Raw genomic sequence first — 166,494 nt, 5'->3', positions numbered from 1 at the left:
GACGCGGCGTCCTCGCCGGCGCGCTCGTAGACCTGGGGCATGCCCACGCCCACCAGCACCAGCGCCATCAAACCCGTACGGCTCGCCACCGTCGTGAAGCTCATCCCCCGCTCCTCGAAAAACGGACTCCAGCCCTTCGCCTCCAGCACGTCCAGCACCACCAGCACCACGTACAGGCCCGCCAGACCGCCCAGCAGCAGCAGCCACTCGCCCGCGCCGCTCGTCCCCGCCTGCTTCATCACGCTCACCCACTCGCTCACCGAGTCGCTGCTCCAGAACGACCACATCAACCCCAGAAACACAAACGTCGACACCGTCTTCAGCGACAGCTTCAGCGCACCGCGCAGCGTCCACCCCTTCTTGCTCAGGCTCTTCCCCTTCTTCGTTCCGCTCACCGACTCCCACACCGAGTTGATCGCCACCAGCACGCCCAGAACGCCCCAGTACACCCCGTCCACCGTCGTCAGCGGAAAGTCTCCCTGAAGCCAGAACCACTGGTACGAGTGCAGCAGCCACGTGCACGCGAACACCACCACCGTCGAAAACACCAGCGCCGGGATGTTGCCCCAGTTCCTCACCCGCATGTACACCGGGTAGAAGAACAGCTTCATCATGAAGTCCTTCCAGTAGATGTTGATCCGGCGCCAGTAGTCGTTGAAGCTCGAGGCCAGAAAGTAGCGCTTGTGCGTCTCCGGAAGGTTGAAGCCGAAGAGGCACATCAGCCCCACGATCAGGTGGAACAGACCCGAAACACGCAGATACAGCAGGTACGCGCTCACGATGAAGAGCACCACGCCCCCCAGACCCTGGATGTCTTCCACCGCCGGCGTGAAGTAGTAGTACACCACCCGGTACATCAGCAGGTGGATCACGCCACGGAGCATCCACAACACCCCCTTCTGGTAGATCTCGTACGCGTCACGGTCGTAGTACGTCCGCCGGAACGTGATGTAGTCCACGATCGGGTAGAAGGGAAACACGATGTTCGGAAGCTGGAAAAAGTAGCTCAGCCGCTCGAAGAGCGTCGCCGGCTTCTTCTCGTTGCGCATGTCGTAGAGGTAGAGCGCCATACGGAACATGAACATCGAGCCCAGGATCGGCAGGATCGCCGTCGACCACGACGTCGTGTAGTAGCCCGCCATCATCACCGTCAGCCCCGCGCCGGCCACCACGATCAGCGCGATGCGCGCCCGGTAGTCGATCGGGAGGTGCGCCAGGAGGATCAGGCCCAGCGACAGGCCGATCAGCCACACCGCGTTGACGAGCCCGAAAACAAGGTAGATGCCGGTCAGCGTCAGCCCGAAAAAGAACGGCAGCCGGGCATTGACCGGCAGCCAGGCGTGAATGACAAAACCGGTGAAAACGAGCCCCAGGATGCGCGTGAAGCCGCTCTGCTCCTCGATCTTAAACTGATAGATGGCGAACAGCACCAGTGCCAGCTGCGCCACGACGGCGGCAAAACGGCCCAGGGTAGCGACATTGATCCGGACGGGGAGCGCGGGAGACGAGGCCGGGCGTGCGGCGGTGATACCGCCCATGCTGTCGACGACCGCTTTGGCAAATTTGAGCATAAAAATCGCGGGGTTAAACCGACTTGAGGCAACCAAAAAAAACAGGCCTCACCTTCGCGCATCGGACACGCGGAATGTGGATCTTCTGGCAGGGAAAAAGACAGGCACGGCCGGACAACAGGCCCGCCACACACGAAAAGCGACGCGGCGTGAGGCGTGCACAAAGGTACAACAGCGCCCAGGCGAGCCGGTATTTCGTTGGATCATTACGAAAGCGGGCTTTGGCGCATGCGCCGTACACCTTTGACCAACCGCCCGAAGAGCGGATGCGCGTCCGTGCTGGTCTTCAGTACGGGCAATCATGCCGCCGACGCAGGATTTCAGAAACCATGCACAATTAGCAAGGTTTTGAAACCAAATAGCGACAATTTGTGGAGAGAAGTTCATGCCAACCTCAACGAGCCGTACGAACATCCAGGCTATCGCGGAGCTGATCGAACGCTGGATAACGCCCCACCTGGATGAGAAGGGAAGCGCCTGGCTGCTGGGTAAAAAACGCGATCTTGCCGCCGGCGCTGCCGACTGGGTTTTCTTTTCTTCGTTCAGTGCCGTCCCGCGCTATATCGGCAAAGCGGAGCTCCAGCTAAATGCCGGCGACCTGGAAAATGCCCGAAACGTCCGCCCCAACTGGACGCCGACCGGCTGGAGCATCGACCAGGCCGGACGCACCCTGCTCATCCTCGCCAACCCGTCCGACGACGCCGAGGCCTTCGTGGCGCGCCTCGAGGCGGTCTTCAACGCGGCCGACGTCGGCGAAAGCGTGACGCTCTACCAGGCCCTTCCGCTCCTTCCGCACCCCGAACGGTTCAGCGCCCGCGGCGCGGAAGGTCTCCGAAGCAACATGACGTCCGTCTTCAACGCCGTCTCGCTCGACAATCCGTTCCCCTCGGAACAGTTCGACGAAAACACCTGGAATCAGATGGTGCTCAAATGCTGCTTCGTGGGCAGCCCGCTGCACCGCATCGTGGGCCTGGAACACCGCGCCAACGCAACCCTGAGCCAGATGCTGGTCGACTACGCCCACGAGCGCTGGGCCGCCTCCCGGTCGCTCACCCCCGAGCTCTGGCGCCCCGTGGCGCCCTACGCCTCGCCGGCGATGCTGAGCGACCTGCAGCGCGTCTTCACCGACCCGGACCCCACCCAGCAGGAAGCCGGCGCCCTCGCGCTGGCCTCCTCGCCGCTCAAGGAGGCCCATGCCCTGCTCGCCACCCGGCCCGACCTGAAATCCCGCATCGACAGCGGCTCCCTGACGTGGACCACCCACGCCCGCGACCGGATGCCGACCTGGCAACCCTGACCGCCCGGTATCCCGCACCCTGCGATCTATCCACATACCCCGCGCACCGATCAACGCCATGTCTACCGATAATCAGATCTTCCTCGACCCCCACATCCACGCGGTGTCCCGCACGACGGACGACTACGAGGCCATGCGCGCCGCCGGCATCGTGGCGATCATCGAGCCGGCGTTCTGGCTCGGCCAGCCCCGCACCAGCGCCGCCTCGTTCCAGGACTACTTCAGCATGCTGGTGGGCTGGGAACGATTCCGCGCCGCCCAGTTCGGCATCCGCCATTATTGCGCCATCGGTCTCAACGCGAAGGAGGCCAACAACGTCCGCCTCGCCGACGAGGTGATGGAGATCCTGCCGCTCTACGCCTGCAAGGAAGGCGTCGTGGCCATCGGCGAGATCGGCTACGACGACATGTCGGATGCCGAGGACACCTACTTCCGCAAACAGCTCGACCTGGCGCGCGACCTCGACATGCTGGTGATGATCCACACCCCCCATCGCAACAAGAAGGTCGGCACGAGCCGGAGCATGGACCGCTGCATCGAGCATGGGCTGGAGCCGTCCCGCGTCGTCATCGACCACAACAACGAAGAAACGGTTCGGGAAGTCCTGGACCGCGGCTTCTGGGCCGCGTTCACGCTCTACCCGCAAACCAAGATGGGCAACGAGCGGATGGTCGAGATCGTCAAGAAATACGGCACCGAGCGCATCTTCGTGGACAGCTCCGCGGACTGGGGCAAGAGCGATCCGCTTGCCGTCCCCAAAACGGCCAACCTGATGGGGATGCGCGGCATCCCGGCGGCCGACATTCGCAAGGTGTGCTACGAAAACGCCCTCGCAGCCTACGGGCAAAGCGGCCAGATCAAGGAATCGGACTGGCTCAACCCGCCGGCCATCGACCAGCGCCAGCTCCACTACGGCAACAGCGTCCTCCGCGGCGGCCAGTCGCCCACCATCGAGCAGGTCGCCGCCGCCAAGGAAAGCCTGATTATTAAGTAGTTGATTAGCGATTAGCGATCAAGGATTTCCGATTGACGCGTTTTGTAGCATGGTTGTGCTGCGCTCATGTTCTTGTATCGCCAATCCGTGTTCGCCAATCCGTGTTCGCTAATCGCTAATCCGTGATCGCTAATCCCTAATCCCTTGATACGCCCCCTCCTCCAGCTGGCCCGTCCTGCCAATATCGTGACGGCCTGGGCCGATGTCGTCGCCGGCTATGCCGTAGCGGGGGGCCTCGCCTCCTTGCCGCTCCAGGGCGAGGTGCTCGGCTGGCTTCTGCTCGCCACGACCGGTTTGTACGGCGGCGGCGTCGCCTTCAACGACGTCTTCGACGCCGAACTCGACGCCCGCGAGCGGCCGGAGCGGCCGATTCCATCCGGACGCATCTCGCGGCGTTCCGCCGCGACCTTCGCCGGCATCCTCCTGCTGGGAGGCGTCGCCTCGGCCTTTGTCGTCTCGGCCATCGCGGGAGCGCTCGCGATCGCCATCGCGGCCGGCGCGCTCGTCTACGATGCCTTCGGGAAGCACCGTCCGCTGCTGGGACCGATCAACATGGGCCTCTGCCGGGGCGGCAACCTGCTCCTGGGCATGGGCGCCGTGCCGATCCTCATCCTCGAACACTGGCCGCTCGCGCTGCTGCCCGTCCTGTATATTTCGGCGATCACCGCGATCAGCCGCGGCGAAGTCGAAGGCGGCTCGTCGAAGATCGGCTACCTGGCGGTGGGGCTGGTCGTGGCCGTGATCGCCGCTCTCGGCGCCATGGCCATGGAAGCCATCGCCACCTACCCGATCAGCGGGATGTTTCCCTTCCTGTTTACGGCCGTCGTGCTGCCCCCGTTTATTCGCGCCGCCCGTGAACCAAGCGCCGACATGATCCGCCGCGCTGTCCGCATCGGCGTGCTGGGCCTCATTCCCCTGAACGCGTCAATCGCCGCCCTGCACGCCGGCCCTGCCGCCGCGCTGATCGTGCTCGCCCTGCTGCCGCTTTCGATGCTGCTGGCCCGTGTCTTCGCGGTCACCTGATCGAACAAACGGCCTGATACGGAATTATAGGATGGCGTGCGACGCACCGATACCACAGGCGCACCTGCACGGCTCAAACAGCACGAGCTACCCACCTCGTTCAGCCTGATCCGCCAATGAAACGACGGTAGGTCATACCCCGGCCCGTGTCGCTCACGTAGTCCCCCTTTTGTACTCGATGGAACCGATCAGCCAGCAGTTCGCTGTCACGTACCGTTATGAAGTCGCCTTCACCCGTGGCCTGTTCAAACCCTCAAACCCCCTTCTCGCGGACACCGTCCGCGCCGGCGCCGAGGAAGGGCCGCGGCGGGTCCTTCTGGTGGTCGATGCCGGCGTCCTGGGCCATCGCCCGGGTCTGATTCGCGAGATCGAGGCCTACGCCGCCGCCCATGCGGAGGTGATGAAGCTCGCCGGCGACGCCATCGTGGTCCCCGGAGGCGAGGCGTCGAAAAATGACCCTTCCCACACCGAGCGAATCCAGCGGGCCATCGCGGAACGCGCCATCTGCCGGCACTCGTTCGTCGCCATCGTGGGCGGCGGGGCCGTGCTGGATATGGCCGGCTACGCGGCCTCCACGGCGCACCGCGGCATCCGCCATCTCCGCATCCCCACGACCGTGCTCGCGCAGGACGACTCGGCCATCGGGGTGAAAAACGGCATCAATGCCTTTGCGTCGAAGAACTTCCTGGGCACCTTCAACCCGCCCTGGGCCGTCCTGAACGACCTCGACTTCCTCGACTCCCTCGACGATCGCGACTGGCGATCCGGCATCGCCGAGGCCGTCAAGGTGGCGCTCATCAAGGATCCGGACTTCTTCGCCTTTATCGAGCGGGAAGCCGGCTCGCTCGCCCCGCCCCGGCGGGATCGCGACGCCATGGCGCACCTCGTCCACCGCTGCGCCCAGCTCCACGCGACGCACATCGCCACCAGCGGAGACCCCTTCGAAAAGGGCTCCTCGCGGCCGCTCGACTTCGGGCACTGGCCGGCGCATCGGCTTGAAGCCCTCACCGACTTCGAGGTGCGACACGGCGAGGCCGTGGCGATCGGCATCGCGCTCGACTGCCTCTACGCCAACCAGGCCGGCATGCTCGACGACGCGTCCATGGAGCGGGTCCTGGCGGTCTTCGTCCGCCTCGGCTTCACGCTGTTCCACCCCGTCATGGCGGAGCATCTCGACGACCCGAACCATCCCCGATCCCTGTTCAGAGGCCTCTCCGAATTCCGGGAGCATCTGGGCGGACAATTGACGATCTTGCTTCTCGAAGGCATCGGCAAAACGCGCGACGTACACGAGGTCGACCTCGACCAATACCGGGAGGCCATCGGGCTTCTGGAAGAACGGTTCAGCGTGCGGACCCTGCCTGTCTGATCGCGAACCCAGACTGGACCCATGCGCGCAGGACCCGACTCGTATTTCCATCTCTCCTATTGCAGTAACATCCATCCCGGCGAAACCTGGGAAGCGGTCGACGAAACGCTGCGGCGCTACGTGCCGGCCCTCAAGCGATCCCTCGCCCCGACGGCGCCTTTCGGGATCGGGCTACGCCTCTCGGATCAGGCCTCCCGCTCACTCATCGAGCCGGCGGCCCTGATGGCGTTTTATGACTGGCTGCGCGCGGAAAACCTGTACGTCTTCACGATGAACGGCTTCCCGTACGGAGGTTTTCATCGCCAGGTCGTGAAGGATACGGTCTACATGCCCGACTGGCGAACCCGGGAGCGCGTCGATTACACGGTACGCCTCGGGCACATCCTGGCCGGCATCCTGCCGCAGGGTGTCGAAGGCGGCATCTCCACCTCGCCGCTGTCCTACAAGCACTGGCTGGCCGACGCCGCCACCGTCGAGGAGACTTACCGCGTCGCCACGCGCCACATGGCCGATGCCGCCTATGCGATGGCGGAGATCGCGGCGCGCTCGGGACGCACCATCCACATCGACATCGAACCCGAACCCGACTGTCTGATCGAGAATACCGCCGAAACGGTCGCGTTTTTTACGGACTGGCTTTGGACCGAGGGCGTGGCGCATCTCGGGCGGACGCACGGGTTGACGGCGCCGGCCGCCGAGGCCCTGCTGCGGCATCACGTCCGCGTGTGCTACGACACGTGCCATTTCGCGGTCGAGTTCGAAGCGCCGGAGGCATCGCTGCAGGCCTTCGTGGATCACGGGATCGGCATTGGGAAGATTCAGGTGAGCGCGGCCATCCGCGTCGATCTGCCGGCGGAGACGGCCGCCCGCGCCGCACTGGCCGAACACCTCGGCCCGTACGCGGAGTCGACCTACCTGCATCAGGTCATCGAACGGCGCGCAGACGGCAGCCTCCATCATTATCCCGACCTCGATGCCGCGCTGCCCCACATCCAGCAGCCGGACGCGCGCGAATGGCGGATCCATTTTCATGTGCCGCTCTTCGTCGACCGCTTCGGGCCGCTGGCCTCGACACGCGACAACATCGCGCCGACCCTCGATTTTGTCGCCGCGCGACAGCTGTGCGATCACCTGGAGGTGGAGACGTACACCTGGGAAGTGCTGCCGGCCGAACTGAAAGTCGACCTCGGCGCCTCCATCCAGCGCGAACTCGCGTGGACCCTCGGGGCCATCACCCCTTAACGAGATCCTCCGCCATGCATCGCACCGCCGTCCTGAACGTCGTCGGACTCACGCCCTCCCTGCTGGGTGCGGACACGCCCTTCCTTACGCGCTGGGCCGGCGCGGGAGTCCAGGCCTCCATCGAGCCGGTGCTGCCGGCGGTGACCTGCTCCGTGCAGTCGACCTACCTCACTGGCGTCATGCCGTCGGACCACGGGATCGTCGCCAACGGCTGGTATTTCCGGGACGAATGCGAGATCAAGTTCTGGCGCCAGTCCAACCGGCTCGTACAGGCGCCGAAACTCTGGGAAACGGCGCGCCGGCTTAACCCGTCGTTCACCTGCGCCAACCTGTTCTGGTGGTACAACATGTACTCGACGGTCGATTACGCCGTCACGCCGCGCCCGATGTACCCCGCCACGGGGCTCAAGCTGCCGGACGTGCACACGCACCCCGCCGGCCTGCGCGACAGCCTCCAGCAGCAACTGGGCACGTTCCCCCTGTTCGAGTTCTGGGGTCCTGCCGCCGGCATCCGCTCCAGCGCATGGATCGCGCAGTCGGCCATGGAGATCGAAAAGCGGCATCAGCCCACGCTCTCGCTGGTCTATCTGCCGCACCTGGATTACGGACTCCAGCGGCTCGGCCCGTCCGACCCCGCCATGGCGAAGGACCTGCGCGACATCGATGCGCTCTGCGAGGAGCTGATCGGGTTTTACGAGCAGCGGGGCGTCCGCGTCGTCGTCCTCTCCGAATACGGCATCCACGACGTCGAGCACCCCATCCATCTGAACCGGCTGTTCCGGAAGCAGGAGTGGCTCGTCGTGCGCGACGAACTGGGGCATGAGTTGCTCGATGCCGGCGCGAGCCAGGTCTTCGCCGTCGCCGACCACCAGCTGGCGCACGTCTATGTCAACAATCCGGACCTGCTGGCGAACGTACGCACCCTCCTCGAAGCCGTCCCCGGCGTGGCCCAGGTGCTCGACGAGGAAGGAAAGCGCGCGCACGGCCTGCTGCACGAACGCGCCGGCGAACTCGTCGCCATCGCCGAGCCGGATGCCTGGTTCACCTACTACTACTGGCTGGACGACGACCGGGCCCCCGACTTCGGACGAACCGTCGACATCCACCGCAAACCCGGCTACGATCCCGTAGAACTCCTGTTCGACCCGGCCCTGCGCTTCCCGAAGCTCCGCGCCGGCCGGCGCCTCGCCCAGAAAAAACTCGGCTTCCGCTATCTGATGGACGTCATCGGCCTCGACGCCTCCATCGTCCGCGGCTCACACGGCCACATCCCCGCCGGCACCGCCGAACGCCCCCTTCTCCTCACCCCCCATGCCGACCTCCTCCCCGGCAACTCCCTGCACCCGACCGACGTTCACGACATACTCCTGGCCCACCTAGGGCTGGAACGATGAATCGGTCATCGGTCATCGGTCATCGGTCATCGGTCATCGGTCATCGGTCATCGGTCATCGGTCATCGGTCATCGGTCATCGGTCATCGGTCATCGGTCATCGGTCATCGGTCATCGGTCATCGGTCATCGGTCGAACGCGTCGCTCCAGGCAGGTTCCCAATGACCAGTGCCCAGTGACTGCGCCCGAAGGGCGCTCATGACACGGCCTCCGGCCGTTCATCCCAGTGACTGCGCCCGCAGGGCGCAATGACACACCCGAAGGGTGTACTGACCGCGCCCGAAGGGCGCTCCCAACCCGCCTCCAGCCGTTCATCCCATGCCTGAATCGCCCGAAAACGTCACCCGGCTCCTCAACGAGTGGCAGGCCGGCAAGGCCGGCGCCGCCGACGCGCTGTTCCAGCAGGTTTATCAGGAACTCCGACGCATGGCGCGGGGCTATATCGCCCGCGAACGGCAGGATCACACCCTGACCCCGACAGGGCTCGTCAACCAGGCCTGCCTTCGCATGCTCGACGACGAACACGTCGACGCCCAGAACCGCGCGCATTTCTTCGCGATCGTGGCCACGAAGATGCGGCACTATCTGGTGGATTATGCCCGCCGGCGCAACGCCGTGAAGCGCAATCGCGGCGCCGAGCATGAACGGTTCGACGACGACCTCTACCAGCTGACTCCGGAGCGCGTCGACGAAATCCTGGCGCTCGACGAGGCCCTCGAGCGGCTCGCCCGGGAAGAACCCCTGCAAAGCCAGATCGTCGAGATGCGCTACTTCGGGGGATACACCCAGGAGGAAATCGCCGAGATGCTGGGCATCTCGCTCAAGAAGGTGCGAAACGAGTGGTACATGGCCCGCGAATGGCTCAAGGAAGTGCTGCTCTCGGAATGACGGCCGCCTTACGCCGGCATCGAGACATCGGCGACGCCGTGGTACACCGGCAACGAGAACCAGAAGCGCGCGCCCTTGCCGGCGACGCTGACCACGCCGATCTGGCCTCCCATCCGCTCCACGAGCTCCCGCGCGACGTACAGCCCGAGTCCGCTCGAGTGCTCGCCGCCCGTCGGCCGGGCCGAAAGACGCGCCATCTTGCCGAAAACGCGCTGGTGGTCCTCTTCCGTCAATCCCGGCCCCTCATCCTGAATCGACAACTCCCACCGGCCGTTCTCTCCCACTGAATGCGATAAATCGACACGCACGGTCGTGTCAGGCGGACTGTACTTGACCGCGTTCGACAACAGGTTGTCGATGACACGCATCAGGGCCGAACGGTCCCCCCGGACGGCCGCCGGCTCGTCCGGCCGCGCGTAGATCACCTTGATATTCTTCGCCTTGGCCTGGCGCTCGTTCGTCCGCACGGATCCGAACGCGAGCCGGCCGAGGTCGCAGACCTCGTAGCGCAACTCGATCGATTCGCCCTGACGATGCCGATCCAGCAGATCCGTGATGATCCCCAGCATCCGTTCGGCTTCCTCGTGGATCAGCTTGGCGTTTTCGTGGATGTCCGCCAGATCCTCCCGATCCTCGGTATCCTCGACGATCATTTCGGACAGACCGATGATGCCGCCGAGCGGGTTTTTCAAGTCGTGCGAGGTGATGCTCAGGATCTCCTGATTGCGGTCGAGCGCCTCCTTCAGTTCGCTGGCGCGGGCATCGCGCTCCTGGAGCGCCATCTTGAGGTCGCCATTCGCTTCGATCAGCTCGCCGGCGCGGGCCACCAGCTGCCGGCTCTTCTGCAGGCTGTCCAGCTGGACGGCGACGAACGACGCGATGTGAAGCAGCGCCAGTTCGTCTTCCTCGGTAAACGACTCCGCGGTCGCCCGCCCCAGATTGATCGTGCCGATCACGCGGGTATCCGCGATCATCGGCACCACGATCGTGGGGACGCCCCCGGACTCGTACAGCGTGCGCCCGCCGAAATCTTCCGCCCGCTGACCGTTGTTGATGCGGAAGACCTGGCGCTCGGTCATGCACCGGCGCAGCAATGTGCCTTCCAACGCGACGGTTTCAAAGCGAAACCCGCTCTCGTCCCCGTTTTCGACGGCATAAAGCTCGGCGACATCGAGGTCGTCCGAGGCCAGTGCCATGCTGAGGCGAGAACAGTCGTACAGCTTCCTGATGCTCCCGCCGACCGCCTGGAAGATGGCGGCATACGTTTTGGCCGACCTCAGGTCGCGGGTCATCTCGTTGATCACGCGCTGCTGCCGCTCGAGCTTCGCCGTGACAGCCAACGACTCGCGAACCTGTTCGAAAAGCCGGCGGTCCTCGATATGCGCGGCGAGAAGCGTTGCGATGTGCACGATCAACGCCTCGTCGTCCGGATGAATGCTGAACGCTTCCTTGCGCATCGCGTTCAGGGTACCGATGACGAAGTCGCCCGTTTGCAGCGGGGTCGTAAAAAACGCCTTCCCGAGCGAGTTAAGCATTTTCTGGTCGGCATAGTCGCTCGCGGTAGCATCCTGAACGGTGACCAGCCGTTTCTCGCGCAAGGCCGTACCGATGGCGGTACCTTCGATGGGAATTTTTCCACCGCGTGGAATCGCGCCCTCGTTGCCATCCAGCGCCACGATACGGAAGAATGCCCCGGAATCATCCAGCAGCGCAACGCTGCATCGGTCGGCATCCAGAATCCGCGAGACGTAGCGGGCCGCGATATGAAAGACGTCGGTTTCGGAGCGCGCGAGGCTGGACTCCTCGATCAGCTGACCGAGCAGGCTCATCCGGTAGGCGTAGGCACGCGCCCGGCGGATTTCAGCGATAAGCTCTTCGCGATTGAGTCGCTCGTATTCCACAGGTGCTACAAACAAACGAATCGAGGTGCGTTCGGGGTATCATCCATGGAATCGGCCGGAGTGTATAAAAAATAAGCCGCTTTCGGGCTATTCTGGCACACCGACCGTTTCCCTGAACTGCCGCGCAGCCAGTTCGCGATACATGCCTCCCACCGCAAAAAGAGACTCGTGCGTTCCTTCCTGCACGATGAGTCCCTGATCGAGCACGAGGATGCGGTCCGCATCCTGCACGGTCGAAAGCCGGTGTGCGATGATCAGCGTCGTGCGGTCCTTCATGAGATGGTCGAGCGCCTCCTGGACGAGGGCCTCGGACGTCGAATCGAGGGAAGAGGTAGCCTCGTCGAGCAGCAGGATCCGGGCGTCGCGCAGGATGGCCCGCGCGATGGCGATACGCTGTTTCTGACCGCCGCTGAGCTTGGTGCCGCGTTCGCCCACCACGGTGTCGTATCCCTCGGGGAGCCGGTCGATGAACTCCTGCGCGTTGGCGGCGCGCGCCGCGGCCTCGATGTCCGCCATGCCGGCATCGAGCCGGCCGTACCGGATGTTCTCGCGCACCGACGCATTGAAGAGGTGCACGTCCTGCGACACCACCGCGATCTGTTCGCGAAGCGAGGCCAGCGTCACGTCGCGCAGATCGTGCCCATCCACCAGGATGCGGCCGGCGTCCGGATCGTAGAACCGCGGGATGAGGTTGAGCAGCGTCGTTTTGCCGGCGCCGCTGGGACCCACCAGCGCCACCTTCTCGCCCGGCCGGATCAGGCGATCGATCCCGCTCAACACCGGATGGCCGTCCTGATAGCTGAAATCCACCCCCTCGAACCGCACCTCGCCGCGCACGGCCGGCAACGGCTGCGCTCCCGGCGCGTCCGTCGTCTCGGGCTGCGTGTCGAGCAGTTCGAACAGCCGCTCGGAGGCGCCGGCGGCGTTGTTGAACGTAGTATACAGCTGCGACATCCCGCCCACGGTCCGCGCGATGTTGAAGGCGTAAAAGACGAAGGCGACGAGCCCCCCGGAGGTCAGCCGGCCGTTCAACACCGATACGCCGCCGTACCAGAACAGACCGATCAGCGCCAGCATGAAAAGCAGTCCGACCGCCGACCAGAACACGTTGGTGATGACGACTTTCCGGATCGCGGTCTTGAAGAGCACGTCCACCGATCCGTTGTAGCGCTCCTCTTCGTACGGCTCGCGTGCAAACGCCTTCACCACCCGCACCGCCGAAAGCGATTCCTCGGCGACGGCCGTCGAATCCGCCAGCCGATCCTGGACGTCCCGCGCGAGAGCGCGGATCTTCGCCCCGAAATACCGCGCCAGCAGCATCACGGGTGGCACCGTCAGGAAGATGAAAAGGCTCATCTGCCAGTCCAGCACCACCATCAGCACCGCCGACCCGAGAAGCATCATGCTCTGCCGGACGGCGTCGACAAACGAAGACGTCACCGCCGTGCGGATCGTGCCTACGTCGTTGGTCAGTCGCGACGTGAGGTCGCCCGTGCGCTGGTTCGAAAAGAAGCGCAGGTCGAGCATCAGCAGATGCGCGTACAGGCGCTTGCGCAGATCGGTTACCAGCCGCTCGCCCGTCCATTCAAGCAGGTAAAAGCCGGCGAACCCGATGCCGGACTGCACCACGAACAGCAGCATGAGCCCCAGCGTCATGCGGTTCAGCAACGTGCGGTCCGCCTGCTCGAATACGGCGTCCACCATCGTGCGCATCCCGAGCGGAAGCAGCAGCCACACGCCGGCGGATACCAGCGTCAGGACGAGCGCCGTAATCAGCTTGCCCCGGTAGGGTCGGCTCAGGCTGAATATCCGGCCCAGCGCCTCGAACAGCTTCTTGGGAGGACGCTTGGGTTCGGGCGGCGACGCATAGCCTTGTTTCATGTACGCATTCCTGACGGGGCAGGGAAGGGATTCAACAATAAAAAGGTCCTTACCTCCATGATCGATCCTCCGTTCCTCGAAAGATTTCCCGGGTGCAGGCCCGGCCAATGCGGCACGCCTTTCGCGGCGCTCCGGAAGAGACGGAACAAACTGTTTCGCCGGCCATACTGCGCCCCATGATCTGTCTGACGCCCGTGCAACAGGCCCGGAGCGTCGCGTGGTGTCGCTCCCTTTTTTTCCCGCTGCTCCCGTTCCATCGCGCTGTACCTGTACGTGAAACTGCCATGAACGTCCGTATTTCGTTCCCTGCCGTTTCGGCCGCACGCCCCACTCCCTACCCGGCGGTGGCCGCCCTCGACGACCTCGAGGACGACGATTATTTTTCCGAAGAAGACCTCAAGGAGCCGGAGTTCGAGGACGACGATTTCTTCGACGACGACGACCTTGAAGACGATTACTTCGACGATGAGGACCTCGAAGACGACGACTTCGAGGACGACGACGACGATGCGTTGTTCGACGACGATGACGACTACTTCGACGAAGAGGATCTGAAAGAGGAAGAGTACGAGGACGACGACGATTATTTCGACGACGACGACGATTGATCAGATGCGGAGCATGGGGCGCACCCGCATCAGGTGCCGGCGAAACGACTCGAACCCCACCTTCTCGATCGCCTCGCCCCAGGGCATCCAGGCGACCCGCTCGATGCCTTCCTCGGCCTGGGGGACAAAGGTCTCCTGCTGCGTCGTCATCTGATACCAGTACGTCGTCTTGACGCTGTATTTCTCGCTCCGCGGATAGCCGTGGTACGTGGCGCCCAATTCCTGCACCACCTCGAGATCGAGAATGCCCACTTCTTCCCGCACCTCCCGCACGGCGCACTGGGCGATCGTTTCTCCGGGGTCCATCTTCCCTTTCGGGATATCCCACAACCCCCGGCGATAGATCATGATCAGCTCGGGCTCGCCGCCCGTCGGGCGGACCACAAAACCGCCGGCGGCCAGCACGGGCTTCGGGGGCAGGTACGGCTCCAGATTGCGGATCGCCGCGGCGGGGATAAAATTCGACTCCATGGCGCCCTGGTTCGGAAAGCCCTCGGCGCGCTTCGTCAATGCATAGGCATCGATCACCACGATGCGCTCTCCGCACGTCGCGACCGCTTCGTCCAGGCTGGAGAGCAGGTTCACGGGGCCGGCGATACCGTGACGCGCGATGTGCGGAAGATCGTCGGCGCGTGCGCAATAAAAGAATAGCATGAAGGTACCGGGTAACGCCTTCTGGAAGCGGTAGGGATAGTAAGGGCGTTTGCAATCTAGCTCATTTCGTCAGTATTGTAAAACCCGTTCCGGTCTCCTTCTACCGCCCCGCTCAATCGTTTCGGAAGTCCTATGCTCGTTCCACGTTTCTGGAGGATGATCGTCCTCCTGCTGCTGTTTTTCACGCCGGCCGCCGGGCTGTTCGCGCAATCGACGACCTACCGCGTCGCGCTCGAACCGGAGTCCTTCACGCTCAGCGTCGGCGACTCGATACAGGTGCGCGCCACGCTGATCGGGCCGGACGGCCAGGCCGTGGCCGATGCGTCCGTGCGCGTCTTCTCGCAGAACCGCAGCGCCGTTTTTGTGGATCGGGACGGGATGCTCACCGCCTACAAAGCCGGCGAGCACACGCTGCTCGCGCGGTCCGTGACGCCCGCCGGCGACCGGATCGTCGCCAGCTTCCCCATCCGCATCGCGCCGCCGCCCCTTGCCCGGATTGCGTTCGACGGCCTCGGCAACGCGGTCTACGCCGGCACCCGCCAGCCCTTCACCGCCACAGCGTTCGACCTGAACGGCGACCCGCAAAACGCCCCCTTCGAATTCACCAGCAGCGATCCGTCGGTGGCGTACGTCGACGCGGCGGGAATGCTCGTCGCGGCAAAACCCGGTCGCATGACGCTGATCGCGGAGGCCGGCGAGGTCCGCGGCGAACACGCCATCACCGTGCGCCCCAACCCCACGACAGCCATCCGCATCGATAGCGAGCGGGGGCAGGCGCGCACCGGCGACGTCGTCCGGTTCTCGGCATACGCGGTGGACGTCAGCGGACGCGCGCTCGAGGATGCGCCGATCCAGTTCGCCCTCCAGGCCATGCCGGCGGACGATCTCGGGCCCGGCGCCACCGGCCAGATCGATCAGGAAGGCTATTTCGTCGCCGAACAGCCGGGCCTCTACACCATCGTGGCGTCGTCCGGCAAACACGCCGAGGTGGCCTCCATCATGATCCATCCCCGCGAGGTGGCCGGCGAAATCGAATTTGTCGGACAGGGCCTCGTCGGCAACGTGCATACGTCCGATCTCTGGGTCTGGGAAGGAGTCGACGGGCGCGACTATGCCGTCACCGGAACGTGGGGCGGCAACGGCGAGGCGTATTTCTGGGACGTGACCGATCCGGCATCCCCCGTGGGCATCGATACCGTGACGGTCGACGCCCGGACGGTCAACGACGTGAAGGTGTCGGAAGACGGCCGCGTCTGCGTCATCACCCGCGAAGGCGCCTCCAACCGGCGCAACGGGCTGGTCATCCTCGATTGCTCGAACCCGCATGACGTCCGCATCCTCTCGCAGTTCGACGACGAGCTCACCGGCGGCGTCCACAACACGTTCATCTACCGCGATCACATCTTCGCGGTCAACAACGGCCGGCGCTACGACATCATCAACATCGAGGACCCGGCCAACCCGCGCCGGGTAGGCCGCTTCGAACTCGACACCCCCTGGCGCGCCGTGCACGACGTGTGGGTGGTGGATGGCATCGCCTACTCGTCCAACTGGGCCGACGGGGTGGTGATGGTGGATGTGGGCAACGGCATCGCCGGCGGCACGCCGGCGCATCCCGTGCAGATCGCCTCCTATGCCTACCCCAGCGGCTGGAACCACGCCGCCTTCCCCTACCGCAGCACGTCGACCGGCAAGTTCTACATCGTCGCCGGCGACGAGTCGTTTCCGGATGGGCTGAGCGTGACCGGCAAACCCTCGCGCGCCGCCGGATGGATCCATTTCATCGACTTCACCGATCCCCGGCAGCCAAAGGAAGTGGCCCGGTACCAGGTGCCCGAAGCCGGCACGCATAATTTCTGGATCCAGGGCGACTCGCTTTATGTGGCGTACTACAACGGCGGGCTGCGCGTGGTCGACATCTCGGGCGAGCTGCGCGGCGACCTCTACCGCCAGGGCCGCGAGATCGCCCGGTTCGTGCCGGCCGACCCCAACGGCTACATCCCGAATGCACCCTTCACCTGGGGGCCGCAGCCCCACAAAGGCAACATCTTCATATCCGACTGGAACAGCGGGATGTGGGTGGTGCGTGTGAAGAAGGACGAGAAAAAGCCGGACCTCTAGGCACACCGGTGGGTGTGCCGTACAAGGTTTCATGTTCCATGCTCAAGGTGGCGTTTCCGTTGACGCACACGCATCTTACCTGTACTCCGATGATGAAATCGTTCGCAACACTTTTGATTTTAATCCTGCTCGCCGGCCCCCGCATGTCCGCCGCGCAGGAAGGCTATTCGGTCGTCATCGACCCGCCGGCACTCACGCTTGCCGTGGGCGACTCCGCCGCCGTCGCGGTTCGCATCGTCGACGCCGCCGGCATGACGCAGGAATCGGCGCAGATCTTCTACTTTTCCCGCGCGCGCCGCGCGCTGGAGGTCGACCGCGCGACAGGCATGCTCAGGGCGATCCTCCCGGGCGAGCATACCGTTATTGCCGGCGGTATGCTGATGCAGAATGGGGAACGGGTACGTATCTCGGGCGAACTCACCGTGACGGTGCCGTACCCGCCCGTTCGCTCGCTCGCGTTTGCCGGCGGGCCGGCGAAGGTGTATACCGACACGCGGACCCCGATCGCCTTCGATGTCGTCGATGCCATGGGGATGCCGCGCGATAATGTCGCGGTGCGCGTCACGTCCTCGAACGACCAGATCGCCTCCATCGACGCCTTCGGCTACCTGGAGGCGCATGCGAAGGGATCGGTCACCCTGCTCGCCGAAGCCGAAGGCGTTCGGGCGCGCCAGGTCGTCGAGGTGCTGCCGAACCCGGTCGCCCGGCTGGACCTGACCGCCTCCGCCACCCAGGTGCGCACCGGCGATGTCGTCGCGTTGAAAGCCGCCGCGCGCGATGCCGCCGGCCGGCCCGTCACCGACGCACCCATCACCTACACGTTCGCCGCGTTGATGGACGACGGCAAGCTCGGCCCCGCCTCCTCCGGGCAAATCGAACAGGACGGACGGTTCGTAGCCGAAAAACCGGGCCTCTACACGATCCTGGCCGCCAGCGGCAACACCGTGGATCAGATCGGCATCCGGGTTACGCCGCGCGAAGCCGCCGGCGAAATCGAACTCGTCGGCAAGGGCATCGTCGGCGATGTCTTCACCTCCGACCTCTGGGTGTGGGAAGGGGTCGACGGACGGGATTACGCGGTCACCGGCACGTGGGGCGCCAACGGCGAAGCCTATTTCTGGGACGTGACGAACGACGAGCCGGTCCTGATCGACACCGTAACGGTCGACGCCCGGACCGTCAACGATGTCAAGGTCTCCGAAGACGGCCGCGTCTGCGTCATCAGCCGGGAAGGCGCGTCGAACCGGCGCAACGGGCTGGTCATCCTCGACTGTTCGAATCCGTACGATGTCCGCATCCTCTCCATGTACGATGAGAACCTCACCGGCGGCGTCCACAACGTGTTCATCTACAAGAACCATGTGTACGCCCTCAGCGCCGGCCAGCGGTACGACATCATCAACATCGAAGACCCCACCAGGCCCCATCGCGTGGGCAGCTTCGAGCTCGATACGCCGGGCCATTCCATCCATGACGTATGGGTGGAGGACGGCATCGCGTATTCGTCCAACTGGTCGGACGGCGTCGTGATGGTCGATGTGGGCAACGGCATCGCCGGCGGCAGCCCCGAGCACCCCGTCATGATCACCTCCTACGCCTACCCCAGCGGCTGGAACCATGCCGCCTTCCCGTATCACGACAAAAAGACGGGCAAACGCTACATCATCGCCGGCGACGAGCACTTCATCCCCTCGACCGCCGGCAACATGCTCGACAATGAGGAGGCCGTCGGCTGGGTGCATTTCATCGACGTGACGGACGTGAACAACCCGAAAGAGGTGGCGCGGTACGAGGTGCCCGAAGCCGGCACGCACAACCTGTGGGTCCAGGGAGACACGCTCTACGTCGCCTACTACCAGGGCGGCCTGCGCGCCGTGGACATTTCGGGCGATCTCATGGGCAATCTGTACGATCAGGGGCGTGAGATCGCGGTGTTCCGGGCCGCCGACGAAGGCGGAAAGATCGCCAACAGCCCGATGGCCTGGGGCCCGCAGGCGTTCAAGGGGAAGATCTTTTTCTCGGACATGAACAGCGGCCTCTGGGTCGTCAGGCTGAAACAGGAAGAAAAGAAGCCGGACTTGTAGGGTCCGGCTATACGAGTCAAGGCTCCAGGAATGGTATGAAACGACTGGCATCGTGGCTGCTCACCGGCGCGCTCTTCGTGTCGCCGGCTGCGGCGCAAACGTATTATGTCTACGCCAACGCCGAGTCGGAGGACGAGGTCGCGCTGATCCGCTTCGACGGCGAGCAGGCCGAGGTGGTAAAAACCATCCCGGTCGGCGCGTGGCCCACGGAAATCGAAGGGCCGCATGGGATTACGGTGGACCCCGACGGGAAGCACTGGTATCTCACGATGGCGCACGGCGTCCCATTCGGGAAGCTGTACAAGTTCGAGACGGGAACGGACCGCGTCGTCGGAGAAGTCGAACTGGGGCTCTACCCGGCCACCATGCAGCTTTCTCCGGCAACCGGACTCCTTTACGTCGTCAACTTCAACCTCCACGGCGATCATGTGCCCAGCACCGTCTCCGTCGTCGAACCCGAAACGATGACCGAGATCGCCCAGGTCGAAACCGGCATCATGCCCCACGGCTCGCGGATCTCTCCGGACGGCATGCACCAGTATTCGGTGGCGATGATGTCGGACGAGCTGTTCGAGATGGATGCGCTCTCGCTCGAAATCTCGCGCCGGCTCAACGTGAATCCCTCCGCCACGATCCTGGAGCACCACGGGACGGCCGGCATGGACCACACCATGAATCACGAAGCGCCCCCGGCGGCACCGCCGGAGATGGCGCACGAGGGCGGCCACAACCCCGATCATCACGGCGGGATGACCGAATACAAGCCGGCAAAACCCACCTGGGCCATGCCCCATCCCTCGAAACCGATCGTCTACGTGGCCAACAACGGCATCGACATGATCGCCGAAGTCGACCTCGATACCTGGTCGATCTCACGGACCTTCAAAACCGAAAAAGCGCCCTATAACATCGACATCACCCCCGACGGGACGAAACTGGTCGTGACCCACAAAGGGGCCGCTTCGGTCGGCATCATCGACACGGCCACCGGCGAGTACCTCGCCGTAGTGCCCAGCACCCGCAAGATCACCCATGGCGTCGCCGTGAGCCCCGACGGGAAGTATGCCTTTGCGACGGCGGAGGGCATCGGCGGCGAACCGGGCGCGGTCGACGTCATCGATCTGACGCGCCTCGAGAAGGTGGCGACGGTCGACATCGGCAAGCAGGCCGGCGGCATTGCATTCTGGAAGATGACACCCTGACAGGCCGGTCTTTTTTTCGACGGAAACGATCGCGATATTACACGACACTCCTCTGTATTCTCCATCGGACCGTCCGCCATGAAACTGATCGCTGCATTCCTTCTCGTCCTCACCGCTACCGTCCTTACCACCGCCATGCTCCCGACGCAAAAAGGTCCTGTCCGACACGTCGTCATCTTCAAGTACAAAGCCGGCGCAACCGACGCGCAGATCGCCGAGATCACCAACGCGTTCCGGGCGCTGAAGGACAAGATCCCCGGCATCACCCAGTTCGAGCACGGCATCAACAACAGCCCCGAAGGCCTGAATCAGGGGTTCACGCACGTCTACCAGCTGACCTTCAAGGACACCGCGGCGCGCGACGCCTACCTGCCGCACCCCGATCATGCCGCGTTCGGCAAGCTGCTGGGCGCCTCCGGTATTTTCGAAGGTGCCTTTGTAGTTGATTACGAAGTCACCGAATAACACGAGATGCGAAAAGGCCCTGCCGTAGCGTGAAAACCGCTGCGGCAGGGCCTTTTTTTATGCAGATCGCTCGGGCGTCAGCCCTGGGTGCTATCGGCCGGCACCTCGATCATCTCGCCGTCGATCTCGATCGAGATCGGCTTCAGGACCGGCTTGAAGATATACTTCCCGGAATTGCCGGCTTTCAAAAACGACTTTTCGGCGTCGAAGTCGATCGTGATCGTCACCAGATCGTCCGTCTCGTCGAGTTCGAACGTCGGCAGGTCCATGAGCTTGATGCCGGTCGTTTCGCCCGAAGGAATCTTCAGTTCCTCCATGGTCGAGTCGGACAGGAGCACGAAGGCGGAATCGCCCACGATGAACCGGATCTGGCGGTAGGCGCCGGCGAGCACCGGCAGGTTGGCCAGCTCCGTCGTGATGCCGTCGCGCAGCTTAAGCAAATCCAGCCGGACGGGCTCGTCCATCAGGATCGTCGTCGTGCCCGTGCTGTCGAGCAGTTCGACGCGGTCGATCGACACATTGGCTTCCAGTACGTCGTCGAGTGGGGCGTCCGTGAGTAGAACGCTCATGCGGACTTCCGGCGAATCGTTCGAGTCGCAACCCGTGAGACCCGCCGCAACGAGAAGGATCGCGGCGAGAACTACCGAGAGGCGCGTTGTATGGGGATACATGATGGTTCTTGGGATGGTGTGGAGTTGTGCGTGGGAGGGGCTGGATAGGCCTCGCAAACACCGCGCCATCCGGGCAGACCTACATCGCGCCCCAGGTCAGCCATTCGATGTCGACCGGCGTGCCGGCCGGGGCTTCCGTCCACACCTCCGGGAGATGGATGATGCAATTCGCCCCCAGCACCGAGGAATACAGGTTGGAGGCCTGCGGGCCGGTGTCGCGCACCGTGAGGCGGCCGTCCGCTTCGTACGTCGCGATGCCGCGCGTAAAAAAATGCAATCCCGGGACCTTGGCCGTGGCCGCCGCGAGGATGGCCGGATGCCGCGGGCGAAGGACGGCGTTACGCCCGAGCATGCGCGCGAGCGCCGGCCGCACGTACTGCTCGAAACACATCGCCGACGAAACGGGGTTGCCGGGGAGACCAAAAACCGGCTTGCCCTCGAGCAGCCCGTAGGCGAGCGGTTTGCCGGGCCGTTGTTTCACCTTCCAGAAGAGCAACTCCATGCCGGCCTCGTCGAGCTGCTGCTTCACCAGGTCGTAGTCGCCCACGGAAACGCCCCCCGAAAACACCAGCACGTCGGCCGCGAGCGCCTCGCGGATCACGGCGCGGATGCTGTCCGGATGGTCGCGCGCGAGCAGCGGCGCCAGCGGCACGCCGCCGGCGGCGACGACCTGCGCCGCGAGAGCGTATCCGCTCGAATTGCGGATCTTGCCTGGCGAAAGCGGCTCCGCGGGATCCAGGAGTTCGTCGCCGGTGGCGATCACCGCCACGCGGGGGGGCCGGCGGACGGCGACCGTGCCGTACCCGAGCGTCGCCAGCATCCCGATCGCCGGCGGCGTGATCAACTCGCCGGCCTCGATCATCCGCTGGCCACGCTTCGCGTCCTGTCCGGCGGGGCGCACGTGCATGCCGGCGGCGGGCGCCCGGAGGATGCGAACGCGCCCGTCGGGCAGCGCCTCGGTCCATTCGACCTGGGCGATGGCGTCGGCGCCGGCGGGCACGGCCGCGCCGGTCATGATCCGCGCGCAGGTGCCGGCGCGGAGCGTGAGCGCCGACACCGAGCCGGCCGGGATCTCGTCGATGACCTCGAGGACCGCCTCGCCTCCGGCGACGTCGTCCGATCGCACCGCGTACCCGTCCATCGCCGAGTTGGCGAACGGGGGAATGTCGTCGTCGCTGCGCACGGCTTCGGCGAGTGTCAGGTACAGGCTATCCTGCAACCCGACCCGGTCGATCGGCTGCGCGGCGACCGTCTCCAGAATCCTCGATCTCGCATTTTCTACCGTCAGAAGGGTTTCCATAAAGTATTTCCGGGACCAGGCGATTATCGAAGTAGTTTACTGACTTATCATGATGTGGCCACGCGACGCCGGCTGGGGATACGGTTCGCTGACGCGCATGCTATTTTATAACCTACGATCCGGTAGGCGGACCGTCTGGACCGCAATGTACCATGAATCGCATAAATCCCCCTGAGGAACGTTCATGATTCGTCTCCAAACCCATTCGGCGGCTTCTTTTCTTAAAGACGGTGCCCTTTCCGCGCTGCGCCCGCGCATCGAGGCGGCGCACCGCACGCTCATCGACAAAAACGGCGCCGGCCACGAGTTTCTGGGCTGGCGGGATCTCCTCCTCAACCCGAACGACGCCCTGATCGAGGACATCGCCGCCAAGGCCGAAGAAATCCGCGAACGCGCGGACGTGCTCGTCACCATCGGCATCGGCGGCTCGTACCTCGGCGCGATGGCCACCATCCAGGCGCTGACGCCGTATTTCAATACGAAAGCGGCCATGGCGTCCGCCGGCGCCTCCGCGGCGGATGACCGCGAGGCAAGCCCGGAAATCCTGTTCGCCGGCCACCATATGAGCGGCGCCTACATCCGGCAGCTGCTCGCCTACCTCGAAGGCAAGTCGGTCTACCTCAATGTGATTTCCAAGAGCGGCACCACGCTCGAGCCGGCGCTGGCGTTCCGCTTCCTGCGCGGCTGGATGGAAGAACGCTTCACCGACGCCGACAGCCGGATCGTGGTCACCACCGACCCCGAGAGCGGCGCGCTCAACCAGCTCCAGCAGCAGCGCGGCTACAAGAAATACGTCATCCCGCCCGATGTGGGGGGCCGGTTCTCGGTGCTCACGCCGGTCGGACTCCTTCCGATCGCCGTCGCCGGCGTGGACATCCGCTCGCTGTTTTACGGCGCGGTCTCGGCCTGCAAAACGTATTCGCAACTGACCGACGACAACATCGCGCTGGAGTATGCCGGCTACCGCTACCTGCTCTCGCAGGAAGGCTATGCCACCGAAGTCCTCGCCACGTTCGAACCGCGGCTCAGCGGCATCGGCGGATGGTGGCAGCAACTCTTCGGCGAAAGCGAAGGCAAGGAGCACAAAGGCCTCTTCCCGGTCTCGCTCCAGTACTCGACGGACCTCCACTCGGTGGGGCAATACGTCCAGGAAGGTCAGCGCAAGCTCATCGAAACCTTCCTGATGGCGGAAGACGATGACGGAGATGTGATCGTCCCGTCGATGGATGGCAACCTCGACAAGCTGAACTACCTGACGGGCAAGTCCTATTCGGAAATCAACCGCAAGGCCTACGAAGGCACGTCCAAGGCCCATACCGACGGCGGCGTTCCGAACATGACGCTCTGGCTCAGCGACATCTCGCCGAACACGATCGGCGAAGCCTACTACTTCTTCGAACACGCGGTGGCCGTCAGCGGCTACCTGCTCGGCGTCAACCCGTTCGACCAGCCGGGCGTCGAGGCGTACAAGAAGGAGATGTTCAGCCTGCTCGGCAAACCGTGAGATGATGGGATGGGGGCGGGGCGGCGGCTTCAGCCGAGGCCGGCCATCACCCCGCCCCCGCACGTCCAGGCCTTCTCAAACCAGCGCGCTCTCGTACCCCGAGTCGCGCACGAACGCGCAGGATGACTCGGTCCGCGCCGACATGCGCTTCAGGAATTCCAGGTTCACCTGTTCCTGGACGCCGAAGATGTTGATGTCGGCCTGGGGCACCTGTTTGAGGAAGGCGTCGAAGGAGCCGACCCCGACGATCGGCACGGTCGACGCCGGCATGCGGCCGAGATCCAGCAACGTCTGCAAATACTGCTCGGCGTTCTTGCGCTCCGACTCGTCGCCCACGACCGTGATCAGGTTGATCTGCCCCTCCCAGTTGCGCGCCAGCTGATAGGCGAGCAGCAGCGAAAGATCCAGGTTCGGCAACCGCAACCCGATCTGCCAGTCCGGACTCTGCTCCCGCATCCACACGTTGATGACCTGCTCGCGTCCCAGCGCCGTGTCCGGATGATCGACATAGAGGATGAGGCCGAGTTGATTCACCGCGGCCTGCTCGACGATAAACTGCATCTTCCCGCGCGTCATCTCGGGGTCGATCGGCAGGAACAGGGTGTTCGGCCTGAAAAACGAACTCGTCGACATCTCCATCGCGGTCTGCAGCGTATACCGAAACCCGCGCGAGTGGAGCAGCGCGACGCGTGTGAAAATGCCGTCGTTGGAAAACGCCTGCCTGTAGCCGTTCAGGCCTTCGAGTTGCTCCCGGGTCTCTTCCGTATAGATCCCCACGATGTGGAGCGATCCGTTGGGCTTCGTGATCGCCGTGAGAAACCGGTAACTATACCGGATCGAGGCGGCCGTCTGCACCGGGACCAGCAGGCTCGGCTTCCAGGCCCGGTCCAGCCCGGAAGGCAGGCTCAACGTGCGCTTCGCCGCCCACTCCGCCACGGTCACGAACATGCCGCTGCGCACGTCGCTCCAGGGCGCCGTCAGATGCCGCTGCGAGAGGTACTGGTAGACCGAAAAAATCACCACCGTCGCCACCAGGCTGAACATCGGGTTGATCAGATACATCGCGCTGACCGATCCCACGAGCCCGATCAAAGGCACCAGCCGGGGTATCTTGAACAGCGGGCGAAAGCTGGTGAGGCTCAGCGATTGCTCGATCAGGACGACCGCGTTGAGCACGGCGTACGTGATCAGGAAGAACATCGTCATGAGCGGGGCGATCCGGTTCAGCCCGTTGCCGGATAAACCGAAAAGGATCGTCGCAATCCCGATGATGCCCGTCAGAAACATGGCCTGTCGCGGTTCACCGCTTTTGGATTCCCGCGCCAGCACCTCGCCGAACGGCACGACATCGTGCGCCGCCATCGCCTGCAGCACCCGCGGAGCGCCGACGAGCGAGTTGAGCGCGGCTGAAAACGTGGCCGCCAGGATGCCGGCCTGGATCGCCCAGCCAAACGCCGCGCGGTCGACCATGATCGTCAGCTTGTCGACCAGCTCCTCCGGCGTCGCTACGATCGATACCCAGTAAGTCAGCGCCAGATAGATGACCATCGATACCACCACCGCCGCCATCGTCCCGGTCGGAATACTCTTTCGCGGATTGGCCAGCGTGCCCGACATGTTGACGCCGGCCAGGATGCCCGTCACCGCAGGGAAAAATACCGCGAACACCTGCCAGAACGACCCCTCCGGGAAAGCTCCCCAGAGCTGAGGCGTTTCGAGCGGCGCGGGACGAAACGTATCGAACGTCCCCATATAGGCCGCGATCAGCGAAAAACCGACGATCAGCATGATCGGATAGCGAAGCCGGGCCGCAAAACCCACGCTGATGTAGGCGACGAGAAAACAGGCCCCGTACGACCCGAACAGGACCAGCACCGCCGGATGCTCCGGGAAAATCGAAAGCCAGCCCTCGGTGAAGGCGAAGATGTAGAACGCGACGGAGATCGACTGCGCGAGATAAAAGGGGAGGTTGACGCTGCCGCCCACTTCCAGCCCCAGCGACTGGGATATGATCGAAAACGAGCCGCCGGCGCCAACCCGGATGTTCGTCGCGACCGTTGATATCGAGAGGCCGGTGCAAAAGGTGATTGTGTTGGCCAGCAGCACGATCAACAACCCACCGAGCAACCCCGCATTGCCAACCACCCAGCCGACGCGGAGGTACATCACCGCCCCGAGAATGGTGAGGAGCGTCGGCATGAAGACGCCTTCGAACGTGCCAAACTTCTTGGAGCCGTTGGACTGGACCTTGTTGAGAAATGGGATGCTCAGCTGCATAGGGAGGAGAAGAACGTGGGTGCCGTGTCGGCGTAATGGCGTTGCACTTCAAACTGCCCTTGGCGCGTTCGGTGTTTCAGATGCGGGGAGATTGGCGGGAAATTCGCAGGGAGCCGTTTCAAAACAGCCTGTGGATTCGTGTACAACCCTGTGGATAAGCCGTGCGCAACCCCATCCGGATATCCACATCCGAGAACGCTGTGCAAAGCGGTGGAAAAAACTTCCGCATCCACACAACCTATCCCGATCAATCCACAACCGGTTCGGATGTGCACAGCCGGGACCGCGATCCGCCCGCGCGGCTGTGGATTACTGTGGATACGTGGACATCGTTGTCCCGCCCCTCGCTGTAGGACAAAAACCGATACGCGATTACGGTCAATACCTGTGGATATTCCGGGGATAAACGCCCTACTTTCCAACATACTCCAGAGCGCAATGTGCATTCCGGAGTAATCCACTTATCCACAGCCCCTACTACTACCCTTACTACTCTTATATATATTTACTTATTAGTTAGAGGAAGAACGAAATGTGGATAGGAAGCTTTTTCCCACCTCCCGGCACATTCGTCCACCATCCGTAAGACCATGCTCAAAAGGATTCTCGTAGCCCTCGACCCCGACGAAGACACACCCATCGCAAGCCGTTACGCGATCGACATCGCCCAGCGTCATGAGGCGGAAGTGACAGGTCTCGCCTGCATCGACCTCGCCGCCATCGGATCGAGCAGTTCGGGCGGGGGGATAGGAAGCATGTATTATGCTGAACGTCTGCGCGAACGCCTCACCAACGAGACGCGTGCGCGAGCCCAGGAACTGATCAAGGAGTTCGAAGCCACCTTTGCGAAGGCCGGCGTGCGCTACGCCGACGAAGTCCAGGAAGGCGTTCCCTTCGAGCGGATTCTGGAAGACATGAAATACCACGACCTGCTCGTGGTAGGCCGCACCCCGCATTTTTTCTACGGCCACCCGAACGAACGCACGGAAACCCTCGTGCGCGTGGTCAAGGGGACGTCCGCGCCGGTTTTTATTGTCGGCGACACGTACAAACCCATCCGCAAGGTGGTCGTGGCCTACGACCGCAGCGTCGCCTCGGCGCGCGCCATGCAACGGTTCGCCCAGTTTTCTCCCTTCGGACTGGACCTTGAAGTCCAGGTCGTCCACGTGTGCAAGGAACGCGAGCACGACGAGTCTGAACTCGTGCTCAACCTCGCGAAAGGCTATCTGAACGCCTACGGCTACACGACCCACTCCATGAGCCTGGTGGGCGATGACCCGAAAAAGGAAATACTGGATTATGCGGTGTCCTACGAGGCGGATCTCGTGGTCGCCGGCGCGCATTCGCAGCACATGCTCCACAAACTGGCTTTCGGCTCCACCACGGAAGCGCTCCTCGAGGAAAGCCCGATCCCGCTCTTCCTGGAGAGCTGATCACCGCCAGTCGAGTTCGGCAACTTGCGTCCCGTCGCTGCGCAGCCAGATCGCGCCGCGGCGGTCGGTGGAGAGGAGATCCACCCCGGCGGCTTCCCACCGCGCCAGCACGTCTTCGTCGGGCAGGCCGTAGCGGTTGACGCGGGCCACGCTCACCACCGCTCTCCCGCCCGAAGCCACGGCCACGCGGTCGACCATCCCCGCCGTGCTGCTCGTTCGGGATCCATGGTGACCGACCTTGATCGCCTCCGCGCGCAAGAGCTGCGGATAACGCGTGACCAGTTCACGCTCCGCGCCGGCCTCGGCATCGCCCATGAACAGGAACCGGGTATCCCCGTACTGGACCCGCAGCACGACGGACCGCTCGTTCGGGTTGGAGGAAAGGGAGGGAGCCGATGACGGCGCCAGCACGAGCGCATGGACGGTCGGATCGATCGCCAGGGTGTCGCCGGCCGTCACCTGCTGCAGACGAACGCCGTTTCGCGCGGCCAGCTGTTGGATGTCCTGCATCGTGGGATGGGCATAGTCCTCCATGTTGAGTACGATGCGCCCGACCGACACGCGCCGCAAAACAGCCGGCAGACCGCCGATGTGATCGCTGTGCGGGTGCGTCAGCAGCACCGTGTCGATCTTTCGGATCCCCGCGTGAAGCAGGAAGGGCAGGATGGTCCGTTCGCCCTGATCGACATAGCCGTCCGCCGGCCCGGCGTCGATCAGCAGGTGCCGCCCGTTGGGAAAGCGGACCAGCGCGGCGTCGCCCTGACCGACATCGAAATACAGGACGGTAAGCGCCGGCGCGCGCGTCGCCTGCTCGAGCATCGAGCCCAACACCGCCGCCAGCGCTACCAGCGCCAGACGCCAGCGCCACCGCGCCGAAAGCCCCGGATGCAGGATGCCCAGGAGGCCGCAGAAGACCACGAGGCCGGCTACCCCGTTCCACGCCACAGGGATGCGCAGAAACGGCAGCCACGCATCGCCCCGATCCGCCACCAGCACCACCGCCTGCACCGCCCGCTCCGTGACCGCGCCGAAGGCCTCCGAAATGCCTGTGTTCAGCCCATAAGTAAGCACCGTCAACAAGCCGCAGATCAGCGCCAGCGACGCCGCGGGGATCGCCGGGATGTTCAACAGCACGCCGGCCACGGGCACTTCCCCCCACTGGCGCACCATGACGGGCGCCGTACCCAGCGTGGCGGCCGCGGAGACGAGCAGCATGCCGGAAAGCCATGCGCTGACCCTATGGTCGCGGACTGAAGCCGGCATCCGGCGCTGCCATGCGTCCCCGAAACCGACGATCGCTCCAACGGCGGCGAACGATAGCTGAAAACCGAGGTCGAACAACGACGCCGGATGGATGATGAGCAACGCGGCGCCCGCCACCCCCAGACCGTTCAGCGGGTAGACGGGGCGCTGGAAAAGGTGGCCGGCGAGCACCGAGCCGGCCATGACCACCGCGCGAACCACCGAAGGCCGGCCTCCCACGAGCAGGCCGTAGCCCACGAGCACCGCGAGGGTGGCGACCGCCCTCGCCGATTCCATCCACCGCCACGACATCCCAAACCGCATAAGCAACGGCCCCAGGTGACTGTAGAGCAACATACCGACCAGCAGCACATGCAACCCCGATACGGCCAGCAGGTGGGATAGACCGGTTCGCGAAAGTTGCGCCATCCGTTCGGGGTCGAGGTCATCCCGGTTGCCCGTCAACAGGGCCCGCACGATCCCTCTCGCCTCCGGCGCCTGTACGCTGTGCGCCAGCGCGCGCTCGATAAACCGGCGGACCGCGTCGAGACGACGGTCGAGGCCGGCCGCCGGCGCCAGTACGTCCAGCCCCGCGCGGGTGTCGACGGTGCCCACCGTATGGATGCCCTGGTGCGCGAGATACGCCCGGTACGAAAACGCGTGGGGATTGCGCTGTCCCTGCGGAATCGAGATCCGGGCCCGGATGCGGATCCGCTGGCCCGCGGACAGCCCCGAGAGCGTATCCCGTATCGTGATCCGAACCGACCCGCTGGCACGGGACGGGCGCGGGAGGGCATCGACGGAATCGATCGCCAGGGTAAACACCGTGCGCGTCGAATCGCGCCTCGGTACGCCGGCCACCCGGCCGTACAATAGGGCGGCCCCGGGCGCCGACGCATGTTGTAGCGCCACCTCGTTCGCAAACACATGCCGATTGAACGACAGGTAGGAGGCGGCGCCGAGAGACGCCGCCGCAATCACCACGAGCGCGGTGGCGGTCAGCGGCGCGGGAGAGACGAGCCGCCGGCCGGCCAGGCGGTACACCAGCGGCACCCCGGCGGCGGCGAAGGCGCCTCCCACGAGGCCCGCGGTACAGCCCGAGGCGGGCAGCCGGGGCGCCAGGGCGATGCCGGCCGCCAGTCCTGCGGCGAGATACAGCGCGGGATAGCGGTGGATGGAGTGCATGGATGGGAGCGCGTTTTCCCATCTAGACACATCGTGCCCTGCCGGCGTACCCTCCGGGCCCCATGGCGCATACGTGTGGTTCATTTATTTTAGAACATGGGGTGAAATCCCCCCGCCTAAAGAGAACCATTCCGGCATTGATGAATTGTAAACACCGGTTTAGTTTACGGCCTCCACCTCCCGGTCGAGTCGTGCTTCGTGGCACGGTGCAGGTAAGCATCCATCACAATTTTTCAGGTTGATGTGACGCGGTATGAGCAGCCGACGTATTGTGAGAGAGCGTGTCATGCAGGCGTTATACGCCTTCAAGCTGGCAGGCGGAGATCCCCAACACTGCATCAATACGGTGCTGAAGCCCGATCTGGCCGAGAACGAAGCGAACCTCAAGTTCGCTACGAATCTTTTCCTCAGGTCGCTGGACTATTTTGACATCGCCGACGAGATCATCGCGAATCACACGCAGAACTGGGAGATCTCGCGCATCGCGCTGATCGATCGGTTGCTCCTGGTCATGGCGATCTGTGAATTCCTCTCGTTCGAGGACATCCCTCCCAAGGTCTCGATCAACGAGGCGATCGAGGTGGCGAAGAAATACAGCACATCGCGCAGCGGAAAGTTTATCAATGGCATACTGGACGCGGTGCTGCTTGACTTGCAAAAGGAAGGAAAACTGAAAAAATCGGGGCGCGGGCTGGTGGGTATGGATACCATCCAGAGCCGCATCGTTTCTTGATTCCCCGCATCGCCGGCATCACCGGAGCGGCTCCATCACCAAAGTAAAAGATCTTCATCGTATAAATGGGCCTCATCGCGATCGGGGATATTCACGGGTGCGCCAAAACCCTCGACGCGCTACTCGAACAACTCAGCCCCAGGGAAGACGACCATCTTGTTTTTATTGGGGACTACATCGATCGGGGTCCGGATACCCGTGGGGTTATCGATCGCCTCCTGGAACTCGATCAAACCCACACGTGCACCTTCCTGCGCGGCAACCACGAGGTGTTTCTCCTCAACCATTTCGATGGCAACCGGCACGACGATGAGGTCTGGTACCTGAACGGCGGCCGCCAGACCATGAAAAGCTACGTGGGCGGCTCCGGACGCGATGAGCTTCCCGAATCGCATCTCACCTTTATTCGAAACACGAAGCTCTATCTCGACACCCCGGACTTTTTCTTCGTCCATGCCGGCCTTCAGCCGCATCTCAGTGTGGCCGAAAACCTGCGGCACCCCTCGGAGAAAACCTTCCTCTGGGATCGATCCCATTTTTCGGCCCGCTTCCTTGCATGGGAGAAGGCCGTGGTCTGCGGCCACACCCCGCATCCCGAGCCCATCAACCACCAGCAACTGATCAGCATCGATACCGGTTGCGTCTACTACATGTACCCGGGGATGGGCCGTCTCTGCGCCGTGCGGCTGCCTCAACGCGAATTCGTGCTGGTAAACTACATCGGTTGATCGCGCGCCGCGCCCGATGGAACATTCGGGACGCCCTGCCATTTCTTGCGCTTGTTTTTCCTGGCGTCTCTCCCTCACTTTCGCAACGTGCACGTACATGGCTCTTCGCTGCGGCATCGTCGGTCTTCCGAATGTCGGTAAATCCACCCTGTTCAACGCGCTGAGCAATGCCGGCGCCGAGTCGGCCAACTACCCGTTCTGCACCATCGAACCCAACGTCGGCGTCGTGGCGGTGCCGGACATGCGGTTGACCCGGCTGGCCGAAGTCGCCGGATCGGCGAAGATCATCCCCGCGGCGATCGAATTCGTGGATATCGCCGGCCTCGTCGCCGGCGCCTCCAAGGGCGAAGGCCTGGGCAATCAGTTCCTGGCGCACATCCGCGAGGTAGACGCCATCGTGCACGTCGTTCGCTGCTTCGACGATGAAAACGTGACGCACGTCGAAGGCAGCGTCGACCCCGCGCGCGACGTGGAGATCATCCATACCGAACTCCTCCTGAAGGATATGGAGGCGATGGAAAAGCGGATCGACCGCACGCGCAAGATGGGGAAGACGGGCGACAAAAAGGCTCTGGCCGAACTCGGCTTCTACGAGCGGCTCATGACCCACCTCGAGACGCCGCTGCCGGCGCGCAGCTTCGAGGTGAAAAAAGAAGAGCAGGAGTGGATGAAATCCCTCTTCCTCCTCACCAACAAGCCCATCCTGTTCGTCGGCAACGTGAAGGAAGACGACCTGCCGGATGGAAACGCGTACGTGGATGCCCTGCGGGGTATCGCGGAGACCGAAAAGGCCGGCGTCATCGTGGTTTGCGCCGAACTCGAGGCGCAGCTCGGCGAGCTGGATCCGGCGGAGCGCGGCGCGTTTCTCAGCGACATGGGGCTGGAGGAAGCCGGCCTGGATCGCCTCGTCCACGCCGCCTACGCACTCCTCGGCCTGATCACCTACTTCACCGCCGGCCCCAAGGAAGCCCGCGCCTGGACGATCCCGGTGGGCACCCGCGCACCGCAAGCCGCCGGCGTCATCCACACCGATTTCGAGCGCGGCTTTATCCGGGCGGAGACCATCAAGTATGCCGACTACGTGTCCCTCGGTTCGGAATCGGCAGCGCGCGAGGCCGGCCTCATGCGGTCGGAAGGCAAGGAGTATGTGGTCGACGACGGCGACGTGATGCTTTTCCGATTCAACGTCTGACCCGCTTCAGAACAGGCGCCCGAACGTGATGCTGATCGACGGGGTGCCGAAGAACCGCGCCGGCGGCGTGGCGTCGTCGATCTCGAGCAGCTGGATGGGGTCGAAGAAGTAGTTGAAGCTGTAGCCGATCCGCATGCCCTGCGAGACGCGCCGGTTCTCTCCGAAGTGCGCCCCGAGCCCGATCATGCCCCCGAATCCAAACCGCACGTTGCCTTTGAGCAACGACCCGAACCCTTCGTATCGGCGCTCCCCTTCGTCGTACGTGCCGTTCTCGTTGTCGTCATCGAAATAGGGATACTCCCACCCCAGCGTCGGGCCCAGGGCGAGCTGCGCGTAGGGCCTGAAATTGTCTTCGATGTACTCCTTCCAGAGGCGCCGCTGGATGCCGAGGCGGACCGGCACGCGGAGGAAGTAGTTGGCTTTGTCCGGGATGAAGTTCTGCCCGACGCCCAGGAAACGGACTTCGCGCTCGCTCTTTTCGGACCCAATGTTCATTTCGAGCGCCAGCGAGGTGCGGGATCCCACGGCCCCGTTGACATAGGCCCCGAGCCCGAAGCCGCTGTTCGTGATGAGCACCTCGAAGCCGGCCCCGGAGCCATACCGGTAGGCCAGAGAGTCGGCGTCGCCGGCGTCCTGGGCGCGGATGTCGCCGACGAGCCAGAACGAGGCGGCGAGGAGGTATGGGGCGAAACGGGTCATGGCGTGGCAGATGCGTCTGCTGAGAACTTGAGGCGGTGAGCTTTGTTCTGTATCCAGCGCCGGCACAGCCGCCGGCGGCTGCCCCATGCAGCCTCGATGCTTCTACCCGCGCCGGCCACCGTACGACGTCTTGGATTACCGCCTGCTCATCGCGCGTCGCTACCTGTTCAGTCCGCGGCGCATCACCCTCATTTCGATCATCACCGGCATTTCCGTGTTCGGTGTCGCGCTGGGCGTGGCGGCGCTCATCATCGTCCTCTCCGTGATGAACGGTTTTTCGGACGTGGTGCGCGGCCTCCTCGTCGGGCTCGACCCGCATGTGCGCATCGTGGCGACGGATTCGGCTGAATCGCTCGTTCCCGACTCGCTGATGGATGTGGCGCTGACCGTGCCGCACGTGGAGTCCGCCGCGGCCTACGTGCAGGGCAAGGCGCTGCTCGTGATCGACGGCATCGGCGAGATGAACCGCGTCGTGATCGTTCGCGGGATGGACACGGAATCGGCCGGCAAGGTCTCCGACGTCGTCGAGAAGACGACCCTGGGTACGTTCGATCTGGAACGCCGCGCGGGCCGCGCCGGCATCGTGCTGGGGAGGAATCTCGGGCAGGCGCTCAACGCCTACCCGCCGGCGAAGGCGGAAGGCTTGCCGTCCAGCGGCGACGAACGCGGCACCAGCGTGTATCTGCTCACCGCCTCCGGCATCGAGCGGATGATGACGCAACTTCTGGGCGCCATGCCGTTCAGCCCGTTCGAGGTGCGCGGACTTTATGAAATGGAACCGGTGTACGATGAAACCCACGTCTTCATCGGCCTCGCCGAGGCGCAGCGCCTGTTCAGGATGAACGGCACCGTCTCGGGCATCGAACTGCGCCTGGACGACCTCGACCGCGCGGCGGAGGTCAAGGAACAGCTGATCGCCCGCCTCGATACGTCGCGCGTCGAGGTGATGACCTGGTACGACCTCAAAAAATCGCTGTACGAGGTGATGGAACTGGAGAAGTGGGGCGCCTCCCTCGTGCTGTTCCTCATCGTCATCGTGGCCGCCTTCAACATCGTGGGCTCGCTGACCATGGTGGTGATCGAAAAACGCCACGACATCGGCGTCCTCAAGGCCATGGGGGTGTCAGCGCGGAACGTGTTGCGCATTTTCCTTCTGGAAGGGGCCCTGATCGGAGCGATCGGCACGGGCGTCGGGCTGGTGTTCGGGCTTGGGCTCGCGCTGGCCCAGCTCTATTTCGATATCGTGCCCATGGCCGAGGCCGAATCGTTCATCCTGGACGCGTATCCCATCGCGATCCGCGGGTTCGATATCGGGCTCATCGTGGTGGTGGCGCTGGGGCTGTGTATCGCCGCCGCCATCTACCCCTCGGTGCGCGCGGCCTCGATCGAGCCGGCGGACGCGGTTCGAATCGGCGATTAATCGCAAAGGTTCAGCAAAGCCGAAACTTTTCCACAGGGTGCATATTTTAAGCCCTTCTGTCCGATATACTCACACAGTGCTCAGAAGGCCAGACCATGGCACGGAAAGACCAGATCACCGGAAAAGGCCCGATGACGGGAAATCACGTTTCGCACGCGAACAACAAGGTTCGCCGGCGTTTTAACGTGAACTTGCAGAAAAAGCGGTTTTACATTCCCGAGGAAAAGCGTTGGATAACGCTCCGGGTCTCGGCTCAGACGATCAAGACGATCAACAAGAATGGCATTGCCGCGGTGCTGAAGGAAGCGCGCGCGCAAGGCGTCCGCGTTTGATCGCCGGTACGTCCACGCCTAACTTTACCTGTTAGCTCTGCTATACTGAAATGGCAAAAGGAAAAGAAAACCGGATCAAGGTGATCTTGGAGTGCACCGAAGCGCCCGGCACCTCTCGCTACTCCACCATCAAGAACCGTCGCAATACGCCCGGTCGCATGGAGTTGAAGAAGTACAATCCGACGCTTCGCAAGTACACCATCCACAAGGAAATCAAATAAGCGGGCCGGCGTTTGCCGGACCTTGCTTCAGTACCGATTAACCTGCGCATCCGGCAAAGCGTCTCGCTTCTGCCGGCTCTTGCGTTCTAGCAGCTTCACGAGGTGACGCTATGGCTAAGAAAGTCAGTAAGAACCAGAGAACGGACCGCGGCAAGAACAAGAACGTGATCAAGATGGCCAAGATCGTTTCTGCCGACAAGAAGGATAATGGCCAGTACCGCTTTGTTCAGAAGATGATCAACCTGGATGATCTTCAGAACGAACTCAGCGCGGCGAAGGCAAACATCTAACGTTCGTCCGGTTCGCCGTTCGGGGCGTGGCGCAGCCCGGTAGCGCATCTGCTTTGGGAGCAGAGGGTCGCAGGTTCGAATCCTGCCGCCCCGACATTGCTTTGTTTCGTTTGAACCCTTGCGCCCGTAGCTCAACTGGATAGAGCAGCGGACTTCTAATCCGCAGGTTGCAGGTTCGAGCCCTGCCGGGCGTGCCAGGTTGGTCCCGGCAGGCTCCAACGCACATAATCGAGCTCAAGGTAACCTACGGTGACGTGGCCGAGGGGCTAGGCAAAGGTCTGCAAAACCTTCTACGGCGGTTCGAATCCGCCCGTCACCTCCCGAAGGGGCATCCATACGATGCCCCTTTTTTTGTGCGCTGCCCGCGCTGTTGCAGGGTACGCCGGCCGGCGTGAACGTGTCTAGTAAGGATGAATCCCTTCTCTCGTTCAACCGGACCGGTTCATGCGCGTCGTCCTTCCCTCCTACCTCAGTGCCCGCACCATCTACAGCGTGGTCGGGCAGGTCCTTTCCGATCGCCTCGAGATCCGGTCGGATCGTTTCAGCTTTGATTTTTCAGCGCTGGTGGCGGTGGAGCCCGCCGGCATCGCGGCCCTCGCCGGGCTTATCGACCGGTTGCGTCTGGAAGGCGCCCTCTGCGCGCTGCTCGCCGGCACCTCGTCGCCCCAGGAGCCCGCGACGCAGACCCTGCACCGGGCCGGCTTTTTCCCGCAGGTGCTCCATCACCCGATCCCGTTTTCGCCGTCCTCCCCGACGTGCTGGATGCCGCTGCTGCCCATTCCCCTGAATCGCTGGCGGGAGCGCATCGAACAGGCGGTGCTGCCGTGGCTCGCCGGTGAGCTCGAACAGAGCCGGTTCGTCGCCGTCTGGAAGCTGTCTGCCCTGAGCGATATCGTACCGGCCTGGGACGACGCCGCGCCCGCCATCGCGTCGGCGCGCATCGATAGCGATCGAGGGCGGGTAGCCCTTTCGTTTGCCGGCGCGTTGTGCCCGGCGGTGTTCGCGCCGGAAGCCGCCTCGGGGACGTTCGAGCGGCTCCTGGCGGGGCTGCCACACGAAGTTGAGGGATGGGCGGCCCTCCATACGGGGTGGACATCCTTTACAGCGATTCCTCAAGGCCATCGCCGCGCCGCGCACGCGTACCCCGCGCCCGTGCCCTATCCCGGATGGCTGCTCGACCTCGTGTTCAGCGTCGATTCGCTCTCCCTCCACCCCCTGCTCAACGAACCGCGCGCCATGCCGGCCGGCAGACCGGCGCTCGCGAGCACCTCCTCCTCGCCCGCATGAACAAGGACTTGCCGGCCTGATCCCGTGACGAATGTGATTTTATCAGAAAGAGCCGTACCGACGGGCCGAAACGGGTTGCTTTACTGCGCGTACCCTGATAACGTTACGCTTATCTAGGGCTGCATGCGCGCGCGCAGCGCCCGACGCCATGGACCTGACCGATTTACAATGACAGCCTGGGGATTTGTCGGCATAACCCTCATCGTGCTCGCGTTTTTCGCGACGCTCTATCTGGTCGTCGAGTTTATCGGCCGGGCGGCGGAACGCCGCTATCGGACTGCCGCGCAGGAAGCGCTCGATCGGTACTGGAAGCAGCACAAGGACGAACTGCGGCACGATATCCCCTGCCCGAATTGCCATCTGCATTTCGACGCCCCGGATCAGACCTACTTCGAGTGCCCGCATTGCGCCTTCCTGCTCACGACGGAGTGGGTGAAGAACTACCACCACCGGAAGATGAAAGAGGAGTGGGAAAACAGCTTTTCCGGACGGTTTTACCGCATCGCCCCTGAATCCCAGCAAAAACGCTGATCGCGCCGGCCTCCGCGGCCCCGGCGTCTACCATGATATGGACAGGTCGAACGCCGGCTGCAGCCCCAGGTCGTACACGTCTACGTTGACAAAAGAAAACCCCTGCGCAGGCCGCTCCTGGCTGTAAACCTGGATCGGATCCCGGTACCAGATATTCTTGCGGTTGTAGGCATTGTAGACGGAGATCCCCGCTTCGATGCGCGCGGTGCGGACGGGCGTCGAAAAGCGGATGCCGGCGTCGAGCCGGTGATAGTCGGGCAGATAGGCCCGCTCGGCCGCATCGTCATAGGCCAGGATGTTCGGCGTTCCGGTCGCATAATACCAGGTGGCGAAGACCGTGGTCGACGCCACGACCGGGATGGCGAGATGCGTGGAGAACTGATGGCGCCGGTCCCATTCGGCCGGAAAGCGTTCGCCCCGATTTACCCGTCCGTTCTGGATCTCGACACGGGAGAGCGTATAGCTGTTTGTCCAGCTGACCGGGCCGATCCGCTGGCGGTACATGGTTTCGATGCCGCGGGCGAAGGCGCGGTTGTCGGAGAACCAGGGCACAAACCGGTTGTCGTTGGCGGTCGTCACACCCGCCGGCGCGTTGATTTCATGCCGGCGCAGGTTGGCGTGGTCCCGGGTATAGGCTTCAACCTGGAAGGCGGCGCTCCGACCGGGCTTGATGTACATGCCGGCGGTAAGGTTGTTTACCTCGCTCGGTTTCGATGCCCCGGTGGTCATGATCCACACGCTGGCGCTGTTGGTGTTCTGCAGGTACAGATGATGCAGGAACTGGTAGTTCTTGCTGAACCCGAGCTTGAAGGATACGGCTTTGCCGGGCAGCAGCGTCACCTGGGCCCTCGGCGATAGCTTGAACGCATGGCCCTGGGTAAAATAGTGGGAACGGAGGCCGATGCTCGCGTCGAAAAACTCGAAGTCCGTCGTCTCATACTGGGCGAACGCGTCGGCCTGCATGGCGAAATAGTCTTCCCGGAATTCGGGCCGGCTGGCCGAGTTTTCGTGGTAGAAAAGCGCGTAGTAGTTGGCGGCCGTGCCGAGGCTCCACCGGCCCGGGTATCGCGGCGTGATCGTCAGGTTTTCGGCCCACTGCACGTCGAACAACTCGTTTTCGTAGTTGAACGGGAAGATGAAATTGCGGGGCTGCCCGGTCTGGCCGTTGATGCGGGTGAAGACAAAATCGTCTTTAGAGAAGACGCTCCGGTAGTGGCTGCCGGCCGCGCGCGATTGCAGATAGGCGCGGCGGCCGACCGGGCGGTGAAACTGGATGCTGACCGCCTCATTCCCCCACGTATTTCGGGTCTCGACCGGGCGCGTCTGCGTCTGGAGGACGTTGGTCTCGGGGTCGCGCTCCGAGAAGATGCGATCCGCCTTGAGCAACGTATTGTTGCCGCCGAAGTAGAGCGTGGCCATACGCCGGCGGCCGTTCGCCCCTTCGTTGTACAGTTTGGCGTGGACATCGTAAAAGCGCGCCGCCGCCGGCCCGGGGGTTACCAGCCGGTTCTCCACGCCGGCGTACGCTTCCGGCAGCGCGCTCTTCGAGCGGTTGACGTCCAGCCCGATCAGGACGAGATCGTTGTTGTTGAGCCAGTCGACGGTGTCGATGTACGAGTGGCGCCCCGAAACCAGCCAGCTGGACGAGCCCGCGCCGATGGGGCCCTCGAGCGTACCGCGCACGGCGGTGCTGCTCGCTCCGAGCGATCCGCGCATGCGGTTCAGAGACCCGCTGCGGGTTATGAAGGACATCGTTCCCCCGGGTGGCGCGAAGTAGCTTGCCGGCGCGATGTCGTAGTAGAAGCCTACCGTCTGTAGCGCGTCGGTATTGAAGACGTCGAAAAAGCCGAAGAAGTGATTCTGATTGTAGATGGAGGCGCCGTCCAGCAACACCTGGAATCCATCCGCCTTGCTGCCGCGCACGTTGATGCCTTCGGTCATGGCCGGCGAAACGGCCACCATAGGAAGGGGCTGCAGACCCCGCAAGACGCTGCTTTCACTGAGGGGGGAGAACTGGTCCGATATCAGATAGAGCCAGGTGGTGTCCAGGTCGGTCTCCAGGATCGAACTGCTCACCAGCACTTCCTGGCCCCGGATGGGCTCCGGGCGCAGGCGCACCGATATCTCCTCCGGATAGGCGTCGGCAACCAGACGCAGCGTGGCGGGCTCGTAACCGATATACGAAATCCGCAGATCGACGACCGGCATCGCGGCAAATCCCTGATCCACCCGAATCGTGAACACGCCGGCCTCGTTGGTGGTGACGCCGCGCACGCGGCCGTCTTGCAGCCAGGTGATGCTCGCGTACGGGAGGCGGCCCCCGCTCTGGGCATCGATCACCTGGCCGCTGAGGAGCGAAGGACGGGCCGGCGCCGCGGCCGTGGTCTCGAACAGCAGAATCTGACGATGGATCGGATCGTAGCGGAGCCCGACCTCGTAGCGGCTCAACGCGGATTCCAGGGCGGCGACCAGGTGTTCGGCGTCGGCGCGGAGCGTGATCCGCTTGTCGACGATGAGCGCGTCGCGGTAGAGAAAACGAAAATCGCCCCGGTTCTGGATGTCGGCGATGACGTCCTTGAGCGGGGCGTTCGTGTAGGTGTAGGTCTGGGCTTCAGCAGGCCGGATGCCGGCCGGCGAAGCGAGTAGCGTCAGGAAGAGCGCGACCCGAACGAGACGGGATCGCTCAGCGGCGCGTTTCGAACCGGTACGTCCTGGAGCCGGTCTGGACACCGGCGCTGTTCGTCGCGATGCCGAGCTGGTCCAGCGCGCTGCGAGGCGAATCCAGAATGATCGTCCCGGATATCGTTTCTGCGAGCCTGTCCTGTGGGAATTCAATGACGATACCGAAGTGAAATGCGAGTTCATCCACGACGCGCGAAATCGGCTGCTGTACGAAACGCAATTCGTCGTCAATCCAGTCGAGCGCTTCTTCTTCCGAGCCGCTTGCGGTAGCGATTTCAGCACCTTGCCTATTGACGCGTCCAAGTTCACCCGGTTTCAGCACGACGGCGCTGCTCGAGGAGGCGTGGCGTAGCGACACGCTGCCGGTCTTGAGGAATACTTCGACGTCGTCGCCCCAATTTCTGACGACAAACTGCGTGCCCAGAACCGAAACGAGCGCGTTGCCGGAGGCGACGTTGAACGTGCGGGATTCGTCGCGCACGACATCGAAATACGCTTCGCCGTCGAGCTGATAGCGCTGTTCCGATTCCAGCGCGGCGAGGAGGAACAGTTTCGAATGGGGCCGCAGGGTGATGATCGATCCTTCGGTCGTCGTATAGACCACGGGGTCGGATACGGCTTCGGCCAGGAGTTCGGGGGCGTTGGAGCGGGTCAGGATCAGCCACCCCAGCGCCACCACCGCAAGGAAGCTGGCCAGGATGGATACGCGTGTGAAGGTGCTGCGCAGGCGCTGGCGCGGGACGGGAGGGCGCGCTGTCGCGCTCGGGGTAGCGGTAACCTGTTCGACGATCGCCTGCCACATCCGCGCGGAGATCTCGGGGGTCGGGAGGGCGTCTGCCTGGACCGCTCGATGCGCCTCCTTGTGGGCATCGAGCACCTCGAAAAGCGAATCGAGGGCGCCGTCGGTCGCGCCTTCCTCAAGGCGTTTTCCGAGCTGACGTGCAGCCTGCAGATCGCGGTCGTTTTCGGGTAGTGGCAGATCACTCATCGTACTACTGGCCAGGTCATGCGCTTCGATCAGGGCATCAGCCACCGCCCGGCACGCCGGCCGGACGGTGGTTGTGCGTGCAGTCTATCAGCCGTCGTTGCGGCCGCCATCGTTCGAACCGCCGTTTTCGCCCTCGTTCTCACGGTCGTTGTCGTCGCCGCGGTTATCGTGGCGCTCGCGTTCGCCGTCGCGGAGATTGACGCGGTAGATCCGGTTGAGACCCAGGAAGCGGAGCAGCGCATGGCCGTCGCCTTCGAGATCGATGGTACCTTCGGTCTCCTTGAGGGTGGTCTCGCCGTTGATGGTTTCCGTTAACGTCATCGTATACTGAATGGTGCCCGTGACCTTGGTCTCGAGCTCATCATCGGAACCCGTGCTGTCGGTAGCGGCCTGCGAGATGGTGACGTCCACCGTCTCCATGGAGAGGGTATAGGAGCCTTCGATGCTGAGGGAGTCTCCCTGGGTCTTGGTGAAGGTCCCTTCCTTGGTCTGCGTGCCGGAAAGGGTGGCGACGTCGGCCGTGCCGTTGAGTCCGGCCAGGTTCCACTGCGCGACCTGCTCCATGCCGGCCGTGCGCGTGTCGCCGTTGCCGAAGGTGTAGGCCGCGGTGCCGCTGCGGGTGCCTTCGAACGCGATTTCCGCGATGGAGCGGCGCGCCGCGATGGGTTCAGCGACAAAAGCGCCGGCGGAGTCCATGAAGACGTACTGGAGATTCACATCCACCGACTTGGAGCAGTTTTCCGCCTCGTGCTGGCGGCTGTAGGCGATCGTGAAGGTACCGGTCGCCGGATCGTAGCTGCGCGAATAGTCGCGGTTGACGCCGCGGCAGGGACGAAGCGACGGGTTATTCCAGAAATTCCGGCCCGAGTAGGCGATGCGCTGGTTTTCAACGTTCGCCGTCATGTCGTTCAGGTCGGCCATGAGGCCTTCGCTCTGGTCGGCGAGCGATTCGGCCATCAGTTCGGAAGCGAGTTCGAGGTCCTCGGCGGTCATGGCCACCACTTCCGGTTCGTTGTTGTTGAGCACGTCGCAGCCAGACAGGGCGAAGACGATCAGCGCTGAAAGGAGGTACGCGCCTTTTATGTTCGTGCGTTTCATGACAGGTTGTTTGATTATGGGTAAGTCAGGAGATGAGCGGTGGGGCACGTCGTTCAACAGCAGTACACCGAAGGAAATGGGCACCCCCAAGAGCATATGCGCGGGGTGCAACGAGGAGGGGACGAAAGGCTAGGGTCCGCTATGCACGCGGTGGTAGCCCTACCGGTACTGGGCCATGGCCACGCGGATGCTTTTGAGGGCGTAGGCCATCTGGTTTTCCACCGTCTTGATGCTGATCCCGAGCATCTCGGCGGTTTCCCTGTAGGTGAGGTCTTCGAGAAAGCAGAGTTCGAACACGGCGCGCCGGCGCTCCGGGAGGGCCGCGATCGCCTGACCCAGTGTCTCCCGCATGGATTGGAAGTCGTGATCGGTATCCGGAATCTCCGGTGTCGCGTGCGTCTCCAGCGTCGCCTGGCGGTCGAATTTCGCCGTATCGCGGAAGTGGTTGAGCGCCCGTGTGTAGCCGATCCGGAAGAGAAATGCGCGGATCGATTTGTTTTCGTCGATCTGGTCCCGCTTTTCCCAGATCATGACAAAGGCGTTCTGCACGATGTCGGCGGCGGTTTCTTCGTCCATGCCGCGCCGGCGCAGGTAGCCAAACAGCACGCCGTGATACCGGTCGAAGAAATGCTTGAAGGCGCCGTGATCGCCTCGCTTGATGCGCCGCGCAAGCTCGATGTCTTCCAGCGTCTGCGTGACGTGGACCGCGAGGAAAACGAGCAAAGTGACAACAGACAGGGTAGGCAACACGGTAACGGGTCGGTCAGTAGGTCTGCGGGGCAGGTGGTGCCTGGCGGGCGTTGCAACCTCCATGCCGCAACCCGCGCGCCGGCGTCTTCCAACGCGGGCACTCCGGGTATACATGCGCATTTTGCCTGAAGGAGTACCCGCGGTCGGCCCCGAAGGGTGAAACTGAACAGGCAAGACATGGTTCTTACCCCATCCGTACCGTTTCGAACCGCTCCGGCATGCGCATACGTCCCCGACATATCGCGAGTTTGCTGCTCTCCGTCCTGATCACGGGGAGTATCTTGGCGCCTACGGTACACAACCTGTTGCACGAAGCGGCGAACGAATACGTCTCGTTCGAACGTCACAGCTCGTCCGATCAGGTCAATTTTGATATCGAATGCAACCGCCCGCATGCACCGGAGCGGCCCTGCATCTTCTGTACGCAACTCTCCGTGCATGTCGGGATGCTCGCGGATGACGTGCCGGTATGGCTCGACACCCGCTCGTTGGTCATCCCCGATGTCCAGCTCGACAGGCAGCTCGTTGCCCGGCGGTGGGACATCCGTGGTCCGCCCGCTCTCGGTTGACTGATACCCGTTCCGCCGGCTCTCCGCCGATGCGCAACGGATGCTAGCGGCGACGCCCCGCGTCGCGATGGCGTCGTCTGAAGGACGCCCTGCAGTCAATCGAGCTTGACCATGCTGTCTACTTCTATGAGGCGGAAGTCCCTTCCGTCGCTTCTTGTCGCGCTACATCTGATCGTCGCCACCAGTGCGGCACAATCTGTTGAAGGGGTCGTGCGCGCATCCGATGCCGGCCCGCTGCCCGGCGTCAACGTCTATATCGAGTCCCTGGAGCGCGGCGCGATAACCGATGCCGATGGGCGCTATCGTATCGCCCGGTTGCCGGCGGGGACGTACGACATCGTGTTCAGTTATGTCGGATTTCGAACAGAGACGCGCCGTGTCCGTCTTCTGGAGGAGGATCTTACCCTCGACATGTCGCTGGAGCCGGATCGGGTATCGACCGGCGAAGTGCTGGTGTCGGCGGATCGGCAGGAGCAGCTGACCGTCGATACCCGATCGGTGGCCATGCTCGACGCGGCGGCGCTGGAGGATGCGCGGGGCCAGACCCTGGGAGAAACGCTCGAGCACCTGCCAGGGCTGGCCAGTTTGCAGACCGGTCCGTCCCTTTCCAAGCCGGTCGTGCGCGGCCTCCACAGCCAGCGTGTGCTCGTGCTCAACGCCGGCGTCGCCCAGGAGGGGCAGCAGTGGGGAGGCGAGCATGCGCCGGAAATCGACCCCTTCTCGCCCGTCCGTATCGAGGTGATCAAAGGAGTAGCCGGCGTCGAGTACGGGGTCGGCGCCATCGGGGGCGTCATTCGGCTCGAACCGCTCGAACTGCCCTACGTCCCGGGCACGCCCGTGCGTGGGCAATTTTCGGGCAACGGATTTTCGAACAACCGGCAGGGAGCCGGCGCAGTGTACCTCGAGGGCGTGTCCGATCGTTTGCCGGGTTTCGGATGGCGGGCGCAGGGGAGTTACCGGAAAGCCGGCGACGCCCACGCACCCGGCTACGTGATACCGAACTCCGCGTTCAGGGAAGCCAACGGAGCGCTGACTCTCGGATTCCGACGCGGATCGTGGAACTGGCTGAGCCACCTGAGCCATTTCGGAACCGAACTGGGGATTTACAGCGGCGCCCACATCGGCAACATGGAGGACCTGCTGCGTGCGATCGAGCGGGGCGAGCCGGCCACCTACGCGCCTTTCAGCTATGAGATCGGTCTGCCGAAACAGCGGATCGCGCACGACATGGCGACGCTGCGGGGCCAGTACCGGCTGTCGACGGGAGGACGCCTCGAGGTTCAGTACGGGGTGCAGAAAAATCGCCGGCAGGAGTTCGATGCGCATCGGGGGGGCCTCGACGATCCGGATGACGCGGCCCGGCCGGCGTTCGAGCTGTCGCTGGTCTCGCACAGCATCGAGGCCCGATTCCATCACAGGCCCCTGGGTCAGGTTTTCGGGGTGATCGGCGTCAATGGCACGAGCCAGCGAAATACGAACGGACGCACGGGATTTCTCATCCCGAATTTTCGTTCGTACGGCGGCGGCTTTTTTGCGCGGGAAACGCTGGTCAGAGGCCCGCTCCAGCTCGAGGCCGGCGCCCGCTTCGATCTCCACTGGGTGCGCGCGTGGCCCCGTGAAAACGGGGGCACCGGCGACTTCGTGCCGCGCATCCAGACCTTTGGCAGCCCCTCGGGCATGCTTGGCGCCATCTGGGAGTTCGCCCCGTCGTGGTCGCTCGCGACGAACCTGGGTACCGCATGGAGGCCGCCGAGCGTCAACGAGCACTACAACTTTGGCGTGCATCATGGGACCGCTCAGTTCGAAATCGGCGATCCGTCGCTCGGTCGAGAGCGCAGCTTCGGGCTGGACGCCACCCTCCGACACACCGGCGCGCGTACGCGTCTCGAACTGAGCGCCTACCAGACCAGGTTCGACGGGTTCATCTACCTCTTCCCGGACCCTGTACCCCGGGTCACGATTCGCGGGACTTTCCCCACCTTCCGCTACGCCCAGGCGGACGCCCAGCTCGCGGGGGTCGACGGATCGGTGGAATACGACGTCATTCCCGCCCTGACGGTCGGCGCGGTTGCCTCCCTGGTGCGCGGCGACAACCTGGAGTCGAATGAGCCCCTCTTCCAGATGCCGGCGGACCGGCTCCGCCTCGTCGCTCATGTCAATCTGCCGGACATCAAGGCCCTCCAGGACCCTCATCTCGAATTCGAAGCGCTCCTCGTAGCCCGTCAATCCCGCTTCCCCGCCGGCGCGGACTATACCGATCCGCCTCCGGGCTACCGCCTCCTGAACGGGGCGTTCGCTGCGAACCTGGTTCTCGGCGGGACGCCGATCCACGTCCATGCCTCCATCGAGAATGTGCTGAACACCGCCTATCGCGACTACCTCAGCCGCTTTCGCTATTTCATCGACGACCCCGGAAGAAGCTTCGTGCTTCGATTGAGTGTGCCGATAGGCGCTCCACGTCCGTGAAGCGCCCATCGGACGTCCAGGAAACCCGGGCATCCGGCGCGGCAACGCCGGGGCCGGGTCATGTTCAACCCAACCCAACCCAGGAAACCATGAACAACCTACCGAACACCCTTCGTATCGTTTCATCGCTGGCCCTCGTGGCGGCGATTCCTTTTCTCTCCGGTTGCGACTCGGAGGAGCCCGATCCCTCCGCCGGCGAGACGGAGTTCATCACCCAGGTGCGGCTGACGCTCACGCCCATGAGTGGCGGCTCTGCCGTCGTCGTGCAGGCGGACGACCCGGACGGGGATGGCGCCAATCTGACCATCGACGCGATCCAGCTCACCGCCGGCGAAACGTATACCGGCACGATCGTCCTCTACGACGGTGTGAACGATGAGGATATCACCGCGGAGGTGCAGGCCGAGGCGGAAGAGCACCAGTTCTGGTATCAGGCCGAGGGCGGCATAGCGGATCGCATCACTGTGACGATCACCGATCAGGATGCCAACAACCTGCCCATCGGTCTGGCTTTCACGCTGGCGGTGAGCGATGGCGGCGCGGCGACGGGCACGTTCAATGTAGCCCTGAGCCACTACGACGCGTCGCCTAAAGACGGGACCGGCCGGAGTGACGAGACGGATGTCGACATCGATTTCCCGGTGTCGATCGTTCCCTGATCGCCGGAAAACGGTCTGGTGTGCCGCTTAGAACGGGGCGTCGCCGCCTGGCGGAAGGGGAATCGCCGGCGGCCCGCCCCGGTCTCCGCCGAAGTCGTACGAGCCGCTCTGCTCCTGGATGTAGCCGGTCAGGTTTTCGAAGCGCGCGTACTGGTTCACGAACGCGAGCTGAACGTCTCCGATCGGACCGTTGCGTTGCTTGGCAATGATGATTTCGCCGATGCCTTCGGTTGAATTGCCGTTTTCGTCCACCGTGATGCCGTAGCGTTCCGCGCGGTAGATAAACGCGACGAGGTCGGCATCCTGTTCGATGGAGCCGGATTCGCGCAGGTCGGACAACTGCGGCCGTTTGTCGCCGCCGCGGGTTTCGACCGCGCGGCTGAGCTGCGACAGGGCGATGACGGGCACGTCGAGTTCTTTGGCGAGCGACTTGAGCGAGCGCGATATCTGCGCGATTTCCTGTTCGCGGTTCGCGTTTTTGCCGCCACCGCTGCCGTGCATGAGCTGGAGGTAGTCGACGATCACGAGCCCGATATTGTGTTCGGCCTTGAGCCGCCGGCACTTGGCGCGCAGTTCCAGCACGCTCAGGCCCGGCGTGTCGTCGATATAAATCGGGGCCGCCGACAGCTTGCCGGCGGCGCGCGCGAGCCGGGGCCAGTCCTCGTCGCGGAGCCGGCCGGTTCGGGCCGCCTGCGCATCGACGCGGGCCTCGGACGTCAGCAGACGCTGCGCCAGCTGCTGGGCGCCCATTTCCAGCGAAAAGATGGCGACGCCGGCGGGACTCTCCGGGTGCAGCGCCGCATTGCGGGCCACGGCCAGGCTGAATGCCGTCTTCCCCATCGACGGGCGTGCGGCCAGGATGATGAGGTCGGTTTTTTGCCATCCACCGGTCATGTCGTCCAGCCGCGTGAAGCCGCTCGGCACCCCGGTGATGCCGCCCTCGCGGCCATGGACGGCTTCCAGCGAGGCCAGCGTGCCTTTCAGCACCTCGTTCATCGAGGTCGCCGAGCGGCGCAACTGGTTGTCGGAGATCCTGAAGATCTCGCGCTCGCTGGAGTCGAGCAGCTCGAAGGCGTCCGTGCTGGGTTCGTAGGCCTGCCCGATCAAGCCCGTCATCGTCTCGATCATCTTCCGGAGCAGCGATTTCTCGGCGATGATCCGGGCGTGGTATTCGACGTTGGCGGCCGTGTCGACGTGTGTCGTCAGCTCGGTCAGGTAATAGGAGCCCCCGATTTCCTCAAGCTGGCCGCGCCGGCGCAGTTCTTCCGTCAGGGTGATGATGTCGACCGGGTTGCCGCGTTCGAAGAGCGCCAGCACACCGTGGTAGATGATCTGATGCCGCGTCAGATAGAAGGTGTCCGGCGGCAGGATTTCGATGGCGCGCGGGATCGCGTCGCGCTCGATCAGCATGGCGCCCAGGACCGACTTTTCCACCTCGGTAGCCTGCGGCGGCATCCGCCCGCCCTGTTCGACCATGCGCTTCCCGGCCGCGCGCGGCGAGCGCTCGCGCTGCGTCATCTTGTCCAGTGGATAGCTGGCCCCGTCTTCCGAAATGTTGAATCGGGGCGGATTCGGGTCGTCGTAGTCGGACATGCAGCGGTACGGATTCCTGGTTCGATACCCACATCGCGGTCGCGCCGGTTCGGCGGAGCCGCAGCGCCATAGCAGCTAAGGTCCGTCTGCTACGCGCTCAGGGTGCGGTTAGTTCGTCGTATTTATCGCGCAGCATCTGGACGTCCTCCCAGGTCGGGCGCTTCCATTGCGGGTTTCGGAGCAGGGCGGCGGGATGGTAGGTGACCATCGTCGGGATGCCATGAAAATCGTTGAATTTGCCACGCAGCGAAGCGAGGGTGACCTGTTTTTCGAGCAGGTTATTGCCGGCCGTCTTGCCCACGCACAGGATCAATTTGGGTTGGATGAGGGCAATCTGTTTGTACAGGATCGGGATGTGCGCGGCCACTTCATCGGGCAGTGGATCGCGGTTGTTGGGTGGCCGGCTTTTGAGGATGTTGGCGATGTACACGTCATCCCGCGTGAAATGGATGGCTTCCAGGATCTTCGTCAGGAGCTGGCCGGCGCGGCCTACAAACGGCTCCCCCTTCTGGTCTTCATCGGCGCCCGGAGCTTCCCCGATGACCATCAGATCCGCATGCGGATTGCCCACGCCGAATACCGGGTTGATGCGCGTCGTATCCAGCGGGATGAGCACGGTGGAGGCGACGTAATCCCGCACTTCATCCAGCGTCGTCATCGCATGGAGCGGTGAAGTCGGTGCGATCAGGGCTTCAATGCGTTTGTAGGGCGAGCCATCCTGTGCTCGGGGCGGGGTCTCGGGGGCTCCAGCGTGGGGTTCGGTCATGGGCCGTTGCGGGGTGTCAATCGGTGATGGTGGGGGGAGAGGGGCCGGATCGACCGGCGTGATTGCGAGGGGGGGCGTTTCATCCGCAACGGCGGCAGCCCGCTCTTCCGGTTTCGCGGGCTCGATCGGCACGTAGGGCCCTTGCAGCGCCAGCTCGAACGCGATGGCCTGCTTGAGCAGGGAGCGAGGATCCTCCATGATCGTATACCGGTCTGAGCGATGAGCGGAAAAGCGTGGTTGAACAGCCCCCGGGCTGCCGTCAAGATAGGAAACGCGACGCTGCCTCGCTTACCCGGATGCGGGCGCACGATGTATTTTTGATCTCACCGACACACTCCTCCCTGGTCATTATGGATCCCTACATTCGGATGCTCCAGCAGGGGCAAACCCTCGCCATGATCGCCGGCCTGGTGATCCTCGCGCTGCTGGAACACGCGCATCCGTTCTACGACTTTTTCCGGGGCGAACCGGGGTCGCGCGGCCGGCATGCCGTACGCAATCTGCTCCTCGGCGCCCTGAACGGTCTCGTCGTGTCGCTGGGCTTCGTGTGGCTCTGGTTCCTGGCGACCGCCTGGGCGGAAGCCAACCAGTTCGGCATCATGAACCAGCTGAGCGCGCGTTTCGGCATCCCGGGCTGGGCCCACGCGGTCGGGGCGATGCTGTTGATCGATGCCTGGATGTATGTGTGGCACCGCGTCAATCATGTCGTTCCGTTCCTGTGGCGTTTTCATCGGGTGCATCATGCGGATCCGCACATGGATGTCACCACCGCCAGTCGTTTTCACCTGGGCGAGATCGTGCTGTCGTCGCTCTTGCGCGTGCCGGTGCTGATCCTGGCCGGCGCGCATCTGTGGGAGCTGCTGGTGTATGAGACGCTGATGTTCGCGGTGGTTCAGACGCAGCACGCCAACATCTTTTTCCCCGATCGGCTCGATCGCGCCCTGCGCACGGTGATCGTGACGCCGGCGATGCACAAGGTGCACCATTCCCGCTGGCAGCCTGAAACGGACTCCAACTACAGCTCGCTGTTCTCCATCTGGGACCGCCTCGGGCGGTCTTTCCGGATCAGAAAGGATCTCTCAACCCTGCGGATCGGGTTGGATGAAATGGATGACGAACGCTACCAGACCGTTGGGGGGATGGTCAGGACGCCTTTTCTGTCGATCCCGAGATCGGAAGGGGCCGAGGAAGATCGGTCCGTCAGGCGATCCGCCGAAGGATAGCGGCCGCGACCTGAGGTTTCGGCATGAGCGGGAGGGCTTCCTGCCGGCCATCGCGGGCGAGCAGCGTCACTTTGTTCGTGCCCGTTCCGAAGCCGGCGCCGGGCTCGGTCATGTCGTTGAGCACGATCCAGTCGAGGTTTTTGCGCGCGAGTTTGCCCTGGGCGTGCTCGATGCCGTGGTCGGTCTCCAGCGCAAAGCCCACCAGGATCTGGTCGGGTCTTTTCTGCGCGCCCAGCGTGGCCAGAATATCGATGGTGCGGCGAAGTGCGATGGAGAGGTCGCCGTCCGCCTTTTTTACTTTGGTGTCGGAGCGTTCCGCCGGCGTGTAGTCTGCCACGGCCGCGGCCATGATGACGAGGTCGGCGTCGCTGCGGGATAACACGGCATCCGCCATCTCGGCGGCCGACTCGACGCCCACGAAGGTGACGCCGTGCGGTGGTTGCAGGGCGGTGGGGCCACTCACGAGCGTCACGCGCGCGCCGGCGCGTGAGGCGGCATCGGCGAGCGCGTAACCCATCGTGCCGGTGGAGTGGTTGGAGAGAAAACGGACGGGATCGATGGCCTCGCGCGTCGGACCGGCGGTGACCAGCACGTGTTTGCCGGCGAGGTCGGGCAACGAGGCCGGCTGCAGCTCGCCGAGGATGCGTTTGAGGATCTGTTCGGGCTCGGGCAGGCGTCCCTGGCCGATGAGGCCGCTCGCGAGCGGTCCGTGCTCCGGCGGCATGATGCGGTATCCGTAGTCCCGCAACGTGGCCAGGTTGGCGGTCGTGGCCGGATGGAGGAACATGTCGTGGTCCATCGCGGGGCACACGAGGATGGGGCAGCGGGCCGACAGCGCCGTGGCGGTCAGCATCGAATCACAGGCGCCGTGAGCGAGTTTGGCGATGGTGTCCGCGGTTGCGGGAGCGACGACAAACAGGTCGGCCCAGAGGCCGAGTTCGACGTGACGCGTCCAGCCCATGGCCGGCGTGTCCGGGAAAATCTCGATGGGGACGTCGCGGCCGGAGAGGGTGCCGAGGGTGAGCGGGGCGATAAACCGTGTGGCGCCGGCAGTCATCAGCACCTGTACCTCGGCGCCGGCTTTTTTCAGCAACCGCGTCAGTTCGGCCGCTTTATACGCGGCGATGCTGCCGCAAACGCCCAGAATGAGCTTGCGGCCTTCGAGAGATAGGGAGGCGCTCATGGCGATGGACGCCGGACGAGGCCGCGCGCGCCGATCAGAGGCCTTCGTCCTCGTTCGGATTACGGAAGTAGATCTCGCGGTCGAGCATCTCGTTGATCGCCACTTCCGGCGGCTTGGCCCGCTTTTCGTATTCGATCGAGGTGCGCACCTGCTCTTCCGTCATCCGCGTGTCTTCCATCTCGGGGCCAAACCCTTCGAAATAGGACAGCTTCTCATCCAGTTCGGCCTTCCCCTTGGAGGACAACTGACGGGCACGCTTCGAGAGGATCGCAACGGTTTCGAAGATGCTGCCCGTTTCGCTGGTCAGCGCGCTTACGTCGATGGTTCGAATGGCCATAAATACGGATAGGGCTTGGTATCGCAGAGAATAAAGTACGCCGGCATCCGGCCGGAAAGAGGCGTCAGATGTCCGTCGTCGCGTGATTTCGCTCGGCCAGAAACTCGCGTATCAGCTCTAATGTTTCCTCCACCGCCGTTTCGAGGTCGTCGTTCAGGACGACGTGGTCGCACCGCGACGCGTACCCCATCTCCATTTTCGCCCGATCCAGCCGCACCTTTAACCGATCCTCGGACTCCGTCCCGCGATTCGAGAGGCGATCTTCGAGGGCCGCCATGGAAGGCGGTCGGATGAAGAGCACGAGGGCGTCGTCGCCCAGCAATTCCTTGACGCGCATGGCGCCGCGCACATCCAGGTCGAGCAGCGCGGTGCCGACGCGTCCGATCCGTTCGATCTCGGAGAGCAGCGTGCCGTAGTAGCAGCCGGGGTAGACCTCCTCGTATTCGAGGAAATCGCCGGCGTCGACCCGCCGTTCGAACTCGGCCGCGGACAGGAAATGGTAATGGATGCCTTCCTTTTCGTAATCGCGGGGCGGGCGCGTGGTGGCGGAGACCGAAAACTTAAGCGTGGGGCATGCCGCGAGAACCCGCCGTGCAATCGTGGTCTTGCCGGCGCCACTGGGCGCTGTCAGCACTACGACGCCGTACCGGGATGGGGTTGCGTTCATTCAATATTTTGAACTTGCTCTCGAATTTTTTCGAGCTCTTCTTTCATCTCGACGGCCAGGTGAGCGACACGCGCATCGTTGGCTTTCGAGCCGATGGTGTTCACTTCGCGATTGATCTCCTGGACGATGAAGTTCAGCTTGCGTCCGACGGGCTCGTCGCTCGTCATGGCCTCGCGGAACATCTGCACATGCGAGGCCAGCCGTACGCACTCCTCGGTGACGTCGAGCCGATCGGACAGCATGACGATCTCCATTTCGAGCCGGTCGCGGTCCACCCGATCGTCGCTGAAGAGTTCGGCCAGGCGTTCCGTCATCCGGGCGCGGGCCTCGGCGATGCGTTCCGGTGCGCGGGTTTCGACTTCCCGAAGCCGCTCTTCGATCAGATTGAGCCGCATCGCGAGATCCTGCCGGAGCGCCTCGCCCTCCTGCAGCCGCATGGCGGACAATTGCTGGATGGCTTCTTCGGTCGCGGCGATCAACAGGTCCCGCGTGGCGTCTCCCGGTGCAAGGGTCTCTTCGACAGTAGTGATAAGATCCGGGAAGTTCAAGAGATGGCTCAGAGAAACCGGTTCGTCGATGCCGGCTTCCCGCGCCAGCGTCTTCAGCACCTGGGTATAGCCCCGCACCTGGACGGGGTCGATCCGAACGGGCATGGCCACGTCGCCCGCCGTCTCGGGCTGCACGGAGATGCTGATCCGGCCCCGCGAGATCGAGAGCTTGACCTGGTTCTGAACCGCATTCTCATACTCGGCAAGCTGACGGGGCATGCGCGACGAAATCTCGCAGTAGCGGCTGTTTACGGAGCGGATTTCGACAACGAGCGCCAGGGTATCGTTCTGGGCGCGGCCACGGCCGAAGCCGGTCATGCTTGCAATCATAGGAGCTAGGGGAGGGTTGAACCGGGGCGCCAGAAGGGGCCGGCAATACCAGACGATCGATGATAAAAGAGCCGGATCGCGGGCGCGATCCGGCTCAGGAGTCGCGGCGGAGAGAGAGGGATTCGAACCCTCGGTACCCCGATAGGGGCACACACGCTTTCCAGGCGTGCACCTTCAGCCACTCGGTCATCTCTCCATCGAGTCAGGAAGCAGGGTCTAGCATATCCCCAGTCATGGAGACAAGTTCCGACCGCCGCCGCCTCACACTTCCATGATTTCCTCTTCCTTGCGCTGGAGCAGTTTATCGATGCTCTCGATGTGGCGGTCCGTCATCCCCTGCAGCTTCTCTTCCGCCTCGTAGCGCATGTCCTCGGGGAGGTTTTCGTCCTGCTGGAGCGACTTGATTTCGTCCTTCACGTGCCGGCGGATGTTGCGCACGGCGACGCGGGCGTCTTCGCCGCGCGTCCGGGCCGTCTTGGCGAGGTCGCGCCGGCGTTCTTCGGAAAGCGGGGGGACGGGCACACGGATGATGACGCCGTCGTTGGACGGCATCACGCCGATGTTGGCCGCGATGATGGCCTTCTCGATATCGTTGAGCGCGGAGCGGTCCCAGGGCTGGACGACGAGGAGGTCCGGCTGCGGGGCCGAAACGTTGGCCATCTGGTTGAGCGGGGTATTCGCTCCGTAATACGTAACGCGGATATGCTCGAGCATGGCCGGCGTGGCGCGGCCCGCCCGGATGCTGCTCAACTCATGACGCAGATGCTCCATCGCCCGATTCATCTTGTCCTCGGCGTCATCCAGCACCATTTTGATCATCTCGTCAACCATCGTTCAACCTTTCAGTCAAAGTTCGGGAGGTATCGTGCAACGGGAAGGCTGCCCGTTCTGCTAGCGGGGAGCCATGGAAACAGCCGGCTGGCCGGTCCAGTAGACGAGCGTCCCGATCGATTCGCCCTTGATGACCCGGAGCAGGTTGCTCGGATCGTCCATGTTGAAGACGATGATGGGTTGCCGGCTTTCCTTGCACAGCGTGAAGGCGGTCATATCCATTACTTTCAATTCGCGCTGGATGACCTCGCTCCCATGGATGCGGGCGAAGCGCTCCGCGGTCGGGTCCTTCTCGGGGTCGGCGGTGAAGATACCGTCTACCCGCGTGCCCTTGAGGATCACATCCGCATCGATCTCCAGCGCGCGCAGGGACGCCGCCGTGTCGGTCGTAAAATACGGATTCCCCGTACCCGCGCCAAAGATGACGACGCGGCCTTTTTCGAGATGACGGATGGCGCGCCGGCGGATGAAGGGCTCGGCGATCTCGTCCATGTGGATGCTCGACTGCAGGCGCGTCTTGAGGCCGGCCTGTTCGAGGGCATCCTGCAGGGCCATGGCGTTGATCATCGTGGCCAGCATGCCCATGTAGTCGGCATGCGCGCGTTTCATGCCCTGCTTGGCGTCGATGCCCCTGAAGATGTTGCCTCCGCCGATGACGATGGCGACTTCGGCGCCGAGCTGGCGTGCATCCCGCACCGCGTTCGCGTAGCCGGTGAGCACCTCGTCGTCAATGCCGTAATCCTTTTTTCCGAGCAGGGCTTCACCGCTCAATTTCAGCAGCACGCGCTTGTAGCGGAGGGTATCAGTCGTTGGAGTGTCCTCTTGCATAATCACGGAACGCGGGGTGCATCGGTGAACGGTTCAACTATCGCTTCCATACCTGTAAGACAGCGTCTGGATCCGGTCGTTTCAGTGGAGCCGGCGGGCAGACGAACAGGGGAAAGAGAGGGGTGAAAACGCGATGGGGGATTGGCGAAGTGGGGTAAGAAATCGGCCAGTCTCCAGAAAAAGAAACGCCCTGGCAGGCGGGTGCCTGCCAGGGCGGATGCCGTAGCGCAATCAGTCGCCGAGGGCGAATCGGTAGAAGGTTCGCACATCCACCGAAGCCTGTCGCAGCATTTCTTTCACGGTGATCGAGGCATCCTTCACGAAGGGCTGTTCGATCAGCACGTTGTCCTTGTAGTAGCGCTGCAGCTTGCCCTGGGCAATTTTATCGAGCATCGCCTCGGGCTTGCCGTCGTTCCGGGCGGCTTCGCGCGCGATCTCGATTTCTTTCTCCTTCAGGTCGTTCGGCACTTCGTCGGGGCGCGTGGCGACCGGGTTGAGGGCGGCAACCTGCATGGCTACGTCGCGACCCGCATCGGCGGTGTTGCCGTTGCCCAGCATCTCCACCAGCACGCCGAGCCGCGAGCCCGGGTGCACGTAGGGCACGATGACGCCATCGGACGACGAGGCGACCTGAAAGCGGCGGATGTCCACCTTTTCGCCCACCTTGCCGGTCAGCGCGAGCGCGGCCGACCCGACCGTTTCGCCCTTGTACGGCAGTGCGAGGAGCGCGTCGGCGTCGGCCGGCTTCTTCTCGAGCACCACCGATGCGACGCCTTCCGCAAACTGCGTGAAATCGTCGCTCCGGGCGACGAAGTCGGTCTCGCAATTAACTTCCACGATCGCGCCACTCTTGCCGTTCGAGCTGACCGCCGTGACGATCAGGCCTTCCTTCGCGTCGCGATCGGCGCGGTTGGCGGCGACTTTCTGGCCTTTTTTGCGGAGCAGGTCGATGGCGGCGTCGAAGTCGCCATTCGCCTCGGCCAGGGCCTTTTTACAATCCATCATACCGACTCCGGTGATTTCGCGGAGTCGTTTCACATCCTGGGCAGAAATCGACATGGTAGTATCGTTCGCTTTAAATCAAGATCAGTAACACGGCAGAAAACAGCGGGGACGATCAGGCGTCGTCTTCTTCGTCCGCCGTCTCTTCTTCGATCGCATCGGGCTCATCGGCCTCGAGTTCCATCTCCAGGCGTTCGCTTTCCGCTTCTTCTTCGGCGGCATCGATGCCCTTCGCCTTATAGCCTTCGTTGATGGCGGCGGCGATCACGGACGTGATCAGGTCGATCGACTTGAGCGCGTCGTCGTTGGCGGGGATCGGGAAGTCGACCAGATCCGGATCGCAGTTCGTATCGACGATCGCAATGATCGGAATACCGAGCTTGCGCGCTTCCTTGACGGCGATGTGCTCGCGGTTGATGTCGACGATGAACGCCGCGCCCGGCAGCTTCGGCATGTCGGCGATACCCTTGAGCACCTTTTCGAGCTTCTCGCGCTCGCGCTGCTTCATGAGCCGCTCTTTTTTCTTGAGCTGATCGACCGTGCCGTCATCTTCCATCTTCTTGATGTCCTCCATCCGGCGGATGCTTTTCCGGATGGTCTGGAAGTTGGTCAGCGTGCCGCCGAGCCAGCGTTCGACGGTGTACGGGGACTTGCACGACTCGGCGTGGACGCGGACGATGTCCTTCGCCTGCTTCTTGGTGCCTACGAAAAGGATGCGCCGGCCCATCTTGGTGAAGCGGATGGCGGCTTCCGCCGCGGCGTCCAGCATCGCCTGTGTCTGCATCAGGTCGATGATGTGGATACCGTTGCGCTCCATGAAGATGTAGGACTTCATCTTCGGGTTCCACCGGCGGGTGAGGTGGCCGAAGTGCGTGCCGGCTTTCAGCAGGGATTCGATCGGGACGCGATGCCCGGTAGTCTGTTCGTTGCTCATGATAGTCGGGTTGATTTCCGCTACGCCCGTCGCTTACCTGGCCAGACCTCGGTACGAGGCCACCCGGTCAGGTATCGGGTGCGTATGAGTGATTTCAGAAGAAAATACGCGAGGGCAAGGCGCCTAGCGTTTCGAGAACTGGAAGCGTTTGCGGGCTTTCGGCCGGCCGTACTTCTTACGTTCGACCATGCGCGGGTCGCGGGTCAGCAGGTCCGCGTCGCGGAGCTGCTTCTTCAGCGCTTCGTCGTACTTGACGAGCGCGCGCGCGATGCCCAGGCGAATTGCCTCGGCCTGGCCCGTCGGGCCGCCGCCGTTCGTGTTCACCACGACATCGAAGTTGCCGGTCGTCCCCGTCGTATCGAAGGGCGACAGAATCTCCTTGCGCCGCCAGGAAAGCGGGAAGTAATCTTCGATCGTGCGTTTGTTGATGGTGATCGTGCCGTTGCCGGAACGCAGATACACGCGCGCTACCGACGTTTTACGACGGCCGATCGCCGCGAATTGTACAGGTGCAGACATAATGGATAGATCGCAGTGCTACGGTGTTGTGAACCAGGACTAGAGCGCGAGAGGCTGCGGGTTCTGCGCCTCGTGCGGATGCTCCGGCCCCGCGTATACTTTGAGTTTCTTCAGCATCTGGCGCCCCAGCGGCCCCTTGGGCAGCATCCCCTTGACCGCGTTTTCGACCGCAAAGGTCGGCTTCCGCGTCCGCATCTCCTTGGGGGTCCGGATCTTCACGCCGCCCGGATACCCGGTGTGGCTGAAGTATTCCTTGTCGGTCTCTTTCTTTCCGGTGAACCGGACTTTGTCCGCATTGATCACGATGACGTGGTCACCGGTGTCGATGTGGGGCGTGTAACTGGGTTTGTGCTTGCCGCGTAGCAAGGTGGCGACATGCGACGCGAGGCGACCCACAACCACGTTTTCCGCGTCGATCACGTGCCACGCGCGTTCAACGTCCACCGGCCGTGCGCTGTAGGTCTTAAAGCTGTTGGTATCCATCGGGACCCCTCTTTCAGCGTTTCAGGAAGAATAAAAATGGCAATAAGCAGGCCCCGACAGGGCCAGAGCCAGCCTTTAACCGCAATGCTAGCGCCGGGATCCCGGCACTTTTGGGCGAGGACTGACACGCCACGCAGATTCCGATGTTTTCAATCCGCGCATTCTTCCTTCAATCTTGATGAAGTTTATGGGCGTCATAAATGGTGGCGCTCGGCCCTGTGATCGCTTATTTTTTTGGGAGGAACGACCAGCCTCCCCCATGTCCTCCTTCGACGCCCTCCACGCCCTCAAGCGCAACCTCCCCTTCGCGATCGACGACATCGATCGCGTAAACGCCCTCTATGCGGACTGGCTGCGGCACCGCCGGCCGGCCGATATCCGCGTGATCGATCTATGGACCTACTGCTTCGTATGGCGCTACCTGTTGACCAAATTCCTGCGGGACCCCTCGCTCAATGAGGTCGATCTCGACAGCCTCCTCGGCCGGATCTACGAGCAGGTCGTCGACAAACGCCATTCCCTCCAGAACCGGGATCGCTACGCGAGCTGGGTGAGCGTGGTGTGTCACAACCAGTATGTCAACTACCGGCGCCTCACGCACCCCGAGATGATTCGGGGCCTGCCGCCGGAGACGGCCCTCGTCGAAGAGCCGGCCATTCAGCATGACGATGTGCTGGTGCTCTATCGCGCCCTCACCGCCGCGATAGGCCGGCTTCCCGAGTACCTGCGCGACGTGTGCGAACTGAAGGTGGTTCACGGCCGAACGTACGAGGAGATCGGGAGGCTGACCGAAAAAAATATCGTGGTGGTGCGCTCCTATATCAACCGTTCGTTGCAACGCCTCCGCGCGGACCCGGACTTCGTGCTGTTCTGCCGGCATCATTTCGATGAAGAATCCGCCAATGAGGGTACGCACCGGCCGCGCCGGCTGTCTGGTAGGGAAAACGAGATCGAACCATGACGCGAACGATAGAGGAATACATCCTGAGTTATGGCGTACTGGGCGAGGCCGCCCGTCGCGACGTCGAGGCCTATGTGGCCAACCACCCGCACTACGCCGGCGTGCTGGAAGAGGCCCGGGCGCTTTTCGAGGAAATCCAGTCGGCGCCCCCCCGCCCGTCCGATGCCGACATGGCGGATCGCCTGATCGATGCGTTGTTCGACCAGGTGAAGCCGGACCACGACACGCTGCTCGAAACGATCGCGGCTTCGCCGGCGCTGTCTGCCCGCTATCGCGAACTGGCCGACCGCCTCCAGCGTCTCACCGCCCCGGTCGACCCGGTGGCCCGTTTTGAGCAGCTGTCCGGGCATTCCCTGGCCGACCTCGCGGCCGACCGGGAGGAGCAGGCGCGGCGGGACCGCGCACCGCTCCAGCGGGCCGGCCGTTTCTTGCGCCGACGCGGCATAGTGCTGGCGACCGTGGCCGTGGTCTGTCTCCTCGTCGGCATTCCTTCGGCCCGGCTTCGGGCGATTGACCGGCTGGCGTACATGCCGGCGTCGGAACTCGACCTGGACGGGTACGACACGATCGTGCGCGGCGAGGCCCTGCCGGACGGCGACATCCCGGCGGACCTGGCCTACCGGTACGCGCTGGCGTCTTTCAAGCACGCGCGGTCTTCCGGATTCGGCCTCTTTCCCCGGTACGACGCCGACGCGCTGGATCGGTCGGCCGCGCTGCTGAAACGGGTGATTCAGGACGCGTCTTCGACGTCGTTTCTGGGACAGGAAGCCCGGTTTGCGCTGGCAAAGGTGTATCTCGCCGGATCCGACGCGTCCGATGCGCGACCGCTGCTGGTGGAAGTAGCCGCCGGCGACTCGCATCGTGCAACGGAAGCCGCCGAACTGCTGGCTCGCCTGCGGGACTGATCCCGGAACGCGCGGCCGTCGTGCCTGTAGGGTTTGTTGTATGCAAGACGGTTCAGTGGCTCGTGGCCTGAAACACAGCACGTTGCCCCGTTCCCCGTATCCCGCCGCGTTTCCGGGAGCGGATTGAGCCGGTATCACCCTCGTCGGTAGCACGATGCGTTATATCCTGATTTGCGCGCTTTGGGGCTGTCTGTCTATCGGTTTAAAGGCCAGTGGGCAGGAGGCGTCGTTTCGCGTCGGTGCGGACATCTCATTTCTCGAAGAAGTGGAGGCCGGCGGCGGGGTGTTTTCGGAGGCCGGCATCACGGCAGATCCGCTGGCCATCCTGGCATCCCACGGTTTCAACGCGGCCCGTCTCCGGATCTGGCACACGCCCGAGGCGGGAAAAAACGGACTCGAAGAGACCCTCGCCGCCGCGCGGCGCGCAAAAGACGCCGGCCTCGACGTGCTGCTGGATTTCCATTACTCCGACAACTGGGCGGATCCCGGCAAGCAGTTTGTGCCGGCAGCCTGGGACGGATCAGGCTACGAAGTGCTTCGGGACAGCGTCCGCGCCTATTCGTTTCGCGTAATCCATGCGCTCGCCCGGCAGCAAACCCTCCCCGAGATCGTCCAGATCGGCAACGAGATCATCTGCGGGATGCTGTGGGATACGGGACGCGTCTGCGACGCCTTCAACACGTCCGCGCAGTGGAGCCGGCTGGCCGGATTGCTGGCTGCCGCGCGCGAGGGCGTGATGAGCGCCGTGCCGGCCGGCGAATCGGTGCAGATCATGGTGCATATCGATCGGGGGGGCGACAATGGGGGCAGCCGGTGGTTTTACGACCATCTGCAGGCGCAGGGGGTCGAGTTCGACCTGATCGGGCTGTCCTATTACCCGTGGTGGCACGGGACGCTGGACGACCTGTCGAATAACATGGCGGATCTCGCCGTCCGGTACGGGAAGGATATCATCGTCGTGGAAACCGGATATCCCTGGACGCTCCAGTGGAAGGACAATACCAATAATCTCGTGGGCGAAGCGGGGCAGTTGCTGGATGCGTATCCCGCCACCGTCGCCGGCCAGGAGGCTTACTTTCGCGAACTGCTTCGCCGCGTCAAGGCGACGCCGGGGCAGCGCGGGCGCGGCATCTACCTCTGGGAGCCGATCGCCATCAGTGCGCCGGGCTTTGGATCGGTGATGGAGAACCTGGCGCTGTTCGACTTCTCGGGCGCTGCGCTGGCGTCGCTCAAGGCCTTCGAGCCGGAGTCCGCTACCGGGCTCTGGCCCGGGCCCTCGCCGGCGGCCACGGCTCCGGTCGACGCCTACCCGAATCCGTTTACTTCGCTCGTTACCATCGTTTATCCGGGCGCGACGCAAACCTCACCGCTCCATGCCCACGTAGTCGACAGCCTGGGGAGAACCGTTGCGGTGCTGGGCGCCGGCACGACGACGTCGCGCGGCGTGATGTGGCACTGGGAGGGGCGGGACGGAAGCGGTCGGCGCGTGCCGGCCGGCGTCTATCTGTGCGCGATCGCGTCGGCTCAAGGCACCATATATGTCCGCATCGTCAGGCAATGACGAGACCCTGACAGGATCGATAGGCGAATCCGGCGCTTTGGGTTGGCAGGACGCGATTCGGGCGGTCAGGCGTAGGTGTTGAGCATCACCGGCATGATGAGCATCAGCAGGTCTTCGCCGTCGCGCTGTTCGAGCGGCGTCACGATGCCGGCGCGGTTGGGTGTGCTCAGCTCGAAAACGATATCGTCGGCCGCGATGTGGCTCAGTACGTCGGTGAGGTATACCGCGTTAAAACCGATCACCATGGGCTCGCCGCTATATTCGCAGAGGACGGTCTCGCGCGCTTCGCTGGATCGCTCGATGTCCTCGGCCGAGATCTCGATGCGGTTGGCGTCGAGCGACAGCCGGATCTGGTTCGTCATGCTCGACGAGTAGAGCCCGACGCGCTTGACGGCCGCCAGCATGGCGTCGCGATTGATGACCAGGCGGCGGTCGTTTTCCATCGGGATGACGGCTTCGTAATTCGGGTAGTTCTCGTCGACGAGGCGCGTCAACACCTGGCTGGAACCCAGATCGAAGGCGGCATAGCTGTCGTCGACCGTGATCGTGCAGGCATCGTCTCCGACGACGCGGGCGGCCAGCGCGAGCGCTTTCTCCGGCACGATGAAATTCCGGGGCTGCTCGCTCGTGACATCCTCCATGGTCAGGCGGACGAGCCGGTGTCCGTCCGTGGCCACCATCCGGCTGTTTTCCTGCTTGACCTGGAAGTAGATGCCCATCATCGCCGGCCGGAGGGCGTCGCGGCTTACCGCGAAGCTGGTGATCTGAATGGCGCGGCGCAGGGCGGGGCCACCGAGCTGGATGGTGTGGGCGCGGGAAATCTCCGGGAGGGCGGGATAGTCGGCGCCGTCGAACCCGACCATCTTGTAGATGCCCTGATCCGTCTTCAGGGTGATATGAAATTCGTCGTCGGCGGCGAATGAAATCGGCAGCGAAGGCAGCGCGCGCAGCGTGTCCAGCAGGCGCTTGGCCGGCACGGCGATTCGGCTTCGTCCGCTGGCGGCCGCATCGAACTGTACCGGCAGCGACTGCACGATCGAGATCTCCAGATCGGTTGCGGTCAGCTTGAGTTTGCCGTCTTCCTGCGTGAACAGGATGCACTCGAGCACGGGGAGCGTGCTCTTCGTCGGGACAGCGCCGCTCACGGTCGTAAGCGCTCGCAGAAGGTCGGCACTCGAGGCGGTAAACTTCATGGTCCGGTATGCTGATGAAGGGACGGAAATGGTATACAAATCTACGCTTTAACGAGGGGCTTGTCCATCCCCGCAAGCGATCAAATCAGGGATGGGAGGACGTATTCCGGCGACCACGGCAACGACACGGCGCCCGGAAGGTTTCGACGGATCGCGGCGTTTAGCGGCTTCGGACGTCGAGCCGCTGGCGGATCTCGGCGATCATGCCGGCGAACTTGGCGTTGGTCTCGATCTGATTCTCGATGCTCTGGTTGGCGTGGATCACCGTCGAGTGGTCGCGCCCGCCGAAATACAGCCCGATCGTCTTCAGCGAATGCTGCGTCAGCTCCTTGCTGAAATACATCGCGACCTGGCGCGCCTGGACGACTTCGCGTTTCCGCGTCTTGCCCCGCACGAGATCCTCCGTGATGTCGAAGTACTCGCAGCAAATCCGCTGAATTTCGTCGATCGTCAGGTTGATCCGCGTATCCTTGATCAGGTCCTTGAGGACTTCACGGGCCAGGGGCAGGTCGATCTCGCGTTTGTGCAGCGTCGCGTGCGCGAGCAGGCGAATGAGGGCGCCTTCGAGCTCGCGGATGTTGCTCTTGACGTGGTGGGCGATAAACTCCACGACATCGCGCGCGATCTCGATCCCGTCGTCTTCCGCCCGGCGCTGCAGGATGGCGATGCGCGTCTCGAACTCGGGCGGCTGGACGTCGGCCGAGAGCCCCCACTGGAACCGGGACAGCAGCCGTTCCTCGATGCCGGGGATGTCGCGCGGGGGACGGTCGGCGGAGAGGATGATCTGTTTGCCGGACTGGTGGAGGGTATTGAAGATGTGGAAGAACTCTTCCTGGGTTTTCTCCTTGCCGCCGAAGAACTGCACGTCGTCGACGATCAGGAGATCGATCTGGCGATAAAACAGGGAAAACTCGCTGACCCGGTTGTTCTGGATGGCCTGCACGAACTCGTTCGTGAAGCGCTCGCTCGAGATATAGAGGACCGAGCGCGCGTTGTGATGCGCGAGGGCGTAGTTGCCGATGGCCTGGATCAGGTGGGTTTTGCCGAGGCCCACCCCGCCGTAGATCATGAAGGGGTTAAAGCTGGTGGCGCCGGGCTGCTGGCCGATCGCGAGGGACGCGCTTCGCGCCAGCCGGTTGCAATCGCCTTCGATGAAGCGCTCGAACGTATACGACGGATTCAGATTGCTTTCGACCGGCGCGGGCTTGATGCCGGGGATGATAAACGGGTTCGAGAACGGACCGGGCCGGGGGGGCGGGGGCGGCGTGGGGCGCGGCGATGCGGCGTGGCCGTTTGTAGCCGGAGCGGTGTCGAAGGGATGCGGCGTGACGGGCGCCGGCCGGCTCGGCGGGCGGTTGGGCGACGCCGGCGCCGGTCCGTGGGCTTCGCCATCGGCCTGGCGCGCCGGCACCTGGACGGACGCGTCCCGGCTGCCGGTATCGGCGTCGTCCTTTTCGATGACGACATTGTAGAAGAGCCGGCCGTTCGGGCCGATGACCTTGAGCACGGTCTTCCGCAGCAGCGCGTAATAATGTTCTTCGAGCCACTCGTAGTAGAACCGGCTCGGCAGCTGAATGGTCAGTTTCTCGTGGCCGTCCTCCTCATTGAGCCCCACGGCCTTGAGCGGCTCGAACCAGGTCTTAAAACTCTGCCTGCTGACGTTGTCTCGAATGATGTCGAGACACGATTGCCAGACAACTTCAGCCGATTGTTTCATGTGCGTGGAGTGGCTTCCGTCTGATACGGGTACGCGCGCGACCGGGAGGTTGCGTCGGTAAAGGTGTTTCGTAGCGTTCCCAGCCAGAAGAGACGTGCGGAGCGTGTCAGGAATGATGCGCCCCGGGACCGTGAGCGCAGATATGCACTACTTATGCACATGGCGAAAACACGCGGCGCACGGCGATGCAACGCGGGCCTTCCATGGGCCACACTTGTCGACAAGTTATCAACAACACGGAACGCGGTCAAATAGCCAAAAAAGGCTGATTTTGGCGCGAGGTGTTCATTAAATGAGACACCATTGGACGTAAGAACGCGTCCCTGTACTCGCTCCCTCTGTACTATCTCACCTTGAACCGCCGGCTTTGCACATGTTATTCACAAAACCGGGTAATGAGACGGACACGCGATGCGCTGCTGCAGGCGATCTCCCTCACAGGCCGGAGCTCCCCGCGATGTGCGTGCGGGCGGGCATGGCCGTGGCGTGTATGGAGGTGTACGCGAAGTTGTGACAGAACCGGTTGTGACAGAACCGTGTGCGTAGGCACTCCGAAGCATTCCCCTAACTGGGATTTTATGGTAACCAATAGGCCCTGGAACGTCAAGCAAGTGGTCTGGGATTTTTGGCGTTCAAGAGTAACGAAGTTGCAAACCATATCGGGGCGTTTTGTAAAGTTCACGGGCTTTTTGGCGCGATTCAGGAAACCTTATGTGTGAGTGGGAATTATGGCTCAGCTGTATCGGTGCCGTTGCGCACCGTGTATGCAAGGCGATCCAGGGAGCCCGCTCCCCGGGTCGTTCATGAACGATTGCCCGGTCGGCGGTCCTGTGCGCCGTCGAGGTGAAGCGACATGGTTCGAATTGATCTCAAGCCGCTTAAAAACGGCCCTCACGAATTCGATTGGAACCCGGAGCCAGAAGCATTGGATCTGGATCCCGGCATGTTTCGCGACATCTCGTTGCACGTGCGCCTGGATGTGCAGCCGGACAACGTGTACGTGCGCATTACGGCGCGCGGCACGGCTCGCCTGATTTGCGATCGCACCGTCGTCCCGTACGACGAAGCGGTATCCGGAGATTATGCGATGCTCTTCGTGACGCGCGGCGCGATGGATGCGCAAGACGATACGATGGACGACGTGGTCGATCTCGCTCCCGATGAGGATGAGATCGACATCACGGAGCCCGTCCGCGATACGCTCCTGCTCGCGCTGCCTCAGCGACGCGTGGCGCCCGGGGCCGACGACGAAGAGCTGCCCCTGCAGTTTGGCGCGCCGGCCGACCCGGAGGAAAACCATGATCCCCGGTGGGATGCGCTTCGCACGCTGCGGGGTGACGAACCCGTGTCATGAACCGCTCTGGGGCGACGGGAAGCCGCCCCCTCGAGATTATACCCTGTTGATCCGGTACTTAACGAACACCAACCATGGCTAACCCAAAACGCAAGCATTCGAAGGCACGCTCCCGCTCGCGGCGCGCAGTCTATTATAATAGCCTCACCAAGCCCCAGATGGTCGAATGCACCCACTGCGGCAACGTGAAGGTCCGTCACCGTGCGTGCCCGAGCTGCGGATACTACCGCGGGCGCAAGATCGTGGAAGGCGCCGAAGCCGCCTGATGGATGCCGGCCGCCCGGCTCGGCCCTTTGCGCTTTAGGCGGCGATCCTTTATCCTTAAGGCCTTCCCGTTACGACGTGCAGGCAAGGTACCTATCCTCCTGCGCGTGGTTTAGCTAGACCCGTGGAATTTACATGGCTATTCGAGTTGCAGTGGATGCGATGGGGGGAGATCACGCTCCGTCCGTGGTCGTTCAAGGAGCTGTACAAGCATTGCAACGCGCGGGGGGTAATCTCGAAATTCTCCTCGTTGGTCCCAAAGCGATCGTCAGCGAAGAGATGGAACGCTGCGGGAATTGCGAAGGACTACCGATCGAGATCGTAGACGCGCCTGAAGTCATCGGCATGGGCGAACAGCCCGCATCGGCGGTAAAAAACAAGCCCCGGTCGTCGATACACGTCGGGCTCAAGGCCCAGAAAGAAGGGCTGGCCGATGCCTTTATCAGCGCCGGCAACACCGGCGCCGTCATGGCGGCGTCGCTGTTCATCCTCGGTCGATTGCCCAACGTCGCGCGCCCCACGCTGCTCGGCTTCATCCCTACCACCAAGGGGAAACATACCATCAGCGTCGACATGGGCACGAACGTGGACTGCAAGCCGGAGCATCTGGTGCAGTTCGCGCAGATGGGGTCTATCTTCGTCGAACAGGTGCTCCAGCGCCCTCGCCCCACCGTGGCGCTGATGAACATCGGAGAAGAACCCGGCAAGGGTAACGAACAGGCCAAAGCCGCCTACGAACTGCTCAAGGCGGACACTACCATCAATTTTATCGGCAACATCGAAGGGCGCGATCTGCTCAACTATGCTGCCGATGTCGTTGTCTTCGACGGATTCGTGGGCAACATCGTCCTCAAGTTCGGCGAGAGCTGCATGACCACCGTGCTCTCTACGATGGTGGCCGAAGAAATGGACCGGCTCCAGTTCACACTCGAACAGCGGCAACTGGTCAAAACCCTGCTGGGCAGTATCCAGAAGCGGTTCAACTACGAAGAGTACGGGGGCGCGCCGCTGCTCGGCATCGCCGGCAACGTGCTGATCGGCCATGGCAGCTCCACGGCGCGCGCCATCGAGCAGCTGATCGTGACGGCCTCCCGGGTCGTCAGTCAGCACCTGTCGGACCGGCTTTCCGACAATTTCAGCGACTGAGCCGTCCGGGCCCCTTCGTATTTATCCCACAGTCTAGATGCTTATGTTGCAGGCTGCTATCACCGCCGTCGGTCACTATTTGCCCTCCTACCGGTTGACGAATGCCGAACTGGAAAAGATGGTGGATACCACGGACGAGTGGATCCGTACGCGCACCGGAATTCGTGAGCGCCGCATCCTGAAGGAAGAAGGCAAGGCTACCGCGTTCATGGCGGCCGAGGCGGCCCGCGAGGCGCTCCAGAAACGAGGCATCGGCGCCGAGGAAATTGACCTCATCATCGTGGCGACCGTGACGCCGGATATGGTGTTTCCCGCCACGGCGTGCCTGGTCCAGGCCCAGATCGGCGCGACGCGCGCCTGGGGCTTCGATTTGTCCGCCGCGTGCAGTGGATTCCTTTTCGCGCTGTCTACCGGCGCGTCGTTCATCACCTCCGGCCGGCACAAAAAGGTGCTCGTGATCGGCGCCGACAAGATGTCGAGCATCGTCGACTATACGGACCGCACGACGTGCGTTCTTTTTGGGGACGGCGCCGGCGCCGTGTTGCTGGAGGCGGACACCGAGGGGTATGGCATCGTCGATACGATCGAATATACCGACGGATCGAACTCCGCCGCGCTGTGCATGCCCGCCGGCGGCAGCCTGAAGCCGGCCTCGCACGACACGGTCGACGCGCGCCTGCATTATGCCTACCAGGACGGCAAGACGGTGTTTAAATACGCGGTGGTCGGGATGGCCGATGTGGCCGAGGAGATCATGAAACGGAACGAACTCACCGGCGAGGATATCCGCTACCTCGTTCCGCACCAGGCCAACCAGCGCATCATCGACGCGACCGCCCGACGCATGGGCGTGGACAACGACAAGGTGATGCTCAACATCGAGCGGTACGGCAATACGACCGCCGCGACGATCCCGCTGTGCCTCCATGACTGGGAGGCCGACCTCAAGAAGGGCGACAACCTGATTCTTACCGCTTTCGGCGGCGGATTCACCTGGGGCGCCGCGTATGTCAAATGGGCCTACAACGGGGCCGACGTCCATTCCACCGCCAGCGCCGCCGCGCGCGCCAACGCCTAAGCCCTCCCCATCATGTCGTTCGATTTCAAAGGAAAGCATGTTCTGGTCACCGGTGGTACCCGCGGTATCGGCCGTTCCATCGCCGAGGCGTTTGCCGACGCCGGCGCGCGCGTAGCGTTTACGTTCCGCTCTTCCGTCGAGCAGGCCGAGGCCTTCCGCAAGGAACTCGAACAAAAAGGCACGGAGGCCCTAGCATTCCAGGTCGACGCTGCCTCGTTTGACGACGCGCAGAAGACCGTCGAGGCCATCATCGAGGCCTGGGGTTCGATCGACGTGGTGGTCAACAACGCCGGCATCACCCGCGACGGCCTCATGATCCGCATGTCGGAAGAGGACTGGGACGCGGTGATCGAGACGAATTTGAAGAGCGTATTCAACTACGCCAAGGCCGCCTACCGGCCGATGATGAAGCAACGCGCCGGCAAGATCGTCAACATTTCCTCGGTGGTCGGCGTTATGGGTAATGCCGGGCAGGCGAATTATGCCGCGTCCAAGGCCGGCATCATCGGGTTTTCGAAAAGTCTGGCCAAGGAACTGGGCCGCCGCGGGGTGACCGTCAACGTCGTCGCGCCCGGTTATGTCGATACCGACATGACCGCAGAACTGCCTGAAAAGGCGCGTGAGGAACTGACCGGTCAGATTCCGGTAGGCCGCACGGCCCGCCCGGAAGAAATCGCCTCCGCCGTCCTTTTTCTGTCCTCCTCCCTTGCGGACTATATTACGGGGCAAGTGCTCCTGGTTGATGGCGGCCTGGCCATGTAGTCAGCCCCTCCCATGCCGCCGACGGCAGCGCCCTCATCGACGCCCGGCCGGCCTCCTGCTTCTTACGAATGAACGCACGTCTGAAACGAGAGTAAGACGCCTATATCGTGTACCCTCCTGTCGAACGGGTGGGGAATAGTTTGATACTTTATGATCTCTGAAGAATCGGGTAAACCTTTTACCCAGATCATCGACCTGACGTCGAGAGCTCAGGAAAAAGCCCGTGAGCAGCGTACCACCTCGTCTCTCCAGGAACCGGATCCACCGCTGCCCCAGGCAACCATCGAATCGCTTTCCGAGCCTATTCGGCGAGCCGTCGCCTCGGCCGGATGGAACCAGCTCATGCCGGTGCAGCAGCTCTCCATCCCGTATCTCGTGGCCGGACGCGATCTGATCGTCCAGTCCAGAACGGGCAGCGGCAAGACCGGCGCCTTCCTGCTGCCGCTCTTCGAGCGACTCGACCCGGAAAAGGCGACGACCCAGGCCCTCCTGCTCTGCCCGACGCGCGAACTCGCGCGGCAGATCCACGAGGAGTTTGAAAGCATGCAGCAGGCGTTTGTCGATGATGAGCATCGCCTCGAGGCCGCGCTCGTATACGGCGGCGTCCGCTACAAGACGCAGAATGCCTCGCTCAAAGGCGGGGCGCAGGTTGTCATCGGGACGCCGGGTCGTATCCTCGACCATCTCGAGCGCCGCACCTTCACGCTCGACGAACTCCAGGTGCTCGTCCTCGACGAGGCCGACGAGATGTTGTCGATGGGCTTTTACCCGGCCATGAAGGCGCTCCGCCGCTACCTGCCCCGTTCGCGCAACTCCTACATGTTCAGCGCCACGATGCCGCCGAAGGTGCGCTCGCTGGCCGAAGAGTTTCTGAACGATCCGGGTTTTCTGTCGCTCAGCTCCGGCCATGTCGGCGTCGATGCCATCGAGCACCGCTACTACATCGCCAATCCGATGGAGAAGGATCGGGTGCTGGTGCGCATCATGGAAATGGAGAATCCGGACTCGGCCATCATCTTCGCCAACACGAAGCGCGATGTCGAGTATCTGTCCAAGTTCCTGCGCAACTTTGGCTACGATGCCAGCGAGATCTCGGGCGATCTCGACCAGCGGGCACGTGAGCGGGTGATGGATCGCATCCGCAACGGCGAGTTGCGCTATCTCGTCGCCACGGATGTGGCCGCGCGCGGTATCGACATTTCGGATCTGAGCCACGTGTTCATGTACGACGTGCCGCAGGACCCCGAGTACTACATCCATCGCTCCGGACGTACGGCCCGCGCCGGCAAAACCGGAACGGCCATCGTGATCCTGACGCAGACTGACAAAAACAGCCTGCTGCGCATCACGAAGAAATACGGGATCGATACCCAGCAGCACGCGGTACCGAGCACCGAAGACGTGGAAGCGCGCGTCGCCGACCGGATGACCAACGTTCTGGAAGAACGGATGCGCGAAAAGACGGTCCGCGCAAAGGAGCACCTCAACCGGTTCGTGTCGCTCGTCGAGGCCCTGGCGCAGGAGAAGCCGACGCTGCTCAGCATTCTGGTGGATGACCTCTACCTCGCCCACTCGCTGGGCCGGCTCGCCGAACCCGAGGATGCCCCGGAAGAGCTTGTCGAGACCGATCAGGAGGCCATGCGGGAGCGCCTGGAGGCGCATCTGCGCGGGAAGACGAACCTTACCCGCGTGCGCGGCGAGCGGTTTATTCCGCTCGTCCAGCAGCTCGCCGGCGAAGAACCGGAGCTGCTGGCCATGCTCGTCGATGAACTCGACCTGGAGCAGGGCCCGTTTGTCTATCGCGAGCCCGTCCCTGAACCGCCGCGCCGTGAAAGCACGGAAGAAGAGTGGTCCAGCAGCGGCCGCAAGTCGTCACGCTCGGGCGGGCGGTCCGGAGGGGGGCGTTCGAGCAGCGGAGGGCGCCGTCAGGGGGGACGCCGTTAACGCGTAGACGCCGGCCGATACCAGGCCGGCGTACCGAACCAGTCGTGCATCTCCTGTTCGAAGGGCGCCACGATCGAGTCCGGCTCGGGCCATTCGCCACGGTCACCGGTTTCCTGTATCCACGTATCGAGCGCCGCGCGTAGCCGCAGGAGCGCGTCGCGGTGCGCCGGGTCGTTGGAGCCGGCAAGGTTCACGATCTCGTGCGGATCGGCTTCCGTGTCGTAGAGCTGTTCGTAGGGCAATGGTTGCATCAGCTCCAGGGGAGGCCCGGTCAGGGTGCCGGCGGCGAGCATCTCGCGCATGAGCGGCTGGATGATGAAACACTTCTCCTTGTACCGGTTCAGCGACGCGAACCCCATCTCGGGCATGTAGTTGCGGATGTAGTGATAGCGGGATTCGCGGACGGACCGGATGCGGTTCACCGTCTCGTCGATCCGGTCGCGGGCGCTGAAGGCAAACGCGCGGGGCGGATCGGGGTGCTCCCCGAGGAAGACGCGGCTCTGCATGTTCAGCGGTTTTTCGACGCCGGCCATCCAGAGCGTCGTCGCGGTCACATCGAGCAGACTCACGACATCCTCGATCACGCCCCCTCGCGTGAATTGCGGCGGGGCCTCCATACCCGGCGGATAGTAGACGATCATCGGGACGTGCAATCCCGTATCCCACATCCAGTGGATGCCGCGGGGCTCCATGCGTCCGTTGTCTCCGAAGAAGACGATGATCGTATTGTCGGCCAGGCCGTCGCGCCGCAGACGGTCGAGGATCCAGCCGATGCGCACATCCATCCCGGAAATCGAATTCAGGTAGCGCGCCCATTCCTCGCGTACCACCGGGTGATCGGGATAATACGGGGGCGGCGTCACGTTCTCGGGCGTGGCGATTTTCGGGTGCTGATCCTCCCCGTACCATTTCACGCGTTCGTGCCGCCAGGACTGGCGATCGTAGATGTCGTATTCGCTCTCCGGCATGTTGATTTGCGCGAAGAACGGTTGGTGGGCGGATAACGCCGACCAGTCGTCCGACTGATAGATGGGGCCTTCGTTGACGAAGTTCAGGTCCAGCTTGGCGGTTCCTACTTCCAGGCTATCGATGTACTTGATGTTCGCGGTGAAGTAGCCGGCGTCCTGGAGGCGATGCGTCATCGGGCGGACGCCATCGGGAAGCCGGTAGTCGTCCGACCGGTGCGAACGCATGTTGTGGGTGTCGGTCGTTGTCTGGTACATCCCCGTCATAAACGCGGAGCGGCTCGGCGCGCACACGGGCGACGTGGCGAACACGCGGGTGTAGCGGATGCCCTGGCGGGCCAGCGAGTCGAGATGCGGGGTATAGACCTGGCCGGCGCCATAGATGCCGAGGTCGAGCTTCATGTTTTCGCCGACCAGCCACAGGATGTTGGGCGTCCCGGGAGGGGGCGCGGCGCTCGTTTCGGGAGGGGTGGACTCGCAACCGATGAAGGCGGCGAGGAGGACGAAGACGGCATAACGGGGCATGGCTGCACCTGCGTTGATGGGGGGAGCAGATCGACAACAGGCCGGCTCAACATGCCCGTCGACGTACGTGAGATCCGGTTGGCGGATCGGGTGCGCGTCAGCGCAGGACGGCGGCCACCATGGCGTCGATATCCGTGAACTTGACGCGCGGACGGCCCAGCGCCTGCCCTTTTTCGGATTCGAGGGCGTCGAGCCTCAGCCAGTCGGCGTAGGTGAACACGTTGGGCTGCCGGCTGCGGACAAAGGCTTCGGCTTCGGCGGCGGTGGGGTGCGCCGGCGCGAGGCAGGTGCCGGCGGCCGCGTCGGCAAGCATGAGCTCGACGGTGTCCACGGCGCAGGCCTTGTTCGTGCCGATCACCCCGCTCGGACCGCGCTTGATCCAGCCGGCGGTGTATTCGCCGATCACCGGCTTCCCGGCCGTATCGACCACGCGGCCGCTGACATTGTTGATCAGGCCGGCCTTCTCGTTGAACGGGATGCCCGGGAGCGGCAAGCCTTTGTAGCCGACGGAGCGGAATACGAGACCGACCGGCATCTCCTCGATCTCCCCGGTGCCCCGGGGGCGGACGCCGCCCCGGTTGTCTTCGTACAGTTCGTTTTTCTCCAGCCGGATCGCGCGGACATGCCCGTGTTCGTCCCCCAGGATCTCCGTGGGCGACACCAGGAATCGGATGACGAGTTTTTTCGATTTGGTATGCGGCCGATCCGCGGCCAGCTCCTGGAGGATTTCGATCTTCCGCTCGATCGTGCGGTCGGGGTTCTTTTCGAGCTCGGCCTTGCTGAGCGGGTCGAGCGTCACCTCGTCGAGCAGCGTGTACGCGTCCGCATCCTCCATCTCGCCCAGCTCCTTGACCTCCGGATTGGTGAAGGCCGCCTGCGCCGGCCCGCGCCGGCCCAGCATGACCACTTCCCGGACCTTGCTGTGGCGGAGCGCCTCCAGCGCGTAGTCGGCGATATCCGTCTGCTCAAGCTCGGCCGGCGTGCGGCACAAGATGCGCGCGACATCGACGGCCACGTTGCCCACCCCGACCACGGCGACGCGCTCCCGGGAGAGGTCGAACGTCAGGTCGCGAAAATCGGGGTGCCCGTTGTACCAGGCGACGAACGCCGTGGCCGAATGGCTGCCGGCGAGGTCTTCGCCGGGGATGCCGAGGCTGCGGTCGGTCTGGGTGCCCGTCGTGTAGCAGATCATGTGGTAGTACGTCCGGAGGTCTTCCACGGTCACATCCTGACCGAGGGACACGTTGCCGAAGAACCGGAAACGCGGGTCCTGCGCCGTCTTGTCGTACTGACGGGTGACGGACTTGATCTTCTGGTGATCGGGGGCGACACCTCCGCGCACGAGGCCGAACGGGGTCGGCAGCCGGTCGAACAAATCCACTTCGACGGCGAGGTCAGGCTGCTTGAGGAGGTGCGCCGCGGCGTAAAAGCCGGCGGGGCCGGCGCCGACGATCGCGACGCGCAGGGGGTGATCGGAAGTACCTACGGATGCCATAAAGGGTAATAACGAAAGGCGGGAACGACACTACCGGCAAACTAACGGGCAAGAGGGGACTTTGTAAAGGAAAGCAAAATGCAAAATGCAAAATGCAGGGCCAGCACGGAAAGGTTCGCACGCGCTGGACCGCTTCCGTTCAACCGGCGTCGGGTAGGTGAACCGGACGGGATGCCGCCCGGCGATAACGCGCCCCTTCCATCCTCATTGTTCACTGTGGATGTTGCGATGGGCATTCCCCATCATCCCGCTTGCGGGTCTTCACGGCGGGGGAGGCGGATGAGGAAGCGGGTGCCTTCGCTGGGTGTTGACGTGCAGGTGATGACGCCTTCGTGGTCGTCGACGATCTTTTTGACGATGGCGAGGCCGAGCCCGGTCCCGCCCTTTTTGCCGGCGGTGGCGAAGGGGGTGAACAGCCGGCTCAGGATACTTTCCGGTATGCCGGGTCCGTTGTCGCAGAGCTCCACATGGATGTGCTTTTCGTCGGCGTTGGTGCGGATGCAGAAGCGACCGCCGGCCGGCATGGCCTCGGCGGCGTTGCGGGCGAGGTTGTGGATGACGCGCATGATCTTGTGCTCGTCGAAATAGGCGATGCCGTTGTAATTCGCCTCGATCGTGATCTCGATCCCCTTGCCGGCCAGTTCGTGGCGCAGGTGCGAGGTGACCTCGTCCAGAAACCGGGCGAGGAAAACCTTGCGGATCAGCAGCCGGCTTTCGCCCCGGGCGAAGGCCAGCACCTCGCGGGTCATGCCGTTCATGAGGTCGAACTGCCGTTTGATCAGCTCGGTGTATTCGCGCCGTTTTTCCGACGCCTCGAGTTCGACCATCAGTTCGGCGTACCACGACACGATAGTCATGGGCGTCTTCAGATCGTGCATGACGCCGGCCATCATCTGCCCGATGGTGGCGAGCCGGTTTTCGTTTTCCCGGTCCATTTTAGCGCGCGCGAGCTGGATCGAGCGGGAGGCCTGGCCGGCGATGAGCTGCAGCAGCCTCTGGTCGTCCTCGTCGAACCCCTTGCACGCGCCGTCCTCGCGGGTCGTAGGCTCCTTCTTGTCCATCAGCTCCAGGGCCCCGACCGTCTCGTCCCCCAGGATGAGCGGGACGCAGAGGAGGTTGCGGGGGCGGGCGCCGACTTCATCGGCAAACGCGTGCGCCACCCGGTCGTCGTTTTCGGGGTCGTTGACGAGGGCCGGTTCGCCGCGCGCCGCCACCCATCCGATGATGCCCACGCCCATCGGGATGCGTTGCCGGATGACGCGGTCCTCATGCTCGCCGGCCGTCGTGTGGAAACGGAGGTCGCCCTGGGTGCGGGAGCGGAGGGCGACGGAGCCGGCCTCGGCGCCCACGGCGGCGATGGCTTCCTTCAGGATGCGGTCGAGCAGTTCGTCGAGGTCGTGCGCGGCGTGCATCTCGCGTTCGATCGCATAGAGCACGTTGATTTCGCGGCTTCGCTGTTCCAGTTCGCGCTGCGCGCGCGAGAGGGCGATGTTCTTGTTGACGAGCGACTCGTTGAGCTTCGTGTTCTCGATGGCGATGGCGGCCTGGCTGGCCAGCGCGCCGAGGAGGGATTCGTCGCCGGCGTCGAACGTGCCGTCGCGCTTGTTGAGCACCTGGACGGCGCCGATCGTATCGCCCTCGTGGTTGTGCATCGGCATGCAGAGGATGGTCTGCGTCCGATACCCCGTCTTTTTGTCGAAGGCCGGCTGAAACCGCGCGTCGTTGTACGCATCCGGGATGTTGAGCGTCTCGCCGGTAGCCACCACCCAGCCGGCGATGCCTTCGCCCACCTTCAGCTGGATTTTCATCGCCTCATCGCCCTGGGCCAGCCGCGACCAGAGGGACGTGCGGTCGTCGGAGAGGATATAGAGCGTGCTCCGATCGGCTTCCATCAGGAGCGTGATGTTCTCCATGATGAGTTCGAGGAGCGCTTCCAGGTCGATGCCGGAAGACAGGGCGCGTCCCACTTCCTGCACGAGCACCAGCTTTTTCCGCTCGGTCAGCAGCTGGGCTTCAAGCGCCTTCGGATCGAGGGCGTTGGCGCGTAGGCTGGGTGGCGGACCCTGTGGTGCAGGCATGCGAAAACCGGTCGGACGTCGGTGGGGCTGCGGTAGATTTAGCCGAGCGAAAGATCATAATCCGAGTCGCCCGCGACAAAGTAAAGCGACCATTCCTGTTCGCTTGGAAAATGCTTGACGCGGAAGACGTTTTTCTGATCCTCGAACATCTCCAGCAAGACGTCATGCTGGATGTGCATCGTCGAGAAGTCCGCCGGCGCTTCGTACATGATCGTGTACCACCAGACCGGGATGCCGTTTTGCATTTCCTCACCGCTCGACACCAGCGCGCCCTTCACGACGGCGTCGCCCATGCTCAGCACCAGTTTTTCGTTCAGGTACAGGCTGAAGAGCGAATCCATTTCCGGGTCCGCGCGGAGGGTGAGGTCCGGGCGGTCGAATCGCTGGCGCAGCCCCGATTCCAGGTCGTCCTTGAACAGGCGAATCTGCATCATGCCCGTCCGGCCTTCGATGGCGAGGCGGGCATAGGACACGTGGAATTCGTGGCGCGACTCCGGCAGGCCGGCGGCAATCAGGATGCCGCCGGCGAGCAGGGTCAGCAGGAGGGGGATGAAGCGGTGCTTCATGAGGGTCGTCAGTCGTTCGACTGTTCGGCAGGCGGCGTCACTTCCGGCGCTTCCCAGACGTTGTCCTCGCGGTCGATGTCCGCAAACGCTTCGTCGGGGTCGAGCACGACGCGCGCGACTTTTTTGTTGGAGAAGAAGCCTTTCTTGAAGCTGTTCTCATTCGAGCGCCAGACGTCGGCCGGCATGTCGAACCGCTCGGTCGTGCCGTCGTCGTAGGTGACTTCGAGTTCGACCGGCATGATCAGCTGTCCGTCGTTTTTCACTTCGATGCGGTAGTAATGCTGGCCGCGGTCGCTGTTGCCCAGCAAGTCGTCGGAAGCCTGTTCGCTCACGCTGGCGATGGCCTGGTCGTTGGCGTAGGTCGTGTAGAACCACCCGCGCCAGAACCAGGACAGGTTTTCGCCGGCGGTCTCCTCGAGCGACCGGAAGAAATCGGCCGGCTGGGGATGTTTGAACGCCCATTTCTCGGAGTACTTGCGGAACGCGTCGTCGAAGGTCTCGGGGCCGAGGATGTGTTCACGCAGCATGAACAGGCCGGCGGCCGGCTTGGAGTAGCCGTTGTTGCCGAAGTTGTTCTGGATGATGTCCGACTCCGTCATGATCGGCACCTGCCGCTCGTCGCGCATGTAGTCGACGATGTTCTTCGCGGGGCCGCGCCGGCTGGGGAAGGTGCCGTCCGTCGTCTGGGTCCAGATCGGCGTGTTCTTGAAGTTGGTCGCGTACGTCTGTTCGCCGTAGTACTGGAGGAAGGAGTTGAGCCCTTCATCCATCCAGGTCCATTTCCGCTCGTCGGAGGCGACGATCATGGGGAACCAGTTGTGGCCCACTTCATGGATGGTCACCCCGATCAGGGCCCGTTCCACGGCGTCGGAATACGTGCCGTCGGGCTGGGGCCGGGCGCCGCAGAAGGCGATCATCGGATACTCCATCCCGAAGACCGGGCCGTGGATGTTGGCCGCCTTGGGGTAGGGGTATTCGAGCGACATCTTGCCGTAGGACTCCATCGTGACGGCGATGGCGCGGGTGGAGACCTTATCCCACAGCGGCATCGCGTCGCGGGGGTAGAGCGAGTGCAGGTGGATGGGCGTCTGGCCGGGCCGGTAGGTGTAGCCGGCGGCGTCCCACACATAGGTCTTCGACGACACCCAGGCGAAGTCGCGCACGTTCTCGGCCTTGAAGTGCCACGTCAGCGTGCCGCGCTGCTTGGGCCGGCTTTCGGGGGTCATGACCTCCTCCGGCCGCACGATGAATACGGGCTCCTGGCTCTGATACGCCTTTTCGAGGCGGTCGCGCTGCGTCTTGGTCAGCACCTCTTCGGGATTCTGAAGCATGCCGGTGGCCTCGACGATGTGGTTCCACGGCACGGTCAGCTTCACGTCGTAGTTGCCGAAGTTCAGGTAGAACTCGCCCTGGCCGTAAAACTGCTCGGTCTGCCAGCCGTTGACGTCGTCATAGACGCTCATGCGGGGAAACCACTGGGCCATTTCGTAGAGCCAGCCGTCCTTCACCCGTTCCTTCGCCCCGCGGCCGTCGTCCGGGATGGGGAAGGACCAGTCGATCTCGAACTGCACCGTTTCTCCGGAGGCCAGCGGCTTGTCGAGGTCCACGCGCATGATCGTGTTGCGGATGACGTGGTGCGCATCCTTCAGCTTGCCGCCGGCGTCGACGAGCTGGACGCGGGAAATCGTGTAGCCTCCGTCGAAATGATCGGGATTGAAGAACTGCCGGAAGCGCGGCGGAATGCTGTCCGGCAGGGCGTCCTCGATCTGATAGGTGCGGCTGTGCTCGATGGAGCGGACGTTCTGGTCGAGCTGGACCCACAGGAAGTCGAGCTCGTCCGGCGAGTTGTTGTGGTAGGTGATGCGCTCCGAACCGCGGAGGCTCTGGGAGACCGTGTCGAGCGCCGCCTCGATGCGGTAATCGGCGCGCTGCTGCCAGTAGTCGCGGCCCGGGAAGCCGGCTGCCGTGCGCGAGGTGGTGGGGTCCGGCCATTGATCGAGCGTCCGGAACATGGAGTGGTTCTGGCTACGGACGTCTCCATCGACGTTGCGCCAGTTTTGCGCGGCGGTCGTGGCGGGCATCCAGAAGGACGCGATCAGCGCGACGGTGAGGACGCGCGCGAGAGTGATGCGAGAATACATGTCGCTGTAAGGCTGTATGGGAGACAAAATAGAGAGGCCCGCAGGCATCGCAGATAGTACGGGGATGTGATGATTTCGTTGCCGCGGCTCCGCAATTGGCGGCGCGGCGGGGGGGCACGTTATCCGAGGGCATTGACGATCATGAGCAACGCCGCGCCGGCGGTGCCGCCCGACAGGATCAGCGACCAGTCCCGTTGCGCCAGGCCGACCACGCGCACCATGGTCGTCGAAAGCACGAGCACCACGGCCAGGATCATGATCTGCCCGATCTCCAGCCCGATGTTGAAGGCGAAAAGCGGCGCGACGATGCTCTCCTCACCGCCCAGCATCGCGCGCAGAAAGTTGGAGAAGCCCATCCCGTGGATGAGCCCGAAACCAAGCGCGAGGGCGTATTTCGCATATTCGCTCTGCTGCTCGGCCTTGCGGGTGTGTTTCCCCCGGATCTCGAGGACGATGTTGACCAGGCTGGTGACGAAGATGGTCACCGGGATCAGGAATTCGACGAGGCCGCTGTTGATCGTGATGACGTCCAGCGTGGCGAGCGCGAGGGTGATCGAGTGCCCGATCGTGAACGCCGTGACCAGCCACAGGAGGTGTTTCCACTGGGCGAACTGATACACGGCGCACAGCGCGGTGATGAACAGCATATGATCGTATCCTTTCAGATCCGAGATGTGTTCGACACCCAGCCGGAGAAAGAGGGTGAAGGATGATTCCATGGCGGTTCGTTCTAGGCCGTGTCTGAAAAATCGTCCGGGTCGTTCCGGAGCATCCAAAAAAAAAACCGCTATACAGCGTTGGATCCTGAATCACGTTCAGGGTACGGTTCTGTCTGAAAGATTTTTCAGACAGCACCTGGGTAGCCGCTCAGCGCGGGTCATGCCGCGTCGACGGGCTCCTCGCGGGAGCCGGCGACGTTTTCCTCGACCAGCGCTTTGGCGATCCGTTTCGCAAAATAGTATACCCGCTTGAGGTACTGGGTGAGTTCGGTCTCCAGGCGGTAGTGGGCGATGCGGTCTGATCCGTCCGCCGTGAGCCGATTTACGAGATGGTGCTCGATTCGATCCGCCAGCCGGTTGATTTCCGGCTTGGCCTCGATCACCTGGCGCGCGAGGTCGAGGTTGGTCGCGTCGAGCGCTTCGAGCGCCATCTGCACCGTCTCGCAGACGCGTCGGTGCAGCGCGGCCAGCGCTTCTTCCGTCGCGGCGCTGACCGTCACGCCGGCCTCAATCCGCTCCATGCCGGCGCCGACGATGCTGGTCTCGACGAGGTCGCCGATGTTCTCGATGTTGTTGGCGGCGGCGATGTAGTCGTACAGCATCTCCGTCTCCGCGCTGAGCAGCCGCTTCTTGCTCAGGTGGCCGAGGTAGGTGACGATGGCTTCGTGGAGTGCGTCGATTTCTTCGTCGCGCCGGGCCAGTTCGTGGAGGGCGGCGCGGTCGCCGCGCAGGGTGGTCGAGAGCGCGCGCGACACCATGTCGTAGGCCCGCTCCCCGATGCGGCGCAGCTCCATCCGGACCCGATCGAGGGCGAGCGCCGGCGTCGAGAGCAGCTCGGGATCGAGGTAGCGAGGTTGAACCTCCGGCGCGCCCGGCGCCGGCCGGTCCGGCACGATGCGCCGCACGAGCCGGGCGATGGGCTTCGTGAAGCCGATAAACAGCAGCGTATTGGCCACATTAAACAGCGTATGCGCGTTGGCGATCTGGCGCGGCGTCTCCGCGGCGAGGCGCGCCATGCCGGTGAGCGCGTCGGAGGCCGGCGAAACGGCGCGCACCATCCACGCGAGTTGATCGACGAACCCGATCCAAATCAGCACGCCGGCGACGTTGAAAAGGGTGTGGACGAAGGCCGCCTGCAGCGCCTCACGCGGTTTGCCCAGGGAGGCCAGCAGGGCGGTGGCGCACGTGCCCACGTTGGCCCCGAACGCCAGCGCGATGCCGGCCTCCAGCGTGACGAGCCCCTGGCTCGCCAGCACGATCACGACGCCGGTCGTGGCCGACGAACTCTGGATCAGCGCCGTGAAGAGCGCGCTCGCGGCCAGGGCCAGAAACGGGTTGCTCATCCGTTGCATCGCCGCGATGAACGGCTCGAACTGGCGCAGCGGCTGCGTCGCGTCGCTCATCAGATCCATCCCGAAAAAAATCAGCCCGAGGCCCAGCACGAGGCGCCCGTAGCCCTGCCAGCGATCGCCCTGCTTCACGAACGTCATCCCGAACCCGACGGCGATCAGGATGAGCGCGTAGGACGTCACCTTGAACGCGATGATCTGGGCCGTGAGGGTCGTGCCGATGTTGGCGCCCATGATGACGCCGATCGACTGGCTGAGCGACATCAGGCCGGCCGAGATGAAGCCGATGAGGAGGACCGTGGTGACCGACGACGACTGCACGATGGCGGTGACCATGGCGCCGGCGAAGACAGCCTTGAACCGGTTTGTCGTGAAGCGGCCGAGCATCGCCTTCATCCGCCCGCCGGCCATGACCTTCAGCGCCGTGGTCATCAGGTCCATCCCGAACAGAAACAGCGCCAACCCGCCGGCGAGCCCGGTGATGAGGGGGAAAAGGTCGAGCGTGGCGTGGGTGTTCATGAACGGCGAGGCACATCAGCCGGAGGCGCTGCGCGGGATTCCAGGGAGAGCGGAGGGGATGTCAGGGCTGGGGGACCGCCGGGCTTTTGGCGAGCGCACCCCGGTAGACCTCGATCACCTCGGCCTGGTTGGTGGCGCAGACCGACAGGTCGCGCAGCAGCCCGTCCGTGAGGCGATAGATCCACCCGTGAATCGAGAGGTCCTGCTTTCGCTCCCACGCTTCCTGGACGACGGTCGTCTGGCAGACGTTCAGCATCTGCTCGATGACATTGAGTTCGCACAATCGGTCGAACCGCGCCGTGTAGTCCTCCATCTCGTTGAGCTGCTCCTCGTGTTTGTACATCACATCCTGGATGTGCCGCAGCCAGTTGTCGATCAGGCCAAGCCGGCGGTTGTCCAGCGCGGCGCGCACACCGCCGCAGCCGTAGTGGCCGCACACGATGATGTGTTTCACCCCCAGCACGTCCACCGCATACTGCATGACCGAGAGGCAGTTGAGATCCGTGTGGATCACCATGTTGGCGATGTTGCGATGGACGAACAGCTCGCCGGGTAGGAGGTGGACGATCTGGTTGGCCGGCACGCGGCTGTCCGCGCATCCGATCCAGAGGTATTCCGGCGATTGCTGGGTGGCCAGCTTGTCGAAGAAGTACGGATCGTTGAAATGGACCTCACGGGCCCAGGAACGATTGTTTTCGAAAAGCTTCTTGAGCGTACGCATGTATTCCTGGTAAGGCCGCCGGTCGATCCCGGGCAGGGAGCGCGGGAAGATGCTCCGACGATGGCAGCAAATCTACCACTCCCCACCGGGAACGACAAGAAATGCGCGGCCTTACCAGAGGGCAAACTGGAATTGGAGCACCACCATGTGTTGCGCGCTGGCGCTGACGCCGGCCGGCGCGCCATACAGATAGGCCAGCGTGAACCGCTCCTGGCCGTACGCAAGGCCCCGGCGCGCGCTCGGGCTGAATGTGATGCCGGCCAGCACGTAGCGATCCGAGTCGGCATCGGTGTCGCCGGCGTACTGTTCGTAGCTGGCGACCAGCTCGCTGCCTTCGACCAGGCGCGCGGCCCCGGTGAAGGCCACCCCGAGCGCCTGCTGCGAAGGCGCGCCGCCGGCGGCGGCATACTGGATGCCGAGGATCTCCGCCTTCATCCGCACGGGCTGGCTGCCGGGGATCGCGCCCCAGTAGACGTGGGCCGAATAGGTGGCATAATCGCGGCCTGGATCACCGGACGTCGCGGCCGTATTGGGATTTCTGGAGGCATTGTAGCCGGCGAAACCGCCCACCTCGAGCCCCGCGAGGCCCTGGATCGCGTGGCTGGCCGATCCGCTGACGGCGATGCCCCGGGTCGTTGCGCCTCCGGTTGCGGAGAGCCCCGCAATGCCCCGGCGCAGGTTGGCGCGCGCGATGTTGCCGTCGCCGTTATGGACAAATGCCGCGAGCCGGGTGCGGCGGTCGTCGTACTGTACCTCCATCCCGAAGTCGCGCCCCGAACCGCCGATGGTGGACTGAGCCCATCGTTCGGCGATCGCCGCGCGGTCGATCCCGTCGATGAACGGGAAACCGGTCGGGATGTACGCGCGGGGCTGCGGGCCGGCGAGGTAGCCGAGCCGGAGCCGGACATTGGGCGACATCCGGTAAAAGGCGAACAGATCGACGACGCCGGCAGTCCCGCCGGCGAAGTCGGCGTCGAAATGCAGGCCGGCCTTCTGTTCGTAGGTCATCACCGTGCGCAGGCGCGCGCGCCGAATGCCGAAGCCGGCGCTTTCGGTGTCGTCGCCGGCATCGAGTCCGTAGCTGAAGCGAGGCTGGATGGCCATCCCCCACTGGAGATCAACCGCCTTCTGGGCGTTGGCGGGCAGGGCGCAGAGGGCGCCGGCGAGGAGGCATCCGAGTGCCATGAGTGGTGCTGGAAAGACGCGTCGTTTTTTATCGGCTACTATGTGCATGGAATCGTGAGAAAACGTGTATGGTCTGGTCGTGTGCGCCCGAAATACCGGTCGTTCCCGGGCCGGCGATGATCGAGACGCCATGGCCGAACCGCGCCGGCCATGGCGTCATCCCCGATCAACCGATGTCAATCCATAAAGGTAACCTTGCCCGTGCTGACATCGTGCATGGCGCCGACGACGAGCAATTCGCCGCGGTCAACCAGGTCCTTCATGACCGGGCTCCGGTCCAGGATGTTCTGCACGGTCATGCGTACGTTCATGTGCGCCACCTGGTCCACGAACGCCTTGTTTTTTGAGGTTCGGTCTCCGATCACCTCCTCCACCGCGTAAACGGCGGGCGAAATGTTGCTCAGGGTATGGGTGAGGTTGCCCAGTTCGACATGGTCGCACGCCCCTTTCACGGCGCCGCATTCCGTATGACCGAGCACCACGATGATTTTAGAGCCGGCCACTCTGGTGGCGAACTCCATGCTTCCGAGGATGTCGGTATTGACGAAATTGCCGGCGATGCGCGGTGCGAAGATGTCGCCGATCCCCTGATCGAAGACGATTTCAGGCGGCACGCGCGAGTCGATGCAGCCGAGCACGACCGCGTAGGGGTACTGGCCCGCCGCGGTTTGCGACACCTGCGCTTTCAGGTCGCGGTCCAGCATCTTGCCGGACGTAAAACGCGCGTTGCCTTCCTTCAGCATGTCGAGCGCCTCGGCAGGTGATATCTCTGCCTGGGCCGCATGGGTGAGCGCCGGCACGCGCTGCGCGCAAGCGGTCGTCGCCAGCGTCAATGCCAGAAGGCCTGAGAACAGCAGGGTACGGGAGAGATACAGGTTTTTCATCGGTATGGGTTGGTTGGTTGGTTGGTGAGCAGCCACGCGTACCCCTCCGACGCTGCGACAGGGTATACCTCACCCATACAGCGGTGCCGTTGGTTGTAACGCGTGGATAGACGTTTCCCGGCCCGTGCGTCGCGCTGGAGCGCAACGGCGGGTGTCCGAGAGCAAGGGGAAGGCTACGAGCGACGCCGGAAGCCGGGATGGCGCGTCAGGCGGACATCGGCAACGGGCGTGCGAGGAGGAGGGTTAGCGCGCGGGGGCTATCGGCGCGCCAGGCGTTCGAACGGGGTCAGCAGGAAAAGCCAGCCGCGCACGAAGCAGCGAAAGGATTGGTGATGTGCACGGGAATCGGTAGTATCGACAAACAAGCGGGCGCTCATTTTTGTGCCTGGATAACCGAGTGTTGATTTAGATTGAGTCTAGATAACCGTGGATGCCGTCCTAAACGGAATACCGTTCGCCCAGGTTTCCGTTTTTTCGGCGTCTTGTACGATTTTGTGGCCTCTCGCCGTGGGCCGTCACGCCGCACCGTGTATTCGGGCGGGGCGTGCATGGACGACACCGCGACGAGACGCCTGTAAGTTGACATAAATACACATGGAATCGATCGTTGACTACTTCGCCAACATGCCCACGTCCCATCGGACGCTGTTCCTGGTGGGCGGGCTGACGGTCTTCTGGCTGATCGAGAGCGCGGCGCCGCTTTTTGCCGCCGATTACCGGAAATGGCGGCACGCCGGCGTCAACCTGTTTTTTACCCTCACCACCATCGTCGTCAATTTTTCGATGGCGTTTTTGCTGGTGAAGTCGTCGGACTGGGTGGTGGCGAACGGGTTCGGGCTGATCCAGTGGGTCGCGATGCCGCTCTGGCTCTTCACCCTGGTGGGCATCCTGTTGCTCGACCTCATCGGGGCGTGGCTCGTGCACTATGTGGAGCATCGCGTGAAATGGATGTGGCGTTTCCATCTGGTGCACCACACGGACCAGCACGTCGACACCACGACGGCGAACCGGCATCATCCCGGCGAGAGCGTGTTCCGGTTCGTGTTCACCACCCTGGCGGTGTTTATCGTCGGCGCGCCGATGTGGATGGTGTTTATGTACCAGACGATGTCGGTGGTGCTGACCCAGTTCAACCACGCCAACGTACGCATGCCGGCCTGGCTCGACAACGCGCTCGTGACAGTGTTCTGCACGCCGAACATGCACCGGGTCCACCATCACTACCGGATGCCCTACACCGACTCGAACTTCGGCAACATCTTCAGCTTCTGGGACCGGCTGTTCGGGACCTTCAGGACGGCGGATAACCGCCGGCTGGTGTACGGGGTGGACACGCACATGGCGGAGCCGGAAGCCGGCCGCGTCGGCACCTTGCTCCGGATCCCGTTCATGCCGTATCGCGAAAAGAAGGCGTACCCGGAGGAAGAGACGCTGTAGGCGGACGCGCATCCGGGGCGCCGCGCCTTTCCGTTTCGGAAAACGCTATTATGATGCACGCGCCCGTCCGGATTTCCCCGGGTCGGGGCATTGAAAGCGCCTCGCGAATATGCCAACCGCAAAGAAATTCGGCACCTTCGGCGGTGTCTTTACGCCCTCGATTCTGACCATCCTCGGCGTCATTATGTACCTGCGCCTGCCCTCGATCGTGGGGCAGGCGGGGTTGTGGACGACCGTCGGCATCATCCTCGTCGCGCACCTCATCTCCGTAGCCACCGGGTTGAGCGTGGCGTCGATCGCCACCGACAAAAAAGTCCAGGCTGGCGGGACCTACTACATGCTCTCGCGGAGCCTGGGTCTGCCGATCGGCGGGACGCTGGGGCTGGCGCTGTTCGTCGGCCTTTCGTTCAGCGTGAGCCTGTACGTCATCGGGTTTTCAGAGAGCTTTCTGAGCTACTGGGGGTGGGAGGTCTCGAAGAATGCGATCCGGTTTGCCGGCAGCATTACCCTGGTCGTGGTCACGGCCGTGACGCTGATCAGCACGGCGCTGGCGCTGAAGATGCAATTCTTCATCATGGCCGCCATCGTGCTCTCGCTGCTGTCCATCTTCTTCGGCCAGCACGACTTCGCGCCGGCGGCGCCGCTCCTCGATAGCCTGCCCACCGCGGCGCCGTTTATCGTACTCTTCGGCATCTTTTTCCCGGCGGTGACGGGGTTCGAGGCCGGCGTCTCGATGTCCGGCGATCTCCAGGATGCGAAGAAGTCCATCCCCTCGGGCACGATCTGGGCGATCGGCGTTGGTCTGGTCGTCTACATCGGTCTGGCCGCCTACTTCTCGTTCACCGTGAGCGCGGACCAGCTGATCAACAACCCGAACGTGCTGCTGGATATGGCACTGTTCGCGCCGGCGGTCGTGGCGGGTATCTGGGGGGCGACGATCAGCTCGGCGCTGGGCAGCATCCTCGGCGCGCCGCGCATCCTGCAGGCGACGGCGTCGGACCGGGTGGTGCACAAATTTTTTGCGGCCGGCTATGGGAAGGAAAACGAACCGCGCAACGCCCTCATCCTGACGTTCATCATCGCGGAGGCCGGCATCCTCATCGGCGAACTCGATGTCATCGCGCGCATCGTGTCGATGTTCTTCATCACGACGTACGGCTTCCTCAACCTTAGCTGCTACATCGAAAGCTGGGCGAGCCCGGACTTCCGGCCGGACTTCAGGATCCCCCGTGTCGTCAGTCTGCTCGGCGCCCTGGCCTGTTTTGTCGTGATGATCCAGCTGGATTTCGTCGCGATGATCGGCGCGTCGGTGCTGCTGGGGCTGGTGTTCCTGTACCTGAAGCGGAAGGAGCTCACCCTGGAGAGCGGAGATACGTGGGAAGGGTTCTGGTCCTCGCTGCTGCGTGCCGGCCTGCAGCGCCTCGCCCGCAGCGACGTGCACGAACGGAACTGGCGACCGAACATCTTGCTGTTCAGCTTCGGCACGCACGCGCGCGACCCGATGATGGCGCTGGCGACGTGGCTGGTACACCGGCGCGGCTTGCTCTCAAACTTCGATCTGGTCGTCAATGCGCAGTCCGATCGCCTAAAACCCCGCGTTTCGCAGGTGCTCGACGACCAGGCGGAGGTGGAGGCCGGCATCTTCTCCCGCCGGCTCGAATGCCCCGATGCGTACGAGGCGATGGAGGCCATCGCGACCTACCACGGCTTTTCCGGCGTCGAACCCAACGCGGTGATCATGGGGTGGGCCGGCAACAGTCGGGATCCGGAGCGCTTCGTCGCGCTGTTGCGCCGGTACGCCGAACTCGATCTGAACCTGCTGTTGCTGGATATCGACCGCGAGCGGGGCTACGGTGCGCAGCAGACGATTGACGTGTGGTGGCGCGGCGGCAACAATAACATTTCGCTCACGCTGGCGCTGATCCGTTTCCTGACCAGTTCGGATACCTGGGCCGGCGCGAGCATCCGCTTTCTGGTGATCAACGAGGGGGACACGGCGTACAGCAACGCCATCCAGAGCCGGATGGACGGCATCCTGGAGTCGTTCCGCATCCAGGGCCGCGCGCAGGTGATCAACAATGTCGTGGGCCGGAAGCCGATCCACGAGATCATCGGATACGAATCCGCGAAGAGCGATCTGACCATTATCGGCATGCCGGCGCTGTCGACGCAAAACGCGTCGGCCTATATGGAAGACGCCGACCGGCTGCTCGAACGGCTGGGTACGGTGCTGCTCGTGCGCGCCTCCACGTTCTTCAACGACCTGTCGGTGGGCATCGATACCTCGCCCCGTGGGGTGGATGAGGCGAAGGCGCTTCCGCCGGCCGTCACCGAACTGCCGGCGCTGCAGTTGCCGGAAGATGAGACGCTGCGCTGGGCGGTCCAACATGCCGGCGACGGGATCGAAGCGATCACCAGCGAGCTGGCGGACCCGGCGCTGGCCGCGATCGGAGAGATGCACCGCGACCTCGGCGTCTCGGTGAGCGGTGCGATCAAACGGTCGCTCGAGGCGCTCGCCCGGGGCCTCGACAAGCAGGACCGTCCACGCGCCCGGCGAACGATCCAGCGAACCCAGGCCTCACTCGCGTTTCACCTGCGGGACGAGCTGGCAAGCTTCATGGAGGAACAGCTTCCCATCCAGCAGCGGCTGCTCGAAACCGCCCTCGTGAAAGAGCGATCGCTGGTTCGCAATCTGGTCCGTCAGACTCCGGAAGAGTTGCAGCGCCCGGTTGATCGCCTGCCGGCGGGCGAACATCCCTCCCTGATCGAGCGACTGACGAACCGTTCACGGACCGTCGTCATTCCCTTTCGAGACCTCGTCGAGGCGCGCGGTACGGAAGCGCTCCAGCGTCTTATCCTCAAGCAGGTGGAAGAGACCGGCAGGGCAGTGCATGCGTTCTCGGAGCAGACCCTCGTGCTGCTCCAGAACGCGTTCGACGCGCTGCACCGGGTTGCGCTGCGCATCGAGGAAGGGGACGCCGTTGCCGCGCTGAGCGCGGAGCAGGATCACATCCAGTCCGCGTGGAGCGACCTTCTCGGCGGATACCAGCAGCAGCACCGCCGGATTCAGGAGGCCCTGCGGCTCGGCGCGCGTGAACTCGTTCAGGATATCGCTTCGGAAGTGCATACCGGATCCGGCCGGCAGCAGCGCGACCGGGCGGAGCAGGACCGCCTCTCCGCCGCCCTGCTCGATGCGCCGCGTCACTGGGAAGAAAACCAGCGTCTGCTCATGACGCGCGCCGCGCTGGGCATCCAGTTGATCTCGTTTCAGATGCGGCTTCGGACCATCGCGCAGCGGTACCAGGAGGAAGTGGCGCTTTCGCTCCAGAACAACCTCGCGCGGCCCGTTCGCGATATGGAGAAGGAGGTGCATGCCGCGCTGGCGTCCCTGCGATCGGATGCGGGAACGCGGATCCGGCCGGCGTTCTCGGTGCCGGCGACGTTTGATCTGAAAGGTATCCACCAGCAATTCGTGGCCGATGTTCGCGCGGCCGTCGAGGAGTTGCCGGAGTCGGTCCGCACCCTCTCCGAACAGGCCGTGCAACTGCTTGTCGATCGCCCGCTCGACGATGTCGATATCATCACGGTGTCCCTGCGCCGCGTTGTGGACTACATTGTGGAGATGGAACTGCTCGGTCCGATCAACGACGAACTCGCCGATTGGCCGGGGAAGGCCCAGCGCCTGTTCGCCATCGCGCAGGATGTGATGCGGCTGGTGTCCTTTCATGTGGATGAGGAACCCGGACTGACCGATGCCGGCGAGGTGGAAGCCGCCGTAAACCCGCTGCTCCAGAAAGGGCTAGAGCGGCTTCAGGCGCAATTGACCCAGCTGGAGCACGAGAGCGACGGGCTGGTCGCGTTGATCGGCTCGCGCCTGGATACGGCTGTCCAGCAGCTCAATCCGTACACCATCACGCGCACCGAAGGGGATCTGCAGCGCTACGTGCGCGGGCACACCGGCCGGCAGATCCAGTCGCGTTTTCGCGCCACGTGGGAGCGCGCGCATCACATGGTCCGCGACGGGCTCGTCCGCCTGCTCTACAGCCGCAGCGAGGGCGTGCTCTTCGCCCGGCAGCTCCAGGAAGCCGATCCGTACCTGGGCGCAGCCGCCCACGAAGGCCTCCGGCTGGTGGATGCCGTATCGCCGGACGCGACGGTCATGCGCGGCCTGCCGCTCTACTACCGGCAACTGTTTCTCGATCTCCCCAACATCACCCAGGAATTCTGGGTGGGCGCCGAGCCTCAGATCGAACGGGCGCATCAGGCGGTCGACCGTTGGACGCGCGGGGTACACGGCGGCCTGCTGGTGCTCGGGGAGGCGTATTCGGGCAAGACCGCCCTGTGCCAGCTGGTGGCGCAGACCTATTTCAAACGCGACGCCATCTTCCATCTCAATCCGGTCCCCGGCGGGACGTGCGATCCGGTCATCCTCGAACGCGAGCTGAAGCGCGCCCTCGGGATCGCCGGCACGCTCGAGGAGGGGTTCGCGCAGCTGCCGGCGCAGAGCGTGCTCATCCTCAATGACCTCGAACGGTGGTGGGAGCGGAGTCCGGACGGCACGGCGGCGCTCGCCCTGATCGCCGGGTGGATGGAACGCTATGGCCGCCAGTGCTTCTTTTTGATCAACGCCAATGTGCATGCGTTCAAGCTGATCGACCGCATCCACCCGGTTTCGGGTCTGTTTCTGGATATCGTCACCCGTTCGCCGTCGAATGCCGAACAGATCAAGAACGTCATCCTGCTGCGCCATCGCTCGGCCGGCATGACCTTCACCATCGACGGCGAGCCCGAGGATCGGGTATCCGCCTGGACGCTCGCCCGCCTGTTCACCAGCCTCTTCGATTATGCCCGTGGCAACGTGGGCGCGGCGCTGCACGCATGGATCGTCGCCATCGACCGGGTCGGGGCAGAAGGGATCGCCGTAGCGCCGCTGTCCCCGCCAGACGCGTCAGTCGTCGACACGCTGTCCCCGATCCAGAGGGCGATCGTCGTCCATTTGCTGCTGCACGGCACGCTCACCGGCGAGCGGCTGCACCGCATCAGTTCGCTGGACGAGACGCTGCTGCGGCATGAAATGCACGCGCTGCAGCGGCTCGGGTGGGTCGTTGAACGCGAGCAGGGCGTGCTCGCCATCGATCGCTTTTTATTGCCGCATCTCACCCGCGCCTGTGTCGAACGGAGGTTGCTCGGATGATCCAATCGCTGTTTCTCGATGTGTCGCACGTCGTTGCGATCGTTATCGTACTGACCGTCCTGCTGCTGGCCCGCAAGGGGCTCCGCGTCGTTCGGCTCCGGCCGGCGATGCGCGAACGGCTCGACCGCCTGTTGCCGGCGCTGGAGACAGCCGCCTTCGTCGGCTTTGTGCTCTGGTGCGTGTGGCTGCTGACGCCGGAGGACAGCGAGGCGTTCTGGTGGGCATCGGGCGCGATCGTGCTGGGGCTGTTCGGCGCCGGCTGGTTCGCCGTGCGGGATCTAGTGAGCGGGATCATCCTGCGTTCCGAAAACGCCTATACACCGGGGCAGTGGGTTGAGACAGCCCAGGCGGCCGGGTTTATCGCCTCGCTGGGGTATCGGACTATGGAGCTGGAAACAGACGCCGGTCTGCGCATCCGCCTGCCGTACAGCCAGCTGGGCAAGGCGGCCCTGACGACGGCCGACCGGTCGCAATCCGCCCGAGCCCACACGTTTATCCTCGAACTGCCAGCGACCGAATCCGTCGCGGTGCTTACCTCCCGGATTCGCTCCGCAGCGCTCACGGCGTTCTGGTCCTCGCCGCGCCGCGAGCCGTACGTGCACTACATCGAAGTGAAGGAGCACGTGCACCGGTTCGAGGTGACGACGTTCTGCCTGGACGAAGCCTACGCCACCGATCTGGAGCGCTCGGTCCGTCGGCAGCTCGAACCGCACTAACGCCACGCCCGGTCACCGGTTCAGTTTCCAGAACGGTTTTCCCTGATCCTGCGCCGTCGTAAGACGCTGCCGGCTCGTCGGAGGCGCGTCCTGTTGCATCAGCGCGTGGATGTCGTACAGCAGCGCTTCGGCCTGGGCGAAGTAGGAATGGCCGAGCAGGTCGACATCGAAATCGGGCACCGCCACCGTATCCACCCCCGGCGCGATAGTGTAGGGCATGTAGTAGCCGGCGCGGGGCGCGTCGTGCAGGATGCCCGAGAGGTACACCGGCAGGTCGCCGTCGGACGTATAGAGTGTGGTGCGTCCGGCGTGCTCCGGGTAGAGGTAGGCGAGCTGGACGAACAGGTCGCGGTCGACGTCCGGCGCCGCGAGGAAGATCTGGTCGAAGCGCACCTTGCCGCGGGTTTCGGCGTTGCCGGCGATCCGCTGGAGCGCGCGGAGCAGGCCGCGGTTGCCCATGCTGTGCGCGATGATATGGATCCGGGCGCCCTGGCATTTTCCGGCGAACTCGACCAGGAAATCGGTGATGGCCTTTTCGCTCGCCTCGATGCTGGCTTCGTCGGCGGAGTAGGCCTTGACGTCGCCCCGGGACGGCCAGCTGAAAAACGCCGTCGGACCCTGCACCTTGAGGTCGAACCCGATCTGGGCGGCGCGGATGGCCGCTTCGTCGAAGGTGACGTTGAATCCGTGGATGAACAGGAGCGCCTGGGGCTCGTCGCCGGCGTCGTCCAGTGCACCGCGCACCTCGTCGTAGAACGTATCGCGGTCCAGCGTCACGATCTCCTGGATGCGGAGGTGGTCGTCCCGCAGGTCGAACCGGAGCAGGCGTTTCCAGAACGCGGTGCCGGTCTCCCCGAAGCGGTGTGTCTCGGGGATGAAGACATCGACGCGGCCCGTGGTCGTTTCGCCCCATCGTTCACCGGTGAAGCCGGGCCTGTCCGTTCGCGGTTTCCGGTTGGTGCCGAACCAGACCGGGTAGACGACCCCGTCCGGCGGCGGCTCCGCGCCCGACATCTCCAGCTCCTCGTCCCCCGTGGACGCTCCCACATCTTCACCGGGTCCGCGCGTCGCCGGGGCCGGCGATGGTGACGGTGGACGCGGCGCCGGAGGAGGAGGCGGTTGGGCCGACTCCGGTTCCTCGGGCTCGATCATGGCCGGCCGCGCGTCGAGGTTCTCGATCAACTGCGCGATCGCGGCGTCTGAGTCGACCACCATGTTCGGCGCGCTCTGCAACGCCGGCGGGAGCGGGACGTCGTCGCCCGGATCCAGAAAAAGGACGCCCACCTGCGACCGCGCCAGGGTTGGTGCGATGTCGGCCTCGAACCGCTCCGCGAGGCCGGCCGACCATACGAGCAGGATCCAGTCAAAGTCTCCTTGGACGGTGACGGGACGCGCGTCCGTGCCAACCGGTACGGCGTGTGCGTCCAGATCGGCCCGAACGAGGGCGTCGTTCAGTGCCAGCACGCGGCGTACGTGTGCGTCAGATTCGCGGGCGTAAAAGATCAGGATACCGAGTGCGCGGGCCATGGGTCGATCGAGCTGGGTTGCCAGGGTTGCCGGATATATAAGAAGTCGCCACACGCGACGCCAATCGGGAAAAGCTCGACACCCCGGGTAAGGACGGGTCCTACCCGATGCCGGCCGCCGGCCTGTCGTCTTTTTTCGTCAGCCGAACCTACGTTGGCCTTCGACGCAATCCGCGAGGCCCGTCATGAAAAGTTCGCCCATCTACGCATCCCTTGTGCTGGCGCTGCTCCTCGGTGCAGGCTGCCACCACACGAACCGTCTGGCCGAGTACGATTTTAGCGGCGGTTCGCTGGCCGTCCAAACCATCATTCCGAGCCGGCCCGGCGTGTTCACCAGCGACTTCTTCTTTTACGACCGACGCCGACCGCTGGGTCTGTTCGTCAAGCTGGGCACGGCCCTCATCAAGGAGGCCGAGGCGGAGCGGGCGCGGGTGCGCATGGACAGCGCGAACCAGTGCATCGATGTCGCCGCGATCCTGCACGACCGGATCCACGAGCGCAGCGCGTCCTATCTGAATGCCGATCCGGTCGACGCCATCGCGGACGCCGATTTTCTGCTGGATGTCCGGATCCGTTCCTACGGGATTGACGCCGAGGCGTGGGATGCCGGCGCCTATTTCAAGATCGAGGCCGAGGCGCTGCTGATCGACCGTCGCGGCGGCCGGCTCATCTGGGAAACAGAGTTCGAAGAAACGGAGCCCATCTCGCCGCTCCTCTTCGGTCCGCATTCCGGTCTGCGCAACATCATCACCGCAGCCGCCCTGTCCGGTCTCTCCGTCGAGGAGATGACCGTCGCACTCGAGCAGCTGGCCGAGTTCAGCGCCGACCGCATCACGCGCCGGCTGCAACGGGATCTGTACCGCATGAGGCGATGATCGACGCCGCCTCCTCGATTTCGCGCGGCCGACGATCGTTCTAATGAAGCCCGAATCTGCCGGGAGACGCCTCAGTGACGACATAACCACAGGTCAATGTGATCTACGGGCGCACATCCCATCCGTGCGCCTCAGAACGTTTGTTTTTGACCGTGTTCTCCCATGCTATTGTATACCCATCGCTCCACTGTTCTATTCGTTCTTTTACTCCTCGTGTCGCGCGTCTCGTTTGCGCAAAGTCCGGCCGGCCTCGCCGGACGCGTCACGGACGGCGACGACGGCATACCGCTCTTCGGAGCCAGCGTCATCCTGACCACGCCGGAAGGCGGAATCGTCCGGGGCGTCGTGGCCAACGAGGAAGGGCATTTTCAGATCGACAACCTCGACCCCGGGGACTACCGGCTCGAGGTGCACTTTGTCGCCTACATCGGGTTCGAGCTGGCGTTGACGCTGGAGGCCGGCGAAGTGCGCACGATTCACGCCGCCCTGACGCCGGAAAACGTCAACATCAACACCATCGTGGTGACGGCGTCGCGCGGCAAGGAGCGCGTCCTCGATTCGCCGGCGTCGGTGACGGTAATCGATTCCGAGGAAATCGAACAGGACGTTTCGCTGTCGCCCATCGCCTCGCTGCGCAACATTACGGGCGTCGATCTCGCCCAGACGGCCGTGGACCGCAATCAGATCGCGCTCCGCGGGTTCAACGCCGCCAACATCAACAGCAACGTCTTTTTGCTGAACGACTACCGGCCGGCGGTCGGGGCCGAGGGTGTGGCGTTTTACAGCATCATGTCCAGCTCATCGATCGATCTGGATCGCATCGAAGTCGTGCGCGGTCCGGCCTCGGCCCTGTATGGCGCCGGCGGCGATGCCGGCGTCGTGCATTTTATCAGCAAGAGTCCGTTCGACTATCCCGGCACCTCGCTGTCGGCGACGGCCGGGCAGCGGTCGATGCTCGCCGGCCAGTACCGCCACGCGGGGGTGATCAAGGATCGGCTGGGTTATAAGCTGGTGGCGAACTACGACCAGGCGCGGGAGCTGTCGTACGACCTCGACGAGGCGGCGGACGCCGACGTGCTGGCCCAGGAAGTCATCGTCCGGGAGCCGGATTATGCGAAGACGCAGCTGGACGGGATGCTGGAGTACCTCGCCGGCGACGACCTCACCCTCACGTTCAACGTCGGGTATTCCGAGCTGACCGGTTTTCTCCTGACCGATATCGCGCCGTTCCAGGTCGACAAGATGATCGGGTATTACGGCCAGGTACGCGTCCAGGCCGGGAGCCTCTTCGGCCAGGTTTACGCGAACATGCGCGATGCCGGCACCTCGTTCGCCTACACGGCGTTGCGGCCGATCATCCAGGAAGGCGGCCGGTATGGTGGCCAGCTGCAGTACGAGCACCTGAGCCTCGACCGGAAGACCCGCCTCATCGTCGGCGCCGACGCGGACCTCATCCGACTCGCTTCCTCCGGTACCCTCACCGGCAGGAATGAGCTGTCGGACGACATCACCCTCCTCGGCGGCTACGCCCAGACGTCGGTCGACATCTCGAAGGAGATCGACCTGTCGATCGCCCTGCGTGGGGACTGGAGCAACGTATACGCCGGCATCCAGCTTTCGCCGCGCGCGGCATTTCTCTATAAACCCACGCCGCGGCATACGCTGCGGGCGGCCTTCAACACCGCGTTTGCGGCGCCCACGGCGTTCCAGTCGTATCTGGATTTCGTCATCCAGGAGCAGACGCTCAACGATGCGGGCTATCAGTTCCTGGTCATGGGGCGCGGCGCCGTCGATGGCTACACGTACGACACGTACCGTGCTACCGGGCAGGCGCGGCTCCTGTTGCCGGTGGGCAGTTTTCTCGGGCAGGACTACAGCGTCGGCGCGATGCCCATCGCACCCATCTACGGTGCGGCGGCGGGCGGCGGGCTGATCGACCTGCTCCGGTCGACGGCTCCGCTGCCGGGGCTGGCGCTGTCCGATACACAGCGGCAGCTCGTGGCCGATCTGCTGGCGCAGTCGGCTTCGGCCGGATTCACGGGGGCGGAGGTCACGTCCGCCGGCGTGCTCGGTCTGCCCGACGCCAGCGAGCGCGGCTTCAAGGAAGTCGCGTCGCCCTCGGACACGCGACCGCTCGAACAGACGACGACTCGGTCGCTGGAGCTGGGCTACAAAGGCGTCATCGCCGACGACGTGCTGCTGACGGTCGACGTCTACTACGCGAACAAGAAAAACTTCGTGGGGCCGCTCACCCTGAGCACGCCGTTTGTGTACCTCAACGGCGCCACGCTGACGGGCGATGTCTCCAGCGTGCTCTCGAGCCTGTTTCAGACGACGACGGACCCCGCGATGCGCGACCTCCTGGATCAGCTGGCGATGTCGGGGCTGTCGACGGAGCAGGTCACCGGCCTCCTGTCGAACCTGGTCGGCCAGGCGATGAACGACCAGTCGATCGCCGTCGTCCAGACCGACCAGACGATCCTGCAGCCCGGCACGCCGAATGCGATCGGCGCGCTGGCGACGTTCCAGAATTTCGGCAATATCGACTACTGGGGCACCGACATCTCGGTCGAGATCTACACCGACAACCAGGTCTCGCTTTTCGGGAACGTCTCCGTCGTGAGCGACGGCCTGTTCGACTACACCCAGCTGGGCGAAGGTGACCCCAGCCTCGAACTGGCGCTGAACGCGCCGACGTTCAAGGCCAAGTTCGGTCTGGGCTATACCACGCCGAAGGGCGTCTCGCTCAACGTGTTCGGGCGGTATGCGAATGGGTACCCGGTGCGTTCGGGTCGGTTGTTCGGGGAGGTCGAGCCGGCGGCGCTGTTCGATTTCGGGATCAGCTACAGCCTGGATAAATACGTCGCCGGCCTGCGGTTCGACACGATGATCCAGAACGTGTTCAATACCCAGCACCGCCAGTTCATCGGCGCCCCGCCCATCGGACGGATGGCGCTGGCTCGGTTGACGTTTGAGCTGGAGTAGGGGCTGGTTGATCAGGTGACGTCACGCGCGGAGACATCGAAGCGATGCAAGATGCAGGATCAGGACTGTTAACAAAAATGGCTGTGCGCACTCTATAAGCACATACCCTCCTTTTTAAGGAGGGTCGTCGACGGCATGTGCCGCTCGACGGGGAGGATCAGCCGAAATAGACCGCTGTGCCACCCAAGAAACCACCCCACCCCGACGTTCGTCGTGGTCCCCCTCCTTGGAAAGGAGGGGATGACCTGAAAAAGGACGCCCTGCTATTTTTGTTAACACACCTGATGCAGGATGCAGGATGATCACGCAAAACCTGGTCGCTAAGTGGTGATCAGCATCTCTTTAATCTTGATCCTGCATCGCAGGATCTGAGGCGGAGGTGCGTGAGTGCAGTAAGTAAATAAAAAAGCCCCTGCGCATGGAGAATGCACAGGGGCTTTTCTGTGGGCACTACTAGATTCGAACTAGTGACCCCCTGCTTGTAAGGCAGGTGCTCTAACCAGCTGAGCTAAGCGCCCGGGAAAAAGAGTCATCGGTCAATGGACATCGGAACCTGCCCGAGGCAAGGCGTTCGACCAGTGACCAGTGACCAGTGACCAGTGACCAGTGACCAGTGACCAGTGACCAGTGACCAGTGACCAGTGACCAGTGACCAGTGACCAGTGACCAGTTCTATGTCGAGCGGGAAACGGGACTCGAACCCGCGACCCTCAGCTTGGGAAGCTGATGCTCTACCAACTGAGCTACTCCCGCTGATCGACAGCATGGTACGCCATCGCGCGCTTTGCTGTCAAGGCTGACTGCAACGCCCGACCCTGAGTCGCGTTCCAGCTTTCTTGCCGGCCCGGCAACCCGTACAGGTGAGACCAACCTGCGAACCTGTAACCGGCCAACCTGCCACCTCTTTAATTTCTCGTGGAGCCGGAAGAAGTTGTGGAACCGGGAAAACTTCCGCCGGCTCCGTGCATTTAAGCCTGCTCTGTTCGAATGCCGCTGCGCTTCGAGCGGGACAATCAACACCACATAGCACACCGATGAAACGCACGTATCAACCGAGCCGGCGCAAGCGCGCCAACAAGCATGGCTTCCGCGCCCGCATGGCGACGAAAAACGGCCGTAAGGTGCTGGCAGCCCGTCGCGCGAAAGGACGCAAGCGTCTGACCGTCAGCGACACCATGGCCAGCAAATAAGCCGGCCGCCGCCGCGCCGATGCCAACTGAATCCGACGACCGTCCCCGAGACCGATCGTTTGCCCTGCCGTCTACCCACCGGCTGAAGCGCCAGCGGCTCATACGTCCTCTGTTCGACCGTTCCCGGACCGATGTAGGATCCGTGGCGCGCGGCTGCGTTCGCCTCATTCACCGAACGCTCTCTCGCGTGGAGGCCGGCGTCGACGTGCCGATCCAGGTCGGCTTTGCGCCCGGCCGCCGCGCCCGGACCGCCGTCGAACGCAATCACATCAAGCGACGGCTGCGCGAGGATTACCGGCGCCACCACCATCTCCTGACCGACGCACTCGCCGACCGGGCCGACGTCGTGCTTGTGCTCATGATCCTCTTTCGCGGCGATCCTCCCGCCGCGGACTCCTGTATCCCCACGGATCTGCCCCGCGCGCTCGAGCTGCTCGCCGGCAAAATTCAAACAGGCTTTTTTTCCGAATGAACCTTTCACTCCGTACCATCGGTAAAAAGCGCGTCGCGCCGATGGCCCGGTGCTGAAGGGCGGCCCTCCTGGCAGGTGCCGTATCACGCAAAGACGAGAAGCATTTTGGACCGTAATACGATCATTGGGACCGTTCTGATCACGCTGATTCTGATCGTCTGGTTTACCTTCCTGGCGCCGCCTCCCCCGCCACCGCCCGCCGAACTCCCCGCCGATACCACGCTCGCGGTCGATCCCCTGCTCCCCGAACTGGAAGCGGACCGCGCCCCCCTCCTGGCTGCCGATCCGCTTGTTTCGGACACCACGATCGCCGGCGGCGTCCAGGGCTCCGAGCGCCTTATCACGGTCGATAACGATCTCTACGAAGCGGTCTTCTCCACGCGCGGCGCTACCCTCGTTTCCTTCAAGCTGAAGGAGTACAAGCAATTTAATCAGCGGGCCCAGGTCCAGATCGTGGACACCACCGGCGCCGGCGCGCTGTCGCTGGCCTTCACCACGCCCGCCAATCACAACGTCGACACCCGCGCCTTCCTCTTCGACGTATCCACCGACGACGACGCCATCCACGTCGAGGAAAACGACGAGCAGGTGGTGCTGACGTTCTTCACGGTGGTGGGGCAGGGCGGCATCCGCATGTCGTATTCGTTCACGCCGGGCACGTACGAAATCGGTCTGCGCGTCGAACAGGACAATGCGGCTTCGTTCACGACGCGCGAGGGCTACGAGCTGGTCTGGAACGGCGGGCTGCCGTATTCGGAAGGCAACCACACCCAGGAAGCGGTCAAGACCTCGGCGTTTGCGCGGAGCGGCGGGGAAGTCGAGGGCATCACGCTACAGTCCGATCCGGTCGAGACGAAAGACATGCGCGGCAAGGTGGACTGGATCGCGGTCAAGAACCAGTACTTCACGGCGGTCGTGATGCCCGCCGGCGAGACGCGCGGCGCGGAACTGGCCGGCGAACGCGTCGGCGCGATCGACGCGCCCGAGCATACCAAATATTTCGAGGCCCGGCTCCTGATGCCGCAGGCCGAGTCGGAAGTCGATGCCTTCACCCTCTACCTCGGGCCGCTCGAGTATTACCGCATCAAGGGGTACGACCTCGGCCTGTATGATATGGTGGATTACGGGTGGGACTTCTTCGAGTGGATTACCCGCCCGATCGCGAAGTTCATCTTCATCCCAATGTTCAACCTGCTGGACGACTTTATCCCCAGCTATGGCATCATTATCATCATCCTCGCCATCTTTATCAAGACGGTCGTGTCTCCGCTGACGAAGTCGTCGTACCGGAGCATGGCGCAGATGCGCGAGATCCAGCCCGAGATCAACGCGATCCGGGAGAAATACGCGGACAACCCCCAGAAGCAGCAGGAGGCGACGATGCGCCTCTACAAGGAGTCGGGGGTGAACCCGCTCGGGGGCTGTCTGCCGATGTTTGCGCAGTACCCGGTGCTCATCGCCCTGTGGCAGTTCCTGCCGCAATCGATCGAGATCCGACAGCAGGGTTTCCTCTGGGCGAATGACCTCTCGGCGCCGGACGTCATCCTGAATTTGCCGTTCAAGATTCCGCTCTACGGGGATTTTGTCGCCGGCTTCTGCTTGCTCATGGGCCTCTCGATGATCGTCCAGATGCGGCTGCAGTCCAACCCCTCGGCGATGGGGGGGACGCAGGCCAAGGTGATGATGTACATGATGCCGGCGATGCTCTTCCTGATCTTCAACCAGTGGGCGTCCGGGCTGAACCTGTATTATCTCGTCTTCAACATCCTCACCGCTTTCCAGCAGCGGTTCATCAACAAGTCGATCGAGAAGGAGCGCGAGGCGAAGGCCGCCGACGGGGCGGACTGGAGCGGCAAGCCGGTCGATCGGAAAAAATCGAACGGGGCAGCGCCGCGCGGCGGCAAAGGATCGCGCAGCACACAGCGCAAAGCCAAGCCCTGATCCCTTCGCGTGACCATGGACACCATCGCGGCCATCGCAACGGCGCGAGGGCGGGCGGCGCTCGCCATCGTGCGCGTATCGGGGCCGGCGGCGGTCCCCATCATGGCATCGTGTTTCAGCGGGCCGGCGCTGGCCTCGGCCGCCAGCCACACGGTGCACGTCGGCTATGTGACGGATGAGCGCGGCGAGGCCATCGACCAGGTGGTGGTGACCCTCTTTCTCGCCCCGCGGTCGGTGACGGGGGAGGACGTGGTCGAGGTATCCTGTCATGGCGGCGACCTCGCGCCGCAGCGGGTGCTGGCGCGGTTGACCGCCTGCGGCGCGCGCCTCGCGGCGCCGGGCGAGTTTACGCAACGGGCCTTTCTGAATGGGAAGATGGATCTCGCCCAGGCCGAGGCCGTCGCGGATCTGATCCACGCCTCGTCGTCGATGGCGCAGCGCCTGTCGGTGCGCCAGCTGCAGGGACGCTATTCCGAACAGCTTCAGCGTGTCCGGGCCGACCTGCTGGAGACGTGCGCGTTTATCGAACTCGAGCTGGACTTCGCCGAGGAGGATGTCGCGTTCGCCGACAAGAGCCGGCTCGCCCGCCTGCTCGCCAGCACCGAGGCTCTGCTCACGACCCTGCTCGGCACCTACCGCCTCGGCGAACTCGTGCGCGACGGCGTTCGGGTGGTGATCGGGGGGAGGCCCAACGCCGGCAAGTCGACCCTGCTCAACGCGCTCATCGGACGCGAGCGCGCCATTGTCAGCCCGACGCCGGGCACCACGCGCGACGAGATCGAGGCCGAGCTCGAAATCGAAGGGCTGTCGTTTCGCTTCGTCGACACCGCCGGCCTGCGCGATGCCGCCGATGCCATCGAGGCGGAGGGGGTCCGGCGCGCGCACCGCGCCATCGATACGGCCGACGCGCTCCTGTACGTCTTCGATCTCGGCGCCGGGTTGGATGCCGAAGAGCAAGGCTGGATCGCCGGGCGCCGGCGCGCCCAGCCCGAGATGCCGATCCTACTCGTCGCCAACAAGGTCGACCTCGTCGCGGCGCCGGAGCCGGGCGAGGCCATCGCGCTCTCGGCGAGCCGGGCGTTTGCCGAGCCGGCGGAGTTGCGCCCGCTCGTCGACCGCCTGCTCGCGGCCGTCGGCGCGGATCTGTCCATGGCGGAGACATCGGCCATCGTGACCAACCAGCGGCACCGGCAGCACCTGGCTCGCGCGCTCGACGCCGTGCGCGGCGCCGCCGCCGCCCTGGCGGGGGATGCCGGCGGAGACACCCTTGCGCTCGATCTCCGGGCGGCCCTCCACGAGCTGGGGCAGATCACGGGGGAGATCACGAACGAGGATGTGCTGGACCAGATCTTCTCCCGCTTCTGCATCGGGAAGTAGACGCTGTCTGAATAACGGATCGTACGCCCATGCACCACAATCAAGCGAGATCCGCTCCGTCAGATGCTCGATGCTGGATGTGCTCATTCCGCTGCATATCGAGTATCCAGTAACCAGCATTTGATGTCCAGTGCGCAAGGGTGCGTAAGATCAGTGAATAAGCCGCAGACTTGGCTCAGATATTATTGCCGTTATTGATAAAGACAGGCTATACCCCCAGACTCCCACACTCCCTTACCCCCACACCACTCGCAGGGCAGGGGAGCGATTAAGTACCACGGAACATAGGCCGATCCTGAAAGAGCCAGACATTCCGTGCCACGAGGTGAACGCACGGTGCTGGTCAACCTGACAGCCCGAGCCATGCTACAGACTACACCGAAAAAACCTGCGCCCAAACCGGCCGACGCTCCGAGCCGGCCTGACGACGACTTCGCCCGGTTTGAGTTGAAGGACCGCGTCGTCATCATGCTGCTGTTCAAACAGCTGGTGACGATGAAGCAGATCGAAAAGAACTGGCACAAGTGGCGCAAGCTGACCCAGCAGCGGCAATCGGAATCGCTCTGGCGTGTGCTGGCGGATGACCCCGAGCTGGAGCGCGAGCGCATCTTCGCCTGTGCCGCCGAGGTGTACGCCTTCGAGGACGCAGTCACCACGCCGGAGACCTCGCGCTACATCCGCAAGATCGAGGATGTCTTTTCGGCGAAGCAGTGGGAGCTGCTCGGCAGCCAGTTTCTGGTTCCGATCGCCCGGAACGGCGCGACCTGGACGTTCGCGACGTTCGACCCCACGCATCCCGAAATGGGCCAGACGCTCAAGAAGATCGGTCTGCCGAACTACGAGCTGCGGTATGCGCCTGAGATCGTCGTCAGGGACCTCATCAAGGACGCGTTCCCCCAGCATGTGAGGAACGAGTTTCTCGAGCGGGCGACGCAGGAGATGCACGCGTTCGACCTGGGCACCGAATACGAACAGGAGCAGGGCCTCATCGACGAAGACGCCCTCGAGGCCGAGATCGGCCGATCGACGCTCATTAACCTGTTCGAGGCCACGCTCCTGGAGGCCGTGCGCCGTGGCGCGTCGGACATCCACATATTCCCAAACAAGATCCGGCAGATCGAAATCCACTTCCGGATCGACGGCCAGCTCGATTCCTGGCACGTCGAAAAGCGTGTCCACGCCGAGGCGTTTCTCGCGGTCGTGAAGGACAACTCGGTGAACGTGGACCGCTTCGAGCGCGACGCGGCGCAGGACGGCTTCATCCAGCGAACGATCGACGGCACGCTCATCCGCTTCCGCGTGTCGGTGCTCCCGATCGCCAACGCGTCGCACGAGATCCGCTCCGAAAGCATCGTCATTCGTGTGCTCGACGACCGCAAGGTGGTGTCCGACCTCAAGAAGCTCGGTCTTCTCGACGAGGCCATGGAGCGCTTCAACTGGGCGATCCAGCAGCCGCACGGGATGGTCATCCTCACCGGCCCCACGGGCTCCGGCAAGACGACCACCCTGTTTGCCTGTCTGCACCAGGTCGTGACCCCCCGGGTGAACGTGCTGACGGTCGAGGACCCGGTCGAGTACCTCATCGATGGCGTCCGGCAGATCAAGCTCAATCCCAAACTGGATCTGGAGCAGGCGATCCGCGCGATTCTCCGGCACGACCCGGACATCGTGATGGTCGGCGAGATGCGCGACAAGGCGACGGCGGACCTGGCGATCAAGCTGGCGAACACCGGCCACCTGACGTTCTCGACGCTCCACACCAACGATGCCCCGAGCGCGGTGAGCCGGCTCTACAAGATGGGCGTCGAGACCTTCCTCATCGCGTACGCCATCAACCTCATCGTGGCCCAGCGGCTCATCCGCACCCTGTGCCCGTCATGCAAGGAGATCGACCAGGCCAGGAACCCGGCCCTGCTCCGCCGGCTCGGATTCACCGAAGAGGAAATCAAAACAACGACCCTCTTCAAGGCCGGCGACAACCGGAATTGCAAAACCTGCAACGGCATTGGCTACAAGGGGCGGCGCGCCATCACCGAGACCCTCGCCTTCTCCGATGAGATCCGCTCCATCATTGTCGAATCCGAACAGAACATCGACGAGGATGCGATCCGGAAACAGGCCGTCAAGGAAGGCATGTTGACGCTGCAGGATGCCGGACGCCGGATCGTCCTCATGGGCGAAACGTCCATCCAGGAATTGATACGCGTCGTTTCCTCCGACATGTGAAACGGGAACGCATCGCGCCGGCGCGACGCAGCCGTTCCCGTACCGCGTGACGCCGCACGACGGGCCGCGAACCCTCCTCCGCGCCGGCATAACGCCCGTTACGCGTAACCCGAGGCGCCGAATCCCAAACAGGCCGGCCATTCCCGTATTCGTTATCGAAATCACGTAGTGTTTTCAGTAACGGAACCCCCGATACGGTAACGATTCGATACGGGTAGGCCGAGCGTCACGCGCGCGGTTACGCGAGACCGCTCGACCGCAACGCTCGAAACGGAAGCGGTGATGCGTCGCGTTACGCGGTGCGTGTTTGGAAACGGGGGGATGTCACGAGACGCGGAACGGCGTGGCCGGAGGGGAAGGCGAGGTTCGGTCGTAACGGGAATGCGCGGGATGCCGCTACGGCAACGGAGTGCCGGCCGTCAGGCATGCTTCGGGTGCTTCAGGATCTCGTCGATCTTGCCGAGCAGCTTTTCGACGTTGAAGGGCTTGGTCACAAAATCGTTTACGCCGCGGCTCAGGGCTTCGCCGATCTGGGCGATGTTGATGCTGCCCATGGCGGTCAGAAAGATGATGGGGATATGCGCGTAGGACTTGCTCTCGCGGATACGACGCTGCACCTCGAATCCGTCGATGCCGGGCATCTTCAGATCGAGCAGAATCAGGTCCGGCTTCTCGGTCGCAGTCTGCTTCAAACCCTGTAAACCATCGGATGCCTCGAACACGACAAAACCGACGCGCTGGAGAACGTAGGCTAGTTTCTTGCGCATTACTCGGGCATCATCGACGATCAGGATCTTCTTACCAATGGATTCGCGAGAGATCGAAAATGTATGTGGTGTCGGCTCATTCATGTGTATCGGTGATATCGGGGAGCATCAGGTGCACGCATACACCTCGGCGTGTCCTTTTAATCGGCCACCACGATGAATTCTATAGCTGGGGGCCCGGCCCGGGCGGGATCGACACGCCGGCACCCGGGTACCATGGACCGACTCCTCTGATTTGAAACACGAAGGTTTGCGACCTCATGGCTGGCGTAGCTGAATATGATGTGATCGTGGTAGGCGGCGGCCACGCCGGCGCGGAGGCGGCGGCGGCGGCGGCCCGGATGGGCGCGCGCACGCTGCTGGTCACGATGGACCTTCAGGCCCTCGGGCGCATGTCGTGCAACCCGGCCATCGGCGGCATCGGCAAGGGGCAGCTCGTCCGCGAGATCGATGCGCTCGGCGGGTTGATGGGTCGGGTGACGGACACGACCGGCATCCAGTTCAGGATGCTCAACCAGCGCAAGGGGCCGGCCGTCTGGAGTCCGCGCGCCCAGAGCGACCGGGCGCGGTACGCGGAGGCGGTGCGCCGCGACCTGGAGTCTATCCCGAACCTCCACATGCGGATGGACATGGCCACGGAGGTCATCGTGGAAGGCGGCCGGGTGACGGGCATCCGCACCCAGGCGGAGCAGACCTTCCGGGCGCGCTGCGTCGTGCTCACCAGCGGCACGTTCATGAACGGCGTGATCCACATCGGCCGACGGCAGTATGGCGGCGGCCGCGCCGGCGAACGCGCGTCGACCGGTCTCACGGCCTGCCTCCAGCAGCTCGGCTTCGAGAGCGGCCGTCTCAAAACGGGGACCCCGCCGCGCGTGGACGGCCGGACGATCGACTACAGCCGGGTCGCCGAACAGCCGGGCGATCCCTACGCCAGCCCGTTTTCGTTTATGACCGACGCGCTGCCGGCCGACCAGCTCAGCTGCTGGCTTACCTACACCACGCCGGCGGTCCACGATACGCTCCGGACCGGCTTCGGCGAGAGCCCGATGTTCGCGGGGCGGATCCAGGGACGCGGGCCCCGGTACTGCCCGTCGATCGAGGACAAGATCGATCGCTTCGCCGACAAGGAGCAGCATCAGATCTTTCTGGAGCCCGAGGGCCGCGACACCTACGAGGTGTATGTCAACGGGTTTTCGACGAGCCTGGCCGAGGAGGTCCAGCTCCGGGCGCTCCGCCAGATCCCCGGCCTGGAGCAGATCCATATGATCCGTCCGGGCTATGCGATCGAGTACGATTATTTCCCGCCGTACCAGCTTCGCTATAGCCTGGAGACGAAGACGGTCGAAGGGCTCTTCTTTGCCGGCCAGATCAACGGCACCACCGGGTACGAGGAGGCGGCCGTGCAGGGGCTCATCGCCGGCATCAACGCCGTGCAGCGCCTGCGCGACCGGGAGCCGCTCATCTTCAACCGATCCGAGGCGTATATCGGCGTGCTCATCGACGACCTCGTGGCCAAGGGGACCGACGAACCCTACCGCATGTTCACGTCGCGCGCCGAGCACCGGCTCCTGCTTCGCCAGGACAACGCGGACCTCCGCCTCACGGAACGGGGGCATGCGCTGGGTCTCGCCACGACGGAGCGGCTGGATCGCATGCGCGCCAAGCGCGAGGCGATGTCGGCTACCCGGGCGAAACTGGAGCAGACGTCCATCCATCCCGATCTCGTCAACGGCTACCTGGAGCGCGTCGGCACGTCCGCCATCCTGCAGCCCGAGCGTCTGGCGAAGCTGGCTTTGCGGCCGCAGGTAGACCTGAAGGCGCTCATCGAACACGCCGGCGTGTATGACCAGGTGGTGACGCCCGCGCCGGGGCTGGAGTCGGTCGAGACGCTAGTCGAGACCGAACTCAAATACAGCGGGTACCTGGATCGGGAGCGCGAGATGGTCGAGAGCATGATGCAGCTCGAGCGGTGGTCCATCCCGGAGGGGTTCAACTTCCGATCGGTCTCGAACATCACCATCGAGGCGCGCGAGAAACTCAGCAAGATCCAGCCGGAGAATCTGGGTCAGGCGTCCCGCATCAGCGGCGTCAGCCCGGCGGACATCTCCGTGTTGATGGTCATGCTGAAGCGAGGATAGGCGGATGCGCGCATTGACCGCGGATCAAGAGGCGCAGCTGACGGACTTCGCGCAGCACCTGCATCGCTTCAACGCGACGCACAACCTCGTCGCGCGGCCGGCCTCGGTGGAGCAGCTCGAACGCCACATCCGGCACTGCCTCTACCTGACCCATCGAGCGTTTCCCGACGGGGCGACCGTGGTTGACTGGGGCACGGGCGGCGGGCTGCCGGCGATCCCCCTGGCCATCGCGTTTCCAAACACGCGGTTTGTCGCCGTCGACGCGGTCGACAAAAAAATCATGGCCGCGCGCGCGATGGCGCGCCGGCTGGGGCTCGCCAACCTGGAGGCGTGGCACGGCCGCGCCGAAGCCTGGCCCGGCGTCACCCACTATTCGGTCTCCCGCGCCACGGCCCCGCTGGCGACGCTCTGGGCGTGGCACGTCCGGGTCGCCGAGACGTTCGCCCCCGCGCCCGAAGCCGCCTGCTGGCCGCCCGGGCTGATCGGCCTCAAGGGGGGCGACCTCGCCGGCGAGATCGAAGACCTCGTGCTCCGGTTTCCCGATGCCCGGTGCGCGGTGGCGCCGCTGGAGGATCTGGGTGCGCCATCGTATTATGAGGAGAAAGTCATCGTGCAGGTGACCCGCGCCCCCGAGGCGTAGCCGCCCGCACCCGAACCCGTGCCACCCACGTCCCGCCCGATCGGATGCCCAACGCCGAACGCGTCCTCAATCGCACCGAACGTCTCTTCGCGCTCGTCCTGCTGTTGCAGAACCGTCCCTACCTGTCATCGAAAGACCTTGCCGATCACTTCGGGGTGAGCCGGCGCACGATCTTCCGCGACCTGCGCGCGCTCGGCGAGTCGGGCGTCCCGCTCACTTATGCCGACAGCGGCGGCTACGAGATCCTGGACGGCTACCAGCTCCCGCCGCTGATGCTCACCGCCCGCGAGGCGGCGACGCTGCTGATGGGCACGGAGTTCACCAAGCTCCAGTCGGACGCCTCGCTGGCGCGCGATGCCGACCAGGTCGGTCTCAAGATCGAGGCCGTGCTGCCGCCCGAAATCAAGACCTACATCGAGCGGCTGCGCAAGAGCCTGGTGATGGATCCGTACTGGCTGCATGCCCAGCGGGCGGAGTTGCGGGACGACGAGGAGGGGCGCTGGTACGAGCTGAGCCAGGCGGTGGCCGGCCAGAACAGTGTCATGATGGAGTATTACGTGGCCAGCCGCGACGAGGTCACCCGCCGCACGGTCGATCCGCTCGGACTCGTGTACTACACCGATCACTGGAACCTCATCGCCTACGACCACCTTCGAGGCGACATCCGCAATTACCGGCTGGATGCCATCCGTTCCATGCGGGTGCTGATGGAGCGATTCCAGCCCCCGGAAGGATTCGATCTCACCCGCCATCTCGAGGAGCGCGGCGAGAGCCCGGAGAACGTCCGTGTCCGGATTCGCTTCGACAACCGCATTTACCGGTGGGCGCGCCGGGGTATTCCGGCGAAGATCGAGGAGGAAAACGATCAGGACGGCATGACGACGGTCACCTTCTGGTTCGAGAACATGATGTACGTGGCGAGCTGGTTGATCCGGTTCGGCGCGATGGCCGAAGCGCTGGAGCCGGCCACACTGCGCGAGGTGATCCGTGACCAGGCGCTCGGCATCCTCACCGTCTATCCGGGTGGGGGCTGAGGCGGACTGGTATGGAGGTCGAACCCCGCCGGCCCTCGCTCGCCTGGCGCATCGCGCGCTGGATGCCGCTCGCGCTCCTCGGGGCCGCTGCGATCGGGTTTGTCCTGCTGTTTCTCCAGGGCGGCCTGGTGGCGGTGATGGCCTGGTATCTCGGTCAGTCCATCCTGCCGTTTATGGGTGCCTGCTTTCTGGTGGGATCCATCGTCTACGGTCTCGTGCGGAAGCGCCGCAGCCCGGTGCTCGTTGCGACCATCGTGGGGTCGCTCGTCGCGCTCTCGCCCGTGCTGGTGCTTTTCAAGGTGGCCCCGCTCGCGTACCCTGTATCGCTCGGCGACGTGGAGCCGGCCGCGCACGTCCGGCTCCCGATGGACACCCTGATGTATGTGGCCTGGGGGGGCGACGCGGTGTCGACCAATTACCACGCCGCCTCGCCCGATCAGCGCTGGGCCTACGACCTGGTGGTGGCGCCGTTTTTTACCGCGAGCGATAGCCTGGGCGACTACGGCTGTTACGGCCTGCCGGTGCTGGCGCCGGCGGCCGGCGTCGTCGATGTGTCGCTCGACGGCCGACCCGACGCGCCGCCCGGCCGGCTCTCGTACGACCTGGCGAATCCGCTCGGCAACTATGTATCGATCCGGCTCCGGGAAACCGGCGCCTACCTGATCCTGGCGCATCTTCAACCCGGCAGCGTGCGCGTTGCCCCGGGCGATACCCTGCGCGAGGGGCAGCCGATCGGTCGATGCGGTAATTCGGGCAACACGAGCGAGCCGCACGTCCACATCCACCATCAACGTCAGAGTCCGTCGGAGACGCCGATCGGCTTCGCCGAAGGTCTCCCCCTCTACTTCCGGGACGTTATCGGCCCCGCCATGCCCGTCGGCGGCTTTCGGATCGAGGGCAACCGGGCCATCATGCTGGGCGATTCGCTCCGAGCGGTGTTAGCGCGATAGGATATGTGTGAAATATGTTTAACTGGACTGGCTGATGGATGCGCCAGGGCCTTCCCTTGTTCATTTCTCCAGCGCGCGCATGAGGGGCATGCAGGCATCGAGGGACGGTACGTCCTGGATGATGATGCGGAGTTTGCCTTTGGCGGATTCTTTCAGGACGAACCGGTTTCCGAGCGCGTTGAGGCGCCCGAGCAGCGGCTGGAACAGGTGCTCGTAGAAGTAGGCGTCGTCCTTGTCGCCCGGCACTTCGAGGAAGAGTCGCTGGTTCTTGAACGTGATCTTGGGGAGGCGGAGCGACTGGCCCAGGTTGCGGAGCGCGGTGGCGGTGATCAGGTGGCTGACGGGCGCCGGCGGCTCGCCGAAGCGGTCCTCCATCTCGGCGCGTAGCTCCGCGAGCGCCTCGGTCGTCTCGGCTTCGCTGAGCCGGCGGTAGAGGTTGAGGCGTTCGACGCTGCTGGAGAGATAGGTCTCGGGGATGAAGGCGTCCTCCTCCACGTCGATGACGGTGTCGCTCGGGGCCGGCGGGGCCACGTCCGTGAACAGTTCGCTGAACTCCTCGCTCCGCAGTTCGTGGACCGCTTCGTCGAGGATGCGGTGATAGGTCTCGTACCCGACGTCGGCGATAAACCCGCTCTGCTCGGCGCCGAGCATGTTGCCGGCGCCGCGGATGTCGAGGTCGCGCATGGCGATGTTGAAGCCGCTGCCGAGCTCGCTGAACTCTTCGACCGCCTGCAGGCGCTGCTTGGCGTCGCGCGTCAGGGTGTGGATCGAGGGCACGAGCAGGTAGCAGAACGCCTTCTGGTCGGACCGCCCGACGCGCCCTCGGAGCTGGTGGATGTCGGACAGCCCGAAGTGGTCCGCATGGTTGATGATGATGGTATTGGCGTTTGAGATATCGAGCCCGCTCTCGACGATGTTGGTGCTCACGAGCACATCGAATTTGTGTTCGATAAAATCGTCCATCACCCGCTCCAGGTCCGCCGGCTTCATCTGTCCGTGACCCACCTGGATGCGGATGTTGGGGATGAGCAGGCGAAGCATGTCGGCGATGTCGTCAATGCTCTGCACCCGGTTGTGGATGAAGAAGACCTGTCCTCCCCGGTTGGTTTCGTAGAGGATCGCGTCGCGGATGAGGTCTTTGTCGAACGTGTGGATTTCGGTGACGATGGGCTGCCGGTTCGGCGGCGGGGTGCTGATGATCGAGAGGTCGCGCGCGCCCATGAGGGAGAACTGGAGCGTGCGGGGAATCGGCGTTGCGGTCAGCGCCAGGGTATCCACTTCGGCGCGCAGGTTGCGCAGCCGTTCCTTGGCCGCGACACCGAAGCGCTGCTCTTCGTCGATGATCAACAGACCCAGCTTCTTGAACGCCACGTCCTTGGAGAGAAGTCGATGGGTGCCGATGACGATGTCGATCTGTCCGCTCTTGACCGCGTCGAGGGCGGTCTTGATTTCGCTGGCGGATCGGAAGCGCGACAGTTCGGCGACGCGTACGGGGTACGCCTTGAGCCGCTTGCTGAACGTTTCAAAATGCTGAGACGCCAGGATGGTGGTAGGAACCAGCACGGCCACCTGCCGGCCATCCTGCACCGCCTTGAAGGCGGCGCGCACGGCGATCTCGGTCTTTCCGAAACCGACGTCGCCGCAGACGAGCCGGTCCATCGGAATGGGCAGCTCCATGTCCTGCTTGACGGTCTCGGCGGCGAGTCCCTGGTCGGGCGTGTCTTCGTACTGGAACGAGGCTTCGAGTTCTCGCTGCCAGAGGGTGTCCTTGGGGAAGGCGTGACCCTGGGAGGCTTTGCGTCGTGCATAGAGCGCAATGAGGTCGCGGGCGATGTCCTTGACGCGCTTTTTGGTCTTGCTTTTGGCGCGTTCCCACTGGCCCGATCCGAGTTTCGTCAGGGCCGGCTGATGGCCTTCTTTTCCGGTGTACTTGTGGAGTTTGTAGAGGGCATTGACGTTGACGTAGAGCACGTCCTCATCCCGGAAGAGCAGGCGCACCGCTTCCTGCTGTTTCTCGCGCACCGTGATGTGTTCGAGGCCGGCGAACTTGCCGATGCCGTAATCGATGTGCACGACGAAGTCGCCCGGCTTGAGGTTGCGCAGCTCGCGGATGCTGAGCCCGCCCTGCTTCTTGCGCTGCCGGCGCGTGGTCGGCCGGTGGTACCGATTGAAGATCTGGTGGTCCGTATAGACGGCGAGCTGTGCGGCGGGGAATTCGAATCCCTGGTGGAGCGAGTCCACCTGCAGCCGTACGCGCCCCTGTTCGATGTCCTCTTCGAGCAGTTCGTGGAGGCGGGATTCCTGTCCCCTGCTGTCGCAGAGGATGAGGGTGTCCATGCCGGCGTCGTGGTGGGCGCGCAGCGTTTTGCGGAGCTGGTTGATGCTGCCGTTGAACGACGGCTGCGGGCGCGCGTCGACGTCGATGGACCGGTCCGCCGGGCGGGCGGGTGCGAACGAGCCGAAGTGCATACGGGTATGCGGGAGGTAGGCCCCGGTCAGGTCCTTTTCCCTCAGATAGAGCGTTTCGGGGGGCGGTGGCGCCGTGGTATCGCCGTTATTGTTATGGAGTTGGAAGGCTTCGGTTGCGCGCTGAAAGAGGGCGCCGGCCTGTTCGGTCAGGCTCCGTTCGTCGAAGAGGGCGAAGAGGGTGCCGGGGCCGAGATAGGAGAACACATCGGTATGGGCGTCCGGTCCTTCGATGGCCGGGGCATCGGACAGGTTGGGGACGATGCGCGCGGTGCGGAGCCGGCTGATGGAGCGCTGGGAATGGACGTCGAACTCGCGCAGCGAGTCGATCTCGTCACCGAAAAACTCGATGCGAAGCGGGTACGGCCCGGTGTACGGGAAGACATCCAGGATACCGCCCCGGAGCGCCATCTCCCCCGCCTGCTCGACGAACTCAACGTGTTTGAATCGCTGCTGGCTCAGGCGCTCGAGCAACGATTGCGGATCCATCCGTTCGCCGATGGCGAGCGTGAGGGTTTCCTGCTGCACCGCGCTGCGCGCCGGCACGCGTTCGCATACGGCGTCGATGCTGGCGACGACGATGCCGTCGAAGCCGGCGGCCAGTTGCTGGAGGGCGTCCGTTCGCGCAATCGCAAAGGTCGGATCGCGCATCATCTCCGGGTCGTACGGTTTGGCGCCCGAGGAGGGGAACTGGAGGATGGCCGTCTCCGAGGCATCGAGCTGCTCGAGGTCGCTGACCAGGTGGGTAGCCTGCTCGGCATCCGGCAGGAGCGCCATGATGGGCTGCTTGAGGTGCCGGTGCAGGTGCAGCAGGGCGAGCGCCGGCAGCGAGCCGCTCGCATTGCGAATGGCGACCGAAACGGGGCCGGATGCGCGTGCCTGGAAGAGCGTATCGGTCAGCTCGGCGAAAACCGGCTGCGCAGCGATGCGGGTAAATACGGGTGCAAGCGACACTGGAATGCCTGGGTTCAATTCAGGTAAATCATCCGGCCGGTACATGCCGGAAAGGCCGTAGCCTCCTTCTGGCGGCTACGGCATGCGGAGGCTCCAACGATACGAGGTGTGCAAAGATTCCCCGGTGTTCCACGTGGAACACCGGGTTGCTGAGTGTGCTGCAGCAAGCAGGAAGGCTGCATGGATCCCCGCATTCGCGAGGATGACGGTGCGGTCGGTGGCGGGCTTCCGGCTCGATTGGGAAACCACCCGGCTAGCAGTGCCTCCAGATGCGATCAGCTGAAACGAAGGCAGTATGGATCCCCGCATTCGCGAGGATGACGGTGTGGCCGGGTGCGGGCTTCCGGCTCGATGGCGTCATCCCCCGGTCAGGCCGGGGGCGAGCTCCCAACTCGAGGGCGTCATCCTCCGGTCAGGCCGGGGGCGGGCTCCCAACTCGATGCCGTCATCCCCAACTCGATTGGGGATCCACCCGGCTGGCAGTGCCACCAGATGGGACTAGCCGAAACGAAGGCAGCATGGATCCCCGCATTCGCGAGGATGACGGTGCGGCCGGGGGCGGGCTTCCGGCTCGATGGCGTCATCCCCCGGTCAGGCCGGGGGCGAGCTCCCAACTCGATTGGGGATCCACCCGGCTGGCAGTGCCACCAGGTGTGACCAGGTGAAACGAAGGCCGCATGGATCCCCGCATTCGCGAGGATGACGGTGTGGCCGGGGGCGAGCTCCCAACTCGATGGTGTCATCCCCCGGTCAAGCCGGGGGCGAGGTCCCAACTTGATTGGGGATCCACCCGAATGGCAGTGCCACCAGATGTGATCAGATGAAACGAAGGCCGCATGGATTCCCGCATTCGCGAGGATGACGGTGTGCCCAGCCTGTTCCACGTGGAACGCTCAGGCCGCATCCGCGATAGCTTGCCGGACAAACCCGCCGGCGCGGTCGAGCCGGGCGGCGGCCTCGCCGGCTGAAACGCCGGCAAAATGCATCACCAGGGCCGTCTTGACGTGGCCGCGGGCCGCATCCAGGAGGCGCGTCGCGGTTTCGTAGTCCACGTCGGTGACCAGCATGACGGTGCGCTTGGACCGCTCGACGAGCTTCGCGTTCGTCATTTGCAGGTCGACCATCATGTTTTCGTAGACCTTGCCAAGGCGAATCATGCTTGCTGTCGTCAACATGTTCAGAACCAGCTTTTGGGCCGTGCCGCTTTTCATGCGGGTGCTTCCCATGACGACTTCCGGGCCTACATAGGGGCAGATGGCCACGTCGACATCGAGCCGGAAGGCCTCTCGGGGGACACACGTCACAAACAGGGTGACGCAGCCCCGCGCCCGGGCATGCTTTACGGCGCCCAGTACGTAGGGGGTTCGCTGGCTGGCGGCAATCCCGCATACGACATCGTGCGGGCCGAGGGGCAGGGCCTCCAGGTCACGCGCGCCATCCTCCTCGCGGTCTTCGGCCCCTTCCTGGGACTGAAAAACTGCCCGTTCTCCGCCGGCGATCAGGCCCTGCACCATGTCCGCCGGCGTTCCGTAGGTCGGTGGGCACTCGGAGGCGTCCAGAATACCGAGGCGACCGCTCGTGCCGGCGCCCACATACAGCAGTCGCCCGCCCTGTCTGAAAGCCTCCACGATGAGGTCAACCGCCTGCTCGATATAGGGCAGTTCGCGGCGGACGGCGACTGGGACGAGGTGATCCTCGGTATTGATGATTTCGAGGATCTCGTGCGTGGAGGCGGAGTCGATCCGGGCCGAGGCCGGGTTGCGCTGCTCGGTGGCCAGCGTTTTGAGTTGTTCGAACAGGGTGGGTGTGGACATGGCGCGGTTTTGTATCTTCAGCGGGGCTTGGACGGGCGCTTCCGGCGCCGGCCTGCAGAAACCCCTGAAACCAGATGTACCGGTCACGGATCCTGTTCCGCAACCCTACCTGCGCGCCCCGCGTTTTTCGGCAGCAACCGCTCATGGAAATACAGTCGATTCGAATAGCATCCTTTCGCGCGCACCCGGATACGCGGATCGACCTGGCTCCCGGCGTAAACCTGTTTTACGGTCCGAACGGCGCCGGGAAAACCAACGTGCTGGAAGCCGTCCACTACGTATGCCTCACCAAGAGCTTTCTGGCCACCCAGGATGCCTATGCGCTGCGAACCGGATCGGCATTTTTTGAGGTGGAAGCGGCATTCGCCGGCCGGCATCGGAGCCAGGCGCGCGCCCGCATCGTTTATGCGCGGGGAGAAGGCAAGCGGGTTTTCGTCAACAGCGCCCCGCTCGAACGGCTTTCGGAGATCGTGGGCCAGTTTCCTGTCGTGGTAGCCTCGCCCGGCGACTATACCCTTACGGCGGAAGGACCCGAAATCAGACGGCGGTTCATGGATAATATCCTGAGCCAGTCGAAGCCGGTCTATCTGGATGACCTCGTCAATTATCGTCGTGCCCTGAAACAGCGCAATGTGCTGCTTACCCGCTACCGCCGCGCCGCGATGCCGGCGGGATTGCTCGACTCATGGGACGCCGAACTGGTCCAGCTCGGCAGCCGGGTCATCCTGGGCCGGCTGCGGTTCATCCGCGCATTCACAGCCTTTCTTGAGGAAGCCTACACGCAGATCGAAGCGGTGGGCGAACATCCCAGACTGGCCTACGAAACGATCGGGCCGCTGGATGAAGCCGACACGATCGACGCCGTCGCAAGCTGCTTTAACGACCGGCTCGCACGCGCCGGCCGGCGCGAACGCGAAATGGGGCGCACGCTGGTAGGGCCCCATCACGACGAGATCGTTTTCAGCCTGAACGAGATGGAGGTGCGGCGTTACGCCTCCCAGGGACAGCATCGCCTGTTCGGGCTGGCGCTCCGGTTGGCCCAGTATTTCTACCTCAAGGCGCAGCTCGATGAGGAGCCCATCCTCCTGCTCGACGATCTCTTTGGAAATCTGGATGCGCGGCGTTCGGAAATTGTACTTCGTCTGCTCCGAGACGGCGTCGTGGGGCAGTCGCTTGTAACCGCGACCGGGCGCGAACCGTTCGTCCACGCGATACCGTTTGAAGATGCGGCGCACCGGCTGTTCTATGTCGAGGCCGGTCGTGTGCGCCAGGATCCGCATCCGACCGCCGGCGCGTGAACATATCGGTCACGACGCCGTTTTTTAGCATGCATGCACCGTGTACCCACGCCCTTCCGGCGCATGCAGACCCATAGACATGTATTGCACATATCGGGTTCTGCCTGGAAAATCTTTCAGACAGAAACGTATCCTGACCCCGAGTCAGGATACAATGCCGTTCTGGGGGTTCCGGGATGTACCGGGGCACCCCGAACGATTTTTTAGACACTGCCTACATAAGACGGTCGTTACACGGTCCTTGGAAATCCAGGCGACGTTGCCTACCGTCAGGAGCAATTCCCAGAAGCGAAACAGGGTCATCCAATACCATGAAGATGCTGGTTATGAAATCGCGCGTGCTGTTCGCAGCCGCCATGATCGCGATAATGTCGTCCGGCTGTGTCACGGTCGAGCAGAGCCTCGTCACGGGCAACAAGCGCGCGTTCGGCTATACCTGGGCGCAGGAAGTCCAGATCGGGTCGGAATCGGATCCGCAGATTGTCGCCGAATACGGCGTCTACGACAATGCACAGCTCTCCAGCTATGTAGAGAAACTCGGTCAGGAGCTGCTCTCCGTTAGCCATCTGCGCCGGCCGGACACGCCGGCCGAGATGAAAAACACCCCGTTCACCTTCCGGGTGCTCGACAGCCCGGTCGTCAACGCGTTCGCCCTGCCCGGCGGGTATGTGTATGTGACCCGCGGATTGCTGGCGTATCTCGACAATGAAGCCCAACTCGCAGTCGTCATCGGACACGAAATCGGCCACGTCGTCGGCCGGCATGCCTCCAAACGCGCCGCGCAACAACAGTTCGGGCAACTGGGCGTGCTCGCGGGCGCCATCGGCGCCCAGGCGGTGTTCGGCGGAAATGCCGCGGAAAGCGTGCTGAATACGGTGGGGAGCGCGGCCGGTCTACTCTTTCTGCGCTACGGACGCGATGACGAACGCGAATCGGACGATCTCGGCGTGGAATACGCGTCGATGCTGGGCTATCAGTCTGGCGAAGGCTCCCGCTTCTTCCGCTCGCTGACACGCATGCAGGAGCAGTCCGGCCAGAGCATTCCCAGCTTCATGTCCACGCACCCGGATCCCGGCGAGCGCGAAGCGACCATCCAGCGCATGGCCTCGGAGTGGGCGCAGCAATACGAGATGACCAAGGTTTCGCGCGATAGTTATCTCGCGCTCACGAACAACATGGTCGTCGGCGAGGATCCTCGGCAGGGCTACGCCGAAAACGGCATGTTCTACCATCCCACATTGCGTTTCCAGTTTCCCTATCCGTCGGGGTATCAGGTGATCAATCAACCCACGCAGGTCGTGGTGGTTGAGCCGAATCAGAAAGCGATCATCGTGTTTTCGCTGGCGCAGGACGTCAAGACCGCGCGCGACGCCGGCGCCAAGTTCGCCGCCCAGGAAGGCATCACGGTCATCAACCAGGGCGCCGCGAATACGAATGGGCTGTCGTCGTATGAGATCATCGCCAAGGCCACCTCGCAGGAGGGCGCCGAATACCAGCTCAAACAACGGTACGTGGAGTATGGCGGCAATGTCTACTCGTTCCTGGGATACGCGGCCGCGGCGGACTACGATTCGTATGCGAACGCGTTCAACTCGACCTTCGGCGGTTTCCGCTCGCTCACCGATCAGAGCAAGATCAACGTGCAGCCAACGCGCATCGACCTGATTACGACCAGCCGGAGCGGCCCGTTCAGCTCTTTCCTGCCCAACCCGATGCCCCGGGGATTCACCGAGATGGAAGTCGCCATCATGAATCAGGTGAACCTGGATACGAACATCGGTCCGGGTGTTAAACTGAAAATCCCGCGTTAATCCCAATCGACGACGGTCAATCCGCCATGCATGTGCCGCCCGGGCAAGCCGCCTTCATCCCCGCCCATCTCGAACCGCATCTCTCGCGAATTCGGGAGCTGTTCAACGAATACCGCGCAGAAGCCGATAACGGCGTCTGTTTTCAGACCTTTGAAGCGGAGATGGCGGCGTTGCCCGGGCATTATGCCCCGCCGGAGGGCGCCCTGATTCTGGTCGAGTGGGAAGGCACGCCGGCCGCCTGCGCCGCGCTCCGGCCGCTCGAACCCGGCATCTGCGAATTAAAACGCGTCTATGTGCGCCCGGCGTACCGGGGCAAAGGGCTCGGCCGGCTTCTCGTGGAACGTTTTCTTGAACGCGCCCGCATCCTGGGCTACCGGGAGGTTCGCCTCGATACGCTGCCCAGCATGCAGGCGGCTGCGACCCTGTATCGTTCGCTGGGCTTTGAGGATCGGGCGCCGTATGGCGATGATCCGACCCCGGGTGCGCAGCACTTCTCCATCGCGCTGCACTGACCAGTAGGCCAGGTTCTGTCTGAAAAACCGTTCAGACAGAACCGCATCAAGAACCTGATTCAGGATAAAACGCTGTTTTGGAAGTTTCTTGGATGCTCCGGGACGACCAGCCGATTCTTCAGACACAGCCTACTGGAGCGAGGCCAGGTACGCCACGAGATCCCTGAGTTCAAGAGGACGGAGCAGGGCGCCCATCGGGGGCATCATCGAAGCCGCCGGCGCCGTCCGTTTCCGGATGTCGTTCTGGGCGAACACCCGGACCTCGTTGCCCGGCACACGCAACCGAAGCGAATCCGCCGACTCATCCGCCAGCGAACCGCTCACGACGCCGCCATCCGCCAGGGTGATAGTCAGGGTCTCGTAGCCGGGCGCAATTTTCGCGGACGGCGCTATCAGCGACTCCAGCAGGTAGGCGCGGTCTCTGCGCCGGCCAACGCCCTCGAGATCCGGTCCCACCCGACTTCCCTCCCCGCCAACGGCATGGCAGCGAATACACTGGGCCGCCGCGTGCTGCGTGAACAGGGCCTCTCCACGTGTAGCGTCACCCCCTTCCAAACTGAACGCATAGGGCGCCTCCGCGCCGTCGAAACGCGCCGCGACCTCGTCGGCCCGCTTCCCGAGAGCAGGATCTCCCGACGCGCGGAGTGCGAGAAACAGATCGAGATCTATAGGATCTATCTCATTGTTATTTAAGTACTTGGTTGCCATTTCGCTGAGGATGTGACGCGCATCCGGGCCAGCAAGTCCCGCGAGGATACCCAGGGCCGCCTGCTGCTCGGCAACGGCATCGGGTCGATCGAACAGCCGGCGGATGTGCCGCGAGGCGGCCGCCTCGTCGCGCTCGGCGAGCCGCTTCATCGCGGCGATACGCAGGGGCGCGGCCTGCGATTGCAGCGCGGCATCGAGGGCGCCGGCGCCGGCGGGCGTAGGCAGCAACAGATCGAGCACGTCGATGCGCATGCCGGCGGGCCTAGACTCGTCGGCGAGCCATTCCATCAACTGGGCGTCGGGAGGGGCGATGCGATAGACCTCGAGCAGATGTAGGGCCGCGGCGAGCACGGTGGAGGATCGGGTGGCGAACAGGCTGCTCATCCGGTTCTCGATGCGACGCGCCACCGCGTCGCCCGGTCGATCGGGCAGCGGGCGATAGCGGTGTTCGACGCGATCGAGAAACACCGGTCGGGTCCAGGTCGCCAGCATCTCGAGGGCTTCGGCTCGCAGGACGTCCGGGTACGACGCGTCCTCGGCGGCGGCGAAGAGGCGCTCGATATCCTCCTCGCGGCCGAGACGCAGGCCGGCATTCAGCACCCGGCGCAGCAGCGCCTCGCTGCGAAACGGGGTGACGCCGGCCAGTGCGGCCAGGTCGGGCAGGGCGTCAGGGATCGATTCATCGTCGTGGATGGCGCGCGCGGCCTCGACGACCACCCGTTCGCTGGCATCCTTCAGAAAGGACGCGACACCCGGATTGCGCTGCCGGCGCAGTGCGACGACGGCGCCGATACGCACGGACAGGGACGCGTGCGCGCCGGCTCCCACCAGTTGGTCCGTCGTAGCCAGCGAGGCCAGGCTGGAGACGGCCGCATGCCGGATGAAGGCGTCCCGATCGGCGTTGCGTTCCAGCAGGGCGAAGAGGGCGGGGACCGCGCCGGCGGTGCCGCATGAGCCAAGGCTGAGGGCGGCCTCGTAGCGTGTGCGGTCGTCCGGATCGCCGAGCAGCCGAACGAGGTCGGCTTCGCTATCGGGGAATAGCGCGGGGTGCTCGCCGGCGAGGCGAATGGCCTGCCTCCGCACTTCCAGGTCGGCGTCATCGAACAGCGATCGCATCGCGCGATCGACGTGCAGGTCGCCCGATCGCGCAAGCTGCCCCATGCCCCAGAGGGCGTGGATCCTCGCCAGCGGGTCGGCTCCGGAGTCGAACACTGTTCCAGCAAGGGTTTCGCCCTGTTTCCGGCGGACCAGTTCGAACTGGGCGTTCAATCGGACACGCTGGTCGGGGTATGCGAGCAGGTCGATGAGTTCGCTATCGGGGCGTCCGTTCATGCCGGCCTGGATGTACTGGCGGGTGCGCCGGCGTGCCGGGGAATCAGCCTCCTCGGGAAAGTCGATCTTGACGATGGCTCCCGATTCGTTCGGGGCCCATTCACCGGACCAATCCGCCACATAGAGCGCCCCATCGGGCCCGAAGCTGAGCCCTGTCGCCATGAACCCTTCGTAGAAGGTATGCTCGTTCACCATCTCGAAGCCGGCGCCGCGCGGCTTGACCTGGAAGGCGCTGATCTTCTTGCCCGGAAACTGGGTGATGAAGACGTAATCCCGATACGCGGCGTTGAGCGCCGTGCCGGGGTTGAAGAGGAAGCCGGCCGGACCGTCCGAATAATTGGCGAGGGGCGGCGTGATGTAGGCGGCCTGGCCATCGAACGCCGGCACGAACAGGCGCTCGTCCATCCAGGGCAGGTAATGCGGCAGGCGCTGCGTGTCGGTCCAGTTGTAGAGCATGTTGTACTGCCAGTTCGAGCGCCATCCCGAGTCGCTCCCGCGTGTGATGTACACGAAGCGCTCGCGCTCGCCCGGCAGATCGCCATCGTTATCCATGCAGAACAGGCGTCCGTAGGTATCGAAGGAGATTTCGAGGCAATTCCGGAGGCCATGCGCGAACACCTCGACGTGGCTTCCGTCCGGCTCGCTGCGGAGGACCAGGCCTTCATGCGGATAGCGGATCGTCCGGCCCTCCCGTGTCGTGAAGTGCACCCCCTTGTCGCCGATCGACCAGTAGATGCGGCCGTCGGGGCCTACCGTGAGGCCGTGGAGGTCGTGGCCGCCGAGGCCCATGTGAACCCCGTGTCCGCTCTGGAGTACGGTTCGTTCATCCGCTACGCGATCTCCATCCGTATCCTTGAGGAGCCACAGATCGGGGATGAGCGTGAGGTACACGTTGCCCTCATGCCAGAGCACGCCGGCGGCCACCCCGGTGACCTCGGTCTGAAATCCTTCCGCAAACACGGTGGCTCTGTCCGCCGTGCCGTCTCCATCCGTATCTTCGAGCAGGTTCACGCGCTCGGTGAGCGTCGTGAGGTCGCGCCAGTCCGTCACGCCGTTGCCGTCGCGGTCCTTGAGCCAGGGGTTGCGGTAAGGGGCCCCGGGCGCCATGAACGTATGGATGGCGTCGCGCCGATCTTCCACCGTCTGGAACGTCTGATCGAGCACCGACCAGGGGATGGGTTCGAGCCCGGGGATGAAGCGAATGTCGAGGTCTTCCGTGCGCCGGCGGTTGGTTTCTGTCACGTAGATCCGGCCTTCGGGATCGTGACTCAATGAAACAGGGTTCTTAAGCATGGGATCACGCGCCCAGAGCGTTGCAACGGGCTTCTCGCCGGTTGGAGAGGGAGCCGCGGCGGGCAACATGGCGGCTGAAACGCCGGCAAGAACCAAAAAAAGGGCGGTGATCGTACGTTTCATTGGATTCGATGAGGAGGTAGCTGGTTTACGTTGCGATCACCGATGGCAGCGAGCAACCCCGGCGACGTTGGATGATCTTCATCTCGACACACTCATGCAACCTGAATGACGAATCGAATGCGGATTCTGGCAATGCGGGTCGTCCGACAGATCGGGTGGCTGGGGCTGCTGCTGGCGTGGCTCCACGCGGTGCCGCCGGCCCGGGCGCAGCCGTCCTACCGGCTGACAGGCACCGTGACCGATGCGTCGAATAACGAGCCCCTGCCCGGCGTGCACATCTTCCTCGCCAGCCGGCAACAGGGCACGACCACTGATCGAAACGGCGCGTACACCATCGAGGGGATCGAGTCCGGCGCCTATCAGGTCGTGATATCGATGGTGGGATTCAACCCCGCCGTCGCGCAGGTCCAGCTCATCGGGGAGTCGACCCATTTCCGCCTCGACGTAAGCCTCAACCCCATCGTCTATGCCCTCGATGGGGTCGAAGTGGTGGACGAAGTGCCCCGCGAGTGGCAGAAGCTCCTCGAACGCTTCAACAAATTCTTCCTGGGCCGCTCCGAAAACGCCGTCCGGTCGACCATCCTCAATCCGGAAGTGCTCGATTTCCGCGACGACGACTCGGGGTTTTACGCCACGGCCTCCGAACCGCTCGTCATCGAGAACAGGGGGCTGGGATACCGCGTCACGTTCCTGTTGACGGAATTTCGGATCGACAAGACGAATGGCTTGCGGTACACGAACGGCTACTGGCGGCTCGAGCCGCTCGAGCCGAAGACGCGCTCGGAAGAATCAGCCTGGCGGCAGCGGCGCGAGCGCGCGTTTCTGGGATCGATGCAGCACCTGCTCTGGTCGCTCGTGCATGCCCGCGAGGAGGCGGAAGGGTTTCGCATCACCCTGGACGACCGCGAGGACGCGCCGTTCGCGGGGGCGTACCTGCGCAGGACGGGCAACATCACGGGCGACGAAATCATCGAGCCCTCCGAATCGGGGCATTACCTGCTGCGTTTCCCCGGCTTTTTGCGGGTCGACTACACCCGGTACGATAACAACGGCCGTCTCTTTCAGCGCCGCATGCCTCCCCAGCGGCAACTGTCCTACATCAAGCTGAACAGTCCGGTGGTCAACGTCCATACCCAGGGTTACATCTACAGCCTGGGCCAGGGCGTCGGGCTGGTGACCGCTTACGGCTACATGGCTTCCCAGGGCGCGGCCGACCTGTTGCCCCAGGAGTACGCCGATCAGCGCAACGCGCGCTGACGAGGGGGCGAGCCTGCCGGCGCGATGGAACATTGATGCCTATCCATGATTGATGCGCTCATGTGCCGTCAACGCTCTCGAAACCCCGCATCCCGCCGTGCTCGAAGTAAAAATTCTTGAGCAGCCCAACGATGTCACGTGCGGGCCTACCAGCCTGCACGCCGTCTATCACTATCTCGGAGAGCATATCGGCCTCTCCGACGTGATCAGTTCGGTCACGAATCTGGAAGATGGGGGTACGCTTGCCGTTTTCCTGGGCCTCGATGCGTTGCGACGCGGTTTTCAGGCCCAGATTCATTCGTACAACCTGAAGATCCTGGATCCGAGCTGGCGGTCGCTCCCCAACGAGGCCATCATCCAGAAGCTGAAGGATCAACTCAAGTACAAGACCGGCAAGCGTTTCCGCACCCGATCCGAGGCCTACATCGAGTTTCTGGAAGCAGGTGGGAGTTTTCTTTTCGAGGATCTCACGTACGAGCTGTTGCGCAGGTATTTCGATCGGCGGCTTCCCATTCTCGCCGGCCTGAGCGCGACATACCTCTACGACAGTGTGCGCGAGTACACGAATCAGAACGACCAGTCCGTATTCGACGACCTCAAGGGCGAGCCCATGGGGCACTTTGTCGTGCTGTGTGGCTTCGAGGACGGGTTGGTCATCGTGGCGGACCCCTACACGCGCAATCCGATTTCCGGCCAGAACTACTACAAGGTGGGGTTGAACCGGCTGATGAACGCGATCATGCTCGGCACGGTCACTTACGATGCAAACCTGTTGATCTTATCTCCCCAGGCGTCTCCATGAAGAAGCTCGTCGTGGTTCACTACCCGAAACTCTGGACACTCGATGTGCCGGGCGTGGAGGTGGTGTCCGCCAAACAGTACCTCACCAATCCCGAATTCGCCACCCTCAAAAACGTTCGTGTGTTTAACCTCTGCCGGAGCTACAGCTACCAGTCCAGAGGCTACTACGTGTCGCTTCTCGCCGAAGCCCGCGGGCACAAGGTGATTCCCAGCGTCAAGACGATCCAGGATCTGAAGAATCCTTCCGTCGTGCGCGTGGAATCCGACGAACTGGACGATCTCATCCAGCGGAGCCTTCGGCGGATCAAGGCGGAAGAGTTTGTCCTGAGCATCTACTTCGGGAAAAATGTCGCCCGCCAGTACGATCGTCTGAGCATCGAACTGTACAAGCTCTTTCAGGCGCCGCTCCTCCGCGCGCGCTTTTCGTGGCATAAGGGGACCAAAAAATGGATGCTGCAAAGTATCCGGGCGATCGATCGCAGCGAGATCCCCGATAACCATTTCGAATTCGTGCAGCAGATGGCCCGGCAGTACTTCGCGAAGAAGCGGTACGACCGGGCCAAGGCGAACGACTTTCTGTACGACCTGGCCATCCTGGTGAATCCGAAAGAGCAGTCGCCGCCATCGAACCCCAAGGCCATCCAGAAATTTGTGGATGCGGCCGAAAAGCTGGGCTTCAGCGTCGAGCTGATTTCGCGTGACGACTACAGCCGGCTGGGCGAATTCGATGCGCTGTTCATCCGCGAGACGACGGCGGTCAACCACCATACCTACCGCTTCGCCAGCCGCGCCACGTCCGAAGGCATGGCCGTGATCGACAATCCGAATGCGATCCTCCGGTGCGCGAACAAGGTGTATCTCGCCGAAGTGCTCCATCTGGCGAAGATCCAGACCCCGAAGACGGTCATCGTGCATTCCGACAACCTGGACACGCTGGAGAAAGAGCTGGGGTTGCCGTGCGTCCTCAAGCTGCCGGACTCGTCCTTTTCGGTCGGCGTGAAGAAGGTCGAGTCGCCGGAGCAACTGCAGACGGTCGTCGACTCCATGCTGGACGAATCGGAGCTGATCATCGCGCAGGCTTATCTGCCCACGCCGTTCGACTGGCGGATCGGGGTGCTCGATGGGAAACCGCTGTATGCCTGTCAGTATTTTATGGCCAAGGGGCACTGGCAGATCTACAACTGGCAGGGGCAGAAGGAGGATGTCATGGGGGACTTTGCGACGATCCCGGTCGAACAGGCGCCGCCGGCCATCGTGGAAGCGGCGCTGAAAGCGACCAGTCTGATCGGCGACGGGTTGTTCGGGGTCGACCTGAAGGAGATCGATGGGAAACCGTACCTCATCGAGGTGAACGACAACCCGAACATCGACGCCGGCGTCGAGGATCTCGTGTTGAAAGACGACCTTTACCTGCGCATCATTCAGGCGCTCAAGACGCGTATTGAAGTCAAACTTGGGATTGCGCATGCCGCCTCGATACCCGCTCGGCCTGTTTGATGCGTTTGGCGTCGAACTCGAATACATGATCGTGGACCGCGATACCCTCGCGGTGAAGCCTGTTGCGGACGAACTGATTCGTTCGGTGACCGGCAGTTATCGATCGGATGTGGAAAACGGGGCCATCGGCTGGTCGAACGAGCTCGTCAACCATGTGATCGAGCTGAAAACCAACGGGCCGGCTCCCTCGCTCACCGGTCTCGCCGACGCGTTTCACGCCAACGTGCTCCAGGTCAACGCGCGGCTTGCCGGCCTGAACGCGATGCTCCTGCCCACCGGGGCCCATCCGCTGATGGACCCGTACACCGAGACCGTCCTGTGGCCGCACGAATTCAGCGAAGTCTACCAGCTGTACAACCGCATCTTCGACTGCCGGGGCCACGGGTGGTCCAACCTGCAGAGCACCCACCTGAACCTGCCTTTTGCGGATGAGGCGGAATTCGGCCGGCTGCACGCCGCGATCCGGCTCGTCCTGCCCATCATCCCCGCGCTGACCGCCAGCTCGCCGCTGCTCGACGGCGCCTACACGGGCTTTGCCGATAGCCGGCTCGAAACGTACCGGCACAACCAGGAGCTCATCCCCGCGATCGCCGGCAAGGTGATCCCCGAGCCGGTCTTTACCGAAGCGGATTACCGCGCGCGCATCTATGAGCCCATCCGGCAGGGTATTGAGCCCTACGACACGCAGGGCATTCTGAAGTACACGTTTATCAACTCGCGGGGCGCCATTGCCCGGTTCGATCGCGGCGCGATCGAGATCCGCGTTATCGACATCCAGGAATGTCCGGCGGCGGACATCGCGATCCTGGCCGGCGTCGTGGCCGTGCTGAGGGCGCTGGTGGATGAGCGGTGGGTGGATTATCCGGCCCAGCAAGCGTGGGGCGAGGAGGCGCTCTCCGGGATTTTTCTGGAGGTCGTCCGTTCCGGGGAGGATGCCGTGATAACCGACCCGCGTTATCTCGAAGCGCTGGGAGTGCCCCCGAAGCCGACGCGCGCCGGCGAGGTTTGGGGCTTGCTGATCGAAGCCGTCGGCGAGGCGCTGGACACCGATACGCGGAGCGTCCTTCGCTACATCGTCGATCACGGGACCTTGACCTCGCGTATCCGCCGTTCGATCGGCGCCAGCCCGGTGTCAGACACGATCCGCGTCACCTACCGGCAACTGGCCGCGTGCCTCGCGGAAAACAGGCTGTTCGGGTTGTAGGCGTCCGCATGGGACGCACCCGGGGAGCCGCCCGTTGTGCTTCGAACAGTGTTCTGCGGTAATCTGAAGGGGATGAGCCGGCGGTCCCGTGCGTCCTCTCCCGCGTCCCAACGCCGTTCGAGAGCGTCTACTCCTCGCGCGGCAGGTCTCCGTACAGCGTGTAGGTTCTCAGTTTATGGGCGATCTCCAGGGCGCGTTTGATGCGGGTCTCTTCCCGTTTGGCGCTTGTCACATGATAGGCCAGCGAACGCTGTTTGCCGGGGCTAAACGAATAAAAGCGGGCCGCGGCTTCCTCGTCCATCTCGAGTACTTCCGTCAACTCGTCGCCCAGGTCGATGCGATCCGGCTCGGGATCCGGAGCGAGTTCGACGATGACCACGTCGCCAAACGTCGCCCGGACTTCCCGCAGCATACTGGCTCCCACGATGACCAGCGACTCCCCGTTGGCGTTGCGTTGAATGGCGCGTCGGAAAGGGCAGCCGTTGATCGTGGCGATGACCCGGCGGATGCCGCGAGACGTGTAGGAGTCCGCGATCTCAGGCGGGATGAGCAGGCAGTGGAAGTGGAATCCACTAGCCTGTCGTGTTACCTGCGTGGCGAAAGGTTCGTTCGATGGAGAGGGCATCGTGACGGGTTCGTCGGTTGAGCGGCTGAGGACGACAGGTGCATGTGGACCCGGGAGGAGGTCTCTGGTTTCCCAAATCCTTCGCCGGTGCCCCCTTGCACCCCACCCCGGGAGCGCCTATTGTTTGCGAGGTACGTTAACGAGCTGGTGCTTATGTCTAAACGCGTCATCCGCGAGCTCTGGGATCGCCACTATGAATCGCTCGAAGGCAAGATCCGCCCGGGTTGCGAGCCGCGGATGTATCTGCAGGGCGAGGCGGCGCAACATGCCATCGTCCTCGTGCACGGGCTGACCGACTCGCCGCACTACGTCGACGCCATCGGCCGGCGTTTCCATGCGATGGGTTTTGACGTCCTGCTCCCGTTGCTGCCGGCGCACGGGCTGAAGGCGCCCGAGGGTATGAAGGGCGTGACGCCCGAACAATGGATGCGCGAAATCGACTGGATGACCGAACTGGCCGGCCGGCTCGCGCCACGGGTCTCGATCGGGGGGCTTTCGACGGGCGCAACCCTCAGCGTCTACAAGGCGATCACTTCGCCGGACCTGGTCACGGGCGGTCTGTTTCTTTTCTCCGCCGCGCTCGATCTCGCCGGCCCGCTCGGTAACTTCGCGGAGCGCCTGCTGCGGTTTGCGCCCTTCGTCAAGTACATCGCCGATTGGCAGGACCGGGAGTCGCCCGGCCTCATCGGCATCAATCCGTATCGGTACGCCCGCCGCGATTACGAGGGCGCCGCGGCGCTGGCCCGATTGATCGGCTACATCGAAGACCGCTATCCCGAGCAGAAGAAGTACTCGGACGTGGTCCAGCCCCTCTTTGTGGCGCATTCGGAAGCCGATGCCGTAACGGATATCACCGAAGTGGAATTGCTGGTCGCCCATCATGCCGGCGGAGCCGACGCTTCCTGCTTCTTTCGTATCCCCAAAGACGTCGGCGTGCGTCATGCCTCGGTCGTTCTGGAAGCCGATGTGCGGGCGCTGCACGGACCTGCCGGCGACCCGGCCATTCTCGAGGCGAAAAACCCGCTTTTCAACGAAATGATGGCGTGTGTGGCCTCGTTCGTGGATACCCACCTGCGCTGAGCGGAACGCTTCATCCGGTATCGTTTATCCGATTTCGGTCGATACTATTAAGGATCGGCCGGAAACGGAAAGCCGGCGTATCGCTACGCACGCAACTATCGGTATGGAAAGTCAGATCATTTCTCGGGATAAACGGGCCATCGTCTTCGATATCGGCGGTGTTCTGATTGACTGGGATCCACGCCATCTCTACAGAAGACTCTTCGGCTCGGACGAGGAGGAGATGGAATATTTCCTCAAGCACATCTGTTCGCAGGAATGGAATGAGCAGATGGACCGAGGCATGCCGTTCGAGCAGGCCATCGGCGAACGGATCCGTCAATTCCCGGCCTACGATCCGTTTATCCGGGCCTACTTTGCCCAGTGGGATGAGATGGTGGGCGGCGCCATCGAGGAGACCGTGCGGATCCTGTCCCGTCTGTACGCGAGCGACTATTATCTCTGCGCGCTCACGAACTGGTCCGCCGAGACCTTTCCCATCATGAAGCGGCGCTTCTCGTTTTTGTCCTGGTTCGAGGAGCTTGTCGTGTCGGGGGAAGAAAAGGTCGCCAAACCCGATCCGGCGATTTTCCATACGCTGTTGCGGCGCATCAAACGCCGGCCCCAGCAATGCCTTTTTATCGACGACAAGCAGGCCAACATCGAGGTCGCCGAGCGGATGGGATTCCGGACGCTGCTTTATGAATCCCCCGAACAGCTCGAGGGCGGATTGCACCTGCTCGGGCTGATCTGATCAGTCGCGCAACAAGGCGCTCAGGCCCCGGGTCAGCCGGCCGATGCCTTCGGTGATGGTCTCGGCCTGCAGCGCGCCAAACGCCACGCGCAGATAGCACCCTTCCTGCATGCCGAACGCGGTGCCCGGAATGACCGCCACGCGGTGCTCCCGGACGAGGCGCTGAACGAGTTCGAGCGGCGTCATGCGGGTGTCGATGTGGAGCAGCGCGTAGAATGCGCCGTCGGGCGCCGGCAGGCGGACCCGGTCCGCGAGCGGGCTGAAGGCATCGAGCACGTCCCGCCGAAGCCCGGCCATGGCGGCGATATACGGTGCGCAGTAGGCGCGTCCGGCCTTGAGGGCGCCGATGGCGGCGCGCTGGCAGATGGTGGGTGCGCTGATCAACAGGGTATCCTGCGCCTTGGCGATGGCGAGATGGAGGTGGGCCGGCGCCACCATGTATCCGATGCGCCACCCCGCAAACCCGTAGGCCTTGGACAGCGAAAAGAGCGAAATCGTGTGGTCGCCGGCGTCATGCAGGCTGCCTGGCGAGAAGTGGCGGCTGTCGCCGTACGTGAAGTACTCGTACGCCTCGTCGTTGATGTGGTAGATGCCGCGGCGCGCGCACAGCGCGTTGATGGCCCGGAGATCGGCTTCGGGGTATACGGCGCCCGTCGGATTGTTGGGCGATACGGTGACGATGGCCCGGGTGCGGGGCGAGATGGCCGCTTCGATGCGATCGATATCGAGCTGATACTGCCCGTCCGTCGGCACCACGACCGCCTTGCAATCGAGCATGGCGATCGCCATCTCGTGGTTAAAGTAGTAGGGGGAGAGGATGATGATTTCGTCGCCGGCGCTGGCGATGGCAAAGAGGGCGTTCATGAATGCCATGTTGCCGCCCGACGTGACGAAGAGTTGCCGGTCGTCCGTGATCGGGATCCCGTTTTCCGCTTTCAGCTTTTCGGCGATCAGGTCGCGCAATTCGGGCAACCCCTGGACGCTCTGATACAGGTGGTTCGCCGGCGTTTCCCAGAAGTCGGCGATGGCCTGGCGCGCCTCGGGCGGCGGGCCGTAATGCACGACGCCCTGCCCGAGCGAGATCGTTCCAGGGTTTTCCCGGATGAGTTGCGCGACGATAGGGATGATGGGATCTTGCACGCGCTGCATGCGCAGCGAAGGGGTGTCTACCATGCGATAAGCAACCGTTTATTGTAGGGGGGAAGATACCGTTCGTGCGGGCAAAATGCCTTACAAGGCGCACGCTGGAGTAGTAAAAACCCCCTACATGACTGTCGGGAAAAGGCTGTCAACTCTGTGTGTTATTGTTGAATCCACCCCTTTTGCCCCCCTTCCCTTTGGCACCTCAGTCTCGTTATGGCGTATCGTCTCACAATCGGTATCAGTACTCAATAGCGCCACGTGCGCTGGAGGTATACCATGCACGCACTTCCTAAGGCCCTGTTGTATGCATTTATGGGCTGGCTTATCCCTTTTATCACCTCATCCGCCATGTATCCGCTGCGTGAGCAGGGGCATCCGCTCTTTGAGACGATCATGCCGCTCAGCATGGCGCTGTGTGGCGTTTTTTTTAGTCTCCTTTATCTTGGAGCTACTGAAGAAGCGTTCGCGCGTGAAGGGGTGATACTGGGCATCCTCTGTTTTGTCGTCAGTTTCACGATCGATCTGGTGCTGGCACTGTTCGGGCCGGCGCCGATGTCGTTCTTCGGGTTTCTGACGAATGAGGGGATGGCGTCTCTCATGTACCCGGTAGTCATCGTCGGCATGGGGCTTCTTCTGGAGCTCAAAATGCGCGAGCGGGATCAGGCGGAGGCGCTGGCCAGTTAGGATCGCGTCGATTAGCTGCGCTGGCGTCTGCGGAGCTCGGCAGCAGAGCTCTCGCAGCGCCGCGGCGCGTCGGGAGCCCGTTCGCGGGTTCCATGCGCGCATCGTCGTGTGTCGGTCGTGTCGGGCGCTGCAATCGTTTGTATCTTCCCGGAAGATTATAAACGAGCTGTACGACCGATGCCTGAAATTCATTCCGACGTCGCTTCCGTCGACGTCATCCGTTCGCACTTCCCGGCGCTCGAGCGCCGGCACAACGGGTTTCCCGTCGCCTATTTCGATGGTCCCGGGGGTACGCAGGTACCTCGTTCGGTGGCCGATGCGATGGTCGATTACCTGTTCCACCACAACGCGAACACGCACTGGGCCTATCCCACGAGCGCCGAAACCGATGCCGCCCTCGCGTATGCGCGGCAGGCCGTGGCCGATTTTCTGCATGCCGGCCCGGACGAAGTGGTATTTGGCAACAACATGACGTCGCTGACCTTCCACGTCTCCCGCGCGCTGGGCAGGCAGTGGGGTCCCGGCGACGAGATCGTTGTCACGGAGCTGGATCATCACGCCAATGTCGATCCCTGGAGGGCGCTGGCGCGGGATCGGGGCATCACCATTCGGACGGTGCGCATGATTCCCGAGGAGGGGATCCTCGATCTCGCCCATCTCGAAGCTTCCATCGGTCCGAGGACGCGACTGGTCGCCGTCGGCGCGGCCTCGAATGCACTGGGAACAGTAAACCCCATCGCCCGCATCGGCGAGATGGTGCATGCGGCCGGCGCCCTGTTCTATGTGGATGCGGTTCATTTTGCAGCCCATCAAGGGGTCGATGTTCAGGCGTTCGATTGCGACTTTCTCGCCTGCTCCGCCTACAAGTTTTATGGACCGCACGTCGGCATCCTGTTCGGCCGGCGGCACCTGCTCGAGGCCCTCGATGTCCCCAAGTTGATGCCCGCGCCGGACACGGTGCCCGACCGGTTGGAGACCGGCACGCAAAACCACGAGGGGATTGTCGGCGTCGCCGCGGCCATCGACTTTCTTGCCGGACTTTCCGGCGGGGCCGGCGATCGCCGGGATGGGCTGGTCCGGACGCTCGATGCGCTGCACCATCGCGGCATCGAGCAGGTGGCACGTTTGTGGGAGGGTCTCGGCTCGTTGCCCGGGGTGCGGTTGTACGGACAGCCACCCGGCGGCTCGCGCACGTCGACGGTCGCCTTCACGGTCCCGGGCGTCTCGTCCGAAGCGGTCACGCGTCACCTGGTGGATGCCGGCGTGTTTACCTCGCACGGCGACTTTTATGCCATGACCGTTATTGATAAATTGGGGCGCGCTCCCGATGGGGTGGTGCGCGCCGGATGCGCCTGCTATACGACGGATGAGGAAGTCGACCGCCTCATCCAGGCGGTCTCGAGACTGATTTGAGGTCGATTTGCCGTAAGTAGTTGATATTATATGCTTTATGTCAGTTTTTCGGCGTTCGTTTTTCGCTGGAAAATACTCGGCGCAAACAATTGTTTTGTAGTGCTTTACAGAAAACAGAGGCGAATCTCGCGGCGCAAACAAAAAGAAGCCTTGTAACCACCCGATTTGTGATGAATTATGAGGCTAATAAAAAGCACGTAAAGTCTATTTTGGCTTAATAAACTTAGTGACCGTTATGCAAGACAGGCCAGCTCCATTTGACCCGACGCATCGCGTCGAGAGCCCGGTTTTTCCGGCCGCCGCGCGGTCGATGGGCTGGTACGCGCTCTGGCGTTCGCCGCTGTTGATCGTGTTGATCTTCGCCGGCGTGGCTCAGGCTTGCCGCGGACAGGCGGTCGCGCCGGCTCCGCCGGTCGAGACACAGGCGGTGTCGCAGGCGCCCATCGATTTCTCCGCGCTGATCGATCGGCTCTCGGAAGAGAGTGGGTATTTCGATACGGACAATCTCATCTCCAACGAAACCTCGTATCTCCATGTGCTCGGAGCCATGCGCAGAATGGGCATCGAGGGTGGCGCGTACATCGGGGTCGGGCCGGGTCAGAATTTTTCCTATATCGCCCATCAGCGCCCCAACATCGCGCTGATCCTGGACATCCGCCGGGACAATCTCCTGATGCACTTGTTCTACAAGGCGCTGTTCACGCTGGCCCCGGATCGGGCGACCTTCCTGGCGATACATTTCGGGCGTGCCGTGCCTCAGGCGCCGCCCACCGATCTGGAGGCGCTGCTCGATGTCATCGAGGCCCTGCCCCGCGATGAGGATGTGGAAGCCCAGCGCGTCCGACAGGTGCTGGATGAAGTTCGGTCGTTTGGCGTGCCGCTCGACGAGGCGTCGCTGGCGACGATCGAGCGTTTTCATCGCCAGTTTATCTCCGCCGGCCTGCGTCTGCAGTTCAACAGCCATAACCGCGCGCCGCGCGCCTACTATCCAACCTACCGGCAGCTGATGCTCGAACGCGACCTGGATGGAAACAGGGCGCACTACCTCGCCCGGGAAGAAGACTACGCGTACCTGAGGCAGATGCAGTTGGAAAACCGGATCGTGCCGGTTGTCGGGAATTTCGCCGGCGAACATGCCCTTCGCGAAATCGGCGCCTATCTGAGAGAGCGGGGCGAGACGGTTCGGGTTTTCTATACGTCGAACGTTGAATTTTATCTCAGCTACGACGGTCTCTTCGGGAAGTACATCGAAAACGTGCGGAGTCTCCCCACCGACGATAACAGCGTGTTCATCCGGAGTCTGTTTAACCGCTTCAGCTACAACCACCCGCAAAGCGTGCCCGGCCACATCAGCACGCAGATCATGCAACCTGTACGGAAGGCGCTGGCGTCATATGATGCCGGCGAGTTACGCAGTTATAACGACCTCGTGTTTCTCCACGTAATCGACCTGTAGTCCGTTTGTTCACCCGGTCGATGCGAGGCCCGGCTCACGATACCGCGGCCCTCGTCCGCGGCGTCCGTTTGGTCTCGTCCACTCGAGAGGTCAGCGAATCAGGATGACCTTGCCGGCGCGCGCTTCGACCTGCCCACCGGCTCCGGTCGTTTCCAGGCGATAGAAATACACACCGCTTGCCACCGGTACGCCCGTATCATCGGTGGCATCCCACCGAACCTCATACGAGCCCGCGCTCTGGCTGCCTGCTTCCAGTTGCCGCACACGCCGGCCCATGGCATCGAAGACCTCGACCGTTACCGCGCGCGCGTCGGGCAGTGCGTATCGGATGGCCGTCGTGTGACTGAACGGATTGGGGAAACTCGGGTCAAGCATCAACCGATCCGGCAGGCCCGTCTCCGTTTCGTTTGCGACGTACACGTTGTCCACCTCGAATCGCATCGGGATGCTGTAGTAGCCGCCGGTCGTCGATAGATCCAGCATACCCGAATAGACGCCTTCCGCGAGTTGAGCGGTGTTGAACGTTACCTCAATGCGCTGTGCGCCACCGGGTGGGATCGTTCCCTCCGCCGGGGTGACGACGAGCCGGGGTTGCTGGAGGGTCTCGAACGGAAGAATCTGAATAGCCCCGGATGCCTGGGCGGTCGCGCCGGCGTCGTCTTCGACATGGAGGGTGGCGGTATACGTGCCGGGCGCCGCGTACGCATGCGTCGCCATGATTTCATCGCTCGTGGCACCGTCGCCAAAGTCCCACCGATAGCTGACGAGGGCGCCTTCCGGATCTACCGAGTGCGAGGCATCGAAGGTGATCACTTCCAACTCGCTGGCTTCGAGCGCGGACACCACCGCGCTTGCCGTCGGGGGCAGGTTGACTTCCTGGCTCGACGTCCCCAACGCGCGAATCAGGAAGGCGCCGTGTTCGAGCCCGCTGCTCGTCTCGTTGACCAGGTTTTTGTAAATCTGGCCTTTCGCCGCATAGTTGCTGGTGCCCTGCGTGATAGCCCGGGCATCTACGCCGGCCGGGAAATGGATCGCGCCCGATGCCGCGAGCTCGATGAAGAAGCTGTGGTTCTTCTCGAATGCGATGGGTTGTTCGAGCAGGACTTCGAACCAGGCGCCATCCGGAGCCAGATCGAGGTTGACGAACTCGGCCAGCACACGTTGTTGCGTGGAGCGGTTGTAGACCGCGACCCACACCGTGTTGGATTCCACGGCCTCGGTCCGCATGAAGAAGTGGATCCGCTCGAGCGAAAAGCCCGCGTCGTTGAGGCGAAACAGATTGCCCCAGAACAGATCGGTCGTACCATTCCCGAATCCCCAGAATCGATCCGCCCGATGATTGCCATCGTCGTACACGATGGCGTTCGAGGTGGATGCGTCGAAGGAAGCTGTTTCGACGTTATCCGACGCCTCGACGGCCGTAGCGGCCGGGCCGGCCATTTTGCCCGCGGAGGATCCCTCGAAAGCCGGCGTCTCGCGGTTCGAGACGTCGGGTGTCGCAAAAGCAGAAAGCGACGCCTGTTTCGACGGCGTTTCCTGAACCGGGTCCGCGCCGGAAATACGGAACTGCAAATCGGTCGTGCCCTGGTTCTCGATGGTCATCGGCTGCAGGGCCACCCAGTTCTGGGGAATTCCCAGATCGATTTCGGTGATGTCGATCGCCGCGACCGCTGAGCCCGCGGCAAGCTCTTGAGCCCGTTCGACGGCGGCGTCGGCGTCGAGCTTGCCGGCGCCAAACGCCGGGTTGGGCGTCGGTCCCGTCTGCAGATCGGCGCGCGACGTTTCTTCCAGAATCCGAAGCGCCATGCCGGCATCGAGCTGCGGATTGGCTTCGAGCATCAAGGCGAGGACGCCACTCACGTGAGCGGCCGCGATGCTCGTGCCCATCAGCCCATAGTAGTAGCCTCCTTCCAGCACCCATTCGGAATCGAATCCCACGCCCGGGGTGAGATGCGACGAGAGCAGGGAAGCCACGATTTCTCCCGGCGCCGTGAGGGCGATGCCGTTTCGGCCGTCGCGTGTCGGGCCGACGCCGCTAAAGTAGGAGAGTCCGCCGACATCGGGCGTGACGTCCGGGTCTCCGGGCTGGGGACCGGGGTTGCGTACGATTTGCTCCTGGCCGAAGATGTTGGTCAGGGCGGTCTGGTCGACATGAGAGCCGACAGCGATCAGGCCGCGCGCCGTGGCCGGGGAGGCAACGGTGCGGCGGCTGTCCCCGGGGAGGGAGACAAAACCGGCATCCGCCGGCGGATCCTGGAGGAAGCTGCCCTTCTGAACCCAGAGGTCGCTTTCGCCCGAGCCGCCGCCGCGCAATCGGACCGTCCACACCACCTGCTTCAGGTCGACCTGACCGGCCCCCCCGTCGGACAGGGCAATCCGGATGACGCCGTCGCCGTTGCGCTGGTCCTGGGTGGTGAGGGCATCGACGGTGAGATGCCCGCGCACGGCGCCGTCGAACGAGAGGGGGATGGGCAGGCCGAGGCCGCGCGACTGGCCGGCGAAGACGGGGTCGGCCTCGCCGAGAAACAGGAGTTCACCGTTCACGCGCTGGTAGGCGCCGACACTCACCCATTCGATGGCTCCGGTCTCGTACCAGATATTGACGGAAGCCTGCGTGCTGCTTTCGGCGTCGAAAAATGCAACGTATTCGCGGTCCGGCTCCAGGGCGGCGCCCGTGTGCATCGGGTGCGCGGCACCGTTGCCGCCGGCGGCGACGATCAGGCGGCCCGGGCCCACCAGCGCGGTGAGTGTCCGTTCGTAGAGCGAGGTCCCGTCGAGCGGGCCGCTGTAGTGGCCGAGGCTGAGGTTGATGACGGCCGGGCGATCGAGGGCTGCGGCCCGCTTGAAGATGTAGTCGCACGCGGCGACGATATCCGCGTCCGAAAAATCGCCGCTGCTGTCGAAGTTGCGCAGGGCTTTCACGACGATCAGGTCGGTGCCGGGCGCAACGCCGCGGCGGTCGTCGCGAAGGGCGCCGGACCCCGCGGCCACGCCGGCGACGTGGGTGCCGTGCCCGAAGCCTCCATCCCCGTCGATCTGCACGACGGTTTGCGGCGCGGTGTCGATCTCTTCGGCCGTGTATTCGCGTCCCCAGGTAAACGAGGGATCGACCCCGGTCGGCGCGTGGGCGTGATCCAGGTCGGACATGTCCCAGAGGTACCGAATCCGGGTGCCGGTGGAGTCCCGAAGATCAGGATGGGTAAAATCGATACCCGTATCCACGATGCCAAGCACCACACCCTGCCCCTCGAGGCCCGTCCGGGTCAGCACCTCGCGAGCCCGGATGTCAGCCCCATGACCGGGCCCCATCACATAGCTGCGGCCGCTCGCTTCCACGAAGGCGACCTGGTCCAGCATGGCGAGGGCTTCGATGGCCTCGACCGGGGCGCGCACGGCCGCGATGGTGCCGACCACCGCCTGGGGTTCGATCTGCATCGCTTCGAGTTGCGCGACGGGCACGGATCCGACGAACTCGACAAAGAGGTCGGCCACCAGAACGCCGGCTTCGTCCACGCGCACGGCATAGGGCAACTCGGATAGCAACCGCTTATCGTACTGCTTGCCCGCGCCGGGTAAAACCATCAGTGCGCGCGCGCCGGGATCCATTTTGGCCGCGACTACGGCCTCCTGGCCGCGAGCCGGAAGGACGAGTACGCCGAGGAGCAGACATGCCGAAAGGGCGTAGCGATGCAACGATGTGGTGGTAGCCATACAACGGAGGGCGGTTTGGATGTGTAAGGTCCTCGATTCTCGACGCATGCCGGCAGGGGGGCGGCATCGTCGGGAAGGCGCGGGGGCCCTCCCACTCGTAGTGAAGCACGGGCTTAAACTACACGTCGCGGGGCTGAATTGCCAAATGCTTATGGTATAAAAAGAAGTTTTTGTTAAGGGATCAGGCGCCGCTCGTGTAGATGGCGAGATAGAAGTGAACGTCGCCCACGACCTCGACATGGTGGGGCATCTCGGGGGCCACGACGCCGGGGTGGTCGGGGTCGAGCAGGATGGCCGGCGCGTCGTCTCCTTCAAAACAGAATTTGATGGCGCCTTCCATGACGTGGATACGGGCCCAGACCCCGGGTTTGAGCTGGTGGGTCTTGAGCAGGGCCGGCGGGATGGAATCCTGATCGAACAGGGGCGACCGCTGGTGGAGGACGTACTGGTCGGGCATTTCGAGCCGGTCGCAGAGGGGGCATTCGAGCGCCGATCCCCTCATCGAGGCCCGTCCTTCTTCCGTGACGGCCCAGGGGCGCTCGAAGAACGGCGGCTTGTGCCGCACATGCTGTCCGTGACCGCAATCGAGTTCGGCAACCCAGTCGCCTTCGTCATCGCGGTGGTAGCCGGTGATCGTACGCTTCATAGACAGGCAGCGCGTGTTGAGAGTGAAGAGGATACGCGAAAAACAGCGGGCCGCGTCTGAGAAAAAATGCCGGCCACGCTCACCGTGCTGACGGCAAAAGCCCTTCAAGCGATGTGGAGCGTTCCCTGCCACGCCTCAACTGGCGATGCCGAGCGTGTGCAGGCTTGTTTCGAACAGTGTTCCGGTGCACCACGTCCCAAGAACGTTCGGCGCCGGCACGTCCAGTCGAACGCCGTTTGATACACAAGCGTGCCCGTCGGAACGCGCCGGCGCGGCCTCTCTTGACGTGGCCCAGGCGATTCCTTCACGCGACGGTCGGTCTCGCAGTGCCTCGTCACCCCCCGGCACACCGCTACGAGGCAGAATTTATCGGGTCGACGAATCATATTTTGCACATATGTGGTATCCAGACGAATGCGAACCGGCGAAATACCCGCCGGCTCGCATCTTATTGCCGCTCCGTGAATACAAGGCAGGTCAACCCGTCGAAGCATACCTCGCATGTCCGAAGCGCCCGTACTCATCCCATTTCCCGAAGCGCCGGCCGCCACGCAGGCCTCCACAGAGGATCGTGAGCGGTCCCGCCGGAGCATCGTCATCCGGGGCGCCCGCCAACACAACCTGAAGAACATCGACATCGAGCTCCCGCGCGGCAAGCTCATCGTTTTCACTGGTCCGTCCGGCTCGGGGAAGTCGTCGCTCGCCTTCGACACGATCTACGCGGAAGGGCAGCGGCGTTATGTCGAGAGCCTGAGCGCCTATGCCCGCCAGTTTCTGGAGCGCATGGACAAGCCGGACGTCGACCTCATCACGGGGCTGGCGCCGGCGATTGCGATCGAGCAAAAAACGACGACCCGCAACCCGCGCTCGACCGTGGCGACGCAGACCGAGATCTACGACCATCTCCGGCTGCTTTTCGCGCGCATCGGCAAAACCTTTTCGCCGATCAGCGGCGCCGAAGTAACGAAGGATTCCCCGCGATCCGCTGCCGATACCCTCGACAGGACGCTGGAGGACAAGACCCGGTTTTACATCTGCTTCCCGCTGCCCGAACACAAGGGCGTGTCGGTCAAGAAGGAACTGGAAGTCCTCAAACAGCGCGGCTTTTCCCGCGTCGTGGCCTTGCCGACGGAGAAAAAAGCGCAGGCCGGCGAGGAAGAGGTACTGATCGATCTCAACGAGACCGACCCGGACAGCATCCGCATCGCGCGCGAACGGCTCCTGGTGCTTGTCGATCGCCTGGCGGTCAAAAAAGGCGACGAGGCGACGCTGTCCCGCATGGCGGATTCCATCGAGCAATGCTTTCGCGAGGGGGGCGGTCGCTGCGTCGTCAAGGTCCCGAAAGGCGAGGCGATGACGTTCAGCGAGACGTTCGACCGCGACGGGATCCAGTTCGAGGAGCCGACGCCCCATCTCTTTTCGTTCAACAACCCGGTGGGCGCCTGCAAGAAGTGCCAGGGCTTCAGCCGGGTGCAGGGGCTGGACGAGGATCTGATCATCCCCAACCCGGAGCTTTCGATCCGGCAGCAGGTTGTGGCGCCGTTCCGCACGGCGAAGTGGAGTTCCTATTTCAAGGATCTCGTCAAGATGGCCGCCGACGAGCGGATCGATCTGGACATGCCCTATACACTCCTGTCGCCGGACGTCAAGCGGCTCATCTGGGAGGGGAAAGGGAGCTACGCCGGCATCAACGGCTTCTTCCGCTTCCTGGAAAAGAACGCGTACAAGATGCACTACCGCATCTTTCACGCCCGCTACCGGGGCTACATGCGTTGCCCGGAATGCAACGGGTACCGCCTGCGGAAGGAAGCGCTCTACGTCAAGCTCCACGGTCACCACATCGGCGAGATCTGCGAGCTCACGACGCGGGATGCGCAAACCTTTTTCGATGGCCTGAAGCTCACCGCCTACGAGGAGCAGGTCGCCGGCCGGCTGCTGGAGGAAATCCGGAAACGGCTCCAGTATCTGGTGGAAGTCGGGCTTGACTACCTCACGCTCGACCGCCTGTCGCAGACACTTTCCGGCGGCGAGAGCCAGCGCATCAACCTCGCGACGTCGCTGGGGTCGTCGCTGGTCGGTTCGCTCTACGTGCTGGATGAGCCGTCGATCGGGCTGCATCCCCGGGACACCGACCGGCTGATCAAGATCCTGGAGCACCTGCGCGACATCGGCAATACGGTGATCGTCGTCGAGCACGAGGCCGAGATGATGCGCCGGGCCGACCAGATCGTCGATCTGGGTCCGGGCTCCGGCAAGCTGGGCGGCGACGTCATGTTCCAGGGCACCAATGCGGAGATCCTGGTCGATGAACGGTCGTTGACCGGCGCCTATCTGAGCGGGCGGAAGCAGATCGATCTGCCGGCGGCGCGCCGGCCGGTCGACCCCGAAGACGTGATGGTGGTGCGCAACGCGCGGCAGCACAACCTGAAGCGGATCGATGTCACGTTCCCGATGGGGGTGATCACCTGCGTGACCGGCGTGAGCGGTTCGGGCAAATCGACGCTGGTGCACGACACGCTGTACCAGGGGCTGCGGCGCATCAAGGGCCTGCACGACGGCGAGTCGGGTATCGGCAAACACGACACGATCGAGGGACACCATCTGGTGAAGCTCGTCGAGATGGTCGACCAGAGCCCGATCGGCCGGTCACCCCGGTCGAACCCCGTCACCTACGTCAAGGCCTTCGACGCCATCCGCGATTTGCTGGCCTCCACCACCCAGGCCCGCATCCGCGGTCTGCGCCCCGGCTATTTTTCGTTCAACGTGCCGGGCGGTCGTTGCGAGACGTGCCAGGGCGAGGGCATCGTGAAAATCGAGATGCAGTTTCTGGCCGACCTGTATCTGGAATGCGAGGCGTGCAAGGGGAAGCGGTACAAGCAGGACACCCTGGAGATCACGTTCAAGGGGAAAAGCGTCGCGGATATCCTCGACATGACGATCGACGAGGCGGTGGATTTTTTCGCCGGCCACGGCGCGCTGGTCGACAAGCTGTCCGTGCTACAGCGGATCGGCCTCGGCTACCTGACGCTCGGGCAGCCGGCGAACACGCTGTCCGGCGGCGAAGCCCAACGCATCAAGCTCGGCGCCCACCTCGGGCGCACGTCGAATGAGCGGACCCTCTATCTCTTCGACGAGCCCACGACGGGGCTCCACTTCGACGACATCCGCAAACTCCTCGGGGCCTTTCAGGCGCTCGTCGAGCAAGGGCATTCGGTGGTGATCATCGAACACAACCTGGACGTGATCAAGAGCGCGGACTGGCTCATCGAACTCGGTCCCGAAGGCGGCATCCGCGGCGGTTTCGTTGCCGCCGAAGGCACCCCCGAGGCGATCGCGAACAATCCCAAAAGCGTGACAGGGACGTTTCTGAAGCCGCTGATCGGGTAGTAGAGTAAGGTTCGACGATCGGGGATGTTATGCCGCGACGATGATCCTGTACCTATCGCGTCGACCTTTTCCTGCTCAGTGCTCCGCGTGGGGGCTGTGCCGGCCGACGAGCGCCCCATCCTCCCAGGTGCTCTCCATGAACACCTCACCGTCCGGGTCGCGCTGGGTCCAGGTGCCCGACCGTAGGTCGGCGGTATACTGCGTCTCCCAGCGGGGATTCCCGTCCGGGTAATACCAGATTGTCGTGCCGTCTTTCTGGCCGGCCCGGTAGGCGGAGCGGAGCAGGACGTAGCCGTCGGGATGGTAGACGATGCGTTCGCCATCGAGTTTACCCTCACGGTAGTGGAGTTCTTCCGTGACGTGGCCCTCCGGCGCCCAACGTTTGTGGAGCCCGGCCGGCTGGCCGGCTACGAAGTCGCCTTCCGTATACAGCTGTCCGTTTTCGTGCCATATTGCGCGATGGGTCAGGACACCGGCTTCGTAGTCGTACTCCCACGCCTTGACGCCGTTGTCGTGCCAGCTCGTCCATCGGCCTACGCGTCGGCCGTTTTCGAGCCGGCCCGTCAACTGGCCGGGGTCTTCGACGGCGCCGGAAAACGGGGTTTCGGCGCCCTGGAGGTAATAGACGCCGTCGCGCGTTTCGAGGGCGCTGGAGGCGATGGATTGCGCGCCGGCCACGGCCGGGAGCAGCAGCAAGAGCGTGAAGAGGATCGATCGGTGCATGGCAGGGTACCCGTTTATTCGCCGTGTTCGTGTTGCGCGGTCTCGATGAAGGCGGCCCACTGCTTGAGTTCGGTGGGATCCCAGATGCGGGCGAGATCCTTCCTGGCCTGTTCCTCCGAGATGCCGTCGTGGAGCGTGCGGTAGAGATACACGAAGGCCGACGCCCGCATGTTGGCGAAGCAGTGCACGAAGACCTTGCGGTCGCTGTTCGCCTTCATCACATCGAAGAAAAACTGGAGGTCGCGCTGGCTCGGCGCTTCCCACGAGACCGGGATCTGCACGTAGCTGAGGCCGAGTTCCGTCACGAGAAAGCCCTCGAGCCCGTTTCGCGAATCGGCGGCCGGCGCGAGGTTGACGACGACGTCGAAGCCCGCCTCTTTGAGCAGCGGGATCTGGTCGTAGGCGATCTGGCCCGATGAGGCGAGGTCATCCGAGATACGTGTATAGCCGATGATGGTCTCCAGACGGGATTCGAGGTCCGGCGCCTGGGCCGCGGCCCCCCGGAGACACCCGAGGCAGCACAGGAAGGCGATGAGGAATGTGGAAGGTTTCATGGCGTTGTGGGATGCGTGTGAGGAGGCCGGCGCCGGTCAGGCGTTTCCCGGCAGGTCGTGTTTGATAATCGATTCCATGATCTCGACAAACCGGTCGAGCTCGTCGAGCGTCGTGTACAGCCCGGGGGATACACGGATCCCCGACACGGCGGGATGCCGGATGGGTCGGACGACGACGCGGTGGGTGTTCCACAGGTAATCGCGGAGTGCGATCGGATCGATGCCATCCACCGAAACTGTGGTCAGCCCGCACGAAAACGCCGGATCCAGGCTCGTGTGCAGCCGCACGCGATCGTGCGCGAGCAGCCGGTACACCCAGCGGTCGCGGAGGTAGCGGAGCCGCGCCTCCTTGCGCGCCGCGCCGATGGCCTGGTTGAAGGCGAGCGCCTCTGCGCCGGCGAGGAAGCCGGCGAGCGACCGGGTGCCCACGTCCTCGAACTTGCGGATGTCGCCCGCGCCGGCATCTTCGGCGGGCATCAGGGGCCAGACGGATGGGATGCGCTCGCGCCGCACGAACAGGAAACCGGTGCCGTGCGGTCCCATCAATCCTTTGTGCAGGCTGGTCGCATAAAAATCGCAGCCGAGATCCGCCATCCGGAAATCCAGATGACCGAACGTCTGGGCGCCATCGACGAGCACCGGGATGCCACGCCGGCGCGCCATCGCAGTCACCGCGCGCACCGGCATGATCTGGCCGGTCAGGTCGATCATATGGCACAGCATGAGGAGGCGCGTCCGCGGCGTGATGCAGGCTTCGAACCGGGCGACGATCTCGTCCGGATCCTCCGCCGGCACCGGCAGCGCGAACTGCTTCAACACGATGCCGTGGCGCGCGACGCGTTGCCGGAACGTCGCGATCATGCGCGGATAGTCCTGGTCGGTCGTCACGACTTCGTCGCCGGCGCGCAGATCAATGCCGAGCTGACAGATCTCCATCCCTTCGGAAGTATTGCGTGTGAGCGCGAGCTCCTCGGCGTCGCACCCGACGGCGCGCGCCAGCTGGGCGCGCACGGCTTCGAGCTGAGGCATCGTCATGCGCCGATGCACATAAAACGGCATGCGCTCGGCGTAGCTCAGATGACGCAGGTGCGCTTCCTGCACCACGGCCGGCGACGGGTTCACGCCGCCGTTGTTGAGATGCACGATGGATCGGTCGACTGTAAACGCCTGCTGGATCTGTCCCCAGTAGGCCTCGTCGTCCACGGCGGCGTCCGATGCGGCTGGCATCAAGGGCTCGATGCCCGCGTTGCCCGTACGGGACAGCCCGAGCGCCGCCGGCGCGAGCAGTCCGAAAAAGCCGCGTCGGGAGAGGCCGGAGCCGGATGACGGTGTGCGATGAGGACTGGACGTATTCATGATCCTGGCAGTGGTTGCGAGGAAAAACTACGTCCTGCCGGCGGGGCGGCCAACCGGTTATTGACGAACGCCCGGTGGTTGGGACCAGTCGCGGCGGTGCGGGATCGTTCAGGTGTCGGCGAGCCGGCGGAAGGGGATTGTGAGGTCGACGACGAGACCGGACGGTGCGGCGTTGCTCAGCCGCATCGACTGCGCGGCGCCATAGAGCTTCCTGAGCCGGTCCCTCGTGTTGGCGAGGCCGGTCCCGGACGCCGGCTCCTCCGCCGACCCGGTCAGCCCCGGCCCGGTATCAGACACCCGGAGGCGGAGCGATCCGTTTTCGCGCCAGGAGGCGATGCGGACGTGGCCGGCTTCGACCCGGGGTGCAATCGCATGTTTGACGGCGTTTTCGACGAGCGGCTGCAGGATGAGGTTCGGCACGAGCGCGTCCTCCGTGTCGGGGTCGATGGCGAAGGTAACCGTCATCCGGCCGTCAAACCGGATCTGCTCCAGCTCCAGGTATTGCTCCAGAAAGGAAGTCTCTTCGATGAGCGGGACTTCCGGCGTGTCGGAGCTGTCCAGCGCGAGGCGCAGCAGACCACTCAACCGGGTGAGCATACGATCGGCCGCCATGGGGTCCCGGTGCATCAGGGTGGCGATGCCGTTGAGGGTGTTGAACAGGAAATGCGGATGCAGCTGCATCCGCAGCGCCTGGAGCTGGGCGCGGACGAGTTCAGATTCCAGCCGCGCGGCGGTGAGCTCGCGCCGGCGGTATTGTTGATAGTACCGGTAGGCATGCGCGATCCCGACCATAATCGAGTACATCATGAGCGAGAGGTAGACGCTCGTGATCGTATGGAAGGACAGGGCGTCTCGCCAGCCGGAGTGGATATGGCTGAAGACGGGCAGGAGCATCGAGGCGAGCTGGATCGATACATGAAGCACGTAGGCGCCGACGAGGCCGGCCAGCAGGATCGGCAGGTGCCGGGGCCAGAGGCCACGGTCGAGCGGATACTTCAGGCTGAGGAGGAAAATCGGCGGCGCCAGCAAGGCCCAGCCGTACCAGAGTACCGCCGGCCACTTCAGCAGGTCCAGAAACGTCTCGTCGCTGCCAAAACGCATCCGGCGGATCATGTAATCCTGCCCGACGTCGGCCAGGATGAGCACGGTCACGATCCCGAACGACACCACCCAGAGGAGCGCGAGCCGGTTCGCCGGCCAGACCGGCTTCACGTGGTCCGGCCATGATCTGGAAGACGATCGAGACATCCTGTGTCAGTGTTTGAACGATTCGAGCCGATCGCGATACCCGCGGCTCAGGGTGAGCGTGGTGCCATCCGTGAGAACGACGGTGCTTTCGCCGTTATCGGTGGGGATGAGTTCACGCACGCGATCCAGGTTGACGATGGCGGAACGGTGAATGCGCATGAACAGGGAAGGGTCGAGCCGTTCTTCGAGGGCGCCCATCGTGATGCGAACCAGGTGCTGCCGGCCCTCGGCGTGGAGCCGGACGTAATTGCCGGCGGCTTCGATCCAGTCGACCGTGTCGAGCCGGACGAAATAGGTTTTGCTCCGCGCCTTCACCAGTACCCGCTCGAGCGGCCGGCGCGGCGCCACGTCGTTCAGCAGGCGATGCAGCCGGGCCTCGGCGGCACCCAGCGCCGCGCTGTGCACGAGGCGGCGCGCCCGGTCGAGCGCGACATCGAACCGGTCGATGTCGATGGGCTTGAGCAAGTAGTCGATCGCGTGGACCTCGAAGGCGTCGAGGGCGTGCTCGTCGTAGGCCGTGACGAAGATGACCGCCGGCATACGGGTAGCGCCGATGGCCCGGATGACCCCGAAGCCATCGAGTTCGGGCATCTGGACGTCGAGGAAGACGAGGTCGGGATGGTGTGTTCGGATGGCTTCGACGGCCTCGGGGCCGCCGGCGCACTCGCCGGCCACCGAGACGTCCGCGTGGCGCCCCAACAGCGCGCGTACGCGTTCACGCCCGAGCGATTCGTCATCGACGATGAGAGCCCTGATCGTTTCCAAGATGGATGGATTCTGAATAAGAGGCAGCGGTACGATAAGGTAGCCGGAACGGCGTCCTTGCACAAACCGGCGCGGGATGAAGCGGCGGCCGGGAGGGACGAGTCGCGTCGGGGAGGGACGAGTCGTAGGCGCTCAGTCCGGATGGATGTACACCGGCATCTGCCGGCGAGCCAGGCTCCCGAAGATGCCGCGGGCGCCGTCGACGTGGTCTACCGGATTTTCCAGTTCCCCGAGCGGCCGGGTGCCGTTGTCTTCTCGCGTACGGATGAAATCGAAAAGGTTGTCGTCGATCGCATCCACCACCACCTCATTCTCGCCAAAAAATGCCACGGCGATCCACGGGAGCACGATCCGGAGTCGACCATCCCCCACCGGCTCGAAGTTCGCCTCGTTGAGGATGCCCGAGTTGTTGTCGATAAGCTCTTCCCGGGTGACGATCTCGTCGTCCAACCAGCCCTGATACAGCGGCGTGAGTGCGCCGGTGGTGTCGCTGGCGTGGAGTTTCAGGATGTAGATGGCGGACCGGCCCGGGTAGGCGCTTTCGGTGACGTCGACGGTGAAGGTGGCTTGCTGCCGATACACGATGGTGTCCGATGCCGGCGGAAAGAGGTCGAAATCGCCGGGGACGAGCGTCTGCGCCTGGATCTGCGTCCCATCGGGTGTGGTGACGCCGAGCGCATAACGCCGGCCGGCGAGCACGACGACGTCGTTGTCCACCGGCTCGTAGAGGCCCGGGGAGATCTCGACCAGCGGGTATCGTTCCGCGATGCCGGCGCCATCCAGCAACGAGATCGAGGCGGTGGCGCCGCGGACGCCTTGCGTCTCGAACGCGTAGGCGTGCTCGATGGAGGCGGTCGTCGACAGGCGGAGGGCGGGGAGCGCCTCGCCGGCGATGAGGTAGCTCTCGACGACGTATTCGGGTTCGAAGTCGTCCTGCCGGTAGCTGTCGCAGCCGGCCGCGAGGCTGAGGAGGATGAGAGTAAGGAGATGGCGTGTCATGGTTGGATGGATTCGATGATGGGCGGGGCTAAAAACGGACCGTGAGGCTCGCATTCGGCAACAGGGGCAGCATGCGGACGGGGTCGAGCGCGACGGGGTTCTGCTGGAAGTCGTAGTCGTAAAACCAGATGTTGCGGTGGTTGTAGAGGTTGATCACCTGGATCTGGAACTCGGATTCGGCGACGCCGAAGAAGCGGCCCCGGCGCGTGAAGCCGACGTCCAGCCGGTGGTATCCCGGCAGCCGCGAGGCGTTGACGCGTCCGACCACGATCTGGTCGATCGGGACGGAGTTGAAGGGATCGTCGTACTGGATGCGGCCGAGGGCGCGCGTGTACGGCTGGCCGGCGGCGTAGACGAACGAGAGGGTGGTCCGCCACCGTCGGGAGAGGTCGTAGTTGAGCACGAGATTTACGTCATGGATGCGCTCGTACCGCGAGGGGAAGGATGCGCCTCCGTTGACCCCCGGGAAGCGCCGCGTGGAACGGCTGTAGGTGTAGGCGGCGAACCCGGTGAGCGCGCCGTCTGTTTTTTCGAGCATCACCTCGGCGCCATAGGCCAGCCCCTCGCCGTACCGGAAGTAGCGCGCGTACGGCAGGCCGATGGGGTCCTGAAGGTTGGGATCCAGTTCGAACAGGTCGTTCATGGTGCGGGCATAGGTCTCGATGTCGAGCCGGTAGCCTTTCGCCGGCACGGTCTTGATGCCCAGGCCGAACTGATCGCCCCAGGCTGGCGGCACCCCCTTGCCGGCGCCCAGCCAGATATCCATCGCCGTCATCGAATAAAACGAGGCGAGGGTGAGGTACTGGTAGTAACGGCCGTACGCCGCCTGCACGCGCAAATCGGGAGACAGGTAGCCTTCGACGGACAGCCGGGGCTCGGGCCGGAGGGCGTCATCCGATGCATAGCGCTGCACGCGGAGGCCGGTCTTGATGCTCCAGGCGGCCGCGGGGCGCCAGACATCCTGGAGATAGGCCGCGACATAGGGCGTCCGTCTCTTGAGGTCGAAAGCCCCTTCGCCTTCGCCGCGGTCGTGCAGCGACAGCATGATCTGGCCCGCCCACAGGCCGGCCTCGATCTGATGGCGTTCGCCCGGCGCATATTCCATGTCGGCCTTGAAGCCGGCCTCCGTCACTTCGTTGCGGCGCGAGAACGGGCTGCCGCCCAGCGAGAGGTCGGGGTTGCTGAAATAATGCGAGCCGGTCAGCGCGTAGGTGGCGAAGAGCCTGTGCGAGAAGAGATGCGTCCAGATGAGTGAGCCAGTCCGGTTGCCGTAAGGAAGGTCGATCGAAAAATCCTGAACGGGCGACATCCGGAGTTTGTCCAGCCCCGCATAGGTCGCGAGCGACAGGCGATCCTTCGGGCCGGCGTCGAGGTTCAGCTTGGCGTTGACGTCGTAGAAGTAGAACGTTTCGGGAATGCCGTCCGCGCCGGAGCGGAGCGCGGCCAGGATGGGCTCGAGGGTGGAGCGCCGGGCGGCCAGCATCCACGAACCTTTCTCGAACGGCCCTTCAATGGACGCCCGTGAGGCGAGCAGCCCCAGGCTTACACTCCCGTGCGCCTGTTCGCGGTTGCCGTCTTTATTGTAGACATCGACGACGGAGCCGAGCCGGCCGCCGAACCGCGCCGGGTAGCTGCCTTTGTAGATCTGGACGTCCTTGATCGCGTCGGGGTTGAACGTCGAGAAGAGCCCGAAGAAGTGCGACGGGTTGTAGACGGTTGTGCGATCGAGCAAGATGAGGGTCTGATCCGGGCTGCCGCCGCGGATGAGGAGGCCGCTCGAGAAGTCGCTCGAGGCCTTGATGCCCGGCAGCATCTGCAGGGAGCGGAACAGGTCGGCCTCGAATACGGCGGGCAGTTGCATGACCAGCTGCGCCGGCATCCGGTTGACCCCGAGCCGGGTGCGCTCCTCTTCATCCTCCCGTTCACCGGTGACGACCACCTCGTCGCCGACGAGGTACTCCGGCTGCAGCGCGACATCGACGCGCGGATGCGCTCCGGGGCGGAGGGTAACGTCGATCCGGCGCGTTTGATAACCGATGTACGACACCGCGAGTATATAGTCGCCCGGCTCCAGCCCGGAGAGCATGTAGTAGCCGACCGTGTTCGTCGCCGCGCCCTGGGCGGTGCCGGCGATGACGATGTTCGCCATCAGCAGCGTCTCCCCCGAGGAGGCGTCGGTGACGTAGCCGTGGATGGTGCCCTGGGCGCGGGCCGTGGCCGCGGTGCCAATAAGGAGGCAAAAAAGTGTTAGAAAGAAAGAATGAATGCGATTCATGGCTTTTGGGTGTATGAATAAGCATGCGATGGCCGGCGATGGGCGCACGTAGCCTGTGCGGCGGGGCGAGTCCGTCGCGGGGAGAACGTGAATGCGGCGCCGGCCGCGTCCCGACCGGCGATGCCTCATGGCGCGATCAGCGGCGCGCCGAGAGCCTCAGGCCGAGCGAGAATCCCGGCCAGATGGTGTAGGATGTGCCGCGCCACGACCCGGACTCGATTTTCCAGGGGATGGGCAGGCCGGTCGAGGCGTCTTCGTAGAGCAGCAGGTTGAGGGCGGGGCCGGCGACGAGGTCGAGATGCGGCGCCACGCGGAAGCCGAGCAGCGCCCTGAGCTGGATGCGGTGTTCGGACGGTTCCTCGTTCCAGCCGGTCGACTGGTAGAGGGCGTCGATGGTGTTGTAGAATCGGGGTCCCAGCGAAAAATCGACGCCCAGGCCGGCGAGCGTCGATGCGCTGGCGCCGAACGCGTTGGGGCGCGCGGCGATGCCGATGTAGTTCGCAAAGCGCCGGTTGCCGCTCCGCAGCACGGTCGAAACCGTGCCGGTCTCGTCCACGAGCACGTCGTACCGGAGCCCGACGTCCTTCACGAAACTGACGAGGCCCAGCGGGAAGCCGTCCAGCGATTCGGCGACGTTGACGAGGCCGATCTGCGCGCCGCGGGCGGGGCCCGCCACGTTGAGCAGCGAGATCTGCGCGCCGACGAGTTCACCGGCGGCGACGTTCGCCACGCCGGCGACCTGGACGCCGTACGCCGCGAGGGCGAAATTGCCCGCGCCGGAAGCCTGCAAGCCGCTCAACGCCCCCGACTTGTTCAGCAGGCCCGCCCCCTGGACGCCGCGCACCCGATCTCCGGCGATGTTGATCGTTCCGGCGAGCTGCACGCCGGTCGCCGACCCGGTCGCCAGGTTCAGCGTGCCGCTCCCCTGGACGCCGCGCACCGACCCGTTGGCCTGGTTGGCGACGCCGGCAAGCTGGACGCCGATCAGGTCGTCGTTCAACCCGTTCACGACGCCGGCGAGCTGCACGCCGTCCAGCGACCCGTCGATCAGGTTCAGGATCCCGCCCATCTGGACGCCGTGCGAGGCGTTCTCGGCCGTGTTGAAAATGCCCGAGATCTGCACGCCGTCGAGCGTGTCGCGCACCATGCTGGCGATTCCGCTCAGCTGTACGCCGCGCACGGGTTCAGGACGCGCGCTGACGAGCAGGCCGGCGGAGACGGGTCCGACCTGGACATCCTGTGCCCCGATCGACACGGGCCCCAGTTCGAGGCGCCCGGGGGTTTTTTCCTGGCGGGAGCTGACCACGACCTCGCCGAGCGGCAGGGTGGCGGCGTCGAGCGTGGCGTCGAGCGTGACGGTCTGGCCGGGTCGCACCTGCACGTCGTCGATCCGTCTGGGCTGGAAGCCCACCATGGTGACGACGATGTCGTAGTGGCCGGCCGGCACGTGCGTGACCGTGTACCGGCCATCGGGGCCGCTCGCGGCGCCGGTAGCGATGCCGGCGATCCGGATGTGCGCGCCGGGGAGCGGCTGGCCGTCTTCCGTGGCGTGCACCGCGCCGGCGATCGATCCCGATCCGATGCCGGCCTGGGCGTAGGGTTTCATCGCCGAGGGGCGGAAGATGACGAACACATCGCCGGCCGACGCATCCACCTCGAGACCGGTGCCGCTCAGGATGCAGGCGATCGCGGCTGTGTTGTCGTCCGGCAGCGCGGGGCAGCCGGATTGCTTGTTTTCGAGCAGTTCGGGGGCGTAGGCGAGCTGCAGGTGGCGCGCTTCCGCCAGTTCGAGCAGCGCGGCGTCCAGCGGGGGGGAAGCGGCATCGCGGTGCGTTTGCGCGTAGGCCGCCGGCGCGCCCGCCGCCAGCCATCCGGCCACCAGGGCGGCCAGGGTCCGTGTTGTTTTCATGTCCGTTTCCTCTATCAATCGGGGGAGGCGATCAGGTAGCCGTCCCCTGTTTTTCGGTAGCTGTATCCGCGAACCCGCGCGATGGCGGCCAGCACCTGCTCGGCATCCTGTACGTCGTTCAGGACGAGGCTGATGCGTACCTGACGCAGGGAAGCCGGCGAGGCCGCGACGCGGGTCGCGAAGCGGCGCTCGATCTCGTCGAGCACGGCGCCGATCGGCTGGTCGATGAACGTCATGCCGCCGTCGCGCCAGCTGATGCGCTGATCCACATCGATCGGCTCCGGGGCGGTCGGTTCGTCCGTGCCGGCGAGGCGACTCATCTGGCCCGGTGCCAGCACGACCGGTGCGTCGGGGCGCGCCCGCGCCGAGAAGCGAACGCGGCCGTCCTGCAGGACCACCGTGGTCTCCGCATGGTCCTCGCCGGGCCAGGCGCGCACGTTGAAGCGGGTGCCCAGCACCGTCACGTGGCCATTGAAGGTGGTCACGGTGAACGGGGTGTCGTCGTGGACCACCTCGAAGAAGCCTTCTCCGTCGATCTCGACCCGCCGCGCGCGCCAGCCGAAGCTTCGGCGATAGGTGAGGCGGCTGCCGCTGTTCAGCTCGACCCGCGATCCGTCCGGCAGCGTGGCGGCGAGGCGTTCGCGGGCCGGGGCGGAGAGCGTCACCGGGCGCAACCCGATGGCGACGCCCAGCGCGACGAGGGCGACCAGCGACGCGGCGATCCAGATGCGGCGCATCCGGGGGGCGGGGCGGGGCGTCCGGTCCGGGGCGGCGGTGCGCGGTGTACGGGTCTCGGCCAGCACGGCGGCGCGGAGGTCGGCGAAGCGGGCGTCGTCCGGCGCCGGCGCCGGCCCCTGCGCGCCGCCGGCCATGCGCCACACCTGTTCGAGTTCATTTCCGGATTCTTCGGGGTGCGCCTGGAGCCAGGCCTGCACGTCGGCCGGCAGGGGTCCGTCCGGCGGCTCGAAGCCCCGTTTCGGGTTCTCGTTCATGATGAAAGCCCTCCCAACTGGTACTGTCGAAGGCGATCGCGCAGATACTGGAGCGCCAGCACGATGTGTTTGGTCACGGTCTCCGCGGAGAGGTCCATCACCTGCGCGATCTCGTCGTGGCTGAGCCCCTCGAACCGGCTGAGGCGGAAGGCCTCCTGCCGGCGTGGGGGGAGTTCGGCGATCCACTCGTTCATGGCATCGTTCAGCCGGCGCGCATCGAGTTCTTCGGAAACCGGGCTGCGCGACGCCGGCGCCTCGCTCGCCAGGGCAGACAGGGCTGCCGATTCGCGCTTTTTCATACGGTTCTGATTGAGAGCCAGCGTGTAGACGATCCGGTACAGCAGTGCCTTGAGCGAGCGCGACGGATCCAGCGTCGCGCGGAGGCGCCAGAGTTTGATGAACGTCTCCTGCAGGACATCGTAGGCGGCATCGCGGTCGCCCGTGAGCTGCGTCGCGTAACGCAGCAGCGGGTGATGCCAGGCCGCCATCAGCTCATCGAGCGCGGCGGTATCCGCATCCCGAAGGCGTCGGGTCCAGTCCTCGAAGGTGTCGTCTGCCATGCGGGCGGTTTTGCGGTTCGTTCGGGGGAATTACACCGCGAAGAGGAAGAGGCGGTAATCGGGCAGCGATTTTTTTTGGGGAAAGGGAATATAGGCAAACGCCCCCGCCGGATCGGCGGAGGCGTTGGGCAACGAGCGGTCGCCCGGTGCGGGATGCGGCACGATGACGGGGGCTCCGTTTCACCGTTCTCACGGCTCACCGAATCATTTCATGAGGGTTATTCGCCGCGTTTCACCGAACCCGCCGCCCTGGACGCGCAGCAGGTAGACGCCCGAAGCGAGATGCGCGCCGTCGAGGACGAACGTGGAGGTGGTGCCGGCGGAGACTTCGCCGTCCTGCAGCACCGCCACCTGCCGGCCGAGCGCGTCGTGTACCGTGACGCGCACCCGGCCCGACTCGGGCGGGGTCAGAACGACCGTCGCCTGGGTGTTGAACGGGTTCGGGAAGAGGGAGAGGGTTTCCCGGGGCGACGCGGGGAGGGCTGGCGCGGGCGCGTCGGCAGGCCCGGCATGCTGGGTGGTGAGGAAGGACCCGGGCCCGGTGCCCAGCGGGCCGGCGGGTGCGCTGAATTCGCTCGTGTTACCGTCCGCGTCGGTGGCGGTGAGCACCACGTACAGGGTGGAATCCCAGGCGACGCTGTTCGCGTCGATCTCGAACGAGACGAGCGAATCGGGCGAGGTGTAGCTGTGGGTCCCGATGAAGGATTTCGCCTGGCGGTCGGTGGCGGAGTCGACCAGGTAGGCGTCGATGGTGAGAGGGTACGGGACGACGGCGCTATCGGAAGAGACCGAATAGTCGATGATGAGCGCGTCGCTGCCCGGGCGGTAAAACGCGCGCGACACATCCGGGTAGTTCATCAGCATGTTGGCCCCGGTGTCCGCGTCGCCGGCGTCGTTCAGGGTGATGCCGTCGAAAAAGCCGAGGTTGATGCCGAGGCTGTCGCTGGTTATCACGTCCTTGTTTTCAAAGAAAACATTTCCCCGGATCGTGTTCGCCGCGGCGGCCCAACTCAGCACCACCACGCCCCCGGCGCCGTTGTAGGCGATGATGTTGGCCTTCGGCGCCGACAGCGGGATTTCCGCGTTTTTGCCATAACCGACCTTGTTGCTGTCCGAGGCGGGTGACCAGAAGATGATGCCGGTCAGGCTGTTGCCCAGGTCGTTGCCGGCCTCGTTCGTGCCCACATAGTTGCCCTGGATCGTGTTTTGGGGTCCGAAAACCATGATGCCGTAGCCGCTGAAGGCCACTATGTTGCCATACGCCGCCGTTCCGCCGACCGTATTTTCCGTCCCGCTGATCTCGATTCCATTCGTATTGCCCAGGTCCATGCCGGCGGCGTTCGTGCCTATATAGTTGTTGCGAACGACGTTGCGGTCGCCGTTCAACTCGACGCCGCCGCTGAAGTGAAATCCGATGATGTTGCCCATGTCGCGGCTTGTGCCGCCGACGATGTTGTCGTCGCCGCTGACGACGATGCCGCCCTGCGGGACGCCGAACGGGTTGCCTACGATACCGTTCCGCAGGTTGTCGCCGGCCTCGTTGGTGCCGATGTAATTCCCTCGCACGAAGTTACCCGCGCCGCCGGCGATTTCGATGCCGGAGCCCAGGTTGTGTCCGAGCACGTTGCCCTCGCCGGCCTTGCCGATCTTGTTGCCGTTGCCCGAGACATAAATGGCCGAATCGCTGTTGCCGAAATCCGAGCCGTCCTGGTAGAGGCCGACATAGTTCTCCAAGATCGTGTTGTCGTTGCTCTCGACGGCGATGCCGTGGACGAACCGGGTTATGGTAAGACCGCGAATGGTGCTGCCGTGCGAGCCGGTGGCCAAGGTGAGGCCGATCGTGCGCTGATCCAGCGGGACTTCCGTGTACCCGTCGATGACGACCTCGCCTCCGGCCGTCGTGCCGTCGATGGTGACGGGAGCCGTGATGTCCGGCAGATCCGAGCCCGAGATGTCGATGATGGCCCGACCGTTAGCGAGCGGGATGTTGGTGAACTGGATGATGTCGGCCCCGCCGGCGTTGGGAAAGGCGTTCGCCTCTTCGATGGCGGCCCGGAGCGAGCAGTTCAAATTGGCCAGACTGGTTCTGCACAGCCCGTCGCCGGGCGAGATGTCCGACTGGTTGCCCCGCGTGTTGACTTCGAAGACGGTCTGGGCGAAGGCCGGCATGCCGGCGGAGGTAACGACGGCAAGCACCAGGAGCAGGATCAGGAGGCGTGGATGAACGGGTGTTATAGACATGGATGGGTCCTCTGTTAAGATGGGATACGATGATCCTGGCGACATCCACCCGCAAAACAGGCCGTTCCGAGAGAAAACTTTTTATGCGCTGACCGCGAATTCCATCCGGTCGCCACGTCGTGCATCCCGGCACCCGGGGATCGCGTAGCGTACATCGCGATACCTTTCGGCCGTTCATCGCGCCTTAAGGATGGTGGTCGGGTGCAGTACCGTGCTGCGGAACGTTTCGTGGCGTTCGGCATAGGGCATTCAAGACCGCCATGCACCACCACGCCAATACTCGTCTTTGTGCAACGAACCCGGTGAGTCCCCTGATACCGAAGCGCATCGCCCTTTTTACAGGCGCTTACACCCATATAGCTGACGGCGTCTCGCTGACGCTAAACCGGCTTGTTTCGCATCTGGAATCGCGCGGCAACGAAGTCCTCGTCATCGCGCCCGAGAAGCCCGTACCGGCCATCCCGTCGTCGCCGGGCCGCATCGTGCCTACGCGCTCCTTTCCCATGCCGGGGCGGCCGGAGTACCTGATTTCGCGGGGGCTGACGTCCGCGATCCGGAAAGAGGTCCGCGCCTTCAAGCCGGAGCTGTTCCATCTGGCCTCGCCCGATATGCCGGCCGTGAACGCGATTTTCATGGCCCGCAAGATGGGTCTGCCCGTCGTCGCGTCGTACCACACGCATTTTACCTCGTATTTCGACTACTACCGGATGTCGTGGCTCGAGCCGGCCGTGTGGCGCTACTTGCGCTGGTTCTACGGGCAGTGCCGGCAGGTCTACGTCCCCTCGCGCTCGATGGCGGACGTCCTGCGCGGACACGGCATCTCGGAGCGGCTCTATCTGTGGGAGCGCGGGGTGGACACGTCCCTCTTTAATCCTGGTCGCCGCGCGATGGCGTGGCGCCGACAGCTGGGTTTCGGGGATGACGAGGTTGTCGTCTCTTTCGTGAGCCGGCTCGTGGTGGAGAAAGGGCTCGATGTCTACGCCGAAGTGATCGATGGGCTGAAGGCGCGCGGCATCCCGCACCGCAGCCTGGTTGTGGGCGATGGGCCGGCGCGCGAGGAATTCCAGGCGCGGCTGCCCGAGACGGTCTTCACGGGCGCGCTCCGGGGCGAGGAACTGGGACGGGCGTACGCCTCGTCGGACGTGTTCCTCTTCCCCAGCCACACCGAGACCTTCGGGAACGTCACCCTCGAAGCGATGGCCTCCGGCCTGCCCACCGTATGCGCCGACGCGACGGGAAGCCGTTCGCTGGTCAAGCACGGCGTGACGGGGTATCTGGCGGAGCCGCAAAACGCGCCGGCGTTCCTCGAACAGGTAAGCCGGCTCGTGCAAAACCCGCTGCTTCGCACCCATATGGGCCATCAGGCCCTCGAACGCGCGCAGGGATACGCCTGGCCGATCATCCTGGGCAAGATCGAAAGTTACTACGACGCGCTGCTCCACCCGGAAATTCCGACGCGCGAGGTCGATCTGACCCCCGCGGCCGCGATGATGAGCGGTGCCTGAGCCAGGGAGGAGCGCGTTGGATGGCCTTCGCCGGCGGTAAGGGGGCGATCGTTTTTTCGCTCTCGGCGTGTATCTTTCCGTATGGGGTCTGGGTGTACGGGGGTATGACCGACTTTTAACGCACGTCCTACTCCCACCGCGCCAGACTCCCATACCATCTGATGCTCGCCCTGCCTGATCCTCCATCGCCCGTGCGCCTTCTCTTCGTCTCGCATTCCTTTCCGCCGGTCGACCGACCGCTCGCCAATGTCGGCGGCATGCAGCGCGTGGCCACCGAATTGTTCGAGGCGTTCGGGCACATGGAGGACGTGGAACGACACGGGCACCTGCTCCGCACCTCCTGGCGCATGACGCACGCGCGGATTCCCCTGTTTCTCTGGCGGACGCGCCAGCGCCTTCGCCAGGTGGCCCGCGACCGCAGTGTGGATGTGGTCCTGTTCTCCTCGATGGTGACGGCGGCCGCGGCGGCGTGGGTGCAGCCGGCGCTGCGCCAGAGCGGCATCCGAACGGCCGCCATCGTCCACGGACAGGATGTGACGACGCCCTTCGGCCCGTACCAGCGGTTCGTCCCGCGCGTATTCGATGCGCTCGACGCCGTGCTGCCGGTCAGCCGGGCCACCGGCGCCCAGTGCACCGAGCGAGGGCTGCCCGACGCGAAGCTGCACGTGGTCCCGAACGGGGTAAAGCTGGATCGTTTCGCACCGCTCACGTCCCGACCCGCCATGCGCGCCGAACTGGTCCGCGCCCTTGGCGATCCGGCGCACCCGCTTCCGGAATCGGCCCTGCTCCTTTGCAGCGTGGGCCGGCAGGTGAAACGGAAGGGATTCGCGTGGTTCGTCGAGCAGGTGATGCCGGCGCTGCCGCCCGACGTGCACTACTGGCTCGCCGGCGACGGTCCCGAGACGCCCGCCATCCAGGCCGCCGCCGCCCGGCTGGGACTGGGCGACCGCGTCCGCCTCCTCGGCCGCGTGTCCGACGCCGACCTCATGCGGCTCTACCGCGGCGCCGATCTGTTCGTCATGCCCAACATCCCGGTTCCTGGGACGATGGAAGGGTTCGGTGTGGTGATGCTGGAGGCCGGCATCAGCGGCCTGCCGGCGATTGCCGCGCGGCTGGAAGGGATCCAGGACGTCGTCGCGGAGGGTGAAAACGGGCACTTCGTGGAAAGCGGCGACGCCGGCGGCTTCATCGAGGCAATCCTCCGGTACGACCGGGACCGCCACGCGCTGGCCCGAGCCTCTGAGCGGGCCGCAGCGTATACCCGCGAAACCTTCAGCTGGGAAGCCGTCGCCCGGCGGTATGTCGACGTGCTCGGTCAGCTATCCACGGTGGCCTCCTGATCTCACGCACCGTACTAGGCCGGCCCGCATCCCGCATCCCGCCAACATCAATACGTCAATGAAACGCCGCTCACCGCTCACGATCGTTCTGGCTTTGCTGTGTATCGGCCTCGGGCTCTGGTACGAATACGGGCGAGGCACCGTTGCGACCGAGACGCCTGCCGGCACCATCGAAACGGCGTTCGCGGAGCAGGCGCGCGACCTGCCCGTCGAGGGCGAGGGCGTCGTGCTGCGCATCCTGTCGGACGACAACGACGGATCGCGTCACCAGCGGTTCGTGCTGGAGCTGGCTTCCGGCCACACGGTGCTCGTCGCGCACAACATCGATCTCGCGCCGCGCCTGGAGGGCATCGCGCGCGGCGAGCGGGTGCGGTTCAAGGGGGAGTACGCATGGAATCCGGAAGGCGGCGTCGTGCACTGGACGCATCACGACCCGCAGGGCCGGCATGCCGGCGGATGGCTGGAGTACCGCGGGACGCGGTTCGAATGAACTACAGCGTCTTGATCCGGATATTCCTGAACCAGATCGGGGCGCCGGCGTGTTTTCCCTGGAATCCGATGTGCCCGTAGGTTGGCAACTCGGAAAACGGGGTGCTCAGCCACGCAGGGATTTCTGATCCGTCGGGATTGGCCTTGGCGGACGTCCAGCGGCTCATATCCATGTCGATCACCTGCTCGCCGTTGAGCACCACGGTGAGGTGCCGGCCGCGCGCCGTGATCGTGAACCGATTCCACTCGCCGGGATGCTTGACCATCTTCTTGCTGGCCGCCAGGTGGCCGAACACGGCGCCGCACTGCCAGGTCGCCGGCGACTCCGCCCATTCCTTCGCGTAGTCGTCCGCGATCTGGATCTCGACCGAGTTCGGGATCCAGTCGACGATATCGCTGCCGTAAATAATGACGCCGCTGTTGGTGCCTTCGGCCGTCTTGAATTCCAGGTCGATCATGACGTCGTCGTAGACCTTCGCGCTCCACAGGTTCTGGTCCTCCGTGGCGGTGAGGATGCCGTTTTCGAAGCTCCAGATGCCGGCGGGGAAGACGGCGTTGGAGAGGTCGGGTTTGAACAGATCCTGCCAGCCTTCCCCGTCGCTGTCCGGATGGCCGGACTGGGCGCGGGCGGGGATCGAAACAAACAGACCCAGGATCAGGAGAAGCCGGTACGGCGCGGTGCGTGACATGGCAGGCAAACAGGCTGAATGAAAGCAGGTTCGGGAACGGGGGATGTCCTCAGTGTACTGGCTGCCGTGCTGCCGCGCAACCTCACGGGCAATGCTTCGTCCACCCGGAAACCGTTCACCAGACCATCGCCGTTTATGAAATCGATCGCCGGACGTCTCGTCTGTCTGCTTCTGTTCATCGCTCCGGCCGCCCGCGCCCAGGACGACACCGCCGGCGTACGACGCGCCGCGCTCGATTATATCGAGGGATTCTACGAGGGGGATTCGACCAAACTCGTCCGCAGCGTGCACCCGACAGTGACCAAATTCGGCTATTACATCCCGCGCGGGCAGGAGGCCTACACCGGCGAGCCGATGTCGTACCAGGCGATGATGGATTTCGCCAACGCCGTCGCCGCCAATCCGGCCCGGAAGGCCCGGCCGGACGCGCCGAAGGAGGTCACGATCTACGAGGTGCAGGACCAGACGGCCAGCGCGAAAGTCGTGGCGTGGTGGGGCACGGATTATCTGTTGCTCGGCAAGTACGACGGGAAGTGGATGATCGTGCACGTGCTGTGGCAGTCGCCGCCGCGGGGGTAGCGGTACTCTCGCCATAAATCGCTACCTTCGGGAATCTCAATCCGGCTCAACTACCCGACCATGCTGCCTCGATTCCCGACGTTTCTACTTCTCGTTCTGATGGCCGTCCCGGCGCGGGCGCAGCGCGTGCCGCCGCCCGAACCCGTCCTGCCGATCCCGACCGCGCGCCAGCTCGAATGGCAGGAAGGCGGGCTCCGCATGTTCGTCCATTTCGGCGTGAACACGTTCACCGATCGGGAATGGGGCGACGGCACGGAGTCGCCGGACCTCTTCCAGCCGGCGGCCTTCAATGCCCGTCAGTGGGCGCGTGTGGCCCGGGAGACCGGGTTCTCGACCATCATCCTCACCGCCAAACATCACGACGGCTTCGCGCTCTGGGATAGCCGGTACACGCTGCACGATGTGGCGAGTAGCAGCTGGCTGCAAGGGCGGGGCGACGTGGTCGGGGCGCTTTCCGAGGCCGTTCGCGCCGAGGGGCTGAGCATGGGGCTTTATCTGTCGCCCTGGGACCAGCACGAGCCATCGTACGGCGACGAGGCCGGCTACAACGCGTTTTACGTCGCCCAACTCCGCGAACTCCTCACGCAGTACGGACCGCTCAAGGAGGTCTGGTTCGACGGGGCGAAGGGGGAAAACGCGAAGGATATGAACTACCACTTCGATGCGTTCTGGGCGACGGTGCGGCAGCTCCAGCCGGCGGCCGTCATGTTCTCGGATGCCGGCCCGGACGTCCGCTGGATCGGGAACGAGCGCGGGCACGCCGGCGAGACGAACTGGTCGACGTTCGACCGATCGAAGGTCAGCATCGGTGCGCTGGGGATCGAAAAATACCTCAACGAAGGCGACGAAAACGGTCCGGACTGGGTGGGCGGCGAATGCGACGTATCGATCCGGCGCGGATGGTTTTACCACCCGGACCAGGAGCCCAAATCCGTCGCCGAGTTGATGGATATCTTCTACAAATCCGCCGGCAGGAACTGCGTGCTCCTGCTCAATATCCCCCCGAACCGCGACGGGTTGCTCGACGAAAAGGATGTGCGCCGCCTCCAGGAATTCAAGGCGGCGCGCGACGCCGTGTTCGCGACGGATCTGGCCGCCGGCGCTACGGCCACCGCCTCCAACGTACGTGGCGGCGACGACGCGTTCGCGCCGGCTCAGCTGTTCGACCGGTCTCAGGAGACCTTCTGGGCCACCGACGACGCGGTCCGCGAGGCGTCGGTAGAGATCGTACTGCCCGGGGCTCGGACCTTCAACGTGATCCGCCTCCAGGAGCCGATCCATCTGGGGCAACGAATTGGCGCCTACCGCGTGGAGGCGGAAGTAGGCGGGCGCTGGACGACGCTGGTCGAAGGCACGACGATCGGGTATCAGAAGCTGGACCGTATCGAGGCGACGACGTCGTCTCGGCTGAGAGTGACGGTGCTGGACGCGCGCGGCTGCCCGCTGCTCGCCGGCTTCGGGCTGTATCTCGACACCGCGCAATGAGGATCCCGGATGCCTTCCTCCCGATGGCTCCCGCTGCATCCTTCAGCGATCACATCCCGTAACGCCAGCAACAGCGCGCCGTCTCCGTCCACCCATCCTGCAGCCTCGTGCGCATCCGTGACGCCAGTTTGATGCTCCTCCTCGCCGGTCTCGCGGCTGTGCCGGCTTCGGCCAGGCAGACCGCGGACGGCGACCAGGAGATGCCGGCGGTCGCTCCTCGCGATGCCGGCTGGAATACGACCCTTCTGTCTGATCTGGAACGGGCCATTGCGGCCGACAGCTTTCCTCAAACGACGAGTGTGCTCGTCGCGCAGGGTGGCCGACTGGTCTACGAAGCGTATTTCGGCAGCGGCGCCGCAGATCTCCTCAACGACACGCGATCCGCCACCAAATCGATCACGGCCCTCGCCATCGGGCGCGCAATCGACGACGGGCTCATTACAGGGGTCGATGCGCCGGCGTTCGCCTACCTCGCCTACCTCGCGCCATTCGCGAACGATGGCGATGCCAAGCGATCCGTCACCATCGAGGATCTGCTGACGATGTCCTCCGCGCTCGACTGCAACGACAACGACCCCGAAAGTCCGGGCAACGAGGAGAATATGTATCCGCTCCGCGACTGGGGGCGGTGGGCGGTCGATATCCCCGTCCGCGCCGGGTATGAACGGGACGCCGCCGGGCGCGGCCCCTTCGCGTATTGTACCGCCGGCACGTTATTGCTCGGCCTGATCCTGGAACGCGCCACCGGCGAACGGGTGGACCGCTACATCGACCGGACCTGGATGCGGCCGCTCGGCATCGAGCGACGACAGTGGGCGCAGTCGCCGACCGGCGAATACATGACGGGCGGGGGGCTTCGGCTGCGGAGCCGCGACCTGCTTCGTTTCGCCCAGTCGGTGCTGGATGGCGGCGCATGGCACGGCCAGCGGCTGGTCTCTGCGGCGTGGCTGCACGCCGCGCTGAGTGAACAGCGGGTGGCCGGCGCGGAACAGGGCTACGGATACCTGTTCTGGCGCCGGACCTGGCAATCCGGATGTGGGCCGATAACTGCCCCCTATATGGCCGGAAATGGCGGGAATGCCATCCTGATTCTTCCATCGCTCGATGCGGTCGTCGTCGTCACCCGCCAGCATTACGGACAACGCGGCATGCACCAGCAAACAATCCGGCTGCTCGAGTCGTTTGTGCTGGCAGCAGCACCGTGTCCCTGACCCTCAGCCCCGGGCGGTAGTGCCAGGGCCACCCATCCACCTACGAATCACAGCCACTTCGATGAAAAACGTGTGTGCGGGCGCCGGCCTGCTGTTGTCCATGGTATGTGTCGCGCCGGACGTTCTGGCGCAGCCCTCCCCATCCTCCGAACAGGAACCGACGACGCCGGCCGCACTCCGCGCCACGAACGAGGTCGTAGCCGTGTTCACCGAGACGCCGCCGCATATCGACGGGCATCTGGACGAACCGCTGTGGCAGACGATCGAACCCCTCACCGGCTTTTTCCAGATCTGGCCGGAAGACGGCGCCCCGGGCACGGAGCCCTCGGAGGCGCGCATCGCGTACGACCGCGACAACCTCTACGTCGCGTTCACCTTTTACGACAGCAACCCGGAACTCATCCGCGCCAAAAACCTGGAACGCGGCGGCCGCAACGACCGCGACGATCACGCCTACATCGGGCTCGACACCTTCGGCGACAAACGCAACGCCTACCTCTTCGAGATGAACGCGCTCGGCACCCAGGACGACGCCACCATCTCGGACGAAGGCCTGACGCTGGACAGCTTCTCGTGGGACGCCGTCTACCGGAGCGAGACCGTCATCAACGACCAGGGATGGACCATGGAGGTGTCGATTCCGTTTCGGCAGCTCCGTTTCCCGAAGGGCGAAGAACTGGAATTCGGGCTCATGCTCTCGCGCATGATCAACCGGAAAAACGAGCGCGTGATCTGGCCGCACATCGGGCTCGATTACGGCACCACGTTTACGGCGCTGGCCGCCGTGTCTCAGTACGGCAAACTGACCGGGCTCAAAAACATCCGCCGGGGCAAGAACATCGAGATCAAGCCCTACATCATCGCCGGCGTGCAGGAGGTCCGGCCGGACCTCGCGCTGGAGGCTACGGACGTGGATTTCACGCGCGACCTCGGGGTCGACTTCAAATACGGGATCACGTCGAACCTGACGCTGGACCTGACCTTGAACACCGACTTCGCGCAGGTGGAAGACGACAACGTCCAGATCAACCTGACGCGATTCAACCTCTTCTTTCCCGAGAAGCGTGAGTTCTTTCTCGAACGCGCCGGCCTGTTCGACCACGGCAACCCGCGCTCCACGCAGACCTTTTTCTCCCGGCGCATCGGGTTGACGAACCAGATCCTGGGCGGCGGCCGGCTCACCGGGCAGGTCGGGCGCTTCTCCGTCGGTCTCCTCAATATCGAGACGGGTGAGCAGATGAAGGATTTCCTCGGCTCGAACTCGGCCAACAACACGGTCGCGCGCGTTCGGACCGACTTCCTCACCCGCGGTACGGCCGGCGCCATCTTCACGAATTTCGAGGAGGCCGGCCATTTCAACCGGGCGGCCGGCGTCGATGCGCAGTACCGGTTCTGGGGGGCCAGCGAGGCGAATGTATGGTATACGGGCATGTGGGACAGCGATGCGTCGCTGAACGACGCGGCCGGGCACGCCAGCCTGGCGCTGCAAAACGATCTGGTCGGTGCCGAGGCGGGCTTCACGAGCGTGGGCGAAACGTACAATCCCGCCCTGGGCTTCGTCCGGAGGCGCGACATGCGGGAGCTGGATCTCGAAGCCCGGTTCACGCCGCTCGTCTCCATTCCGGCGCTGCCTTTCGTTCGTCGGCTGTGGTTCGAAGCGGAACGCGAATACATCGAAGGGCAGGACCGGGAGAAGCAGACCGTGGAGACCACGGTGTCCACGCGGATCGATCTGGCCCGTCGTGACTTTCTCGTGCTGGCGTACGCCCGGACGTTCGAGCGGCTCGAAGATCCCTTCTTCATTCTGAGCGAGGCGGCTATCCCGGCGGGCGATTATACGTTCGGTCAGGTCGCCATCGAGGGGGTGACGGACTCGAGCCGGCGCCTTTTTGCATCGGCGTCAGCATCTGCCGGCGACTTCTTCAACGGAAACCGTACGGACTTTGGCGGATCGATCGGCTACCGCCAGTCGCGCCACCTGAGCCTGGAGGCGTTTCTCGAGCATTCGATCATCGACCTGCCGATCGACAACGGAGCGTTCGAGGCAACCACCGTGTCGCTTTCCATCCTCGGCGCCCTGAACCGCAAGCTGTTCGCCCGCGCCCTCATCCAGTACGACAACTTCTCGCGGGACTTGCAGGCGAATATCCGCATCAACTGGATTCACACGCCGGGCAGCGACCTGTTTCTGGTGTTCAACACCTCCTCGCACTTCGCGCGGGGTAACGAGCTCCTGTTCGATCCCCGCCGCGACATGATCCTGAACGATCGGGTCGGGGTTTTCAAACTCACCTATCTGGTGCTCCTCTAACCGCATGAAGTCAGGCAAGGCCTCCACCATCCGCCGGCGCGTCCGCATCGGGCTGCTGGGTATCTGGATCGCCGTATTCGGATACCTGTTCGCCAATATGCGCGCCATCGGGGTGGACGATGCGGTGCTTGCCAGCGACAGCCGGGTACGCGTCGAGACGACGGACCGCGGCCTCGTGTTTACGCCGCTGCCCGATACGCAGCGCACCGCGCTGCTCTTCTTTCCCGGCGCCCTGGTGGCGACAAAAGCCTATGCGCCGACGGCCCGCGCGGCTGCAGAAGCCGGCTTCAAGGCCGTGCTCGTGGACGTCCCGCTGACCTCGACGTGGCTGGCCAGCGGTCGCGAGCGGGCGCTGGACCTCGCCGAAGGCTATATAAACGACGACCCGGAACGCCGCTGGGTGGCCGGCGGCCATTCGCTCGGCGGGAAGTTCGCCCTGGCGCTCGCCCGGCGGGGGGTCGCACTGGACGGGCTCTTCCTGGTGGCCACCTCCCATCCCCGGGAAGACGATTTTACCTCGCTCGCGATGCCGGTGACGAAGGTGTACGGATCGCAAGATGGCCTCGCTTCGGAAGAGGAGATCGAGCAGTTCGGCGTCAACCTGCCGGCGCACACGCAATGGGTGCGTGTCGAAGGCGCCAACCACGCCCACTTCGCCCACTACGGCCGGCAACTCGGAGACCGCAAGGCCACCATCCCCCGCGAAGCGCAACAAGCCGCCCTCCGCGACGCCCTGCGCGCCATGCTGGCGGCGGTGGAACAGGCGGATTGAGGGTGGGAGGTTCAAGGTTTGAGGTTCAAGGTTCAAGGGTCTTCAATAGCCCGCCCTTGAACCTCAAACCTTGAACCCTGAACCCCACCCCTTACCCGCGTTTATGCCACTGCACGCGGTAGAGGTCGTGCCGGCGGTCCTTGAGGTTTTTTACCGTGCCGCCGTGGCGCGCCATGCGGAGCGACTCGATCCGCAGATCGGCGAAGGCGACCATCTCGACGTTGGGGGTCGTGTCGGCGGCGACGCCGTCGCGCGCGAAGGGGAAGTCGCAGGGGGTGAGCACGCAGCTCTGGGCATACTGGATGTCCATGTTGGCGACGCGGGGCAGGTTGCCCACGTTGCCGGCCATGACCACGAAGCACTGGTTTTCGACCGCGCGCGCCTGGCAGCAGTACCGTACGCGGAGGTAACTCTGCCGTTCGTCGGTGCAAAAGGGGACGAAGAGGATCATCGCGCCCTGGTCGATCAGGTGCCGGGCCAGCTCCGGGAACTCGGAGTCGTAGCAAATGAGCACGCCGATGGTGCCGCAATCGGTTTCGATCGCCTCCAGTTTTTCGCCGCCCTCGATGTTCCACCAGTAGGCCTCGTTGGGCGTCGGATGGATCTTCACCTGCTGATGCACCCGGCCGTCGCGAAGGTAGACGTAACTGATGTTCTCCACCCGCCCTTTTTCGGTGTGCGTGGGGTGCGATCCGCCGATGATGTTGACGTTGTAGCGAATCGCCAGGTCCTTGAAGGCCGCGAGGATCCGGGGCGTATATTCGGTGAGGGCCTCGATCGACTCCTTGGGGGTGAGCTGCTGGTCCCCGCAGGAGAGCAGCTGCAGGGTGAAAAGCTCGGGAAAGACGA

131 protein-coding genes and 6 tRNA genes (1 of these 137 cut by a window edge) are annotated in these 166,494 nt (G+C 63.9%); 74 read left to right on the top strand and 63 right to left on the bottom strand.

Annotated elements, in window-relative coordinates; translation table 11 throughout:
• On the bottom strand, nucleotides 1-1,571 hold a 1,571-nt coding region (locus R2834_09755; GenBank protein MEZ4700600.1), incomplete at its 3' end, for a hypothetical protein.
• Between the two features lie 385 nt (nucleotides 1,572-1,956).
• Between R2834_09755 and R2834_09750 the strand changes: the two genes are divergently transcribed.
• The 7 genes from R2834_09750 to R2834_09720 all read left to right on the top strand — a co-directional run bounded on the left by R2834_09750 (nucleotide 1,957) and on the right by R2834_09720 (nucleotide 9,777).
• On the top strand, nucleotides 1,957-2,868 hold the full coding sequence (locus R2834_09750) for an EboA domain-containing protein (GenBank protein ID MEZ4700599.1): 912 nt from the start codon (nucleotides 1,957-1,959) through the stop codon (nucleotides 2,866-2,868).
• A gap of 58 nt (nucleotides 2,869-2,926) precedes the next feature.
• Nucleotides 2,927-3,862 (top strand): TatD family hydrolase, encoded by a 936-nt coding sequence (locus R2834_09745; GenBank protein ID MEZ4700598.1) that lies wholly within the window; start codon nucleotides 2,927-2,929, stop codon nucleotides 3,860-3,862.
• A 144-nt stretch (nucleotides 3,863-4,006) separates the two neighbouring features.
• Entirely contained in the window at nucleotides 4,007-4,885 is an 879-nt protein-coding gene (gene eboC / locus R2834_09740) for a UbiA-like protein EboC (protein ID MEZ4700597.1), read from the top strand.
• Between the two features lie 178 nt (nucleotides 4,886-5,063).
• Nucleotides 5,064-6,254, top strand: a complete 1,191-nt coding sequence (locus R2834_09735; protein ID MEZ4700596.1) for a 3-dehydroquinate synthase — start codon at nucleotides 5,064-5,066, stop codon at nucleotides 6,252-6,254.
• A gap of 21 nt (nucleotides 6,255-6,275) precedes the next feature.
• Nucleotides 6,276-7,496 carry a metabolite traffic protein EboE gene (eboE, locus tag R2834_09730; GenBank protein ID MEZ4700595.1) on the top strand — a complete coding sequence of 407 codons (1,221 nt, stop codon included), beginning with the start codon at nucleotides 6,276-6,278 and terminating at the stop codon, nucleotides 7,494-7,496.
• Between the two features lie 14 nt (nucleotides 7,497-7,510).
• Nucleotides 7,511-8,890 (top strand): alkaline phosphatase family protein, encoded by a 1,380-nt coding sequence (locus tag R2834_09725; protein MEZ4700594.1) that lies wholly within the window; start codon nucleotides 7,511-7,513, stop codon nucleotides 8,888-8,890.
• A gap of 317 nt (nucleotides 8,891-9,207) precedes the next feature.
• A complete protein-coding gene (locus R2834_09720; GenBank protein ID MEZ4700593.1) occupies nucleotides 9,208-9,777 on the top strand; it encodes a sigma-70 family RNA polymerase sigma factor in 570 nt (189 codons plus the stop codon).
• Between the two features lie 8 nt (nucleotides 9,778-9,785).
• Here R2834_09720 and R2834_09715 read toward each other — a convergent pair whose 3' ends face one another.
• Both R2834_09715 and R2834_09710 read right to left on the bottom strand, forming a co-directional pair.
• Nucleotides 9,786-11,693, bottom strand: a complete 1,908-nt coding sequence (locus R2834_09715; GenBank protein ID MEZ4700592.1) for a GAF domain-containing sensor histidine kinase — start codon at nucleotides 11,691-11,693, stop codon at nucleotides 9,786-9,788.
• Nucleotides 11,694-11,765: 72 nt separating this feature from the next.
• Entirely contained in the window at nucleotides 11,766-13,559 is a 1,794-nt protein-coding gene (locus R2834_09710) for an ABC transporter transmembrane domain-containing protein (protein MEZ4700591.1), read from the bottom strand.
• A gap of 284 nt (nucleotides 13,560-13,843) precedes the next feature.
• On the opposite strand from R2834_09710, the gene R2834_09705 reads away from it, so the two are divergent.
• Nucleotides 13,844-14,167, top strand: a complete 324-nt coding sequence (locus R2834_09705) for a hypothetical protein (protein ID MEZ4700590.1) — start codon at nucleotides 13,844-13,846, stop codon at nucleotides 14,165-14,167.
• Here R2834_09705 and R2834_09700 read toward each other — a convergent pair whose 3' ends face one another.
• Nucleotides 14,168-14,821, bottom strand: a complete 654-nt coding sequence (locus R2834_09700; protein MEZ4700589.1) for an NUDIX hydrolase — start codon at nucleotides 14,819-14,821, stop codon at nucleotides 14,168-14,170. It abuts the gene before it with no gap.
• Between the two features lie 132 nt (nucleotides 14,822-14,953).
• On the opposite strand from R2834_09700, the gene R2834_09695 reads away from it, so the two are divergent.
• The 4 genes from R2834_09695 to R2834_09680 all read left to right on the top strand — a co-directional run bounded on the left by R2834_09695 (nucleotide 14,954) and on the right by R2834_09680 (nucleotide 20,693).
• Entirely contained in the window at nucleotides 14,954-16,942 is a 1,989-nt protein-coding gene (locus R2834_09695) for a hypothetical protein (GenBank protein MEZ4700588.1), read from the top strand.
• An 89-nt stretch (nucleotides 16,943-17,031) separates the two neighbouring features.
• On the top strand, nucleotides 17,032-19,026 hold the full coding sequence (locus tag R2834_09690) for a hypothetical protein (GenBank protein ID MEZ4700587.1): 1,995 nt from the start codon (nucleotides 17,032-17,034) through the stop codon (nucleotides 19,024-19,026).
• Nucleotides 19,027-19,061: 35 nt separating this feature from the next.
• Nucleotides 19,062-20,228: a cytochrome D1 domain-containing protein gene (locus R2834_09685; GenBank protein MEZ4700586.1), complete on the top strand. Its 1,167-nt coding sequence runs from the start codon at nucleotides 19,062-19,064 to the stop codon at nucleotides 20,226-20,228.
• A 78-nt stretch (nucleotides 20,229-20,306) separates the two neighbouring features.
• Complete coding sequence (locus R2834_09680) at nucleotides 20,307-20,693, top strand: Dabb family protein (GenBank protein MEZ4700585.1); 387 nt, start codon at nucleotides 20,307-20,309, stop codon at nucleotides 20,691-20,693.
• Between the two features lie 77 nt (nucleotides 20,694-20,770).
• Here the strand turns inward: R2834_09680 and R2834_09675 are convergent, their stop codons facing one another.
• Nucleotides 20,771-21,364 carry a DUF4382 domain-containing protein gene (locus tag R2834_09675; protein ID MEZ4700584.1) on the bottom strand — a complete coding sequence of 198 codons (594 nt, stop codon included), beginning with the start codon at nucleotides 21,362-21,364 and terminating at the stop codon, nucleotides 20,771-20,773.
• A gap of 79 nt (nucleotides 21,365-21,443) precedes the next feature.
• On the bottom strand, nucleotides 21,444-22,664 hold the full coding sequence (locus tag R2834_09670; GenBank protein MEZ4700583.1) for a molybdopterin molybdotransferase MoeA: 1,221 nt from the start codon (nucleotides 22,662-22,664) through the stop codon (nucleotides 21,444-21,446).
• 184 nt (nucleotides 22,665-22,848) lie between these two features.
• Here R2834_09670 and R2834_09665 point away from each other — a divergent pair, with 184 nt between their 5' ends.
• Nucleotides 22,849-24,168 carry a glucose-6-phosphate isomerase gene (locus R2834_09665; GenBank protein MEZ4700582.1) on the top strand — a complete coding sequence of 440 codons (1,320 nt, stop codon included), beginning with the start codon at nucleotides 22,849-22,851 and terminating at the stop codon, nucleotides 24,166-24,168.
• A 75-nt stretch (nucleotides 24,169-24,243) separates the two neighbouring features.
• Here R2834_09665 and R2834_09660 read toward each other — a convergent pair whose 3' ends face one another.
• Entirely contained in the window at nucleotides 24,244-26,445 is a 2,202-nt protein-coding gene (locus tag R2834_09660; protein MEZ4700581.1) for an amino acid permease, read from the bottom strand.
• Nucleotides 26,446-27,035: 590 nt separating this feature from the next.
• On the opposite strand from R2834_09660, the gene R2834_09655 reads away from it, so the two are divergent.
• Nucleotides 27,036-27,878, top strand: a complete 843-nt coding sequence (locus R2834_09655; GenBank protein ID MEZ4700580.1) for a universal stress protein — start codon at nucleotides 27,036-27,038, stop codon at nucleotides 27,876-27,878.
• Here R2834_09655 and R2834_09650 read toward each other — a convergent pair whose 3' ends face one another.
• On the bottom strand, nucleotides 27,879-30,305 hold the full coding sequence (locus R2834_09650) for a DNA internalization-related competence protein ComEC/Rec2 (protein MEZ4700579.1): 2,427 nt from the start codon (nucleotides 30,303-30,305) through the stop codon (nucleotides 27,879-27,881). It abuts the gene before it with no gap.
• 253 nt (nucleotides 30,306-30,558) lie between these two features.
• Here R2834_09650 and nusB point away from each other — a divergent pair, with 253 nt between their 5' ends.
• The 3 genes from nusB to ychF all read left to right on the top strand — a co-directional run bounded on the left by nusB (nucleotide 30,559) and on the right by ychF (nucleotide 32,958).
• Nucleotides 30,559-31,038: a transcription antitermination factor NusB gene (nusB, locus tag R2834_09645; GenBank protein MEZ4700578.1), complete on the top strand. Its 480-nt coding sequence runs from the start codon at nucleotides 30,559-30,561 to the stop codon at nucleotides 31,036-31,038.
• 65 nt (nucleotides 31,039-31,103) lie between these two features.
• Nucleotides 31,104-31,766 carry a metallophosphoesterase family protein gene (locus R2834_09640; GenBank protein MEZ4700577.1) on the top strand — a complete coding sequence of 221 codons (663 nt, stop codon included), beginning with the start codon at nucleotides 31,104-31,106 and terminating at the stop codon, nucleotides 31,764-31,766.
• A gap of 97 nt (nucleotides 31,767-31,863) precedes the next feature.
• The gene (gene ychF, locus R2834_09635) at nucleotides 31,864-32,958 is read left to right on the top strand and encodes a redox-regulated ATPase YchF (GenBank protein ID MEZ4700576.1); all 1,095 of its coding nucleotides are present in this window, start codon (nucleotides 31,864-31,866) and stop codon (nucleotides 32,956-32,958) included.
• Between the two features lie 6 nt (nucleotides 32,959-32,964).
• Here the strand turns inward: ychF and R2834_09630 are convergent, their stop codons facing one another.
• Complete coding sequence (locus R2834_09630; protein MEZ4700575.1) at nucleotides 32,965-33,657, bottom strand: hypothetical protein; 693 nt, start codon at nucleotides 33,655-33,657, stop codon at nucleotides 32,965-32,967.
• A 130-nt stretch (nucleotides 33,658-33,787) separates the two neighbouring features.
• Between R2834_09630 and R2834_09625 the strand changes: the two genes are divergently transcribed.
• The 9 genes from R2834_09625 (at nucleotide 33,788) to R2834_09585 (ending at nucleotide 37,738) form a co-directional block, all read left to right on the top strand.
• The gene (locus R2834_09625) at nucleotides 33,788-35,077 is read left to right on the top strand and encodes an FtsX-like permease family protein (protein ID MEZ4700574.1); all 1,290 of its coding nucleotides are present in this window, start codon (nucleotides 33,788-33,790) and stop codon (nucleotides 35,075-35,077) included.
• Between the two features lie 95 nt (nucleotides 35,078-35,172).
• Nucleotides 35,173-35,409, top strand: coding sequence for a 50S ribosomal protein L28 (gene rpmB / locus R2834_09620; GenBank protein MEZ4700573.1), 237 nt, complete (start codon nucleotides 35,173-35,175; stop codon nucleotides 35,407-35,409).
• 50 nt (nucleotides 35,410-35,459) lie between these two features.
• Nucleotides 35,460-35,630 (top strand): 50S ribosomal protein L33, encoded by a 171-nt coding sequence (rpmG, locus tag R2834_09615; GenBank protein MEZ4700572.1) that lies wholly within the window; start codon nucleotides 35,460-35,462, stop codon nucleotides 35,628-35,630.
• 110 nt (nucleotides 35,631-35,740) lie between these two features.
• Entirely contained in the window at nucleotides 35,741-35,920 is a 180-nt protein-coding gene (locus R2834_09610; protein ID MEZ4700571.1) for a hypothetical protein, read from the top strand.
• A 20-nt stretch (nucleotides 35,921-35,940) separates the two neighbouring features.
• Nucleotides 35,941-36,014, top strand: a tRNA-Pro gene (locus R2834_09605).
• Between the two features lie 26 nt (nucleotides 36,015-36,040).
• Nucleotides 36,041-36,117, top strand: a tRNA-Arg gene (locus R2834_09600).
• Between the two features lie 51 nt (nucleotides 36,118-36,168).
• A tRNA-Cys gene (locus tag R2834_09595) sits at nucleotides 36,169-36,239 on the top strand.
• Nucleotides 36,240-36,364: 125 nt separating this feature from the next.
• Entirely contained in the window at nucleotides 36,365-37,207 is an 843-nt protein-coding gene (locus R2834_09590; protein ID MEZ4700570.1) for a hypothetical protein, read from the top strand.
• Between the two features lie 168 nt (nucleotides 37,208-37,375).
• A complete protein-coding gene (locus tag R2834_09585) occupies nucleotides 37,376-37,738 on the top strand; it encodes a hypothetical protein (GenBank protein MEZ4700569.1) in 363 nt (120 codons plus the stop codon).
• 27 nt (nucleotides 37,739-37,765) lie between these two features.
• Here the strand turns inward: R2834_09585 and R2834_09580 are convergent, their stop codons facing one another.
• From R2834_09580 to R2834_09565, 4 genes are all read right to left on the bottom strand, one after another.
• On the bottom strand, nucleotides 37,766-40,468 hold the full coding sequence (locus R2834_09580; GenBank protein MEZ4700568.1) for a TonB-dependent receptor: 2,703 nt from the start codon (nucleotides 40,466-40,468) through the stop codon (nucleotides 37,766-37,768).
• On the bottom strand, nucleotides 40,422-41,408 hold the full coding sequence (locus R2834_09575; GenBank protein ID MEZ4700567.1) for a FecR domain-containing protein: 987 nt from the start codon (nucleotides 41,406-41,408) through the stop codon (nucleotides 40,422-40,424). The genes R2834_09580 and R2834_09575 overlap by 47 nt, the downstream gene beginning before the upstream one ends.
• A gap of 87 nt (nucleotides 41,409-41,495) precedes the next feature.
• Entirely contained in the window at nucleotides 41,496-42,506 is a 1,011-nt protein-coding gene (locus R2834_09570) for a hypothetical protein (protein ID MEZ4700566.1), read from the bottom strand.
• Nucleotides 42,507-42,665: 159 nt separating this feature from the next.
• Nucleotides 42,666-43,229: an RNA polymerase sigma-70 factor gene (locus tag R2834_09565; GenBank protein ID MEZ4700565.1), complete on the bottom strand. Its 564-nt coding sequence runs from the start codon at nucleotides 43,227-43,229 to the stop codon at nucleotides 42,666-42,668.
• A 308-nt stretch (nucleotides 43,230-43,537) separates the two neighbouring features.
• Here R2834_09565 and R2834_09560 point away from each other — a divergent pair, with 308 nt between their 5' ends.
• From R2834_09560 to R2834_09550, 3 genes are all read left to right on the top strand, one after another.
• The gene (locus R2834_09560) at nucleotides 43,538-43,825 is read left to right on the top strand and encodes a hypothetical protein (protein ID MEZ4700564.1); all 288 of its coding nucleotides are present in this window, start codon (nucleotides 43,538-43,540) and stop codon (nucleotides 43,823-43,825) included.
• Nucleotides 43,826-43,936: 111 nt separating this feature from the next.
• Entirely contained in the window at nucleotides 43,937-46,291 is a 2,355-nt protein-coding gene (locus tag R2834_09555) for a TonB-dependent receptor (GenBank protein MEZ4700563.1), read from the top strand.
• 89 nt (nucleotides 46,292-46,380) lie between these two features.
• Nucleotides 46,381-46,950: a hypothetical protein gene (locus R2834_09550; GenBank protein ID MEZ4700562.1), complete on the top strand. Its 570-nt coding sequence runs from the start codon at nucleotides 46,381-46,383 to the stop codon at nucleotides 46,948-46,950.
• Nucleotides 46,951-46,977: 27 nt separating this feature from the next.
• On the opposite strand, the gene dnaB is transcribed toward R2834_09550, so the two are convergent.
• Both dnaB and R2834_09540 read right to left on the bottom strand, forming a co-directional pair.
• Entirely contained in the window at nucleotides 46,978-48,543 is a 1,566-nt protein-coding gene (gene dnaB / locus R2834_09545; GenBank protein MEZ4700561.1) for a replicative DNA helicase, read from the bottom strand.
• A 97-nt stretch (nucleotides 48,544-48,640) separates the two neighbouring features.
• Nucleotides 48,641-49,507: a uracil-DNA glycosylase gene (locus R2834_09540; GenBank protein MEZ4700560.1), complete on the bottom strand. Its 867-nt coding sequence runs from the start codon at nucleotides 49,505-49,507 to the stop codon at nucleotides 48,641-48,643.
• A gap of 152 nt (nucleotides 49,508-49,659) precedes the next feature.
• On the opposite strand from R2834_09540, the gene R2834_09535 reads away from it, so the two are divergent.
• Nucleotides 49,660-50,532, top strand: a complete 873-nt coding sequence (locus R2834_09535; protein ID MEZ4700559.1) for a sterol desaturase family protein — start codon at nucleotides 49,660-49,662, stop codon at nucleotides 50,530-50,532.
• On the opposite strand, the gene coaBC is transcribed toward R2834_09535, so the two are convergent.
• The 11 genes from coaBC to rplM form a co-directional block, all read right to left on the bottom strand.
• Nucleotides 50,510-51,715 carry a bifunctional phosphopantothenoylcysteine decarboxylase/phosphopantothenate--cysteine ligase CoaBC gene (coaBC, locus tag R2834_09530; protein MEZ4700558.1) on the bottom strand — a complete coding sequence of 402 codons (1,206 nt, stop codon included), beginning with the start codon at nucleotides 51,713-51,715 and terminating at the stop codon, nucleotides 50,510-50,512. The genes R2834_09535 and coaBC overlap by 23 nt on opposite strands.
• Nucleotides 51,716-51,749: 34 nt before the next feature.
• Nucleotides 51,750-52,052 (bottom strand): DNA-directed RNA polymerase subunit omega, encoded by a 303-nt coding sequence (locus tag R2834_09525; protein ID MEZ4700557.1) that lies wholly within the window; start codon nucleotides 52,050-52,052, stop codon nucleotides 51,750-51,752.
• Nucleotides 52,053-52,116: 64 nt separating this feature from the next.
• Nucleotides 52,117-52,719, bottom strand: a complete 603-nt coding sequence (gmk, locus tag R2834_09520) for a guanylate kinase (protein ID MEZ4700556.1) — start codon at nucleotides 52,717-52,719, stop codon at nucleotides 52,117-52,119.
• Nucleotides 52,716-53,597 carry a YicC/YloC family endoribonuclease gene (locus R2834_09515; protein ID MEZ4700555.1) on the bottom strand — a complete coding sequence of 294 codons (882 nt, stop codon included), beginning with the start codon at nucleotides 53,595-53,597 and terminating at the stop codon, nucleotides 52,716-52,718. Before R2834_09515 ends, gmk begins: the two co-directional genes overlap by 4 nt.
• Nucleotides 53,598-53,704: 107 nt before the next feature.
• Nucleotides 53,705-53,793, bottom strand: a tRNA-Ser gene (locus R2834_09510).
• Between the two features lie 65 nt (nucleotides 53,794-53,858).
• Complete coding sequence (gene frr, locus R2834_09505; GenBank protein ID MEZ4700554.1) at nucleotides 53,859-54,428, bottom strand: ribosome recycling factor; 570 nt, start codon at nucleotides 54,426-54,428, stop codon at nucleotides 53,859-53,861.
• A gap of 60 nt (nucleotides 54,429-54,488) precedes the next feature.
• Nucleotides 54,489-55,256: a UMP kinase gene (gene pyrH, locus R2834_09500; GenBank protein ID MEZ4700553.1), complete on the bottom strand. Its 768-nt coding sequence runs from the start codon at nucleotides 55,254-55,256 to the stop codon at nucleotides 54,489-54,491.
• A 231-nt stretch (nucleotides 55,257-55,487) separates the two neighbouring features.
• Nucleotides 55,488-56,315, bottom strand: coding sequence for a translation elongation factor Ts (gene tsf, locus R2834_09495; GenBank protein MEZ4700552.1), 828 nt, complete (start codon nucleotides 56,313-56,315; stop codon nucleotides 55,488-55,490).
• 58 nt (nucleotides 56,316-56,373) lie between these two features.
• The gene (gene rpsB, locus R2834_09490) at nucleotides 56,374-57,192 is read right to left on the bottom strand and encodes a 30S ribosomal protein S2 (protein ID MEZ4700551.1); all 819 of its coding nucleotides are present in this window, start codon (nucleotides 57,190-57,192) and stop codon (nucleotides 56,374-56,376) included.
• A gap of 123 nt (nucleotides 57,193-57,315) precedes the next feature.
• Complete coding sequence (gene rpsI, locus R2834_09485) at nucleotides 57,316-57,711, bottom strand: 30S ribosomal protein S9 (protein ID MEZ4700550.1); 396 nt, start codon at nucleotides 57,709-57,711, stop codon at nucleotides 57,316-57,318.
• Nucleotides 57,712-57,750: 39 nt separating this feature from the next.
• Nucleotides 57,751-58,194, bottom strand: coding sequence for a 50S ribosomal protein L13 (rplM, locus tag R2834_09480; protein ID MEZ4700549.1), 444 nt, complete (start codon nucleotides 58,192-58,194; stop codon nucleotides 57,751-57,753).
• A 259-nt stretch (nucleotides 58,195-58,453) separates the two neighbouring features.
• Between rplM and R2834_09475 the strand changes: the two genes are divergently transcribed.
• The 3 genes from R2834_09475 (at nucleotide 58,454) to R2834_09465 (ending at nucleotide 61,621) form a co-directional block, all read left to right on the top strand.
• Entirely contained in the window at nucleotides 58,454-59,155 is a 702-nt protein-coding gene (locus R2834_09475; protein MEZ4700548.1) for a sigma-70 family RNA polymerase sigma factor, read from the top strand.
• A complete protein-coding gene (locus tag R2834_09470) occupies nucleotides 59,152-60,060 on the top strand; it encodes a hypothetical protein (GenBank protein MEZ4700547.1) in 909 nt (302 codons plus the stop codon). The genes R2834_09475 and R2834_09470 overlap by 4 nt, the downstream gene beginning before the upstream one ends.
• A gap of 154 nt (nucleotides 60,061-60,214) precedes the next feature.
• Entirely contained in the window at nucleotides 60,215-61,621 is a 1,407-nt protein-coding gene (locus tag R2834_09465) for a glycosyl hydrolase 53 family protein (GenBank protein ID MEZ4700546.1), read from the top strand.
• A gap of 65 nt (nucleotides 61,622-61,686) precedes the next feature.
• Here the strand turns inward: R2834_09465 and dnaN are convergent, their stop codons facing one another.
• Both dnaN and dnaA read right to left on the bottom strand, forming a co-directional pair.
• Complete coding sequence (gene dnaN / locus R2834_09460) at nucleotides 61,687-62,814, bottom strand: DNA polymerase III subunit beta (GenBank protein ID MEZ4700545.1); 1,128 nt, start codon at nucleotides 62,812-62,814, stop codon at nucleotides 61,687-61,689.
• Nucleotides 62,815-62,974: 160 nt separating this feature from the next.
• Entirely contained in the window at nucleotides 62,975-64,531 is a 1,557-nt protein-coding gene (gene dnaA / locus R2834_09455) for a chromosomal replication initiator protein DnaA (protein MEZ4700544.1), read from the bottom strand.
• Nucleotides 64,532-65,474: 943 nt separating this feature from the next.
• Between dnaA and R2834_09450 the strand changes: the two genes are divergently transcribed.
• From R2834_09450 to R2834_09425, 6 genes are all read left to right on the top strand, one after another.
• On the top strand, nucleotides 65,475-65,885 hold the full coding sequence (locus R2834_09450; GenBank protein MEZ4700543.1) for a DUF177 domain-containing protein: 411 nt from the start codon (nucleotides 65,475-65,477) through the stop codon (nucleotides 65,883-65,885).
• A 74-nt stretch (nucleotides 65,886-65,959) separates the two neighbouring features.
• Complete coding sequence (gene rpmF / locus R2834_09445) at nucleotides 65,960-66,151, top strand: 50S ribosomal protein L32 (GenBank protein ID MEZ4700542.1); 192 nt, start codon at nucleotides 65,960-65,962, stop codon at nucleotides 66,149-66,151.
• Nucleotides 66,152-66,284: 133 nt separating this feature from the next.
• Complete coding sequence (gene plsX / locus R2834_09440; protein ID MEZ4700541.1) at nucleotides 66,285-67,295, top strand: phosphate acyltransferase PlsX; 1,011 nt, start codon at nucleotides 66,285-66,287, stop codon at nucleotides 67,293-67,295.
• Nucleotides 67,296-67,338: 43 nt separating this feature from the next.
• Nucleotides 67,339-68,373, top strand: a complete 1,035-nt coding sequence (locus tag R2834_09435) for a beta-ketoacyl-ACP synthase III (protein MEZ4700540.1) — start codon at nucleotides 67,339-67,341, stop codon at nucleotides 68,371-68,373.
• A 12-nt stretch (nucleotides 68,374-68,385) separates the two neighbouring features.
• Entirely contained in the window at nucleotides 68,386-69,135 is a 750-nt protein-coding gene (gene fabG / locus R2834_09430; GenBank protein MEZ4700539.1) for a 3-oxoacyl-[acyl-carrier-protein] reductase, read from the top strand.
• 348 nt (nucleotides 69,136-69,483) lie between these two features.
• Complete coding sequence (locus R2834_09425; GenBank protein ID MEZ4700538.1) at nucleotides 69,484-71,079, top strand: DEAD/DEAH box helicase; 1,596 nt, start codon at nucleotides 69,484-69,486, stop codon at nucleotides 71,077-71,079.
• Here the strand turns inward: R2834_09425 and R2834_09420 are convergent.
• The 10 genes from R2834_09420 to R2834_09375 all read right to left on the bottom strand — a co-directional run bounded on the left by R2834_09420 (nucleotide 71,076) and on the right by R2834_09375 (nucleotide 84,226).
• Nucleotides 71,076-72,569, bottom strand: coding sequence for a sulfatase (locus R2834_09420; protein ID MEZ4700537.1), 1,494 nt, complete (start codon nucleotides 72,567-72,569; stop codon nucleotides 71,076-71,078). The genes R2834_09425 and R2834_09420 overlap by 4 nt on opposite strands.
• A 97-nt stretch (nucleotides 72,570-72,666) precedes the next feature.
• Nucleotides 72,667-74,064: an FAD-dependent oxidoreductase gene (locus R2834_09415; protein ID MEZ4700536.1), complete on the bottom strand. Its 1,398-nt coding sequence runs from the start codon at nucleotides 74,062-74,064 to the stop codon at nucleotides 72,667-72,669.
• Between the two features lie 242 nt (nucleotides 74,065-74,306).
• Nucleotides 74,307-76,142 (bottom strand): GAF domain-containing sensor histidine kinase, encoded by a 1,836-nt coding sequence (locus tag R2834_09410; GenBank protein MEZ4700535.1) that lies wholly within the window; start codon nucleotides 76,140-76,142, stop codon nucleotides 74,307-74,309.
• Between the two features lie 38 nt (nucleotides 76,143-76,180).
• Nucleotides 76,181-76,708: a DUF6702 family protein gene (locus R2834_09405; GenBank protein MEZ4700534.1), complete on the bottom strand. Its 528-nt coding sequence runs from the start codon at nucleotides 76,706-76,708 to the stop codon at nucleotides 76,181-76,183.
• Nucleotides 76,709-76,716: 8 nt separating this feature from the next.
• Nucleotides 76,717-78,849, bottom strand: a complete 2,133-nt coding sequence (locus tag R2834_09400; protein MEZ4700533.1) for a M1 family metallopeptidase — start codon at nucleotides 78,847-78,849, stop codon at nucleotides 76,717-76,719.
• A gap of 119 nt (nucleotides 78,850-78,968) precedes the next feature.
• Entirely contained in the window at nucleotides 78,969-79,568 is a 600-nt protein-coding gene (locus R2834_09395; protein MEZ4700532.1) for a HupE/UreJ family protein, read from the bottom strand.
• A gap of 158 nt (nucleotides 79,569-79,726) precedes the next feature.
• The gene (locus R2834_09390; GenBank protein ID MEZ4700531.1) at nucleotides 79,727-81,436 is read right to left on the bottom strand and encodes a Na/Pi cotransporter family protein; all 1,710 of its coding nucleotides are present in this window, start codon (nucleotides 81,434-81,436) and stop codon (nucleotides 79,727-79,729) included.
• 61 nt (nucleotides 81,437-81,497) lie between these two features.
• Nucleotides 81,498-82,157, bottom strand: coding sequence for a carbonate dehydratase (can, locus tag R2834_09385; GenBank protein MEZ4700530.1), 660 nt, complete (start codon nucleotides 82,155-82,157; stop codon nucleotides 81,498-81,500).
• A 111-nt stretch (nucleotides 82,158-82,268) separates the two neighbouring features.
• Nucleotides 82,269-83,342, bottom strand: coding sequence for a hypothetical protein (locus tag R2834_09380; GenBank protein MEZ4700529.1), 1,074 nt, complete (start codon nucleotides 83,340-83,342; stop codon nucleotides 82,269-82,271).
• Between the two features lie 176 nt (nucleotides 83,343-83,518).
• Complete coding sequence (locus R2834_09375) at nucleotides 83,519-84,226, bottom strand: carbonic anhydrase family protein (GenBank protein MEZ4700528.1); 708 nt, start codon at nucleotides 84,224-84,226, stop codon at nucleotides 83,519-83,521.
• Nucleotides 84,227-84,820: 594 nt separating this feature from the next.
• On the opposite strand from R2834_09375, the gene R2834_09370 reads away from it, so the two are divergent.
• The 3 genes from R2834_09370 (at nucleotide 84,821) to R2834_09360 (ending at nucleotide 91,573) form a co-directional block, all read left to right on the top strand.
• Nucleotides 84,821-85,663, top strand: a complete 843-nt coding sequence (locus tag R2834_09370; GenBank protein MEZ4700527.1) for a sterol desaturase family protein — start codon at nucleotides 84,821-84,823, stop codon at nucleotides 85,661-85,663.
• A gap of 109 nt (nucleotides 85,664-85,772) precedes the next feature.
• On the top strand, nucleotides 85,773-90,857 hold the full coding sequence (locus R2834_09365; protein MEZ4700526.1) for a hypothetical protein: 5,085 nt from the start codon (nucleotides 85,773-85,775) through the stop codon (nucleotides 90,855-90,857).
• A complete protein-coding gene (locus R2834_09360; GenBank protein ID MEZ4700525.1) occupies nucleotides 90,854-91,573 on the top strand; it encodes a mechanosensitive ion channel in 720 nt (239 codons plus the stop codon). Before R2834_09365 ends, R2834_09360 begins: the two co-directional genes overlap by 4 nt.
• Before the next feature lie 12 nt (nucleotides 91,574-91,585).
• Here R2834_09360 and R2834_09355 read toward each other — a convergent pair whose 3' ends face one another.
• Nucleotides 91,586-93,100, bottom strand: a complete 1,515-nt coding sequence (locus R2834_09355; protein MEZ4700524.1) for an alpha/beta hydrolase — start codon at nucleotides 93,098-93,100, stop codon at nucleotides 91,586-91,588.
• A gap of 184 nt (nucleotides 93,101-93,284) precedes the next feature.
• On the opposite strand from R2834_09355, the gene R2834_09350 reads away from it, so the two are divergent.
• Both R2834_09350 and R2834_09345 read left to right on the top strand, forming a co-directional pair.
• The gene (locus tag R2834_09350; GenBank protein MEZ4700523.1) at nucleotides 93,285-93,974 is read left to right on the top strand and encodes a hypothetical protein; all 690 of its coding nucleotides are present in this window, start codon (nucleotides 93,285-93,287) and stop codon (nucleotides 93,972-93,974) included.
• Between the two features lie 162 nt (nucleotides 93,975-94,136).
• Entirely contained in the window at nucleotides 94,137-96,959 is a 2,823-nt protein-coding gene (locus R2834_09345; protein MEZ4700522.1) for a TonB-dependent receptor, read from the top strand.
• A 444-nt stretch (nucleotides 96,960-97,403) separates the two neighbouring features.
• On the opposite strand, the gene R2834_09340 is transcribed toward R2834_09345, so the two are convergent.
• Nucleotides 97,404-97,477: transfer RNA gene (locus R2834_09340), tRNA-Val, on the bottom strand.
• A gap of 162 nt (nucleotides 97,478-97,639) precedes the next feature.
• Nucleotides 97,640-97,712 (bottom strand) — tRNA-Gly (locus tag R2834_09335).
• A 281-nt stretch (nucleotides 97,713-97,993) separates the two neighbouring features.
• Here R2834_09335 and rpmH point away from each other — a divergent pair.
• The 5 genes from rpmH (at nucleotide 97,994) to R2834_09310 (ending at nucleotide 104,165) form a co-directional block, all read left to right on the top strand.
• Nucleotides 97,994-98,149, top strand: a complete 156-nt coding sequence (gene rpmH / locus R2834_09330; GenBank protein MEZ4700521.1) for a 50S ribosomal protein L34 — start codon at nucleotides 97,994-97,996, stop codon at nucleotides 98,147-98,149.
• Between the two features lie 19 nt (nucleotides 98,150-98,168).
• Nucleotides 98,169-98,621 (top strand): ribonuclease P protein component, encoded by a 453-nt coding sequence (locus R2834_09325; protein MEZ4700520.1) that lies wholly within the window; start codon nucleotides 98,169-98,171, stop codon nucleotides 98,619-98,621.
• A gap of 105 nt (nucleotides 98,622-98,726) precedes the next feature.
• The gene (yidC, locus tag R2834_09320) at nucleotides 98,727-100,562 is read left to right on the top strand and encodes a membrane protein insertase YidC (GenBank protein ID MEZ4700519.1); all 1,836 of its coding nucleotides are present in this window, start codon (nucleotides 98,727-98,729) and stop codon (nucleotides 100,560-100,562) included.
• A gap of 15 nt (nucleotides 100,563-100,577) precedes the next feature.
• Entirely contained in the window at nucleotides 100,578-101,939 is a 1,362-nt protein-coding gene (gene mnmE, locus R2834_09315) for a tRNA uridine-5-carboxymethylaminomethyl(34) synthesis GTPase MnmE (GenBank protein MEZ4700518.1), read from the top strand.
• A 363-nt stretch (nucleotides 101,940-102,302) separates the two neighbouring features.
• Nucleotides 102,303-104,165, top strand: coding sequence for a GspE/PulE family protein (locus R2834_09310; protein MEZ4700517.1), 1,863 nt, complete (start codon nucleotides 102,303-102,305; stop codon nucleotides 104,163-104,165).
• 419 nt (nucleotides 104,166-104,584) lie between these two features.
• Here the strand turns inward: R2834_09310 and R2834_09305 are convergent, their stop codons facing one another.
• Nucleotides 104,585-105,016: a response regulator gene (locus tag R2834_09305; GenBank protein ID MEZ4700516.1), complete on the bottom strand. Its 432-nt coding sequence runs from the start codon at nucleotides 105,014-105,016 to the stop codon at nucleotides 104,585-104,587.
• 176 nt (nucleotides 105,017-105,192) lie between these two features.
• Between R2834_09305 and mnmG the strand changes: the two genes are divergently transcribed.
• Genes mnmG through R2834_09285 form a run of 4 tightly spaced genes read left to right on the top strand, consistent with a single transcriptional unit; the run spans nucleotide 105,193 to nucleotide 109,694 of the window.
• The gene (gene mnmG / locus R2834_09300) at nucleotides 105,193-107,070 is read left to right on the top strand and encodes a tRNA uridine-5-carboxymethylaminomethyl(34) synthesis enzyme MnmG (protein ID MEZ4700515.1); all 1,878 of its coding nucleotides are present in this window, start codon (nucleotides 105,193-105,195) and stop codon (nucleotides 107,068-107,070) included.
• Nucleotides 107,071-107,074: 4 nt separating this feature from the next.
• A complete protein-coding gene (locus R2834_09295; protein MEZ4700514.1) occupies nucleotides 107,075-107,710 on the top strand; it encodes an RsmG family class I SAM-dependent methyltransferase in 636 nt (211 codons plus the stop codon).
• A gap of 44 nt (nucleotides 107,711-107,754) precedes the next feature.
• Nucleotides 107,755-108,744, top strand: a complete 990-nt coding sequence (locus R2834_09290) for a YafY family protein (GenBank protein ID MEZ4700513.1) — start codon at nucleotides 107,755-107,757, stop codon at nucleotides 108,742-108,744.
• A gap of 11 nt (nucleotides 108,745-108,755) precedes the next feature.
• A complete protein-coding gene (locus tag R2834_09285) occupies nucleotides 108,756-109,694 on the top strand; it encodes a M23 family metallopeptidase (GenBank protein MEZ4700512.1) in 939 nt (312 codons plus the stop codon).
• Between the two features lie 60 nt (nucleotides 109,695-109,754).
• Here R2834_09285 and mfd read toward each other — a convergent pair whose 3' ends face one another.
• Nucleotides 109,755-113,114: a transcription-repair coupling factor gene (gene mfd / locus R2834_09280; GenBank protein MEZ4700511.1), complete on the bottom strand. Its 3,360-nt coding sequence runs from the start codon at nucleotides 113,112-113,114 to the stop codon at nucleotides 109,755-109,757.
• Between the two features lie 893 nt (nucleotides 113,115-114,007).
• Entirely contained in the window at nucleotides 114,008-114,928 is a 921-nt protein-coding gene (murQ, locus tag R2834_09275; GenBank protein MEZ4700510.1) for an N-acetylmuramic acid 6-phosphate etherase, read from the bottom strand.
• Nucleotides 114,929-115,071: 143 nt separating this feature from the next.
• Between murQ and R2834_09270 the strand changes: the two genes are divergently transcribed.
• The 3 genes from R2834_09270 to R2834_09260 all read left to right on the top strand — a co-directional run bounded on the left by R2834_09270 (nucleotide 115,072) and on the right by R2834_09260 (nucleotide 118,549).
• Entirely contained in the window at nucleotides 115,072-116,226 is a 1,155-nt protein-coding gene (locus R2834_09270) for a DNA replication/repair protein RecF (GenBank protein MEZ4700509.1), read from the top strand.
• 311 nt (nucleotides 116,227-116,537) lie between these two features.
• Nucleotides 116,538-118,037 (top strand): M48 family metalloprotease, encoded by a 1,500-nt coding sequence (locus R2834_09265; protein ID MEZ4700508.1) that lies wholly within the window; start codon nucleotides 116,538-116,540, stop codon nucleotides 118,035-118,037.
• 26 nt (nucleotides 118,038-118,063) lie between these two features.
• Nucleotides 118,064-118,549 carry a GNAT family N-acetyltransferase gene (locus R2834_09260; GenBank protein ID MEZ4700507.1) on the top strand — a complete coding sequence of 162 codons (486 nt, stop codon included), beginning with the start codon at nucleotides 118,064-118,066 and terminating at the stop codon, nucleotides 118,547-118,549.
• Nucleotides 118,550-118,678: 129 nt separating this feature from the next.
• Here the strand turns inward: R2834_09260 and R2834_09255 are convergent, their stop codons facing one another.
• Nucleotides 118,679-121,861 carry a HEAT repeat domain-containing protein gene (locus R2834_09255; GenBank protein MEZ4700506.1) on the bottom strand — a complete coding sequence of 1,061 codons (3,183 nt, stop codon included), beginning with the start codon at nucleotides 121,859-121,861 and terminating at the stop codon, nucleotides 118,679-118,681.
• Between the two features lie 261 nt (nucleotides 121,862-122,122).
• Here R2834_09255 and R2834_09250 point away from each other — a divergent pair, with 261 nt between their 5' ends.
• From R2834_09250 to R2834_09235, 4 genes are all read left to right on the top strand, one after another.
• A complete protein-coding gene (locus R2834_09250) occupies nucleotides 122,123-123,262 on the top strand; it encodes a carboxypeptidase-like regulatory domain-containing protein (protein ID MEZ4700505.1) in 1,140 nt (379 codons plus the stop codon).
• 97 nt (nucleotides 123,263-123,359) lie between these two features.
• Nucleotides 123,360-124,064, top strand: a complete 705-nt coding sequence (locus tag R2834_09245; GenBank protein ID MEZ4700504.1) for a hypothetical protein — start codon at nucleotides 123,360-123,362, stop codon at nucleotides 124,062-124,064.
• Nucleotides 124,061-125,560 carry a RimK family protein gene (locus R2834_09240; GenBank protein ID MEZ4700503.1) on the top strand — a complete coding sequence of 500 codons (1,500 nt, stop codon included), beginning with the start codon at nucleotides 124,061-124,063 and terminating at the stop codon, nucleotides 125,558-125,560. The genes R2834_09245 and R2834_09240 overlap by 4 nt, the downstream gene beginning before the upstream one ends.
• On the top strand, nucleotides 125,529-126,764 hold the full coding sequence (locus tag R2834_09235) for a glutamate-cysteine ligase family protein (GenBank protein ID MEZ4700502.1): 1,236 nt from the start codon (nucleotides 125,529-125,531) through the stop codon (nucleotides 126,762-126,764). The genes R2834_09240 and R2834_09235 overlap by 32 nt, the downstream gene beginning before the upstream one ends.
• A gap of 127 nt (nucleotides 126,765-126,891) precedes the next feature.
• Here R2834_09235 and R2834_09230 read toward each other — a convergent pair whose 3' ends face one another.
• Entirely contained in the window at nucleotides 126,892-127,389 is a 498-nt protein-coding gene (locus tag R2834_09230; protein ID MEZ4700501.1) for a YdeI/OmpD-associated family protein, read from the bottom strand.
• Between the two features lie 153 nt (nucleotides 127,390-127,542).
• On the opposite strand from R2834_09230, the gene R2834_09225 reads away from it, so the two are divergent.
• Both R2834_09225 and R2834_09220 read left to right on the top strand, forming a co-directional pair.
• Nucleotides 127,543-128,469 carry a hypothetical protein gene (locus tag R2834_09225; protein ID MEZ4700500.1) on the top strand — a complete coding sequence of 309 codons (927 nt, stop codon included), beginning with the start codon at nucleotides 127,543-127,545 and terminating at the stop codon, nucleotides 128,467-128,469.
• A 103-nt stretch (nucleotides 128,470-128,572) separates the two neighbouring features.
• Nucleotides 128,573-129,202: an HAD family phosphatase gene (locus R2834_09220; protein MEZ4700499.1), complete on the top strand. Its 630-nt coding sequence runs from the start codon at nucleotides 128,573-128,575 to the stop codon at nucleotides 129,200-129,202.
• Here the strand turns inward: R2834_09220 and R2834_09215 are convergent, their stop codons facing one another.
• Nucleotides 129,203-130,375: a pyridoxal phosphate-dependent aminotransferase gene (locus R2834_09215; GenBank protein ID MEZ4700498.1), complete on the bottom strand. Its 1,173-nt coding sequence runs from the start codon at nucleotides 130,373-130,375 to the stop codon at nucleotides 129,203-129,205.
• A 246-nt stretch (nucleotides 130,376-130,621) separates the two neighbouring features.
• Between R2834_09215 and R2834_09210 the strand changes: the two genes are divergently transcribed.
• The 3 genes from R2834_09210 (at nucleotide 130,622) to R2834_09200 (ending at nucleotide 133,898) form a co-directional block, all read left to right on the top strand.
• Nucleotides 130,622-131,029, top strand: coding sequence for a hypothetical protein (locus R2834_09210; protein ID MEZ4700497.1), 408 nt, complete (start codon nucleotides 130,622-130,624; stop codon nucleotides 131,027-131,029).
• 177 nt (nucleotides 131,030-131,206) lie between these two features.
• Nucleotides 131,207-132,442 carry a cysteine desulfurase-like protein gene (locus R2834_09205; GenBank protein ID MEZ4700496.1) on the top strand — a complete coding sequence of 412 codons (1,236 nt, stop codon included), beginning with the start codon at nucleotides 131,207-131,209 and terminating at the stop codon, nucleotides 132,440-132,442.
• A gap of 235 nt (nucleotides 132,443-132,677) precedes the next feature.
• The gene (locus R2834_09200) at nucleotides 132,678-133,898 is read left to right on the top strand and encodes a hypothetical protein (protein MEZ4700495.1); all 1,221 of its coding nucleotides are present in this window, start codon (nucleotides 132,678-132,680) and stop codon (nucleotides 133,896-133,898) included.
• 90 nt (nucleotides 133,899-133,988) lie between these two features.
• Here R2834_09200 and R2834_09195 read toward each other — a convergent pair whose 3' ends face one another.
• Both R2834_09195 and R2834_09190 read right to left on the bottom strand, forming a co-directional pair.
• Complete coding sequence (locus R2834_09195) at nucleotides 133,989-137,609, bottom strand: S8 family serine peptidase (GenBank protein MEZ4700494.1); 3,621 nt, start codon at nucleotides 137,607-137,609, stop codon at nucleotides 133,989-133,991.
• 181 nt (nucleotides 137,610-137,790) lie between these two features.
• On the bottom strand, nucleotides 137,791-138,255 hold the full coding sequence (locus R2834_09190) for a DUF3565 domain-containing protein (protein MEZ4700493.1): 465 nt from the start codon (nucleotides 138,253-138,255) through the stop codon (nucleotides 137,791-137,793).
• Between the two features lie 501 nt (nucleotides 138,256-138,756).
• On the opposite strand from R2834_09190, the gene uvrA reads away from it, so the two are divergent.
• Nucleotides 138,757-141,642, top strand: a complete 2,886-nt coding sequence (uvrA, locus tag R2834_09185) for an excinuclease ABC subunit UvrA (GenBank protein ID MEZ4700492.1) — start codon at nucleotides 138,757-138,759, stop codon at nucleotides 141,640-141,642.
• A gap of 75 nt (nucleotides 141,643-141,717) precedes the next feature.
• Here the strand turns inward: uvrA and R2834_09180 are convergent, their stop codons facing one another.
• From R2834_09180 to R2834_09125, 12 genes are all read right to left on the bottom strand, one after another.
• Nucleotides 141,718-142,365 carry a hypothetical protein gene (locus tag R2834_09180; GenBank protein ID MEZ4700491.1) on the bottom strand — a complete coding sequence of 216 codons (648 nt, stop codon included), beginning with the start codon at nucleotides 142,363-142,365 and terminating at the stop codon, nucleotides 141,718-141,720.
• A gap of 14 nt (nucleotides 142,366-142,379) precedes the next feature.
• Nucleotides 142,380-142,919: a protein tyrosine phosphatase family protein gene (locus R2834_09175; GenBank protein ID MEZ4700490.1), complete on the bottom strand. Its 540-nt coding sequence runs from the start codon at nucleotides 142,917-142,919 to the stop codon at nucleotides 142,380-142,382.
• 36 nt (nucleotides 142,920-142,955) lie between these two features.
• The gene (locus R2834_09170; protein ID MEZ4700489.1) at nucleotides 142,956-144,275 is read right to left on the bottom strand and encodes an aminotransferase class V-fold PLP-dependent enzyme; all 1,320 of its coding nucleotides are present in this window, start codon (nucleotides 144,273-144,275) and stop codon (nucleotides 142,956-142,958) included.
• 108 nt (nucleotides 144,276-144,383) lie between these two features.
• Complete coding sequence (locus R2834_09165; protein MEZ4700488.1) at nucleotides 144,384-145,523, bottom strand: histidine kinase; 1,140 nt, start codon at nucleotides 145,521-145,523, stop codon at nucleotides 144,384-144,386.
• Between the two features lie 6 nt (nucleotides 145,524-145,529).
• On the bottom strand, nucleotides 145,530-146,288 hold the full coding sequence (locus R2834_09160; GenBank protein MEZ4700487.1) for a LytTR family DNA-binding domain-containing protein: 759 nt from the start codon (nucleotides 146,286-146,288) through the stop codon (nucleotides 145,530-145,532).
• Nucleotides 146,289-146,420: 132 nt separating this feature from the next.
• Nucleotides 146,421-147,287, bottom strand: coding sequence for a DUF4249 family protein (locus tag R2834_09155; protein ID MEZ4700486.1), 867 nt, complete (start codon nucleotides 147,285-147,287; stop codon nucleotides 146,421-146,423).
• Between the two features lie 28 nt (nucleotides 147,288-147,315).
• Entirely contained in the window at nucleotides 147,316-149,562 is a 2,247-nt protein-coding gene (locus R2834_09150; GenBank protein MEZ4700485.1) for a TonB-dependent receptor, read from the bottom strand.
• 136 nt (nucleotides 149,563-149,698) lie between these two features.
• Nucleotides 149,699-151,471, bottom strand: a complete 1,773-nt coding sequence (locus R2834_09145) for a carboxypeptidase-like regulatory domain-containing protein (protein ID MEZ4700484.1) — start codon at nucleotides 151,469-151,471, stop codon at nucleotides 149,699-149,701.
• A gap of 14 nt (nucleotides 151,472-151,485) precedes the next feature.
• A complete protein-coding gene (locus R2834_09140; GenBank protein ID MEZ4700483.1) occupies nucleotides 151,486-152,463 on the bottom strand; it encodes a FecR domain-containing protein in 978 nt (325 codons plus the stop codon).
• The gene (locus R2834_09135; GenBank protein ID MEZ4700482.1) at nucleotides 152,460-153,023 is read right to left on the bottom strand and encodes a sigma-70 family RNA polymerase sigma factor; all 564 of its coding nucleotides are present in this window, start codon (nucleotides 153,021-153,023) and stop codon (nucleotides 152,460-152,462) included. Before R2834_09135 ends, R2834_09140 begins: the two co-directional genes overlap by 4 nt.
• Before the next feature lie 30 nt (nucleotides 153,024-153,053).
• Nucleotides 153,054-153,185 carry a hypothetical protein gene (locus tag R2834_09130; protein ID MEZ4700481.1) on the bottom strand — a complete coding sequence of 44 codons (132 nt, stop codon included), beginning with the start codon at nucleotides 153,183-153,185 and terminating at the stop codon, nucleotides 153,054-153,056.
• Nucleotides 153,186-153,227: 42 nt separating this feature from the next.
• Entirely contained in the window at nucleotides 153,228-155,264 is a 2,037-nt protein-coding gene (locus R2834_09125) for a T9SS type A sorting domain-containing protein (GenBank protein ID MEZ4700480.1), read from the bottom strand.
• 302 nt (nucleotides 155,265-155,566) lie between these two features.
• Between R2834_09125 and R2834_09120 the strand changes: the two genes are divergently transcribed.
• The 3 genes from R2834_09120 (at nucleotide 155,567) to R2834_09110 (ending at nucleotide 158,599) form a co-directional block, all read left to right on the top strand.
• Nucleotides 155,567-156,769 carry a glycosyltransferase family 1 protein gene (locus R2834_09120; GenBank protein MEZ4700479.1) on the top strand — a complete coding sequence of 401 codons (1,203 nt, stop codon included), beginning with the start codon at nucleotides 155,567-155,569 and terminating at the stop codon, nucleotides 156,767-156,769.
• A 191-nt stretch (nucleotides 156,770-156,960) separates the two neighbouring features.
• Nucleotides 156,961-158,109: a glycosyltransferase family 4 protein gene (locus R2834_09115; GenBank protein ID MEZ4700478.1), complete on the top strand. Its 1,149-nt coding sequence runs from the start codon at nucleotides 156,961-156,963 to the stop codon at nucleotides 158,107-158,109.
• Nucleotides 158,110-158,167: 58 nt separating this feature from the next.
• Complete coding sequence (locus tag R2834_09110) at nucleotides 158,168-158,599, top strand: DUF3465 domain-containing protein (GenBank protein MEZ4700477.1); 432 nt, start codon at nucleotides 158,168-158,170, stop codon at nucleotides 158,597-158,599.
• A 1-nt stretch (nucleotide 158,600) separates the two neighbouring features.
• Here R2834_09110 and R2834_09105 read toward each other — a convergent pair whose 3' ends face one another.
• On the bottom strand, nucleotides 158,601-159,287 hold the full coding sequence (locus R2834_09105; GenBank protein ID MEZ4700476.1) for a DUF1080 domain-containing protein: 687 nt from the start codon (nucleotides 159,285-159,287) through the stop codon (nucleotides 158,601-158,603).
• A gap of 135 nt (nucleotides 159,288-159,422) precedes the next feature.
• Between R2834_09105 and R2834_09100 the strand changes: the two genes are divergently transcribed.
• The 5 genes from R2834_09100 to R2834_09080 all read left to right on the top strand — a co-directional run bounded on the left by R2834_09100 (nucleotide 159,423) and on the right by R2834_09080 (nucleotide 165,645).
• Nucleotides 159,423-159,866, top strand: a complete 444-nt coding sequence (locus tag R2834_09100; protein ID MEZ4700475.1) for a nuclear transport factor 2 family protein — start codon at nucleotides 159,423-159,425, stop codon at nucleotides 159,864-159,866.
• Nucleotides 159,867-159,926: 60 nt separating this feature from the next.
• Nucleotides 159,927-161,351 (top strand): alpha-L-fucosidase, encoded by a 1,425-nt coding sequence (locus R2834_09095; GenBank protein MEZ4700474.1) that lies wholly within the window; start codon nucleotides 159,927-159,929, stop codon nucleotides 161,349-161,351.
• A gap of 107 nt (nucleotides 161,352-161,458) precedes the next feature.
• The gene (locus tag R2834_09090; protein MEZ4700473.1) at nucleotides 161,459-162,562 is read left to right on the top strand and encodes a serine hydrolase; all 1,104 of its coding nucleotides are present in this window, start codon (nucleotides 161,459-161,461) and stop codon (nucleotides 162,560-162,562) included.
• A 61-nt stretch (nucleotides 162,563-162,623) separates the two neighbouring features.
• On the top strand, nucleotides 162,624-164,873 hold the full coding sequence (locus R2834_09085; protein MEZ4700472.1) for a DUF5916 domain-containing protein: 2,250 nt from the start codon (nucleotides 162,624-162,626) through the stop codon (nucleotides 164,871-164,873).
• 4 nt (nucleotides 164,874-164,877) lie between these two features.
• On the top strand, nucleotides 164,878-165,645 hold the full coding sequence (locus tag R2834_09080) for an alpha/beta family hydrolase (GenBank protein ID MEZ4700471.1): 768 nt from the start codon (nucleotides 164,878-164,880) through the stop codon (nucleotides 165,643-165,645).
• 91 nt (nucleotides 165,646-165,736) lie between these two features.
• Here the strand turns inward: R2834_09080 and R2834_09075 are convergent, their stop codons facing one another.
• Nucleotides 165,737-166,494: the 3' end of a bifunctional GNAT family N-acetyltransferase/carbon-nitrogen hydrolase family protein gene (locus R2834_09075; GenBank protein ID MEZ4700470.1), read on the bottom strand. Its footprint extends 823 nt past the window's final position; 758 of the gene's 1,581 nt are visible here — the last part of the coding sequence; its start codon lies beyond the right edge, outside the window; its stop codon occupies nucleotides 165,737-165,739.

Source organism: Rhodothermales bacterium, from assembly GCA_041391505.1.
Classification (GTDB): Bacteria; Bacteroidota; Rhodothermia; order Rhodothermales; family JAHQVL01; genus JAWKNW01.
This window is presented reverse-complemented; position numbering and strand designations above follow the sequence as displayed.

Bases quoted from the DNA above. Each gene is read 5' to 3' on its own strand.
- R2834_09145 (MEZ4700484.1), bottom strand. From the start codon at position 151,471: ATGAAAACAACACGGACCCTGGCCGCCCTGGTGGCCGGATGGCTGGCG.
- R2834_09200 (MEZ4700495.1), top strand. From the start codon at position 132,678: ATGCAAGACAGGCCAGCTCCATTTGACCCGACGCATCGCGTCGAGAGC.
- R2834_09650 (MEZ4700579.1), bottom strand. From the start codon at position 30,305: ATGCACTCCATCCACCGCTATCCCGCGCTGTATCTCGCCGCAGGACTG.
- R2834_09195 (MEZ4700494.1), bottom strand. From the start codon at position 137,609: ATGGCTACCACCACATCGTTGCATCGCTACGCCCTTTCGGCATGTCTG.
- uvrA (MEZ4700492.1), top strand. From the start codon at position 138,757: ATGTCCGAAGCGCCCGTACTCATCCCATTTCCCGAAGCGCCGGCCGCC.
- R2834_09265 (MEZ4700508.1), top strand. From the start codon at position 116,538: ATGAAGATGCTGGTTATGAAATCGCGCGTGCTGTTCGCAGCCGCCATG.
- R2834_09550 (MEZ4700562.1), top strand. From the start codon at position 46,381: ATGAACAACCTACCGAACACCCTTCGTATCGTTTCATCGCTGGCCCTC.
- R2834_09080 (MEZ4700471.1), top strand. From the start codon at position 164,878: ATGAAGTCAGGCAAGGCCTCCACCATCCGCCGGCGCGTCCGCATCGGG.
- R2834_09095 (MEZ4700474.1), top strand. From the start codon at position 159,927: ATGCTGCCTCGATTCCCGACGTTTCTACTTCTCGTTCTGATGGCCGTC.
- R2834_09110 (MEZ4700477.1), top strand. From the start codon at position 158,168: ATGAAACGCCGCTCACCGCTCACGATCGTTCTGGCTTTGCTGTGTATC.
- ychF (MEZ4700576.1), top strand. From the start codon at position 31,864: ATGGCTCTTCGCTGCGGCATCGTCGGTCTTCCGAATGTCGGTAAATCC.
- R2834_09250 (MEZ4700505.1), top strand. From the start codon at position 122,123: ATGCGGATTCTGGCAATGCGGGTCGTCCGACAGATCGGGTGGCTGGGG.
- R2834_09680 (MEZ4700585.1), top strand. From the start codon at position 20,307: ATGAAACTGATCGCTGCATTCCTTCTCGTCCTCACCGCTACCGTCCTT.
- rpmH (MEZ4700521.1), top strand. From the start codon at position 97,994: ATGAAACGCACGTATCAACCGAGCCGGCGCAAGCGCGCCAACAAGCAT.
- R2834_09355 (MEZ4700524.1), bottom strand. From the start codon at position 93,100: ATGGCCCGCGCACTCGGTATCCTGATCTTTTACGCCCGCGAATCTGAC.
- R2834_09305 (MEZ4700516.1), bottom strand. From the start codon at position 105,016: ATGAATGAGCCGACACCACATACATTTTCGATCTCTCGCGAATCCATT.
- pyrH (MEZ4700553.1), bottom strand. From the start codon at position 55,256: ATGCAAGAGGACACTCCAACGACTGATACCCTCCGCTACAAGCGCGTG.
- R2834_09260 (MEZ4700507.1), top strand. From the start codon at position 118,064: ATGCATGTGCCGCCCGGGCAAGCCGCCTTCATCCCCGCCCATCTCGAA.
- R2834_09700 (MEZ4700589.1), bottom strand. From the start codon at position 14,821: ATGCTATTCTTTTATTGCGCACGCGCCGACGATCTTCCGCACATCGCG.
- R2834_09140 (MEZ4700483.1), bottom strand. From the start codon at position 152,463: ATGAACGAGAACCCGAAACGGGGCTTCGAGCCGCCGGACGGACCCCTG.
- R2834_09215 (MEZ4700498.1), bottom strand. From the start codon at position 130,375: ATGGTAGACACCCCTTCGCTGCGCATGCAGCGCGTGCAAGATCCCATC.
- R2834_09660 (MEZ4700581.1), bottom strand. From the start codon at position 26,445: ATGCAGCTGAGCATCCCATTTCTCAACAAGGTCCAGTCCAACGGCTCC.
- dnaA (MEZ4700544.1), bottom strand. From the start codon at position 64,531: ATGAAACAATCGGCTGAAGTTGTCTGGCAATCGTGTCTCGACATCATT.
- R2834_09590 (MEZ4700570.1), top strand. From the start codon at position 36,365: ATGCGCGTCGTCCTTCCCTCCTACCTCAGTGCCCGCACCATCTACAGC.
- R2834_09575 (MEZ4700567.1), bottom strand. From the start codon at position 41,408: ATGAGTGATCTGCCACTACCCGAAAACGACCGCGATCTGCAGGCTGCA.
- R2834_09100 (MEZ4700475.1), top strand. From the start codon at position 159,423: ATGAAATCGATCGCCGGACGTCTCGTCTGTCTGCTTCTGTTCATCGCT.
- R2834_09405 (MEZ4700534.1), bottom strand. From the start codon at position 76,708: ATGAAGCACCGCTTCATCCCCCTCCTGCTGACCCTGCTCGCCGGCGGC.
- R2834_09290 (MEZ4700513.1), top strand. From the start codon at position 107,755: ATGCCCAACGCCGAACGCGTCCTCAATCGCACCGAACGTCTCTTCGCG.
- R2834_09690 (MEZ4700587.1), top strand. From the start codon at position 17,032: ATGATGAAATCGTTCGCAACACTTTTGATTTTAATCCTGCTCGCCGGC.
- R2834_09230 (MEZ4700501.1), bottom strand. From the start codon at position 127,389: ATGCCCTCTCCATCGAACGAACCTTTCGCCACGCAGGTAACACGACAG.
- R2834_09745 (MEZ4700598.1), top strand. From the start codon at position 2,927: ATGTCTACCGATAATCAGATCTTCCTCGACCCCCACATCCACGCGGTG.
- R2834_09400 (MEZ4700533.1), bottom strand. From the start codon at position 78,849: ATGTATTCTCGCATCACTCTCGCGCGCGTCCTCACCGTCGCGCTGATC.
- R2834_09105 (MEZ4700476.1), bottom strand. From the start codon at position 159,287: ATGTCACGCACCGCGCCGTACCGGCTTCTCCTGATCCTGGGTCTGTTT.
- R2834_09270 (MEZ4700509.1), top strand. From the start codon at position 115,072: ATGGAAATACAGTCGATTCGAATAGCATCCTTTCGCGCGCACCCGGAT.
- R2834_09395 (MEZ4700532.1), bottom strand. From the start codon at position 79,568: ATGGAATCATCCTTCACCCTCTTTCTCCGGCTGGGTGTCGAACACATC.
- R2834_09420 (MEZ4700537.1), bottom strand. From the start codon at position 72,569: ATGCCCCGTTATGCCGTCTTCGTCCTCCTCGCCGCCTTCATCGGTTGC.
- R2834_09675 (MEZ4700584.1), bottom strand. From the start codon at position 21,364: ATGTATCCCCATACAACGCGCCTCTCGGTAGTTCTCGCCGCGATCCTT.
- R2834_09205 (MEZ4700496.1), top strand. From the start codon at position 131,207: ATGCCTGAAATTCATTCCGACGTCGCTTCCGTCGACGTCATCCGTTCG.
- R2834_09350 (MEZ4700523.1), top strand. From the start codon at position 93,285: ATGAAAAGTTCGCCCATCTACGCATCCCTTGTGCTGGCGCTGCTCCTC.
- mnmE (MEZ4700518.1), top strand. From the start codon at position 100,578: ATGGACACCATCGCGGCCATCGCAACGGCGCGAGGGCGGGCGGCGCTC.
- R2834_09210 (MEZ4700497.1), top strand. From the start codon at position 130,622: ATGCACGCACTTCCTAAGGCCCTGTTGTATGCATTTATGGGCTGGCTT.
- R2834_09190 (MEZ4700493.1), bottom strand. From the start codon at position 138,255: ATGAAGCGTACGATCACCGGCTACCACCGCGATGACGAAGGCGACTGG.
- R2834_09345 (MEZ4700522.1), top strand. From the start codon at position 94,137: ATGCTATTGTATACCCATCGCTCCACTGTTCTATTCGTTCTTTTACTC.
- R2834_09155 (MEZ4700486.1), bottom strand. From the start codon at position 147,287: ATGACACGCCATCTCCTTACTCTCATCCTCCTCAGCCTCGCGGCCGGC.
- R2834_09540 (MEZ4700560.1), bottom strand. From the start codon at position 49,507: ATGGAGGATCCTCGCTCCCTGCTCAAGCAGGCCATCGCGTTCGAGCTG.
- dnaN (MEZ4700545.1), bottom strand. From the start codon at position 62,814: ATGAAGTTTACCGCCTCGAGTGCCGACCTTCTGCGAGCGCTTACGACC.
- R2834_09225 (MEZ4700500.1), top strand. From the start codon at position 127,543: ATGTCTAAACGCGTCATCCGCGAGCTCTGGGATCGCCACTATGAATCG.
- frr (MEZ4700554.1), bottom strand. From the start codon at position 54,428: ATGGTTGACGAGATGATCAAAATGGTGCTGGATGACGCCGAGGACAAG.
- R2834_09450 (MEZ4700543.1), top strand. From the start codon at position 65,475: ATGTTTCGCGACATCTCGTTGCACGTGCGCCTGGATGTGCAGCCGGAC.
- fabG (MEZ4700539.1), top strand. From the start codon at position 68,386: ATGTCGTTCGATTTCAAAGGAAAGCATGTTCTGGTCACCGGTGGTACC.
- R2834_09570 (MEZ4700566.1), bottom strand. From the start codon at position 42,506: ATGAAACGCACGAACATAAAAGGCGCGTACCTCCTTTCAGCGCTGATC.
- R2834_09435 (MEZ4700540.1), top strand. From the start codon at position 67,339: ATGTTGCAGGCTGCTATCACCGCCGTCGGTCACTATTTGCCCTCCTAC.
- murQ (MEZ4700510.1), bottom strand. From the start codon at position 114,928: ATGTCCACACCCACCCTGTTCGAACAACTCAAAACGCTGGCCACCGAG.
- R2834_09515 (MEZ4700555.1), bottom strand. From the start codon at position 53,597: ATGATTGCAAGCATGACCGGCTTCGGCCGTGGCCGCGCCCAGAACGAT.
- R2834_09165 (MEZ4700488.1), bottom strand. From the start codon at position 145,523: ATGTCTCGATCGTCTTCCAGATCATGGCCGGACCACGTGAAGCCGGTC.
- R2834_09390 (MEZ4700531.1), bottom strand. From the start codon at position 81,436: ATGAACACCCACGCCACGCTCGACCTTTTCCCCCTCATCACCGGGCTC.
- R2834_09240 (MEZ4700503.1), top strand. From the start codon at position 124,061: ATGAAGAAGCTCGTCGTGGTTCACTACCCGAAACTCTGGACACTCGAT.
- dnaB (MEZ4700561.1), bottom strand. From the start codon at position 48,543: ATGTCCGACTACGACGACCCGAATCCGCCCCGATTCAACATTTCGGAA.
- eboE (MEZ4700595.1), top strand. From the start codon at position 6,276: ATGCGCGCAGGACCCGACTCGTATTTCCATCTCTCCTATTGCAGTAAC.
- rpsB (MEZ4700551.1), bottom strand. From the start codon at position 57,192: ATGAGCAACGAACAGACTACCGGGCATCGCGTCCCGATCGAATCCCTG.
- R2834_09085 (MEZ4700472.1), top strand. From the start codon at position 162,624: ATGAAAAACGTGTGTGCGGGCGCCGGCCTGCTGTTGTCCATGGTATGT.
- R2834_09310 (MEZ4700517.1), top strand. From the start codon at position 102,303: ATGCTACAGACTACACCGAAAAAACCTGCGCCCAAACCGGCCGACGCT.
- R2834_09295 (MEZ4700514.1), top strand. From the start codon at position 107,075: ATGCGCGCATTGACCGCGGATCAAGAGGCGCAGCTGACGGACTTCGCG.
- R2834_09705 (MEZ4700590.1), top strand. From the start codon at position 13,844: ATGAACGTCCGTATTTCGTTCCCTGCCGTTTCGGCCGCACGCCCCACT.
- R2834_09655 (MEZ4700580.1), top strand. From the start codon at position 27,036: ATGCTCAAAAGGATTCTCGTAGCCCTCGACCCCGACGAAGACACACCC.
- R2834_09610 (MEZ4700571.1), top strand. From the start codon at position 35,741: ATGGCTAAGAAAGTCAGTAAGAACCAGAGAACGGACCGCGGCAAGAAC.
- R2834_09285 (MEZ4700512.1), top strand. From the start codon at position 108,756: ATGGAGGTCGAACCCCGCCGGCCCTCGCTCGCCTGGCGCATCGCGCGC.
- R2834_09735 (MEZ4700596.1), top strand. From the start codon at position 5,064: ATGGAACCGATCAGCCAGCAGTTCGCTGTCACGTACCGTTATGAAGTC.
- R2834_09725 (MEZ4700594.1), top strand. From the start codon at position 7,511: ATGCATCGCACCGCCGTCCTGAACGTCGTCGGACTCACGCCCTCCCTG.
- R2834_09180 (MEZ4700491.1), bottom strand. From the start codon at position 142,365: ATGCACCGATCGATCCTCTTCACGCTCTTGCTGCTGCTCCCGGCCGTG.
- R2834_09325 (MEZ4700520.1), top strand. From the start codon at position 98,169: ATGCCAACTGAATCCGACGACCGTCCCCGAGACCGATCGTTTGCCCTG.
- R2834_09375 (MEZ4700528.1), bottom strand. From the start codon at position 84,226: ATGAAAAACCTGTATCTCTCCCGTACCCTGCTGTTCTCAGGCCTTCTG.
- R2834_09365 (MEZ4700526.1), top strand. From the start codon at position 85,773: ATGCCAACCGCAAAGAAATTCGGCACCTTCGGCGGTGTCTTTACGCCC.
- coaBC (MEZ4700558.1), bottom strand. From the start codon at position 51,715: ATGAGCGCCTCCCTATCTCTCGAAGGCCGCAAGCTCATTCTGGGCGTT.
- R2834_09640 (MEZ4700577.1), top strand. From the start codon at position 31,104: ATGGGCCTCATCGCGATCGGGGATATTCACGGGTGCGCCAAAACCCTC.
- R2834_09175 (MEZ4700490.1), bottom strand. From the start codon at position 142,919: ATGAAACCTTCCACATTCCTCATCGCCTTCCTGTGCTGCCTCGGGTGT.
- rpmB (MEZ4700573.1), top strand. From the start codon at position 35,173: ATGGCACGGAAAGACCAGATCACCGGAAAAGGCCCGATGACGGGAAAT.
- tsf (MEZ4700552.1), bottom strand. From the start codon at position 56,315: ATGTCGATTTCTGCCCAGGATGTGAAACGACTCCGCGAAATCACCGGA.
- R2834_09125 (MEZ4700480.1), bottom strand. From the start codon at position 155,264: ATGTCTATAACACCCGTTCATCCACGCCTCCTGATCCTGCTCCTGGTG.
- R2834_09525 (MEZ4700557.1), bottom strand. From the start codon at position 52,052: ATGGCCATTCGAACCATCGACGTAAGCGCGCTGACCAGCGAAACGGGC.
- R2834_09750 (MEZ4700599.1), top strand. From the start codon at position 1,957: ATGCCAACCTCAACGAGCCGTACGAACATCCAGGCTATCGCGGAGCTG.
- R2834_09410 (MEZ4700535.1), bottom strand. From the start codon at position 76,142: ATGCCTGCACCACAGGGTCCGCCACCCAGCCTACGCGCCAACGCCCTC.
- R2834_09555 (MEZ4700563.1), top strand. From the start codon at position 43,937: ATGCTGTCTACTTCTATGAGGCGGAAGTCCCTTCCGTCGCTTCTTGTC.
- rplM (MEZ4700549.1), bottom strand. From the start codon at position 58,194: ATGGATACCAACAGCTTTAAGACCTACAGCGCACGGCCGGTGGACGTT.
- rpsI (MEZ4700550.1), bottom strand. From the start codon at position 57,711: ATGTCTGCACCTGTACAATTCGCGGCGATCGGCCGTCGTAAAACGTCG.
- can (MEZ4700530.1), bottom strand. From the start codon at position 82,157: ATGCGTACGCTCAAGAAGCTTTTCGAAAACAATCGTTCCTGGGCCCGT.
- R2834_09370 (MEZ4700527.1), top strand. From the start codon at position 84,821: ATGGAATCGATCGTTGACTACTTCGCCAACATGCCCACGTCCCATCGG.
- mnmG (MEZ4700515.1), top strand. From the start codon at position 105,193: ATGGCTGGCGTAGCTGAATATGATGTGATCGTGGTAGGCGGCGGCCAC.
- R2834_09670 (MEZ4700583.1), bottom strand. From the start codon at position 22,664: ATGGAAACCCTTCTGACGGTAGAAAATGCGAGATCGAGGATTCTGGAG.
- rpmF (MEZ4700542.1), top strand. From the start codon at position 65,960: ATGGCTAACCCAAAACGCAAGCATTCGAAGGCACGCTCCCGCTCGCGG.
- R2834_09475 (MEZ4700548.1), top strand. From the start codon at position 58,454: ATGTCCTCCTTCGACGCCCTCCACGCCCTCAAGCGCAACCTCCCCTTC.
- R2834_09710 (MEZ4700591.1), bottom strand. From the start codon at position 13,559: ATGAAACAAGGCTATGCGTCGCCGCCCGAACCCAAGCGTCCTCCCAAG.
- R2834_09170 (MEZ4700489.1), bottom strand. From the start codon at position 144,275: ATGAATACGTCCAGTCCTCATCGCACACCGTCATCCGGCTCCGGCCTC.
- R2834_09135 (MEZ4700482.1), bottom strand. From the start codon at position 153,023: ATGGCAGACGACACCTTCGAGGACTGGACCCGACGCCTTCGGGATGCG.
- R2834_09685 (MEZ4700586.1), top strand. From the start codon at position 19,062: ATGAAACGACTGGCATCGTGGCTGCTCACCGGCGCGCTCTTCGTGTCG.
- R2834_09415 (MEZ4700536.1), bottom strand. From the start codon at position 74,064: ATGGCATCCGTAGGTACTTCCGATCACCCCCTGCGCGTCGCGATCGTC.
- R2834_09535 (MEZ4700559.1), top strand. From the start codon at position 49,660: ATGGATCCCTACATTCGGATGCTCCAGCAGGGGCAAACCCTCGCCATG.
- R2834_09630 (MEZ4700575.1), bottom strand. From the start codon at position 33,657: ATGACCCGTTTCGCCCCATACCTCCTCGCCGCCTCGTTCTGGCTCGTC.
- R2834_09380 (MEZ4700529.1), bottom strand. From the start codon at position 83,342: ATGGCACTCGGATGCCTCCTCGCCGGCGCCCTCTGCGCCCTGCCCGCC.
- R2834_09665 (MEZ4700582.1), top strand. From the start codon at position 22,849: ATGATTCGTCTCCAAACCCATTCGGCGGCTTCTTTTCTTAAAGACGGT.
- rpmG (MEZ4700572.1), top strand. From the start codon at position 35,460: ATGGCAAAAGGAAAAGAAAACCGGATCAAGGTGATCTTGGAGTGCACC.
- R2834_09235 (MEZ4700502.1), top strand. From the start codon at position 125,529: ATGCCGCCTCGATACCCGCTCGGCCTGTTTGATGCGTTTGGCGTCGAA.
- R2834_09470 (MEZ4700547.1), top strand. From the start codon at position 59,152: ATGACGCGAACGATAGAGGAATACATCCTGAGTTATGGCGTACTGGGC.
- plsX (MEZ4700541.1), top strand. From the start codon at position 66,285: ATGGCTATTCGAGTTGCAGTGGATGCGATGGGGGGAGATCACGCTCCG.
- R2834_09720 (MEZ4700593.1), top strand. From the start codon at position 9,208: ATGCCTGAATCGCCCGAAAACGTCACCCGGCTCCTCAACGAGTGGCAG.
- nusB (MEZ4700578.1), top strand. From the start codon at position 30,559: ATGAGCAGCCGACGTATTGTGAGAGAGCGTGTCATGCAGGCGTTATAC.
- R2834_09220 (MEZ4700499.1), top strand. From the start codon at position 128,573: ATGGAAAGTCAGATCATTTCTCGGGATAAACGGGCCATCGTCTTCGAT.
- R2834_09465 (MEZ4700546.1), top strand. From the start codon at position 60,215: ATGCGTTATATCCTGATTTGCGCGCTTTGGGGCTGTCTGTCTATCGGT.
- R2834_09360 (MEZ4700525.1), top strand. From the start codon at position 90,854: ATGATCCAATCGCTGTTTCTCGATGTGTCGCACGTCGTTGCGATCGTT.
- R2834_09150 (MEZ4700485.1), bottom strand. From the start codon at position 149,562: ATGAATCGCATTCATTCTTTCTTTCTAACACTTTTTTGCCTCCTTATT.
- R2834_09695 (MEZ4700588.1), top strand. From the start codon at position 14,954: ATGCTCGTTCCACGTTTCTGGAGGATGATCGTCCTCCTGCTGCTGTTT.
- gmk (MEZ4700556.1), bottom strand. From the start codon at position 52,719: ATGAACGCAACCCCATCCCGGTACGGCGTCGTAGTGCTGACAGCGCCC.
- R2834_09585 (MEZ4700569.1), top strand. From the start codon at position 37,376: ATGACAGCCTGGGGATTTGTCGGCATAACCCTCATCGTGCTCGCGTTT.